Annotated in this window: 204 protein-coding genes, 4 tRNA genes and 4 pseudogenes (2 of these 212 only partly in view); 86 read left to right on the top strand and 126 right to left on the bottom strand. The window is 56.0% G+C overall.

Annotated features, from left to right (window positions below):
- The 3 genes from uvrB to rpsA form a co-directional block, all read right to left on the bottom strand.
- On the bottom strand, positions 1–394 hold the beginning of the coding sequence (uvrB, locus tag ACP8MI_RS04970; protein ID WP_337891778.1) for an excinuclease ABC subunit UvrB. 1,712 nt of this gene lie to the left of the window's left edge; 394 of the gene's 2,106 nt are visible here — the first part of the coding sequence; the start codon lies at positions 392–394; the stop codon falls past the left edge of the window.
- A 99-nt stretch (positions 395–493) separates the two neighbouring features.
- Positions 494–1,099: a dephospho-CoA kinase gene (coaE, locus tag ACP8MI_RS04965; RefSeq protein ID WP_126844696.1), complete on the bottom strand. Its 606-nt coding sequence runs from the start codon at positions 1,097–1,099 to the stop codon at positions 494–496.
- Positions 1,100–1,215: 116 nt separating this feature from the next.
- On the bottom strand, positions 1,216–2,682 hold the full coding sequence (gene rpsA, locus ACP8MI_RS04960; RefSeq protein ID WP_126844695.1) for a 30S ribosomal protein S1: 1,467 nt from the start codon (positions 2,680–2,682) through the stop codon (positions 1,216–1,218).
- A gap of 477 nt (positions 2,683–3,159) precedes the next feature.
- On the opposite strand from rpsA, the gene ACP8MI_RS04955 reads away from it, so the two are divergent.
- The 5 genes from ACP8MI_RS04955 (at position 3,160) to ACP8MI_RS04935 (ending at position 10,347) form a co-directional block, all read left to right on the top strand.
- Positions 3,160–4,755, top strand: coding sequence for a peptide ABC transporter substrate-binding protein (locus tag ACP8MI_RS04955; protein WP_284589547.1), 1,596 nt, complete (start codon positions 3,160–3,162; stop codon positions 4,753–4,755).
- Positions 4,756–4,869: 114 nt separating this feature from the next.
- Complete coding sequence (locus ACP8MI_RS04950) at positions 4,870–5,799, top strand: ABC transporter permease (RefSeq protein WP_126844693.1); 930 nt, start codon at positions 4,870–4,872, stop codon at positions 5,797–5,799.
- Positions 5,789–6,745, top strand: coding sequence for an ABC transporter permease (locus tag ACP8MI_RS04945; protein WP_284589546.1), 957 nt, complete (start codon positions 5,789–5,791; stop codon positions 6,743–6,745). The genes ACP8MI_RS04950 and ACP8MI_RS04945 overlap by 11 nt, the downstream gene beginning before the upstream one ends.
- Positions 6,746–6,825: 80 nt before the next feature.
- On the top strand, positions 6,826–8,496 hold the full coding sequence (locus ACP8MI_RS04940; protein ID WP_039733714.1) for a dipeptide ABC transporter ATP-binding protein: 1,671 nt from the start codon (positions 6,826–6,828) through the stop codon (positions 8,494–8,496).
- Between the two features lie 63 nt (positions 8,497–8,559).
- Entirely contained in the window at positions 8,560–10,347 is a 1,788-nt protein-coding gene (locus tag ACP8MI_RS04935) for a siderophore-interacting protein (RefSeq protein WP_126844692.1), read from the top strand.
- Between the two features lie 3 nt (positions 10,348–10,350).
- On the opposite strand, the gene polA is transcribed toward ACP8MI_RS04935, so the two are convergent.
- Together polA and ACP8MI_RS04925 are read right to left on the bottom strand one after the other, a co-directional pair.
- Positions 10,351–12,975: a DNA polymerase I gene (gene polA, locus ACP8MI_RS04930; protein WP_239211677.1), complete on the bottom strand. Its 2,625-nt coding sequence runs from the start codon at positions 12,973–12,975 to the stop codon at positions 10,351–10,353.
- A gap of 21 nt (positions 12,976–12,996) precedes the next feature.
- Positions 12,997–13,368, bottom strand: coding sequence for a hypothetical protein (locus tag ACP8MI_RS04925; protein WP_174232099.1), 372 nt, complete (start codon positions 13,366–13,368; stop codon positions 12,997–12,999).
- Between the two features lie 60 nt (positions 13,369–13,428).
- On the opposite strand from ACP8MI_RS04925, the gene ACP8MI_RS04920 reads away from it, so the two are divergent.
- The 4 genes and pseudogenes from ACP8MI_RS04920 to ACP8MI_RS04905 all read left to right on the top strand — a co-directional run bounded on the left by ACP8MI_RS04920 (position 13,429) and on the right by ACP8MI_RS04905 (position 20,336).
- The gene (locus tag ACP8MI_RS04920) at positions 13,429–13,674 is read left to right on the top strand and encodes a hypothetical protein (protein WP_239211676.1); all 246 of its coding nucleotides are present in this window, start codon (positions 13,429–13,431) and stop codon (positions 13,672–13,674) included.
- Between the two features lie 35 nt (positions 13,675–13,709).
- Positions 13,710–14,372, top strand: a complete 663-nt coding sequence (locus ACP8MI_RS04915; protein WP_490290731.1) for a restriction endonuclease — start codon at positions 13,710–13,712, stop codon at positions 14,370–14,372.
- Between the two features lie 26 nt (positions 14,373–14,398).
- Positions 14,399–19,344 (top strand): annotated as a pseudogene (locus ACP8MI_RS04910) (DEAD/DEAH box helicase).
- 89 nt (positions 19,345–19,433) lie between these two features.
- Complete coding sequence (locus ACP8MI_RS04905) at positions 19,434–20,336, top strand: DUF8453 domain-containing protein (protein WP_239211673.1); 903 nt, start codon at positions 19,434–19,436, stop codon at positions 20,334–20,336.
- A gap of 310 nt (positions 20,337–20,646) precedes the next feature.
- On the opposite strand, the gene ACP8MI_RS04900 is transcribed toward ACP8MI_RS04905, so the two are convergent.
- Positions 20,647–21,663 carry an iron-siderophore ABC transporter substrate-binding protein gene (locus ACP8MI_RS04900; protein ID WP_126856053.1) on the bottom strand — a complete coding sequence of 339 codons (1,017 nt, stop codon included), beginning with the start codon at positions 21,661–21,663 and terminating at the stop codon, positions 20,647–20,649.
- Entirely contained in the window at positions 21,660–21,860 is a 201-nt protein-coding gene (locus ACP8MI_RS04895) for a hypothetical protein (protein WP_238632373.1), read from the bottom strand. The genes ACP8MI_RS04900 and ACP8MI_RS04895 overlap by 4 nt, the downstream gene beginning before the upstream one ends.
- 899 nt (positions 21,861–22,759) lie before the next feature.
- Between ACP8MI_RS04895 and ACP8MI_RS04890 the strand changes: the two genes are divergently transcribed.
- A complete protein-coding gene (locus tag ACP8MI_RS04890) occupies positions 22,760–23,473 on the top strand; it encodes a hypothetical protein (protein ID WP_490290730.1) in 714 nt (237 codons plus the stop codon).
- A 151-nt stretch (positions 23,474–23,624) separates the two neighbouring features.
- On the opposite strand, the gene ACP8MI_RS04885 is transcribed toward ACP8MI_RS04890, so the two are convergent.
- Complete coding sequence (locus tag ACP8MI_RS04885; protein WP_126849663.1) at positions 23,625–23,987, bottom strand: hypothetical protein; 363 nt, start codon at positions 23,985–23,987, stop codon at positions 23,625–23,627.
- 322 nt (positions 23,988–24,309) lie between these two features.
- Here ACP8MI_RS04885 and ACP8MI_RS04880 point away from each other — a divergent pair, with 322 nt between their 5' ends.
- The 3 genes from ACP8MI_RS04880 (at position 24,310) to ACP8MI_RS04870 (ending at position 25,277) form a co-directional block, all read left to right on the top strand.
- Positions 24,310–24,459, top strand: coding sequence for a hypothetical protein (locus ACP8MI_RS04880; protein ID WP_490290729.1), 150 nt, complete (start codon positions 24,310–24,312; stop codon positions 24,457–24,459).
- Complete coding sequence (locus tag ACP8MI_RS04875) at positions 24,449–24,676, top strand: hypothetical protein (protein WP_490290728.1); 228 nt, start codon at positions 24,449–24,451, stop codon at positions 24,674–24,676. The genes ACP8MI_RS04880 and ACP8MI_RS04875 overlap by 11 nt, the downstream gene beginning before the upstream one ends.
- A gap of 373 nt (positions 24,677–25,049) precedes the next feature.
- Complete coding sequence (locus ACP8MI_RS04870; protein WP_021352245.1) at positions 25,050–25,277, top strand: hypothetical protein; 228 nt, start codon at positions 25,050–25,052, stop codon at positions 25,275–25,277.
- A gap of 41 nt (positions 25,278–25,318) precedes the next feature.
- Here the strand turns inward: ACP8MI_RS04870 and ACP8MI_RS04865 are convergent, their stop codons facing one another.
- From ACP8MI_RS04865 to ACP8MI_RS04835, 7 genes are all read right to left on the bottom strand, one after another.
- Positions 25,319–25,693 carry a hypothetical protein gene (locus ACP8MI_RS04865; RefSeq protein ID WP_284607448.1) on the bottom strand — a complete coding sequence of 125 codons (375 nt, stop codon included), beginning with the start codon at positions 25,691–25,693 and terminating at the stop codon, positions 25,319–25,321.
- Between the two features lie 167 nt (positions 25,694–25,860).
- Complete coding sequence (locus ACP8MI_RS04860; protein ID WP_126849661.1) at positions 25,861–26,151, bottom strand: hypothetical protein; 291 nt, start codon at positions 26,149–26,151, stop codon at positions 25,861–25,863.
- Positions 26,144–26,494, bottom strand: a complete 351-nt coding sequence (locus tag ACP8MI_RS04855; protein ID WP_284607451.1) for a hypothetical protein — start codon at positions 26,492–26,494, stop codon at positions 26,144–26,146. Before ACP8MI_RS04855 ends, ACP8MI_RS04860 begins: the two co-directional genes overlap by 8 nt.
- 32 nt (positions 26,495–26,526) lie before the next feature.
- On the bottom strand, positions 26,527–27,126 hold the full coding sequence (locus tag ACP8MI_RS04850; RefSeq protein ID WP_126856052.1) for a hypothetical protein: 600 nt from the start codon (positions 27,124–27,126) through the stop codon (positions 26,527–26,529).
- A gap of 111 nt (positions 27,127–27,237) precedes the next feature.
- Complete coding sequence (locus tag ACP8MI_RS04845; RefSeq protein WP_284607453.1) at positions 27,238–27,609, bottom strand: hypothetical protein; 372 nt, start codon at positions 27,607–27,609, stop codon at positions 27,238–27,240.
- Between the two features lie 494 nt (positions 27,610–28,103).
- The gene (locus tag ACP8MI_RS04840) at positions 28,104–28,400 is read right to left on the bottom strand and encodes an RNA-binding protein (RefSeq protein WP_284607455.1); all 297 of its coding nucleotides are present in this window, start codon (positions 28,398–28,400) and stop codon (positions 28,104–28,106) included.
- Between the two features lie 393 nt (positions 28,401–28,793).
- Positions 28,794–28,870, bottom strand: a tRNA-Leu gene (locus ACP8MI_RS04835).
- A gap of 658 nt (positions 28,871–29,528) precedes the next feature.
- On the opposite strand from ACP8MI_RS04835, the gene ACP8MI_RS04830 reads away from it, so the two are divergent.
- A complete protein-coding gene (locus ACP8MI_RS04830; protein ID WP_284607456.1) occupies positions 29,529–30,665 on the top strand; it encodes an IS30 family transposase in 1,137 nt (378 codons plus the stop codon).
- Between the two features lie 376 nt (positions 30,666–31,041).
- On the opposite strand, the gene ACP8MI_RS04825 is transcribed toward ACP8MI_RS04830, so the two are convergent.
- On the bottom strand, positions 31,042–31,767 hold the full coding sequence (locus ACP8MI_RS04825; RefSeq protein WP_284607458.1) for a recombinase family protein: 726 nt from the start codon (positions 31,765–31,767) through the stop codon (positions 31,042–31,044).
- Positions 31,768–31,876: 109 nt separating this feature from the next.
- Here ACP8MI_RS04825 and ACP8MI_RS04820 point away from each other — a divergent pair.
- Together ACP8MI_RS04820 and ACP8MI_RS04815 are read left to right on the top strand one after the other, a co-directional pair.
- Positions 31,877–32,827: pseudogene (locus ACP8MI_RS04820) on the top strand (arsenic resistance protein).
- 62 nt (positions 32,828–32,889) lie between these two features.
- Positions 32,890–33,138, top strand: a complete 249-nt coding sequence (locus tag ACP8MI_RS04815; RefSeq protein WP_284585812.1) for an alkyl hydroperoxide reductase — start codon at positions 32,890–32,892, stop codon at positions 33,136–33,138.
- Between the two features lie 62 nt (positions 33,139–33,200).
- Here ACP8MI_RS04815 and ACP8MI_RS04810 read toward each other — a convergent pair whose 3' ends face one another.
- Complete coding sequence (locus ACP8MI_RS04810) at positions 33,201–33,584, bottom strand: heavy metal-responsive transcriptional regulator (RefSeq protein ID WP_370505896.1); 384 nt, start codon at positions 33,582–33,584, stop codon at positions 33,201–33,203.
- 227 nt (positions 33,585–33,811) lie between these two features.
- On the opposite strand from ACP8MI_RS04810, the gene ACP8MI_RS04805 reads away from it, so the two are divergent.
- The 5 genes from ACP8MI_RS04805 (at position 33,812) to ACP8MI_RS04785 (ending at position 38,551) form a co-directional block, all read left to right on the top strand.
- On the top strand, positions 33,812–34,189 hold the full coding sequence (locus ACP8MI_RS04805; protein WP_284607462.1) for a hypothetical protein: 378 nt from the start codon (positions 33,812–33,814) through the stop codon (positions 34,187–34,189).
- Entirely contained in the window at positions 34,186–35,151 is a 966-nt protein-coding gene (locus tag ACP8MI_RS04800; RefSeq protein ID WP_284607463.1) for a cytochrome c biogenesis CcdA family protein, read from the top strand. Before ACP8MI_RS04805 ends, ACP8MI_RS04800 begins: the two co-directional genes overlap by 4 nt.
- Positions 35,148–35,696, top strand: coding sequence for a TlpA family protein disulfide reductase (locus tag ACP8MI_RS04795; protein ID WP_070528166.1), 549 nt, complete (start codon positions 35,148–35,150; stop codon positions 35,694–35,696). The genes ACP8MI_RS04800 and ACP8MI_RS04795 overlap by 4 nt, the downstream gene beginning before the upstream one ends.
- A 119-nt stretch (positions 35,697–35,815) precedes the next feature.
- Positions 35,816–37,258 carry a mercury(II) reductase gene (gene merA, locus ACP8MI_RS04790; RefSeq protein ID WP_272697699.1) on the top strand — a complete coding sequence of 481 codons (1,443 nt, stop codon included), beginning with the start codon at positions 35,816–35,818 and terminating at the stop codon, positions 37,256–37,258.
- 462 nt (positions 37,259–37,720) lie between these two features.
- Positions 37,721–38,551: a DUF368 domain-containing protein gene (locus ACP8MI_RS04785; RefSeq protein WP_239211652.1), complete on the top strand. Its 831-nt coding sequence runs from the start codon at positions 37,721–37,723 to the stop codon at positions 38,549–38,551.
- Here the strand turns inward: ACP8MI_RS04785 and coaD are convergent.
- The 6 genes from coaD to ACP8MI_RS04755 form a co-directional block, all read right to left on the bottom strand.
- A complete protein-coding gene (coaD, locus tag ACP8MI_RS04780) occupies positions 38,548–39,045 on the bottom strand; it encodes a pantetheine-phosphate adenylyltransferase (RefSeq protein ID WP_239211651.1) in 498 nt (165 codons plus the stop codon). The genes ACP8MI_RS04785 and coaD overlap by 4 nt on opposite strands.
- 98 nt (positions 39,046–39,143) lie before the next feature.
- A complete protein-coding gene (gene rsmD, locus ACP8MI_RS04775; protein WP_239211650.1) occupies positions 39,144–39,725 on the bottom strand; it encodes a 16S rRNA (guanine(966)-N(2))-methyltransferase RsmD in 582 nt (193 codons plus the stop codon).
- A gap of 47 nt (positions 39,726–39,772) precedes the next feature.
- The gene (locus tag ACP8MI_RS04770; protein ID WP_239211648.1) at positions 39,773–42,013 is read right to left on the bottom strand and encodes an ATP-dependent DNA helicase RecG; all 2,241 of its coding nucleotides are present in this window, start codon (positions 42,011–42,013) and stop codon (positions 39,773–39,775) included.
- 1 nt (position 42,014) lies between these two features.
- Positions 42,015–43,754, bottom strand: coding sequence for a DAK2 domain-containing protein (locus ACP8MI_RS04765; RefSeq protein WP_284607464.1), 1,740 nt, complete (start codon positions 43,752–43,754; stop codon positions 42,015–42,017).
- A gap of 19 nt (positions 43,755–43,773) precedes the next feature.
- Complete coding sequence (locus ACP8MI_RS04760) at positions 43,774–44,496, bottom strand: uracil-DNA glycosylase (protein ID WP_431605079.1); 723 nt, start codon at positions 44,494–44,496, stop codon at positions 43,774–43,776.
- Positions 44,493–45,488 carry a thiamine-phosphate kinase gene (locus ACP8MI_RS04755; RefSeq protein WP_490290727.1) on the bottom strand — a complete coding sequence of 332 codons (996 nt, stop codon included), beginning with the start codon at positions 45,486–45,488 and terminating at the stop codon, positions 44,493–44,495. The genes ACP8MI_RS04760 and ACP8MI_RS04755 overlap by 4 nt, the downstream gene beginning before the upstream one ends.
- Before the next feature lie 41 nt (positions 45,489–45,529).
- Here ACP8MI_RS04755 and ACP8MI_RS04750 point away from each other — a divergent pair, with 41 nt between their 5' ends.
- Positions 45,530–46,753: a DUF3515 family protein gene (locus ACP8MI_RS04750; protein WP_284607466.1), complete on the top strand. Its 1,224-nt coding sequence runs from the start codon at positions 45,530–45,532 to the stop codon at positions 46,751–46,753.
- Here the strand turns inward: ACP8MI_RS04750 and ACP8MI_RS04745 are convergent.
- Complete coding sequence (locus ACP8MI_RS04745) at positions 46,750–47,811, bottom strand: D-alanine--D-alanine ligase family protein (RefSeq protein WP_284607467.1); 1,062 nt, start codon at positions 47,809–47,811, stop codon at positions 46,750–46,752. The two genes, ACP8MI_RS04750 and ACP8MI_RS04745, sit on opposite strands and share 4 nt — an antisense overlap.
- Before the next feature lie 49 nt (positions 47,812–47,860).
- Positions 47,861–48,853: an NAD(P)H-dependent glycerol-3-phosphate dehydrogenase gene (locus tag ACP8MI_RS04740; RefSeq protein WP_284607468.1), complete on the bottom strand. Its 993-nt coding sequence runs from the start codon at positions 48,851–48,853 to the stop codon at positions 47,861–47,863.
- A gap of 90 nt (positions 48,854–48,943) precedes the next feature.
- On the opposite strand from ACP8MI_RS04740, the gene ACP8MI_RS04735 reads away from it, so the two are divergent.
- Entirely contained in the window at positions 48,944–49,939 is a 996-nt protein-coding gene (locus tag ACP8MI_RS04735; protein WP_049148155.1) for an NUDIX hydrolase, read from the top strand.
- Here ACP8MI_RS04735 and leuD read toward each other — a convergent pair whose 3' ends face one another.
- Positions 49,940–50,527 carry a 3-isopropylmalate dehydratase small subunit gene (leuD, locus tag ACP8MI_RS04730; protein ID WP_018120076.1) on the bottom strand — a complete coding sequence of 196 codons (588 nt, stop codon included), beginning with the start codon at positions 50,525–50,527 and terminating at the stop codon, positions 49,940–49,942.
- Positions 50,528–50,556: 29 nt separating this feature from the next.
- Entirely contained in the window at positions 50,557–51,990 is a 1,434-nt protein-coding gene (gene leuC, locus ACP8MI_RS04725) for a 3-isopropylmalate dehydratase large subunit (protein WP_126843899.1), read from the bottom strand.
- 29 nt (positions 51,991–52,019) lie between these two features.
- On the opposite strand from leuC, the gene ACP8MI_RS04720 reads away from it, so the two are divergent.
- From ACP8MI_RS04720 to ACP8MI_RS04710, 3 genes and pseudogenes are all read left to right on the top strand, one after another.
- A complete protein-coding gene (locus tag ACP8MI_RS04720) occupies positions 52,020–52,718 on the top strand; it encodes an IclR family transcriptional regulator (RefSeq protein WP_049148156.1) in 699 nt (232 codons plus the stop codon).
- A 219-nt stretch (positions 52,719–52,937) separates the two neighbouring features.
- Entirely contained in the window at positions 52,938–54,455 is a 1,518-nt protein-coding gene (locus tag ACP8MI_RS04715; protein ID WP_284607469.1) for a cryptochrome/photolyase family protein, read from the top strand.
- Between the two features lie 192 nt (positions 54,456–54,647).
- Positions 54,648–56,142: pseudogene (locus ACP8MI_RS04710) on the top strand (integrase core domain-containing protein).
- A 165-nt stretch (positions 56,143–56,307) separates the two neighbouring features.
- On the opposite strand, the gene ACP8MI_RS04705 reads toward ACP8MI_RS04710, so the two are convergent.
- Both ACP8MI_RS04705 and ACP8MI_RS04700 read right to left on the bottom strand, forming a co-directional pair.
- Positions 56,308–57,681, bottom strand: coding sequence for an NAD-dependent succinate-semialdehyde dehydrogenase (locus ACP8MI_RS04705; protein WP_284607472.1), 1,374 nt, complete (start codon positions 57,679–57,681; stop codon positions 56,308–56,310).
- A gap of 236 nt (positions 57,682–57,917) precedes the next feature.
- Positions 57,918–58,838 (bottom strand): DMT family transporter, encoded by a 921-nt coding sequence (locus ACP8MI_RS04700; protein WP_490290726.1) that lies wholly within the window; start codon positions 58,836–58,838, stop codon positions 57,918–57,920.
- Positions 58,839–58,960: 122 nt separating this feature from the next.
- Here ACP8MI_RS04700 and ACP8MI_RS04695 point away from each other — a divergent pair, with 122 nt between their 5' ends.
- Positions 58,961–59,092, top strand: a complete 132-nt coding sequence (locus ACP8MI_RS04695; RefSeq protein WP_454980048.1) for a hypothetical protein — start codon at positions 58,961–58,963, stop codon at positions 59,090–59,092.
- Positions 59,093–59,125: 33 nt separating this feature from the next.
- On the opposite strand, the gene ACP8MI_RS04690 is transcribed toward ACP8MI_RS04695, so the two are convergent.
- From ACP8MI_RS04690 to gltX, 5 genes are all read right to left on the bottom strand, one after another.
- A complete protein-coding gene (locus ACP8MI_RS04690) occupies positions 59,126–59,965 on the bottom strand; it encodes a GDSL-type esterase/lipase family protein (protein ID WP_018120069.1) in 840 nt (279 codons plus the stop codon).
- Positions 59,966–60,121: 156 nt separating this feature from the next.
- Positions 60,122–60,430: a hypothetical protein gene (locus tag ACP8MI_RS04685; RefSeq protein ID WP_018120068.1), complete on the bottom strand. Its 309-nt coding sequence runs from the start codon at positions 60,428–60,430 to the stop codon at positions 60,122–60,124.
- Between the two features lie 70 nt (positions 60,431–60,500).
- Positions 60,501–60,573 (bottom strand) — tRNA-Glu (locus ACP8MI_RS04680).
- A gap of 33 nt (positions 60,574–60,606) precedes the next feature.
- A tRNA-Gln gene (locus ACP8MI_RS04675) sits at positions 60,607–60,678 on the bottom strand.
- Between the two features lie 153 nt (positions 60,679–60,831).
- On the bottom strand, positions 60,832–62,337 hold the full coding sequence (gltX, locus tag ACP8MI_RS04670; protein ID WP_018120067.1) for a glutamate--tRNA ligase: 1,506 nt from the start codon (positions 62,335–62,337) through the stop codon (positions 60,832–60,834).
- Positions 62,338–62,386: 49 nt separating this feature from the next.
- Between gltX and ACP8MI_RS04665 the strand changes: the two genes are divergently transcribed.
- The gene (locus ACP8MI_RS04665; RefSeq protein WP_026167790.1) at positions 62,387–63,484 is read left to right on the top strand and encodes an isochorismate synthase; all 1,098 of its coding nucleotides are present in this window, start codon (positions 62,387–62,389) and stop codon (positions 63,482–63,484) included.
- Positions 63,485–63,488: 4 nt separating this feature from the next.
- Here ACP8MI_RS04665 and ACP8MI_RS04660 read toward each other — a convergent pair whose 3' ends face one another.
- The 6 genes from ACP8MI_RS04660 to ACP8MI_RS04635 are packed head-to-tail and all read right to left on the bottom strand — an operon-like array spanning position 63,489 to position 70,563.
- Complete coding sequence (locus tag ACP8MI_RS04660; protein WP_026167789.1) at positions 63,489–64,283, bottom strand: fumarylacetoacetate hydrolase family protein; 795 nt, start codon at positions 64,281–64,283, stop codon at positions 63,489–63,491.
- 19 nt (positions 64,284–64,302) lie between these two features.
- Positions 64,303–64,959 (bottom strand): exonuclease domain-containing protein, encoded by a 657-nt coding sequence (locus tag ACP8MI_RS04655; protein ID WP_490290725.1) that lies wholly within the window; start codon positions 64,957–64,959, stop codon positions 64,303–64,305.
- A 22-nt stretch (positions 64,960–64,981) separates the two neighbouring features.
- The gene (locus tag ACP8MI_RS04650; RefSeq protein ID WP_284607473.1) at positions 64,982–66,847 is read right to left on the bottom strand and encodes a DUF294 nucleotidyltransferase-like domain-containing protein; all 1,866 of its coding nucleotides are present in this window, start codon (positions 66,845–66,847) and stop codon (positions 64,982–64,984) included.
- A 50-nt stretch (positions 66,848–66,897) separates the two neighbouring features.
- Complete coding sequence (locus ACP8MI_RS04645; protein WP_236588360.1) at positions 66,898–68,568, bottom strand: cell wall-binding repeat-containing protein; 1,671 nt, start codon at positions 68,566–68,568, stop codon at positions 66,898–66,900.
- A 10-nt stretch (positions 68,569–68,578) separates the two neighbouring features.
- Positions 68,579–69,598, bottom strand: coding sequence for a 3-isopropylmalate dehydrogenase (locus ACP8MI_RS04640; protein WP_018120061.1), 1,020 nt, complete (start codon positions 69,596–69,598; stop codon positions 68,579–68,581).
- A gap of 47 nt (positions 69,599–69,645) precedes the next feature.
- The gene (locus ACP8MI_RS04635; protein ID WP_018120060.1) at positions 69,646–70,563 is read right to left on the bottom strand and encodes a hypothetical protein; all 918 of its coding nucleotides are present in this window, start codon (positions 70,561–70,563) and stop codon (positions 69,646–69,648) included.
- 108 nt (positions 70,564–70,671) lie between these two features.
- Between ACP8MI_RS04635 and ACP8MI_RS04630 the strand changes: the two genes are divergently transcribed.
- Positions 70,672–71,397 (top strand): 6-carboxyhexanoate--CoA ligase, encoded by a 726-nt coding sequence (locus tag ACP8MI_RS04630; RefSeq protein WP_026167786.1) that lies wholly within the window; start codon positions 70,672–70,674, stop codon positions 71,395–71,397.
- Positions 71,394–72,611: an aminotransferase class I/II-fold pyridoxal phosphate-dependent enzyme gene (locus ACP8MI_RS04625; protein ID WP_018120058.1), complete on the top strand. Its 1,218-nt coding sequence runs from the start codon at positions 71,394–71,396 to the stop codon at positions 72,609–72,611. The genes ACP8MI_RS04630 and ACP8MI_RS04625 overlap by 4 nt, the downstream gene beginning before the upstream one ends.
- 2 nt (positions 72,612–72,613) lie before the next feature.
- Here ACP8MI_RS04625 and serA read toward each other — a convergent pair whose 3' ends face one another.
- The 5 genes from serA to ACP8MI_RS04600 all read right to left on the bottom strand — a co-directional run bounded on the left by serA (position 72,614) and on the right by ACP8MI_RS04600 (position 78,875).
- Positions 72,614–74,194 carry a phosphoglycerate dehydrogenase gene (gene serA / locus ACP8MI_RS04620; protein ID WP_018120057.1) on the bottom strand — a complete coding sequence of 527 codons (1,581 nt, stop codon included), beginning with the start codon at positions 74,192–74,194 and terminating at the stop codon, positions 72,614–72,616.
- Between the two features lie 206 nt (positions 74,195–74,400).
- On the bottom strand, positions 74,401–75,360 hold the full coding sequence (locus ACP8MI_RS04615; RefSeq protein WP_126843896.1) for a hypothetical protein: 960 nt from the start codon (positions 75,358–75,360) through the stop codon (positions 74,401–74,403).
- Positions 75,347–76,360 (bottom strand): ketol-acid reductoisomerase, encoded by a 1,014-nt coding sequence (ilvC, locus tag ACP8MI_RS04610; RefSeq protein WP_018120055.1) that lies wholly within the window; start codon positions 76,358–76,360, stop codon positions 75,347–75,349. Before ilvC ends, ACP8MI_RS04615 begins: the two co-directional genes overlap by 14 nt.
- A gap of 110 nt (positions 76,361–76,470) precedes the next feature.
- Complete coding sequence (ilvN, locus tag ACP8MI_RS04605; RefSeq protein WP_018120054.1) at positions 76,471–76,986, bottom strand: acetolactate synthase small subunit; 516 nt, start codon at positions 76,984–76,986, stop codon at positions 76,471–76,473.
- A gap of 2 nt (positions 76,987–76,988) precedes the next feature.
- Positions 76,989–78,875, bottom strand: a complete 1,887-nt coding sequence (locus ACP8MI_RS04600; protein WP_284607480.1) for an acetolactate synthase large subunit — start codon at positions 78,873–78,875, stop codon at positions 76,989–76,991.
- Positions 78,876–79,176: 301 nt separating this feature from the next.
- On the opposite strand from ACP8MI_RS04600, the gene ACP8MI_RS04595 reads away from it, so the two are divergent.
- The 4 genes from ACP8MI_RS04595 to ACP8MI_RS04580 all read left to right on the top strand — a co-directional run bounded on the left by ACP8MI_RS04595 (position 79,177) and on the right by ACP8MI_RS04580 (position 84,239).
- On the top strand, positions 79,177–80,415 hold the full coding sequence (locus ACP8MI_RS04595; protein ID WP_018120052.1) for a mechanosensitive ion channel family protein: 1,239 nt from the start codon (positions 79,177–79,179) through the stop codon (positions 80,413–80,415).
- Positions 80,416–80,447: 32 nt separating this feature from the next.
- Positions 80,448–81,023 (top strand): PH domain-containing protein, encoded by a 576-nt coding sequence (locus ACP8MI_RS04590; RefSeq protein ID WP_236588361.1) that lies wholly within the window; start codon positions 80,448–80,450, stop codon positions 81,021–81,023.
- 89 nt (positions 81,024–81,112) lie between these two features.
- Positions 81,113–82,954, top strand: a complete 1,842-nt coding sequence (gene ilvD / locus ACP8MI_RS04585; protein WP_018120050.1) for a dihydroxy-acid dehydratase — start codon at positions 81,113–81,115, stop codon at positions 82,952–82,954.
- Positions 82,947–84,239, top strand: a complete 1,293-nt coding sequence (locus ACP8MI_RS04580; protein ID WP_284607474.1) for a glycosyltransferase 87 family protein — start codon at positions 82,947–82,949, stop codon at positions 84,237–84,239. The genes ilvD and ACP8MI_RS04580 overlap by 8 nt, the downstream gene beginning before the upstream one ends.
- Before the next feature lie 42 nt (positions 84,240–84,281).
- Here the strand turns inward: ACP8MI_RS04580 and ACP8MI_RS04575 are convergent, their stop codons facing one another.
- Both ACP8MI_RS04575 and ACP8MI_RS04570 read right to left on the bottom strand, forming a co-directional pair.
- The gene (locus ACP8MI_RS04575) at positions 84,282–85,529 is read right to left on the bottom strand and encodes a DoxX family protein (protein WP_490290724.1); all 1,248 of its coding nucleotides are present in this window, start codon (positions 85,527–85,529) and stop codon (positions 84,282–84,284) included.
- A gap of 69 nt (positions 85,530–85,598) precedes the next feature.
- On the bottom strand, positions 85,599–86,441 hold the full coding sequence (locus ACP8MI_RS04570; RefSeq protein WP_236588362.1) for an HNH endonuclease family protein: 843 nt from the start codon (positions 86,439–86,441) through the stop codon (positions 85,599–85,601).
- 165 nt (positions 86,442–86,606) lie between these two features.
- Here ACP8MI_RS04570 and ACP8MI_RS04565 point away from each other — a divergent pair, with 165 nt between their 5' ends.
- Positions 86,607–87,701: a glutathione S-transferase C-terminal domain-containing protein gene (locus tag ACP8MI_RS04565; RefSeq protein WP_284607475.1), complete on the top strand. Its 1,095-nt coding sequence runs from the start codon at positions 86,607–86,609 to the stop codon at positions 87,699–87,701.
- A gap of 156 nt (positions 87,702–87,857) precedes the next feature.
- Here ACP8MI_RS04565 and ACP8MI_RS04560 read toward each other — a convergent pair whose 3' ends face one another.
- From ACP8MI_RS04560 to ACP8MI_RS04545, 4 genes are all read right to left on the bottom strand, one after another.
- On the bottom strand, positions 87,858–89,276 hold the full coding sequence (locus tag ACP8MI_RS04560) for a YkvI family membrane protein (protein WP_018120045.1): 1,419 nt from the start codon (positions 89,274–89,276) through the stop codon (positions 87,858–87,860).
- Between the two features lie 105 nt (positions 89,277–89,381).
- Positions 89,382–90,899 carry an Asp-tRNA(Asn)/Glu-tRNA(Gln) amidotransferase subunit GatB gene (gene gatB, locus ACP8MI_RS04555; protein ID WP_026167784.1) on the bottom strand — a complete coding sequence of 506 codons (1,518 nt, stop codon included), beginning with the start codon at positions 90,897–90,899 and terminating at the stop codon, positions 89,382–89,384.
- A gap of 67 nt (positions 90,900–90,966) precedes the next feature.
- Complete coding sequence (locus ACP8MI_RS04550) at positions 90,967–91,998, bottom strand: 6-phosphofructokinase (RefSeq protein ID WP_490290723.1); 1,032 nt, start codon at positions 91,996–91,998, stop codon at positions 90,967–90,969.
- Between the two features lie 117 nt (positions 91,999–92,115).
- Positions 92,116–93,582, bottom strand: a complete 1,467-nt coding sequence (locus ACP8MI_RS04545; protein ID WP_275042150.1) for a DHA2 family efflux MFS transporter permease subunit — start codon at positions 93,580–93,582, stop codon at positions 92,116–92,118.
- 122 nt (positions 93,583–93,704) lie between these two features.
- On the opposite strand from ACP8MI_RS04545, the gene ACP8MI_RS04540 reads away from it, so the two are divergent.
- On the top strand, positions 93,705–94,028 hold the full coding sequence (locus tag ACP8MI_RS04540) for a hypothetical protein (RefSeq protein WP_018120041.1): 324 nt from the start codon (positions 93,705–93,707) through the stop codon (positions 94,026–94,028).
- 9 nt (positions 94,029–94,037) lie between these two features.
- On the opposite strand, the gene gatA is transcribed toward ACP8MI_RS04540, so the two are convergent.
- Both gatA and gatC read right to left on the bottom strand, forming a co-directional pair.
- Positions 94,038–95,525: an Asp-tRNA(Asn)/Glu-tRNA(Gln) amidotransferase subunit GatA gene (gene gatA, locus ACP8MI_RS04535; RefSeq protein ID WP_490290722.1), complete on the bottom strand. Its 1,488-nt coding sequence runs from the start codon at positions 95,523–95,525 to the stop codon at positions 94,038–94,040.
- 60 nt (positions 95,526–95,585) lie between these two features.
- Positions 95,586–95,876, bottom strand: coding sequence for an Asp-tRNA(Asn)/Glu-tRNA(Gln) amidotransferase subunit GatC (gene gatC, locus ACP8MI_RS04530; protein ID WP_490290721.1), 291 nt, complete (start codon positions 95,874–95,876; stop codon positions 95,586–95,588).
- A gap of 196 nt (positions 95,877–96,072) precedes the next feature.
- Between gatC and ACP8MI_RS04525 the strand changes: the two genes are divergently transcribed.
- Positions 96,073–96,735 (top strand): ACT domain-containing protein, encoded by a 663-nt coding sequence (locus ACP8MI_RS04525; RefSeq protein WP_490290720.1) that lies wholly within the window; start codon positions 96,073–96,075, stop codon positions 96,733–96,735.
- Here ACP8MI_RS04525 and ligA read toward each other — a convergent pair.
- Complete coding sequence (gene ligA / locus ACP8MI_RS04520) at positions 96,724–98,802, bottom strand: NAD-dependent DNA ligase LigA (RefSeq protein WP_302500934.1); 2,079 nt, start codon at positions 98,800–98,802, stop codon at positions 96,724–96,726. The genes ACP8MI_RS04525 and ligA overlap by 12 nt on opposite strands.
- A gap of 110 nt (positions 98,803–98,912) precedes the next feature.
- On the opposite strand from ligA, the gene ACP8MI_RS04515 reads away from it, so the two are divergent.
- The 3 genes from ACP8MI_RS04515 to ACP8MI_RS04505 are packed head-to-tail and all read left to right on the top strand — an operon-like array spanning position 98,913 to position 100,922.
- Positions 98,913–99,584: a 3'-5' exonuclease gene (locus ACP8MI_RS04515; protein ID WP_018120036.1), complete on the top strand. Its 672-nt coding sequence runs from the start codon at positions 98,913–98,915 to the stop codon at positions 99,582–99,584.
- A 10-nt stretch (positions 99,585–99,594) separates the two neighbouring features.
- On the top strand, positions 99,595–100,608 hold the full coding sequence (locus ACP8MI_RS04510) for a serine hydrolase domain-containing protein (RefSeq protein ID WP_490290719.1): 1,014 nt from the start codon (positions 99,595–99,597) through the stop codon (positions 100,606–100,608).
- Positions 100,608–100,922: a hypothetical protein gene (locus ACP8MI_RS04505; protein WP_490290718.1), complete on the top strand. Its 315-nt coding sequence runs from the start codon at positions 100,608–100,610 to the stop codon at positions 100,920–100,922. Before ACP8MI_RS04510 ends, ACP8MI_RS04505 begins: the two co-directional genes overlap by 1 nt.
- Before the next feature lie 16 nt (positions 100,923–100,938).
- Here ACP8MI_RS04505 and ACP8MI_RS04500 read toward each other — a convergent pair whose 3' ends face one another.
- A complete protein-coding gene (locus ACP8MI_RS04500) occupies positions 100,939–101,994 on the bottom strand; it encodes a uroporphyrinogen decarboxylase/cobalamine-independent methonine synthase family protein (protein ID WP_490290717.1) in 1,056 nt (351 codons plus the stop codon).
- A 38-nt stretch (positions 101,995–102,032) separates the two neighbouring features.
- Positions 102,033–103,124 (bottom strand): tRNA 2-thiouridine(34) synthase MnmA, encoded by a 1,092-nt coding sequence (gene mnmA / locus ACP8MI_RS04495; protein ID WP_049148169.1) that lies wholly within the window; start codon positions 103,122–103,124, stop codon positions 102,033–102,035.
- Between the two features lie 73 nt (positions 103,125–103,197).
- On the opposite strand from mnmA, the gene ACP8MI_RS04490 reads away from it, so the two are divergent.
- Positions 103,198–104,037 (top strand): spermidine synthase, encoded by an 840-nt coding sequence (locus ACP8MI_RS04490; protein ID WP_490290716.1) that lies wholly within the window; start codon positions 103,198–103,200, stop codon positions 104,035–104,037.
- Between the two features lie 4 nt (positions 104,038–104,041).
- Here the strand turns inward: ACP8MI_RS04490 and ACP8MI_RS04485 are convergent, their stop codons facing one another.
- From ACP8MI_RS04485 to rho, 24 genes are all read right to left on the bottom strand, one after another.
- Complete coding sequence (locus ACP8MI_RS04485; RefSeq protein ID WP_049148171.1) at positions 104,042–105,163, bottom strand: cysteine desulfurase family protein; 1,122 nt, start codon at positions 105,161–105,163, stop codon at positions 104,042–104,044.
- 49 nt (positions 105,164–105,212) lie between these two features.
- On the bottom strand, positions 105,213–106,178 hold the full coding sequence (locus ACP8MI_RS04480) for an electron transfer flavoprotein subunit alpha/FixB family protein (protein ID WP_049148172.1): 966 nt from the start codon (positions 106,176–106,178) through the stop codon (positions 105,213–105,215).
- Between the two features lie 27 nt (positions 106,179–106,205).
- Complete coding sequence (locus tag ACP8MI_RS04475) at positions 106,206–107,009, bottom strand: electron transfer flavoprotein subunit beta/FixA family protein (protein WP_049148173.1); 804 nt, start codon at positions 107,007–107,009, stop codon at positions 106,206–106,208.
- A gap of 176 nt (positions 107,010–107,185) precedes the next feature.
- Positions 107,186–108,067, bottom strand: coding sequence for an NUDIX hydrolase (locus ACP8MI_RS04470; protein WP_049148174.1), 882 nt, complete (start codon positions 108,065–108,067; stop codon positions 107,186–107,188).
- Between the two features lie 21 nt (positions 108,068–108,088).
- A complete protein-coding gene (locus ACP8MI_RS04465) occupies positions 108,089–108,940 on the bottom strand; it encodes an ABC transporter ATP-binding protein (protein WP_018120026.1) in 852 nt (283 codons plus the stop codon).
- Positions 108,941–109,097: 157 nt separating this feature from the next.
- Positions 109,098–110,102 (bottom strand): tetratricopeptide repeat protein, encoded by a 1,005-nt coding sequence (locus ACP8MI_RS04460; RefSeq protein ID WP_049148175.1) that lies wholly within the window; start codon positions 110,100–110,102, stop codon positions 109,098–109,100.
- 83 nt (positions 110,103–110,185) lie between these two features.
- Positions 110,186–110,482 carry an MTH1187 family thiamine-binding protein gene (locus tag ACP8MI_RS04455; protein WP_049148176.1) on the bottom strand — a complete coding sequence of 99 codons (297 nt, stop codon included), beginning with the start codon at positions 110,480–110,482 and terminating at the stop codon, positions 110,186–110,188.
- Between the two features lie 113 nt (positions 110,483–110,595).
- A complete protein-coding gene (locus tag ACP8MI_RS04450) occupies positions 110,596–110,838 on the bottom strand; it encodes an Rv1322 family protein (protein ID WP_082150504.1) in 243 nt (80 codons plus the stop codon).
- 99 nt (positions 110,839–110,937) lie between these two features.
- A complete protein-coding gene (gene nucS / locus ACP8MI_RS04445) occupies positions 110,938–111,630 on the bottom strand; it encodes an endonuclease NucS (protein WP_018120022.1) in 693 nt (230 codons plus the stop codon).
- A 47-nt stretch (positions 111,631–111,677) separates the two neighbouring features.
- On the bottom strand, positions 111,678–112,136 hold the full coding sequence (locus ACP8MI_RS04440; protein WP_236588364.1) for a DUF2550 domain-containing protein: 459 nt from the start codon (positions 112,134–112,136) through the stop codon (positions 111,678–111,680).
- A 318-nt stretch (positions 112,137–112,454) separates the two neighbouring features.
- Positions 112,455–112,826, bottom strand: coding sequence for a F0F1 ATP synthase subunit epsilon (locus tag ACP8MI_RS04435; RefSeq protein ID WP_126843891.1), 372 nt, complete (start codon positions 112,824–112,826; stop codon positions 112,455–112,457).
- Positions 112,827–112,842: 16 nt separating this feature from the next.
- Entirely contained in the window at positions 112,843–114,294 is a 1,452-nt protein-coding gene (gene atpD, locus ACP8MI_RS04430) for a F0F1 ATP synthase subunit beta (protein WP_049168400.1), read from the bottom strand.
- A 3-nt stretch (positions 114,295–114,297) separates the two neighbouring features.
- Positions 114,298–115,272: a F0F1 ATP synthase subunit gamma gene (locus ACP8MI_RS04425; protein WP_018120018.1), complete on the bottom strand. Its 975-nt coding sequence runs from the start codon at positions 115,270–115,272 to the stop codon at positions 114,298–114,300.
- A gap of 56 nt (positions 115,273–115,328) precedes the next feature.
- Positions 115,329–117,002: a F0F1 ATP synthase subunit alpha gene (gene atpA / locus ACP8MI_RS04420; RefSeq protein WP_081604909.1), complete on the bottom strand. Its 1,674-nt coding sequence runs from the start codon at positions 117,000–117,002 to the stop codon at positions 115,329–115,331.
- A gap of 45 nt (positions 117,003–117,047) precedes the next feature.
- A complete protein-coding gene (locus tag ACP8MI_RS04415) occupies positions 117,048–117,875 on the bottom strand; it encodes a F0F1 ATP synthase subunit delta (protein WP_249606465.1) in 828 nt (275 codons plus the stop codon).
- Positions 117,876–117,881: 6 nt separating this feature from the next.
- The gene (locus ACP8MI_RS04410; protein ID WP_018120015.1) at positions 117,882–118,451 is read right to left on the bottom strand and encodes a F0F1 ATP synthase subunit B; all 570 of its coding nucleotides are present in this window, start codon (positions 118,449–118,451) and stop codon (positions 117,882–117,884) included.
- A 45-nt stretch (positions 118,452–118,496) separates the two neighbouring features.
- Entirely contained in the window at positions 118,497–118,733 is a 237-nt protein-coding gene (locus ACP8MI_RS04405) for an ATP synthase F0 subunit C (RefSeq protein ID WP_018120014.1), read from the bottom strand.
- Between the two features lie 94 nt (positions 118,734–118,827).
- Positions 118,828–119,631: a F0F1 ATP synthase subunit A gene (gene atpB, locus ACP8MI_RS04400; protein ID WP_249606464.1), complete on the bottom strand. Its 804-nt coding sequence runs from the start codon at positions 119,629–119,631 to the stop codon at positions 118,828–118,830.
- 415 nt (positions 119,632–120,046) lie between these two features.
- Positions 120,047–120,514 (bottom strand): Cg1360 family ATP-synthase-associated protein, encoded by a 468-nt coding sequence (locus ACP8MI_RS04395; RefSeq protein ID WP_126843889.1) that lies wholly within the window; start codon positions 120,512–120,514, stop codon positions 120,047–120,049.
- A gap of 58 nt (positions 120,515–120,572) precedes the next feature.
- Positions 120,573–121,748 (bottom strand): MraY family glycosyltransferase, encoded by a 1,176-nt coding sequence (locus ACP8MI_RS04390; protein WP_018120011.1) that lies wholly within the window; start codon positions 121,746–121,748, stop codon positions 120,573–120,575.
- Positions 121,748–122,410, bottom strand: coding sequence for an L-threonylcarbamoyladenylate synthase (locus ACP8MI_RS04385; protein ID WP_239211621.1), 663 nt, complete (start codon positions 122,408–122,410; stop codon positions 121,748–121,750). The genes ACP8MI_RS04390 and ACP8MI_RS04385 overlap by 1 nt, the downstream gene beginning before the upstream one ends.
- Before the next feature lie 138 nt (positions 122,411–122,548).
- A complete protein-coding gene (gene prmC / locus ACP8MI_RS04380) occupies positions 122,549–123,427 on the bottom strand; it encodes a peptide chain release factor N(5)-glutamine methyltransferase (protein WP_239211618.1) in 879 nt (292 codons plus the stop codon).
- Positions 123,428–123,435: 8 nt separating this feature from the next.
- Complete coding sequence (gene prfA / locus ACP8MI_RS04375) at positions 123,436–124,509, bottom strand: peptide chain release factor 1 (protein WP_018120008.1); 1,074 nt, start codon at positions 124,507–124,509, stop codon at positions 123,436–123,438.
- Between the two features lie 3 nt (positions 124,510–124,512).
- Positions 124,513–126,570 (bottom strand): transcription termination factor Rho, encoded by a 2,058-nt coding sequence (gene rho, locus ACP8MI_RS04370; protein ID WP_144736654.1) that lies wholly within the window; start codon positions 126,568–126,570, stop codon positions 124,513–124,515.
- 504 nt (positions 126,571–127,074) lie between these two features.
- Here rho and ACP8MI_RS04365 point away from each other — a divergent pair.
- The 5 genes from ACP8MI_RS04365 (at position 127,075) to mobA (ending at position 132,700) form a co-directional block, all read left to right on the top strand.
- Complete coding sequence (locus ACP8MI_RS04365; protein WP_249606462.1) at positions 127,075–128,907, top strand: long-chain fatty-acid--CoA ligase; 1,833 nt, start codon at positions 127,075–127,077, stop codon at positions 128,905–128,907.
- Between the two features lie 75 nt (positions 128,908–128,982).
- Complete coding sequence (gene moaA / locus ACP8MI_RS04360) at positions 128,983–130,101, top strand: GTP 3',8-cyclase MoaA (protein WP_049168404.1); 1,119 nt, start codon at positions 128,983–128,985, stop codon at positions 130,099–130,101.
- A gap of 15 nt (positions 130,102–130,116) precedes the next feature.
- Complete coding sequence (locus tag ACP8MI_RS04355) at positions 130,117–131,535, top strand: molybdopterin molybdotransferase MoeA (protein ID WP_049148179.1); 1,419 nt, start codon at positions 130,117–130,119, stop codon at positions 131,533–131,535.
- Between the two features lie 24 nt (positions 131,536–131,559).
- The gene (gene moaC / locus ACP8MI_RS04350; RefSeq protein WP_018120003.1) at positions 131,560–132,039 is read left to right on the top strand and encodes a cyclic pyranopterin monophosphate synthase MoaC; all 480 of its coding nucleotides are present in this window, start codon (positions 131,560–131,562) and stop codon (positions 132,037–132,039) included.
- Between the two features lie 28 nt (positions 132,040–132,067).
- Positions 132,068–132,700, top strand: a complete 633-nt coding sequence (gene mobA, locus ACP8MI_RS04345) for a molybdenum cofactor guanylyltransferase (protein ID WP_018120002.1) — start codon at positions 132,068–132,070, stop codon at positions 132,698–132,700.
- Here mobA and ACP8MI_RS04340 read toward each other — a convergent pair.
- The 5 genes from ACP8MI_RS04340 to ACP8MI_RS04320 form a co-directional block, all read right to left on the bottom strand.
- Complete coding sequence (locus ACP8MI_RS04340; protein ID WP_018120001.1) at positions 132,697–133,911, bottom strand: ThiF family adenylyltransferase; 1,215 nt, start codon at positions 133,909–133,911, stop codon at positions 132,697–132,699. The two genes, mobA and ACP8MI_RS04340, sit on opposite strands and share 4 nt — an antisense overlap.
- A gap of 55 nt (positions 133,912–133,966) precedes the next feature.
- Positions 133,967–134,467 carry a molybdenum cofactor biosynthesis protein MoaE gene (locus tag ACP8MI_RS04335; RefSeq protein WP_126843882.1) on the bottom strand — a complete coding sequence of 167 codons (501 nt, stop codon included), beginning with the start codon at positions 134,465–134,467 and terminating at the stop codon, positions 133,967–133,969.
- The gene (locus ACP8MI_RS04330; RefSeq protein ID WP_018119999.1) at positions 134,448–135,035 is read right to left on the bottom strand and encodes a MogA/MoaB family molybdenum cofactor biosynthesis protein; all 588 of its coding nucleotides are present in this window, start codon (positions 135,033–135,035) and stop codon (positions 134,448–134,450) included. Before ACP8MI_RS04330 ends, ACP8MI_RS04335 begins: the two co-directional genes overlap by 20 nt.
- 142 nt (positions 135,036–135,177) lie before the next feature.
- Positions 135,178–136,719: an L-lactate MFS transporter gene (locus ACP8MI_RS04325; protein WP_018119998.1), complete on the bottom strand. Its 1,542-nt coding sequence runs from the start codon at positions 136,717–136,719 to the stop codon at positions 135,178–135,180.
- A 125-nt stretch (positions 136,720–136,844) separates the two neighbouring features.
- Positions 136,845–138,188: a molybdopterin molybdotransferase MoeA gene (locus ACP8MI_RS04320; RefSeq protein ID WP_249606461.1), complete on the bottom strand. Its 1,344-nt coding sequence runs from the start codon at positions 138,186–138,188 to the stop codon at positions 136,845–136,847.
- Between the two features lie 123 nt (positions 138,189–138,311).
- Between ACP8MI_RS04320 and ACP8MI_RS04315 the strand changes: the two genes are divergently transcribed.
- The 4 genes from ACP8MI_RS04315 (at position 138,312) to ACP8MI_RS04300 (ending at position 142,387) form a co-directional block, all read left to right on the top strand.
- Positions 138,312–138,572 carry a MoaD/ThiS family protein gene (locus tag ACP8MI_RS04315; RefSeq protein WP_026167774.1) on the top strand — a complete coding sequence of 87 codons (261 nt, stop codon included), beginning with the start codon at positions 138,312–138,314 and terminating at the stop codon, positions 138,570–138,572.
- An 89-nt stretch (positions 138,573–138,661) separates the two neighbouring features.
- On the top strand, positions 138,662–139,534 hold the full coding sequence (gene fdhD, locus ACP8MI_RS04310) for a formate dehydrogenase accessory sulfurtransferase FdhD (RefSeq protein WP_018119995.1): 873 nt from the start codon (positions 138,662–138,664) through the stop codon (positions 139,532–139,534).
- 23 nt (positions 139,535–139,557) lie between these two features.
- On the top strand, positions 139,558–140,379 hold the full coding sequence (gene modA, locus ACP8MI_RS04305; RefSeq protein ID WP_249606460.1) for a molybdate ABC transporter substrate-binding protein: 822 nt from the start codon (positions 139,558–139,560) through the stop codon (positions 140,377–140,379).
- Between the two features lie 40 nt (positions 140,380–140,419).
- Positions 140,420–142,387 carry an ATP-binding cassette domain-containing protein gene (locus ACP8MI_RS04300; RefSeq protein ID WP_249606459.1) on the top strand — a complete coding sequence of 656 codons (1,968 nt, stop codon included), beginning with the start codon at positions 140,420–140,422 and terminating at the stop codon, positions 142,385–142,387.
- A gap of 76 nt (positions 142,388–142,463) precedes the next feature.
- Here the strand turns inward: ACP8MI_RS04300 and thrB are convergent, their stop codons facing one another.
- The 4 genes from thrB to argS form a co-directional block, all read right to left on the bottom strand.
- Positions 142,464–143,393 carry a homoserine kinase gene (gene thrB / locus ACP8MI_RS04295; protein ID WP_018119992.1) on the bottom strand — a complete coding sequence of 310 codons (930 nt, stop codon included), beginning with the start codon at positions 143,391–143,393 and terminating at the stop codon, positions 142,464–142,466.
- A 24-nt stretch (positions 143,394–143,417) separates the two neighbouring features.
- Positions 143,418–144,749 (bottom strand): homoserine dehydrogenase, encoded by a 1,332-nt coding sequence (locus ACP8MI_RS04290; protein WP_018119991.1) that lies wholly within the window; start codon positions 144,747–144,749, stop codon positions 143,418–143,420.
- A gap of 153 nt (positions 144,750–144,902) precedes the next feature.
- Entirely contained in the window at positions 144,903–146,258 is a 1,356-nt protein-coding gene (gene lysA, locus ACP8MI_RS04285) for a diaminopimelate decarboxylase (RefSeq protein ID WP_249606458.1), read from the bottom strand.
- A gap of 4 nt (positions 146,259–146,262) precedes the next feature.
- Complete coding sequence (gene argS / locus ACP8MI_RS04280) at positions 146,263–147,915, bottom strand: arginine--tRNA ligase (protein ID WP_239211994.1); 1,653 nt, start codon at positions 147,913–147,915, stop codon at positions 146,263–146,265.
- A gap of 180 nt (positions 147,916–148,095) precedes the next feature.
- On the opposite strand from argS, the gene ACP8MI_RS04275 reads away from it, so the two are divergent.
- Together ACP8MI_RS04275 and ACP8MI_RS04270 are read left to right on the top strand one after the other, a co-directional pair.
- Positions 148,096–149,712 (top strand): alpha/beta fold hydrolase, encoded by a 1,617-nt coding sequence (locus tag ACP8MI_RS04275; protein WP_284589528.1) that lies wholly within the window; start codon positions 148,096–148,098, stop codon positions 149,710–149,712.
- Between the two features lie 97 nt (positions 149,713–149,809).
- Positions 149,810–149,883, top strand: a tRNA-Arg gene (locus ACP8MI_RS04270).
- A gap of 90 nt (positions 149,884–149,973) precedes the next feature.
- Here the strand turns inward: ACP8MI_RS04270 and ACP8MI_RS04265 are convergent.
- From ACP8MI_RS04265 to ACP8MI_RS04245, 5 genes are all read right to left on the bottom strand, one after another.
- Positions 149,974–150,495, bottom strand: coding sequence for a MarR family winged helix-turn-helix transcriptional regulator (locus ACP8MI_RS04265; RefSeq protein WP_249606456.1), 522 nt, complete (start codon positions 150,493–150,495; stop codon positions 149,974–149,976).
- An 89-nt stretch (positions 150,496–150,584) separates the two neighbouring features.
- Complete coding sequence (locus ACP8MI_RS04260; RefSeq protein WP_249606455.1) at positions 150,585–153,530, bottom strand: AAA family ATPase; 2,946 nt, start codon at positions 153,528–153,530, stop codon at positions 150,585–150,587.
- The gene (locus ACP8MI_RS04255; RefSeq protein WP_284589526.1) at positions 153,527–154,717 is read right to left on the bottom strand and encodes a metallophosphoesterase family protein; all 1,191 of its coding nucleotides are present in this window, start codon (positions 154,715–154,717) and stop codon (positions 153,527–153,529) included. The genes ACP8MI_RS04260 and ACP8MI_RS04255 overlap by 4 nt, the downstream gene beginning before the upstream one ends.
- Positions 154,718–154,746: 29 nt before the next feature.
- Positions 154,747–155,619: an SWIM zinc finger family protein gene (locus ACP8MI_RS04250; RefSeq protein ID WP_152671615.1), complete on the bottom strand. Its 873-nt coding sequence runs from the start codon at positions 155,617–155,619 to the stop codon at positions 154,747–154,749.
- Positions 155,620–155,621: 2 nt separating this feature from the next.
- The gene (locus ACP8MI_RS04245) at positions 155,622–158,726 is read right to left on the bottom strand and encodes a DEAD/DEAH box helicase (protein ID WP_239211991.1); all 3,105 of its coding nucleotides are present in this window, start codon (positions 158,724–158,726) and stop codon (positions 155,622–155,624) included.
- Between the two features lie 374 nt (positions 158,727–159,100).
- On the opposite strand from ACP8MI_RS04245, the gene putP (ACP8MI_RS04240) reads away from it, so the two are divergent.
- The 4 genes and pseudogenes from putP (ACP8MI_RS04240) (at position 159,101) to ACP8MI_RS04225 (ending at position 163,912) form a co-directional block, all read left to right on the top strand.
- Positions 159,101–160,672, top strand: a complete 1,572-nt coding sequence (putP, locus tag ACP8MI_RS04240) for a sodium/proline symporter PutP (protein WP_049148186.1) — start codon at positions 159,101–159,103, stop codon at positions 160,670–160,672.
- A gap of 224 nt (positions 160,673–160,896) precedes the next feature.
- A pseudogene (gene putP, locus ACP8MI_RS04235) lies at positions 160,897–162,463 on the top strand (sodium/proline symporter PutP).
- Between the two features lie 113 nt (positions 162,464–162,576).
- On the top strand, positions 162,577–163,368 hold the full coding sequence (locus tag ACP8MI_RS04230) for an HNH endonuclease family protein (RefSeq protein ID WP_081604908.1): 792 nt from the start codon (positions 162,577–162,579) through the stop codon (positions 163,366–163,368).
- A 70-nt stretch (positions 163,369–163,438) separates the two neighbouring features.
- Entirely contained in the window at positions 163,439–163,912 is a 474-nt protein-coding gene (locus ACP8MI_RS04225) for a hypothetical protein (RefSeq protein WP_018119980.1), read from the top strand.
- Positions 163,913–164,055: 143 nt separating this feature from the next.
- Here the strand turns inward: ACP8MI_RS04225 and ACP8MI_RS04220 are convergent, their stop codons facing one another.
- The gene (locus ACP8MI_RS04220) at positions 164,056–165,996 is read right to left on the bottom strand and encodes a DEAD/DEAH box helicase (protein WP_018119979.1); all 1,941 of its coding nucleotides are present in this window, start codon (positions 165,994–165,996) and stop codon (positions 164,056–164,058) included.
- Positions 165,997–166,110: 114 nt separating this feature from the next.
- Between ACP8MI_RS04220 and hutG the strand changes: the two genes are divergently transcribed.
- A complete protein-coding gene (hutG, locus tag ACP8MI_RS04215) occupies positions 166,111–167,055 on the top strand; it encodes a formimidoylglutamase (RefSeq protein WP_018119978.1) in 945 nt (314 codons plus the stop codon).
- A gap of 43 nt (positions 167,056–167,098) precedes the next feature.
- On the opposite strand, the gene ACP8MI_RS04210 is transcribed toward hutG, so the two are convergent.
- Positions 167,099–168,391, bottom strand: a complete 1,293-nt coding sequence (locus tag ACP8MI_RS04210) for an MFS transporter (RefSeq protein ID WP_018119977.1) — start codon at positions 168,389–168,391, stop codon at positions 167,099–167,101.
- 127 nt (positions 168,392–168,518) lie between these two features.
- Between ACP8MI_RS04210 and ACP8MI_RS04205 the strand changes: the two genes are divergently transcribed.
- Positions 168,519–169,025, top strand: coding sequence for a hypothetical protein (locus ACP8MI_RS04205; protein ID WP_018119976.1), 507 nt, complete (start codon positions 168,519–168,521; stop codon positions 169,023–169,025).
- Between the two features lie 48 nt (positions 169,026–169,073).
- Here ACP8MI_RS04205 and ACP8MI_RS04200 read toward each other — a convergent pair whose 3' ends face one another.
- Both ACP8MI_RS04200 and ACP8MI_RS04195 read right to left on the bottom strand, forming a co-directional pair.
- Positions 169,074–169,772, bottom strand: a complete 699-nt coding sequence (locus tag ACP8MI_RS04200; protein ID WP_018119975.1) for a hypothetical protein — start codon at positions 169,770–169,772, stop codon at positions 169,074–169,076.
- 24 nt (positions 169,773–169,796) lie between these two features.
- Positions 169,797–171,374 carry a carboxylesterase/lipase family protein gene (locus ACP8MI_RS04195; RefSeq protein ID WP_337891783.1) on the bottom strand — a complete coding sequence of 526 codons (1,578 nt, stop codon included), beginning with the start codon at positions 171,372–171,374 and terminating at the stop codon, positions 169,797–169,799.
- A 172-nt stretch (positions 171,375–171,546) separates the two neighbouring features.
- On the opposite strand from ACP8MI_RS04195, the gene ACP8MI_RS04190 reads away from it, so the two are divergent.
- Positions 171,547–175,323 (top strand): multifunctional oxoglutarate decarboxylase/oxoglutarate dehydrogenase thiamine pyrophosphate-binding subunit/dihydrolipoyllysine-residue succinyltransferase subunit, encoded by a 3,777-nt coding sequence (locus tag ACP8MI_RS04190; RefSeq protein WP_144736670.1) that lies wholly within the window; start codon positions 171,547–171,549, stop codon positions 175,321–175,323.
- Between the two features lie 128 nt (positions 175,324–175,451).
- Entirely contained in the window at positions 175,452–176,354 is a 903-nt protein-coding gene (locus ACP8MI_RS04185) for a fumarylacetoacetate hydrolase family protein (RefSeq protein ID WP_249606454.1), read from the top strand.
- On the opposite strand, the gene ACP8MI_RS04180 is transcribed toward ACP8MI_RS04185, so the two are convergent.
- Complete coding sequence (locus tag ACP8MI_RS04180; protein ID WP_239211987.1) at positions 176,338–177,087, bottom strand: type 2 periplasmic-binding domain-containing protein; 750 nt, start codon at positions 177,085–177,087, stop codon at positions 176,338–176,340. The genes ACP8MI_RS04185 and ACP8MI_RS04180 overlap by 17 nt on opposite strands.
- A 45-nt stretch (positions 177,088–177,132) precedes the next feature.
- On the opposite strand from ACP8MI_RS04180, the gene ACP8MI_RS04175 reads away from it, so the two are divergent.
- Positions 177,133–178,257, top strand: coding sequence for an Mrp/NBP35 family ATP-binding protein (locus ACP8MI_RS04175; protein WP_018119970.1), 1,125 nt, complete (start codon positions 177,133–177,135; stop codon positions 178,255–178,257).
- 74 nt (positions 178,258–178,331) lie between these two features.
- Here the strand turns inward: ACP8MI_RS04175 and tatB are convergent, their stop codons facing one another.
- Genes tatB through sigE form a run of 3 tightly spaced genes read right to left on the bottom strand, consistent with a single transcriptional unit; the run spans position 178,332 to position 180,158 of the window.
- Positions 178,332–178,853: a Sec-independent protein translocase protein TatB gene (tatB, locus tag ACP8MI_RS04170; RefSeq protein ID WP_049168416.1), complete on the bottom strand. Its 522-nt coding sequence runs from the start codon at positions 178,851–178,853 to the stop codon at positions 178,332–178,334.
- 40 nt (positions 178,854–178,893) lie between these two features.
- Positions 178,894–179,445 (bottom strand): hypothetical protein, encoded by a 552-nt coding sequence (locus ACP8MI_RS04165; RefSeq protein ID WP_049168417.1) that lies wholly within the window; start codon positions 179,443–179,445, stop codon positions 178,894–178,896.
- Between the two features lie 14 nt (positions 179,446–179,459).
- Positions 179,460–180,158 (bottom strand): RNA polymerase sigma factor SigE, encoded by a 699-nt coding sequence (gene sigE / locus ACP8MI_RS04160; RefSeq protein ID WP_049168418.1) that lies wholly within the window; start codon positions 180,156–180,158, stop codon positions 179,460–179,462.
- Positions 180,159–180,336: 178 nt separating this feature from the next.
- On the opposite strand from sigE, the gene ACP8MI_RS04155 reads away from it, so the two are divergent.
- The gene (locus ACP8MI_RS04155) at positions 180,337–180,966 is read left to right on the top strand and encodes an O-methyltransferase (RefSeq protein WP_018119966.1); all 630 of its coding nucleotides are present in this window, start codon (positions 180,337–180,339) and stop codon (positions 180,964–180,966) included.
- A 120-nt stretch (positions 180,967–181,086) separates the two neighbouring features.
- Positions 181,087–182,568, top strand: coding sequence for a GH32 C-terminal domain-containing protein (locus tag ACP8MI_RS04150; protein WP_425654450.1), 1,482 nt, complete (start codon positions 181,087–181,089; stop codon positions 182,566–182,568).
- Positions 182,569–182,581: 13 nt separating this feature from the next.
- Here ACP8MI_RS04150 and ACP8MI_RS04145 read toward each other — a convergent pair whose 3' ends face one another.
- The 6 genes from ACP8MI_RS04145 to dapE form a co-directional block, all read right to left on the bottom strand.
- The gene (locus ACP8MI_RS04145; RefSeq protein ID WP_239211984.1) at positions 182,582–183,478 is read right to left on the bottom strand and encodes a methyltransferase domain-containing protein; all 897 of its coding nucleotides are present in this window, start codon (positions 183,476–183,478) and stop codon (positions 182,582–182,584) included.
- 9 nt (positions 183,479–183,487) lie between these two features.
- Positions 183,488–183,943, bottom strand: coding sequence for a DivIVA domain-containing protein (locus ACP8MI_RS04140; protein WP_049148191.1), 456 nt, complete (start codon positions 183,941–183,943; stop codon positions 183,488–183,490).
- A gap of 2 nt (positions 183,944–183,945) precedes the next feature.
- Positions 183,946–184,719: a glucosyl-3-phosphoglycerate synthase gene (locus ACP8MI_RS04135; protein ID WP_490290715.1), complete on the bottom strand. Its 774-nt coding sequence runs from the start codon at positions 184,717–184,719 to the stop codon at positions 183,946–183,948.
- Between the two features lie 53 nt (positions 184,720–184,772).
- Positions 184,773–185,597: a dihydropteroate synthase gene (folP, locus tag ACP8MI_RS04130; protein ID WP_018119961.1), complete on the bottom strand. Its 825-nt coding sequence runs from the start codon at positions 185,595–185,597 to the stop codon at positions 184,773–184,775.
- Entirely contained in the window at positions 185,590–186,324 is a 735-nt protein-coding gene (locus ACP8MI_RS04125; protein ID WP_026167770.1) for an LOG family protein, read from the bottom strand. The genes folP and ACP8MI_RS04125 overlap by 8 nt, the downstream gene beginning before the upstream one ends.
- A gap of 122 nt (positions 186,325–186,446) precedes the next feature.
- Complete coding sequence (dapE, locus tag ACP8MI_RS04120) at positions 186,447–187,583, bottom strand: succinyl-diaminopimelate desuccinylase (protein WP_026167769.1); 1,137 nt, start codon at positions 187,581–187,583, stop codon at positions 186,447–186,449.
- Between the two features lie 283 nt (positions 187,584–187,866).
- Between dapE and ACP8MI_RS04115 the strand changes: the two genes are divergently transcribed.
- Together ACP8MI_RS04115 and dapD are read left to right on the top strand one after the other, a co-directional pair.
- Positions 187,867–189,273: an amino acid permease gene (locus tag ACP8MI_RS04115; protein WP_018119957.1), complete on the top strand. Its 1,407-nt coding sequence runs from the start codon at positions 187,867–187,869 to the stop codon at positions 189,271–189,273.
- A gap of 151 nt (positions 189,274–189,424) precedes the next feature.
- Positions 189,425–190,396, top strand: a complete 972-nt coding sequence (gene dapD / locus ACP8MI_RS04110) for a 2,3,4,5-tetrahydropyridine-2,6-dicarboxylate N-succinyltransferase (protein WP_018119956.1) — start codon at positions 189,425–189,427, stop codon at positions 190,394–190,396.
- Positions 190,397–190,417: 21 nt separating this feature from the next.
- Here the strand turns inward: dapD and ACP8MI_RS04105 are convergent, their stop codons facing one another.
- From ACP8MI_RS04105 to typA, 6 genes are all read right to left on the bottom strand, one after another.
- Complete coding sequence (locus ACP8MI_RS04105) at positions 190,418–190,921, bottom strand: GtrA family protein (protein WP_049148251.1); 504 nt, start codon at positions 190,919–190,921, stop codon at positions 190,418–190,420.
- A gap of 112 nt (positions 190,922–191,033) precedes the next feature.
- Entirely contained in the window at positions 191,034–192,128 is a 1,095-nt protein-coding gene (gene dapC, locus ACP8MI_RS04100) for a succinyldiaminopimelate transaminase (protein WP_490290714.1), read from the bottom strand.
- Positions 192,129–192,208: 80 nt separating this feature from the next.
- The gene (fdxA, locus tag ACP8MI_RS04095) at positions 192,209–192,541 is read right to left on the bottom strand and encodes a ferredoxin (RefSeq protein WP_018119953.1); all 333 of its coding nucleotides are present in this window, start codon (positions 192,539–192,541) and stop codon (positions 192,209–192,211) included.
- Positions 192,542–192,938: 397 nt separating this feature from the next.
- Complete coding sequence (locus ACP8MI_RS04090; RefSeq protein ID WP_018119951.1) at positions 192,939–193,790, bottom strand: PIG-L family deacetylase; 852 nt, start codon at positions 193,788–193,790, stop codon at positions 192,939–192,941.
- Positions 193,791–193,886: 96 nt separating this feature from the next.
- A complete protein-coding gene (locus tag ACP8MI_RS04085) occupies positions 193,887–195,821 on the bottom strand; it encodes an ABC transporter substrate-binding protein (RefSeq protein ID WP_425654447.1) in 1,935 nt (644 codons plus the stop codon).
- A 72-nt stretch (positions 195,822–195,893) separates the two neighbouring features.
- On the bottom strand, positions 195,894–197,798 hold the full coding sequence (typA, locus tag ACP8MI_RS04080; protein ID WP_018119949.1) for a translational GTPase TypA: 1,905 nt from the start codon (positions 197,796–197,798) through the stop codon (positions 195,894–195,896).
- Positions 197,799–198,170: 372 nt separating this feature from the next.
- Between typA and ACP8MI_RS04075 the strand changes: the two genes are divergently transcribed.
- Together ACP8MI_RS04075 and ACP8MI_RS04070 are read left to right on the top strand one after the other, a co-directional pair.
- Positions 198,171–198,917, top strand: coding sequence for an Rv1157c family protein (locus tag ACP8MI_RS04075; RefSeq protein ID WP_049148194.1), 747 nt, complete (start codon positions 198,171–198,173; stop codon positions 198,915–198,917).
- A gap of 14 nt (positions 198,918–198,931) precedes the next feature.
- Positions 198,932–199,558: a ribonuclease FAU-1 family protein gene (locus tag ACP8MI_RS04070; protein ID WP_249606449.1), complete on the top strand. Its 627-nt coding sequence runs from the start codon at positions 198,932–198,934 to the stop codon at positions 199,556–199,558.
- Between the two features lie 11 nt (positions 199,559–199,569).
- Here the strand turns inward: ACP8MI_RS04070 and zupT are convergent, their stop codons facing one another.
- Positions 199,570–200,337, bottom strand: coding sequence for a zinc transporter ZupT (gene zupT, locus ACP8MI_RS04065; RefSeq protein ID WP_018119946.1), 768 nt, complete (start codon positions 200,335–200,337; stop codon positions 199,570–199,572).
- Between the two features lie 139 nt (positions 200,338–200,476).
- Between zupT and ACP8MI_RS04060 the strand changes: the two genes are divergently transcribed.
- A complete protein-coding gene (locus ACP8MI_RS04060; RefSeq protein ID WP_155860915.1) occupies positions 200,477–201,223 on the top strand; it encodes a hypothetical protein in 747 nt (248 codons plus the stop codon).
- Here ACP8MI_RS04060 and ACP8MI_RS04055 read toward each other — a convergent pair.
- The 3 genes from ACP8MI_RS04055 to ychF are packed head-to-tail and all read right to left on the bottom strand — an operon-like array spanning position 201,204 to position 203,795.
- Entirely contained in the window at positions 201,204–201,968 is a 765-nt protein-coding gene (locus ACP8MI_RS04055; protein WP_018119944.1) for a PIG-L deacetylase family protein, read from the bottom strand. The genes ACP8MI_RS04060 and ACP8MI_RS04055 overlap by 20 nt on opposite strands.
- Positions 201,969–202,011: 43 nt before the next feature.
- Positions 202,012–202,704, bottom strand: coding sequence for a queuosine precursor transporter (locus tag ACP8MI_RS04050; protein WP_018119943.1), 693 nt, complete (start codon positions 202,702–202,704; stop codon positions 202,012–202,014).
- A 5-nt stretch (positions 202,705–202,709) separates the two neighbouring features.
- Positions 202,710–203,795, bottom strand: a complete 1,086-nt coding sequence (ychF, locus tag ACP8MI_RS04045; RefSeq protein ID WP_026167767.1) for a redox-regulated ATPase YchF — start codon at positions 203,793–203,795, stop codon at positions 202,710–202,712.
- An 86-nt stretch (positions 203,796–203,881) separates the two neighbouring features.
- On the opposite strand from ychF, the gene ACP8MI_RS04040 reads away from it, so the two are divergent.
- Genes ACP8MI_RS04040 through ACP8MI_RS04030 form a run of 3 tightly spaced genes read left to right on the top strand, consistent with a single transcriptional unit; the run spans position 203,882 to position 207,492 of the window.
- Positions 203,882–205,384 (top strand): AI-2E family transporter, encoded by a 1,503-nt coding sequence (locus ACP8MI_RS04040; protein ID WP_239212046.1) that lies wholly within the window; start codon positions 203,882–203,884, stop codon positions 205,382–205,384.
- 27 nt (positions 205,385–205,411) lie between these two features.
- Positions 205,412–206,623: a DNA recombination protein RmuC gene (locus tag ACP8MI_RS04035; protein WP_239212048.1), complete on the top strand. Its 1,212-nt coding sequence runs from the start codon at positions 205,412–205,414 to the stop codon at positions 206,621–206,623.
- 11 nt (positions 206,624–206,634) lie between these two features.
- Positions 206,635–207,492 (top strand): DUF6542 domain-containing protein, encoded by an 858-nt coding sequence (locus tag ACP8MI_RS04030; RefSeq protein ID WP_239212050.1) that lies wholly within the window; start codon positions 206,635–206,637, stop codon positions 207,490–207,492.
- 44 nt (positions 207,493–207,536) lie between these two features.
- On the opposite strand, the gene ACP8MI_RS04025 is transcribed toward ACP8MI_RS04030, so the two are convergent.
- Complete coding sequence (locus ACP8MI_RS04025; RefSeq protein ID WP_126843858.1) at positions 207,537–208,526, bottom strand: 4-hydroxy-3-methylbut-2-enyl diphosphate reductase; 990 nt, start codon at positions 208,524–208,526, stop codon at positions 207,537–207,539.
- A gap of 107 nt (positions 208,527–208,633) precedes the next feature.
- Here ACP8MI_RS04025 and xseA point away from each other — a divergent pair, with 107 nt between their 5' ends.
- The 4 genes from xseA to glnA all read left to right on the top strand — a co-directional run bounded on the left by xseA (position 208,634) and on the right by glnA (position 213,054).
- Positions 208,634–209,872: an exodeoxyribonuclease VII large subunit gene (gene xseA, locus ACP8MI_RS04020; protein WP_239212052.1), complete on the top strand. Its 1,239-nt coding sequence runs from the start codon at positions 208,634–208,636 to the stop codon at positions 209,870–209,872.
- A 71-nt stretch (positions 209,873–209,943) separates the two neighbouring features.
- Positions 209,944–210,231, top strand: a complete 288-nt coding sequence (locus ACP8MI_RS04015; protein ID WP_049148205.1) for an exodeoxyribonuclease VII small subunit — start codon at positions 209,944–209,946, stop codon at positions 210,229–210,231.
- Between the two features lie 117 nt (positions 210,232–210,348).
- Positions 210,349–211,494, top strand: coding sequence for an ornithine cyclodeaminase family protein (locus ACP8MI_RS04010; RefSeq protein ID WP_284589523.1), 1,146 nt, complete (start codon positions 210,349–210,351; stop codon positions 211,492–211,494).
- A gap of 123 nt (positions 211,495–211,617) precedes the next feature.
- A complete protein-coding gene (gene glnA / locus ACP8MI_RS04005; RefSeq protein ID WP_049168422.1) occupies positions 211,618–213,054 on the top strand; it encodes a type I glutamate--ammonia ligase in 1,437 nt (478 codons plus the stop codon).
- A 40-nt stretch (positions 213,055–213,094) separates the two neighbouring features.
- Here glnA and ACP8MI_RS04000 read toward each other — a convergent pair whose 3' ends face one another.
- The gene (locus ACP8MI_RS04000; RefSeq protein WP_144736682.1) at positions 213,095–213,670 is read right to left on the bottom strand and encodes a DUF4245 domain-containing protein; all 576 of its coding nucleotides are present in this window, start codon (positions 213,668–213,670) and stop codon (positions 213,095–213,097) included.
- Positions 213,671–213,861: 191 nt separating this feature from the next.
- Here ACP8MI_RS04000 and glpX point away from each other — a divergent pair, with 191 nt between their 5' ends.
- The 5 genes from glpX (at position 213,862) to ACP8MI_RS03975 (ending at position 220,902) form a co-directional block, all read left to right on the top strand.
- Positions 213,862–214,872, top strand: a complete 1,011-nt coding sequence (gene glpX, locus ACP8MI_RS03995; protein ID WP_049148209.1) for a class II fructose-bisphosphatase — start codon at positions 213,862–213,864, stop codon at positions 214,870–214,872.
- Positions 214,873–215,046: 174 nt separating this feature from the next.
- Positions 215,047–216,450: a class II fumarate hydratase gene (locus ACP8MI_RS03990; RefSeq protein ID WP_239212053.1), complete on the top strand. Its 1,404-nt coding sequence runs from the start codon at positions 215,047–215,049 to the stop codon at positions 216,448–216,450.
- A gap of 253 nt (positions 216,451–216,703) precedes the next feature.
- Complete coding sequence (locus ACP8MI_RS03985) at positions 216,704–217,069, top strand: zinc ribbon domain-containing protein YjdM (protein WP_049148211.1); 366 nt, start codon at positions 216,704–216,706, stop codon at positions 217,067–217,069.
- A gap of 1,138 nt (positions 217,070–218,207) precedes the next feature.
- Positions 218,208–218,885, top strand: coding sequence for a DUF3558 domain-containing protein (locus ACP8MI_RS03980; protein ID WP_152680606.1), 678 nt, complete (start codon positions 218,208–218,210; stop codon positions 218,883–218,885).
- A gap of 22 nt (positions 218,886–218,907) precedes the next feature.
- Complete coding sequence (locus ACP8MI_RS03975; RefSeq protein WP_302500956.1) at positions 218,908–220,902, top strand: hypothetical protein; 1,995 nt, start codon at positions 218,908–218,910, stop codon at positions 220,900–220,902.
- 33 nt (positions 220,903–220,935) lie between these two features.
- Here ACP8MI_RS03975 and ACP8MI_RS03970 read toward each other — a convergent pair whose 3' ends face one another.
- Genes ACP8MI_RS03970 through ACP8MI_RS03960 form a run of 3 tightly spaced genes read right to left on the bottom strand, consistent with a single transcriptional unit; the run spans position 220,936 to position 223,692 of the window.
- Entirely contained in the window at positions 220,936–221,859 is a 924-nt protein-coding gene (locus ACP8MI_RS03970) for a hypothetical protein (protein WP_239212055.1), read from the bottom strand.
- A gap of 38 nt (positions 221,860–221,897) precedes the next feature.
- On the bottom strand, positions 221,898–223,052 hold the full coding sequence (locus ACP8MI_RS03965) for a hypothetical protein (RefSeq protein ID WP_126843849.1): 1,155 nt from the start codon (positions 223,050–223,052) through the stop codon (positions 221,898–221,900).
- Positions 223,053–223,071: 19 nt separating this feature from the next.
- On the bottom strand, positions 223,072–223,692 hold the full coding sequence (locus ACP8MI_RS03960; RefSeq protein WP_049148217.1) for a GntR family transcriptional regulator: 621 nt from the start codon (positions 223,690–223,692) through the stop codon (positions 223,072–223,074).
- Positions 223,693–223,922: 230 nt separating this feature from the next.
- Between ACP8MI_RS03960 and ACP8MI_RS03955 the strand changes: the two genes are divergently transcribed.
- The 4 genes from ACP8MI_RS03955 (at position 223,923) to ACP8MI_RS03940 (ending at position 227,547) form a co-directional block, all read left to right on the top strand.
- Entirely contained in the window at positions 223,923–225,212 is a 1,290-nt protein-coding gene (locus tag ACP8MI_RS03955) for an NRAMP family divalent metal transporter (RefSeq protein ID WP_049148218.1), read from the top strand.
- Positions 225,213–225,305: 93 nt separating this feature from the next.
- Positions 225,306–226,079: a 5-oxoprolinase subunit PxpA gene (locus ACP8MI_RS03950; protein ID WP_018119923.1), complete on the top strand. Its 774-nt coding sequence runs from the start codon at positions 225,306–225,308 to the stop codon at positions 226,077–226,079.
- Complete coding sequence (locus ACP8MI_RS03945; RefSeq protein ID WP_126843848.1) at positions 226,073–226,699, top strand: 5-oxoprolinase subunit B family protein; 627 nt, start codon at positions 226,073–226,075, stop codon at positions 226,697–226,699. The genes ACP8MI_RS03950 and ACP8MI_RS03945 overlap by 7 nt, the downstream gene beginning before the upstream one ends.
- Entirely contained in the window at positions 226,693–227,547 is an 855-nt protein-coding gene (locus ACP8MI_RS03940; RefSeq protein ID WP_126843847.1) for a 5-oxoprolinase subunit C family protein, read from the top strand. Before ACP8MI_RS03945 ends, ACP8MI_RS03940 begins: the two co-directional genes overlap by 7 nt.
- 40 nt (positions 227,548–227,587) lie before the next feature.
- On the opposite strand, the gene ACP8MI_RS03935 is transcribed toward ACP8MI_RS03940, so the two are convergent.
- Positions 227,588–228,115 (bottom strand): GNAT family N-acetyltransferase, encoded by a 528-nt coding sequence (locus ACP8MI_RS03935; protein WP_018119920.1) that lies wholly within the window; start codon positions 228,113–228,115, stop codon positions 227,588–227,590.
- A gap of 145 nt (positions 228,116–228,260) precedes the next feature.
- Positions 228,261–229,055, bottom strand: coding sequence for a type 2 periplasmic-binding domain-containing protein (locus ACP8MI_RS03930; protein WP_147578914.1), 795 nt, complete (start codon positions 229,053–229,055; stop codon positions 228,261–228,263).
- Positions 229,056–229,184: 129 nt separating this feature from the next.
- On the opposite strand from ACP8MI_RS03930, the gene ACP8MI_RS03925 reads away from it, so the two are divergent.
- Both ACP8MI_RS03925 and ACP8MI_RS03920 read left to right on the top strand, forming a co-directional pair.
- On the top strand, positions 229,185–229,550 hold the full coding sequence (locus ACP8MI_RS03925) for a PH domain-containing protein (protein WP_018119918.1): 366 nt from the start codon (positions 229,185–229,187) through the stop codon (positions 229,548–229,550).
- 177 nt (positions 229,551–229,727) lie between these two features.
- The gene (locus tag ACP8MI_RS03920; protein ID WP_039733647.1) at positions 229,728–230,078 is read left to right on the top strand and encodes a DUF5997 family protein; all 351 of its coding nucleotides are present in this window, start codon (positions 229,728–229,730) and stop codon (positions 230,076–230,078) included.
- 22 nt (positions 230,079–230,100) lie between these two features.
- Here the strand turns inward: ACP8MI_RS03920 and ACP8MI_RS03915 are convergent, their stop codons facing one another.
- A protein-coding gene (locus ACP8MI_RS03915) for an aminotransferase class IV (RefSeq protein WP_144736693.1) crosses the window boundary here: on the bottom strand, positions 230,101–230,686 show its 3' portion. Its footprint extends 206 nt past the window's final position; the window shows 586 of its 792 coding nt (coding positions 207–792); its start codon lies off the right edge, out of view; its stop codon occupies positions 230,101–230,103.

Below are 230,686 nucleotides of genomic sequence, written 5' to 3'. Positions count from 1 at the left end.
TATAAGTATCGGTCTGCGCGACATAGGCTTCCGGCTGGTAGTAGTCGTAGTACGACACGAAGTATTCTACCGCGTTGTGCGGCAGGAGTTGGCGCAATTCGTTGGCCAGCTGGGCCGCCAGAGTTTTGTTCGGCGCCATGACTAGGGTTGGACGCTGCTGTTGTTCAATCAGCCAGGCTGCGGTGGCGGATTTACCGGTACCGGTGGCACCAAGCAGGACGACGTCAGATTCGCCTTCTTTGAGGCGCCGATCTAGCTCTTTGATTGCTGTGGGTTGGTCACCGGCCGGTTGGTACTCGGAGACGACCTCGAAGGTCTTTTTCCGGCGTTCGACCTCGCCGACTGGGCGGTGTTCGGATTCAGATAAAACAGGGTACTCAGCAGCAAAAGCCATGGCTTCTAGTCTACTCTGCTGTATCTGGTTCAACCCGCTACTGAGGTGCTGCCGACTGCCACGCGAAAGCTAGCGAAGTGCGAGCTACCGAGCAGCCAGCTACCGGGCAGCCAGCTGTTGAATCTTGTCGACGGCGTGTGCCACCTGTCGTTGCAGTTCTTCTTCGCTGCCGTTGTTGTCTATGAGGATATCTGCGTGTTGTTTGCGTGTCTCGTCGTCAATCTGCGCGTTGATGCGCCGCCGGACGTCATCGCTGTCGAGACCGCGCTTGGTAGTCAGCCGTTCGACGCGCAGGTGTTCGTCGGCATGCACAACGATGGTTGCGTCCATGTCTTTGTGCAGGCCCTTATCGATGAGCAGTGGCATGTCGTAGATGACTGCTTCTGCCCCGTTTTGGCGCGCTTCGTCAAAAAGTTCTTGTGTGCGTTGGTTGATGCGCGGGTGGGTGATTTCGTTGAGTCGCGCGGTGGTTTCTTTGTTTTCAAAGGCACGTGAGGCAAGCAGCCCGCGATCAAGTGCGCCGTCGGCATCGAGGATGTCGGCTCCGAATTCTTCGGCTAGTTCTTGCAGTGCCGGTTGGCCGGGTTCGACGATTTCGCGTGCAATACGGTCCGCGTCGACGATGGGGTATCCGTGTTCGTTGAGGGCGCGGGCGACGGTTGACTTACCACTGCCGATCCCTCCGGTAAGTCCGATGATTTTCATAGGCCCAGTGTAGAATGCAAAAACCCACTTCTCAATGCCCTGGTTGGGGCAGAAAGAAGTGGGTTGCGGCTATGCGGTACTAGCCGACGCGTGGCTAGTTAAGCGCGCTGGCTGATTTAGTTGCCGGCCAGCTTATCGCGCAGTGCAGCAAGCTGCTCGTCGGAAGCCAACGAACCTGCGTCCTCGGTGGTGCCTTCGGATGACGGAGCGGCATCCGATACGCCGGACTCGGAGGAGTAGTTCGCGGATTCGTCGCTGTTTGCAGCAGCTTCAGCTGCGGCACGGTTGCGCTCGATCTGCGCGGTGTGCAGCTGGAAGCGACGCTCGGATTCGGCGTAACGAGCTTCCCAGGCCTGACGCTGTTCGTCGTAGCCTTCTTTCCACTCGTTGGTCTCTGGGTCGAAGCCTTCTGGGAACAGGTAGTTACCCTGCTCGTCGTAGGAGTCGGCCATGCCGTACTTGGAAGGATCGAATTCCTCGGTGTAGTCCTCGTCGGCCTGCTTCAGGGACAGGGAGATGCGACGACGCTCGAGGTCGATGTCGATGACCTTGACCATGGCTTCTTCGCCAACGTTGACAACCTGGTCTGGAACCTCGACGTGGCGCTGAGCCAGTTCGGAGATGTGAACCAGGCCTTCGATGCCTTCTTCGACGCGAACGAACGCACCGAATGGAACGAGCTTGGTGACCTTGCCCGGAACGATCTGGCCCACAGCGTGGGTGCGGGCGAAGACGCGCCATGGGTCTTCCTGGGTTGCCTTCAGAGACAGGGAAACGCGCTCGCGGTCCAAGTCCACGTCCAGAACCTCGACGGTGACTTCGTCGCCGACGGTGACAACCTCGGATGGGTGGTCGATGTGCTTCCAGGACAGCTCGGAAACGTGTACCAGACCGTCGACACCGCCCAAGTCCACGAAGGAACCGAAGTTGACGATGGAGGAAACGACACCCTTGCGAACCTGGCCCTTTTGCAGCTGGTGCAGGAATTCGGAACGAACCTCAGACTGGGTCTGCTCCAGGTATGCGCGGCGAGACAAAACAACGTTGTTACGGTTCTTGTCCAACTCGATAATCTTGGCGTCAAGCTCCTGGCCAATGTATGGCTCCAGGTCGCGAACGCGGCGCATTTCCACCAGGGAAGCAGGCAGGAAGCCACGCAGACCAATATCCAGGATCAGGCCGCCCTTGACGACCTCGATGACGGTACCGGTAACGTGCTGATCGCTTTCCTTGAGGTCCTCGATAGCACCCCAAGCACGCTCGTACTGGGCGCGCTTCTTGGAAAGCAGCAGACGGCCTTCCTTGTCTTCCTTCGTCAGAACCAGGGCGTCGATCTGGTCACCCAGCTCTACAACCTCATCTGGGTTGACGTCATGCTTGATGGACAGCTCACGCGAAGGGATAACGCCTTCGGTCTTGTATCCGATGTCAAGCAGTACCTCGTCGTGATCAACTTTGACGACGGTGCCTTCTACAATGTCACCGTCGTTGAAGTACTTGATGGTCTCGTCGATCGCGGCGAGAAAATCCTCAGCGGTGCCGATGTCGTTTACGGCTACCTGAGGGGCCTTAGAAGCTGTCATATTGTTGCGTGCTCCGAAATGGATAGGAAATCGATTGTGTACATTCGCAGTCTCTCACGAGGCTTCTACTCTGATACTGAAGCGATATTGGTTCGGTATTCAGTGATGAAGATTCGCGATCTCGCGCTACAAGTACGTCAAACTTCCTATCAGAGCTCACGCACTTCTAACGCATAGACATGCCCCACAAAGCATAAACCCGTTCAGTGAGCTATGCAAGCTTTTTGTGCTGTATTTTCCGCAGCCCATCAACCGAAGCTTGTTCAACAATTTAGGCTTGGCTAAATAAAGGGTGAATCAACACACACGAAAATTTCAGTGAGAGAGCAGTCACTGCTATACTTTGCGCAATCCCGCGATCTCATCTAAGCAAAACTACCTATGCGTACTTGCAGTGATATTACTTACAGTGATATTTCAGTCGCCGATTGACGTCATCGCGCGGAGCTTTGAATTCGACACTCACAGGAGAATGTTATGAAGATGACGAAGTCCATCGGAGTTCTGGCCGCTGCCGGGCTCTCATTGACGCTGGTTGCCTGCAGCGACGATTCTGGAAGCTCCAGCGCAGGTGGCGGTGCTGAGGGCGGCACCAACTACGTGCTCGCCAACCTGACCGAGCCGCAAAACCCGCTGGTTCCAGGTAACACAAACGAGGCTGGCGGCGGCACCGCAATTCAGTTCCTGTATTCCGGACTGACTTACTACGATGCAGAGGGCGAAAGCCACAACGACCTCGCAGAAAGCATCGACTTTGATGGTGACCGCACCTACACCATCAAGCTGAAAGATGCGAAATGGGAAGACGGCACCCCAATCACCGCAAATGACTTTGTCGATGCCTGGAACTACACGGTTTCGGAATCCTTGCTCCAGGAATCCTTCTTTACACCGATTAAGGGCTATGCAGAAGGCGCAGAGTCCATGGAAGGCCTGACTGTCCAAGACGACAAGACCTTCACCATCGAACTTTCCGAGCCAACCGCGGACTTCGAACAGCGCTTAGGCCATGGTCCTTTCAAGCCACTGCACCCTTCGGCCTTCGACGACATCGACGCCTACGGCGAACAACCAATCGTCAACGGCCCATACAAGCTCGCCGAGTGGAACCACAACGAAAACCTGTTGCTGGTTCCGAACGAGGAATACCAAGGCGACCGTGAAGCACAAAACGATGGCGTTGACTTCCGCATCTACACCCAACAGGATGCTGCCTACGCCGACCTGCTATCCGGAAACTTGGACGTGATTGACTCTATTCCGGAATCCGCACTGTCGCAGTATGAGGCTGAGCTGGGCGACCGCGCGATCTCACAGCCATCGGCGATTTTCCAGGCTTTCACCATCCCAAGCACACTCGAGCACTTCGAAGGCGAAGAAGGTGCGCTACGTCGCCAAGCCATTTCTCTGGCCTTTGACCGTGAAGAAATCTCGAAAACTATTTTCCAGGACACGGTCACCCCAGCCAAGGACTTCACCTCCCCAGTTATCCCAGGCTATGAAGAAGATCTAGAGGGTAACGACGTTCTGGATTTCGATCCAGAGAAGGCCAAGGAACTCTGGGAGCAGGCCAACGACATCAGCGAGTTCAACGGTACCTTCGAAATCGCCTACAACGCTGATGGCGGACACAAGGCATGGGTTGATGCACTCACCAACCAGCTGTCGAATAACCTGGAGATCGATGCTCAGGGTAACCCGTACCCAGACTTCAAGGGCCTGCGTGATGACATCACCAGCCGCACCATCGAGACTGCTTTCCGTTCCGGATGGCAGGCTGACTACCCGTCCCTGGGTAACTTCCTAGAGCCAAACTTTGCCACCGGCGGTAGCTCGAACGACGGCGAATACTCAAGTGAAGAATTCGACGCCAAGCTGGCTGAAGCACAGCAGGCCGAAAGCCCAGAAGAAGCCACCAAGCTGTACTCGGAAGCCCAGAAGATCCTCTTTAAGGACCTTCCAGCAATCCCAATGTGGTACTCCAACGCAGCAGCTGGATACTCCGAAGCTGTCGAAAACGTGGAATTCGCGTGGAACCGGGTTCCGGTCATCTACGCCATCACCAAGTCTTAAGAAGCCCTAATGAGTGTTACAAAACACTCAGATAGGTTACACTAAGGCGACGTCAATCCGGCCAGTCCGAATACGACTGGCCGGATTTCGCCCGTTATAAGTAAGGAAAAACCTATGTTGCATTACATAGGGCGCCGAGTCTTGCAAATGGTTCCGGTATTTTTCGGAGCTACATTCTTGATTTTTGCCCTCGTGTTCTTGATGCCAGGTGATCCCGTCGAAGCACTCGGCGGCGACCGCGGCCTCAGCGATATTGCGCGGCAGCGTATCCAGGAAGAATACAACCTGGATAAGCCCTTCCTCGTGCAATACCTGCTCTATCTCAAGGGAATCTTCACCCTTGATTTCGGCATGACTTTCTCTGGCCAACCCGTCTCATCGGTCATGGCTAATGCCTTTCCGGTCACGATCAAGCTGACCGTCATGGCGGTCGTATTCGAGACCGTCTTCGGCGTGTTGTTTGGTTTCATTGCCGGTGTCCGCCGCGGCGGCATTTTCGACTCCACCGTGTTGGTGTTGTCCCTGTTGGTAATTGCGATCCCATCTTTCGTGATTGGTTTCGTGATGCAGTTCCTTATTGGTGTGAAGTGGGGACTATTACCCGTGACAGTGGGCCGAGACGAAACCTTCCTCGAGCTGCTTATGCCCGCCACCGTGCTGGGTGCAGTATCACTGGCCTATGTCATCCGATTGACCCGACAGTCAGTCTCAGAAAATCTCCGGGCAGACTACGTGCGGACGGCGCGTGCCAAAGGTATGTCTGGTGGTTCAGTGATGACACGCCACGTGCTGCGAAACTCCATGATCCCCGTAGTCACCTTCATCGGCGCCGACCTCGGCATCCTGATGGGTGGTGCGATCATTACCGAGGGAATCTTCGGCATCAACGGTATTGGTGGCACCTTGTACCAAGCGATTATCCGTGGTGAACCCGCCACTGTCGTCTCCGTCACCACCGTGCTGGTCATCGTCTACATCATCGCCAACCTGTTGGTCGACCTGATGTACGCCGTGCTCGATCCAAGGATTCGCTATGACAAATAAAAACTATTTCCAACGCCCGCGCCTGGAACGCTACGTCGCCGACACCGATGAGCAGGGCCTGGGCGCAGTCGACGCCGTGAACGACGACCGTCCACCGCGCTCCCAATGGGGCGAAGCATGGGTTAGCCTGCGCAAGCGGCCATTATTTTGGGTCTCTGCAATCCTGATCCTTTTCACCATTGCCCTGGCGCTATTCCCGCAATTGTTTACTTCAACGGACCCACGTTTTTGCCAGTTATCCAACTCGCTCGGCGAACCAACCTCTGGCCACCCGTTCGGTTTTGACCGCCAAGGCTGCGATATCTACGCACGCACGGTATACGGGGCACGCGCCTCGGTGGCCGTGGGCATTCTTGCAACCGCGATGGTCATGATTATCGGGACCGTTATTGGCGCAACCGCCGGCTTTTTCGGCGGCTGGATCGATGCGGTGCTCTCTCGCTTTACCGACGTGTTTTTCGCGGTACCGCTGCTGCTGGCAGCCATCGTCGTCATGCAGATGTTCCGCGAATCACGCTCACTCTGGTCCGTGGTCCTGGTGCTGTCATTATTCGGCTGGACAAATATCGCCCGTATTGCCCGCGGCAGTGTCATGAGCGTAAAAAACGAAGACTTCGTTACCGCTTCCCGCTCGCTGGGTGCGTCACGCTGGACCATGCTGACCAAACACATCCTGCCCAACGCCGCGGCTCCAATTATCGTCTACGGCACCGTCGCACTTGGTGTGTTCATCGTTTCCGAAGCGACTTTGTCCTTCCTGGGTATCGGGTTACCGCCAGAGGTCGTGAGCTGGGGTGGCGATATTTCTTCGGCACAAAGCTCATTGCGTACCCGACCTGAAATTCTGTTCTACCCGGCCGGAGCACTGGTAATTACCGTGCTGAGCTTCATCCTCATGGGCGATGTCGTCCGCGACGCCCTGGACCCGAAAGCGAGGAAACGATGAGTTCTTCCGAGAAACACTCCAGCGACGCAAAAACCAGCGAAGCTACCTCGACTGCAGCCTCACTACAGCCTTTGCTGCGCATGGACGACGTGAAGATCTCCTTCCAGTCGTCTACCGGTGTCGTCGAAGCAGTCCGCGGCGTCAGCTTCGATATTTATCCGGGTGAATCTGTCGCGATCGTTGGCGAATCCGGCTCCGGTAAATCCACCACCGCGATGTCAATTCTTGGTTTGTTGCCCGAAAACGGATCTGTCACTGGCGGGTCAATCATCTTCGACGGCCAGACCATCAACGACATGAGCGAAAAGCAGATCCAGAAAATCCGCGGTTCAGAAATCGGCTTGGTCCCGCAAGACCCCATGTCCAACCTGAACCCGGTGTGGAAGATCGGCACGCAAGTCGCAGAATCCCTCAAGGCAAACAACGTCGTCGCCAACTCCGAGGTGAAAGAACGCGTTAACGAGTTGCTGGCAGAAGCCGGTTTGCCGGATCCAGAAGCGCGGGCGAACCAGTACCCCCACGAGTTTTCCGGTGGTATGCGGCAACGTGCACTGATCGGTATCGGACTGGCAGCGAACCCGCGTTTGCTCATTGCCGACGAGCCGACCTCCGCGTTGGACGTGACCGTGCAGAAAAAGATCCTGGATCACCTGAAAACGCTGACTGACCAGCACGGCACTGCCCTGCTTTTTGTTACCCACGACCTGGGGTTGGCTGCAGAGCGCGCCGAACACCTGATCGTGATGCACCGCGGACGCATCGTAGAGTCAGGACCTTCCCGGGAAATCTTGGAAGACCCGCACCACCCGTACACCCAGCGATTGGTCAACGCCGCACCGCTGATGGCTTCGCAGCGCACGCACACCACAGCACAGGTAGGCATCGGCAAGCAGGCTGATGGAACTGCCGCACAAGATGACACGGCAGCGCACGACAAAGCTGCCTCGCAGGAGATTATCCGGGTTCGGGATCTGACCAAGGAATTTCCGGTACGTGGTAAACGCGGAGAGATGTTCAAGGCGGTCAACAACGTCTCGTTCAGCTTGAACAAGGGTGAGACGCTAGCTGTCGTCGGCGAATCCGGTTCTGGTAAATCCACTGTGGCAAATATGGTGCTGAACCTGCTGGAACCAACCTCGGGCGAAATTCTGTATCAGGGCGAAAACGTGCAGAAGATGTCGGCGAAAGAAATTTTCCGCTTGCGGCGCAAACTGCAAGTCGTGTTCCAAAACCCGTATGGCTCGTTGGACCCGATGTATTCGGTATACAAGTCCATCGAGGAACCACTGGTGCTGCACAAGGTTGGCAACCGGAAGTCGCGTGAAAAGCGCGTCGCCGAGTTGTTGGACATGGTTGCCATGCCAGCTTCTGCCATGCGTCGCTACCCGAACGAGCTGTCTGGTGGTCAGCGGCAGCGCATCGCAATTGCCCGCACCTTGGCGCTGGAACCGGAAGTTATCGTCCTCGACGAAGCCGTCTCCGCCCTCGACGTGCTTGTGCAAAACCAGGTCATCGAGCTGCTGAATGATCTACAGCAGAACTTGAGCTTGTCGTATCTGTTCATTACGCACGACCTGGCGGTGGTGCGCCAGACTGCCGATAACGTCGTGGTGATGAAAAACGGGCAGATTGTCGAACGCGGCCCGACAGAGACGCTATTCGACGATCCACAGCAGGATTACACCAAGGAGCTGATCAATTCGGTTCCGGGCCTGTCCATCAAACTGGGGTCTGGTCTGCAGCAAGGCTAGGCACCTAGGGTGCGGGGTGCACAACGACGCAGCCAGCTCGAATCATGCGGCTAAAATGGGATTATGTCCCGAACACGCACCCCATACCCAGCGAGCACCCGATTTCTGCAGGTCCTGCGCGTCCAGGATGTCACCGACGGCATGCGCCGTGTGACCCTGGGCGGCCCGCAACTCGCCGCCCATGTGGCTGATAACGGCTGCGCGGTCCCGGAATTTCGTTCGGATAATTTCGACGATTCCATCAAGCTCATCCTGCCGCAGGCTCCCGGCGAAAAACCGGTAGGCCCAACACAGCGTGAAGGCAAACTAGCTTGGCCTGCAAAATCCTCGTCTTCGCCACGCCGGACCTACACCGTACGGCGCTTCGATAGCCAGCACGGCGAGCTGGACGTAGATTTTGTTCTGCACGGCACCGGGCCTGCCACCTCGTGGGCTGCTCAAACCCAACCTGGCGATACTGTGCAAATAGCGGGGCCGAAATCGACCTCGTCCCAGCCGCAGGGCGTCGACTGGATCTTGGCCGCCGGTGATGCCACCGCCCTGCCCGCGCTGAGCCGCTGGCTGGAAGAATGGCCCGCCGGACAACGCGGCAAGTTTTTCATTGTGGTCGATGAACATTCGCACCGCCAGCAATTCCCCTGCCCGGATGGCGTGGAGATCACCTGGTTATTCCACAGCGAAGGGGACACGCTTTACGACGCTATCTCCGCCACCGAATGGTGGGATGGTGAAGTTTTCGCCTGGGTCGCTGGTGAATCTGCGAGTTTGAAACCGATCCGCCGCTGGTTGCACGATACCAAGGGCCTGCGCAAGCACCAGATGCATTTTTCTGGTTATTGGAAATCCCGCATGAAGCACCGTTCCACGGCGCCACGCCGGGAACCGGAAACGCTGGCCAACCCGAGCACGCGCACCACCGCAACGAAGGCTTTCGAGTCAACGCAAGCGAAACCACAGCCGTACGCAGATTCTGAACATTCTGAAGATTCTGCATCACACCTCAACTCTCATGCGGAATTTGCTGCCCTGAGCGATCTCACTGCTGCGTTTGCTATCCGCACGGCCGTAACCGTGGGGCTGGGCACCGCTTTGGCCACTGCACCGCGCGAAGTGCACGAGCTTGCCGCAGCCACCAATACCCAACCGGCAGGGCTAGAAAAGCTGCTGCTGTACCTGGAAACCCTGGACATGGTCTCGCCTGTCGCGTCTGCACAGTGGCAGTTGACGGATTCTGGCCGCATTCTTGCCGACGAAGCCACCATCGAGCGGCTGTCTGCCGATAATCAGCGCAATCACGCAGTTCTGGCGGCCCTGGTGCATTTACGTGCCGCGCTTGTCGACGGCTACCACCCGGGAGTTGCGGATGCGACCCAGAAATCCCCTGGTTTAGGCACCCCGACAACAACCGCGGCACTAAACACAACAGCTGGCGAACCAGGCACAGTGGCAGGCGCAACAGACTCAGAGACCGCCAATAACGTGGTCATCCCGGTGACCGCGGAACTGGCCCGACGCGACGATGGCGCAGCAATTGAATATCTGCACGATCTCTACCGCACGCGCCAACAAGCAGGGGCGGATTCGCTGCGTCTTGCTTGCCAGTGCCGCTTGCCGGATTCCACTGATGAAACCGGTGCCGCCGCGCGGTCTGCTGCGTCACGCTCTACCGCCGCACGCTCCAATGCCGAGCGCGCACTTGTTACCTTCGCGCTCTACGGCGACCAGCTGCGCAGCGTCGAAGAGCTGTATTACCTCTTCGGCCGCGCGGGGCTGCCAGCACCGACCGTCGGCAAGAACGGCTCCGCTCCGCTAGACGACGACGGCTACCGCGTCTTCGAATTCCTCACTTAAACCTTAGTGCTCGGCCGCTTGCCAGTTAGTGCCCGAGCCGGTGGAAACCTCCATCGGGACGGTCAGTGTGATGGCTTGATCCATTTCGCGTTCCACCAGTTCACGGACCTGCTCTAGCTCGCCTTGCGCGATTTCCACGACCAACTCGTCGTGCACCTGCAACAACACCCGGGAACGCAACTTCGCTTCCCGCAGCGCGTCGTCGACGCGGATCATCGCCACCTTAATGATGTCTGCGGCAGTACCTTGAATCGGCGCATTCAACGCAGCCCGTTCGGCATTTTCCCGGGCCACGCGGTTATCCGAGTTCAGCTCCGGCAAATAACGGCGCCGGCCAAACACCGTTGCGGTAAAGCCATCATGCCGGGCCTTTTCGACGACCTCATCCAGGTACTGCTTCACACCACCAAAGCGGGCGAAGTAGTTTTCCATGATCTTTTTCGCCTCCCCCGGTGGAATATTCAGCTGCTGCGACAACCCATAAGCAGACAAGCCGTACACCAAGCCGTAAGACATCGCCTTAACGCGGCGGCGCAGTTCCGGGGTGACTTCTTCCACCGGGACGTCGAACACGCGCGAGCCGACGTAATTGTGCAGGTCTTCGCCTTCTTGGTAAGCCTGGATCAGCCCCGGATCACCGGATAAGTGCGCCATCACGCGCATTTCGATCTGCGAGTAGTCCGCACTCAGCAGAGTTTCAAAGCCGTCGCTGACCTGGAATGCCGACCGGATCTTCCGACCGGCCTCGGTACGCACCGGGATATTCTGCAAGTTCGGGTCTGACGAGCTCAACCGGCCGGTCGAAGCCACCGTTTGGTGGAAGCTGGTGTGAATGCGCCCATCGCCTTGCACGGTTTTAGACAGCCCTTCCAGGGTGGTCTTCATTTTCTGGTATTCGCGGTGTGCCAGCAGGCGATCCAAGAACGGGTGCGGGTGTTTGGCCGCCAAGGCTTCAATCTCACCAGCGGCGGTGGAATAACCAGTTTTAGTTTTCTTCGTTTTCGGCAAATCTAGGGTCTCAAACAGCACGGTTTGCAGCTGTTTGGGCGAATTCAAATTCAGGTTCTCATCACCGGCCAGCTCGCGGGCGGCGTCTTGTTCTTCGCGCACCATCTCGGCGAAGGTCTCGGCTTGCTCGTCCAGCACGTCGCGGTCGACGGCAATGCCGGTGGCTTCCATGGTTCCTAGGATCTGCACTAGCGGCAGCTCCAGGTCGCGGTAGAGCTCGAAGCTTTCGATCTTCAGCAGCTCGGCGGTCAAAAGCTCCGCCAGCTCGAGGATCGCCCCGGCTTTTTCTAACAGCTGCTGGGTTTCACTCTCCCCACCCGGCAAGGTCTTCTGCAGGTGGCGCTGGTATACATCGGCCAGATCATAACCACGCTGGCCGGGGCGCAACAGATATGCGGCGATCGCGGTGTCGTGGCTAATGCCGCGCAGCTGGTAGCCGCGGCCTGCCAGCATGTGGAAGGCAGCTTTGGCCTCGTGCAAATATTTGCTGGCGCTGTCGTCGGCAAGCCATTCTGCCAGGGCTTTGTCTTCGTCGGCGGAAAGATCTTCCAGCACCACCGTGATGCCCTGTCGGTTCGTGTCGACGAGCGCAATCGCCGTAGCATCACCCTGGCCCGGCGCGCCGTTGCCGTCGACGAACATGGCGACGCCTTCGGTGTGCTCCGCGAGCCAGTCGGTGAGTGTGGCTTCGTCGTGTGTGATGGCGGGTAATTCGGGGGTGCCGTCAATCTCAGCTTCAGCGCCAAACACGCCGAGTACGCGGTCGCGTAGGTTGGGCCCGAATTCGAGGTCATCGAAATGGGCGGCCACTTGGTTGGCGTCGACGTCGGCAAAAGAAAGATCATCCGGGCTGTGCGAAAGCTGCATGTCGGTGATCATTTGCGTGAGCTCGCGGTTGAGGCGTACTTGTTCGATGCGTTCGCGGAAGCTGTTGCCGGCTTTGCCTTTGATGTCGTCGGCGTGTGCGATCAGCTCGTCGAGGCTGCCGTATTGTTTGATCCATTTTTGTGCGGTTTTTTCGCCGACGCCGGGGATGTTGGGCAGGTTATCGGATGGGTCGCCACGTAGCGCGGCGAAGTCCGGGTATTGCTGCGGGCTCAAGCCATATTTTTCTTCTACGGCATCTGGGGTGAAGCGGTGCAGCTTGGATACCCCGCGCATGGGGTACAACACGGTGGTGGTGTCGTTGACCAGCTGGAGGTAGTCGCGGTCGCCGGTGACGATCAGTGTTTCGTATTCGCCGGACTGTGCCCCGGCCGCGGTGGCCAGGGTGGCGAGGATGTCGTCGGCCTCATAATTTTCGACTGAGAGCGTGGTGATGCCAAGTGCTTCGATGACCTCGCGGATGAGCTCGACTTGGCCTTTGAATTCTTCTGGGGTGGCTGCACGCTGGGCTTTGTAGTCCGGGAATTTTTCGGTGCGGAAAGTCTTGCGCCCGACGTCGAAGGCCACTGCGATGTGGTCGGGTTTTTCATCGCCGACGATGCCGGTGAGCATGGTGAGGAATCCGTAGACCGCGTTGGTGTGCTGGCCGCCGCCGGTGGAGAAATTTTCTGCCGGGAGTGCGTAAAAAGCACGGAAGGCCATGGAGTGTCCGTCTATGAGCAAGAGGCGTTTCATGCCCTACACTTTAGCCGCCTGTTACGCGTGCCGACGGTCAACCTCCTGCCATTCCACGCTCAGTTCTGGGTTCAGCGCAGCGCGCACCCGTTCGGCGAGAAAGCAGTACAGGTTATCGGTGCCGTCTTCGATGCCGTCAGCTACGTCTTCTCCGGCGGAGGTGATCGCCAAGATGGCCCGGCGCGAGTGCTCGTCGACGTCTACCAACCGTGCGCCCCAGCCGCCTTCGCCGCGGTTGCCGTCTTCGTCGGCGGAGAGGCTGTCCAGCCAGGCTGCGGCCAGGGCGCAGGCCTCTCCCCCGGTAACGACTGCGCGCACCGTAGCAGGGGTGCCGTCGTTGCCCGGCGGTGTACCCCAGAGCCAGTCCAGGTTCACGCGGTAGGGATGAAGCATTGGGGGTGTTACCTTTCGCCGTATTCTTCCCTGTCATTCTAGCTCTGCGAGAATGGAAGAATGAGCGCTTCAGAATCAAATAAGTCTTTTACCGAACGCGGAATTCCGACCCACCAGCAACTCGTTGTGCCTGTGCTCAAAGCGATGCATGTTTTGGGCGGATCTGCCAGGGCTAACGAAATTACCGAGCACGTGTTGGAGCTAGTCCCGGGTTCAGAAGACCTTCAGCAAATTACTTATCCGACTCGCCCAAATCTCTCTGTGCTGATTGACCGCATTGGGGGGCTCGTACTACGGCTAAACTAATCGGTGCGCTCGAACAACCAGGGCAAGGAATGTATTTGCTCACCGATAAAGGCGAAGAGCTTCTTGAGCTTACGGAAGTCGATGCCTTCGACAAAGTTCAACAGCTCAATCGAGAGTATTCCCGAGCACGACGACAGCGGAAGAAATTAGAAAAAGAAGCAAAAACTGCAGACTCTGAAGTTGAAGACGATATTTCTGATGCAGAGATCCGCGAAGATGCCGATGACGAAGAAAGAGATAGAGATTGGAAGAGCCAGCTGCTGGACCGGCTCCACCAATTATCTCCAGACGGTTTTGAGAAGTTTGTTATCTATTTGCTTCGCCGTCAAGGCTTGCACCTGCAACAAACCGGCGGTTCTGGTGACGAAGGCGTCGATGCCATCGGTACAGCACCAATCAGTTCAGTGCTTTCGTCTCGTGTAGCCGTACAGGTCAAACGCTATGCCCCAGATAAGCCTATCGGCCGCGAAACGGTGGCGCTGTTTCAGCGTGATGCTCAAACTAAGGGGGCGGAGCGCGCCATTATCGTCACCCTGAGCCGCTTCACAGAACCAGCCCGCAAAGCTGCTACGGCATCGACACCCACGGTAGATCTCATTAGCGGTGACCGGATCGCAGAACTAATTCGTGCGGATGGTGAATCAGGCGTCAAGCTACGCCCAACTGTGGATCTTCGGTGGTTCGACAAGTTCGACTAGCTACCGCTATAAGGCATAATCGGTGCATGGCTACGTTTGAAGAAGTTCTGGACCAGCTACGTGAGAATCAACCGCAGGGCAAGTACGGTATTGCCTTCGAAAAACTCATGGTGAACTTCTTCCGCACCACCCCATCGCTGGCCGAGCAGTTTGATGAGGTCTGCCGCTGGTCGGATTGGCGCTATAACGGTGGGCGCGTCGATACCGGCATTGATATGGTCGCCCACCGCGTAGCTGATGATAGTTGGGTGGCCATCCAGGCGAAGTTTTATAAGCCGACCACTAGCATTCAAAAAGGCCACATTGATTCCTTCTTTGAAGCCTCTGGTAAGTCTTTCGTGACGGAGAAGGGCCGGGAGCATTTCTCGCACCGCTATATCATTTCGACGACGGATAAGTGGTCGTCTAATGCCGAGGCCGCGCTGGCGAACCAGATTATTGAAACCAGCCGTATTGGTATCGCAGATATTGCTTCTGCCCCGGTGAATTGGGACGTGGCCTTCCCGGGTTCGGAGATCCAGGTGAAACTGGAGCGTAAGGAAGCTTTCCAGCCCCGCAAGCACCAATCTGAGGCTATCGAAAAAGCCCTGGCTGGTTTTGCTACCCATGATCGCGGCAAGCTGATCATGGCCTGTGGTACGGGCAAGACGTTTACGTCGCTGCGCCTGGCTGAACAGTTCGCCCGCGAAAACGGGGGGGTAAAGCCCGGGTTTTATTCCTGGTTCCGTCTATCGCGCTGCTCTCACAAACCCTGCGTGAGTGGACTGCACAGGCCACGGTGGACATGCGCAGCTTCGCGGTGTGCTCGGATACCAAGGTGGGCAAAGGCGCCGAGGATATTGCGCCGTATGACCTAGAAGTTCCAGTATCTACAAATGGTAAGCGCCTAGCGGAAGTTTTCAATACCGGCAAGCACTCTGCCGGTCTGCACGTGGTCTTTTCCACTTACCAGTCGCTGCCGACGGTGCACGATGCCCAGCGCAACGGCCTCGACGATTTCGACTTGGTTATTTGCGATGAAGCGCACCGCACCACTGGTGTGACCTTGGCCGGTGAGGATGCCTCCAACTTCGTGCGCATCCACGAAGACGACTACATCAACGCCGACAAGCGCCTGTACATGACGGCCACACCCAAGCTTTTCGACGACGATGTGAAAGACAAAGCCACAGACCACTCGGCTGAGTTGGCATCGATGGATGATGAAGGCGTCTACGGCCCGGAGTTTCACCGGTTAGGCTTCGGCGAGGCCGTCGAGCGCGGGTTGCTTACCGACTACAAGGTGTTGGTGATGACGGTCGATGAGGACGTCGCCGCAGAGGCTCTTGCCAATGCCCCAGGGCAATTGGTGAACCTCACAACGGCTTCAGCAATCATCGGCGCGTGGAATGCGCTGGCGAAACGCTCCGGCAAGTTGCAGGGCACCAAGGACGGCTTCGAGGTTAATGCCAAGCCGATGCAGCGCACGGTGGCTTTTGCGAAAGACATCAAACATTCGAAGCAGATCGCAGATTCTTTCCCTGCTTTGGTGGCCGCCCACCAGGAATCGCTGCACCAGCACGCAGCGCTCAATGACATCAGCCTGCACAACACCGACGTGTCCGTGGCCGCCCAGCATGTCGACGGCACCATGAACGCGATGCAGCGATCTTCACGTATCAACTGGCTGGAAGCCGATATTGACCCTACGGAATCCCGAGTTCTCACCAACGCACGTTGCCTGTCGGAAGGCGTGGATGTGCCGGGGCTGGATTCGGTGATTTTCTTCCAACCGCGTAATTCCATGGTGGATGTGGTGCAGTCCGTGGGCCGCGTGATGCGTAAGGCAGAGGGCAAAGACTATGGCTATATTATTCTGCCGGTCGCGGTGCCTCCTGGGGTGAGCCCGTCGCAGGCGCTCAACGACAACACGCGTTTCAAGGTGGTCTGGCAGATCCTGAACGCGCTGCGTGCCCACGATGATCGCTTCAATGCCAAGATCAACTCCATCGCGTTGAACGAAGGCAACCCAGACGAGCTGCCGGTTGTCGTGGACCCAGTAGTTAACCCGATAAAGCCGAGCGACGATCCTGCTCCCTCCCCGACCAATGATCCCACTGACGAAGACACAGCGAAACAGATCGCGCTGTTTTCCTTGGAGCAATGGCAGGAAGCCATCTATACCAAGTTGGTGGATAAGGTGGGTTCACGCACGTATTGGGAAGACTGGGCCGATGACGTCGCCAAGATCGCGGAGAACCAGGTCACGCGCATTAGCAAGCTTGTCGACGGCGCAGATAAGCGCTTGCACAAGGAGTTCGATGACTTTGTCGACGGACTGCGCAATAACTTGAACGACGGTATCGGTGAAGCAGAGGCGATTTCCATGCTGTCGCAGCACTTGATCACCGCGCCGGTGTTCAACGCCTTGTTTGATAACCACGACTTCATCGAATACAACCCGGTTGCCCAGGTGATGCAGCGCATGACGGATGCCCTGCAGGATTCCTATCTAGAAAGCGAAACCGAGCCGCTGGAGAAGTTCTACGAGTCCGTGCGCGTGCGTGCTTCTGAGGTCACCTCTGCTTCCGGTAAGCAGCAGGTGATTAAGGAGCTGTACGAGCGCTTCTTCCGTAAGGCCTTCAAGAGACAAGCAGAAGCCCTGGGCATTGTCTACACCCCGGTGGAAATCGTGGACTTTATCCTGCGTGCTGCCGATGAGGTCTCCCGCAAACACTTTGGCAAAGGGCTCAGCGATGAAGGCGTGAGTATCCTTGATCCTTTCGCCGGGACCTCGACGTTCATGGTCCGCTTACTGCAGTCGGGCCTTATCAAGCCAGAAGATTTGGCACGGAAATACGCCAACGAGCTGTTTGCCACCGAGATCATGCTGCTGGCCTACTACGTCTCTGCCGTCAATATCGAGACCACCTACAACGCCCTGCGTGAGGAGGCCGCACTGCGCAACGGTGATCCTATCCCGGACTACGTGTCGTTTATGAATATCGCGCTTGCCGATACCTTCCAAGTCCACGAAGACGGTGATATTCCAGACCTCAACATTTTCCGCGAAAACAACGCCACCATTGAGCGGCAAAAGAACGCTCCCATCAACGTAGTCATTGGTAACCCGCCATACTCGGCCGGACAAAAGTCCGCCAACGACCTCAACGCCAACCAGAAGTACCCCAGCTTGGATAAACGCATCGCGGACACCTATGCAGCCAAGTCCACGGCCACCAATAAAAACTCGCTTTACGACTCCTACCTGCGCGCTTTCCGATGGGCCACCGACCGATTAGGTGACCAGGGTGTCGTTGCGTTCGTAACAAATAATGGGTGGATCGACGGCAATACCGGTGCCGGTGTGCGCTTGTCGATGGCCGAAGACTTTACAGATCTCTACGTCTTTAATCTTCGTGGAAATTCTCGTACTGCTGGCGAACACGCCAAACGTGAAGGCGGCAATGTCTTTGACATCCGGGTTGGGGTTTCCATTGCTATCGGGATCAAGGATGAGTCGAAACAATCCTTTGACTTGCACTATGCCGAATTACCAGACTATTCCTCTAAGGCGGACAAGATAAGCGCAATTACAAGCGCATCAATCGAAAACCTTATTTGGAAAACTATCGAGCCGAACAAAGAAGGCGATTGGCTAAACCAACGCTCTGAAGAATTCGAGACGTGGCCTGTTATCGGCGAGAAGAAAGGGAACTCGACAAAGGTTTTCACGAAATTTTCTGCCGGTCTACAGACAAATCGAGATGCTTGGGTGTATTCATACTCTGAAAACCAGCTTGAATTGCGGGTTAGAAAACTAGGAGACGCTTATAACGAAGCTCGGCGTACCTTCCAATACGAAAAAATCGAGAAGAATGGAAAAGGTGAGGCGCTGGTATCAGACTTCTTGAAATCCCAGCCGCATTTCGCAGACCCGCAGAGAATTAAATGGAGCCGGTCTTTAAGGAACTCTGCATTTAAAAACCTGGACGTTAGATTCGATAGAACTCGCATACACTCGAGTATCTACCGACCATTTTGCAGCCAGGTTGTATATTACGATGCTCTGTTAAATCACGAACAATCTCAACTGCCCTCGATGTTCCCGGCCCCAGAGCACTCCAATATCGGTTTTTATATTGTGAACCCTGGTAGTGCAAAACCATTTTCAGCCATAGCTACAGATCTCATCCCAGATCTTGCAATGTGGGGAAGTAACGCTGGCCAATTCTTTACCCGCTTCACGTGGTCTCCAGTTGATGCTGAGGACGGTGGTCTGTTCGGTGAGGGGAACGTCGTCAAGCAAGGCGAAGACAGTGCCTACGGTCAGATCGGCGAAGTTGTTGACGGGTACGTACGGGTAGACAACATCACGGATGAGATTAAGCAGATTTACCGGGATGCGTTGGGCGGTGATGTCTCGGGCGATGACATCTTCCACTTTGTGTATGGAAAGTTGCATGATCCGGGTTATCGCACGCAGTACGCAGCAGATTTGAAGAAGATGCTCCCGCATATTGAAACGCCGAGTTCACGTGCGGAGTTCGATAAGTTTGTTGCGGCGGGTAAGGAACTCATGGCGTTGCACGTGGATTATGAGTCTGTGGAACCGTGGCCGCTGGATATTCAGGTCAAGGGTGATGAGTCCAACCGTGAGACTTGGCGCGTGCAGAAGATGAAGTGGGCCAAGCGCAAGGATCCGGAAACGGGCAAGAACGTCAATGATGTGACGAAGCTGATCTACAACAAGCAGGTGACCATCTCCGGTATTCCGGCAGAGGCGGATGAGTACATGCTGAGCTCACGCTCAGCGGTGGCGTGGTTGATTGACCGCTACCAGGTGAAGAAGGACAAAGCTTCGGGGATTGTGAATGATCCGAATGATTGGGCCGATGAAGTTGGCAATCCACGCTACATCGTGGATCTGATTGGCAAGGTCACGCGGGTGGCGATGGAAACCGTGCGGATTGTTGATGGGTTGGAAAACTAGTCTCCTCCGAGATCCTTCTCACCCACCAATCAGCATCTGCTGCCCGAAACCCTTAGTCCAACAAGGAATCGAAAAAGAATCAGGTAAACATGTTGAGTGAACGAATTCCTGCTACGTATACTGATTATTTCTTAAAAGCCGTTGTTAGGATACCGAACAATCCAGCCCCCATTCCAGTATCCGTCGAAGACACCGGACTCGATTGGACCGACTTCTTAAACGTTAGGATGTTCTTCCTTACTTTAATTTCGATCGGGATCGCTATTAAAGCAACACGAATCAGCGCAAAAACTGCACGCCAAGCTAGTGATAACGCCAGAGAATCTGCGTCTCAAATGAAGTCAATTTCTGAAACAAACGAGACAACTATGTTGATGGCGAAAGCCCAACTTGATCGCTTGGAGACTATGATGGCAACTGGAAGCCAAATACTCAATCGGGTCGAAATTGCCGTTCAAGAATTTTCCCGGCCTGGGTTGAATGCTTATCTAGACGCACCCACGGAAGCGAAAGGTTGTCTCCCATTGGTGGTCGAAAACATAGGGAAAGCTCCAGCACGAAACGTACAAGTAAAATTCATTCCTGACCTTCCGAAACCAAACCTCGAAAAGTTGAACGCTCAGACCTCAGAGTTCTTAACCTTTCACGAATCACCTATTGAAATGACCACGAAAAAATTTGAGGGTAAAACATTTAAATCTTGGGCTCCAAATCAATCCTCATCTTCACTTTTTTGGGCCATAAAATTTGAACGCCTTCCTAGTAAAGAAATAGGTCAATCAAAGCACTTCAAAAACCCAGACGGTACGCCAGCAGAAGCAATCCTCACCCGTGCAAGTCAAGATGGCAACATGTTACTTGGCGAATCAGGTGACGGTATTCCCGCAGACGTAGAAGTGGTGATCACTTACGAGGATGATTACAGGACACAGTATTCTGAACAAATTATGCTAAACCCAAACATCTGGGTGTCAAAAACATTTCCTCAGTAAGAACTAGAAAATGGGGCCAGTTTTCGTACCTGAAGCGCAACAAGGCTGAACTCAGACAAACAAATCAGACTTTGAAGGTTCTTCGGCTTATTTGCTGATTACGAGATGAAGTCCTTGCCCGAATCGGTCAATAATTCCTACGAACATGCTCTGTCTCTGATAAGACTGGGTTGATCTAATCCCAAACCGGGCATGCGGACGAAATCTTGGAGAGATTTTCCGCATGACATGTCGTCGAATTTAAGAGCTTTCAACGACAGCAAAACTGCGCCGACACTTTCACGCGGGGCGGCTCGGAAGTTGATTCAGACTACTTCGTGGCGTCTGCCAACGGCTGCTCGATCTTGTCCAGCAAATAGTTCAGGCTCAGCACGGTCTGCCACCCGAAGGCCTTTTCCAAGTCGCCTTCCAAATAAACGCTGCGTCCGTCCTTCACCGCAGGCAGCTCGCCCACGATCGGATCCTCGATCACAGAAGCCTTGCCCTGCTTCGGAGAGTAAGACAGCTGATCCCACACCAATACGTCGGAATTGATCTTGGCTGCATTTTCCTTGGAGACCTCGCCGTAGAACTTATCCTTGGTGATGCCCGCGTAGGCCGGGTTGATCTTGAATCCCAGCTCGGTGAAGAAGCGGCTGCGCGGATCACCCTCGGCAAAGACCGCCAGATTCTCGTCAAAGACAGTGGCTACACCGAGTTCCTTCTCGGCCCACTCTGGGTGGCGGTCCTTGAGCTCTGCGAACTTCTCCTTGACCTGCTCCACCTGGCGCTTCGCCTCTTCAGGCTTGCCCACGGCCTGCCCGATCTCTTCCGTGGTCACGTCCCATGGTTGCTGTAGTTCTTCGTATTCGCCCTTTTGTACGACGACAGGGGCGATCTCAGACAGCTTCTTGTACGTGGCTTCATCGATATCCGAGTAAACGGCCACAATGAGGTCTGGCTTGTCCTTAGCGATAGCTTCCGCATTAACCTCTGCGTGTTTGTCGATCCGAGGAGTCTCGCCCTCGATCTTGTCATTGGACCAATTGCCCGCAGCCTGACCATCCGGAGTCATTCCGTCCCAGTAGTTCACGGAGACAGGAGTAACTCCCAGTGCCAGCAGTGCGTCCTGATCCGTGTAGCCCAAGGAGACCACACGCTGTGGGGCTTCCTTGATTTCGGTCGAGCCGTAGCGGTGCTCGATGGTGATGGGGAATGCGCCCTGCTCGGCGTTAACTGCCTGGGAATCCCCGGAGTTTCCGGACTGGTCATCAGTCGAGCACGCGGTCAGTGCTGCGCCCAAGGTCAGCACAGCAGCGGTGCTAACAAGAATCTTCTTGAGTGTCATTTTTCTCCGTTGTTATTGGTTTCGGTCGCGGGCAGTTCCGAGTTGTCGTCGAGACGAACACGATCCAGAACAATCGCCGGTGCTGGCACGTCGGCAACGCGCGATCCGCAGACCATCGCGATTCCTCCCTCGTGAGGGATGGTGACTCGGCAAGGGGTTCCGCCGAAGCGACCTTGCGAGACGTGCGCGGAACGCACGTGGACGCGCTAACCTCGGAATTCGAAGTAAGTCTGGTGCAGCATCATGTAACACCTCAATGACGTCTTGCCCCGCGCGCTCAATGACACACACCGTGAGCCCATGCTCGCTGGCGTGCTCCTCAACGGAGTCTGCCCACATTTGCTCATAAGGGTGATCGCTGGCGGGGTGCGCAACTACCAAAACTGCTTCATGACCAACCCTGATGACCGTAGACAACGTCCGGTGTCCCCACGGCTGATAGCCGGAAACAGCAACTCGCATGCAGTGAATGTTAGCTTATGTTTACCTATGTAGTCAATGATGAAGGTAGCGCAACTTCCATGACAGATTCCCCGGACATGACCACCGTTCACCGAATCTCGGTGCCCACAGACGTGGATGCCCTCATCTTCACGGTCCCCTACCGTTCGGACGTCGAGCTCACCGAATCGATACCCACCGTCAATGTGTGCATCTTGGGGCATACCTATCCATCGACCAGAAGGTATTCGTCATACGCTGCACCGCACGCCACGATGACCGCAGCGAGGAGTACACTTCTCAGGCGTTCGCCAGCGCACTGGCCACCGCACTTCCGGTGATCATCAACAGCAGCCAGATAGTCCTGGTTCGATTCGTTCGAACGCCCCTGGGGGTGCGGCCTTCCAGAATGAGACGTCGATAAGCATGAAATATCTAACCTAATAAATCACATACTGGCTCGAAAACCATTTACACTGTCAAGACTACAGCGATACCGCAAAACCAATGGGAGGGAGTGACAATGCAATTCAGATATTGGACTGTGCGCATAGTCCCCTCACCATTAGCGATTACATCCCTCGGATATGGGGTGATCGTACAATGCGTATCCACTGGCGAATCAGAGTGGCAATTTCTCGATGATCACAGCGGAATGGGAGCAGTACAAGGTGCCGTCAAAACCGCACGGAAAAACCTGGAAACACAGCTCAAACGACTACAAGATGCAAACCACGCGTTAGACATCGAGGGCGCAGAGACGCTCAATGATTATCTTGGTTGGTGTGTCGATCATTGGAACAATCTATTGCGCGTTGATGCTGCGAAGTTCATGCACGCGGCCTCCCTGGCAGAGGCGTGCGCTCTTTTGTTCAGCCAGCTGATAGAGCCCCCTGCAAGGAACCAACCAGCAAATGATGTGCGCAATCTGCGGGTTAAAATCAAAAAGGCTTATCAAAATCAGCCACTTGTTCGCACTGCAATAAAAACTGACTCGACTCTTATCATTGCGAAATATCAACTGAACCCAAACTGTGCAGTCGTGAAAGAAGACACAGTGCTTGAACTCAACGAAGCATTCAACTTCGCGACTGCGAATCCGAATGCTGGTTTCGCAAATGTGGAAGCCTGGTCACTAAAAATCGAGAAAATGCAAAACACGAGTTCACAGCTAGAATTTGCAAATTCCCGAGTCGAAATCGGCAAGGATACAGACATCGTAGCCTTCTACTACGAACCTCAGACTAACGGGCAATTTGATACCTTTAAGCGCGCGCGAGAAATTTGGGATGCTTCGCGAGTGCAATATCTGCCGATTGACGCTGTGGAATCACGCGCAACCGAGTTAAGCAAGCGGCTAGCCGCATGACATTACGGAATTCGATGCACCGTTATTCAGGTGCACCGTTATTTTTTGGCTAGGCGTGGCCGCTCCCACAGGCCAGGCGACGTTCGAGTAGATAGCACAAAAGCCACCCCGTAAAAACAGGGTGGCCAAAGTTTAGAGTATCTAAACAGGCTTATGTACCTAAAACGGCTCGAAGTTCTGGACTCGCATCATTGACATCAGCAACGGAAATTTCAATATCAGGTTGGCCCCATTTTTCACGGATGACAGCCAATGCTTCAGGCACCGTAAGATCATTATCCGCACAATCATTAATTAAATCCTGAAGAACGCCGCCAAGCTCCCAATCAAAATCAGAAGCATCGACGTCTCCATCAGCACAAAGAAGTATCTTTTCTTGGTCACTGAGGACAGGAATTACCTTACCTGAGGTACGGTAAACCCATACGATTCCGGCACGCGGCTCATGCGACCAAGCTGCGTAATGCTTATTCGGCAGCATTTCCAAGCCCATTTCCTTATACCGATCAGACATCTCGACCGATCACCTCCGCATATACGTCGTAGCCAAAATATCACTCATTCACCCACTACTTCCTTACCAACTTACTTGCTAGGAAGTAGCTCCGCACTGCGAAAACCAGATAGAACAAACTCGTTCTGGGCTGGCCTCCAGTCCCGGAAACTCCACAAGCTATCTCCGACAGCTAGACCTGCTAACGCCATTTCCATGCGTTCCCAAAACGTCGCCGTGAGATCACCTGCATCGCCGGAAAGCCTCAGACCCACTAAAGTGGAATAAGTAAACAGCCAGTGGGATTAGAAAGCATCCGCACAATACAGAAGGAAATCAAGAGATGACAACCATCACCGCGCTTATCAGCGCATTATTCATCATCACCAAAGCCCCAGCTTGGGCTACCGCCACAGCACTTACAGCCACAACCGTGTGCTTAGCCCTGGACACCCGCGAGCAATGGCTAGAAAGGAAAAACCATGCAGCCTAAGATCGTTGACGCGGACACGGGGAAAGAGCTTTGGCGCGCCGTAGAGTGCGCCAAACACTGCGACATCACCACTCGCACGTGGGCAAACTACTATGCGAATGGGCGCACACCCGACCCTGTCGCCATGCTCGATGGCCGTAGCGCATTGTGGTTTGCCGAGGATATTAAGCACTGGCACGCAAACCGGCCCGGCTCCCCGGCTCAGCTACGCCGGTAGCGTTATCCTCCAACCGTTTTCCAGTTATCAGCGATGCTTGGTTCGGAGCGATTCCCCCTGGCGGCTATCGATAGAGACAGCTTTTTCATCTCAAACCACAAGATTGAGATGAAAAAGCTGGAGCTAGATAGCTAAGCACCTTGGGAGCTGAATAAAGTCAGTACTCAGCTCCCGGGGTGCCCCCTCTCAAAATACCACGACACAGAAAGGAACACCATGAACACCATGTCTACAATTTCCAGCGCACTAATTGTGCTCGCGATACTTATCGCACTCACCATAGGAGATACCCCAATATTCTGGATGGTCATGGGCGCCACTGCGGTTACGCTCACAATTGAGACCGTCCAGCTCGTCCAGAAATGGCGGGAACATGCAGCCTAAGATCATTGACGCGGACACCGGCCAAGAACTCTGGACCGGCGCAGATTGCGCCGACCACATTGGAGTGAGCTACGCAGCGTGGCGAAACTACTCAGCCAACCACCGCACCCCAGAACACGTCGCCATGATTTTGGGCCGCACGCGACTGTGGCTTGCGGACGAGGTGCGCGAGTGGCACGCAAACCGGCCAGGATCTCCCCATCAACTACGCAAATAGTGCTAGTCCGTAATTTCGCTAGATCTCGCATAGGATCCTCATTAAGCAGTCCCCATCCCTAACGCTGCACGAATCGCAGGGCCAGCGGTATTGACATCATCGACCCTAAGTTCAATATCGGGTTGGCCCCATTTTTCGCGAACAACAGCAAGTGCTTCAGGCACCGTAAGATCATTATTCGCACAATCAATAATTAAATCCTGTAATTTACCCCCAGCACGCCAGTCAAAGACGTCATCATCTACGGTCGAATCATCACAGGTAAAAATCCGCTTTTCATCGCAAATGACCGGAATAACTTTATCCCGGGTGCGATACACCATGGCAAGACCAGGCCGAGGCTCATCCGACCATGCTGCGTAATGCTTATTCGGCAGCATTTCTAAGCCCATTTCTTTATACCGATCAGACATCATGGCTGCCTCTCCTCCACATGTAGAACCGTCGTACCAGATTCACTAATTACACAACGGATTTCGAATTCAATTTGAAGTGCCCCGGGTTTTGTTTCTAGTACACCAGTAAGGAATCAAACCTTACCCAAACACCCACCAAGGTAGCGCCATCTCAATTACACAATTGATTAAGTCGACGCATTATCACCAGCAATGCCAAACCTATCAACCGCTTCATAGTAAAAACGCACCCATAATTCATCCCGAATTTGATCAGTGATGAAGCGGTCGACAACATCTATTACTTCGCGGGCGAGAGGAGCATTTATCGCATCGAATAACGTAGCTAGCGCAATGCCCGGATAACTAAACTCGTTATCAACTTTTGCGTCCTCAATAGCATCTCGGGGGGCTGAAACTTTATCCACTAGCCACTCAAACAAGTCACGCTCTTTAACGAAACCGTACGGACTATTCATTACGAGTAACCCACTTTCCTGAAACGGGATAGGCTGTCATATCATACGGCTCATTTTCCCTAATCCGGTACACCACCCGAATCTTTACACCATCAACCCTACAAAGAATTGTGCGCTTATCACCATTCTTCCTTGGTTTGACCTCCTCAAACTCTAAAAGATCACGCACCGCATCAACAATCTTTTGATCTGACCCTCCGAGGAAACTTCGACGCACCAGAATACCGAGAATCCCGCCCATGGCCCGCGCGAGTCGAGGCCAAATGTAACGGCATATCGCCATTATTCGTAGGCCGATCGTGCCCGGTACAAAACAGGGCTTGTCCCCCCGGAAAGCAGACATTACAAAAATCCCTCCTTAAGGAACCTTGTTAGTTATACGAATTTGCCGTGCACCGGCAACGCATCAGGAAACGAATAATCCGTGACATCTTCCTTCGAGGAAGCACCTGGCTTCAAATTCTCCACCGGGTAATCTGACGGAGGTGCGGCACGCTTAGCAGCCTGCGCCTGTAGCTCCCCAAGACGCTTCGCGTTGTCATCGAACTTCTCCGGGTCCGAGCCAAGCAGATCTGCGTTTTCCTCCGAGATTCCATACTTTGGTAGTGCCTTCGACCGGGCAAGCTCCACCTGGAACTGTGTAGCTTTATTGCGCTCTGCTTCCAGTGCTTCCTGGGCGCGCTGCAGCTCGGTCTTTTCAGCGTCCTGCATTTCACGGAACTTTTCAGCGTCGGCTCGATACTCGTTACGCTCGATGCGGTATTTCGCGTTTTCATTGCGTAATTTTTCAAGCTCTTGCTGGTAGGACTCGGTGGTTCGCTCCGGTTTTGAGTTCTCCTCCTCCTGGGTGGGGTCCTGCTGGGCCACCTCGGCGGCGTCGTTGTGTCCGTCGTTGGTGGCGGTGGTTTCTTCTGCCGTTGCGTACCCTCCTGGGTTATCTAATTTTGGGAATGAAAAGCCCCCGCCACCAACCATGTGGTGTGGGGGTTGCGCGCTAAAGAGGAATCGAACCTCAACGAACTGTCACCAGATAGCGCAAAAGCCACCCCATAAAAACAGAGGTGGCCATAAAGCTACATAGTTTGTCTATGCAGCGTCGATGCCTAGTGCTTCACGAATCGCAGGGCCAGCGGTATTGACATCATCGACCTTAAGCTCAATATCGGGTTGCCCCCATTTTTCACGGACAACAGCCAGCGCTTGGGCAACCGTAAGATCATTATTCACACAATCAATGATTAAATCCTGTAATTTACCCCCAGCACCCCAGTCAAAGACATCATCATCTACGGTCGAATCATCACAAGTGAAAATCCGCTTTTCATCGCAAATAACCGGGATAACCTTATCCCGAGTGCGATACACCATAGCAAGACCAGGCCGAGGCTCATCCGACCATGCTGCACAATGCTTATTCGGTAGCATCTCTAAGCCCATTTCCTTATACCGATCAGACATCTTGATAGATTACCTCCACACATACGTCAACGTCGCAAACTATTTCCTTCAGTTTGACCTGCTCCCACCGTTTTCCATGTATTCCCAAAACATCGCGATGAGATCGCCGTCATCGACACAGCCGTCGCCGTTATAAGGGTGGTCCCTTCTTCAGAACGCCGTAGACTCATAAATGAGTCCCCATCATTATTCATCCTTGTATCAATTTGCGGCACTATGTAAGGCCAGGCCGCCGGAACTACCAGATGGCTGACAATCGTCGTCGGGAACAATACATCGAACCAACCAAAAACGATTAACCCTTAGTCGGCAAATCATCTCCTCGTCCGAATTTCGTAACCCTTCTTACAGGACGCCCAATAAAGATCTGGGCTCACGCCCCGCCATCAGGGTCCAACCCCGGGACACCCGACAACAGGGGGTTTCTAGTGCACCAGTAAGGAATCAAACCTTACCCACCCCCACCAAGGTGGCGCCATCTCAATTACGCAAAGCTAAGCAGACACACCGACGCGCTGCTTCGCCTTTACCAAAAAAGCAGCGACAATAGACGCATCACGCTTGAATTCTTGTAGGCGCGGAATAAACCGTTCAATTATTTCCACAGCTTCCGCAGGCAAAGGCGCATTTGCTGCATTCAGCAAACTCGCAACGCCTATCGCTGGGTAACCGCCATATTCCATGTCCTCAAACGCATCAACCCAGCTAAACTCAGAAACGACAGGGCGCATTAGGGGCGCAACTGCATCCCACAAATCATATTCAATCTGATTAACCAATTCTGATGCCATCGTACCCTACCATTTCGTTTCACATTCGACGTTTCAAAACCTGGTGTGGGCAACGAATGCCCTCAAAGACCCTGCCCCTTTGACGTGCTCCCCATTAGTTCGACTGAGAAATAAGTTTCTAACTAGTGGGGAGCACGTCATACCATGACCCAACTGGAGATGACCAAGCAAAACTCCTTGGCCCAACTGGTGCCAACGTTAAGAAAAGCAGTGTTCACTCATGCTTGAGGCTTGACTCTCTTTAAATACTGATTATCGAATTTACACTCTAATAATAATGAGGTGGGCCATTCCAGACCTATCATCTTAAGGTGAGGAGGCTGGTTTAATTATGGACATTAAATGGACACCAACCAAGTTTTAATGCCCATTTTCCAGCGTATCCGCTGGTCATGGTGCCCCAGGTGAGACTCGAACTCACACTGGACGGGTTTTGAATCCGTTGCCTCTGCCAATTGGGCTACTGGGGCGTGCGCTAAATAGCCTATAACACCATCCCCGTAATTAACTAATCACCTGCTCATAAGCCATTTTCACGGCCTTGATCGAATAGCGGCAGCAGCCAATTACCGACACTTCTTGAGTTCAGAGGGTCGTTGCAACATTTTCCCTTAGGAGGGTGTTGTTGTGTCTGGGGTTGTTGGCCCTTTTTATTCGTTGTCTGAATCGGATCGTCGTGGCTTGGTTGCCATGGTTGGCAGTGGGCGTAGCGTTCGTTCTGCGGCTGGTAAGCTTGGCTGTCATTACAGGCATGCTCTGAATTTTTGCCATGCCTACGGATTACCGGTCGTGCATAAAGCCAAACGAGTTGATCGCCGCGGGAACCAGGCTTTCCAGCTTGTAGATCCCGTCCAAGGCGGATGTTCGGTACGCCAGGCCCCCAAAAGGTGTGGGATGCATCTTACCGCCGCGTATGCCGTCGCTATGGACGCTGGGTGCCATATTCGGTTAAGTCGGTATGTCCGGAAAGTCCGCCAGACGCAGTTGAGGGTGGAATACCTGCGCCTTCGGCTGGCGAGTGTACCTGTTGGTCATGCTGGCGCGGCAGTAGGAATTGATCGTCGAACGTGTTTAGATGTCGAAAAAGGTCTTATCAAATCCCAGGGTCCGCGTAGGGAGTTCATACCCGTGGGCGAAGACGCCAGCACGTATAAAAGACTCATGAAAGCGCTGCGCCAACGCCATGATGTCATCGAATCTGGACGGCTTGTTTCTCCCGCCTTGCCGAGCGGGGTAGATCCGTACAAATGCATCAGTAATCGCTACATTTGCTTCGAAGAACGCGTTATCACCGCCGACCTTCTCCACGAACATGTGCCTCTGCGTGAGATTGGGCGCCGTTTAGGGAGAAGTGCCTCGTCAATTCAGCGTGAAATACGCAGAAACCACAGTGCTGAAGGCCCGTACCGTGCGGAAACAGCCCAATTAAAGGCTTGTGCGCGTAGGTTGCGGCCGAAAATACCGAAACTGCTGGCTAACAAAAGGCTATTCGACTATGTATGCGCACATTTGCGGGCACAATGGTCACCTGAGGAGATTTCTAATCGCCTGCCCATCGACTACCCCCTTGATAAGGACATGCGCATTAGTCACGAAACGATTTATGACGCCTTTTACCTACAGTCCAAAGGAAGACTCAAAGACCTTGGCCTGGACTTGCCTACCGGTAGAAAGAAACGCAAGAAACGCCACACACGCACCATTACACCTGCCCAGCAACGCTTCGTCGACGACATAATCCTCATCGACGACCGGCCAGAAGAGGTTACTGAACGTATTTTGCCAGGCCATTGGGAAGGCGACCTTATCCTCGGTAAAAATAACCAATCAGGGGTTGTCACGTTAGTAGAACGGGTGAGCCGATTTGTTGTCCTGGGCCACCTACCAGGAAGGCATATCAGCAAAGAAGTATTCACAGCCCTGCACAAGGCTGTTGCTGGAATCGATAAAGCTATCTGGTCATCAATTACCTGGGACCAAGGAAGTGAAATGGCTGGCCATAAAGCCTTTACCATGGCCACTGACATTCCCATCTACTTCTGTCATCCAGGATCACCGTGGGAGAGAGGCAGCAATGAAAACACCAACGGCAGGCTCAGGAGAAACCTTCCCAAAAACAGCGACCTGTCCATCTACAGCGCCGAGGACTTAGAGATGATCGCCAACATTCACAATCACAAGCCACGCAAAGCACTCAACTGGCGCACCCCAGCCGAAGTCATGACAAGCGCCCTAGCACAAACCGGTAGTATCAAACCAAAGTAACCATCATTGTTTCAACGACCCCTAGAATCCGCCAAATAAACCCTTGAAGATATTTTTAGGCTGTAAAATACAGTGAAATGGTGCAGGACAAAATTTTTTGCGCATTGAAATGGGGAGTGCGGGACATGAAGACTGAGTGGAGCTCATCAGCTTTCGGGGGCTATATGAATTCTCTTTTGAAGAGATATTTTGCTGAAGAAAACCTGATTTCCCCCGGGGCTGTCAAGCTTAGAGCGGCCTGGAGAACGCCTCGATTCGTCTACTGCGTATTTTCAGTAATGTCTACGCGAGGGCTTGCGTATCTTGGTATGGAATTGCCCCCAATGCCGAGTACTGGGGGCGTCTCTTCGGGCAGCGGGTGCTCTGGCTAAAGCTGTTACGCGGGGTTGTGGATGTTTCCGGCGGGTCGTCGCCCGATGCTTGCCTTGTTGAGGTGTCCGTAGATCGTGGAGCGAGGGACTTGTAGCAGGTCGGCGATGCGTTGGACGGTGTGGGTGCCTGCGTCGTAGAGCTGTTGGGCGTGGTGGGCCTGATGGGGGGTGAGCTTCGGGCGTCTTCCTCCGGTTCGTCCTCGGGCGCGCGCGGACGCGAGGCCGTCGCGGGTGTTGGCGGCGATGAGTTCTCGTTGGAATTCGGCCAGGACGGAGAGCATCCCGAACATCGCCCGCCCTTCCGCTGTCGTGGTGTCGATGCCCTGCTCAAGGACACGCAATCCCACACCACGCTCCCGGAGGGCTGCGCCGAGGGTCACGAGGTGGAGCACTGAGCGTCCGAGCCTGTCGAGGCGGGTGATGACGAGCTGGTTGCCGGCCCGGTTGGCCGAGGCGAGGGCCTTGTCGAGCTCGGGCCTGCTGGCCTTGGCTCCGCTGGCATGGTCGAGGTAGATGTTTGCCGGGTCGACGCCGGCGCGGGCCAGGGCGTCCGTTTGGTGGTTAGGGTTTTGGTCCGGGGTGGAGACTCGCGCATATCCGATCAACATGTGTCGATAGTACTGGTGCGGCAGGGTTTGACGACGTTGATTTCCGGCACGGGTTTTCGACATGAATTTCGCGGCGTGTCGCCGACAGGTTCGGGGTGTCGTCAAATGATCGTTTTTCAGCACTCCCAAAGATCCCTTCCAGGGTCCGGGCGGGAGCCCGATCCCGATTCATTGGTGGAGGATCGCCTCGCCTAGCATGGACAGGGTGAATACCCGGAAAGCCATTGCACGAATGGATCACCATCAGATCGGCCTGTACCTCGTGGCCCTCCTGATCGGTGGTGTGGTCGGATTTCTGGCGCCCGGTTCGGCCAGAGCCCTGGAACATTCGATCAACCCCGTCCTGGGGCTGCTGCTCTTCGCGACGTTCCTGGGCATTCCTTTTGCATCGATCGGCAAGGCCGCCAAGGATCTGCGGTTCATGGGAACCGTGCTGGTGCTGAACTTCGTCATTGTTCCGCTGGTGGTCTTTGGCCTGACGCGTTTCATAGCCGGGGACCAGGCACTGCTCCTCGGGGTCCTGCTGGTGCTTTTGACCCCCTGCATCGACTACGTCATTGTGTTCACCCGGCTGGCAGGAGGGGCCAGCGACCGGCTGCTGGCCGCCGCACCGGTCTTGATGTTGCTGCAGATGCTGTTGTTGCCCCTCTATCTGCTGTTTTTTGTCGGCCCCGATGTGGCGTCGGTGATCGACCCGGAACCCTTCGTCGAGGCCCTGGTCGTCCTGATCCTCATTCCCCTGGCCGCGGCAGCGCTCACGCAGGCGCTGGCACGCAGGGCAGGATCATCATGGCCATCATGCAGGCCCTGATGGTTCCCCTGATGATGGCGACCCTGGCGGTGGTCGTCGGTTCACAGATCACCGGCGTCGGCCGGGAACTCGGCTCGCTGCTGGCGGTGGTTCCGCTCTACGCCGCCTTCCTGCTGGTGATGGTGCCGCTGGCGGATGCTGGCGGCCAACGCGGCACGCCTCGATGTCGCCGCCACGCGTGCCGCGGTTTTCAGCGGCGCGACCCGCAATTCGCTGGTCGTGCTCCCACTGGCCCTGGCCTTGCCTGAACCCCTGACCCTGGCCGCGCTGTTCGTGGTCACCCAGACGCTTGTCGAACTCATCGGCATGATCCTCTACGTCCGGTTCCTACCCCAGATCATTCCCACCGAAAGCCGCCGCCTACCGGCCTGACCTCGCTCACTCGCCGGGCCACGGCATCACCATAGGGCTTGACCTTCGAGCCGGGAGCCCGGGTGCTTGCCAAGGTCCAGCGAAGCTCTCCTGCTGCCGTGAACTGTGTCGCGGTGGACATCGCGTCCTACGAGACGGCCGATGAAATCAGGGAATTCCTGGCCGGAAATGGGGCGTCATCCCTGGCCTTTGCCTCTGATACCGATACGCGGCTCATCACCGCCTACCGGATAAACCAGGTAAGCACCGCTGTAATCCTGGACGCCGCGGGCACGGAGGTCTTCCGTGCCGTGGAGCCGGGTGCTGCGTAACTGCGGACGGCACTGGCCGCGGCGGGAGCCGGCTCAGTGAAGCCCCTTAGCCTGCGGCGGGCTCAGATGTAACTGCAGATTTGTTCAGCATCGCAGCGCTGAGGGTCGGCCACCTCGGCGGTTGCATATTGTTCGGCCACGGTCACCCGGAGCGCGGTGAGCTCCGCGATTTTCCGGTCCAGGTCCTGCAACTGTTTCCCCAGGACATCCCGTACGTGGGTGCAGGGCGTCAAACCGCTATCGCGGATCCGCAGAATGCCCTGGATCTGCGCCAGGGTCAGCCCGGCGATTTGGCTGCGGCGAATGAATTCGAGGCGGCTGAGGGTGTCGTGGGCGTAGTCACGATAGCCGTTGGCCGAGCGCTCAGCCGGCGGGAGCAGGCCCCGGTCCTCATAGAACCTGATCGTCTTGGTTGTTATACCGGCAGCATCAGCAACTTCACCGATTCGCATTTCGGGTCCTCATCTCGTTCCAAAAAATCGCATATGACCCTTCCATCGTACTGGAACGTTCCGCATCGGCACCCGCAAACCAACAGGTCCCGTCGCCAGCTTGACCTTCCCCCTTAGTGGAAGGTCGATGATGGGGTGTGACGTACTACTGGCCGTCCAGTTTCGTGTTGGGGTCCCCTGTCGGGGCCCCGGACACGAGCCGGACATATGAAGGGATGATCATGTCAATAAAAGTGAAGGGCCGGGAGCGCTCTGGCCTGGTGCTTGCGGCAGGCACTCTGCTGTCCTCCCTTGGTGTTGTGATGGTGGCGCTCGTGTGCTGCGGGGTACCCGTTCTGACGGCTGCAGCCGGTGTTTTCGCCGCGGCCGGCGCAATGGCCGGCAACCTCTGGTTCATTGCCGCCGCAGCCCTTGCCGCGGGGGCCCTGCTCCTGCGGGCACAGCGTCAGGGCAGCCCGGGGACGGATTGTTGCGCCCGTTCCCGCCCGGGGGCCAGCCTGTCCGCGGGTTCTACTCCAACACCTCATTCATCGTCGGAGCAGGAGCGGTCCGGGCAGTCCCGGGCCGGTGCTTCTGAGGATGCGGGGTCACAGGGATGACGGGTGTTTTGGGTCTGTCCTTTCTGACCGGAATGCTTGCCACGGTGAATCCATGCGGGTTTGCGATGCTGCCAACCTATCTGGCGTACTTCATTGGTTCAGGCCCCGGTGCGGGACGGAAGCGGCCGTTGCTTGCAGGTCTTCAGGCCGGGGTTGCCCTCAGTGCCGGTTTCGCCACTGTCTTTGTTACGGCCGGCCTGCTCGCCGCTGTAGGCCTGCGGTCGGTGGCGTCGGCGCTTCCCTGGGCGGCGGCGCTGATCGGAGCGGTTATTGTGGTTGCCGGCCTTGGCATGGTGTTCGGATGGCAGCTGCCCGGGGCGAGGTTGAACCTGCCCCGGATTCTGAAGACGGACGGGACCAGTTCGGGCCTCAGGGCGGTCTTTGGCTACGGGGTGGCCTATGCGGTGGCTGCGCTCTCTTGCAGCCTGGCCGTGCTGCTGGCTGTTGTCGCCCAGGCTGTGTCCACCGGGAGCCTGGCCGGGCTGCTGGCGGTCTTCGCCGCCTACGCCCTGGGCTCCTCGGTGGTGCTGGTCCTTCTGTCCCTCGGTGCAGCGGTAGCGCGGGACGCCCTGGCACGCCACGTCCGAAGGATCCTGCCGTTTGTTAATCGTCTCGGCGGAGCCGCGCTTATCCTCGCAGGGATCTACCTGTTGCTCTACTGGGTTCCGGCCCTGTCCGGCGGGCAGGCCGGGGAGATCATGGGCGGGACGGTCACCGAAGCCAGCGCGGCCCTGTCCGGTTTCATCTCGGGCAACTGGCCCACCATCACCCTCACCGCGGTGGCCGCCGTCCTCGCCGCCGCGGCCCTGGCCCTGCGGCGCCGCAGTAAAAGCAAGGCACAGGACAACAGCGCAATCACGGACGGGGCTGAGAGCAGCGACAGCACCGAAGCGTGCTGCGGCCCGGAACATCTTCTTCCCGACACGGCGCCAGGGCGCACCAACCAGAAAGGAAACCCATGACAACGACCAGAAACCACCGGCGGATCTTCACCATTACTGCCGTCGTAGCGGCCGCGGCCCTCATCCTGGTCCTGGCCCTCACTGCGTTGAACCGCGGGAGCGAAACCGCTCCCGCCGCCGGGCCAGCGGGCGCAAACAACGTGGACAGGATCGAGATCACATCTGTGGACGGCAAGGCCCTCACCGTCCCTTCCACCCGCCCGACAGTGCTGTATTTCATGGCGAGCTGGTGCTATACCTGCGTTCCGCAGGCAGAAGCGATGAAGGAACTGGAACAGGAATATGCCGATAAGGCAGACTTCGTCGCCGTGGACGTGACGCCGGAGAACACAAAAACCCAAGTGGACCAGTTCCGCGAACTGGCCGGCACACCCGGATACCCCTTCGTTGTCGACCGGACCGGGGAACTCACCCAAAAGTACGCGGTCACATCCCTAGACAGTACCGTCGTCATCGCACCTGACGGTGACATCCTGGGCCGGGCCGATTCCCGGCCCATGAAGGCCGATGCCCTGAAGGCGTTTCTTGACACAACACTTCCGTAGCAACACCGATCTCTTCGCTCCCGTTCTTGACCTTCCCGTGCAGGGGAAGGTGCAGACTGGGGACAGCATGCAAAAAGGAACGCCCCCGGGGTGTTCATTCGAGACTCCATGGAGGACTAATGCCTGAGGCAGCACCAGATTTTGATTTAGCCGTGATCGGTTCCGGAGGCGGCGCCTTCGCCGCCGCCATCCGGGCCACCAAGCTGGGCAATCGGGTCGTGATGATCGAACGCTCCACGGTGGGCGGGACCTGTGTGAACACCGGGTGCGTTCCCTCCAAAGCCCTGCTGGCCGCCGCCGAAGCCCGGCATGTCGCTGTGGATGCGACCGGAAGGTTCCCCGGGATCAGCACTTCCGCCGCCCCGGTGGACATGGGTGTACTGATAGACGGGAAACGCTCCCTGGTCGAGGGAATGCGCTCGGATAAATACGTGGATCTGGCCGCCGACTACGGATGGGACCTGCGCCAGGGCACCGCGGTGTTCGCCGGCACCCCGGAGGAACCGGTCCTGGAAATCACCGGACCTGACGGCACCCGCGACTCCCTGACCGCCGCCCATTATCTGGTCGCGACCGGTTCGACCCCGTGGGCACCCCCGGTGCCGGGACTGGATGAAGTCAACTACCTGACCTCGACCACCGCCATGGAACTGAACGAGGTGCCCGAGTCCCTGATCGTCTTCGGCGGCGGGTACGTGGCCCTGGAGCAGGCGCAGCTTTTTGCCCGCCTCGGATCCAAAGTGACCTTGCTGGTCCGCTCCAGGCTTGCCTCGCACGAGGAACCGGAAGCCTCCCGTGCGCTGATGGGCGTCTTCGCCGACGAGGGCATCCGCGTGGTCCGCCGCGCAGCCGTAACTTCGGTCCGCACAGATCCCGCCGGTGCAGAGGTCCTTGTCACCGCCACGGTCGCCGGGGGCCAGGAGGAATTCCGCGCCGCAAAGCTGCTGGTAGCCACCGGCCGACGCGCCGTCACCGACGGACTGAACCTGGACGCCGTCGGCGTCAAGACCGGCGACACCGGCCAGATCCTGGTCGAGAGCACACTCGCCAGCTCCAACCCCAGGATCTGGGCCGCAGGGGATGTGACCGGGCACCGAGAATTCGTCTACGTCGCGTCCGCCCACGGAACCCTGATGGTGGAGAACGCCTTCAACAACGCCGGGCGCGAGGTCGACTACCGGCACCTGCCCCGCGTGACGTTCACCAGCCCGACACTGGCCGCGGTCGGCATGACCGACAAGGAAGCCAACGAGGCGGGCATCCGGTGTGAATGCCGGGTCCTGCCCCTGGAATACGTTCCCCGGGCACTGGTGAACCGGGACACCCGCGGCTTCATCAAAATCGTCGCCGACGCCGACACCGGACGGATTGTGGGGATCACCGCCGTCGGCAAGGAGGCCGGTGACCTGGCCGCCGCCGGAGTCTACATCCTCGAGGCCGGCATGACCGTTGACCAGGTCGCGAACCTCTGGTCCCCATACCTGACCATGGCCGAAGGGATCAAAATCGCCGCACAGTCCTTCACCACCGACGTCTCCAAACTCTCCTGCTGCGCCTCCTGACCCGCGCCAGATCCCAGCCTAATCCCATTACGTTGTTAGCAGTTCCGCTCGGAGGAGCCCAGGATTCGTAATCCTAGCCCCATGCTGGGGCAGGTTATGTTTATCTGGGTTCCTTCTGCCTTTTGGCAATGGAACTAGTCGCTGGCTTCGGTATGGCTTATTCCTGCCCCTGTCTGACAATGATCCAGGGGGTGATGTCGTCGAAGACAGTGACATATTCAAACTGCTAATAGGAACCTGACCCAGCCCAGGTGGTATGAGGTCTCACAGTAATGTGGATGCCAGTGCCAAGTATGTCCGACCAACCCCAGCGATGAAGCCTAAATAGTCCAACTTCTCATTCATCGCTAGCAGGCACACACCCATGGCCTATGACTTCGTCATTGGCGTTGACGTCGGCAAATACTTCCACCTTCCCAGTCTGGCCATTACTGGCGCCACGCGATGCATATAATAGCGCCCATGGTTACTCATCTCCTCAACATTCTGCGTGGTGCGCTGATCGGTTCCGCAGAACTGGTTCCCGGCGTATCCGGCGGAACCGTCGCGTTGATCGTGGGCATCTATGAGCGCGCCCTCCACAACGCCAACCTGCTGCTGAAAGCAAAATTCCGCGAAGTCGAATGGATCTTCCTGCTCACCATCGGCGTCGGCATGTTCGCCGCCGTATTCGGCCTATCCGGCATCCTGAGCTCCTTCGTGGAAGGCACCCCAGATGTTGCCCGCGCCCTATTCTTCGGCATGGTGGCGGTCTCCATCATCGTGCCGCTGATGATGATTGACGAGGACCTGAGCAAAAAGAAAGGCCCGGCCATCATCACGTTCCTGATCGCCGCCGGGCTCGTCGCATTCGTTACCGGGTTTACCTCCGAACCCAACCGGGACCCGTCACTGATCGCGGTCTTCTTCGCCGCAGCTATTGCGGTCTGCGCCCTAGTACTGCCGGGTGTATCCGGCTCACTGATCCTGCTGACCCTGGGCCTGTACAACTTCGTCATCGGCTCGGTCTCCGACCGCGACCTCACCGTGCTAGCTGTCTTCGCCGTTGGCGCATTGACCGGACTGGTGGCCTTCGTGAAGGTCATCAACTACTTGCTGGACCAACACCGCACCCTGACCCTAGTGGCCATGGCTGGCCTGATGGTCGGCTCACTGCGCGCGATTTGGCCCTGGCAAGGCGACGGTGATGCGAACTTCCTCACGCTCATCCTGATGATGCTGCTTGGCGCAGCGATCGTCGCCGCCTTCGTTATCGCCGACCGCACACAAGCGAAAAAGAAGGCACAGGTTTAACCAAATTTTTCGGCGATGGCTTTGGAAACTGGCTCCGGCAACAGGTCCGAAACATCGCCGCCAAAGCGGACCACCTCTTTGACCAACGACGAAGAGGTGTAGCCGTATTTTTCATCGGTGAGCAAGAAATAAGTATCAATGCCAGAGAGCCGCTTGTTCATCTGCGCCATCGGCAACTCATATTCATAATCCAACGAACTACGCAGGCCTTTGACCAAACAATCAATGTTGTGCTCATCGGTATATTTCACCAATAGATCGCTCCAGGCATCGACGCAGACGTTATCGCAATCGACAGAACGCCGGATCAACTCCATGCGCTCTTCGACGCTAAATAACCCCTTCTTATTCGGGTTAGCTGTCACCAGCACCGTGACGTGATCAAAAGACCGCGCAGCACGGGTGATGATATCCACGTGCCCCATGGTCACCGGATCAAACGATCCCGGACACACTGCGGTGGTGCGTTTATTCTGCTGGGTGTTATCGCTCATTGCTTCTCCTCGCATTGCTGGGTATTCGGAAAGCCAAGACCACGAAAACTTCAGTCTGTGCCTTCAATTTCGGGGTGTTAGTAGCAGGCTTATAGTTATCAGCCGTCGTTCTCAGTTCCACGGTAATTGGCCATATCCATCCGCGCTTTGCCGTAGGTACGGCGTTTCAATTTCTGTGTGGTCGGAACAAAGCCTTCTGGCCACGGAGCTTCCGCTGAGCGCACTTCCCGCTCGATCACCACCATGGCATCCGGCTTCAGCACTCGTGGTAGCTGATCCAACAGCTCTGCCAGCTCGTCGTTACCTACCGCATAGGGCGGGTCTGCTAACACCAGATCAAAGCGCTCACCAGTGCGCGCAACATAATCCAGCGCGGGTGCGGCAACCACATCAATCTGGGCGTCTACATCAGATAACACGGCAGCGTTGCCACGAATAATTTCGCAGGCATCCTGGCTGGCGTCGACAAGCACCACCCGATCTGCTCCCCTGCTGGCAGCCTCCAAGCCCAGCGCGCCGGAACCAGCAAACAAGTCCAGCACCCGCGCGCCGGGAAACTCCAAACGCGCATTCAGCGCAGAAAACAGCCCCTCCCGGGCGCGGTCACTAGTCGGGCGAGTGCCTTCTGCGGGCACCGCAATCTTTCTGCCACGGGCACTGCCTGCAATAATCCGAGTCATGCCCACCAGTGTAACCGGCGAAAACCTAGCAAACCGCGCTAGCCTAGCTAGGTCTTAGACAAATACTCATAGCCATCATCGTCAATGCCTGCAACCATCGCGCGCGCCATCGCCACATCGTGTTCGATGATGCTTGCGGCTTGCACCTTCGCTTGCTCAATCAGCGCGGAATCATTCTGCACATCCAACAACTTCAACTGCGAATGCACCCCAGACTGTTCAGTGCCCAAAACGTTGCCTTCCCTGCGGTGCGCAAGATCAATCTGGGCAACAGCGAAACCATCATTAGTACCCGCCACCTGCTGCAAGCGGGCATTCGCCGGGTGGCCCTCCGGAGCCAAAGTGTGGAACAAACACACCGAAGGCTGAGTGCCACGGCCAATACGGCCACGCAATTGGTGCAACTGCGAAAGACCAAAACGCTCCGATTCGCGCACGATCATCATCGTGGCATTCGGCACATCCACCCCCACCTCAATGACGGTGGTGGAAATCAACACGTTGATCTCACCAGCAGCGAACTTCTGCATCACATCCTCTTTATCCGGCCCATTCATCCGGCCGAACAACACACCAATGCGCGCGCCTGCAATCTCCGTGGGGACGTCATCCAGCACCTCACGCTTTGGCGGGTCAAAAGCAGCAAACAACCCATCCTGTGGTAGTGGGCGCTCATCCTCGCCATAACGGGCGAACGGGTCTGCCTCTGCCAGATCTTCCGGGGCGGAATTCGGCATAGCCACCGGCGGGATCTCCGCACCCAGCTTCAGGGCGACCTCAATCACTCCACCCGCACCATCAATGCGTGGGGTGACCACATACGCCTGGCGCCCGGCCGAGAGTTCTTCTTCCAGCCGGTGCCACATGCGATCAGTCCACCCCTGCTGCTCATGCTGCACCACCGAGGAACTAATCGGCTGACGCCCGCGCGGGAGCTGCTTGATCGTCGATTCCGCCAGATCTCCAAACACCGTCATCGCGATCGTGCGCGGAATTGGCGTTGCCGTCATCACCAACAGGTGTGCCACCGGGTAGGTCTTCGCGCGCAGCTTATCGCGTTGCTCCACACCAAATCGGTGCTGCTCGTCGACGATAACCAAACTGAGCTCGCAAAACTCCACCGTATCTTCCAACAAAGCATGCGTGCCGATGACAATATCCGCCTGACCAGAAACAATCTGCAGCAACGCCTCACGCTTGGCTTTCACCGGCATGGAACCAGTCAACAACACGACGTTTGCCTCTACCCCGGCCGCACGCAAAGTAGCGGTGATGCTGCGGGCGTGCTGCGTCGCCAAGACCTCCGTAGGGGCCAATAACGCGGCCTGCTTATCATTATCCGCCGCCTGCAACATCGCCGCGAGGGCGACCACCGTTTTGCCGGAGCCGACCTCGCCCTGCAGCATTCGCGACATCGGGAAATTACGCTGCATTTCCCCGCTGATCTCAGATAACGCCGATTCCTGGTCTTCGGTGAGCTGGTAGGGCAAACCGTCGACAAGCTGGCGATATTTGTCCCCCGGCGGCAAGGGGTTGGCACTAGCTTTTTGCGCATCCAACCGGCGCAGCGCCATCACCAACGCGAGGGTGAGCGCTTCTTTGTCCTTCAATGTTTCCACAGCCGGGCCATTGCCAAGAAAAGGTGGAAAATGCAGATCCCACAACGCCTCATTCAGCGTCATACCGCCATTGGCAGGATCTGGCAACAGCGGCATCGTGCGCAAAGATTCATAAATCGCGCCTAAAATCCGCGCAGATTCCAGCCCACCTTTTTGCCGGTAAATCGGAATGAAAGGCTGGGCCGCAAGATAGGTAGTCAGCCCCTCATAGCGCTCCAGCTTTTTCATCGCCCCACTGCTGAAAGTTTTCTTCGGCTTAGCATCAGGGCCGGTGGAAGAACTACTAAACACCAAGCATTGCGGGTGCGTAACAGTCAGATGCTTCTGAAAAACCCGCACCTTACCGGTGACCATGACCGTCGCACCTTTCCACACCCCAAAAACCTGGTGGTGGAAAAACACCAAGGTCACACCGTTGCTGAGAGTAATCTCGGTGCGTTTTTTACCCGTATCAATCTTCTCCCAGCTCACCACCGTCGAGATAAAAGTAATCGGGTCGGCAGAATTAAGATCCTCATCCGTGATGATGTCATCCCGGCGCGAGAAAGCGCGGGGGAAATACGTGATTAACTCGCCGCACGTGTTGATCTCCAGGGCCTTGGCAATTGCCTTGGCTTCTTTCTCGCCGACGACGTCGGCAAGGTCCCGGTCATCACACCAGCCCAACACGTCATTCCACCCCTAGTTCAATTGGCCCTGTTTCCGTTGCAAATACGATGACTTCTACGCCCAGCTTGGCCAGTGCCTCGGCGTCAATAGCGGCCGGAAACGGGGTGAGTACGGTGATTTGTTCGATGTCGTCACCGACCAGGTTGGATGCCACGCGTAGTACTTCGGGGCCGAGCTGATCACCGAACTCGGTTGGGTTTTCGATTATTGCTGTACGCATGGCATTCGCGGCCTCACACATGGTTTCGGTGGCTTCGGCTGCGGGCAGGGTTTTGTCGTACACCGAAATCGCGGCAATGCCCGCGCACAGTGAGGCGGTCTCGATGACCTCGGCGCCCTGGGAACGCCAGCGTTGATGCTGCTGGGCGTTGGTGTAGCCGTTGCTGAGCACAGTCAATTCCGACAGGTTTACGGGCGCGGTTGCGGTAGCTGCGCCCGTGTGCGAGGTATTGGTGGCAGTTGTCTTAGCAGAGCCCAGTACACCACGGTATTGTTCTACGAATTCCTGCGGCGCTGCCACGTGCGCACCGGCTTGCGCGAATAGTTCCGCGATTTTGGAATCGTCCACCAAGGCCACTAACTGTCGGTGCTCAGTGCGGCGTTGAGTGCGAGGTTTAGTGTGAGGTTTGTGAGGTTTGGTGCGAGCAGCCGTGCCATCGTCATTGTCATCGTCAGTGGCATTGTCATTGTCGTCATCGGCATTATCGATGGCATTACCTGTGGACCCGGTTCCGTCTTCTCGGTGAGCGCCGTCGTCGCCTGCTGATGCCGCCGACAAGGTATCTGCTGATGCTACCGACAGGGCATCGGCCTGAGCATCTGGCAGCACTTCCAGGCGAATATCGCTCGGGCGGCCATGTTCCAGGCTTTCTTCAATCACTGCTCCGGCGCGGTGACTGTGAATGTGCACGGTGGCCTCGGTGTCGTTAACACGGGCGATGATGAGGCTATCGCCCAGTGGTGCGATGCCAGCTTCGAGCTGGTCGACGTCGCCGGTGAAAAAGAACATCACTTCCAGGTGGTGGCTGCGATTCTGGTCGGCGTGCGAGACGAAGGTATCGGTGGCCAGCGCACTGGCGTGTGGTTCTGTGCGGCCTTCGAGTTCGTCCACCAGCGTTTGCAGCAGCACTAGTAGGCCGACTCCCCCGGCATCGACGACGCCGGCTGCGCGGAGTTCTGGCAGCTGCGACGGAGTGGCGGCGAGTGCTTGTTCCCCTGCGTGCAGTGCGTCGCAGGCGGTGGTGAGTAGGTCTGTCTCTGTAGCTTCGGTCTCTGCCGTGGGATCCGCGGCCTGTGCGCAAGCGCGCAACACGCTGATGATGGTGCCTTCTACTGGGGAGGCGATGGCTTTTTCTGATAATTCCACCGCGCTGTGCAGTGCGGAGCGCAACTGCGGGGCTTGCAGGCAGCTATCCGGGCAAGAATCGGCAATGCCGCGTAGTACCTGCGACAGGATCACCCCGGAATTGCCGCGTGCTCCGCGCGCAGCGCCCATGGCTAGTGCAGTAGCAACCTGTTTATCTGGGGCTTCGCTGGCTTGGGCCAGAGCCGAATCCATGGTGAACGACATATTCGAGCCGGTATCGGAATCCGGTACCGGGTACACATTCAGCCCGTTGATTTCGCTGCGCCGACGCTGCAGCTCTGTAGCCGCGCGCTGCGCCCAACGACGCAAGCCTGCCCCGTCGAGGCGGGTGGCAGGTGCGGTGGCGTCGGCAAGAGTATCTGGGCGCAAAGACATGATGTTCTAGCTTACAATCTTATAATTGCCAATCAATTGGCTGGCAGCCTTGGTCTGCCAGGTACTGGTTGGCGCGGCTAAACGGACGGGAGCCGAAAAAGCCGCGGCGTGCCGAAAGCGGTGACGGATGTGGGCTGGTAATCACTGGGCAGTCGAGGAATTTCTCGCATTCCTGAGCTTGTTTGCCCCACAGAATGGCCACCAAGTTTTCTGCCGGTAGGGCACGCAGGATGGCTTCAGTAACAGCTTCCCAACCATGCTTGCGGTGTGAACCGGCTTGGCCCGGCGCGACGGTGAGCACCCGGTTGAGCAGCAGGACGCCTTGTTCGTGCCAGGGGCGCAGATCACCATCGGCGGTGACGGCGTGACCGGTATCGGCGGCGAGTTCTTGGTAGATATTCGCCAGTGAGCGCGGCGGGGCTCCGGTGGCTGCCGGGTGGGTGGAAAACGACAGCCCCATGGCGTGGCCGGGTGTTGGGTATGGATCTTGGCCGACGATGAGCACGCGGACCTTCTTCAGGGGTAGGGACAGAGCGCGGAAGACGTCGTCTTCTGCTGGGAGGTAGTCGCCTTGGCTGGCGTAGCTCATGGCGGCGCTGATCTCGTCGGCAACGGTGGCAAGCACCGGGTACCACGACTTGTCGACGCGTGTGAGCAGGCCCGGCCAGGCGGAAAGTTTTTGTGCTAGGTGGTTGCTTGCGGTATCAGGATCTGTCACCGAATCTGAAATTGGATCAGTCACTGGAAAGACTCCCATCCTTGGTTGGCTGCGCTGTGTTGGATTGGTGTGGCATCCATGCACACGCTATGCTGCGCGGATTTGGTGCCGGCGGTGATCTCCCCGATGCGCCGGAAGCCAGACGGCGCGGGCTTCGCGGTGGTCGCAAGCAAGGTGTGGTCTTCTCCCCCGCCGAGGACCCAATCCCACGGGTCAACGTCGAGCACCTCGCCTGCGTGAACAAGCAGATCATCCGGGGCAAGCGCGGCAGAATCCAGATCGATGCCGACCCCGGAACGCTGCGCCAACAAGTGCAGTTCGCGGAGCAAACCATCCGAGTTATCCGTCATCGCCGACGCCCCGGCAGCGCGGGCGATCATCCCACGATTGGGGCTTAGCCACGGCGCGCAGTGGGCGTCGACAAGCGAGGTGAGCTCCCGGGGAATACCTGCCCGGCCATAACGCTCCAGCAGCGCCAGCCCGGCGGCCGACCAGCCCAGGCGACCGTGTGCCACCAGCTGCTGCCCGGCGCGCGCCCGGTCCAGAGTCAGCGGACCACGGGAACCTCCCAGCGAACCGACGGCGGTAATCGTGACTATGAGTTGGTTCGCCTTCGTGACATCCCCACCCACCAACTCAGCGGTGTACCGGCGGGCGCGGGTGCCAATGCCTGCGGCAATACCGCGCACGACCTCCAGCGGGGTCTCCGGCGGAGCGGACAGCGACAACAACGCTGCAGTCGGGCGCGCACCCATGGCCTCAATATCGGCAAAGTTTTGCAGGATGGCTTTCTGCCCTACCTCTTCGGGGCTAGACCAATCGAGGCGGAAATGTCGGCCTTCTACCAACGTGTCCGTGGCTACCACCGTGCGCGAATTGGGTTGGCCGGGAAACAGCACCGCGGCATCATCACCGTTAATCACTGACGGCGCAGCATCGGTAATAGCCTGGATGACCTCGCGCTCACTGACCTCGCCGAGGGTGAGGTGGGTTGGTAGGGCTGGCTTATCGCTCACTCATGGCCTTTCGTTCGGTGCGGTTCGTTAGACTTTCGATTATGACTGCAGATCCCACCAACCGTGCAGAAAGTGCAGAAAACGCAGGCGGCGCTAGCAATCCAGCCTCTACCCCGGAACGCCACGCCGCTCCAGGCAGCGATCTGGCAGCGCACGACCCAGTGGAAGGCATCGGGCGCGCGCCCATTTACATCTCGCTGGGCCTGTCATTGGGCCTGGTTGCGGTGGTGTTGGTGGGTGCGCGCATCATTGGTGGCGGTGCCCCCACGGTGACGCTGTCGGATCTGCCTGCCGAACACGCTAATTCGGAGGAATGCCTCCAGCTTATCGACACGCTTCCCGACGAAGTCACTGACCTCCCACGTGCAGAAATAGCCGAACCCGCCCCGGCCGGTGTCGCCGCATGGTCAGAGGGCAGCTCCGGTGCTGGCGGGAACTACCGCGACCAGGTAAGCCTGCGCTGCGGCGTGGATATTCCGTTCCAATACAGCGAATACTCGCACACACAGGTCGTCGACGCTGATGGTGCCGCATCCGCTGACAGCTCTAGCGGTGACGAGACAGCAACCGAGTGGCTCGAAGTCCAGGATCAGACGCCGGGATCAACATTAACCACGTGGTATACCACCAACCGCTTCCCGACGGTGGCGGTCACCGTCGATCGCGCCAGCGTCGAGCCCGCAGCTCATGGCAATTCAGGTGACGGCGGTGCACAAGATGGTGCTGGTGGAGATGCTAGTGAAGATACTTCAGCGCAAAATAGCGCGGCGGCAACCACCCGCGAGGCGCACAAAGCCATCGCACAATTGACGGCTGCCACCGAGGCCTTAGAACTCCGCGAACACCAACCGCACCCCGCACCGCTATCGGAACTTGCATCCGGCACGCCGGAGGACCTGGCTACCTGCCAGCCGCTGCTTGCCGCCGCCCGGAACGGTTTCACCCCGGCCGATGGCTACGAACTCTACGAGGACACCGCCGACGACACCATCGCTTGGACGCACCCGGGATACGAGCCGGTCGTGCTGCGCTGCGGCATCGCGGACCCCGACGTTCCCCTCGGTGAGCGTCTGCAGCAAATCAACGAGGTGCCGTGGTTTGAAGACACCGTGCTTGCCGACGGCACCACCGCTTCCACCTGGTACCCACTGGGCCGAGAGGTAGCGGTGGCGGTATCGACGCCACAGGCTGCTGCACAGGAATCGCTCGCGCGCATTACTGAGCTGCTCAAAAAACATACCGCAGCGGACCCGAACGCCGGCTAGCGCGCGAGGGCGGTCTGGATCATGGTATCCAGCAACTCCGGGTAGGCAACACCGCTGGCCTGGAATACCTGCGGGTACATCGAAATCGGCGTAAAACCGGGCATGGTGTTGATCTCGTTGATCACCGGGCCGGATGCGGTAACGAAGAAATCCACCCGTGCCAGTCCCTGGCAATCAAGTGCCCGGAATGCGGCCTGCGCCATGTCCTGCAGCTGGCCGGTAACCTCATCGTCATACGGGGCCGGAATGGTCGGGGTGACAACGTCGGCAAGATACTTCGTTTCAAAACCGTAGAAGCCTTCCTCACTGGCGTGAGTATTATTCAGCTTCGCCGGTACCGAAGCCACGATGCGACCGTCTGGGTACTGCAGAACACCAACCTCGACCTCATCGCCGACGATCTCAGTTTCTACGATCGCTTTGCCCGCCACATCCGCATCGCGCGCGGCATCCAGAGCCGCTGGGAAATCCTGCCAATCGGTGACCTTGGACACCCCAATCGAGGAGCCGCCGCGGGCCGGTTTCACAAACACCGGCAGGCCCAAACGCTGCTTGTCGTCGTCGGCAAGCTCTTCGCCTGCACCCACGACTGCCTCCGGGGTGACCGGCAGCTGCTCAGCAACCAGCAGTTTTTTCGTGTACTCCTTATCCATGCTCGCCGCCGAAGACAACACACCGGTGCCCACATACGGAATATCGGCTAATTCCAGCATGCCCTGAATGGTGCCATCCTCACCGAACGGGCCATGCAGGACAGGAAAAACCACGTCAAACTCCGCATGCACTTCACCGGTGGTGAGATTGTGCAGCACCCTACGCTGCGGATTCAGTGACAACGTGAGCTCATCGCGCAGAGCAACCTCCGGCATCTGGCCATCGACAATTTCTAGGCCCTGCTCACCGACGGTAAGCACACCATCTTTGGTGATGCCGACAGGAATAACCTCATAGCGGTCCCGGCCCAGGTGAGCCATGATCGCCGAAGCGGATACGCAAGAAACCGAATGCTCGGTGCTACGACCACCATAAAATACTGCCACGCGCGTCTTGTTTGTCATGCGCGTCATGCTACCACCGGCACATCGCGTTTCAGCGGCTTATCCCGGGCTACTCGGACTTTTTCGACCGCCCCATCAACGAGACCATCATGTCGGATACTGCCAGATCCTTATGGCACACCGAATACACCGCCTGGGTCAGCGGCATATCGACGTTGTGGTCCTGTGCGAGCTGGAAAATCGAATTCGACGAAATCACGCCCTCAGCCACCTGACCTTTCGTTGCGGCTTTCGCCTGCGCCAAGCTATCACCCAGCCCCAAACGCTTACCGAAGGTGCGGTTGCGGGACAGCTCCGAATTGCACGTCGCCACCAGATCGCCCAAACCAGCCAGGCCCGCGAAGGTGCGCTCGTCGGCACCCAGCGCATTGCCCAGGCGGGTAATTTCTGCCAGCCCGCGGGTGATCAGCGTGGCCTGGGTGTTTTCGCCCAGCTTGAGCCCGGTGGCCATGCCGCAGGCCAACGCGATGACGTTTTTGCACGCGCCGCCGAGCTCACAGCCGATGACGTCGGTATTGGTATACGGGCGGATATAGTGATTCGCCACCGCGGCCTGCACCAGCTTCGCGCGGTTTTCATCCACGCACGCAATCACGGTAGCCGCGGGTTGTTCCAAAGCGACCTCGCGCGCCAGGTTCGGCCCCGATAAAACAGCGACGCGGTCTTCTTCAATTCCGGCTTCCACAATGACTTCCGTCATGCGATTTAACGTGCCGCGCTCAATGCCCTTCGAAATCGACAGCACCGTGGCATCGCTGGGAATCAGCGGCGCCCAGGCGCTGACATTATCGCGCAAAGTTTGCGAAGGCACGCCACAAACCACAATTTCCGCACCGTCCAGTGCGGCCGCGATATCCGTGGTGACTTCCAGTGCGTCGGGAAGCGTAATGCCCGGCAAATAATCCGGGTTTTCCCGGGTGTTGCTGATGGTTTCCGCGAGTTCTTGCCGCCGCGCCCACAAGCAGACGTTATTTCCGGCATCGGCGAAAACTTTTGCCAGCGTGGTCCCCCACGAACCAGCTCCCATAACCGCGACCCTCATTGCGCCTCCTCGAAATACATCCCCACCAGCCTACCGGTTAGGCGCGCCCCGGTTATGCAAAATGCAGTAGTTTTCGGAAAGATAGTCACCATGGTGAAAAAATCCCAGATGAGCGAAGCCGATAAAGATAATCAAAGCGGATTTAGTCTCTCCGCCCGCTACCACCAGATCGCCAAAAACCCCGGCGCTGACTACCCGAAGCCGACGCTGGCTGCCGGTGCCGTGTTATGGCGCCGCGGGGACAACGGCGCTGCAGAGGTCGCGGTCATTCACCGCCCGCGTTACGACGACTGGTCACTGGCCAAAGGCAAGGTTGATCCAGGCGAATCACTGGCCAGCTGCTGCGTGCGCGAAATCGCCGAGGAAACCGGCTACCAGGTACAGCTCGGCTCGCTGCTGGGATCAGTCAACTACCCGGTGCAAGGCCGCACCAAGGTGGTGTTTTACTGGAACGCGGAGGTCACCGGCGGGAAGTTCCGGAAAAACGATGAGGTCAATAAACTCCGCTGGCTTAGCGTCACTCAGGCATGCGACAAGTTGACCTACGACACCGACCGGCGGGTCTTGGAACAGGCAGCCATCCGGCATGACGACGCCGTCGACACGCGCGTGCTGTATGTGCGTCACGCCAAAGCGCATGACCGCAAAACCTGGAGCGGCGATGACAATCTGCGCCCGCTGCACAAGAAGGGACGACGCCAGGCGGAACTGCTGGTACCGATGCTGCGCGCATACAAGCCGACCGCGCTGTATTCCGCAGAACCGGCACGCTGCCAAACCACCATTGCTCCGCTCTCCGATGCGCTGAGTCTGCCGGTGACCACCGAACGGATTGTGGGGGATGCCGGATTAGATGATCTTCCGGCGGCGACCGCGCGTTTTCGCGAGATTGCTTCCGGCGGCGGGGTTCCGGTGATTGTCTCGCAGGGCGGGATGATGCCAGAGATCATCGAGACTTTAGCGGCTGAGGCCGACTTTGACATCGCACCGCGGGAATTTAAAAAAGCCGGCACCTGGGTGCTTGCGCTGCGTGAAGGCAAGCTCGTCGGTGCCGACTATCTGGCATCACCACTGCCAGTGCGCTAGCTAGCGCACCTGTGGCTTGAAGCGTGGACGGCGTGATTCAAAATCACTGATCGCGTCGTCGTTCTGTAGCGTCAGCCCAATATCGTCCAGGCCTTCGCGCAGACGCCACGCGGTGTAATCATCGATCTCAAACGGATAGACATTTCCGCCGACATCCACCGAACGCGATTCCAGGTCCACCGTCGCCTCGGTGCCGGGTTCTGCTTCCAGCTGCTTCCAAATCAGCTCGATATCGGATTGTTCCATAATTCCTGCCAACAGCCCGGCCTTACCGGCATTACCGCGGAAAATATCGGCGAATCGCGGCGAAAACACCGCACGGAAACCGTAATCTCCCAGTGCCCACACTGCGTGTTCACGAGAGGAACCGGTGCCGAAATCCGGGCCGACGAACAGCACGGAACCGTTGCGGAATTCTTCGCGGTTGAGCACGAAGTCATCGTTTTTGCGCCAGTTGGCAAACAGGCCATCCTCAAACCCCGTCCGCGAAACGCGCTTGAGGTACACCGCCGGGATGATCTGGTCAGTATCAACGTTGGAGTATTGCATCGGCACACCAACGCCGGTGTGTGTGGTGAACTTTTCCATGGGTTGTGCTCCTCTTTATCCTCGCTGCTCTACAAATCCGCCGGGCTAGCCAAGGTGCCCTTGATCGCGGTGGCAGCGGCTACGGCTGGCGAAACCAAGTGGGTGCGCCCGCCAGGGCCTTGTCGGCCTTCGAAGTTACGGTTTGACGTCGACGCCGAGCGCTCGCCTGGACGCAGTTGATCAGGGTTCATGCCCAAACACATCGAACAACCTGCGGTGCGCCATTCCGCTCCAAAGTCGGTAAAGATCTTATCCAGACCTTCGTCTTCGGCCTGCTGTTTTACCCACGCCGAGGACGGCACCACCATCATGCGGGTATCCGCAGCCAGTTTGTGGCCGCGGACTACCTCAGCGGCAGCGCGCAGATCCTCAATACGCGCATTGGTGCACGAGCCCAAGAAAACGGTGTCGATCTTGATATCACGCAGCGGGGTGCCCGGTTGCAAATCCATGTAGGCCAGGGCTTTTTCCGTGGCTGCGCGGTCGCTATCATCGGTGCAGTCTTCTGGGTCCGGAACCACAGAATCCAGTGGCAGGCCTTGCCCAGGGTTGGTTCCCCAGGTGACGAATGGACGCAGCGCAGAGCCGTCGATTTCCACGACGGTATCGAACTCGGCTCCCTCATCCGTCGGCAAGGTCTTCCAGTATTCCACTGCCTCGTCGAAGTTTTCTGGGGCGAATTCGCGGCCGCGCACGTAGTCAAAGGTCTTTTCATCGGGCGCGACCATTCCGGCGCGCGCACCGGCTTCAATGGACATATTACAGATGGTCATGCGTGCTTCCATCGACAGTTTTTCGATGGCCTCACCGCGATATTCAATAATGTGGCCTTGACCGCCACCGGTGCCGATCTTCGCGATAATCGCCAAAATCAGATCCTTAGCCGTCACGCCCGGCTGCAGCTCACCACTGACTTCGATGGCCATGGTTTTGAATGGCTTCAGCGACAGCGTCTGCGTGGCCATGACATGTTCTACCTCAGAGGTACCAATACCCATCGCAATCGAACCGAAGGCACCATGGGTGGAAGTATGCGAGTCACCACACACGATGGTCATGCCCGGCTGGGTAATACCCAACTGCGGGCCGACGGTGTGGACAATGCCCTGCTGCTTATCCCCCATGGAATGCAGGCGAATGCCGAATTCTTCGCAGTTTTTGCGCAGCGTGCCCACCTGGGTACGGGAGGTTTCCTCTTTGATCTCCAACAGGTTACCTTTGGTAATACCTTGCGTTGGCACGTTGTGATCTTCGGTGGCCAGGTGCAGCTCCGGGTGCCGCATCGCACGACCATTCATCCGCAGCCCGTCGAAAGCCTGCGGGCTGGTGACTTCGTGCAGCAGCTGAAAGTCGATGTAGATCAGGTCTGGTTTGTCGCCTTCTCCTTCGACGACGACGTGATCACGCCATACTTTTTCGGCAAGAGTGAGTTTTTCTGTCATGGTTTCCACCTCACTTGTTATCCCACATGTTAGGAAGATAGTATCATGGTATGGGACGCTATAGCGAAATCTCGGGAATCAAAGTGCTCGATCGCGCGGTCGCGATCATGAAAGCCACCGCGAATACCCCAATGAACCTCTCCGAGCTGTGCACCGACACCGGTATTCCCCGCGCCACTGCACACCGCCTGGCCAGCGCGTTGGAGATGCACCAGATTTTGGCGCGCCGGGCTGACGGCCGCTGGGGTGCGGGCCCAGAACTTCCCGGATCCCAGGACAAACTGGTGGCCACAGCTACCCCATTTATGGAAAATCTGATGGATGCAACCGGCGAATCCGTGCAGCTTTACCAGCGCCGCGGCGACGAGCGCATCTGCATCGCCGCCTGCGAACCAACTTCTGGCCTGCACAACATGGTGCCGGTAGGTTCGACGCTAACTTTGAACTCAGGTTCAGCCGCCCGGGTTTTGCTTGCCGACGTCACCCCTGATGAGCGCGACCGAATCCTTGCCACCGCCTCCTATTCGCTTGCCGACGTCACCGAGGCCGCCGAACGCGGTTGGTCGGAATCCATCGGTGAACGTGAACCAGGCCTGGCCAGTATCTCGGCGCCGGTATTTGATGCCACTGATTCTCTGGTCGCAGTGCTTTCCGTTTCCGGGTCCACCGAGCGCATGCAACCCAGCCCGGCAGCGTGCTATGCCGAGATTGTGCAGCAGGCAGCACACGACCTCAGTGCGCAACTATAAGTCTGGCATTTTTTAGTTTCGGGGTGGCTTAAGATAAGCTTATGCGCCTTTCCCCCTGGCCCCCGTTTACCCGTTTTGGGCACCGGCGGCAGTGACGCACTCGTCGTGCCACGTTAGCACGGGCCATTGAGCTAGGCGCGGCAGCTCGCAGCCACCATGGTTGTAGCCAGCATTACTGCGGAAAACGTAAAAACGAGTGATATACAGATGCCAAATACAATGAGCACCCCGCAACCAGCATTGATGTGGTTTCGTGACGATTTACGGCTGCGCGATAACTCCGCGCTCGACTGGATTGCACAGCAAGGCCCTGTGATTGCCGTTGTCATCGAGGAAGATCCAGAAACAACCCGTACCCGGGAGCTAGGCGCAGCGGCACGGTGGTGGTGGCAACGAAGCGTACACCAGCTTAAGAACAGCCTCGCTGCTCACGGGGTCCCGCTGCTATATCACTCAGGCGATCCGCGGGAGATCATTCCCGCAATTGTTGAGGAATTTGGGGTATCCGCGGTGGGGTGGTCGCGACGCTATCACGAGCCCTTGCGCGAGCTAGATGCAGAAATTAAACAGATGCTGCATGAGCGCGGGGTTACGGCGCGAAGCTTTGCCGGGCATTTATTAACCGAGCCTTGGGAAGTACTGACGCAGCAGGGAAAGCAGTACAAGGTCTACACTCCGTTTGCGAAAACCGCCCGCACTATTGCAGAAGTTAATGTTGCCAGCTACCTCAACAATGTCAATGATCAAGCCCCCTCGCCGACAGGCCATGATGAACTCAGTCCAATTGGGCTCGCAGGACCGGGCACAGATTTTCCTGCCTCGTCCCCACTGCCTGACTGGAACGAGCCCGATTGGACGCACACACTTGCACAGCATTGGCTGCCTGGAGAAAACGCGGCCTGGAAGATCGCCGAAGAGTTTCTGGACCAATTAGCTGCGGCTGCGCGGAAACAAGCGCCACACTATGCTGCTGATCGTGACCGTTTAGATAAGCAGGCAACTTCCCGGCTATCACCGTATTTACGCTTCGGCGAGATTAGCATCCACCGCCTGTGGGCCCTGGTCACCGAAGCGAGTGATACTGGGCGCATTGCTGGTGAGGATGCTTCCGCATTCCTGAATGAATTATTGTGGCGCGATTTTGCATGGCACCGTCTCTATCATTTGCCGGAGCTGCACCGGCGCAACGTGCGGCAACAGTTCGATCATTTCGATTGGCACTGGGATGAGATAGAAGCGCAACGCTTAAGTACCACGCGCCGGGATCCGCGCTGTGCGGAAGCAACCGAAGATCTTCCGACCGACGATTTTCGAAGAGTGTTTTCGGCGTGGCGTGCGGGGCAAACCGGGATTGCGGTGGTTGATGCCGGGATGCGGGAATTATGGGAAACCGGCACTATGCACAACCGAGTGCGCATGGTAGTAGCGAGTTTTTTAACGAAGAACCTCGGCATCCATTGGCGCCACGGTGAGGCCTGGTTTTGGGACACCCTGGTAGATGCTGACCCAGCATCAAACCCGTTCAATTGGCAGTGGGCGGCCGGCTGTGGCGATGACGCCGCACCATATTTCCGAATCTTCAACCCTGATAGTCAGGCCAAACGCTTCGATCCTCATTACCGTTATATCCGGCACTGGGTTCCGGAGTTTGGGACTCCAATGTATCCGCAGCCATTGGTGGATCTGAAAGAATCCCGGCGCCAAGCCTTAGCGGCTTACGACGAGGTAAAAAACTAACACCCGCGGCCCGAATACACGGACCGCGGGTGAAAGCCAACTGAGCTTACTAGTCAATAACTAGCTTATTACTGTGATGTCTAGTGACTTCTTGGACTCGGAGTCCAGTTAGTTTTTTGACGCGGAGTCCAGGAAGTTTATGGACAGGATGTCTAACGACTTTTTGGACTCTGGCTTGTTGACAATGTGGGGATGGCAATTCCCATTACTCTCCGCAAGAAGATAGCGGATTTCGACCCCATCCGTGAGGGCATCACGGTCCAGCAGTTCTGCAAGAACATTGGCGTATCGAAGCAGACGTACTACAACATCAAAGCACGTATCGCCGAAGGTGGGCGGGCTGGCATCGTGCCGGATCGCACGGCACCGCTGAACCCGCGACGGGTCTACGATGTCAAGATTCGACAACAGGTCCTGCAAGCTCGCGGTACGTTAAAAGCCCACGGCCAAGACTTCCGGCCCATGGTCAATCTTCTATTTCTTCCTCGACGAACTCGGCTACGACCAACCACCGTCACGAGCTTTAATCGCACAATGGTTGCACGAGGCTGGCGTCGCTGAGATCAATGCACGGAAACGACCGCGTAAGTCCTACAGGCACTTTGCCAGGGGCGAAGTCAATGAACTGTGGCAGATCGATGCGTTTACCTACAGACTCTTCGATGTGGCTCACACGCAAGTGACTATCTACCAAGTCGTCGACGATGCCAGCCGCTTCGACGTCGGCTCCTAAGCTTTTGGAACTCCAGAAAACGGCACCGATGCCCGCATCACGCTAAGTGGAGCCATTGATGCTTACGGACTTCCCCAAGAAGTCCTGTCTGACAACGGTGATGCCTTTGCCACCTACCATCGCGGCCGGCTGTCGCAAACCGAATGCTGGCTCGCCAGCCTGGGAGTTCAATCAAGTGCGGGCTTTGCTCCCACGACGCAAGGCAAAGATGAGCGATCGCACCAAACCATGACCAGGTTTTTGGATGCTCGTACCCCGACGACGCTGGCGCAGGTCCAACAGCTGATTGTCGACTACCGCAACTTCTACAACACACGCCGTCGCCACCAAGGACTTCTCAAAGGCAAGATGCACATCACCCCAGCCCAAGCCTGGGAGATTATCTCGCATGCCCAGCCACCGACGCAGCCGATTGACCCAGATGTTTTATGGACAAAAATCGCGAAACAATATCACCGGATTCACCCCGACAACCAGGCAGATGCCTTAGCAGCCGAGACAGTGGTCGCGACAGATAATGCCCTGCCTGAAGTTGCAGCTTCAGACAGGGCACCAAGTAACGACACTCAGGCGATCCAGCAAGATGCACCCCATGCCGATTCCTCAACCGTAATGCCAAGCTCTACCGGTGTAAATGCACTCTGGCCTATCCCGGACAAGCTGTGGATCAACAAAAGCGGGGTGGTACGCGTTATGGGACACGGCCTCTACGTCGGGCTGCGCTTCAAAAATCGAGCCATCTACAGCAGCGTAGCCGATGACTATGTGGAATTTTTTACTGATCACGACGGTGAGAAACTGTTGTCATTTCCGCTGCCGATCCAACTGAATCAGCGTCCACCCGGCGGTCAAATCAACATAAACCACGTTGTCGGCATGTGGCACCGACAACCCCCAGAGCTAAAACCCAACCTCTCTGGGCCACGGCCAAGCCGCCGGAAGAAGCCAAGCTAGCACCAGTACAAAAACTCCGTGGACTCCCCGTCCAAAAAGCGGGGAGACTCCGCGTCCACAAAGTCCCTAGACTCCGAGTCCAAAAAGTAGCTGGACTCCAAGTCCAAAAACCTCATGGACATAACATAACTAGCTTATTACGCAGTCACTTTTGTCAATCGCTTCTTAGTCGTTGACGTAGAAGGACTGCTTGTTCACGAACTCATCAAGCGCCAGCACGGAAAGCTCACGACCGAAGCCGGAGTTCTTCACACCACCGAATGGCAGCACTGGCGTCATGGCCTGTGGTAGGTTGACGTGAATCATGCCGGACTCGATCTTGTCGGCAACCTTCTTGGCACGCTCCTTGTCTTCCGAGAAGACTGCGCCGCCCAAGCCGTAGTTCGAGTTGTTAGCCAGCTCGATGGCTTCTTCTTCCGAGCTCACGGAGTAGATCTCGGCAACTGGGCCGAAGAATTCGTCGTAGTAGGACTCGGAACCAACCGGTACGTCTGTCAGCACAGCTGGGCTGTAGTACGCAGCGGACTCGTGCAGTTCGCCGCCGGTGTGCAGCTTGGCGCCTTCTTTCACCGCACGCTGTACCTGGTCGTTGAGTTTCTCCGCAGCATCGCGGGAAGACAGTGGGTAGAACTCGCCCTCGTTCGGGTTGAGTGGATCGCCAGGCTTGTAGGATTCTGCGATACGCACCATCTCGTCAACGAACTCGTCGTAGATATCGTCCATGACGATGATGCGCTTGTTCGAGGTGCACGCCTGACCAGTGTTGTCAATGCGCTTTTCCCAAGCGACCTTTGCTGCGTCCTTGACATCATTCGTGTCCAGTACGATGTATGGGTCAGTACCGCCCAACTCAAGCACGCACTTCTTCAGTGCTTTACCTGCCTGTGAAGCAACCGCGGCACCTGCACGCTCGGAACCGGTCAGGGAAACGCCCTGAATGCGCTTATCGGCAATGATCGTGGAGATTTGGTCGTGATTAGCATAAACGTTGTTGAAAACGTCTTCTGGCAGGCCAGCCTCGAGGAAGATCTTCTCGAAAGCTGCCGACGACTTCGGGCAGATCTCGGCGTGCTTCAAAATAATGCCGTTGCCGTTCATCAAGTTCGGGCCAGCAAAGCGGGCAACCTGGTAATAAGGGTAGTTCCACGGCATGATGCCCAGCAGCACACCGAGTGGCAGACGACGCATCACTGCCTTACCGCCAGGTACCTCGATTGGCATGTCAGCCGAGTATTCCTCGGCACGATCCGCGTAAAACGCCAGAATGTTAGCGGAGAACTCAACCTCGCCTTCCAGCTCTGGGATCTGCTTACCCATTTCTTCTGCAGCGATCTTTGCTAGCTCGGTTTTACGCTCACGCAGCAAATCCGCAGCCTTGTTCACAATCTTGGCGCGCTCTGCGAAAGTGGTGTTGCGCCAAGTCTGGAATGCCTCATGAGCCTTGCTCAAAACATCCTGGATTTCCTGGTCTGTCGCCGTATCAAATGATTCGACGACCTCATTCGTGGCCGGGTTTTGTACGCGATATGGGATGGACATTTGTTACTACTTCCTCCGATTACTCGGGTACGTATAAACGAATCATCTGTCACGAACCGATCTGTATGGATCGATTGTGTTAGCCGAGGATACACAAAAACCGCATCACCGTCAGAGCATGAAAATTCCGTACACACTAATCGTTACGACGCAGCACCAACTTACCGGTACTGCCCCGTATACACACGTTCCTTCTTCGTAAGGCGTATTAGAAAAATACGGACATTGCTGCTGGCTTAGTTCATGCGCACTACAACGACGCCGAGGAAAATCCCGACCAATCCACAAACCCGCCGTACCGTCAGGCGACGTTTCGGCGCCCCAATCCAACCGCGCGTTTCCAGAAGCTGACCTGCCGTAATGGTTCCGGATAACGCCGCGATGACCATCAACCCGGTACCCAGAATCGGGGCAAACAGCGCTCCCCCGACAACGAAAAACGCGCCCAGAACACCGCCGAGCCATTTCCACCACGGACCTGCCGGAATGGGACGGAATACTCGCGAGCGCCCAGGCAGAACGAGACTCAGGATAAACAGCACCGCAACACCGACTGCGAGCGAAAGCAGACCTGCGTGAATTGGCGATCCAATGATTGCCCCTAAACGCCCATTCACAGCAGTTTGGGTAGCTGAGCCCATGCCAATCGCGACACCAAACCCGCGCCACACCCAGGCGGCTAGCCCCTGAGCATGTCCCTCCCAAAGGCGGCCTCGACCGATATCAAGCACCACCGCGGTGGCGCCCAAGACAATAAGTGCACCGAACAGGCGCAACGGCGAAATCGAAAGCACATCATATCCAAAGAGCCCAAAGTGATCGATAAGCAGGCCCATCAACATCTGACCAACAATGGGCATGATGACGGTATGCACGCTCCCGATCTGTGGGAACAACAAGATATTGCCGACGATAAATAGCACTCCGAGCGGGCCGCCGAGAAACAACCACAGCGGAGCATCGGCAAGCGAAGAAAATTCCGGTAAAGGCTGACCCGTCAAAACCCATGCGACCGGCAACAGCGTGCCAATACCCACGAGAAACGAATACAATGCCGTGACGACAGGGTCGCGCACGTCGGCACGCAAACGCGTATTGACAGCCGTTTGCACAGGCACAATTGCGCCCACACCAATGGCTCCGGGAAGTGACAACATCGTGTTCATTCTTTCTGGTTCGGAAGAGATCTGCCCACGATCGTTCACTATTTTGTTGCCAGCAGCCGCCGCCCGAAAGCACTTACCCCCCAAGACGCTGCTGAACAGTGTGCAGCCGATAAATGCACATTCGCAGGCAGACCGGTTACGTCGACAAGTTCCGCAACGCTCTCGGCACACGTGATATCAACGGCGCCGAGGTGCGCCTTGCACTCGAGTTATCGCACTGGCTTAATAACGCAGAAGCGAACTAAAGCCCGAGCAGCGCATCAAAAACTGCTTGCGTTTTACCAGGTACCAGCGATGATATCGGCGATATGGCGGTTACCTTCATGCGTGTAGTGGAAGGTCATGTTGTACGGATCAGACTGGTTGTCCAAGAATCCAGATACCCAGCGCTGTTGCTTCGGAGCACACTGTCCATGGCCATGAGTCGCACGGTTGAGGTCGAAGTATTCGACGTTCTTGTCCGCAGCAACGGTCTTCTGCCAGTCTGTCACCGCACGTAAGGAATTACCCAACGGCGCAAACGGGAAGCTCAAATCTACCTGGTTGAAGTGGACTGGGCAGACAAAGTCATTCATACCTATCATTTCTGGGTAACCCAGAATCTGAATTCGCGCGTTCGGCGCAGCGTGGCGGATACGATCGATCTGGTGACCGACGTAGTCACGGTACGACTGCTTTTGGTGAGCATAAATTCCAAAGCCTTTGAAATTGTCGTTCAGGCCAATCTGCATGTGCACGTTGGTGGTGCCTGGATTTAGTTGCTGGGACTGCAACGCTTGATCAACTTGCATCGCCAGCGGGCTGTGATTATTCAAGGTTCCGTAGGTTGCCGCACCCGAACACGAAAAATCAGACACATGAGCGCCGTGTCGACGCTCCAGCTCCACGCCGACGCGGTCGATACCCTTCGGGCAGCTGCTGTGTTCTGCAAGCGTGACACCCGTGGTAAACCCGGGGTTCACGAAGTCCACAAAACCGTGCGGTGGGTTGGCCAACAAAGAGTCACCGAACAGCACCACGTTACGCTGCTGTGCTTCCGCCGCAGGCGTATGCGCTACGATACCGGTTGCTCCCACTACTGCCGCAGCCGCGGCTGCGAGTACTTTACGGAACTTCATAGAACCCCTTTAACGATTTTTCTGCATTACTGTATGACTCTTCAGCACATGGCTACGCTAGCAGCCACCAGAATCACTCTAGCCACATATATGCATCGTTAATTTAGCAGCAAACGTTTCATTCTGCGCCGTTTTTGCAGGACCAATCCACTACTTCTAGTTTTTGGGCTTGCGCTTCTTCTCCTTCGGCTTCCGCCCGAACAGAAAGAATGCAAGCGGACCCACGACGTCCGCTAACCAGGTGACTACAAACCAGACTTTCCGATTACCCCGCAACCGTTTTTCTGGCGTGTGGTACACATGGTGCCACGTAAACGCCTTTTCGAAAACAACATAACCCACCAGGCCGAGCACCAAGCGCTTAGCCTGGGGGCTCAGACTATTCCAATCCTTGGCCTCTCCGAGCTCGTCACTGAGCTCCAAATACCTCGCCCAAAACTTCTGCAGTTTTTCTTTATTACCCATAGGTTCCAAGCTTAGATGGCATAGAGCAAACGCGCAGGAGATCCGTAAGAATCATCCTGCGCGCTATTTGTACCCCGTACGGGATTCGAACCCGTGTTACCGGCGTGAGAGGCCGGCGTCCTAGGCCTCTAGACGAACGGGGCTAGAACTAGTGAAACCATTCAGCAGTCTCACTGCTGGCCTACCAGGACTCGAACCTAGAACGACGGTACCAGAAACCGCTGTGTTGCCAATTACACCATAGGCCATTGCCGCAAAACTTACGGAGGAAAATGATCAATACTGATCGTATTTTGTTTTCTTCCGTGTCGCTCTGTGCAACGGTTATATACTATAACCACCACTCTGATATTCCACCAAATCAGCAGCGCAACTACAGTTTTTACGACTTTTTCGGCGGCTTAACCACGCCCTGCGTCCTGCTCCCACGGGGTGTGGGCGCGTGCAGCGCGTAGCCGCGTCAACGTCGATTCGCGCCCCAGCAGCTCCATGGATTCGAACAGCGGAGGCGATACCGCAGCACCGGAGATGCCCACACGCAGTGCGCCGTAAGCCTTACGTGGTTTCAGTCCAAGGTCTTCGATGAGCGCCTTGGACAACACCGCTTCCAGCTTCTCAGTTTTCCACTCTTCAGCTTCCACGGCCTCAAGCGCAGCAATGGCCTCATCCAACGGCTGGATGGCTTCCTCTTTCAGGTTCTTACGCGCCGATTTCTCATCCAGCTGCAGATCAGCATCGGCGGTAACCAAGAACTTCAGTAGGTCGTAGGCATCAGAAAGCACCTTGATGCGGGTTTGCACCAAATCAGCAGCGATAGCGAATTTGTCTTCTGGGTAATCTGCCGGGAAATCCGTAAATTCGCTCAGGAAAGCCCGCAAACGCCGGGTGAATTCCGCAGTATCTAGGCGGCGGATCTGATCGGCGTTGATGGCTTCGAGCTTCTTCTGGTCGAAGCGTGCCGGATTTCCCAGCACATCCTGAACGTCGAAAGCCGCGATCAACTCATCAACGCTGAAGATATCCTGCTCACTGGACAAAGACCATCCCAGCAAAGCCAGATAGTTCAACATGCCTTCTGGGATGATGCCGTTGCTGCGGTGGTTGAACAGGTCCGACTGTGGATCACGCTTCGACAGCTTCTTGTTACCCTCACCCATCACGAACGGCAGGTGGCCGAATTCCGGGGTAGCTTCGGCCACGCCAATGCGCTGCAGCGCGCCGTACAGCGCCAACTGCCGCGGTGTAGACGAAAGCAGATCTTCACCACGCAGCACGTGGGTAATACCCATCAGCGCATCGTCGACAGGATTAACCAAGGTATAGAGGGGCTCGCCATTGGAACGGGCGACGACGAAATCCGGCTGCGTCGCAGCTTTGAATTCCACCTCGCCGCGCACCAGGTCGGTCCAGGCCCAATCCTGATCCGGCATGCGCAAACGCCACACTGGCTTACGGCCTTCCGCCTCAAACTGGGCAATCTGATCCTCAGTCAAGTCGCGGTCAAAGTTGTCGTATCCCAGCTTCGGGTCACGCCCAGCGGCGCGGTGGCGCTCTTCTACCTCATCGGCAGTCGAATAAGCCGGATACACCTCGCCGGCAGCAATCAGCTTGTTCAACACCTCTGCATAGATGTCCTTGCGCTGTGACTGCCGGTATGGTTCATGCGGGCCGCCGACGTTGATACCTTCATCCCAGGCCAGGCCTAACCAATCCAGGCCGTCGATAATGGCCTGGTAGGATTCTTCCGAATCGCGCTTGGCGTCGGTATCTTCAATGCGGAAAATCAGTTTGCCACCGGTGTGCCGGGCGTAGGCCCAGTTGAACAGGGCCGTGCGCACCAGTCCGACGTGCGGAGTTCCGGTGGGCGAAGGGCAAAATCGTACGCGTACATCACTCATAGCAGCCATGGTAGCCCAGTTATCGCACCGCATTGTAGGGGCGGTATTATCGACAGTTATGCAATCGTCCCGCCCTGCCACCGCACCGGATTTTTTGCTCTCTCGAGCACACGGATCTGTGCGTACCCAAGGTTGTGTGGACACCTACACCGACATTGATCGGGCCATCAAGGCGCTTGCCGACGGCGAGCACGAGATGATCGTCGGCGCCTTGCCCTTTAATCCCAATGACCGTGCTGCACTCACGGTGCCGGAATCCATCATTCGGGAAGACGGCCCACTGGAACCACCCGCCTATTATCGCCAGGGTGAGTTGCGCGCGCGGATCAGCTCGGTGGATCCGGAACCACAGGAGCACCTGCGCCGGGTGGAAGCCGCCATCGACACGATCATCTCGTCGCGTTTAGAAAAAGTCGTGCTCGCCCGCGCAGTCGATTTCGAATTTCTTGCCGACGTCGACCCCCGGTTAGTTGCTGCCCGATTGATTGATAATTCTGCGCACCGCGACGGTTTCATCGCTGACCTCTCTCCTGCTGGACGCGAAGGCCACATGCTGGTGGGGTCATCACCAGAGGTGTTGGTGAAACGCCAGGGCTCTACTGTCAGCGCCATCCCCATGGCCGGATCTGCTGCACGTTCGGCAGACCCTGTGGCAGACGAAAATGCGCGATTTCAGCTGCAAAATTCTGCAAAAGACCTGCACGAACACGCCTTTGTGGTGGATCACCTGCGTGCGGCGCTATCCCCACTGTGCGAACAGCTGAGCATTCCGACGAAGCCACAGTTGATCAAAACCACTGAGATGTGGCACCTGGCGACCCCAATTAGCGGGCAGCTGAAACAGCCGCAGTTAAGCGCGCTGGAGCTTGCCGCGCGTATCCACCCCACCCCCGCAATTTGCGGCACCCCAACCGCAGCGGCCGATCATTTGATCCACACCGCGGAATCTGCCCGCGGGTTTTATGCCGGTGCGGTTGGCTGGTGCGATAACACCGGCGACGGTGAGTATTTGGTGGCCATCCGCTGCGCGGAAATCTGGGGCCGCCAGGGACGTACCTGGGCCGGTGGCGGCATCGTGGCCGATTCCGACCCCGAGCAAGAATTGGCAGAAACCACAGCGAAGTTGCAAACCATTCTGCGTTCGCTGGGGTTATAAAAAATTAGGCACGCTCTACTGGGTTACCCAACTTGCCCAAACCTGGGATTTCAATTTCGATGAAATCACCCGGCACCATTTCCTCCGTGCCAGCTGGAGAACCAGTACACACAACGTCGCCAGGAAGCAGCGTCATCGACGCGGTAATCTTTTCCAAAATCTGGCCAACAGTATTGATCATCTGTCCGGTAGAAGAATCCTGCTTGATATTAGTCTCGCCGTCGTGGGTGAGATAAGCCTTGATCGGATGATCCGATAGATCGAATTTATCGACATCTGTCTCAATCCATGGGCCCAGCGGAGCGAAGGTATCAATACCCTTCGCACGCGCCCATTGACCATCGGAAAACTGCAGGTCACGCGAGGAAACATCGTTGATGATGGTAAAGCCCAACGTGACGTCTTTCCACTGCTCGGCCTTCAGGTTTTTGCACGGGCGAGAGATCACCAACGCTAGCTCGCCTTCGAATTCCACGCGGGTGGCAAAATCCGGAATCTTAATCGGGGCACCCGGGCCGGTAATCGCTGTTGGAGGCTTCAAAAACAGTGTCGGAGGCAGCGATTCTGCAGATTCTTTGAACACCTCCGCAACATGGTCTGCATAATTGCGTCCGAGCGCCACAATTTTCGATGGCAGCATCGGAGCCAAGAGTTTTACGTCATCCAACTTCCATTCCTTGCCAGTAAATTCCGGCTCAGTGAATGGGGTGGAAGAAATTTCGCGGGCAACCAGCTCATCATCACCTTCGATGACGACAAAAGCCATACCCTCTGGGTGAGCAATTCGTCCAAAACGCATGCTTTCTACTGTACAAGGCCTATTCCTTAATATCTTTTAAGGTGCGCACACTGCTCACCGAGGTAATCGCGAGATACGCCTCTGCGCAGGCCAACGCGTCGTTTAAAGCATTGTGGCTGGTGTAATACGGTAAGTGATAACGCTCACGAACCCGTGGTAAACGCAGATCCTCCCCGCGCGGGTAGGTTGCCATGCACTCCATGTGGCGCCGCTCGAGGCTAAACGTGTCGACGACCGCGAGATCCGGGACCGCGCCGTCGTAAAGTTGCCGACAATGTTTGTGCACAAAGCCCGTCTCTAACGCGGCAAAATGTGCCAACAGCACACGGCCCCGCAGTGCCTGCAACAGCTGCTCGATCGTTTCTTCCGCCGAGACACCCGTGGCGACCTCATCGTCGGTAAGCCCGTGGATAGTGGCAGACTCGCCGACCTCTGCCCCAGCGACCACCACATAACCCGCACCCGATAAATCGATGCTGCGACCATTGAGCGGAACCCAGCCGATCGAGAGCATCGCATCCCGGGCAGGCTTAATCCCGGTGGTTTCCATATCTACCGCGAGTATCGGCAGCTCATCCAACGCGGTATCATCCGCAGGCGCAGCAATATCGAAGGTTTTTTGGCCCCACAGGCCCCCGGAGATGGCAGAAATAGCAGAACGAAAACTCACAAGCACCACCTATTGTTTCGCTTATTGTTTAAGAAATACTGCGCAGAGGATATTTATTCCCCAGCGCGGATTGCATACGCTTGATCACCCGGAAAGAATCTCGGAGATGCTCGCGATCCATTTTCGAGAGCCGCTTCGGATCCACGTGATAATCCGGCTGCTCACCATGACGAAGCTGCCGCGCCTGATGGCGCAAGGTCAGCGTGCGCAGGAAATAGAAAGCGTCGGCAAGATCGCGCGCCCCCTCTCTGGACACACCAGAACCAGCCGCGTGTTCTAGCCGCGTTGCAGTATCGACGGCATCAACCCCGGACGCGATGGCATAGAGCCGGGCCATCTGCACGATGCTGTACGTGCCGCCGGTTTTAATATTCAGCGTGCGCGCATACTCCCCGGAACGTTCCACCACCAAGCCTTTGAAAAACGTCAGCGGGGGCTCACGACGCGCAGCTAGGCTTGCCAGATGCGCATGCAAACGTGTGGACTCGCCACCCATGCGCACCGCTGTGCGGTGGACGGCGTCGGCAAGCGCACTATCGCCATAGATCGGGCGGAAATCGAAAAAGGTCTGCGCATGCAGCAAAGCATCGGCATCGGGTGCAGTAATCCAGGTGTGGAAGGTATCTTCCCAACCGCGGGCTGTCTGGCGCCACTGCGGATTCGTCGCCATCATATCGCCCGGGCACCACTCCTGTCCGGCCTCGGCGAGACCCTCGCACACCCAGCGCGCCAACGTCGCAAAGTATTCACCATGTACGTCTGGGTCATAGTCATTAGACAACACCATCGCGTTGTCTTGATCCGAGGACAGCCCCATCTCGCGACGGCCTTGCGATCCCAAAACCACAAAGGCAAACGGAACCGGCGCCGGGCCCAATTCCTTTTCTGCCAGCTCCAACAGCCTGCGGGCGATGGCATCTGCGGCGATGGTCATCATCTGCGCGGCTTCCGCAAAATCGCCACTGCGATCCAAGAAGCGCGCGATGACTGCGCACGCATCCCGATAAGCATCACGTAACTCCGCGCGGGAGCTACGTCGGGAAAAATCGGCGGTCAAGTAAATCGGGTTCACGCGGAGCAAGCGCGCAATATCCGCACCCGCGACTACACCAACCACCTTGTCTGCTTCCAGTACCGGCAAATGGTGAATATTCAACTCCGCCATGATCAGCATCGCCTCAAAAGCGAGAGTCTCCGGAGTAACGGTGCGCAGGTCCCGCGTCATCACGTCACTGACCGGCAACGACGTGTCCAGCGATTGCGCAACCACACGGCCGGTCATATCGCGGTCAGTAACAATTCCGCACAGCGCACCGTTATCCGTAATCAACAACGACGAGACTACTTGCTCACGCATTTGCCTCGCTGCCGCGGCAATGCTGGTATCCGGCGTGGTGGCCTGTGGGTTCACGATCATGACATCGCGCAAAGGGGTGCGCAACACACCCGTGGCAGCGTCGTCGGCAAGCTCCTGGGCCGCACTGCGGATCTGCCGGGTTTGCAAAGAGTAAAAACGCTCAATATCGGGGTGCTCAGCAATCGCGTGTTGGAAATCTGCGCGCGATAGCTCCAACACCAGGCTGTCTTCTACCGCCACGGTGGTATAGCGTGATTCAGCAACACCCGGATTAGCCACCAGTGTTGAATAGCCAAAGCTCAAGCCCGGCTCACGGCGGTCCAACAGCCCGCCGTCGGAATCCAACACATCCACGGCTCCAGAACGAATGACATGCAAGGTGTCATTGCGTTGGCCCGAGGTAATGATCGTGGTGCCACGCCGGATATAGCGCATGGTCATAGACGCAGAAATAGCCGCCAGATCAGCTGGCGGCAAATGCGAAAATGGCTCATGCCCAGCCAAAAAGCCGGTGACTTCCTCTACTTCAACGCTCATGCTCCCAGACTACTGGAGTGAAGCGTCAAAGTAGCGTGTTTCACACAGACTTACTGGTAAGACACAAACCACGGACGAGGGTTGATCTCGTAGGTCTGCTCAGGGGTGAAAGTCGGGGTATCTTCATCAATGAAATTCTTCCAGGCCATGTACCAACCGTCGGAAAGATCATTGCGGACCATGTCCCAGGTAGCGAACTTCTCTTCCGGAGGGCCGTGGCCATCTGCATGCAGCACGAAGCCCAGCTCTGGGTGGTTGGTGTTTACCGCTTCACGGTTGCGGATCATTTGGTGCTGGAACTGGTGCACCATCAGGCCTTTCTGCGGCAAGTTGTTCTCGCGCACCAACTCTGCCAACCAATCAGCAACCTCATTGATCTCTGCCGCATCAACGTGCCCCACCTGCTGCAGTGGCTCTTCATTAGGCCCCAGCTTCCATTCCGGATCCAATGCGAGGCCGACATAAGGCTGTTTCAACAGCTCTTCGTAATGCTTCGCCTGCTCCAACAAGCTTTCGCGGCCCGGCTGCAAGTCCAAGAACGCATAACCGCCATCCGCAACCGCAGCATCAATATAAGGCTGCAGCTCCGCCTCATCGGTGTAGTTGGTGTACAAGCCGTGTGGGCCTGGCTGGGCAGCTGCGATCGTGGCGATGATCTCGAAGGCAGGGATCACAGGCTGGTCATCCAAGTGCTGATATTGGTCGGCCAGATCGTGCGCATGCCGGATGGCTTCTTCTGGCGGCATCTCCCCCATCACGCCCAAAGCCGGGCCAGCCGGGTGGCCGTACAGAGCAATCATGCGACGGCCCGGGAACACCAGCCCGCCGCCGCCAGGAAGCTCACCGTTTTCGGCCAAATCCACCGTGCGGTCAACATAATCCTGGTCTCCGAATGCCGCGCCCAAGGTGATGATGTCGCCGTTGAGTGCGGCTTCCATGGATTCCGGGGTTGCGCGGATATCCGGCGCATCCAAGACTGTCACTTCGTTGCCCGCGGCCACAACCGATGCCACAGAAGCCAGTGCGGTCTGTTCGCTGACATAAATCGGCGTGGCCTCTTTGGCGGAATTTTTCGGAAGCTTTCCGTTGCTTTCCAAGTGCTCCAGCAGCCCAGCGATCTTTGGGCCGTCGTAGGCCCATGGCATCGGTGCGGTATGCTCCCCGGGCTGCGCAGGGGCATGTGCCTCTACACTATCCGACCACTCTGACCACTCGTGGCCGGTGGGAGCGACCGGGTTACCGACGGTGATGATGTTGTCGATATCATGCGACTCAAAAAACTCCACCACGTCCATCTCAAACTCAGCGATGGTGGCAATCATCGGCGCAGATTCTTCTACTGCAACCGTGGCCGCGGTGCGCTGTGCACCTTCTTCCTCTGCGGCGACGACAATCGTGGAAAAATCATCGTAGAAATCATCAATGGTGACATCACCAGTGCGGTTGCCATCCGATAATGCGGTGGCTACTGGTGGTCCAGATCCTTTGTCACCACCTGTGCCGTCACCCGCCACGTCCTGCTCATGCGCAGAACTGAGCGGCGAGGAATCCTCCTCAGCGTCCGCACACGCTACCAACGCGCACGCCATCACAGCCGCAGTACTCAGCCCGGCTGCCTTCTTTGCACGAGAAGGCGTCGAGCGTGGCGTCGTCGTCGGAGCGGCGGCGCCGAGTACCGAACGTGACAGATGTGCTTTCGAAAGCGTTGAGCGAGGATTCATGCTTACTATCCTATGCATTCACCGCTGCGGCGATGCGGTCACCCACCTCGGTGGTCGAAATAGCCTGGTTACCACGAGAACTAATATCCGCGGCCACAGCTTGTTCCACCTTGCTGGCGTTATCTTCGTCACCGAGATGTCGCAGCAGCAACGCCACCGACAAAATCGCCGCCGTCGGATCAGCTACACCCTGGCCTGCAATATCAGGTGCAGAACCATGCACCGGCTCAAACATCGACGGGTTGGTACCCGAGGCATCAATATTGCCAGAGGCTGCCAGCCCAATACCTCCGGTGACTGCGCCAGCCAGGTCGGTCAAGATATCGCCAAACAGGTTATCAGTGACGATGACGTCGTAACGCGCAGGATCAGTCACCATGTAGATGGTGGCAGCATCAATGTGGTGATAATCGACGGTGACATCCGGGAATTCCTGGCTGACTTCTTGTACCGTGCGCATCCACAAACCACCAGCATTGACCAGCACATTCGTCTTGTGCACCAGGGTAAGATGTTTACGGCGATTATTGGCGCGTTCGAAAGCATCGCGGACAACGCGCTCGACGCCATACCGGGTGTTTTGCGAAACCTCGCTGGCCACCTCGTGCGGAGTTCCCTCACGCAGCACCCCACCATTTCCGCAATATAGCCCCTCAGTACCTTCGCGAACCACCACGAAATCGATCTCGCCCGGATTAGCCAGCGGAGTCGTCGATGTCGGGTACAGCTTCGACGGGCGCAGGTTCACGTGATGATCCAAAGCAAACCGTAGCTTCAGCAGCAATGCGCGTTCCAATACTCCGGAGGCCACCTTGCGGGGATCTCCGATCGCGCCGAGCAAAATCGCGTCGTGCTCGCGCAAGGCAGCAAGATCCTCATCGGTCAGCGTATCGCCGGTTTCCAGGTAGCGGTCTGCGCCCAGGTGAAAATGGGTGACATCGACGTCGTCACGCACGGCTTGCAGCACCTTTAAGGCTTCTGCGGTCACTTCCGGGCCGATGCCGTCGCCAGCAATAACAGCGAGTCTCATACAGTGGTATCCTTTCTCAAAAATGCGGTTTTCTCTTAGCGTACCCGCTAGATAATTAGCTTTTGCCACTGCCCGACATCCGGGAACTTCCGTTCACCATCCAACCAGCGACGAAAGACATCGGTAGCCGTCGGTAAGTCCAATCCCCCGATGCCAAAATGCAGCTCCGCGGCGCCGTTGCGCACTTCAATCCAGAAGCCTTCTTCAGCCATGATATTGCCCTGCGTGCCCACCGAACCCGAGGTAGCAGAATAAAAACTCTGGATATAATGCTGGGTATCCCACTGCGAGTGCGACTTGCCACTTGCTGCAGCTTCCTGCGTGGACTCATCGGCGGGTTGCTGATTTCCGGCGTGCGCGGTGTGCGCAGGCTTGCGATCGATGATTTTCACATAATCCGTGCGTGAATACGCGGTATCAGTCTGCTGCCGCTGAATCGCCGCCAGTACATCTTTCATCCCTGAAGGAGAAGACCACCCCAACGTGTACTGCGCCGTGGTCATGGGGTAACGAACCAGGTCATCGCCATAGGCCAAAATCGTATCGCGGTCTATATCCACCAGTCCCAGTCCCTTCGGGATCACCGCTTGAAAGATGCTGGTCATCGCGGTCGGTTCCTGCTCCGGGGCAAGCGCTACCAATGCGAGACCCGGTTGCAGGGCGGTCACTGTGGGTGCTGGTGTAATATCACCGAGCTTGCCGACGACCACCTGCAGGGAATCATTGAGCTGGCCGAGCCCTGCATCTGCAGCAGAGATAGCCGCTGGTGGGATGTCGACAGCGCGCACCTCCTCCGGACGCAGGACGGTGGGATCAAAAATCGCGAGCACTCGCGCGTTCACACTTGCACTACTACCAACACCATTGCGCACGTCTTTATCGCGCACGTCTCCAGCACCCACGTCGTCACGCGTGCCCTTGTTAGGTTCGCCGGTTGTTTGATCCTCGTTACGTGCTTCAACCATAGCCCCAGCCTAATAGCAGGCACCACTACACACCCTTGAACACTGTTTAATGCAGTTCACGGCCCTAAAACGCGGGCAACACGCGTCGTGATGGTTTAAAATACACCCATGCCGGAGACCATGTATTCCATCAAAATGCGAGCCAGCCGCGCCGGGGCCCATATTTCCGGGGCAGAACGCATCGTGCCTGCCCGCTTCGTCGGCCAGGTCAGCGAGAACTTGCACGCCCGCGCACTGGGTCACCCGAAAGGGATCCCAGATTCCATCGTGGTCACCACCACGGCACTTGCGGCAGACGACATTATCTATCTGCCAGAACTCACCGTAACCGAATTACTGTGTGCCACCCCCAGCCAGGCCAGCGAGCTAGTGACGGATTTGCTCGCAGAGATCACCCCGCATAGCGATACCATCTGGAATTATTTGGAAACCGTGACCGGAATGCGCGGGGCCATGCTGGTCGATGCCGAAACCGGGCACCGTGTGGAACCGGATATGCACCGCGGGGTGCGCGCCAGCACGATGGATCACCGCAGTTCGTTAGACCTCGACGCCAGAGCCCAACCTGGCAATAAAAATTATGTCCACGAGGCGCGCGTGCTCGCCGCAAAGGTTGCCTCGTGCCCGCACGTGGTGGCAGAAATCTGTATTTCGGACGACCCGGACTACACCACCGGCTATGCCTGCGTGCAAGGTCGGTATCACCGCATCCCGCATATGAAAGCCGCAGGCACCAACCAAGGAACCCGCGTGATCGTTATTGACCGCTCCGACGAGCACGCACTCACCGAAATTTCAGAGTACTTGGAAAACCAAGCGGTGATCGTCGGATGAAGCTCAACGACCTCGCCACCCAGCGGCTAGAAAGCTGGAAGCAGCAAGGGTTGTTACGCACCCCCGTGGAATTTGCTGGTCCGCAGGACCGACGAGCGCGACTACACGGGCACTCCGACAAACGTATCTTGTTGTCGTCGTCGAATTACCTTGGCCTAGCCACCCACCCAGAAGTCATTGCTGCAGCCCGATCTGCGCTAGAAACCTTCGGTGCCGGCTCGGGTGGTTCCCGCTTGACGACGGGTTCTACCACCTGGCACCGCCGAGTAGAAGAAGATCTCGCTGCGTTTGTGGACTTTGACGACGCCGTGCTGTTTGCCACCGGCTATCAAGCCAATATCTCCGTATTACAGACACTAGCCACACCGGATCTACAGATCTTTTCTGATTCTTTAAATCACGCCAGTCTGATCGACGGTATCCGCCTAGCCGGGGCCTCCGGCGCGCAGAAAAGCATCTACCCGCACCTGGACTACGCCGCACTTGAACAACAACTAACGAAATCCACTAGTCCACACAAACTAGTGGTCAGCGACGGAGTATTTTCCATGGACGGTGACATCGCGGATCTCGCTGTGCTGCGTGAGATCTGCGATCGCCACGGTGCATGGCTCATGATCGATGATGCGCACGGCATCGGTACCGTCGGCAAGCATGGAATCGGTGCCATCGAGGTACACGCCACGCGCCCCGATATCCTGATTGTCACCGCGAGCAAGGCGCTCGGCGCAGAAGGCGGCTTCGCCGCGTGTTCAGCACCGGTGGCACACATGCTACGCAATCAGGCGCGCGGCTATGTGTATTCCACCGCGTGTAGCGCACCCAATTGTGCTGCCATCTCCGCAGCGTTACGCATCATTCAGCAGCCACTGACAGACCACCACCCGGTGGTGCGCCTGCAACAACGAGTCGCTGCACTGCGCACGATCGCCGGCACCCGGAGTAACGGTAGTGACAGTGTCTCCGCGGACTCCCCGATTATTCCACTGCCCGTCGGCGCGGAATCTGCCGCGATGGAGTTGGCAGCAGCCCTAGCCCAGCGCGGCTTTCATGTCCCTGCTATTCGCTATCCCACCGTGGCACGCGGGCAAGCCATCTTGCGTGCTACCGCGATGGCCACGCTCGAACTCGACGATATTGCCGAGTTCGGTACAACGCTCAAAAACCTTGGATGGCGCCGCAGAGATGCCGCAAAGACTAAGCCTAAAAACTAACTTTAGAAAACCAGCTGGAACGATTCTGCAGACAGCTTGTCTGCAATCGTCTTCTCCAGCTCCGCCGGTACTTCCGCTTCCACACGCAGAATCAGAATTGCGCCATCGCCCTTAGCTGCCTGCGTCAAAGCAGCAGCCTCAATGTTGATGCCGGCGCTGCCCAGCTCGGTACCAACAATTCCCAAGGCACCAGGCACGTCGGTGTATTGGAAGAACAGGTTGCGTCCCTCCGCACGCATGTCGACGCCCCGGCCGTCGATGCGCACGATCTTTTCGATACGTTCCGTACCGGTCAGCGCACCAACTACGGTGGCCGACTCGCCATTGGAGTTGACGACTTTCACCTGGAGCGACGAACGGTGATATGCGGACTCAGTCTGGCTATCCACGTTGATCTGCAGACCGCGTTGCTCAGCAACCTGCGGTGCATTCACGAAGGTAATGGCCTCATCGGTGACGCCGCTAAACAGACCGCGGACAGCCGACAGACCTAGAACATCAAGTTTTTCGGTCGACAGCTCACCACAACCGGTAACCTCCAATGACACTGGCGCGCCATCGAGCAAGCGCGAAGCAGCAACACCCAGCTTGCGCGACAACTCGAGCCACAGTGCGACTTCTTCATCGACACGTCCACCAGAAACGTTGACAGCATCGGCAACGAATTCACCACGCAGGGCCTTCAACACAGACGCAGCAACGTCAGTGCCTGCACGATCCTGCGCTTCCACGGTGGACGCACCCAAGTGCGGCGAAACGACGGTTTCTGGCAAGTCAAACAGCGGCGAATCAGTGCATGGTTCAGATTCGTAAACATCGAAACCAGCACCACGGTGGTGGCCGGATTTGATGGATTCGGCCAACGCAGCTTCATCAACCAAGCCACCACGAGCCGCGTTGATGATGATCTGCCCCTTTTTCGCCTTCGCCAACAGCTCAGCATTAAACATGCCGGCGGTTTCTTTAGTCTTTGGCAGGTGGATAGTCACGAAATCAGACCGCGACATCAACTCATCCAAGCCCACCAATTCCACACCGAGTTGCGCAGCGCGCGCCGGGTTTGCGTATGGGTCATAGGCAATGATTTCGGTTTCGAATGCGGCCAAGCGCTGGGCGAATAGCTGGCCGATGTGGCCAAAGCCGACGATACCGATGGTTTTATTGAAAATTTCGACGCCCTTGAACGAAGAGCGCTTCCATTCGCCATCGCGCAGAGTTTTATCAGCAGCAGGAATCTGACGGGCAGTGGCCATCAGGAGTGCAATCGCTTGCTCACAAGCCGAATGGATGTTCGAGGTTGGAGCGTTTGTCACCATCACACCGCGCTCGGTGGCAGCGTCGATATCGACGTTATCCAAGCCCACGCCCGCGCGGCCGACGATGCTGAGGTTTGGTGCAGCCTCGAGGACTTCCTTGTCCACGGTTGTTGCCGAACGCACGAGCAGTGCATTGGCTTCACCCACAGCAGCCAGTAGCTCTTTTCGATTTGGCCCGTCGACCCAACGCACCTCGACGGCATCGCCCAAGGCGTCAACCGTGGACTGGGCTAGCTTATCTGCAATTAAAACCACCGGCTTGGTCACTGAAATACTCTCCTGCAAAAGATGTTGGGTTGAATAGAGTTGCTATGAACTTGGGATGTGGTTTGGATTATACAACCCGGTAGGCTCGATGCTACGAGCTCTACCGGGATTAAAATTCGCGGATTGGTGGCCGCACAGCGCCCGTTGTGGTGTGCACCGGGTGCCGAGTAAGCGGTCCGCAGACTTAGCCGAAGAAAACTTTGATCTTAGAGAGACTTCGCCTTAGAGGTCTTCTTCTCGGATTTCGCGGTATCTTCAGCGCGTTGTGCGGAAAGCTCCGCGACCCGAATTTGATGAGCGAATTCGCGTTCCGTGCCGAATTGACGCCCGAAAGCAACCAGCGGGCCGTCGGCAAGACCTGCCACCATCGACAGCGACTCAAAGTTCTGCGTCGGATCGGGATTCGGCATCACGCGTACCTTGGCGCCGAACGCCGTAGCATTGGCCACCGAAATAGCTGGTGATTCATTCGTGGCCACCATCACCGGGGCCATTTCTTTGTCACGACGCGATTGCGCGTACACTGCCGGAAGCTTATCGTGCTCTCGGGTTTCCAATGGGTCCCAGGTAGCGACGACCTCTTGCGAACCTCCCGGCGTTAACTGCGACAGCGCGTGCACGAGGTTAGCCGGGTCTTTGACCTCAATTTGTTCAAATTCATGCGCGGTGAAATCAGCTAAGGCTTGGTCAGTTCCGGGATCGTTAAAGACCTCCACTGCACCCTTGGCATCAGCAATTCCCACCCTGCCGACGGTAAGCACACGTTCCACGTTGAGATCAGCAATCAATTCGTTGATATCCCGGTGCACGCTGCGATCATAAATCACCACTGGCGCGTATTGTGCAATGGCGATGGAGGCGCCCCGGGCAATCGCACCAGCACGATTTTCAACCACGATCAGGGTGCGTGACTGTGCAAAGAATTCTCGCACAGTGTCCAATCCGTAATCTTCGGCGATGATTTGCACCTTATTGGGATATGCGTCATCGACGAAGCGGTTCAGGTTTTCTGACCTGGCCTGATTAACTGAAGTGGGTACGGCGGCGGTGGTCTTTTCGAACGGCCGCGATTCAAAGTTTTGCTGCACCGAACTGCATGAAGCGACCACCATGCCGCTTGCGGCGATAACAGCTGTTACCGCCAAGCTAGGGTTACGCCGTGGCATCAAGTGGGTTCTTGACCCAGCTCATCAGGTCACGCAGCTTAGCACCGGTGGTTTCGATCTGGTGCTCGTTGGTCTCCTTACGCAGATCCTCCAGCTCCTTGTTGCCATTTTCCACGTTGTCGATGAGACGCTTGGTGAAGGTACCATCCTGAATATCACTCAGGATGTCCTTCATGCGCTGCTTGGTCTCGTCGTTGATCACGCGAGGGCCGGACAGGTAACCACCAAACTCAGCAGTATCAGATACCGAGTAGTTCATGTTGGTCAGGCCACCTTCGAAAAGCAGATCCACGATCAGCTTGAGCTCGTGCAGGCACTCGAAATACGCCATTTCCGGCTCATAGCCCGCCTCAACCAACACCTCAAAACCAGTCTTGACCAACTGTTCCGTACCGCCACACAACACAGCCTGCTCACCGAACAGGTCAGTGACAGTTTCCGCTTCAAAGGTGGTTGGGATGACGCCCGCGCGAGCACCACCGATGGCTGCAGCATAAGACAGGCAGAGGTCGTGGCCTTCCTTCTTTGGATCCTGCTCGATAGCGATCAAGCACGGTACACCTTTGCCGTCTGCAAACTGGCGTCGTACCAGGTGACCAGGCCCCTTCGGTGCGACCATACCGATGGTGATGTTGTCGGCTGGCTCAATCAGCTTGAAGTGAATATTCAGACCGTGACCGAACAGGACAGCATCGCCATCCTTCAGGTGAGGGGCGATTTCGTTGTTGTAGAGGTCTTTCTGAGCGGTATCAGGCGCCAGAACCATGATGACATCTGCCCACTCGGCAGCTTCCGCGTTGGTCTTGACTTCAAAACCAGCCTCTTCTGCCTTGGCGCGCGATTTGGAGTTCTCGCGCAAACCAATGGCAACCTCAACGCCGGAATCGCGCAGGTTCTGCGCGTGGGCATGCCCCTGGGAACCGTAGCCAATGATGGCTACCTTACGGCCTTGGATGATCGACAGGTCCGCATCATCATCATAAAAAGTTTCAATAGCCATAACAGATCCTTTCTTACGGATTCTATAGTAATAAGCACCTAGCCCGCCCTCAATTTACCACAGTGTGTATCACGGTATGGGACAGGTAAGTCACTGTATGAGATTTCGAGTTATTTTCCTGGTGCCATCGTCTTTGGTCCGCGCGCCAAGGCGATACGTCCACCCATAACCAGCTCGCGCACCCCGAACGGCTCCAGTACATCGAGTAACGCGCGAAGCTTGCCCGAAGTGCCCGTGGCTTCAATGACCACAGATTCTTTTGCCACGTCCACGATCCGGGCACGGAATATATTCGCAGCATCCACCACTTGCGGGCGGTTCGACGCATCCGCAGAGACCTTGACAAGCATGATTTGGCGCGCAATCGCCTGCGCATCTTCCAGCCGAACGACCTTCAGAACCTCAATCAGCTTATTCAGCTGTTTAGTAACCTGCTCGATCACGACATCATCTGCATCCACAACCACAGTCAATCGGTTAATACCTGATTTTTCGGTGCGTCCGGAAACTAGAGAAATCAGCGAATAACCACGACGGGTAAACAGCTGCGCGACGCGCGAGATAATACCGTCGACGTCCTGCACTAGGACAGACAACGTGTGGCGGGTAGTCTCATTTTCAGCCATGGTTAGTTCTCCTGTTCCGGGTGCTCTTGCACGGTCTCGTGGATTTCTGCAGGCGATTCCCCTGCAGAGTTATCTTCGTCGAAAAGCGGACGCAGGTCCTTTGCATACTGGATATCGGAGTTGGATGCCCCCGCGGACACCATCGGCCATACCTGCGCGTCTTCTCCGACGACAAAATCGATGACGACGGGGCGATCGTTAATCTCGCGCGCCTTCGCAATAGCGGGTGCCACATCTTCTTTTTTAGTCACCCGCAGCGCAACGCAGCCCATCGCTTCGGATAAACCGACGAAATCCGGAACGTAATCACTGTTTTCTTTTTTCAGTTTGGTATTGGAATAGTGCTCATTGAAAAACAGAGTTTGCCATTGACGCACCATGCCCAAGTTACCGTTGTTGATCAGTGCCACCTTGATTGGGAAGCCTTCCATGAAGCAGGTCGTCAGCTCCTGGTTAGTCATCTGGAAACAGCCATCACCGTCGATCGACCAGACTTCCTTGTCCGGGCAGCCGGCTTTTGCACCCATCGCAGCCGGGACCGAATAACCCATGGTTCCCAAACCACCCGAGTTCAGCCACGACCGCGGTTGTTCGAAATCCAGGAACTGTGCCGACCACATCTGGTGTTGTCCCACACCAGCAACGTAGACCGCATCAGGACCGGCCGCCTTCGACAATTGCTCAATGACAAATTGCGGCGATAGCGAACCATCTTCTTGTTCGTCATAACCGCGCGGGAAGCGTTCCCGCAAGCCACGAAGATAAGTCAACCACGGAGTCAAATCACGGACAGCACGGGAAGAATTGTTCTGGAATGCGCGCAGCAGCCCCAGCAACACCTCACGAGCATCGCCGACGATGGGCACATCCACCGCGCGGATTTTCCCAATTTCTGCTGGATCTACATCAGCATGAATCACTTTGGCATCCGGGGCAAAGGTAGACGTATCACCTGTCACGCGGTCGTCAAAACGCGCACCAACGGTAATCAGCAAATCGGAACGCTGCAAAGCAGCCACAGCTGGCACGGAACCATGCATGCCGGGCATTCCCATGTGCAGCTCATGCGAATCCGGGAACGACCCCAAGCCCATCAACGTGGTGACCACCGGGATACCGGTATATTCTGCGAAATCACGAAGCTCACGGTGAGCTTCCGCCTTGATGACACCACCACCGATATACAGCACTGGCTTGTCTGACCTCGAAATCAAGTCTGCTGCAGCCGTCAACTGCCGCGGGTGCGGATTAGTCACCGGCTTATAGCCTGGCAAGTCCACTGTCGTCGGGAAGACATAATCCATCTCGGCGACCTGCAGGTCTTTCGGGATATCTACCAGAACCGGGCCTGGACGTCCCGTCGAGGCCAGGTGGAAAGCGGCGACGATTGCCTCTGGGATGTCTTCGACGTGGGTCACCATGAAATTGTGTTTGGTTACCGGCATGGTGACACCGCGGATATCAGCTTCTTGGAAAGCATCCGTACCCAGCATTTTCGACCCCACCTGTCCGGTGATAGCCACAACAGGGACGGAATCCAACATGGCATCCGCCAGTGGGGTGACCAGGTTCGTCGCGCCAGGGCCGGAGGTTGCGACCATGACACCGACTTTTCCAGTTGCTTGTGCATAGCCTTCTGCGGCATGGCCAGCGCCCTGCTCGTGACGAGCCAGCACGTGACGCAGCTTTTGTGAGTTGTACAGCGCATCATAGAGAGGAAGCACCGCACCGCCCGGAATACCAAAAGCAATATCGGTACCGAGGTCTTCCAAGGTCTTCACGATGGCTTCTGCACCGATCATGCGCACACTCGCGGCATTCGAACCGGCGGCGGAAGCACCTGCCGACGGGCTGGGCTGGTTTGTGGCCGACACGTTGTGGGTCTCCATTCCATCAAGATTTTTCTGTTTCACGCTCGGGTGATCAGGGCGAGGGCGCAAAGCTGCGGTGTTTTATTGCGGTCCTCTCACAACAAAAGCCCCCGACATGTGCACTGTGGTGGGTGCTGTCGGAGGCGTGCGTTAATACGGCTGCAAGTGTGTCCCGTTCGGGCACGCCCCCTAGGGCACTACTACTTGAAGTCGAATCTCGTTGATCACGAGACCTACATTACACAACGGTGTGAGAAAACTCGATTTCACCCCCATCTGGCTCACAACAGCACGTCCGTGGAGTCTAAAATAACCCGACATGACGCTAGATTTTGTGCTGGAACAGATCTGGCGCTGGTCGATCGAACGCGGCGTAGATTTCGCGTTACTTTTCATCGCCGCGCTGCTGGTTCCACGAGCGGGACGCCTGGCCCACCGCTGGTCACAACACCGTTCACAACGCATCGCTGATTTTGATGAATCTAAATCTTCTTTGGCCGTCGCAGGCGTGGCGATTTATATCGTGCAACTCATCGCCTACTTTGTGCTGTTCGTCTTTTTCCTCCAACAACTCGGCTTTTCTCTGGTAGGAGCCACAATCCCGGCCACCGCAGCTTCAGCTGCAGTAGGTCTGGGCGCACAATCGATCATCGCGGACTTCTTGGCCGGGTTTTTCATCCTTTCGGAAAAGCAATACGGCATCGGCGACTGGGTAAAATTCGAAGGCAACGGCATCGAAGTCGAAGGCACCATCATTCAGGTCACGATGCGAGCAACCCGCATCCGCACCTTGAATGAAGAAACCATCATCATTCCCAACTCGACCGCACGCGTGTGCATCAACCACTCGCACTATTGGTCTTCTGCCGTCGTCGTCATGCCGGTGCCACTGCTGGAAGTCAAAAGCCCGTGGCAAGCCGTCGAAAGATTCGAAAAAGCCACCAAGCGTGCATTAGAAGTGCCAGAGATCGCTGAAGTGCTACAAGGCGAATTAGAGATCCACCCGGCCGTCGGCAATGGCGTCAATCCGCCGACAGTCGTCGGGATGCCCTGGACTGTCAATATCCGCGCCATGATTTTGACCGAAGCAGGCATGCAATGGATGGTCGAACGCGCCATCCGGCTCTCCGTTATGGAGGAATTCTGGAGCGAATACGGCTCAGCCCCCACTATCAGCGGCGACCTGCAAGGCGAAATCTCGCTGCGAGAAAACCCCTCCGGCACCAACAACACCGATACCTCAGGTGCCTATACAGAAAACCCGTGGGTCGACATTTCGCTAGGTACCAACACCCCGGAAGAAAACAGCCAAGAAATCACAGAGCTAACCGCCCAGGATTCCGAGCACTACCGCAGGTTTGACCCGCGCACGCTCGTCGGCAAGCTATTTTCTTTCAACGGCAACCTGCGCCCATCGACGACGGGGCTGTCCCTGTTGTTTATTGCCTTGCTCGTCGTGCGAGTACTTGGCTCAAGTATCGAGATCGATGGTGAATTGGTCCACGGCCCACTAGCACCGCCAGCCACGGAAACGACGTTGAAGGTATCGACGAATTAAAGATTTTTCATTCATCCCGTAGCATGGTCGCCATGAGTGTTGCAGAACAACCTGCCCAGGGCACAAGTTTCCGCCCAGAGCGCACCCACATCATTGCCGCTGTACTCATCATCGGTATCGCAATCATGGGCATCGCTTGGGCCCCACTCGTGCTTGGCTGGTTATTAATATTCCCACTAGCTTTTATCTACTGGACCGTGCGCGCGAAAACCACAGTTACTGCAGCAGGTATTGCCATCACCTACGCTTTTAAGTCCGATGTATTCATTAATTGGGATGATTTCCAGGGCATCGGATTTCAACGCGCCCGCGTATTTGCCAGCACCAAGGACGGCAAGCAACACAACTTGCCCGGAGTGACCTTCCAGTCGCTTCCCCAACTGGAAGCAGCATCCCACGGGCGCATCCGCGACGTACTCACCGAAGGAAAAGAAGCCGCCGACGACAAAGTCGTGATCACGCACCGCGATGGCCAACGCATCATGATGACGCGTGAGGAATTTGAAAAATACGACGGTGTTGCCGCCCAGCATTACGAATCGCACCCGGCATCCCACAAACACCAACGGCCACAACCGCGCCGTGGCTCCCGCGATAACGGCGGATAAAATCCGACTGCTGACTCTGACGTCTGACTCTCTATATCTGCTATTCCCTACAGTATCGCCAATCACAATCCAATCAGAAAGACGCACAAGTGTATCCTCTTCGCTCGAAAGTCACGACCGTTGGTCGTAATGCAGCAGGTGCGCGCGCTTTATGGCGTGCCACCGGCACCCGCGACAACGAATTCGGCAAACCAATCGTCGCGATCGTGAACTCATACACGCAGTTCGTTCCCGGGCACGTCCACTTGAAAGACGTCGGCGATATCGTCGCCGAGCAGGTGCGTGAAGCAGGCGGAGTACCAAAGGAATTCAACACCATCGCGGTTGACGATGGCATCGCCATGGGGCACTCGGGCATGCTGTATTCTCTCCCCTCGCGTGAAATCATTTCCGATTCCGTGGAATACATGGTTAACGCCCACACCGTTGATGCGATGGTATGCATCTCCAACTGCGACAAGATCACACCGGGAATGCTGAATGCGGCGATGCGCCTCAACATCCCCACCGTGTTTGTCTCCGGTGGCCCGATGGAAGCTGGTAAAGCCGTCGTCGTTGACGGTGTCGCACAGACCTCGTCGGATCTTGTCGACGCCATTTCGGCATCCGCCAATGACAAGGTTTCCGACGCCGAGCTGACGAAAATCGAAGAATCCGCCTGCCCAACCTGCGGCTCGTGCTCCGGCATGTTTACCGCAAACTCGATGAACTGTTTGACCGAGGCACTCGGGTTGTCCCTGCCCGGCAACGGCACCACACTGGCTACGCACCAGGCACGCCAAAAACTATTCGAAAAAGCTGGCCAGCTCATCGTCGATATGTGCGAGCGCTACTACGGCAACGAGGACGACTCCGTGCTGCCTCGTAATGTCGCCACAAAAAACGCCTTCCGCAACGCCATGGCGCTGGATATGGCCATGGGTGGTTCCACGAACACAATCCTGCACACCTTGGCGGCTGCGCAGGAAGGTGAGGTGGATTTTGACCTGCACGACATCGAAGAGATTTCGCACCAGGTGCCGTGTCTGTCGAAGGTCGCACCCAACGGCATCTACCACGTCGAAGACGTCCACCGCGCAGGTGGCATTCCCGCGATCCTGGGCGAGCTGCGACGCGGAGGGCTGCTCAACGAAGACGTACACACCGTGCAGTACGACACCTTGGATGGCTGGCTCAATGACTGGGATATCCGCGGCGGCAAAGCCATTACCGATGCCGAAGATTTGTTTTATGCCGCGCCCGGTGGCGTGCGTACCACCGAGCCATTTTCCAGCACGAACCACTGGGAATCGCTAGATACCGACGCCGAAACCGGCTGCATCCACGATGTCATGCACGCTCATTCTGCCGACGGCGGTTTGGTCGTTCTGCGTGGCAACCTGTCACCAGATGGCGCAGTGCTGAAAACCGCGGGTGTGGACGAAAGCCTGTGGGAATTCAGCGGTCCAGCGCGTGTGCTCGAATCCCAAGAAGCAGCCGTCAGCTCGATTCTTAAGCGTGAGGTACAACCAGGCGAAGTCGTCGTGATCCGTTACGAAGGACCCGCAGGTGGCCCTGGGATGCAAGAAATGTTGCACCCGACGTCATTTTTGAAAGGCGCCGGACTGGGTAAAAAGTGCGCTCTGATCACCGACGGCCGTTTCTCCGGCGGCACTTCCGGTTTGTCTATCGGCCATATTTCCCCCGAAGCCGCAGCTGGTGGGCTGATCGGTCTCATTAAAAACGGGGACCCCATCCGCATCTCCGTCAAGGAACGCAGCTTGACTTTGGAGCTCGACGATGCGGAGATCGAGCGTCGTCGGCAAGAAATGGAAAACCGCGAGAAACCTTGGCACCCAACCGAACGCAAACGCACCGTCACCAAGGCATTGCGTGCTTATGCCAAGATGGCCACCAGCGCAGATAAAGGGGCCGTACGCCAAGTTGACTAGCACGAACGCTGCGCTGCGGCAGCTCAGTGCCCCTCACAGTGCCCCTATGCTGACCATCATCGGGCTACTTGCGGGGCTGGCTGCCACAATTTATCGCATCGCTGAGACGACATCGCCGGTGGATATGGTGATTTACCGGCAAGGCGTCGACGCGTTTTTACACGGCCGCGAGATGTACTCCGAGCCAATGTTCGCCGGGGATCTTGCGCTGCCGTTTATTTATCCACCCTTCGGCGCGCTGTTTATGGCACCGCTGAATGTGATTCCGGGTATTGATGACACCCTGGCTGGGCGCATTGTCATTGCGATTTCTAATGCGCTACTGCTGTTGTGTCTCTGGCTAGTCTGGCGCTGGCTACTGCAGAATAGCCGCTGGGCGTTGCCTGCCGCCGCGACCAGCTGGGCGCTGGCATTGATCAGCGAACCCGTCGAGCTCAATCATGGTTTTGCCCAGATCAACGTCATTTTGCTGTCGCTGGTGGTACTCGATCTAGTTCCCCGGAAGCGCACACTTCCGCAGGGTTGGCTGATCGGCATCGCAGCAGCCATCAAGCTCACACCACTGGCGATGCTGTTGTATTTCTTGGTGCGCAAAGACATCCGCGCGATTATCACAGCGGGGGCTTCTGCGGCACTGGCAACCCTGCTGGCAGCTTTCGTGCGTTTTGATGCCACCTGGGAGTTCTACGGTGCGCGTCTGCTAGGAATGGGCTCCGGCGGCGATTTCGGAGTAAACACCTCATACCAATCCAATAGCTCCTGGCGCGGAATGATCCAGCGCTGGTTCACCAGCGAGCAGGCATTGGAAGACTCTGGAAATCTCGTCACTGCACTGTGGGCAGTGCTGGTGATCCTCACGATTGCCGGTGGCGCCTGGCTCATGGTCCAGCTATTACGCCGTGGCTATCTTGTCGACGCCTGGCTTATCAACGCAGTGATCATGCTCCTGATCTCGCCGGTATCGTGGTCCCACCACTGGGTCTGGCTGGCCGTCGCCGTCCCGGTATGGTTCTGGCGAGCCCTGACATGGCGTAGTTATGCTCTCACCGTAGTCGTCGGTGCCTGGGTTTCCGTCTTGGTTTTCCTCGAGCAGCCACCCAAGTGGTGGTACGGCGACGCCATCAACGTACACGCGCTCAGCTTCTGGCCGAAGCTGCTTATCAGTGATTTTGTCTGGCTGGGGTTAGCCACCCTGCTTATCCTTGGCTGGGAATTGTCCGGCGCTCGGGACCGTAGACGTCTGCACCACCAGGCCCCGGAGCACCACGCACCCGCCGATATGTAAGCACGCGGTGCACCCAGAACCAGAACCGCAAGAGTTGGGTGTTTAGCTGGCCAACGGGTTGGTACCTGCGAATAGCCACCACGCAGCAACCACAGCAGCGATTCCGAGGATCGCGAAAATCCAGGACGATGCCAGCGGACGTCGTGCCCACCCACGGGCACCATCAAGCGCATACAAACCGGGACCGGTAAATTGTACAACCACCGCGATCGCGGCAACCATGACCGGTACCCACAGGGTTTCTTCCCAATTAAAGATATTGAGGCCAACCTGCGCGTCGGCAAGCTGGTGCACAGCCAGAAAACCACTCACTGTCACCGCAACCATGCCAGCAATCGGTGCTAATAGACCCAGCAGCAAGAAAATACCAGCAGCCAGCTGCAGCGCCGGCACCAAAATAGCCAACAAGTGGTCCTGGTTATAAGCAGAGAATTCGGATTCTAAGCCCGCGATGCCCTCGTGGTTGCCCAAGGAGAAAAACGTCCCCACTGCCTGAATAATCAGCCAGGCCGAAAATACAATACGCAATAAGAACAACCCGAAGTCGATAGTGCCGCGACGCGTCTCGGTTAGTTCAGCGTGCTCCATGGCACCTGCACCTGCTGCTTCTTCGTTTGGTATGCCATTGCCCTGCGCATAAGGCACATCATCCGGGAATTGCTGCTGGCCATCATGCGGCTGTCCCGGCTGGGTAGGTCCCGGCTGCATGTTGTTCGACGGTGTGTTGTTCGATTGTGCGGCCTGGTTTGGGATAGCGGATGCCGCCACCGGCACCGTAGTCTGCTTTCCTGCAGGGTCAATAACCTCGGTAGTTGCAAAATCTTCGTCTCGGTATTCCGGACGCTGCGAATCAGCGTCTACTTGGTTGTCGTTACCGTCTGGACCGCCATTAGCGCTAGAAGCCGCAGCCTTTTCCGAGCTACCTACTCCGGCTGCAGAACTCTGCTGCGCAAATTGGGTAGTCGGTTCGGAATCGTTACCAGGCCCAGTACTGTCAGCACGGTTCCTGCTAGCACCTGAATTCGGCTCAATGGTCTGCGGCGCCGCTCGACCGGCCCGCTGGAAAATCGTGGTGCGTTGTCCCTCCGATGCAGATTCGGCATCCCGTTTAAAGTCTGCTTTCACTTCCGTTTTAGCATCGGAATCTGCTGCAGACTTTTTCTGTGATGTTTGCGGCCCCTTATAAGTGGGAACATCAAACTCGTCGTCATGAAAATCCGCTTTGTCGGGCTGGGGCGCGAAATTACTCTTAGCCTTCGATTTATCTGGGTTATTTTTATCATCGCTCATGGCCCCAATTTATGCGACAGCCCAGCGTATAACCGGTACCAACCCGCCTACGATGGGATTTTCCCTGTTTTAGCACTGGTCCAACAGGTTACGCAGCGCCTGATGCTCCGCTTCTGTGACCCAGAGATCATAAACATATTTCACGTGGACCTGTATACGCCCATAATCACAGCGAAACGGCTTGTGCGGCGGCAGCCAGGTAGCAGCATCAGCAGCACCTTTCGCGCGGTTATTGGAAGCATCGACAGCCAGCAGGTTGATCGGATCGTTGGCGAAATCGCGGCGCTTGGTTTCATCCCACTGGAATGCTCCTTTCACCCAGGCGTCGCCAAGCGCAACCACGTGCTCGATATCTACCTGATTATCGCCACGGTGAAAATTGATGGTCTCGCCGGAATATGGGCTGACCAACCGACCGCTTTCGACCAAACACCCCCGGGTCCCGTTGCGGATGGAAATCTCGTCCAAATCGCGTTGCAGAATATCATTCCGGGTATCGCAGCCATTGTGCCCGCCTGCGACGTTAACGTCATCGCTCCACGGCTGGCCAAATAAAGCACGGTCATAATCCGAGTTCGGTGCCCGCCCTTTGATCTCAAGTGCAGCGTGCATGGCGCGGTAATCGAGGCTGTCATCGGTATACACGCCCGGCTCTGCGTGCGGGAAGGAATCCTTCAGGTCTTTGTCTGCTGAAGGTGCAGTAGGTGCACTCGGCTCTTCTGCCCCATCAGTTGCTTGGGCACCCTGAGTGGTTGTAACCGTCGTTGAGACCGTCGACACCGTTGTGGCCATGGAGACCGCTGACTCATGTGAGCCATCGCCGTGCGCAGATTCCACATCCGAACAACCAGCGAGGAAAACCGAGACTATGCCTGCAAGAGCGAGGCCGGTGAGTTTTTTACCTGCGCACATAATTTCACACAGTAGCACAAGCTCGGGTTTCAACAGGAACGGTGAGACAGCACTGAAACACCTCGCCCAACCATGGCTGAGCACATCGCATGCGCTGCCGCTTGTATACACGACAATGATATAGTTGATGTATCATATATTTTCGATACGCCAAGGAGGAATACCGTGGCAGCAGAAAACGACAACGACTGGGCCGGCGATGCCCAGAATGCCGCAACCGATGGTGAATTCACTCGCGATACCAGCTACATTGCAGATCGCGTCGTTGCCTCCGTCACCGCCGAACAACCGCAAGCCACAAACGACGAGACGCTACATTGGCCGGTACAACCACACCGCTACCGCTTGGTAGCTGCCCGCGCCTGCCCTTGGGCACACCGCGCGGTGATCGTGCGCCGTCTATTAGGGCTAGAAGATGTCATCTCTTTAGGTCTAGCAGGACCAACCCACGACAAACGTTCCTGGACCTTCGACCTCGACCCCGGCAAAGTCGATCCCGTGCTGCACATTCCGCGCCTGCAAGACGCCTATTTCAAGCGTTTCCCGGACTACCCGCGCGGCATCACGGTTCCTGCACTGGTCGAAGAATCCAGCGGCAAGGTAGTAACCAACGACTTCAACTCGATGGTCCGGGATTTCCAGACCCAGTGGACTGATTATCACCGCACCGGTGCCCCCAATTTGTTGCCACCGGAAGAACAACGCGAAGAGATGGAAGAAATCAACGAATTTATCTTCCGGAAATTCAACAACGGCGTCTACCGCGCCGGATTCTCCGCGGCACAAGATGCCTACGAAAAGGCCTATTCTGATGTCTTCGAGGTGCTCGACTGGTTGGAAAAGCGCTTGGCGACGCGGCGGTTCATCATGGGCGAGCACATCACCGAAACCGATATCCGCGCGTATGCCACCCTCATCCGCTTCGATGCCGTTTACCACGGTCATTTCAAAACCAATCGCAACAAAATCAGCGAGATGCCCAACGTCTACGGCTACCTGCGTGAGCTATTCCAAACGCCGGGCTTCGGAGATACCACCGACTTCACCGAAATCAAGCAGCATTACTACCTCGTGCACCGCGAGGTAAACCCCATGCAGACCGTGCCTGCAGGGCCAGATATCTCCGGCTTGGCGCAACCACACGGCCGCGGTCACCTTCCCGGCGCACCATTTGCAGAAGGAACTAGCCTGCCCGGGACAGTGCCAGAAACAGAACAAGTTAAAAATCCCACCCAGATACAGCGGAAACTGTTCAACTAATTCCCCATTCGAGATGGCGAAAACGCCCTGCAAGGAATATATCCTCGCAGGGCGTTCCTGTTTTTCTGGCTTAGAGCTCAATGCTAAAAGCCAGTGAACAAACCACGACACCGTGCACGTTTAGCCGCTGGCATCACGTGCACTTTTTACAGCACGCTAGCTGTTATCAGCCTTGTTTTGCTTTTCATCCTTTTCGGATGGAGACTCATCGGCCGGGCGGACGGAATCCTGGGCACGGGAATCCGCATAAGTGTCAGCCTTCTTTTCTTCCTTGGCCTCCAACTGATTTTCGTCGGCAAGCAACTTGTAGTCCTCGCCAATGCTGAACTCGACGTCTTCGTCTTCATCCAGCTGGGTAGCAACTTCGTCAGAGACGTAGTTGTAGAGCTCTTTATCACCCAAGTTGGACTCAGCAACCAACTGCTGCATCTCCTCGTTGTGCTTCTTCTCCAGCTCTTTATCTGGGTGCAACGACAGGTACATCAGCTGGCGCAGGCGGGCACGCTTGGTGGCCTCATCGCGAATCCGTGCGAAGGACTTAACCCACGCACCAACCAGGATGACGACCATGACCATACCCATGTAGCCCAATACCGGGTAGACGTATTCCATCAAGGTGTCAAAGCCGACGAAGCTGACTGCAAAGCCCAGCAAGGTCCCGACGATGAAGATGACGCGGTACTGACTCTCACGGCCAGCGGACAAGCGTTTACCCAGCGCGTAGAACATACCGATGGCAGTGTTGAAGACCATCGCGAAGATCACCAGCGCCATGACCAAGCCCAGGTTCTCGTTGATGTCAGCAACCAGGGTGAGCATTGGGATCGACGTGCCGTCGATCAATTCAGCGTTGAACAGCATGGCCATCGTGGCCAGTACCAGCATGATGGCATAAGCAATACCACCGAACAGGCCACCCCAGCCGGCTTCACGTGGGTCTAAGTAGTCGCCACCGATAACCAGCGTCATCGATACAGCCAAGATCAGCGCCAAGCCGTTATAGTTCAGCGCGGACAGCAGCCAGTTACTAATAGGGCTTTCAATTTCTGCCGACCGTTGCGCGACCAGGTTGACATCATCTGGCCAGTTCACGAACGTGTACACCGCTACGGCAAGAATCGCGATGATGATCAGCGGAGTGAGCAGCCCGATGATTCGGGATACTTTGTTGACATCCAGCATGCCGGCGACAAGCACCAACCCCAGCATGACGGTGGAACCAACCCATGGCTGCCAACCGAATTGCTGCTCCAGGTTGGAGCCAGCGCCGGCGAGCATCACGAAACCAATGGAGAACAACGTGATGACTACGGAGATATCCAGCAGGATCGACACGATTGGGTGCGTCGTACGCTTGAACACCAGCCGGTGTTCACGGGCGTGGAAATAGCTGCCCAGCTGCAGGAAAACTGTTCCGGCAAGCGCCATCACGATGCCAGCTATCGCAGCACCTGCCAGCCCCCACATTCCATAGGACGAGAAATATTGCACGACCTCACGGCCGGTGGCGAATCCCGCACCGACAACGAGGCCCACAAAGGACAAGGCAATACCTGTAATGCGTTTATAGGACACCGAATTATCGCTCTTTCTTTGCTTAAGAAAACTGTCTTCGGATGATTGACGTTCCTACGATACACGCATCACAGCATTGTGTGTTTTTGTTTTCGCCTCTATTAGCTACTGTGCAAGCTTTTCCGCGATCAATTTATTGACTTGACCTGGGTCGGCTTTGCCTTGGGTCGCTTTCATCACGGCACCGACGATGGCACCGGTGACCTTTGTGTTTCCAGCGCGGTATTTCTCGACGATATCCGGGTTTTCGGCCAGCGCATCGTCCACGGCCTTCTCGATCGCACCATCATCACGCACGACCTCCAGGCCACGCTTGGCGACAACCTCGTCGACGTCTCCTTCGCCTTCCAGCACTCCGTCCACGGCTTTGCGACCCAACTTGGTGGTCAGTTTGCCTTCCTTAACCAGCTCCACGACGCGAGCAACCTGCGCCGGGGTGATCTCCAACGCTGCCAACTCCACACCAGCTTCATTGGCTTTGCCAGACAAGTAGGACACCCACCAGGCACGTGCTTCGTCGGCACTCGCACCATGCTCAGTGGTTTCAATGATCAAGTCCAACGCCCCAGCGTTGACCAGATCACGCATTTCTTTGTCTTTGAGCCCCCACTCTTCCTGAATGCGCGCGCGGCGAATCCACGGCATTTCTGGCAGCGTCTGCCTGATCTCTTCGACCCATTCACGTGGGGCGGAAACTGGAGGCAAATCCGGATCATTGAAATAGCGGTAATCCTCGGCAGTTTCTTTTGGGCGTCCCTTGGAGGTTGAGCCATCGGATTCCTGGTAGTGACGGGTCTCCAGAGCGATCTCCTCGCCGTTGTCCAGTGCGTACGCCTGGCGCTGCATCTCGAAGCGCACGGCCTGCTCGACTGATTTCAACGAGTTGATGTTCTTCGTCTCTGTGCGGGTACCGAATTCTTCACTGCCCTTTGGCCGCAGCGAAAGGTTGGAATCCACGCGCATAGACCCCTGGTCCATGCGAGCATCAGAAACCCCCAGCGCAGCGACGAGTTCACGCAGGGCGGTGACATAAGCACGGGCCACCTCTGGGGCACGTTCACCAGCACCGACAATTGGTTTGGTCACGATCTCGATCAGCGGAATGCCAGCACGGTTGTAATCAACCAGCGAGGCAGTAGCACCGTGGATACGACCATCAACACCGCCAAGGTGAGTCAATTTGCCCGTATCTTCTTCCATGTGGGCGCGCTCGATCTCAACACGCCATTCGGTGCCATCATCCAACACCACGTCCAGGTAGCCGTCGTACGCGATCGGCTCGTCATACTGAGAGATCTGGTAATTTTTCGGCTGATCCGGGTAGAAGTAATTCTTCCGGGCAAACCGCGACGATTCTGCAATCTGACAATTCAGCGCCAAGCCAATTTTGATCGCCCATTCGACTCCCTTCTCGTTCACGACGGGGAGAGCGCCAGGTAATCCCAGCGAAACTGGATCCACGTTGGAGTTAGGCTCATCACCAAAATGGGCCGAAGAGGTCGAAAACATCTTGGTTTCCGTACCCAATTCCACGTGAACTTCCATGCCCATCACCGGGTCGTATTTTTCTAGGACTTCGTCATAGTCCAGCAAGTCATACATCGCAGCAGTCATAGCCACCATGGTAATGGTTTCTGTCTCGCTTTCGTGCACAGGGTTTCCGGGTTGCTGCAATCTAGCCGAACGCAAGCTAGCCGAATAACGCCTCGGCAATCTCATAACGCTGCATCGGCACAGTTTTTACCTTGGCGACGACTTCTGACAAAGGAACAGTCTCGATAAATTCGCCGCGAAGCACCACTGAAGATCCAAACTCGCCCCTGTGCGCCGCACGCGTAGCATGTACGCCAAACCGACTGGCAAGAACGCGGTCGAACGCCGTGGGAACGCCACCGCGTTGCACATGCCCCAACACAGTGGTGCGCACGTCGTAGCCAGTAGAACGCGAGATTTCCTCACCAATTAACTGACCCATCCCGCCGAGGCGTCGGTGGCCGAATTCGTCGACACCTTTATCATCGACCGCCATGGTTCCAGGTCGCGGTTGCGCCCCTTCGGCGACGACAATGATGCCGTATTTCTCGCCCATCTGAAAGCGCCGTTCCATCGACTTCGTGATCTCACTGACATCGAAAGGCACTTCCGGAATCACAATATGATGCGCACCGCCGGCCAAACCCGCATGCAAAGCGATCCACCCGGTATGGCGTCCCATGACCTCGACCAGAAAAATCCGTTTGTGCGATTCCGCGGTGGTATGCAGCCGATCAATCGCATCGGTAGCAACGGCTACCGCGCTGTCGAACCCAAAGGTGTAATCGGTGGCCAGTACATCGTTATCAATAGTCTTGGGCACTCCAATCACCGGCACCCCATTATCCGCCAGCCACTTTGCCCCCTTGAGCGTGCCTTCCCCGCCAATTGCGATTAAGGCATCAACGCGGGCGTCGGCAAGATTCGCTTTAATCGTTTCCAGATTGGCTTTGAAAATATCCGGGTGCAGGCGACCGGTCCCCAAAATAGTGCCGCCCCGGACAAGGATCTTGTCGATGGCATCGTCGTCGTAGAGATCGACCCGGTCATCATCCAACAACCCCAGCCAACCATCGCTGTAACCGACAACGGTGGAATCATGCTCTTGATTCGCCGTGCGCACGATGGCACGGATAACGGCGTTCAGACCCGGGCAGTCGCCTCCCGAGGTCAATGTGGCAATGCGCATGCTTCTACTGTAGGCAACCCGCGACGTGGTGTCAGTAAGTGGTGGGCTTCCCTACGGTGCTCAGCATCGAATTAGCTGATAGCTCAATGAGCTCAGTGTCTAGTCAGGCGCAATCGTCTAGATGGTCTTGCGATAAAACAGCGAGGTCACCAAACCAATGGCAAGCACAACGACCAACAACAACACGGTATTCGCGGTACCAACGGCCAAGCCTTGCGCGGCGACGGTAATCTGCATCAGCGCCGACAAGATAGATACTCCCATCACCGAACCCAACTGCCGCGCGGTGTTATATACCCCTGATGCTGCCCCCATGATGGGAGCTTCCACATCACGCATCGTCGTCGCAGAATTCGTGCCCCAAATAAATGATTGTCCGATTCCCAAAAAACTCACAACAATCGCCAGCCACCAGACTGGTTGTTCATGGGCCATGATCCACCACGACGCCGCACAGGCTGCCAACATGACGCTAAAGCCAGCGACCACCAGATTGCGTGGGTGAAATTTATCGGCCATAATGCCCGCGATTGGCGAGACAAACAACGAGGTCAATGCCATCGGGGCGATGACAAGGCCGGCCGTTCCAGAATCTAAGTCTTGACCATCTTGCAGCCACAGCATGATCGGCAACATCAGAGAAGCAGCCATAAATCCCATGCACGAAATAATGATAATGCCCAGGCGATAATTGTGATTCTGGAATAAAAACAGCGGGATCATCGCTTCCACGCCGCGCGCCTGTGCACTGCCTTGCAGCTTGATAAAGCCAAACAATCCCGCAATGCCCAAAGCCAGCAGCAACCAAATCCACCACGCCCAATTGGCTTCCGGTGCTTGTTGGATCGCACCGACGACCAACAGCATTGACACCAACGAGACCACGACAGAAACCGGGTCGAGATTGCGTGCGTAGGTCGGCATCCGAGGCACCCAGATAGTGGCCAAGGCGATGGCGATAACACCGAAAGGAACTTGAATCAGAAAAACTGCGTGCCACGATGCAGATTGCACTAGAAAACCGCCCAAAACCGGGCCGGTTATCGCTGCAACCGAACCGATAATGCCCCACACGCCGAGTGCACGTCCACGACGCTCCCGGGCAAATACCCGGTTGATCACCGACATCGTCTGCGGCATTTGGATGGAAGCACCAAGCCCCTGCAGGCACCGCGCGGCAATCAATAGTTCGATCGTGGGAGCTAAAGCAGAAGCCACCGCCCCGATAACAAAAACCGCGATGCCAATACGGAATAAGCGGCGTTGCCCGAAACGGTCCCCCAGACGACCGGTAAATAGCAACGGCACGACGACGAATAACAGGTACCCCGACGACACCCACAAAGTTTCTGCCAACGTGGCATCGAACGCCCGGCGGATGCTCGGAATTGCCACCGCGATCAAAGTCTGATCCAACAAAGACATGAAAAAGCCCAACGAGAGGGCAAACATTGCCTTCCACGCTTGAGCTTCTGGAAGCACCGTTGAAGCAGGAGCAGAACGGGGTGGCTGTGCAGAGGTCTTTTGTTGTGCAGAAGTCTGTGATTGTAGAGAGACTTGTCGTGGATCGGGCGAGGTAGTCACCCCGCCGATCCTAGCGTGGAACAGCTGCTGCAACAGTGTGAATCTGCTATCGCTACGACACCAATCAGCGACCGCCATGGTGCAGACTGCACCGCGATGCCCAGAGGCCTAGACTAAAAGGCATGGCACTTATTGATAAGAAATCCCCACAGGAAGTATCCACCGCAACCACGACTGCATTCGGCCTGGTGGGCGGCTACCTCACCGCCGTGCAAACCGGAATCCGACCACTCGGCGGCGTCGTACTGGGCGCTGCAGGCTACTGGGCAGCTCGTTCCTGGGCCGCAAAAACCAGCCCAGCTACCACCGCTGGCTTACTCGGCGGCTACGTGGCTGCCTTCGGTCTATCACACCCACTGGCAAAGAAAATCGGTTCCTGGCCAGCAGTAGGCGTAGTCACCGCAGCTACCGCTGGGGCGGCCTACGCCATCTCCGACAGGAAATAACGACGCAAGCTAGTTGCTCGTCAAAGCCTCATAGGCTGCACCGACGCGGTACAAACGATCGTCGGCGAAGGCCGGGGCCATGATTTGCAGGCCGGTCGGCAACTGGGTATCGGCCGCCATGCCGGATGGCACGGACATACCGCACACACCAGCCAGGTTCAACGGCAACGTGCACAAGTCGAAGTTGTACATCGCAGTCGGGTCTTCCACCTTTTCCCCCAGTGGGAAGGCCGTGGTCGGCGTCGTTGGGGAGACCAACACGTCGACTTTTTCGTATGCGCGAGCGAAATCCTGCGCCACCAACGTACGGATACGCTGTGCTTGCAGGTAATACGCGTCGTAGTAGCCCACGGACAGCGCGTAGGTGCCGACCATAATCCGGCGCTTGACCTCTGGTCCAAAACCAGCCTCGCGGGAAAGCTCCATCACACGGTTCGCGGAATTCTCACCGTCGTCGCCAACGCGCTTGCCGTAACGCATGCCGTCGAAACGTGCCAGGTTAGAAGAGACCTCACACGGCATAATCAGGTAATACGCGGCCAATGCGTCGTCAAAGTGAGGGCAATCAACTTCAACAACTTCCGCGCCATTATCGACCAACGTCTGCACCGCCTTGCGGTATTGATCCATCACGCCAGTCTGCCAACCATCGCGCTCAAATTGCTTGATGACGCCAACTTTAAGGCCTGTCACATCACCGTGTGCGCCCTCGCGGGCAGCGGCAACGACATCCGGAACTGGTTTGTTGATGCTGGTGGCATCGTGTGGGTCGTGACCTGCGATGACCTCATGCAGCAGCGCGGTATCCAGTACGGTATTCGCACACGGGCCAGCCTGATCCAGCGAGGATGCGGCCGCGATCAAGCCATAGCGCGACACAGTGCCGTAGGTAGGTTTCACACCGACGGTATTGGTCAGCGCAGCCGGCTGGCGGATGGAACCACCGGTATCCGTACCAATACCCAACGGTGCCTGGCCGGATGCCAACGCAGCCGCGGTACCACCGCCGGAACCACCAGGAGTACGTTCTGTGTCATAGGGGTTTCGAACTGGGCCAAAAGCCGAGTTTTCATTCGAAGACCCCATCGCGAACTCATCCAAGTTGGTTTTACCCAGGATCGGAATCCCAGCTTCGCGCAGACGCCGGGTTACGGTCGCATCATATGGACTACGGTAGCCTTCCAGCATCTTGGAGGCAGCTGTGGTGGGGGCGTCGGTAGTCACCAACAAATCCTTGAGCGCCAGCGGCACACCCGCCAATGGTGAAGCGGGCTTTTCGCCGTTGTCCAAAGCCTTGTCCACGACATCGGCGGCGGCCAACGCTTCGTCGACTCCGACGTGCAAAAACGAGTTCAGCGTCTCGTTGGTTTCGCTGATGCGGTCCAAGTATGCCTGGGTAACCTCCCGCGAGGTGATCTCGCGATTATGGATGCGCTGCGCCAAATCCGCTGCGGTTTCCGAGGTGGTGCCATCGTGTGGACGCGTAAATTCAGTCATTAATTATCTACCTCTGTCGCTCTTTCAGAATTTGTCAGCTGCTCGTATTTGGGCGCTGAGCTAACCACGAATCTTCGGAACCACGAAACGATCGTCGCGCGCATCCGGAGCTTGGTCCAGGGCCTGCTCCGAATTCAGTGTGCGCACTACTTCGTCGCGACGCATCGCGGCGTCCACCGAATGCGGGTGGCTCATTGGTTCTACTCCGGTGGTGTCCACGTTTTGTACTGCTGATACCACATCGACGATACCGTCAATCTGTTCTGCATAAATAGCGATTTCTGCATCGCTCAAAGCCAGGCGGGACAGCTTCGCCAAGTGCTCAATTTTCTCGCGGGAAATTTCTGACACAGTCGATTCAATCCTTCGATATCCGTGAATCCTTTTTCTTCCGTACTATGCTACGCCACTGGACCCATCGATTAACCAACGCCTGCGAGTCTGGTACGTGAGACTGCAAAGCACTGTTTTTGCCCCCAAAGTGACGTGCCAGATTGCTAGGATAGTGACAGCGAACTAGACGCTCAGAAAGTGGTGGCAACAACTCATGTCGTTTTTGATCCGTGTCCTGCTCCCGGATACCCCCGGAGCGCTCGGACAATTAGCCGACGCCATCGGCCAAACTGGCGGCAATATCCAGTCCGTCGACATCATCGAATCGTTTTCCGCTGATGCGGTCATGGACGATATCGTTGTCGATTTACCCCAAGGAGTCATGGCCGATGCCCTCATCACGGCAGCCAATTCCGTGGATGGTGTGGAGGTCGATTCGATTCGCCCATTTTCCGGCCGAGTAGACCGGCGGGGCCAAATTGAGATGCTGTCAGAGCTGGCAACCAGCCGTGGAAGCCTACGCACCTCGCTTCAAGATTTCGTCTCAGTTTTCCCCAAAGCCCTGACTTCTTCCTGGGCGATCATTGTTGATACCACGAACGAGATCACACGTGTGGCCGCCTCGAGTGCGGCGCCGGAAGATGATGGCTCCATCCCCGCCGATATTGATATCACTGCGGCCCGCGTGCTGGTTGCCGAGAGTGAAGACTGGATCCCAGATTCCTGGCGCATCCTCGATTCCGCACTCGCCGGCGCCCCACTGGGAGACAGTGGCCTGGTACTGATTATCGGCCGAGCCGGCGGCCCAGATTACTTGGCCAGCGAGGTGGTTCACCTTAGGCATCTGGGCAATATCTTGGGAAAGTTAATCGATTAATTCGCCGTCGAGAAGCTGCACAAATTCTGCTTCCGACAAGATTCGCACGCCCAGATCACGCGCCTTGGTTTCTTTCGAGCCCGCGTTTTCCCCAGCCACCAGGTAATTGGTCTTTTTCGAGACCGAACCGGTAGCTTTTCCACCCCGGGAGACGATGGCTTCTTTCGCGCTATCGCGACTAAAGCCCTCCAGCGTTCCGGTAACCACAATCGTCAGGCCTTCCAGCGTCTGCTCCACGCGTTGGTCAGCCTCGACTTCCATCGTCACACCGGCCTCGGCCCACTTATCCACGATCGCACGATGCCATTCGACACCGAACCAATCCTGCAACGAATTCGCGATCGTCATTCCAACGCCATCCACATCGGCGATCTTGTCGACGTCAGCCTCCCGCAGCGCCTGCATGGAGCCAAAGCGCGTCGCCAATGCCCGCGCCGCAGTGGGCCCGACGTGGCGGATCGACAGCGCGATAAGCACGCGCCAGAAATCTGCCTGACGTGCGTTCTCGAGGTTTTCCAAAAGCTTCTCGCCGGACGCGTTGACCACGCGTTTCGTCTTGTCCTCTTTGTCCAGCCGGGTGTAGACGCTGGATTTCGCAAGCGCGGCTTCGTCGATCGCAAAAAGGTCGGACTCATCGACCACCACACCACTGGCGATCAGATCGTGGGCGCCTTTTTCGCCGAGTGCTTCGATGTCGAAAGCTTTACGGGAAGCCAGGTATTCCAAGCGCGCACCCAGCTGCGCCGGGCACGACTGTGCATTCGGACACCGCCAGTCAGCATCGCCTTCTTTTTGCGGCGCCAGGATGCTGCCGCACGAGGGGCATTCTTTCGGAAAAGACCACTCGTATTCGCTGCCATCGCGCTGCCCGGTCACTGGCCCCAAAACTTCCGGAATAATCTCACCGGCTTTGCGGATGACTACGGTATCGCCAACCAACACCCCTTTGCGCTTCACTTCCGTTTGGTTGTGCAGAGTCGCCATCGACACGGTGGTTCCCGCAACAAAGACCGGCTCCATCACCGCATAAGGAGTGACACGTCCGGTCCTGCCGACGCCCACCTCAATACCCAATAGCTTGGTGGTGACTTCTTCTGGTGGATACTTATAGGCAATTGCCCACCGCGGAGCGCGCGAAGTAGCACCCAGGCCACGCTGTGCAGACAAGTCATCAACCTTGACTACCAGGCCATCCATCTCGAAAGAGGCATCGTGGCGATGTTCCCCCCAATACGAGACTTGTTCAAGTACCTCGGCGCTCGTTTCCACGCGTTTGGTGTATGGCGAAACCGGAAGCCCCCACGCCTCCAAGGCTTGATACGCATCCCACTGCGAGCCCGGCGCGAAGCCTTCCCGGGCGCCCAGGCCATGAGCGATCATGCGCAGCCGACGTTTTTTGACTTCTTCGGTGTTTTTCATGCGCAGCCCGCCGGCCGCCGCGTTGCGCGGGTTGGCAAACGTCTCGGGCTTCTTACCTTTTTCTTCGGCGAGCCGGACGCGTTCTTCGTTGATGGCGGCGAAGTCTTCGGGGTTCATATAAACCTCACCGCGAATTTCGATAAGTTCCGGGACCGGGTATTCGTCGGTTCCGGTGAGCTCGTGTGGGATGTCGTCGATAACGCGGGCGTTGACGGTGATGTCTTCCCCTGTGGTTCCATCGCCACGGGTGGCTGCGCGTTCCAGTTGCCCGTTGCGGTAGACCAGATCCACCGACAGCCCGTCGATTTTCAGTTCGGTCAGATACGCCGGAGCTGGCGTACGCGCGAGCCAGTCACGGAGCTCGTCGTCGGTAAAAGCATTATCCAGGCTGAGCATCGGCTCGAGGTGATCAACATTGGCAAAGCTGGATTCTTCCGGGACGGGTGCGCCGACTTCCATGGTTGGTGAATCGGGCACCGCCAGTTGCGGGTGCCGCTTTTCTAATTCTGCAAGCTTGCGAAGCAACGCATCGAATTCCGCATCTGGGATTTCTGGTTGCTCGTTGTAATAGCGTTCGCGGTGGTAGCGAACCTCGTCGGCAAGCTCGTTCCAGTGGCGGCGCAATCCTGCTTCATCAAAATCACTCACGTGCGCCTAGTTTAATAGGTTTCTCATGGGCGTCTAATAGATGCTGTGGTTTCGCTGGGTGTTCGAACCAGTGCGCCGGTGTGTGCGCCTGTGTGTCTAGGCTGTAAGTCATGAGTTTCAACGCTTCCCGCATGCTAGCCTTCGATTTGGAAACAACCTCCAATATTCCGCAGGAGGCCCGGATTGTCACCTCTGCCCTGGTCTCGATCGAAGGCTCAACCGTGGATTCGCAGGAAATGCTGGCGGATCCGGAAATCGAGATTCCACAACCAGCCGTCGACGTGCATGGTATTACCACCGAATATGCCCGGGAGCATGGCCGCAACCATGACGAAGTGCTCGCAGATACCATCGCGGCGATCAAAAAAGGGTGGGAAGAAGGCAAAACATTGGTTGTCTATAACGCGAATTATGACTTGACGGTGCTGCGGAGTTTGGATCAGGATTTCACGGTGACTGGGCCGGTGTTTGATCCGTTCGTCGTCGACAAGCTGAAGGATAAATACCGCAAAGGCCCGCGCACGTTGGGCAAAGTCTGCGAAGAATACGGCGTGCCATTGGATAATGCGCACGAGGCCACCGCCGATGCGATGGCTGCGGCCCGGATTGCCTGGAAGCAAGTGAACCAACGCTTTCCGGAATTGGCGAAGCTAGATGATGGCGAGCTGATGGAATATCAAGCCGTGGGCTATTACGAGATGCAAACGGAGTTCAAACGCTATTTGGCCTCGCGCGACCGGGATGCCTCGTCGGTAGCGACGTCATGGCCGATGCAAGGTTAGGCTGGTGAGCATGAAAAAATCACTCGTGACCGCGCTCATTGCCGGGGCGGCAGTGCTGGCGGGTGCCATTATGCTGGGCCCGCAACGTATTGCACTGGCGAACCAAGCAACCGGCGATGAACAACTAGCTACCGAATTAGCTGAGCTCTCCGTTCCCGGGCACAACCAGCTTGCGGCTATGACCATCGAGGACGGTGTCACCAACTATGCCGGCTGGGGCGCTGATAACGAGACCGAGGTGGAAATTGGTTCGGTCACGAAGATGTTGACGGCTGAACTACTGCGTCACGAAATCGACAACGGCGCGGTGAAATTAGAAACCACGCTGGGTGAGCTGATCGACGAGCTCGCTGATCCAGTGGCGTCGGTGACGCTAGAAGAAGCCGTCAACCACACTGGCGGGCTGCCCCGGCTCGCGGGCGTCGGGTTTACCGCAAACCTGGGCTTTTCTGTATTGGGTACCAACCCCTACGACGGCATTGGGCGTGACGACGTTGTTGCTGCCGCCAATGGCATAGAAGAGTTAGAAAACCGCGGAGAAGAACAATACTCCAACCTCGGTTTCGCGCTACTCGGCTGGGCACTAGCAGAAAATGCCGACACCACCTACGAGGAGATGCTGCACGATGTGCTACTCCAGCCATTAGGTATGCACAATACTTTCGTAGCCAATGAACCACTTCCCGACGATGAACCAGCCGGGCTACTCAACAATGGGCGGCACGCCCAGCCATGGGTAACGGAAGGTTACGCACCCGCGGGCATGGTGCGCTCCACCGCCACCGATATGGCGCGATTCGCCGAATACCTCCTGGACAAAGGGCTACCAGATTACGGCTGGGCCCGCACCGCTTCGGCACAGGATAGCGACAACAACGCAGGATGGCACAACGGGCAAACCGGTGGCTATTCCTGCATGCTGGTCATTGCCCCAGAAACGGGCCGCGCTGCCTTTGTCGCAGGTAATACCCCGCGTGGTGTGGAACAAATCGGATTACAGCTAGCAGGAGAGGAAGTGCACTAATGTCCGCAATTATCAACCTCATCCTGGTATTTTTGCTGATCTTCAACTGGGGCTTCGCCGCATGGAAGGCACGGGAGAAAACGGGCGCCATCTCCATCCAAATCATCAACCTGCTGATCAATATCGGATTGACGATGTTCATTGCCTACGTCGTCGCCTGGAATTCCGTGGTACCCATCTGGGTCTGGTGGGGGTTGGCTGCGCTGATGGCAGCGTCGGTCACGCTTATCGTCTACCACATGCTGGAACGCCAATCGATGGGCGCCAACGCAGGGGCTCGTGCTGAGAAAAAATCGGCAACGTCGCGCAATTAAATTCAGCAGCGCGCAGCTACAGGTCGCCACTATCGTCGGCAAGCATACGCGCGATTTCCGCGGTCAGCCGGTAAGTGCGTGCGCAATCCAGGGTGTTATCTCCCGGTAACCCCGGCTGTGGGCAGATATCAAGTACGCCTGCACCAAAAACCCGATCAATACCAAGGGTATCGAGCAAGCGCGCAACAGAAATCGCTTGCCTCCGGGGATTTTCTCCCCGGTCATCCCAGACCATGTCTGCCGGTACGCATGCCAACCCCACCCGCATGCCAGATTCCACCAACTCCGCAAGCTGATCCAGCTTCGCGGTACCAGTCACACAGCGTTGGTCCACGATGATTTCACGAACTCCACCAGCTGCCGCGCCTTCGGTAACTTGATCACGATGTTCGCGAACTACCTGAGCAATCACGTGGCGTAGCGGACCATGATCCGCATCCGAGACATTAAGATAATCCACTGCTCCGCCTGCACACCGTGCCAGCAACGCCGCAGCATCATCGGAAGCAAGTGGGGCTATCTGGTGATAATCGGTAGCACCAGGAATAGCACCACGCACACAGCGAGCTAAATACGGCTCATCGAGCTGGAGCACAGTGGAAGCAGAAAATCTCCGGGCGATATCTGCGCGAAAATTGGAAACGCCAACGGCCAAGGCGTCGGCAAGATCGAATAACGCGGAACGATCGCTCAGCACCCGGTGGCCGCCAGCCAGCTCAATTTGGCTAGCCAAACTCACCGGCCCCATAACCTGTACCTTGATCACCCCGCCCGGGTGTTGCCAGGCCTCTTCGAGCACATCCGCATCACGGGCCCGCAGATCGCGAAGAAACCACGACCACCGCTGCGGACGAGCTTTCAACTGCCAACGGCGCGCTCCCCGATCCACGCTCAACGATTCCAGCAACGCGGCAGTATAGCCCACCGCATCAGAACCCAAGCCACGCTGCGGCAACTGGGGTAGATGCAGCCGATCACCGAATTCGCTGATGACCATATCCCCCGCTGCCGCCATCGAAGTGCCAGCCAGCGGACCAAGCCCCAAATACCCCGTTCGATTCATCTGCTTCATGGAATACTTACTAGTCGCCACCACAATGTGAAATGACCTTAGGCAGCCGTGTCACAGATTGTGCCCGAGCCCAACACAATATCGCCCAAACCATCATCAGTCGGTAAATACAGCACGGCAGCCTGGCCACGCGCTACACCGGACAAAGACTCGTGCAGCTCCAGGCGCATGAAATCGGCCTCACGGTCAATGACCGCGCGACACGGCACCACCGAACCATGCGCGCGCACCTGCACCAAGCACTCCAGCTCACCATCCATCGCTGGATGCAGGAATTTCAGCCGGTCTGCACCGATGGTGTGAATGCGTAAGTCTTCGCGCGAGCCCACCAGAACCGTGCCGGTTTCAGCATCAATATCGGTGACATAGCGCGGGCGACCATCCGCAGCCGGAGTCTTAATATCCAGGCCCTTGCGCTGGCCAATCGTATAATTCCAAGCACCATCATGCTCTTTCAGCTGCTCGCCAGAATTCTTGTCGACGATCATGCCAGGGCGCATGCCAATCGAACGGCCCAAAAAAGCCTGCGTCTTCCCGTCCGGGATGAAGCAAATATCGTAGGAATCCGGCTTGGATGCCGTAGAAAACCCGTGGCGGGCTGCTTCTTCTCTGATCTGCGGCTTCGGCGTATCACCAACCGGGAACATGCAGTGCGCCAATTCATCGGCACTGATGACGCCCAGCACATAGGACTGGTCCTTGTTCTGGTCCGACGAACGGCGCATATAGCCGTCGTCGTCGATGGTGGCATAATGCCCGGTGGCAACAGCATCAAAGCCTAAGGCCATGCCCTTTTCCAACAGCGCGCGGAACTTGATTTTCTCATTACAGCGCAAACATGGGTTCGGGGTTTCACCGATCGCGTAGGAATCCACGAAGTCATCAATGACTTCTTCCTTAAAACGCTCGGAAAAATCCCACACGTAGTACGGAATGCCCAGCTTGTCACAAATACGACGGGCATCAGCAGCATCTTCCAACGAGCAGCAACCGCGGGCTTTTTCACGGGTTTGCTGGGCGTCTTGATGCAGAGCCAAATGAACGCCAACTACATCGTGGCCTGCCTCGACCGCGCGTGCGGCTGCCACTGAAGAATCGACGCCGCCGGACATTGCTACCAAAACTCGCATGTTTCATAGTGTAAGCCCAGTGTCAAAGCCGGGCTTAGCTCGAACGTCGACAAGCCCCGTAGAATAGCGCGCTATGGGACGCAAGCGGGCAAAAAATCAGGTGCGGGATACTGACTCCATCGTCGGGCGGTACGTAATCGACACCGGGCATGCAGAAATCAAACCCGATGCCTTCCGCGACAATGGCTTTTACCTCTACGTCAATGGAGTTCCCAGCTCGCACGTCGTTATCGGCGAACCTGAATATTTGGACTTTGCGTACATGCGTTGGTTTGCTGCAGCCATCGAGGATTTTCTTGGCAGGCACGGGCGGGATACCAACCGCCTCCGAGTCACCCACCTGGGCGGGGCTGGCTGTTCCATGGCACGCTATTTAGCATGGCGCTGGCCACAGTCCCGGCATACCGTGGTAGAACTCGATGCCCGGTTGGGCGAATACGTACGCGACTGGTTCGATATTCCGCGCTCACCAACGGTAAAAATCCGGCCCGGCGATGCTGCAGAAGTTACAGCAAGTTTTTCCGCTGAAAGCCGCGATATCGTCATCCGCGATGTATTTTCCGGTGATAGCACGCCGTCGGCGCTCACCACCACGGAGTTTGCACAGCAGGTTTATCAGGCACTGACCCCCGGCGGACTATATCTGGCAAACTGTGGTGCGCGCAGTGGGGTTCACGACGCACGCGCCGAGATTGCGCGATTGCAGGAGATCTTCGCGGAGGTGGCTGTGATCAGTGATGCTGGAACCCTAAAGGGGCGCAGTGGGGGCAATATGGTGCTGGTAGCTACGGATGCACAGCTGCCACAGGCAGGCAGTTCGGCTGCTGACCAATTACGCAGCGTGCTACTGCGTGGAGCAGTCCCTGCGCAGTACCTCGATGCTGACCAGACTCAGAACTGGTCGCGGGAATAGCAGGTTAGAGCTCAGAAACCTTGCGCGCTGTCTCGATGATCTCCGGTAGTTGCTGACAAACAGCATCGATGTCGTCTTCGGTCGTGGTATACCCCAGGCTAAAGCGCAGCGCGCCGCGAGCGCGGACGTTATCTGCGCCCATCGCTTCAAGAACATGGCTTACGCGGTTCACACCAGCTGCACACGCCGAACCAGTCGAGACCGCAACCCCCGCGCGATCCAAGAGCATGATCAGACTATCGCCATCGGTGCCCAAGAAAGACACATGCAGATGCGTCGGCAAAGCAGGCTCCGTCGTGTTAACCACCACATCGTCGATGTGCGCAGTAATAAACGTGCGTAATTTGTCGCGCAGGCGCGCCAGACGGGCAGCTTCACGTTCGTGTTCCCGCAATGATTCCTGCAACGCTGCCGCCAAACCTGCTGCGCCTGCAACGTTGACTGTTCCCGGACGAATCCCGCGTTCTTGGCCGCCGCCAAAATACACCGGTTTCGGCGCCGGAGTGCGCTGAGCCAGCAACAGACCAGTACCGCGCGGGCCACCAAATTTGTGCGCGCTAGCCGCGAGAGTCGTTGCCTGCAACTCATGGAAATTAATCGGCAGCTTGCCGACGGCTTGGACTGCATCAACATGGACCGGAGTGCCCACCGCTGCCGCGCGCTGGGTAATTTCTGCAATCGGCTGAATGCTGCCGACCTCATTATTGGCGTACATACACGTCGCAAGTGCAGCCGGGGTATCTAGCGGCGAAAGATCACACACGCGGGCAGCACCGTCGACCGGTAGATCAACAACCTGCGCTCCACGGCCCGCGAGCATGCCAGCGACATCGCGAACCGCCGAGTGTTCCGCGGCCGGAACGATGATCCGATTGGATTCACTCGCCGCATACAACCCCTGCAGTGCGATATTGTCTGACTCCGTGCCAGAAGCAGTAAAAATCACCTCGATGGGCTCGCAACCCAAAAGCTCCGCGACGGTCTCGCGGGCAGAATCCAGCACGCTGCGGGCCTGCCGTCCCGCCGCATACTGGCCATTCGGGTTCAATGCACCGGAGGCTTCCACCCACGCATCAATCGCTGATTGACGCATGGGTGTTGTGGCAGCATGATCGAGATAAGTCATAGACCCCAGCCTAGCTGCTAGCTCAACGCGTGCCAGCGCCATGTGAGGATTAGCTGCGTGCGCGGGCTTGCAATTCCGCAGTCAAAGCCGGCGCGATCTCGTGCAAATCGCCTACCACGCCTAAATCGGCGACGCTAAAGAACGGCTCATCGGCATCCTGGTTGACGACGATGATGTGCTCCGCGGTCTGCATACCCACCAAGTGTTGAATCGCTCCGGAAATACCGACACCGATATACAGCTTCGGGCTCACAGTCACACCCGTCTGGCCAATCTGGTGGGCAGGCGCATACATACCATCATCGACGGCATCACGGGTAGCGCCAACTGCAGCACCCAGGCTATCGGCAAGCGGCTCTATGACTTCGGCGAAATTCTCCGCGGAACCGACACCCCGGCCACCGGCAACAATGTTTTTCGCCTGCAGCAGATCTGGGCGATCCCCCTTGACAGCCGGAGTAAACGATTCCACGCGAACCTCGTTGTCGGCAGCACCATCCACCGAGAATTTCTCGACGATGCCCGCGCCCTTCGCCGGGCTAGCCTCGGCGTCGACAGCACCCGGGCGCAGGCTATAAAGCGGACAATCGCCTTCGGCTTGGGCGAGCACCTCAACCGAACCGCCGAAAATCGAGTGCACGGCTGAACCATCGGCATTGATTCCGACGACGTCGGCAAGAATCCCGGAAGCCAAGCGCGCACCCAACCGGCCGACGATTTCATTGCCCGCAGAATTCGCGGAGACCACGATCGGCGCCGGGTCCGCAGCAGCAAGCGCGCTCAGCGCTTCCACCTCTGGCATAACCAATCGCTGGTCATAATCTGCGACTTCCGCACAATAAATCTTTTCCGCACCGGCGCTGGCCAGTCCGTCGACAAGTCCGTCGCAACTGCCCGGTGCACCCACGGCAACCGCGCGAACCGATCCCAGCGCACGAGCTGCGGTAAACAGTTCTTGCGTTACCGGGCTAATCTGCCCATTTTCGTGTTCTACCAGCACATACACGTGTGACATAGCAGTGATACTCCCTCAGTCGCGTCGTTAAATAAGGTTGTTTTCGGCCAAGTAGTCGGCAATCTGGCGGGCCTGCTCTTCCGGGCTACCGGAATCAATCACAGCACCGGCGGTTCGCGGTGGGCGCTTTTTATGCTCGAGTACCCGCGTGGTCGCATTCTCGCCGCCAACCATATCCGCATCCAAGCCAATACCAGCAATGTCGACGGTGGTAATCTCGTGCTTTTTTGCTTGGCGCAAGCCTTTAAACTTCGGGAAACGTGGGCTTGCGGATTTATCTGTCACAGTAACCAAAGCAGGAAGGTTCGCCGAGAGCTGCCAGGTGCCACGGTTATCTTCGCGGGTTGCGGACACGGTGTCACCGTCGACAGAGAGCTCATGCACCGCTGTCAACGCTGGAATCTCCTGGAATTCTGCCACCAACCCTGGCACCGTACCGGTGGAGCCATCAGAGGAATAATTACCGCCAATGATCAACTGCACGTCGTCAATCGACTCCAATGCGCTGTGCAGGGCAAATGCGGTTCCTAGCGCATCGCTGCCCCCCAACGCCTCATCGCTCACGTGCACGGCATCGTCGGCACCCATCGCGATGGCTTTTCGCAGGGCTTCTTCGTGGTGTGCTGGGCCCATGCTCAGCGCAACCACCTGGTATTCGGTACCTTGCTTGCCTGCATCCTCCCGAATGCGCAGCGCTTGTTCCACCGAAAACTCGTTAATTTCATCGACGATCACATCGACGGATTCCCGATCCAAGCGAGCATCATCGCGTAGGGTTTTCGTGGACCAGGTATCCGGCACAGTCTTCACCAAAACCACGATGGTGGGCATTTTCTGCCACCTACCTTTCTTTGCCATTTCGTGCGTCAACGAATCAAAAGCGCACGTTATCTATTTCGTGTATGTCGTTTGTTCCGTTTATTACGGTGTCTCAGACCACCGAACGCAACTGTACCACTCAGTCTAGTTTTCTTAGACAGATCGGGACAGTTTAGATTCATGCCGTCTCACACCATCCTGCCAATACGATCTTCCGGTTGGTACTCCAAGAATTCACGATACGCCGGATCCTGCCAACCTTTCCCGACGATCGGATGAATGACGGTATCGCGCGCCATCTGCATCACATCGGCCACCGTCGCGCAATCAGCGAGTTTGCGCAGCTGCGCCCACGTAGGCAAAACAAAACGCACCAAACCTGCGCGCCAGCCGTCGAGAAGCAACTGTGGCGAAAACCAATTCGCGTCCTCAGCTTCCCCGCCCGGGTCTGGTGCGGGACACTGCCCGTCCGGCACACGCGCGACAAAGGAAAACGTATCGAACCACAATTGCGTACGATCCGACTTTCCAACCCACCGAGCCCATGGAAGCAGCAAATCCGAGCGCACTTTGAGATCATGCTCCTGCATCAAATCTGACAACGCAATCTCGTGCGATTCCAAGCGGCGCCGCGCATAATCATACGGAGCCACATTCGCGATCGGGGCACCGTCGCCATGCACCGCCAACAACGCGCCGGATTCTTCGAACAGCTCACGCACCGCAGCAAAAACCAGCGCATGTGCCTTATATTTATTGGTCTCCATCCGCCGCGCCAACGACACCGCCGACGGGCCACACCAATGCTCACCGGAATTCCACGATCGGGCGGGGAAATCGCGGTGATCCACCCCACCGCCCGGAAAAACCGTGATCCCCGGGAAATTCCGCATCGTGGACACGCGCTCTTGCGCAAATACCTCGAGGCCCTGCACGCCATCCCGGACCAATAGCACGGTGGCTGCCAGCCGCGCCCCCTGATAACCCGTCATATCTTCCGGGTTAATGGCATCCACCTGATCGGATTGGTGCTGGCAATGAAACTGCGAATGTGCAGGAAAATCCGGCATTATTGTGTCACCTCGCTGCTACTAGCCTGCGCGGTGCGAACCACGGCCCCGGCGAGCACGCCGGGCGAAAAAGCGCGAACCCAACCGGTCCACCTGAATCGGCTGGTGGAAAGCTTTCGTCAGATTTTCGGAGGTCAAAACGTCGTCAAGCAAACCTTGGGCGACCACCTCTCCCTCATCCAACAACAGTGCGTGGGTAAAGCCTTCCGGAATCTCTTCCACGTGGTGGGTAATCATCACAATCGCTGGTGCATCCGGGTCCATCGCCAGATCCCCCAAATACCCAACCAGATCCTCGCGTCCGCCCAAGTCCATTCCGGCTGATGGCTCATCGAGAATCAACAACTCCGGGTCAGTCATCAACGCACGGGCCAGCAGCACACGCTTGCGCTCACCTTCCGACAGCGTGCCCCAAGTGCGTTTCATCAGGTGAAACGCACCCACCTGGTCCAAAATATCGTAGGCCCGCTCGAAATCGAGCGATTCATAGTCTTCGCGCCAGCGCCCCAAGACCGCATATCCAGCCGAAACCACCAGGTCGTCGACACGCTCACCAGCCGGGATCCGATTCGCTAACGCTGCAGAAGAAATACCGACCATCGCGCGGACATCGCGCATATTGGCGGCACCAAATTTCTCCCCCATCACAAACGCTGTTCCCGCTGACGGGAATTCCTCCGCTGACGCCATACGCACCAACGAAGTCTTTCCAGCGCCATTCGGCCCGATGATTACCCAGCGCTCGTCTAACTCGACCTGCCAATTAACCGGCCCCACCAACGTATTCCCGCCACGGCGCAAGGCGACATCGCGGAAATCAATGAGCAAATCCTCGCTGGTAGTAGGCTCTGTGGCTCCGGACGTAGAAGTCATAATCTCAATCGTCTCTTTCTTGACGTTTCTCACGCTATGCAGACAAAACCGGTTACTTTGAAGCCCACAACAGGGCCCTAGGCTCATCGGCTCTGTCCGTCGGCGCTGGTCTCGGTGAGGTTCCACCTACTAGCTTAAAGCACTCACTTACCGAGCTTTAGAACAACGCACTCGCTAGATCAGTACGCGCCTGTTTCACCCGCGGGTCTGCTGGATCAAACAACTCAAACAAAGAAATCACGCGGGTACGCAGACGGTTTTTATCATCACCAGCAGTGGTTTTCATCGTAGAAATCAGCCGGGCAAACGCCTTTTCCGGAGCTCCAGCCAAGACTTCCGCATCGGCCGCGTCGAGTTGCTTGTCGACGTCATCCGGAGCCTCATCTGCCTCTGCGACGGCATCACCACTGCGATTCGCGGGGTCGAAGCGTTCGATAACTTCGACTGTCTTGCGCGCCACACTGGCTTGTTGATCAGCTGGATCATCGGCCAGAATCGCGTCGTAGTGCACGCGAGCCTGCGCATAATCGCCCGCCGAAAGCGCTTGTTCGGCAGCGTCATGGCGCGGATCCACACCCGCATCGGCCATATCGTCGTTACCCGCACCCTGGGCGGGATCAACAATAGGCTGCGAAGGACCAGACAACTTCGGGCCAATCTGTTGGATGAGTGTCTCAACCCACTGCTGTAAAACCTCGGCTGGCTGAGCCCCTTGGAACTGTGTCAACGGCTGCCCTTGCCCCAAGGCGACCACCGTAGGCACCGCATCCGCACGAAATGCCTGTGCGATGGCTGGATTCTTATCAGCATCCACATAACCAAAAACTACTTTGCCGAGTGCGGCATCGCCGACGACGAGTTGTTCGAAATTCCGCTTCATCTCATCAGATTCCGCCGCGCGGGACGTACCCAACAGCACGACAACCGGCACCTCAGTCGAACGCCGAACCACATCAGCCTCGAAGTTCTGATCAGTAATCTCAAAATAAGCCGAGATAGTCCCGCCAGCCGGTTCTGCGGCACCGGAATGCCCAGGCTGTTGACCTCCAGCTGCCTGTGGCCCCGACTGGGCGCGATTTTTTAGCTGCTCCAAATCTACCGCTGAGGCAGCAAATCGAGCTGGTTCGTGGCCAGGCTGCCCCGGTTGCTGTGGATGAGTCATCGAAGTTGTGTCCTCCTAGAAAAGCATTGACGCATTGATTTTCTATTGTGTCGATTAATGCGATGTTTTTATGCAAGGTGCTTTTATGAAAGGTGACGGTTTACAGCCTCAACTTTGGCGCTAAGGCCATTAGTTACACCTTTTCTAATATCCGCCTTGATCACAAGCGAAACCCGCGGCGAAACTGCTTCCACCGCAGCCGTCGCTTTCTTCACGACGGCAAAAACTTCGTCCCAGTCGCCTTCCACGAGGGTAAACATCGAATTAGTCTCATTCGGCAGACCTGATTCGCGTACTACCCGAACCGCCTCGGCAACTGCTTCCGACATTTCGCCGGTTTCATTCGTGGTCGTGGGTGCAACAGAAAAAGCCACAATCATAGAATCTAGGCTACCTGTTTTACCAATGATGCTTCGTCTGAAGGTGTCACCAGAACGAGCTTTCTACAACGCTGTGATCCTCGACGTTGCAGGCAACAGTGTTAACGCTGTTGTTAACGCTGTTGCCAACAACGGGAATGCCAATGGCGGCGGTCGTCACCTTGACCACCAGAATCGCGTGGCCATGCAACAATGTGCGCCACACCCGGTGGAATATCAACGTTACAACCAGGGCACACATAGTATTTCACCGCACGAACTGCCGCGATCTGCCGGTATTCGTAAGGTCTGCCGAAATCCCAACTCGGGCCTTCTGTCACTTGGGTGCCAAATAGCGATCCGCCATCGGAAGGAATGCTCGAAGGCGAATACTGTGCCCGTCGTGCTTTCCCAGCCTTTTTTCCTTTCGCACCCCGACTATGTCCGTACGCACCGCGTCGTTTTTTCGCGGCCATTTAAAACAACCGCAATTCATTAGGCTCGAGACCACGCAGTTGTTGATAATCCAACGTCACACATCTAATTCCGCGATCACGAGCTAAGGTTTTGGCTTGCTCTTTTATTTGCTGAGCAGCAAAAATTCCGTGCACCGGCGCTAGCAAACTGTCTCGATTCAACAGTTCCAAATATCGCGTGAGCTGTTCTACGCCGTCGATACCACCGCGGCGTTTAATCTCCACGGCAACGGTCTCACCATCGGCGTTACGAGCCAGAATATCAACCGGCCCGATTCCCGTGGGGTATTCCCGCCTCACAAGAGAGTAACCATCGCCAAGCGTCGTGATGTGCTCAGCAAGCAGCTCTTGTAAGTGCGCCTCGACGCCATCTTTGACCAGCCCTGGGTCCTCCCCAAGCTCGTGGTTCGTGTCATGGTGGATTGCATGAAGAGTGATACGCAGTTGCTCACCCTGCGGATTTTCTACCACCCATAGTTTTTCTTCTGTGTCGTCACCGTCGATATCGGTGATCGCGGATTCAGTCAGCGTGCATGGCGAGGTCATCCAGTTCAACGGCTTATAAGCGCGATTATCCGCATGCACCGACACGGAACCGTCAGCCTTTACCATGATAAGACGGTCTGCAGCAGGCAAGTGGGCATCCAATCTGCCGACATAATCGACAGAACAGTGGGCAATCACTAAACGCATGCCCACTACCCTAGCGCAGCGTACAGTACGCCAGCACAGTCAGCGTATTATTTACGCGATTGCTGTGGCTTTGGCGCCGTGCGTTCTTGACGGCTATCTGGTGCAGATTCCAACCAGGATGTAATCGCCATAGCCGCAGAAGTATCGACAGCCAATTCAAAATGATCGTCCGCCGTCGAGACTTCCAGCACCTGCAAGTCTGGAGACATAAAAGAACCCTCGGCATCTGTGACCGAACGCTGACGGTGAAGTGTCAATTCTTTGCGTTCAAGTACCACATCTGCAGAGGGTGATAAGGAGCGAAGTTTATACATGTTGAGCTGCTGGCCATTGCACACTACTCGGCCATGCCGCCAGCCATGCGTCCCTTTCGCTGGGAGCCGACGAGCGATAACGGCGTTTCCTTTAGATCGCAGCGTGAAAAATTTCCATGCGGCCAATCCTGCGACAATTACCAGCGCTACTAGTCCGCATAATGGTAAAAAGCTACCCATAAAATCCTGCATTAAGCTGCCACCTTAACCAACAGAAGAGATTTCGGATTATCTTAGTACCTGCCAAGGTATTTGTGAAATATTTCTACCAATTCACAAGGAACCCGCTGCGACCGCCTGTCAGAAAACCGGCGTGCCAATATCGAGTACTCCGAGACGATAGAAAGGCTGCGGAAGAGCGTCCGGGATTCCCCGAATAGACCGAGGTGAAAACTATACGCAGAAAGGCCCTTCCCGAAACATTCGGGAAGAGCCTTTCTGCTGGTTTTATAGCCACCTAACTAGCAATGATAGTTAGGCCCGGGCGCAAACCGTAGTAATCTGAGAAGCTTAAATCATCTCCATGCGGCGCTGTGCGCGCCGAGCGGTTGTACCGTGCGCACGCACATACTCGTCGTCAGAAACTTCATATTCTTCGATAACCGAAGAATCCAGCTCATCGGAGGTAATCGCCCAGTCTGCCAGTACAGTTACCTTTTCCTTGGATACGGACAAGAAACCGCCCTGTACGCCGAAGACGACGCGTTCGCCGTTGGACCCGGTGATGGTAACCACACCGTTGTCCAACAACTCACCGAGTAGGGGTTGGTGCCCAGGCAACACGCCGAGCTCACCATCGGTGGTCTCAGCAGTGACCATGGTGGCCTGGCCTGACCAAAGTTTACGGTCGACCGCGACGAGTTCCACGGTGAATTCAGCCATGTGTGTCGCCTACTTCCTACTTCTCGTTCATCTTCTTGTACTTTTCCTCGACGTCGTCGAGACCACCCAAGCCGTCAAAGGCCATTTCTGGGTAGTGGTCGAACTCGCCATCGCAAATGCGCTCGAAAGCGTCGATGGTGTCTTCCAGAGGAACAGTCGAACCCGGCAAGCCTGTGAACTTCTCAGCAACGTAGAAGTTTTGGCCCAAGAAACGCTGAATACGACGGGCACGTTGAACGGTGACCTTATCTTCCTCGGACAGCTCATCCATACCCAAGATGGCGATGATGTCTTGCAGTTCCTTGTTCTTCTGCAAAATGTTGATCACGCGCTGAGCAATTGCATAATGGCGCTCACCAACGATGCCTGGCTCCAGGATACGAGAGGTCGACGACAATGGGTTCACGGCTGGGTAAATACCCTTGGAAGCAATCGAACGATCCAACTCGGTAGTTGCATCCAAGTGCGCGAATGTCGTCGCTGGGGCTGGGTCAGTGTAGTCGTCGGCAGGAACGTACACAGCCTGCAAAGAGGTGATCGACTTACCACGAGTCGAGGTAATACGCTCCTGCAGAACGCCCATCTCGTCGGCCAAGGTTGGTTGATAACCCACAGCAGATGGCATACGGCCCAGCAGGGTCGAAACCTCGGAACCAGCCTGGGTGAAGCGGAAGATGTTGTCAATGAACAACAGAACGTCCTGGTTTTGGACGTCACGGAAGTATTCCGCCATGGTCAGGCCGGACAGGGCTACGCGCATACGAACCCCTGGCGGTTCGTCCATCTGACCGAAGACAAGCGCGGTGTCTTGCAACACACCCATCTCCTCCATTTCCAGGAAGAGGTCAGTACCCTCACGGGTGCGCTCGCCGACTCCAGCGAACACGGAGGTACCGGAGAAGTTTCGGGCAATACGGGTAATCATTTCCTGAATCAGCACGGTCTTGCCGACACCAGCGCCGCCGAACAGGCCGATCTTGCCGCCTTTCACGTAAGGCGTGAGCAAGTCAATGACCTTGATTCCGGTTTCCAGAATCTCGGTTTTGCCTTCCAATTCGTCGAATGGTGGCGGATCGCGATGGATTCCCCACTGTTCGCCGTCGCGGCCCAAGCCTGGTTCGTCCAAGCACTCACCGAGTGCGTTGAACACGTGGCCCTTCACACCGTCTCCAACCGGAACGCTGATTGGGCTGCCAGTATCGGTCACCTCGGCACCACGGACGAGTCCGTCGGTCGGAGCCAAGGCAATGGTACGGATCAGGTTATCGCCGAGGTGCTGTGCAACCTCAAGCGTGATGGTCTTGGCGACTGCCTCGAGGGTGACCTCGACAGTCAGCGCGTTATACAGAGCAGGCATCGCTCCACGCGGAAATTCCACGTCGACGACCGCACCGGTGACGCGCACGACGCGGCCGGTAGCGTTCGCGCTACCTTGCTGCGTGTTCTGCTCATCAAGAGCTGTAGTCATGATTTAGTCACTTTCTCCGCTGCCGGCAAGCGCACCAGCGCCACCGACGATCTCGTTGATTTCCTGGGTAATCTGTGCCTGACGAGCCTGGTTAGCAACACGTGACAGGTCATTGACCAAATCCGTAGCGTTGTCCGTCGCGGCTTTCATTGCCGTACGACGTGCGGCAGACTCAGCAGCCGATGCTTCCAGAAGCATTGCGTACAGAATACGCGAGACGTACTTCGGGAGCAGGGATTCCAGCAATGCTTCTGGATCCGGCTCAAATTCCATCTGTGCTTCGGTGTCACCATGCGTGGTGCTGAAATCTTCATCGATGACTTCTTCGTCCTGATAAACAGGCTCAATGGGAAGCAGTTGATGAACGTTGACTTCTTGGACGAGCATCGACTCGAACTCAGTGTGTACAACGTGAACTGAATCGAATCCGAACAAGTCCTCGTCTTCAGCGACGTTAACTCCGTCGCGGTGCGGCGCAGTGCCCTCTGAGCTGGCTTGGAACCCCTCGATGAGATGCTGACGCATATCATGGGTGGCTTCCATGCTTGGGTCTTGGGAAAAACCGGTCCACTGTCCAGCGATGTCGACGCCACGGAATTGGTAGAAATCAACTCCCTTACCACCGGCAACATATCGCTTGACCTCATAGCCTTTTTCCTCTAGAAGCTTCTCAAGCTCGTTGGCACGTTTCAGCACGTTGTAGTTATAACCACCACACATGCCGCGATCCGAAGTAATGACCAATACTGCAGCAGTCTTCACGTTCTCGCGCGGCTGCAACATTGGGTGCTCCAACGTTGTTGCTGATGCCAAACGCTCCATAACCTCTTGCATCTCGTCGGCATAAGGCTGGGCTTCTTCGACACGTGCCAAGGCCTTGTTGATGCGCGAGGTGGCGATCATTTCCTGCGCTTTAGTGATCTTCTTCGTAGAGTTCACTGACCGAATACGGTCGCGTAATTCGCGAAGAGTAGCCATGGTTTCCTTCCCTCCCTTCTTTCCTTATCTCGAAGCAATCAGAGTAACTAAGCAAGTTACTTCTTGACGCTCTTACGGGAGACGTTGAGCTGGTTCTTCTCCACTTCGGACTCTTCCAAAGCTTCCTCGTGGTTGTCGATCACAGGCTCACCCGAGGTGGTCTGGAAACCCTTAGCGAATTCTTCATTCGCGTTACGCAAAGCTTCCTTGGAGTCATCGTCCAGTGGCTTACCGCCTTGAATCTGCTCATAAACCTGAGGAACCTCACCCTGCAGGTATTCGTGCAAATCTGTTTCATAACGACGAGTGTCTTCCACTGGAACGTTATCGAAGGCGCCTTCAGAAGCCAGCCAGATCGAAACGATCTGGTACTCCACGTTCTGAGGACTGGACTCAGGCTGCTTCAGAAGCTCAACCAGTCGTTGACCGCGGTCAAGCTGCTGCTTGGACGCTGCATCGAGGTCAGATGCGAAGGTAGCGAAAGCCTCGAGGTCGCGGTATGCGGCCAAGTCCAGACGCAGGTTACCAGCAACCTTCTTCATACCCTTGGTTTGTGCTGCACCACCGACACGAGAAACAGAAATACCGACGTCGATAGCTGGGCGCACGCCCTGGTTAAACAGATCCGACTGCAAGAAAACCTGACCGTCGGTAATCGAAATAACGTTGGTCGGGATGAAGGCTCCGACGTCGTTAGCCTTGGTCTCGATAATCGGCAGAGCCGTCATCGATCCAGCACCAAGTTCATCATTGAGCTTCGCAGCACGCTCCAGCAGGCGAGAGTGCAAGTAGAAAACGTCGCCTGGGTAGGCTTCACGTCCTGGTGGACGGCGCAGCAACAGGGAAATCGCACGGTAAGCTTCGGCCTGCTTGGTCAAGTCATCGTAAATGACCAGAACATGCTTACCTTCGTACATCCACTGCTGGCCCAAAGCAGCGCCAGAAAATGGTGCCAACCATTTGAAGCCTGCAGCATCGGATGCTGGTGCGGCAACAATGGTGGTGTACTCCAGAGCACCGTGTTCTTCCAGTGTGCGACGAACACCGGCGATGGTGGTGCCCTTTTGACCAACTGCGACGTAGATGCACCGAACCTGCTTATCCGGGTCGCCGGATTCCCAGTTTTCCTTTTGGTTCAGGATGGTGTCGATACACAGAGCAGTCTTACCGGTCTTACGGTCACCAATGATCAGCTGACGCTGACCACGGCCAATTGGAGTCATCGCGTCGATAGCTTTAATGCCAGTCTGCATTGGTTCTTCGACCGGCTGACGGTCCAAGACGCCGGCAGCCTGCAGCTCGAGCGCGCGCTCTTTATCAGATTTGATGTCACCCAGGCCATCGATTGGCTGGCCCAGGGGGTTAATTACGCGGCCAAGAAAATCTTCGCCGACTGGGATGGACAGTACTTCTCCGGTCCGCTTAACCTCATCACCTTCAGCCAGTGATTCGAAGTTACCCAAAACAACGACACCAATGGAATCTGTGTCGAGGTTCTGCGCGACGCCAATAACGCCGCCAGGAAACTCCAGGAGCTCATTCGCCATCACGGACGGTAGGCCAGAAACGTTGGCAATACCGTCGGCTGCCGAAATGACCACGCCGACCTCCTCACGGGAGGCCGTCGCGGAATAGCTCGAGGTGTAGTTCGCAATCGCGCTACGGATCTCGTCGGAGGAGATCGTTAGCTCCGCCATGTTCTTCCTGCTCTCGGTTGTGTTTTTCAGCAATTACTTAACAAAGATCGTCGGTACGTGACAACGTGCGCACGATGGTTAACCGGCTGCTAATGCTGTGCGCATGCGCTCCAGCTTTGCTTTAGTCGAACCATCAATGACTTCGTTGCCAACGTGAATGCGCACGCCACCGAGGATGTTGGCATCAACCTCATTGTGGATGGACATCCGGTGATCATAAATAGAGTGAAGCTTCTCTGCGAGCACCGCGGACTGCACACTGGTCAAGTCTCCAGCGCTGACTACACGAGCGATTCTATACCCGCGTAATTCGGCTGCTTGTTCAGCGAGAGCCACAAGATCGCTAGCGGGATCTTTTTCGATCCTGCCCACGGCCTGTAGCGCAAGTGCTTCACTAAACATCGTGACGTTCTTACCTTCGAGGAGTCGAGCAAGCAGTGAGCGTCGTTTCGAAACTTCTACTCGGCGATCGGAAAGCAGCATCGAAAGCTCGCCTTCTCGATGGAGTACGCGAGACAACGCGAACAATTCTTGTTCTACGCGCTCAAGTTGATTGTTGTTCTCCGCGCCGCGCAAAATGATGCGACGTGCTGCAGCAACCAAACCGACCCGCAGATCGCGTGGGTTTGACCAACTCAGCTCAACCGCTCTTTTCACAACAGTCAACGCGCTCGCGGCTAGGTGCTTGGAAAACACTTCGTCCGCTAACGCGACTCGTTGTTCAGAAGGGGCTGCATTGTTGGCAAGCGCAACGCGCAAGGGCCGATCGCCTTCGATCGCTTCGACGACCTCGAAGATTTCTAAACCGGTCTGCGAGTCAACTTCGACGGCATTAGTCGACTGAGACGATGTCTCGTCAACAACTGCAAACAATTGCTGCAGTGCTTCGCGGCTCGCTGCTTTCATGCTTGCCTACTTCCTTGCGGCTGGTGCCACGTTGTCGAGTTCGGACAAGAACGAATCTACGGTGCCGGACTGCTTAGTAGCATCCGACAGCTCAGTACCGAGCAATCGCTCGGCCAAGTTAATCGAATTCTGTCCCAGATCGGAACGCAGATCCGCAACAACCTGTTCGCGGTTTGCAGAAAGCTGTTTATTTCCGGCTTCAATGATACGAGCAGCTTCTTCTTCAGCTTTCGCTTTGTGCTCTGCTTCTATCTGCTCGCCACGCTTACGTGCGTCCTCACGGATAGACGCCGCTTCAGCACGTGCATCGGCCAACTGTGCGTTGTACTTTTCTAACGCAGCTTTTGCTTCAGCCTGTGCAGCTTCAGCGCGGTCCATTCCGCCCTTGATCCGGTCCTCACGCTCGTCGAGGACTTCTTGGAACTTCGGGATCACAAATTTTGCGAAGAGGAAGACGACAACTGCAAGCGGAATGATCGACCAGACGATGTCGTAGTTCGCAGGCGTGAGGAGCGAATTGCCACCTTCGAGTGGCAATTCCTCTCCATGCTCCGCAAGCAAATAAGTGACGTTCATAGGCTCTCCAGTCTTAAAAAGTGTGGTGTGGTTTCCGCGCTCTTTTTAGAACAGGAAGCCTGCAACGAGGCCGATAAGGGCAAGAGCCTCGACGAAGGCGATACCAAGGAACATCGTGGTGCGCAGCTGGCCGGCCATTTCTGGCTGCCGAGCCATACCTTCTACGGTCTTACCAACCAGGATACCGATACCCAAACCAGGTCCGATGGTTGCCAGACCGTAGCCGATGGCGCCCAGCTCGATGGAGGACTCAGTTGCCTGTGCCAAGATGATCTCGTTCATGTGAAAGTCAATCCCTTTCGTGGTTCTCGGAAATGGTTACCGAGAGTGTAGTTGCTGTGGGGTTATGTAATTAGCCGCGTGGTTCGCGAGTTTGTCAGTGTGCGTCTGCGTGCAGGGACAATTCGATATACACCGCAGTCAGCAATGCGAAGATGTATGCCTGCAAGAAGATAATAATGACTTCGTACAGGGTAAACAGGATCGCTGCCAATACCGTCACACCGGACATTGCCGTCCAACCATTAAGCTGCCAGAAGAAGAAGTTAGTGGCGCTGAACAGCAGTACCAAAATGATGTGGCCTGCAAGGAAGTTCGCCATCAAACGCAGTGCCAGCGTGATCGGACGCAGGATGAACGTCGAGAAGAATTCGATCGGCACGACCAGAAGGTGCAGCAATGGTGGCAGGTTCGGGATAACCACCGAAGACTTCACGAATTTACCGAAACCGTAGCGTTTTGCACCGGCATAAATCATGGTGACATAAGCCAGCAATGCAAGGGCGATCGGCATTCCGATACGTGCGTTTGCGGAGATGTTCAGACCCGGAATGATCGTCGAGACGTTCATGAACAAAACCGAGAAGAAGATTGCTGCCAGAATTGGCAGGAACCGCCTACCCTCTTTTTTGCCCAGAATGTCTTCCGCGATATGGATCCGAACGAAATCCAGCGCGTACTCCATGACGTTCTGCAAACCTGAAGGAACCAGCTTGGGGCTCCTAAAGGCGACGAGGAAGACCACCAGCATGATCGCCAACATGAGAAGGCGGACCAGCATCAAGCGGTCTAGCGCGAACCAACCACCCAAGAAATCATCAAGGATGATGTGGCCATAGTATTGCCCCGGGAAAAATTCTGGGTCCAGTTCAGGCGAGTGGAACTCACCTCGAAAGGCCATAGTTGTAACGCTCAGCGTTCTCTCCCGTGTTCGGGCCGCATGAATTACTCATACGGTGCGATGGACGTCTTCAAACTCGCTGCCATTACCACGGACTCCGTCGCACATCAGCGCGGTAACAGCAGGGGAAACAGCGCAGCATTTCAGTCACACCCTTACAGTTTCCTGTGAAAGGCGCACCACTATTGCGGTTACCCGTGCAGTATACTATCAGCGTATTTCGATTCTGTCGCCTCGTGGGGGTGAATTTTTCTTTATATAGTTCTAGCTGCTTAAATGACAGCTTATTTTTAGACAAAAACAATCAGTTGTTTTCTTGCGCCGAAGGCTTTCTATAGGCAGAACATTTTCACCTGAGTCATACCACCCTGGTTAATCCTGAAGGTGGAATTTCCAGCGCCAATTGTGTGAGTCCTTATCCCACAAAGGTTACTTTCGAGGTCACAATTGCCCAGACCTCTGTCCCCAATGTCAGTACTAAGACCACCACGACTGTGACGAATAGAGATACCGTGTGGTAGAAATCCAAATCCCGAATAGCAAACAGCACGATAACCAGGACGACGATTTTGAGCAGCCAACTGCCCAAGACCACAGCCATCGTCGTTGCAGGCGTGCTGCGCGAAGTCAGCAAAACACTCACGGCAGTGAACAGAACGAAGCTTCCGCCAATTGCTGCACCCAAAACCACACCTGACAAACCAGGTAGTCCAGCTGCCGCTCCCCAGACGACGAGTGAGATTAGAGTCGCGATGATTAAGGCACGGGAGCCTAATTTCAGTCCCCGCCTAAGCGGCAACGAATGATCCTCATATGGTGACACCGACTCACCGACGTCGTCGCGTGTGGAAGATTCGTGTGCAGATTCATTTGGGCTAGTCATGGATTTCCTGTTCATTATTGATAATTAGCAACGTAAAAACGTAGAAATATAGTTGACGCTAAAAAGGCGGCTGGTTAGTCACGAACTTCAATGGTGGTTCGCTTCGTCCAATCTTTCCCGCGCGCAGCGGAATCATTGTGACAACCCCAGCGGCGAGTAGCGCGAGGACTGTTCCGCCAAGCGCCAGCCATGCCGGTACGACCGAAAAACTCACTGCTCCAAATGCCACCACGGCCACCCACAAATAAAGTACCAACACGGTACGACGATGTGTATGGCCCAATGACAACAATCGATGATGAATATGTTGTTTATCCGCTGCCATGGGCGATTGTCCGCGCGCTAACCTGCGGACCACGGCAAGAATCAAGTCTAGAACTGGAACAAATACGGCAGCCAAAACCACAATGAACGGAGATATTAGCGCCAGAATATCCGCTGTCCCGTATAGTGCCATATTAATTTTTCCGCTTGCCGAGGTCGCTGCAGCAGCCAATAGCGTACCGATTAGCATTGAACCTGAATCCCCCATAAAAATCCGAGACGGTTCAAAGTTATGCGGCAAAAAGCCCGCACAGATCCCAACTAGACCGGCGGCGATGATCGCAGGAGGATAGGCTGAAACTGCCCCACCCTGGTCATAGAGAACGGTAAGCGAGAAAACCAGAATCGCACCGCCTGCGATCATTCCAAGTCCAGCTGCTAATCCGTCAAGGCCGTCAACGAAATTCATTGCGTTAATGAGCATAACTGTAAAAAATACAGTCAAGACCAGCGACTGGACTTGATCAAGCACTACAGTCGTGCCGTCGCCAATCGGCAGAAACAGCAGAGTCCACGTCAATCCCAACATGCTCATGAGGCTGGCAGCAACTATTTGCCCGACTAGTTTGACGATTGCACTAAGGTCAAACAAATCGTCGAGTACGCCAACCAGCACAATCGCGAACGCTGACCAGAGCACTGCTGTCATTTCTGGAGTCACCGGCATAAATCCGCGATTCAGGGCAGGCAATTGCATTGCCAGCGCGACAGCAAGCAAAAAACCACTGAACATCGCTACTCCACCCAACCGGGGCGTCGGTTGAGTGTGCACATCCCGCGCTCGAACTTCTGCGATACGGCCAGAGCGCACCATGACGCTGCGGATTGCGCCGGTCACCAAAAACGTGACCACGGCTGCCACTAAGAGCACCAGCCCAAGTTCGCGTAAGGGAATTCCTGCTGCACCCATTAGTTATTCTCTCTGCGTAGCGCCTCCGCCGGCAGTTCAAGTACTTCCGCAATACGTTCCGTGCTAATCGCGCCTTCTCGCAAAACCACCGGGTGTGGTCCAGAAAGATCAACAATGGTGGACGCCTCGCCTACCGGAGATTCACCGTTGTCCAGATACACCGAGACGGCGCGGCCTAATTGTCTTTCAGCCTCGGTAACGGATGTGGGTGATTTTTGCCCAGAGATATTCGCAGACGATACCGCCATAGGGCCGACCTCTTGCAAAAGGTCAATCGCCACCGGATGCAATGGCATGCGAAGCATCACAGTACCCCGGGTATCTCCTAAATCCCATGGTAACGATGGGGCTTGGGGCACGATCAGGGAAAGACCACCAGGCCAAAATGCTTCGATCAATGTTTTCATGCGCTCAGGAAATTCACGGACCAACCCTTGTACCGTCGCCCACGATCCCACGAGCACGGCAATTGGCATGTCGCGGCCACGTTGTTTCGCGGCAAGCAACCGGGCAACCGCATCATTATCAAAAGCGTTACAGCCCAAGCCATAAAGCGTATCCGTGGGCATGACAACCAGTTCCCCAGCCCGCGCAGCGGCGGCTGCTGCTGTGACGCCAGCCGTACGCTGAGAATTATCATCGCAGGAGTACGTGGTGCTCATTTCCGGTCCTCGCAGCCCTTCCTCATTTTCGAACCCATTATCCCTGTGGTTTTCATGTCGCCGGTGCTTGGCACCAACGAGATCATGCGATTATTTTACGCTCGTATTCATGCCGAGTAGCCAGTGTGTACATCGACGTCATCGTTTCGAGGCCGTAACGAACCGATTTCGGCCAGTTAGATCCATCAATGGTTGCACATCGTACAGCTCTGGTTCTGTCTTGATTACTTCTTGCACCTGAACGGAAGTCGCGTCATCGTGCTCAATCCCTACCGCGCCACCAGGACGCAATAGCCGCGAGACCTGCGGTCCAAGCTTGTTGATGATGTCCATCCCGGTCGCCCCCGCAAAAACTGCATCGTCTGGATCTGCATAGACTTCTGGGTCCAACGAATCATCACGCGGAACATAAGGTGGGTTACACACGATGAGATCGACCTTGCCTGTCAGTTCCGCAAGCAGCATAGGGTCAATCACGTCCCCGCGGACTATGTTGTAGTGGATACCGTGTTGAGCGTGGAGATTTAATCGGTTCTTGTCCGCCCACTCGAACGCTCGCTGCGCATACTCCACCCCAATGACCTGTGCATGCCGAACTTCATACGCAATATATGCTGCTAAAGCTCCGCTGCCGGTGCAGAGATCCAACACAGTTGGGCGAACGATACCAGAGTTAAGCTTTTCCACAGCCCAATGCGCAAGCACCTCGGTCTCCGGCCGCGGAACGAATACCCCGGGCCCGACCAGAATCTCGAGGGGGCCAAACGGGGCCGTGCCGACGATATGCTGCAACGGCTCACGGCCTTCACGGCGTTCGATTGCAATCAGCAGCCCTACCGGGACGGGTTCACGCAGGTGCAGGAATATCTCAGTCGCAGGCACCCCAAGGTAGTGCGCCGCAAGCAATCGTGCCTCACCTGCAGCATTAGTAATGCCAGCTTCCTGGAAGCGACGCGTGGCGTCGCGAAGCACCTCGTGGAGCACCGACTGATTTTCCTGTACCTGCACCGAATACACACCGCAGCCTATTTAGCCTCGAGGCGTTCTGCGCGTTCTTGTTCCTGCAAGGCCTTAATCAGGTCGTGCATGTCACCGTTCAACACGCTATCCAAATTGCTGGCCTTATAACCGATACGGTGGTCCGCAATGCGGTTTTCCGGCCAGTTATAGGTACGGATACGCTCAGAGCGGTCCATTGAACGCACCTGCGAAGCACGCTGTTCACCAGCTTCTTCATCGGCTTTTTCGCGCTCAATCTGATCCAAGCGCGCCTGCAATACCTGCATGGCACGAGCCTTATTCTGGATCTGGGAACGTTCCTGCTGGCACGTCACTACCAGTCCCGTCGGCAAGTGCGTAATACGCACAGCCGAGTCGGTGGTGTTCACGCCCTGGCCGCCCTTACCGGAGGAACGGTAGACATCGATACGCAGATCTTTTTCGTTGATATCGACGGATTCGACCTCGTCAGGCTCCGGGTACACCAACACGCCCGCGGCGGAAGTTTGGATACGTCCCTGAGATTCGGTGACCGGGACACGTTGCACGCGGTGCACGCCACCCTCATACTTGAAAAACGCCCAAGCACCGTCGCGACCAGGGTTTTTCGCGCGGAAAGAAATCGTCATATCTTTCACACCACCTAGATCAGACTCATTCAGCGCCAGCACGTTCCAGGCAAAGCCCGCCTTATCAGCAAAACGCTCGTACATACGGGCGAGGTCCGCAGCGAACAGCGCAGCTTCTTCTCCACCTGCACCGGCTTTGATCTCCATGATGATGTCTTCGGCATCCTGCGGATCACGTGGCGCCAGCAAATCAGCCAGCTTCTCTTGCAGCTGCTCGACCTGGTCCGCTAGCTCATCAGCTTCCGATTGGAAATCATGGTCCTCATAGGCCATCTCACGCGCAGCTTCCAAGTCTTCTTGGGCGGCCGTTAGCTCTTCATAGGTGAGCATAATTGGGCGCAGCTCAGCATATCGCTTCGATAACTTGCCGAATTGCGCCTGGTCACCAGCGATCGACGGATCCGACATCTGAGCTTCGATGCCGCGGTATTCGGAGACGACATCGTCGACAAGCGATACCTCATTAGCCATGAATTAATCCTCTTCTTCAAGCGCCGCGGCCATCGGAGCAGACGACGCAACCTGCATCAAGAATTCGCCATTCGAATTCGTCTTCCGCAGCTGCTTGATCAACAGATCGATAGCCTGGTGCGAATCCAACGCCGACAGGATACGGCGCAATTTCGTCATGATGCGAGCTTCTTCGGGAACCAACAGCAGCTCGTCCTTACGCGTACCTGACGGGTTGACGTCGACGGCTGGGAATACGCGGCGCTCGGAGATCCCGCGGTCCAGCTTAAGCTCAGCGTTACCAGTACCCTTGAATTCCTCGAAAATCACGGTATCGCCGGTAGAACCGGTTTCCACCATCGCAGTGGCAATGATCGTCAACGAACCGCCATCTTCGATATTGCGGGCAGCACCCAAGAAGCGCTTCGGCGGGTACAACGCGTTGGAGTCAACACCACCGGACAAGATGCGGCCCGAGGCTGGTGACGAGTTGTTATATGCGCGTCCCAGACGAGTGATCGAATCCAACAGGACGACGACATCCTGGCCTTGTTCGACTAAGCGCTTAGCACGCTCAATAGCGAGCTCAGCAACCGCGGTGTGCTCTGACGGTGGACGGTCGAACGTCGAGGCAATGACTTCACCATTGACGTTTCGCTGCATATCCGTGACTTCCTCGGGGCGCTCGTCGACAAGCACGACCATCAGATAGCACTCTGGATTGTTCGTTGAAATCGCGTTCGCGATGTTTTGCAGGATCGTAGTCTTACCCGCCTTTGGTGGGGATACGATCAACGCGCGCTGACCTTTACCGATCGGCATGATCAAGTCGATCACGCGGGTGGTCAAGATCTTCGGCTCAGTTTCCAAACGCAACCGCTTATTTGGATACAACGGGGTGAGCTTGCTGAATTGCGGACGCTGCTTGGCTTCTTCTGGGTGCAAACCGTTGACGGTCTCCACGAAAACCATCTGGTTGTACTTTTTGCGGTTGCGACCTTTGCCGTGCGACTGTCCACCACCGGTCATTTTCACCTTACCGGTGAGGTAATCACCGGTACGCAAATGGAAACGACGCACCAGGTTGGTGTTAACGAATACGTCCAGCGAACTTGGGCGGTAGCCGGTGGTACGCAAGAACGCAGTGTTACCGTCAACGACTTCCAAGATGCCGGCAACTTCCTGCAAGCCGTTGTTGCGGCCATCGTTGTTGTTACGGTTGTCGCCGCCACCCCGGTTGTCATTGTTGCCCCGGTTATCCCGTGGGCTCCGATTATCGCGGTTATCACGGCTGTCGCGGTTGTCACGATCATCCCGACCGCCACGTGGCCCCCGATTGCGTTGTTCCCGGTCACTGCGATCGGAACGCTCAGCGTGCTCATCGTGGGCAGCAGAATCTGCGGCATCATCTGAAGCACCCTGGTCACCCGCGTTATCGAAGTTCTGCTCTTGCTCACGGTGCTGGTGCTGCTTGCTATCGCTCAAGCGACGAACCCGCCGACCACGACGCCCGCGACGGGTATTTCCGGCCTGACGCTGCTCATCATTACTCTCAGGCAGCGACTGCGCATCATCAGCACCAGTTTCAGTGCGATCCGCTGTGGCATCCTGCTCGCTACGCTGCTCGTGCGCGTTCCGGACCTCACTATTTCCGGAGTTGTTTTGGTGTTCTTCGTTCGCACGTGCTTTGACACGAGCGCGCCGTGCACGTCGAGCTGCTGCTGGCGATGGGGTATCGTCGCCAAGGTTTTCTGCTGTTGGACGTGACTCATTCGACCTTTCTGATGAGCGCTCTGTGTAGCTCTCGGTCACGCCTTGCTGCGCATCGTCCTGCACGTCGCGCACATTCGTGTCGGACTCACCAGACGCAAGGCGTGCCGCGCGCTGAGCTAGCATCTCAGACTTCTTCATCCGCGGCAGCGGCTTCTCCGTGGATTTACGCGGAACCTTGCCTGTTTCAATAGCCATGATCAGCTCGCCCTTGCGCAGAGCAGTGATGCTTTTCAACCCCTTCTCGATAGCAAGCTCCCGGAGTTCAGGAAGCTTCATGGAGTAAAGATCTGGGTTGTCCGTTGTGCTCACGGATATCCTTTCGCGTCGTTTTTCGCGTAACTGAGGCTGCCCCGTGGATTCGGGTTGCCCGGCTACAGCCCTGCCTGTGCTGCGCGAAGCACCTCGTACGGCAAAGAGTACGAACTTGCTATTGCTGCAGATCGCGTCCGTCGTCAAGCAATCCACTCGCAGCTGCGCGCACAGTCACAGCACTGCAACTGTAAATAAAGGGTGAAAGTCTCATTACGAAATATTCAGCATGTACCTACTCCGGCACACGCCCCAATAACGACTGATGCAAGTAGTAGTTGGTTTCACAAACCCTACTGTGACACCGCGCCATCATTTTCGTGAGACTTTAGAATAATCGCCTAGACAATTCGCGGAAAGCTCACGTCCTTGCCTATCGATTTCCCTTATAGTGTAGCGCACTTCTAAAAGATTCCCCAGTTCTCCCCCATCGTGGCAAGGCCCGTATTGCAACCGAGGTTGCGTGGCTAGGGCTGTACGATCGCCGACGCTAAAATCAGAATTATGCTCTCGACGATGCAGGACCTGCCCCTGTCCGTGTCCCGAATTCTGGAATACGGCCGCAGCGCGCACGCCACGACGAAGGTCACCACCTGGTCGCCCGACGGACCACAGGAAACTAGCTTTCGTGCAATCGCTGCCCGCGCCAGTGCTTTTGCGCACGCTCTGCACAACAGCCTGGGTATTACCGGTGATCAACGTGTGGGTTCGTTGCTCACTAATTGCGCAGAGCATCTTGAAGTCATGTTCGCAGTCATGTCGAAGGGCGCGGTCTTTGCTCCACTGAACAAGCAGCTCATGCTTGATCAGCTTATCCATATTGTCAACCACAGCCACACGGAAATCCTCGTCGTCGATCCGCGCATGATTGACCTGGTGCGTGATATCACGACACAAACCCCGTGCGTGCGAGTAGTCGCCTTCATCGGCTTGCCCACTCCCCACGAGCTTGCCAAATACGCGGAAATCCTGCCGCAGCATATCGAGATCCATTCCTATGAATCTTTGCTCGATGGCCAACCTACTACTTACGACTGGCCGGAGGTCGATGAGCACGAAGCCACAGCACTGTGTTATTCCACAGGAACCACAGGCGCGCCGAAAGGTGTCGTGTATTCGCACCGCGCGATTTATCTGGCGGCGTTGCAGCTGCGTACCACGGATTCCATTGCAATTACCCACGGTGAATCATTCCTATGTGGCATACCTATTTATCACGTGCTGTGTTGGAGTGTTCCATTTGCCGCGTTTCTTTCGGGTGCGCCGTTAGTGCTTCCCGACGCCGATACCTCGGCACCCACCCTCGCGAAAATCATCGAAGCGACCCATCCCCGTCGTGCTAATGGCGTGCCGACGCTGTGGATCCAACTGATCGTGCATTACTTAAAATACCCACCAGAGCGCATGTCTTTGGTGGAGATTTTTGCCGGCGGCTCCCCTGCGCCACCTTCTTTGATCAAGATTTGGGAAGAACACTACGGTGTCGATGTCGTGCACGTGTGGGGTATGGCAGAAACCACCACCATCGGAACTGTCTCCCGTCCACCATCAGGTGCTTCGGGCGAAACCCGCTGGGGATATCGCATTTCGCAGGGCCGCTTCCCTTCGATGTTGCAATATCGAGTCGTCAACGACGGCGAGATCGTCCCCAACACCGACCGAAACGAAGGCGAAATTCAGGTTCGCGGCAACTTGGTGACCGGTTCTTATTTCCGCTCCGTCGCAGAAAACGATGAAGGGGCAGCGACGGAATTTCGGGGTCATGACGTCTCCGATGACACTGACGCGGTACAGAATAAATTTACTGACGACGGCTGGCTGCGCACCGGTGACGTCGGCTCGATTACCGCAGACGGATTTTTGACAGTCTCCGACCGCGCCCGCGATGTCATCCGCTCCGGTGGCGAATGGATTTATTCCGTCGGTCTCGAAAACATGGTCATGGCCTCGGACAAGGTCGTCGAATGCGCCGTCATCGGCTATCCGGATGAAAAGTGGAACGAGCGCCCATTGGCGGTCACCGTCTTGCATACTGATATCCCACGAGACCAGGAAACCGCCAACGAGTTGCGTAATTTCCTCCGCGAATCATTGCCGAATTGGATGACACCCGAATACTGGGCTTTCGTCGATTCCATCGATAAAACCTCCGTCGGCAAGTTTGACAAAAAAGACCTCCGCGAACACCTGGAGGCAGGCCGTTTAGACATCATTGCCCTACCTGGCCCAGGTGAGGATTCCGCGCACGCGGATGCCGCCGCCCCCACGGATTCCACGGATTCCACGGATTCCACAGAAACGGCCTCCAGCACCGATTCCACGGAGGACGCACCATGATCAGCCCCGCTACCGAATTCAATGTTTCTGCATTCATTGTTTCTGTCACGCACGGTTACTAAACTAGGAACTAATATGTCCACACCTGTTACGCTGCCGAAACCAACTATCCCGTCGACTCCATCTGCGCAGGATGTTGCCTCTGATCTGCCCGCCGCCAATGCCGACGGCACACGTCAGCTGTCAGACCGCTACGGCCGCATCGCGCGTGATCTTCGCGTCAGCCTGACCGATAAGTGCAATTTACGCTGCACGTATTGCATGCCCGCCGAAGGTTTGCAATGGATGCACAATGACAAAGTGCTGACCGACGACGAGGTTATTCGCCTGGTGCGTATCGCCGTGGAGAAACTTGGGGTGCGCAAACTTCGCTTCACCGGTGGCGAGCCGTTACTGCGCAAATCATTACCCAGCATCATTTCACGGGCCAAAGCCTTGACGACGGATACTGGCGAGGCGCCAGAAATCGCATTGACGACCAACGGACTGGGGCTCGATAAGCGCGCAGCAAGCCTTGCCGACGCAGGACTGGATCGCATCAATATCTCGCTCGATACGATTGATAGGGAGAAATACACGGCGCTGACCCGTCGTGACCGCCTGGACCACGTGCTGCGCTCCATCGATAAATGTTCCGAAGTCGGCTTAAATCCCATCAAAATCAACGCTCTGGTGATGAAAGGCGTGAACGAAGACGATGTCGTCGGTCTTGCCGATTTTGCCCTGAATAAAGGCGCTCAACTGCGTTTTATTGAACAGATGCCGTTGGGCCCGCGCGAAGCCTGGTCCCGGGAAGATATGATCACCGCCGACGAGATCCTGGCCAGGCTGCAATCCGCATTCATTATGACACCAGCGAAACAACCGCGCGGTTCTGCACCTGCGGCGTTGTGGGATGTCTGGGAGGATGCAGATCGCAGTATGCGCCGCGGGGCCTTAGGCATTATCAGCTCGGTTTCTTATCCGTTCTGTGGCGACTGTGACCGCACTCGACTCACCGCCGACGGGGCGATTCGTACCTGCCTGTTTAGCAACAGTGAAACGCAGTTGCGGGATCTGCTCCGCGGTGGCGCGAGCGACGAAGAACTAGCCACAATCTGGGCTGGCGCCATGTGGGAGAAACTACCTGGACACGATATTAACGACGAAGGCTTTTTACAGCCTGCCCGCACGATGTCTGCTATCGGTGGATAAGGCAGCACTACGACAATGACTACCTCTCCCGTATCGGTGGACCAGCATCTGGCTCGCGTCTGCGAGCTTGTGCAGCCACCTCACCCACAGCTTGTGCCGGTACAGGAAGCTCACGGATGTTATCTTGCAGATCCGGTACAGGCACGGCAGCCCATCCCGTCGTTTCATAATTCTGCAATGGATGGTTTTTTGCTCCACGAGGCAGATCTTTCCGGCCCCGCCCCATGGACGGTTCCGGTAGTCGGTGAAGTTGCCGCAGGTGGAAGCCCACAAGAGCTTGCCCCGCACCAGGCCCTGCGCATCATGACGGGGGCACCGATTTGTGGCGATACCGATTCATTACGGGTGGTTCCGTCGGAATTAACCAATGCCCAGCTGGGCCCGTCACAATTGCCTGAGCAGGTAACCATCCACGAGTTACCGGGCAAGCGCCATATCCGGCTGCGCGGTGAAGTAATCACCCCGGGCACAGAAATCGCAGCTGCACACACGCTTGTCGACGCCGGTACGCTCGCGTTTTTGCTGACGGCTGGAGTCACTGAAGTCTCTGTGTATCGCCGCCCCCGGGTTGCGGTGATCTCTTCTGGCGACGAGCTTATTTCCACCGCCAACCCTGCGAGCACACGTGCTGCATCCGCAACCATCGACGCCGCGGGTTCTAAGGCTCGTGGCAGCTCAGACGAGCAGGTACATTACCGGATCGTAGATTCCAACGGCCCCATGGTGGCGAATTTATTAGCTGAGCATGGTCCGGTGGATATTCAACGCTTCCATGTCGGCGATGGGGTCGAAAAACTTATTGCGCTTTTCGACGAACTCACTTCATCGGTGGCACCGCCACTGGATCTCATCGTTACCACCGGCGGGATTTCGCAGGGCGTATTTGATGTGGTCAAGGCCGCTGCCACACGATCTCCGAATGCGGATTTCTGGTTTGGCAATGCAGCGCAGAGGCCAGGTTCCCCACAAGGCGCTGGGCTCTGGAATGGGGTGGCCGTCGTAACACTACCGGGCAATCCAGTTGCTGCGTATGTGTCAGCCACCGTGTACGCACTCGCGGCCCTGTATATTTTGCAAGGACGCACGGGATCGTCGGCAGCCACTACTACTGCACACGGCGACGCTCAGAACGGCACTCAAAACGACGCACAGGCACACACACAGGCAAACACATGGTGGCCACACCGGGCAGCACAACTTGCAGCCCACCGCGCACTGCCCCGACCGCGTCCCGGAAAAACCCAGTTGGTCCCAGTACGGATCGAAGCTGCTGATTCCGGGGTGGTTGCGGTACCCACTACCGTCGGCAAGCCCGGCTCACATTTCGTCAGTGCACTGACAGAAATAGCTGGGCTAGCAATTATCCCGCAGGCAGAACACGCAGAGCAGAATGGTCCTACCGGCATGGTCACCGTGCTCGGATGGTGTCGGTAATACTTCGAGAGGAAGCGAAAGCACATGAAACAACCCCCACATCTGGATAGCTCCGGAAATGCATATATGGTCGATGTGACAGAGAAAAAACCCACCGTGCGCTCTGCAACCGCAGTGGCTTCTGTCGTGTGTTCTACGGAAATCCTGCAGGCGCTGCGCGACGGGACCGTGCCCAAAGGCGATGTCTTCGCCGTCGCCCGCATCGGTGGTATTTCTGCTGCGAAGAAAGTACCCGAATTGCTGCCACTAGCGCACACGATCGGGGTCCATGGCTGCGAAGTCTCCCTCGATGTGCACGATGATCACCTCCGGATCGAAGCCACCGTACGCACTGCGGATCGCACCGGCGTGGAAATGGAAGCACTGACCGCCGTCAACGTTGCTGCGCTCAACGTCATTGACATGGTCAAGGGCGTGGACCGCAGCGCATATATCACCAATTGTGCGATCATCAAGAAATCCGGCGGTCGTTCTGGCGACTGGTCCCGCCCCGAGCCCCACTAAAACACCCAAAACACTACCCGGGAAAGCTATGAGCAAAGCAGCTGAGCAGAAAATTCTTGCCGACGATTCCCCCAATTTCGACGACCTCACAGTCGTCATTTTGGCCGGTGGCCGGTCGGAACGTATGGGTGGGATTGATAAATCCACGATTCGGCTCAATGGCACGCGGTTAATTGATCATCAACTCGCCGGTGTGCAATCACTGGGTATTGGGAAAAAATCTATCGTGATTGTTTCCACCAAGCACCTGGCAGCTGGAATTACCCACACCGCAGAAAAACCGGCGTACGGTGGTCCTTTAGCCGGAATTGCCGCGAGCTTGTCCGTTATCCCGGATTCTGCGAAGCGCGTGGCGATCTTTAGCGTCGATGCGCCAGACTCATGGCAGTTGCTGCCCGACCTCGCTTCGGCGCTAGAACGCAATGCGGAGCGAGATGCAGCGATCATTAAAGACGATGCTGGAATCGCGAATCCACTGTGCTCGGTGTGGCTGTCAGACAGCTTGCGTGCCAGCCTCGCCGAGATCGGCGACACGCACAACAAGCCCGCACGCGCTTTGGTACGCCACTCGGATTGGGTGGCCGTCGACGGTGCTGGGCTCGAGGTCGATTACGACAGCCTTGCGGAGTTGCAGGCTCGCGGTGCAGTCGAGCTGCCTTAGCCTTCATCCGTCTGACGTGCGAGCCAGGCGTCGATGCCACCGCGCAAATTTCCCAGGCCCGTAACGCCCGCCTTGTGCAGGTGAGCGATGGCCTGGGTTGAACGCTTGCCTGCCGCACAATAAATGACCACCGGATGCTGTGGGTTATGCGCACGCACAGTGGTGATGACGCGCGCGATGGCTTCCTCACCGGCAACCTCGGTGTCCCCCGCTACAGTCTTCTCCTCTGTACTAGCCTGCGCTTGAGCACGGTTAAAAGTTGACAGCGGAATATTCAGCGCCCCGGGAATCGCGAATTCTGCATATTCCTCTGGTTCCCGGACGTCGATAACCACGGCATCTTCGGGAATATCATCGACGCTCCAAACTCCATCGACGCTGCAGCTTTCGTCAATGTTGTGGGCCGTGGTAGTAACACGATCCCCTGGTTCTTCCGTGGTATCCGCGTTGATAGGACCAGAAGACAGCACGGTCTCTCGGGTCCGAGCGTTGGCTTGTACTGGGATATATTCCCATTCACCAGAGAGCGCATCGAAATAGCCCAATCGCCCCGATAGCGGAGTTCCAATACCGGTGAGCACTTTAATCGCCTCGAGAGCCATGGCTGAGCCCACCGTTCCAACCACCGGCCCCAGTACCCCGGCTTGTGCGCACGAAGGAACCGATCCAGCTGGTGGTGGTGTGGGAAAAACGTCTTCGTAAATCGGGCCATCTCCCAAGCCGAAGACCGAAATTTGTGCATCAAAGCCCAGAATCGAGGCCCAAATATGTGGAATTCCACTGCGCAACGCCGCCCACGAAATGAGATAACGCGCCCCCAAATTATCGGTGCCGTCAATGACCAGATCAGCACCCGCGAAAATATCCCGGGCATGTTCCCGATCCAGATCAGCGTTGATCACGGCAACCGCTATGTCCGGGTTAAGTGCTTTGATGGTCTCGCGCGCCGAGACCGCCTTCGGGGTGCCGATCGCACCGGTGGTATGAATGATCTGCCGGTGCAGATTAGACAGCGAGACTTCATCACCATCGATGATGGTCAGCGCACCGACCCCGGCAGCGGCTAAATACAGCAGTACCGGAGAACCAAGCCCACCAGCGCCGACCACCACGACGTGAGAACCAGCTAGTTTTTCCTGCGCTTGCCGTCCAAAACCGCGCAAGCTGAGTTGCCGTTGATAGCGCGCAACCCATCGTGGATCAAACTCCATATGCCCTCATCCCCTCCAGTTCAGCTCGGCTAGATATAAACTTGGTGTGTTGTGTTTAATCCAGGCCGACCCATTGGGCGGAGCCGTCGGCAAGAAATTGTTCTTTCCAAATCGGCACGGTGGCCTTGACACGATCAGCCAATTCAGCGCATGCGGCAAATGCTTCCTTGCGATGTGCACTTGCCACCACAACGGCGAAAGCCAGTTCCCCAATCCCGAGCTTGCCTGTGCGGTGCGCGGCCCACAGACGTACATCCGGAAACTCGGCGGCAATACCCGCCACAACGCGCGATAATTCTTCCGCCGCGGAAGGATGCGCGGAATACACCAGTTCAGCAACCGAGTGCCCATTATCGTGATTGCGGATGATGCCGTCGAAAGTGACAACAGCACCAGCTGTGGCATCCGGAACGAGCCGACTAGCTTCTTCGCGTAGCGGCTCTAATGGCTCGCCGGTAAGTACGGTTCCAACGATGCGCTCGTTAGCCTCACTTGTGACCACCGGGTTTTCATCAGCCATATGGGAACCGGGCGAATTAGGAATGGTGTTTGCCATGATTGGAGACTTGCCGTCCTTTCAGCAAATTGAGTGCATGGAGCAATATACCGTCCAGGACCTTCACCCCGTCACGTACTCCTCCAGGTGAACCGGGCATAGCCATCACGAACGTCTCTCCCACCGTGCCAGCAAGCGCGCGGGAAATAACAGCGGTCGGTGTTTTAGCCAGCCCTTCTGACCAGAAAGCATGCGCGATGCCAGGAATCTCTTTATCCAAGCGCGGCTGAATCGACTCAATCACCCGATCATCGGGGCTGATGCCCGTTCCACCAGAGGTTAAAACAACATCGGGCCTATCAGGGCTAGCGAAAATCTCTTCGATCACTCGGGAGATATCTTTATCCGCGATTACACGCGCATCTGGGGTATGAAAGCCTTTGTCACGCAAAAATTGTACTGCGATAGGACCAGACTCGTCGGTATAGACCCCGGCGGCTGCGCGAGTCGAGGACACCAACACCAGCCCTGTGCGTTGCGGCTGATCACTGCCCTGGGTGTGTTGGTGGTCATGGGAGGGTTGGGGATGCCCAGAATCCTGGGTGCCTGCAGAATCGGTATGCACCATGCTGGCCTTTCTGCTGCGGTGTCTTCGCTCATCCACCGCAGAATCTATATGGATTTTCTCCCCTAATCTTATTCGACAACCCGCATACCGCGATATTTTGTGCAAATCTCACACGCTTAGACGCTTTGTGTTAGTGATCGCGCTATCCGGTAAACAGCCCTGCCGCGCGCACCATCGTGTCCCAAAGTCCGAAAGCCAGACTGACACCGATGAAAACTCCCAAGATCAATGAGACCGCATTGTGCACGACGCTCGAATTGCCTTTTGCCTGCCCGCTTTGTTTCGCGGCACGCTCTGCATCATCGACTGCTTTACGATCGGCAGCTTCTTTTTCCTTGACGACGTTCACGTCAACGTGATGCTTCTCATCGACCGGCCGGATCAGGAAGTTAGCAATCACACCAACCGCCAGAAGACCACACATCAACAACAGGCTGGCGCGGTACAGGTTAGCACCGTCCAATCCGGCGTCGGCACGCGATTCCACCAGAGTGTTTACGATAAGCGGGCCAGCGATGCCAGCAGCTGCCCAGGCCGTGAGCAACCGACCGTGGATGGCACCAACGTTATATACCCCGAAGAGATCTTTGAGGTAGGCCGGAACCGTGGAAAACCCACCACCATAGAACGAAATAATCACCAACGTGCTGAGAACGAAGATCGCCAGCGAGGCCGAGGAGAAAGTAGCAACCACCAGGTACAACAGCAAACCTAGTCCGAGGTACAGGAAATAAGTGTTCTTCCTACCGATCCAGTCCGAGACCGTGGACCACACAAAACGGCCACCCATATTGGCCAGGGATAGCAAACCCACATATCCTGCGGCAGCGCCCGCGGTGATTTCCGGGAAATAATCCTGTGCCATCGGTGCAGCATTTTCCAGAATTCCGATACCCGCAGTGACGTTGACAAACAGCACTACCCACAGCAGCCAGAACTGCGGGGTACGGATGGCGGTATTCGCAGAGACGTTGCCCGTGGTTTTCAGCTTCTTCCCGGAGTTGTCTTCCGGTTTGAATCCCGCTGGTGTCCAATCTGGGTGCGGCAAGCGAATCGCGTAGGAACCTAGTGCAATAACCACGAGATACAAGATGGCCAAGGTCAGGAAAGTCCCGTAAAGACCATCGGCAAGATCGGCGGTTTCTGTGCCACCGCCAAAGAATTCCATCAAGGTATTCGACGCTGGGCTCGCAATGAGAGCGCCACCACCGAAGCCCATGATCGCCATTCCGGTAGCAAGGCCGGGCTTATCGGGAAACCACTTCATCAACGTGGAAACTGGAGAGATATACCCGATGCCCAGGCCAATACCGCCAATGACGCCATAGCCCACGTAAACCAGCCATAATTGCCCAATGGCCAGGCCAAACGTGGCGACGAAAAAGCCAACGACCCAGAACAGCCCTGCGGTAGCCATGGACGTTCTCGGGCCAACCTTTTCTACCCAATTTCCGGCAACGGCAGAAGAAAGCCCCAGCATGCCGATCGCAAGGGAGAAGATCCAGCCCACGGCCACTTCGCGGACTGCGAAAAATTCCATCAGCGGGGCTTTAAATACCGAAAAGGCATAAACCTGGCCGATAGATAGGTGAATTGCCAGGGCAGCTGGTGGGATTAACCAGCGATTAAATTCTTTTGGCGCAATGATCCTAGTCCGCGAAAAGAATGAGGTGGCCGTTGCCATGATCGTCTCCCCATAATTTTTGTGTGTTATCTCACTATATCTAGTGTGTTAAACATAATAGATCATGGCGATTCAGGTCTCAGAAAACAGGCCACCCTTGCAACAACCGGGGCCTTTAAAATCAGCTAAAACGGGTACGCCCACACCCGCTGGCGCGCATTAATCGTGGCACCCGCGGGAACCCGCACCAGTGCATCGGCGGCCACCGCCTGCTGCAACAAATGCGAACCAGGGCCGGACACAATACGCGCCCGAACGTGCCCGCCGGAATACTCAAGCCGGGCACGCAAGAACTGATCCTTATCAGCCAACCCGGTCAACGGTTCCGTGGCAATGACCTCGATTGGGTCCGGAGCCACCCCCACGGCAGGAGCGACAAACAACCGAAAACTCACGAGCGAAGAAACCGGATTGCCCGGCAAACACACGCACGGCACTCCAGCGAATGATCCATAGCCTTGCGGCCCACCAGGTTGTTGCGAAACCGCACCAAACCAAGCGTCGCTGCCGTCGGCAAGCAGCTGGCGCACGACCTCGTATTTACCTTTACTAATCCCGCCGGAGGTAACAACGAGGTCAGGATGATATTCCTCGATTGCCTGCTGCAAGCTGGTGGCAAGCTTGTCGACGTCGTCATCAATGTGCACCCGGCCAACCGGTTCCAGACCGTAGCGCCGCGCTTGTGCTGCCAACATGGGGAAATTTGCATCCGGAATGATTGCAGATCCAGCTTCAGTATCCAGCTCGCCGATCTCTGCGACTTCTGCCCCACCGGTCGCGATCAGAACCCGCGCGCGTGCGCGCACTTGCACAGTCGGCACTCCCTGAAACGCTAGAGCGGCGATCGCCGTGGGCGTCAACACTTCGCCAGCCTCAACGATAATGTCCCCAGCGCTGCTATCAATGCCCTGCTGGCGAACGAACTGACCGGCCTGCGCTGCAACAATTTCCCGGCGCGCGGACGCGGGTTCGCCGCTGTCGGTTGTTGTGGCAGCCCTATTGCCAGTTGCCTCGGCAGGTTCTCTCACCACCGTGCCTGGAAACTCCGGTGGTAAAGCGTCTTCGACGCGCACGATCGCAGCAGTGCCCTCGGGCACTTTCGCGCCGGTCATGATGGGCACGATCATCTCACCGGTATTCTCCGGATCTATGCCTTGTGGGTACACCGCGGCCGGATCGGTACCGGCGGGGATATCATTACCAACAGAGAAAACACCGGGCAACCGCTCAAGCGCGGCGTGACTAAGTGCGTATCCGTCGACTTGCGAGTTGGAAAACCGCGGCGAATCATACGGTGCTGGTACGGACGTGGCGAGGGCACGGCCTAAGGCATCGACGACGGGAATTTCTTCGATAGACGGCCAGTTTCCACATTGTGCGATTAATTCGGTGATCGCAGCCAAGTGCTCTTCCGGTGTCGGTTTTGTGTTTCCTGGCGTTGCTGATGCTGTCTGCCCGCGGTTATTCATGGCTCCATTTAAGCACTTTCGTCTCGCTGTGGCCGCGGTAGTCCGAAAAATTTGCCGCGATAGACACCTATCCTGAGAAATTGCATTTCCGCTATCCGACCAGGCAGAATGGTATGCATCATGCTGAGCATTCACTATTTTTCCGCAGCCCGCGCTGCAGCGGGAACTGCCCGCGAAGATATTACGGAAACTGAGTTCACAACTTTGGGCGAACTCCTGGAATCCCGCGCACAACAACACAGTGGAACCACAGATTCTGGCATGGGACTGGCAGATATCTTCCCGCGTTGTAGTTTTCTTCTCGACGGTGCCTCCGCTACTCCCTCGGCTTCTTTGGCAGGCGTCCAACGCGTTGACGTATTACCACCATTCGCGGGTGGTTAGAAAAACTGCCTGCTTGAATTCCGGTTATTGCTGGCTACAGCTCACGCATATTACTGACCTGGCACGCACGACGAAGTAGGTTTTTCACCATGGCCCAACGGCTCACATCCCGCACTCCTATTACTCGGGTATACCGGGATACCACCGCAGCACGTGCCGAGTCCACAGTTGCACCTCACACCGATGAGGTCTCAACATCCGAACGCGTAGACACCCTCGCGGTGGAAGAACCTCTACAGATCCGCATCGATGGCAGAGATTTTGTGACCACCATGCGCACCCCGGGCAATGATTTTGAATTAGTGCACGGGCTCTTGCATGCAGAAGGTATCATCAGCCGCGCATCTGACGTCGCAACCATGCGGTACTGCGGTGGCGCAGTTGGATCCGATGGTTATAACACGTATAACACCATCGACGTCGAGCTCCGTGCGACGATCACGTCCTCGTCGCTACCGGTGCGCTCGGTGGCAACTACCTCAGCCTGTGGCATCTGCGGAACCACTTCTATCGACGACGTCGCCAAGCGCAGCTCGTATCCCATTTCCCCGGTGCGTCCTACGCCAGAATTCATCTTGTCTCTGCCGGGGTTATTACACAACAATCAAAATGCTTTCCGCCGGACCGGCGGTATCCATGCAGCTGGCGCGGTAACCCACGACGGAAATCTGGTCGTTATACGAGAGGATGTTGGCCGACACAATGCTGCGGACAAAGTCATCGGTGCGATGGTGATGGACGACCAATTACCCGCGGAACACATGTATTTGGTCATGACGTCACGCGCTAGCTTCGAGCTTGTGCAAAAAGCCGTGTTGGCTGGATTCTCTGGCTTGGTTGCCGTGTCGGCTGCCACATCACTAGCGGTCGAACTTGCACGTCAAACGGGATTTTTTCTTAGCGGATTCACCCGTGAAAATCGTTTTAATTTGTATAATGGAAGCTTGGAAGGTATTGACTAGGAACACTTAAAAGGAGAGATTCCATGCTTCCTCGGAACCTCGCAACCACCATTCGTCGCATCGCCACTGGTGCGCTCGCAGCCAGCGCCCTCACACTGGCTGGTTGCCAGTCTGACGGTGGCTCCACCGACAGCTCCGCAGCAAATACCACTGGTGATTCTGCTGCAGCTCAGGATGTGACCCTGTTCGCCGCCGCTTCCACCCGTGTGATTGGTGATGACCTGGTAGAAGAAGCTAAGAAACTGGACCCACCAGTTAATTTGACCATCAACAATGCCGGTTCCACCGACTTGGTCAACCAGATCAACGAGGGAGCACCGGCAGATGTTTTGCTGACCGCCGACACCAAGTCGATGGATAAGGCCAAAGAAAACGGCGACGTAGAAGAATCCGACATGGTCGCAGCGAACACGCTGGTCATGGTGGTTCCAGCTGATAACCCAGCAAACATCAACAGCGTCGAGGATCTCACTGAAGATACCACCCTGGTTCTGTGTGATCCCTCGGTCCCATGCGGCAACTTGACGGAGCAGCTGGCCGAAGAAAACAACCTAGACCTGCACCCATCCTCACTGGAGCACTCCGTGACCGACACCCTGGGCAAGGTCACCTCCGGTCAGGCTGATGCGGCATGGGTATACAAGACCGACGCGGTTGCTGCTGGTGACGAAGTCGAGGTCATTGAAATCCCGAACGCTGAGGATTTCGTGAATGATTACCCAGCTGCCGTGTTGAAGAACGCTGCCAATGCTGAGGCTGCACAGGCTGTTCTCGAGTTGCTGCGCAGTGAAGCAATGCGCTCGGTATGGGAAGACGCTGGATTCTTGCCAGCAGCCACTAAGTAAATAACGGCCTCAAGTAAATAACGGCTGAAAGCACCGCACCATGGCACACACTCATTCTGCCGAATGGACCCCGCACCCAGTTCGACCGAAAAACCCAATTGCCCTGGTATTGCTTGCGGCGATTGCCGTGGTGACGGTGCTGGGCCCACTTTTGGCCCTCATTTTCCGCGTACCGTGGGACCGATTCGTTGAAATCACCGCGGAGGCTTCCACACTGGAAGCATTAAAATTATCTCTTTACGCTGCTGTTTTATCCACAATCGTTACGCTGGAACTAGGCATCCCGCTGTCGTTATGGTTGTTGCACAACAGCAAAAGCGGTTGGTTTATTCGGCTATTGGTCGTCTTACCACTAGCTATGCCGCCGGTAGTCGCAGGCCTAGCACTCACAGCTGCAATCGGTCGGCGCTCCTATACTTCCGGGATCTTGGATGCGCTCGGTATCGATATCGCTTTTACTTTTAGCGGCGTCGTGGCCTCGCATGTATTTATTACCTTGCCATTTATCATCGTCTCGGCAGATTCTGCGTTGCGCCAGATTAACCAAGAAATCATTGATTCCGCGCTCAGCATCGGCATGAGCTACCCTCGGGTAATCTGGCGAGTTATCTTGCCGACGATTCTGCCCGCTATCGTTACGGGTGCAGGCTTAGGACTAGCACGTTCACTAGGAGAATTCGGCGCCACACTTACCTTTGCTGGTTCGTTGCCAGGCGAAACTCGTACTCTCCCATTGGCGATCTATCTCAACCGCGAAGTCGATGCAGATATCGCCTATGTACAAGCAGCGTTATTGATCTTCATCGCCATCGTTGTGCTGTGTCTTTCCGGGTTGCCAACAGTATTAAAAAAGCGTCACAAGCACCGAGTAAGCCGAAATATTGGGCTGGATCGGCAACGCCTTAGTGCGCTCACGGCCGCGACCACGACGCCGGTGGGAATCAAGGTCAACGGTTGCGACGTTCAAGCAGGACAGACCACTGCCGTGGTTGGTTCCAATGGCGCTGGTAAGACCACGCTCATGAAAGCAATCGCTGGCCGCCTCGGCGGAGCTGATGTGGAATTCGTGGACGATAACGGAAACGAATACCGCAAGCAGCCAAAAGTCATTATTTTGACCCAAAATCCCGCATTGCCTCCTGCTTCTACCGTGTTGCAGGCGGTCACCATGGCGACCCGGGATACAGACCGAGCAAAGGAATTATTAGCTGCTGCTGGTCTTAGTGAACTGCAAGCTGTGCCTGTACCAGCGTTATCCGGAGGGCAATCACGCCAGGTTGCCATCGTCCGGGCTATTGCCGCCAGCCCCGAGGTCTTGATCCTCGATGAGCCGTTCGCGGGCCTCGATAGCTCGATTGCCGCCCAATGGAAGGCATATTTCCGCACGACTTCGCAGCAACGGACCACGCTGCTGGTCACGCACAACGGGCACGATATTTCCTCATTATCCGATTACGTCATGTCCATTGCCTCCGGACAAATCGTTGCATACGACAAAACTTCGGAACTCACCGCTGCCCCAAGTACAAAATTTTTGGCAACTACCTTGGGGCTCAATGCTGTGGCAGCACGCATTACGTCTGGCCCGGACACAGACGATTCTGGACGCACTCCCGTGCGGATTAACTGTGGTGAGTTCTCACTCAAAGTAGCCACCGAGGGCCTTGCCCTGGGGGGCGACGGTGCTTCAGCAGGAACGGCGCATGGCACTGAGGTACTAGCGACGTGGCTTCCTTCTAATGCTTGGTTATCGCAACACGAACCTGACGCCGCGGGTTCCCAGGACAATTCTTGGACCGGAAGGATTACTGATATTTCCGTTCCCCACCCCACGGTCTGCGACGTCACGGTGGATACACACGGTGAGCAGGTTGATATCACCATCTCACCACAAGATGCCCACGAACTCGGGCTAGAACTCGACGAAAAAATTACCTGGGGCATCGACCCAGCGAAGATCTCCGTAACAGCATTGGCTGCCGAAGACAAGACCGTGATACAGAACTAACCAAACAAGCAAATAGGAAGAAATAAATAAGGTGCTAGCCGAATACGGCTAGCACCTTCAGCGTCTCAAACAACCGCTAGGCGTGGGTAACGCTCGTTTCTACTGGGCCGGCAACACCCAGCTCGACGACCTTCAACCCCTGCTCGCGAGCGTCGGCAAGCAAGCCTTCCGCAATATCTTCGGTGTGCAGCACCATGATTGTCGGGCCTGCGCCGGAGAGGTACGCAGCGTAACCACGGTTCCGTAAACGGTTGACCCATTCCGCTGTCACTGGCAGCACGTCAGCGCGGTACGGTTGGTGCAAACGATCTCGGGTGCCTTCCCACAGCAAATCTGGGTGATGCTGGATAGCTACCGTCATCACAGCCACGCGGGACACATTGAACGCGGCGTCACCGTGCGTAACGTGGCTGGGCAGAACCCGGCGAACTGCAGGGGTTGAGGCATGGAAATCGGGAACGATGGCCGTCGCTCGGATAGTCTCGTGCACCCCAATGCTCACAGCCTTGTATTCCGGGGCTGAGCGACCATCAACCGGAACCGTCATCCAGGACACCGTCGCACCACCGAGAACCGAGGCCGCTGCATTATCCGGGTGGCCTTCAAACGCGGAAGACAACTGCACCACCTGGTTATCCGACAATGGATACCCAGCCAACGCATTCGCGGCAGCCACGCCGGCAACCGCTGACGACGCCGAGGAGCCCAGTCCGCGCGACTGTGGAATGGCATTAGTGCAGGTAACTCGCAGCCCCGGTGCAGTCGCATCAGCCGCGTTCAGCCCGGAGCGCAGAGCCTTGACCACCAAGTGTGAACCATCCCGCGGCAGATCGTCTTCACCCTCACCATAAATTTCGATCTCTAAGCCAGAGGAAGTGACCTCAACCTCGATGACATCGTAAATGCCCAATGCCAGGCCCAGTGTGTCATAACCCGGCCCTAGGTTAGCCGACGATGCGGGCACTCTGACCGTCGCCTTCGTGCCAATTTCTAGTTCGGTGCTCATGAACTACGTTGCTCCCCTAATTCCTTATACGTCCAAACGGATCACAGAATGCACTTGCTTAACGTCCGACGATTTCTTCAGTGCTTCGACGGTGTCGTGCAGCAAGGATTCCTTCGCACTGTGGGTAACCACGATGAGGCGAGCAACGCCATTGTCGTTTTCTTCCTGGCGCACGGTACGCAAAGAAATACCCTGCTGTGCGAATGTTGCAGAAAGATCGGACAAAACACCGGCGCGATCTACTACTTCCATGTCGATGTGATAGCGGGTGCGCACTTCGCCGAAGTCGGCGATGGGCAGGTTGGCGTAGGTGTTGTCACCTGGTGCGCGGCCGCCGTGCACCTTGTTGCGGGAAGCTCCCACCAAATCACCCAGCACTGCCGACGCGGTTGGGTCACCGCCCGCACCGTTGCCGTAGAACATCAATGAACCAGCGGCTTCGGCTTCCACGAAGATAGCGTTGTAGGACTCGTTGACAGAAGCCAACGGGTGATCCTTAGCCACCAAAGTTGGGTGGACGCGCGCATTGACTGCATCATTGCCCTGATCGTCGGTGATCTTTTCGCAGATTCCCAACAATTTGATGACGTATCCCGCCTTGTCTGCGGCAGCGATATCGGCTGCGGTGATGTCGCGGATGCCTTCGCAGTGTACATCGTTAAAGTTAACGCGAGTATAGAACCCGAGCGATGCCATAATTGCAGCCTTGGATGCCGCATCGTGGCCATCGACATCGGCAGTAGGGTCTGCTTCCGCATACCCTAAGTCAGTAGCAATCTGCAGGGCCTCATCGTAGCCCATGCCCTCAGTGATCATTTTGTCCAAGATGAAGTTCGTCGTACCGTTGACGATTCCGGAGATACGGCGGATCTGATCACCTGCCAATGAACGACGCAACATGCCGACGACTGGGATCGCAGCAGCCACGGCGGCCTCAAAATACAGATCGACTCCAGAATCTTCTGCAGCTTGCGCAAGTTCATCAGCGTGCGCGGCAACGAGAGCTTTATTCGCGGTCACCACCGATTTACCAGCACGCAACGCAGCCAGCACCAGCTCACGCGGATAATCAATACCGCCAATGAGCTCGACGACGACGTCGACATCATCACGCTCAATTAGCGCGTGCGCATCACCGGTGATCATCTCTGGATCTACACCACGGCGTGGCTTCGAGGTGTCATCAACTGCTACGCCGCGCAATTCCAATGGGCCACCGACGCGTTGCCGGAAGTGCTCGGAATTTTCCGCCAGCAAGCGAATGACCTCGGTACCGACGGTACCCATTCCTAATACCGCAATTCCGACCGGCTTGCCAGCATTGTTGTCGGTATTGGCAGGTGAATTAGCGACCATGTTGTTTCGCATTCCTTCGTAGATCGTCGTTGGTCTTCACAGTTTTCTGCCGACAATCGTACCGTCTTTAGCGGCAGATTTAGCTTGCTTGGCGAAATTTATTCAGCCGCGGTGGATCGGCAGCCTAATCCCGCAATCCCTCGAAGCCACGGCTTAATGTGGATCCGGTTCCACATCGAGGCTCAACAAGTCCTCGATGGTTTCCCGTCGCAGCATCAGCTCGGCACGCCCGTCCCGGACTGAGACCACCGCAGGACGGGTAAAGGCGTTATACCGCGACGACATTGGGTAACAATAAGCCCCGGTTACTGCCAGCCCCAACAAATCACCGGTGCGCACATCCGCTGGGCAAGCAAAATCTGGGATCAAAATATCGCCGGACTCGCAATGTGCACCTACCAAACGGGTGGATTTCTGGTGCCCATCCGTAAACCGCGAGACCACGCGCGCGTCGTAATCAGCACCGTACAACGCTGGGCGAATATTATCCGACATTCCCCCGTCGACCGCGAGATACCTGCGGTAGCGGTCGTCATCGATTTGCACGTTTTTATCCGCACCGACCTCATAGATCGTCACAGCAGCAGGGCCAACGAGCGCACGACCAGGCTCTACGACGACTTGTGGCGGATCGATCCCCAGAAATGCCGCTTTATTATTCACCGCCGTGATCAGGTCTGTAGCAATGCCCGCGATATCCAACTCGGAGTCGTCGGCAAGATAAGGCACGCCATACCCGCCGCCGAGATCCAAAATCGGCAGCTGCACGCCCAACTCTTGGTGCACCCGTGCGAACAATTCCAGTAGGCGGTCGGCAGCGAGTGTAAAACCATCGGCATCAAAAACCTGGGAGCCTACATGACAATGGATGCCATCCAAGTCCACATTGCTCGCTTGGTGCGCATCGACGACAGCCTGCCATGCATCACCGGCAGCGAGGGAAAAGCCAAATTTTTGATCTTCATGGCTGGTCGCGATGAATTCATGGGTATGCGCATCCACGCCCGGGGTTACGCGCACGAAGACAGACTGGTGCTGATTCATTTCTGCAGCAATCTCATTGAGCTCCACAAGCTCACCGGGAGCATCCACCACGACGTGGCCTACGCGCGCGGCAACACAATGGCGCAAAAATTCGCGATTTTTGGTGTTACCGTGCACCGTGATGCGTTCGGCCGGAAATCCCGCACGCAATGCAATGAGAAGCTCGTTGAGTGATGCTACATCGAGAGACAAGCCCTCATCCTTGACCCACCGAACAATACGCGTCGACAGCATCGCTTTGGAAGCATAGTGCACGTTTTCAGCCCCGTGAAAAGCCTGCGCCATATCGCGGCACCGCGAGCGAAAATCATCTTCATCGAAAACCATGACGGGAGTGCCATGTTCCGCGACGATGTCTGGCAAGGCCACGCCTGCAATAGTCACCGTACCGTCGTTGTTACGACGCGCATTCCGTGGCCAGACATGGCTTGGCAATTCATTGAAATCAGAAAGGTGCATGCTCATACAACTACATCCGTTCTGGTGCGTTGACGCCCACCATGCTCAAGCCGTTGCGTAATACCTGCCGCGTCGCACGCGCTAATGCCAAACGGGCACTGTGGATAGCTTGCGCCTGCTCGCCTGCTTTCGGCAGAATCTGGCATTGATCATAAAAACGGTGGAAGGTTGCCGCTAGGTCCTCAACGTAGCGGGCAATGCGGTGTGGTTCGCGTAGTTGTGCGGCGGTTGCCACCACCTCTGGGAACTCACCCAAGGTGCGGATGAGGTCGCCTTCTTTATCATGGACCAACAAGCTCAGATCTGGAGAATCCGCATCCACTCCAAGTTCTGCGGCTTTCCGCTCAATCGAGCACAGTCGGGCGTGGCCATATTGCACGTAGTACACGGGATTATCAGCTGACTGCGCAGTCCACAGTTCCAGGTCAATATCCACCGAAGTATCCACGTTAGAGCGAACCAACGCATAACGCGCGCCGTCGATGCCGATGGCCTCGACCAAATCTTCCAAGGTGATAACGGTTCCGGCACGTTTAGACATCCGCACCGGTTTGCCGTCGCGAAGCAGGTTCACCATCTGGCCGATCAGCACTTCCACGTTATCCGGCTCATAGCCCAGGGCTTGGGCAGCTGCGCGCAAACGTCCAATATAGCCATGGTGGTCGGCGCCCAACATATAAATTGCCAGGTTATGGCCGCGGTCGAACTTATCGGCAACATATGCGATATCACCAGCAATGTATGCGTGATCGCCATCAGATTTGATCACCACACGGTCTTTGTCATCACCGAATTTCTCTGACCGCAGCCACCACGCGCCGTCGGCTTCGTACAGATTGTCGTTCTCCTTCAGGGTGGCAATTGCCTTGTCTACCGCACCGGATTCATACAGAGAATTTTCGTGAAAATACACGTCGTACTCCACTCCAAATTCTCGCAACGAAGCTTTGATCTGCTCAAACATCATGTCCACGCCGAGTGCCCGGAAGTTTTCTTGCACTTCAGCTGGCTCACCGTCGAGCGCAGCTGGGTTTTTCTCAAGCACCGCGCTCGCGATTTCGTGGATATAGTCCCCGCCGTAGCCGTCTTCTGGGGTCGGCTCGCCTTTGGCATTCGCTACCAGCGACCGCGAGAAACGGTCAATCTGTCCACCATGATCGTTGAAATAGTACTCCCGGGTAACGTCTGCCCCGCTGGCCTCCAACACACGACCTAAGGAATCGCCGACGGCAGCCCAACGTGTACTACCAAGGTGGACAGGCCCTGTAGGGTTTGCCGAAACAAATTCGAGGTTGATGCGCTGTCCAGCACACAGATCCGAATTTCCGAAAACATCTTTTTCGCGCAGAATCTTGGCGACGATCTCGCCTTGCGCATCGGCAGCTAGGCGAATATTCAGAAATCCGGGCCCCGCGATCTCAGCGTGGTCAATCGCCGCATTTTCTCCTAATGCCTCTGCCAACCAGCTAGCGAATTCCCGCGGGTTAGCTCCAGCCTTTTTCGCCACCTGCAAAGCGACATTGCTGGCGTAATCACCATGCTCCGGGTTGCGTGGCCGCTCCACTGTTACCACCTCAGGCAACACAGACGAGTCCAAGTCACGCTCTGTCATTACGGCGGTAGCGGTGTCTTTAATTAATTGGGAAAGATCAGCTGGAGTCATAGCTCCTTAGTGTAATAGACAAGCAGCCTGGCTTAAGAAACAGGCAATTTGAACATTTTTCGACAGCCACAGAACGATCGTGCGGTGCCCGGCGTTTCCCGACACCCTGCACAACTTAACCCGCTAGCATCGCATGAAGTAACTATTTTCACTTTCGTCACTTCTTGGAAGGACTTGCCAGTGCGCTCGACACCATTTTTTAAACGGAGCCGTACCACTATCGCCAGCGTTGCTTGCCTGGGCGCTTCCGTTGCGTTGTTCCAACCTTTATCAGCACACGCCGGAATCGCACAACACCCCGCACGCAATGCGGAAATTACCTGGGAAGACTGCCCCGCGCAGGTTACCGACGACAACGCAGAATGCGGCCGCATCGACGTTCCTACCTACCACGACAACCCAGAAGCTGGCACCATCTCCGTCGGCTTCGTCCGGCAGAAAGCTTCTGGAAGCTCCCGCGGTGCATTATTCGGCAACCCGGGCGGACCTGGCGGAGACGGTTATTCTTACTTCGCCGGTGACATGTTCGAATGGCCGGAAGGCATCACCCAAGAATGGGACCGTATCGTCGTCCAGCCACGCGGCCTACCGGGTTCTACGCCAGTGCGCTGCGATGAACCCCGAGATGTCATTGCCAATAATCCCATCACCCACCCTGGCGGATTCTGGAAAGATACCTGCGAAAATTCCACACCGGGATACACCGATTCCTTGACCACGCAGAACACCGCGCATGATTGGGAGTGGGTACGCCAGGCTCTGGGATACGACGAAATCTCGATCCTAGGCTTGTCCTACGGCACCTACTTGGGATCTGCATACGCAAGCGCGTACCCACAACATACAGATCGGTTAATCCTCGATTCCGCCATGAACCCCTATGCTTCGTGGGGTGGTGTACTCACGCAACAAAAACGGGGATACGACAACGCCTACGCAGATTTTTTCACCTATGTGGCTGACCGCAATGACATTTATGGCCTCGGCACCACCCCGCTAGCCGCCTATAACTCGTGGTCACGCAAGGTTTTGGAAGAATCCGGAGTAAACCCCACCAATCTGCCCCCAGCTGCCCGAATTGGTGACCTACCAGCAGGATTGGAATGGTCCGGCGCAATCGGCACAGAAATTATCAATGCCACGAGTCAGGGTTCTGCCCAGCTGGAACATTTAACGCGTTCCGCACTCGCCCCTGGCGCCAGCCTCGATCAATCCTTGACCGCTATCGTTACCCACCAGTTGGTTCCGCAACCACGCCAATGGGACAAGCTCGCGAAACACATCAATGGCAGCGAGGATATGTTTGCTGAGCTGGAACAGCCTACCGAACTCAGTGATGCAGAAATTGAGAAGATCCAACAAGCGCAAGTTGCCACGATTGCGACGCAGCAGTTATTAGTCTGCAATGAAAACACGACGCCAACGAACCCTGCGTTGCTGCCGGAATACCTGTGGGCAAACTTTGTCGTCAGTGATATTCCTACTGCCAATTCCTACAGCTTGGCGGCTGGCCACACCTGCAACGGTGCGGCACCGATTACCGGAGTGGCTCACTTGGATGGTGCCGAACTTGACGTGCAACCGCTTCAGGTCAGTGCCACTGGAGACCCACAAACCGTCTACGCTGACCACAAAGCTCTTGCCGACGTCATGAACGCGCACGTTCTCACCGTTCATGGCCCAGGCCACGGTCACGTGGGCAACGGCAACAAAGTCGTCGACAATATCGTCGTAGACTACCTTCGGACCGGCAAGACCCCACAGCAGTCCGATGCACCGGGCTACTTCGAGCAATAACCAGCCCTATTTTTCACAGAACCACCCGCGACCTGCTAATTATTGCCAACGTGCGATGAGGTGTTAGTATTTAGGTCGCGGTAAATTCCGCCGGATTGCCCCCGTAGCTCAGCGGATTAGAGCGTCGGTTTCCGGTACCGAAGGTCGAAGGTTCGAACCCTTTCGGGGGCACGCTGTGTTGTCTCGAGACATCGTTGTTGTTTTCTACGATGTTCTCGAGACTTTCGTCGTTTAGCTCATTTTCTATCGCACATAAGCCTGTTAATTATCCTGCCTGGGAGCAGACGGTGCAGACGGTGGACAACCATCGGCTGCTTCATATCCAGGGATATTGTCCACCGCGAGCACGGCATTCATAAACCGTTGAATGCTTGGTTTATCGTCCTCATGTAAGTGATCGAAAATCAACCTGCGCACAGACTCCACGTGATCAGGCACTGCTTTTTGCAGCCGTTGCATACCGTCATCGGTCAGCACTACGCTGACGCCGCGGCCGTCACCGCTGAAGCGTTCTTTACGTAGCAACCCCCGCTTTTCCATACGCGTGATCTGGTGCGAAGTTCTGGACCGGTCCCACACCAATTCATCGCATAACGCGCACAAGCGCAGGCAGTGATTGGGCGCTTCCGAAAGAACGACAAGCACCCCGTATTCCGCAGTCGACAATCCGCTAGCATTCAGCAGTGTCTCGTCTAAAACGCGATTGATCTTACGGTTTGCCTGCAAGATGCTACGCCACAGGTCTTGTTCATGATCATCAAGCCAACGTACTGGTTCCGCCATGCACATATACTAACGAATTTTGTTGACAAGTCAGATTTCACCGGATTAATCACTACCGTGCTGGTTATTCAGGCGCCTGCTCAATGAAGCTAACCTGCGGTCAACTCACGCATCGAATAGCGCTGGGCGCCCACCACCCGGGAATAGCGCTCCGGCATACACGTCAACACAAATACCTGAGTCTGTCGGGCAATTTCACTAAATAACGTCGCCATAAGCCGAAGCCGTCGCGCATCAGTCGATCCCAGCGCATCGTCAACCATAACCGGCACAGGAATTACTGGCAGCTCGCCTGCGGCAGTACTGCCCTGCTGCCCACGGGCAGTCAATGCAGCAACCGCAAAACGAACCAGCAACGCCAATTGCTCCTGGGCTCCGCCAGATAAATGCTCAGTCTCTAAAGCCTGATCACCAATGATGCGCTGAGAAATCGCGAGGCTTTCATCTAATTCAAAACTGACAGATTGATCAAAAACCACGCGAGCGAAACGCTCAAGTTCACGGGCAAATGGTTCCATGTATCGCTGGCGTGCAGCATCCCTATGCCGGATTAACGTCTCCCGTAGGCGGGCTGCAGCGTGGGCACGTCTTTCGACGACTGCATAGTCAGCTTTTCGGTTCTCCAGCTGCGCCTCGGCCTTGTGTAGCCGCTCCGCCGCGCCGGTAGCTGCCTCGATGTGGGAGGTTAGGGCTAGCTTTCGATTCTCGGCGTCGCGCATGGTCTTCTGCAACTGAGCTAGATGCGCTTTCGCGCCCTCCCAATTCCGCATGGCCATGGAAACATCGGCATCATCGGCAGCGGCTTGTGCAGCTTCCCGTTCGTTGAGCGCTTGCTGCCAATGCATATTCGCAAGCTCAACATTTTCGCGCAGCTTCTCCATCGAAGCAGAATCCGCAGTCGCCGAGACTTTTTCTTCAGCGGCAACAACGCGCTCATTGGCGAGACCATAACGTTCACGCACACGCATCGCTTCCGTTGCGGCAGGCCGACCATCATAAGCCGCAAGCTTGTTTGCTGCGGCTTCCAACTCTTCACGTGCCCGTTCTTCAGCTGCTTCGGCAGCACTCAGTTCAGCTGCAATCTCATCAGCAGTCAACCCTGCTAGCTGGTCTGCGCTCATTTCGGTGCCAGGTTCGGTGCCAGGTTCGGTGTCAAGTTCGGCGCCAGGTTCATTGTCAGGTTCAGTACCCAAATCCACGACTCCACCATCCTTGGCGTACTGATCTAATCCGGCAAGCTCTTGGACCACATCGTCGATGTCCTTATCACCTACGACACCAGCTCGCCGGTTCCGCAAAGCAGTGATTTCTCCATCAAGCGCATCGCACCTGGTATAAATCTTTTCTGCACTCTCCAGATCAGAGCAATGGAATTCACGCAATAGTTCGTCTAATTGTGCCCGAGCCTGTTCCAGCGCAGATAGTACGGACTGGCTGTCTTCCTGTTCCCGCTGTCCACTGCGATAGACCGCAGTAATATCGCCAAACTGCACCGACATGCCGTCGGAAAGCGCAAGGCTGTGCTCCGGCTGGAATTTTTCGGTAGCTTGCTCCTCTTGTTCTCCGGCCCCGCTCTGCACAGCCGATCCGAGAGAAATGTCGCGGCTACCGGCATCATCTACGACAGTGACCGTAGTTGGAGAACCGGCACACAGTTCCAGACGCGCAGCATGGGCGTCGGCAAGCTTCTGCTCAACCACCACATCATCGTGTGCCTGGCGCAGCCGTTGCCATGCAGACCGGTCTACATACGCAGGTAAAGCCGCCAGCTCCGCACGCGCTTCCGCGATCTTTGTATCAATCCCCTCTACCGTATCTAGTAAATCGCGCAGTTCCTGTGCCCGCTGTGCGTTGCGTAGTTTGTTCGAGGACATACGGACTGCCTTGTGCCGATCCCGTTGCGCTCGGTATTTTGCATCAGCCTTGTTTTTCGTATCCTGCAACTGGTCAATAATTACTGCTTCTTGCGCTGCCGTTTCTTCTGCCTGCTGCAACTGCGCGGACAGTTCGTCCCGGCGCGATTGTTCCTGCGCAAGTTCGTCGATCAGAGCAGTACGGGCTTCTAATAGCTCTGATTGCGAATTTTTCTGCTGCATTGCTTGCCGTACCGAGTCCACAGCGTCGCTCAGCCGTTGCTGTACTGTTTCCGCATTCTGCTTCGCAGCTTCCGCATTGGCATATTCTTGCTCTGCATTGGGGATTTCGCCCGCGGCGAGTTTTTCCCGTTCACTGAGTTCTTCGTATTCTGCAACGTATCCAGCTACGTGGTCGAGCTGCTTTTTTGCCTCGTCATAACGGGTTTGAGCAGCGCTGAGTTCTTCTTCTGCAGCTTTCAACTCTTTCGCAGACTTACCGGTCTTTGCAGTGTAATAACGTGCATATTCTGCGTTGACGGCCGCAAGCAGCCGCGATTCTTCCTGCGCTTGTTCCGTGTTCGTGCCTGACACAGTAAAAAAGCCAGCGTTTTCGGGGCTCTCGCTTGCTATGTCTGCGGTGTCTTTCGCCGTCGCATTCGCGGAGCCGTTGTTTTTATTCCAGAAATGCCCGGATTGCAATGAGCTTTCCACGCTGGGGATGCCGGCCGCGGCGAGCGAATGGTGTAGTTTTCCTTGTCGGACAAACAATGCATCCAACAGGTCGGTATCAAGATATTCACTGATGATGGAGCGGAATTCGTTTTCGGCTTCATCACCACGCAAACGTGCTTTTTTCGGGCTGTGGAGTTTCAGCTCGCATTTTTTGCTCGCGGCCGAGCTGGAAAATTGTTTGTAGATTTCCATGCGGTACGGACCAATCGATAGGTCAAGCCGTATTTCCGGCCATCCGGAACCGTCGGCAGGCACGAGAGACTTAATATCTTTCGGAAACCCCGAATACTTATAATTCAGGCACGCGTCGATGGCGTCCATGATGGTGGATTTTCCTGCCTCATTATCACCATGAATCACGACGACGCCCGTCTCTGGTAACTCAGAAAGCTCCAGCTGGCTAATTCCTCGGATATTGTGCAGGTAGAGTCCGTGTATACGCATCATCGGCGCGCCTCCTTCGTCAATCGGAATAGTAAGTGTGCGCCATCACGCGCGGCATAGTCGTGGTCAGCATCATTCAACAACTCTTCAAGCGCAGCTCGGGCATAGCCACTGACGTCGAGATTTTCTAGCTCATCGGCTTCTGGCTGGAGATTCAGCCCCGGCGACGACCGCGATTCATACAGTGCCCCGAAGCTAGGACGAAGATCCGCTAATTCACGCTCCAACCGCATGGTATCGGTCAAGCTTAACGCCCCGTGCAGATAATATTTCACCACCGTGCGTCGCTTGTTGTCGTAACTGTGCAGGTAATTCAGAAACCCATCAACAGTAGCGGCATCATCGAGTTCGGGTTGAAGTGCGTGAAATTGCCATTGGCCAATAGCGTGCTTGACGACGCTTACTTCTGCTTGCTGCACGGGGTGTGTGGCGGGCTTGGTGATACTGACTACCAACGCGTTGCCGGAATCGGTTTCTCCGCCGTCTGTGGGAAAACCCCAGTCCGTTAGTTTATGAAAATCCGTCGTTTCTGGTGCCCCGGAAAACCATACTTTTTCGGTGGTGCCCAGTGACGCCGTGGAATGGGTATCACCCAGCGCAAGATAATCGATAGTCCCGGACGCTAAAGCTGTTTCCACACAATTCAGATCGATCAAATCGGGCTTGATCTCATCGCCATACGACTCCACCTGCCCGTGACCCACCATCACGCGGATGGCGCTCGTTGGTTTCAGCCCCTCTAGTGCGGCAGCTACCAAGTCATGATCCGGGTTTTTCACCAGCAAAGGAGCGCCAACAAGTTCGACCCCATCTGCTACTTCCTGTGGCGTGTTGTTATCGATGACGTGAATATTGGTCAATTCCCGTGCGCTGAAAAAGATGGAATCCGCCACGAGCGGGTCATGGTTACCCGGAAGCAAATACACCGGCACCGGTAGCGATTGCATCGTCTCTAAGGCGCGATCCAATGTCCGTCGCTCCAAAGAATTATCGTCGAAGACGTCACCAGCAACAAGAATGAACGCGCAGCCTTCCTGTTGAGCGAGCTCACCTAATTTTTCAATCGCTAGCAAACGTGATTCTTCAAAGCGTGCGCCTGCATCGCCGTCAAGGAAACGGCGATGCATACCCAACTGGAAATCGGAAGTGTGGAGGAAAGTGACGTTTTGATCTGTGCTCGAATGCTTCACAACTACATTGTTAACACAGCCGTCTCACATTACTGCTTCCTGTGCGTTAAATGATGGTACATATCTTCGATATCGGATACGGCACGCAGCAAATCAATGTTGGTATGGCTGACTGCACGCAATGCTTTGCGCAGAAGGTCTGGGTCTGAATCATCCAGCGCAGGGGCAATCTTCGGGCTCGGCACAGCTGGTAATTCCCTGCCACTCCAAAAAGTCTCTGCACCATCTTCAGTGGCTTTGCGGGCAACGTCCTGTGCGGAGGCAACGATCATCTCTTCGAGTTGCCGCAGTGAGATTCCGCGCAGATGAAAAACGGCTGCCGGATCGGCATCTAATTTTCCGCTCAGCGCTTCGGCAAATGCGACCAGGTGTTTACAGATCCAGGCACTGTCCGGACAATCGCAATAACAGCGAATATCACTATCCTCTTCTGCCAGCAACACTTCCAGCACGTCGTCGGCAAGCTCACCGGCACGAACTCGCTCCATCGCCCCGGAAGTTTCTGCCAACATCCGCCCTACTGAGTTCAATTCAGAAACCGACCGCGGCGGAAGCTGGATAAGCACCGAAAACGGTTGATTCTGTGAGCCGGCTACCTTGCCATGCGCAGCACCGTTGTGAATATCGATCTCCACTACATGACCGCTGCGAGCGTAATCGATACCGCGCTGATAGCGTCCGTTATCCGCATTCTCTAGGATCATCCGACGTAGCTCCAGCCCAGCAGAACCCTGCAATGGGCGTAAGCGTTGCATGTGCTGGGCGGTCTCATGCAAGTCAGAGGCTTTTTCTACCCGCTTTCGTGCGCCAAAGTTCGCATAAATGACATTATCCGCCCCGGAATCCGATTCAGAGCCTTTCACGCCCTTGGGCACCCCATTCTGCCTACGCTTATCATTCATAGCTATTGCTCGCGGTAACTCATTAATTCTGCCAATTGTTGTGGGTCCAATTCAGTAATCCAGCCTTCACCTTCACCCACGATGGCGCCTGCCAAGTGCGTCTTTCCGTCAAGAATATCCTGAATGGATTCCTCCATCGTCCCGGCGCTGATCATCTTATACACCGCCACATTCTTTTGCTGGCCAATGCGGAAAGCCCGGTCAGTCGCTTGGTTTTCCACCGCCGGATTCCACCACCGGTCCATGTGCACAACCATCGAAGCCGCAGTGAGATTCAACCCGGTCCCGCCTGCTTTCAACGACAGAATCATCACGGCCGGACCGTCGTCTGCCTGGAAATCACTCACTAGCCGGTCGCGCTTTTGTTGCGGGACGCCACCATGCAGAAAAGGCACACTTTCTCCGAGCTGCTCACTCAAATATGGCTGCAGAATCTCCCCGAATGCCCGGTATTGCGTAAATACCAGCATGCGCTGGCCAGACTGCACGGCGTGATCCACCAGCTCCATGAGTTTCTCAATTTTTCCTGAGCGATGTTGGCCTTTCAACGTCACTGGTGAGCCATCGCCTAAGTAATGTGCCGGATGATTACAAATCTGTTTCATCCGCGTCAGGCTGGCCAATACCATGCCCCGGCGCGCAATGCCCTTATCTTTGGTCTCGAGCTGGCGTTGCACGTCATCAACTAAAGCTTTGTATAGGGCAGCTTGTTCATCACTCAACGTGACGGTGAGCACTTCCTCTGTTTTTTCTGGAAGGTCATCGATGATGGCGGGATCTGTCTTCAGGCGTCGAAGAATAAAAGGCGCCGTCAAACGTCGTAACCGATCCGTTAATGCCTCATCATTATCGCGTTCAATTGGTTTCGCGAAGTGATGTCGGAAAAAGCTTGCCGAGCCCAGCACACCCGGATTGGTGAAATCGACGATAGAACGCATCTCGGACAGACGGTTTTCTACCGGGGTACCCGTCAAAGCGATGCGGTGGCGAGAAGGCAGAGAACGAACGCTTTTCGACGCACGTGTCGACGAGTTTTTGATAGCCTGCGCCTCATCTAGCACTACGCGATCCCATTCTATGCGTCCCAGAGCAGAAAAATCGCGGCTCACAGTGCCATACGAGGTAATGACGAGATCGCGTTCTGTCGCCACACGAACAAACTCATCCCCGGTGGCACGCTGGCTGCCGTGGTGCACCAAGATTCGTAGGCTAGGGACGAATTTCGCTGCCTCCCGGGCCCAGTTTCCTACCACTGAGGTCGGCGCTACGACGAGCGTGGGACCAGTCGATTGTTCGCGGTGTTTTTCGATCGCAGTCAAAGACAACAATTGCAGTGTCTTTCCTAAGCCCATGTCGTCGGCAAGCACGGCCCCCAGGTTGTTGCGCGACATCCAGTACATCCAATCCACGCCGCGGCGCTGATAATCACGCAACTGCGCATGCACAGTTTCTGGGATCTCTACCCTCTGGGGCGCTGGTGTTTCCATGCCTCCGAGCAGGCTCGCGTGCCAGTTCGATCCGGTAAATTCGATGGGCTCATCGGCCATAGACTGCAGCGCCAGCTCGCGGAGGTCACCGACGGTCACTTCCTGAGCTGTAAAGCCCCCCTCGTCTGCTGCGCCATCTGCATCGGCGGCACCTGCGCTGTTTTTGACAGCATCGTTGTAGGCCTGCCGCAATCTTTCGGCTTCTGCAGCCAGTTCGTCAGCGTCGGGGGACTCCGCCAAGCGTGCCATTTCCGCTAAGCGTGCGGCTTTTTCCATCCGTTTTTTCGTGCGTTTCGACGCCGTTTCGGACAACTGGTCCATGTACTCACTGATTCGACTCAGTGCTTGGGTATCCGCCATGACCCAATTACCGCGCAGCTTGATCAACCCAGATTTCGAGTTGACCAAATCCGACATTTCCTCGTCGCTCAATTCCTGGTCACCGATGGAAAGCCGCCAGTTGTATTGCACAAGCTTATCCATGCCCAGTTGCGATTGGGTCGCTTTCTCATTGACCTCGCGGGTTTCTAGTTTGGCGGTGGTTTCCATCTGCGACCAGGCACGTGGCAGCATGACAGTAAACCCTGCTGCACGAAGATTAGTAATATCTGAACTCACGAAGTCCACAACATCTTCGGTATCGACGTAGACGTCCCAATCACCTGCGTTAGCATCTTCTTGTCGACGACGCATGCGCTCTACCGGGTCCATGTTCGGTTCCAGCATCGGCGACACTCGGATTGCTTCCAGGTGCGATTTACGAAGCGACTCGACACTCGACTGGTCGAGCTGGTCTGTGCGAATGGGCTGTGGCGAGTCAGTGCCAGAGCGCACCTGCACCCGGATAGGCCAGTGCGCATGCGGTTCATCCGGCGGTTCATTCACGATGATGACCAGTTGCAAATCAACCGAGGTGATCGAGTCATTCCACTCATTAAGCCCACGCAACAGCGCTCCCTTACCGCGCCGAATTGGTTGGCCTTTCAATAACGCTTGGGAAAATTCATGCCACGGGTACGGCCTGGGTTCTGCCGCTAGTGATTGCAGTTGCGCGATGGTGATCCAGTGGACCAGGTGATGAGCTAATTCGTCGGCAAGATCGCGATTATTGACCGTGAGAATTCCGGGGCAAGCCGCAATCATCTCGCTAAGCCAACCACGTTCCGCCAGCCCCGTGGCAAGGTGCCACTGGGGAAACCACTCACCCGCCTGGTAGCTCAGACGAACAGTAACTCGCCCGGCACGGACAAATTGGGTTAGTCCCGTATACATGCGAATCAACCAATAAAGATCCGGTGCGATCGCATTGCGTTGGGACTCCGTTGCTGCCGGGGAGGAATTATCCAAAAATTCTAATTCGCTCAGTATTTTCACAGAATCTTCTGGAGCGAAAAGGCCCATGGGCACCATAAGCGAGACGTCTTTGCCTTTGGGGGTACGCAAGGAAATGCGGGCACGGTTTCGGAAGCTACGCCGCTGCAATAAGGACTCGACGATCGGTGGAAAAGTCCCGGATGGAACCTGTTCCGGCAGAACAATCTTCCGCCCTTCCACCTTTTCAATCCATAAGCTCAACCCGGAAACTGGCAGCCACAGACCATGCAGAAGGAACGAAGACATAAGGGACAGACTACCAGTTTGCACCAGAGCCGAAATCTAATTGTTATCATCCTGTTATATTCCGCAGTGTTGCCTGCTAAGAGCCTAAAAAACCTGAAATTTTGCTGGGTTTGACGCAGGTAACATTTGGGTGAGCTGCGAATTCTCACTACGGTAAATCATTGGTCCACTAAAACCAGTCGTTTTGCTGTGCGGATTGGCCACTGCGACTACTGATTAAGTATTCGCGACGGCAACGTCGAACAGCAGGTCGCTGAGTTTTCAAGTGGTAAGCAGAGCTCGACAAACTGTATCGCCCGGCTACCTCATGCCAGGCAATGCACAAATTATGCGCACTTCCCTGTGCGCCAGATGTCTACTTACAAGGAGAAACGGTGACTGAATCAACCTGGTTTGTCATCGCGATCATCATCTACATGTTCGGGATGCTCGCGATTGGCTACTGGAGCTATAAGCAAACAGATCAATACGACGATTACGTCCTCGCAGGCCGCGGCCTTCCGCCATTTGTCGCCGCGCTGTCTGCCGGAGCATCGGACATGTCCGGCTGGCTGCTCATGGGCCTTCCGGGCGCATTGTTCGCATCCGGCATGGTTGAACTGTGGATCGCGATCGGTCTGACGATCGGTGCATGGGTGAACTGGAAGGTTGTTGCACCACGTCTTCGTGCATATTCCGAGATCGCAGACGATTCGATTACGGTTCCTTCCTTCTTCGAAAACCGTCTAGCAGATAAATCACGCGTCCTGCGTGTTCTGTCCGCAGCGGTTATTATCTTCTTCTTTACTTTCTACGTTTCCTCCGGCATGGTGGCCGGTGGTCGTTACTTCGAGTCCACCTTCGATGGCGACTACCTGATCGGCCTGCTGATCGTCGCGGCCATCACTGTTGCCTACACTTTCATCGGTGGTTTCCTGGCTGTGTCTTACACCGATACTGTCCAGGGCATTATCATGTTCCTGTCGCTGATGATCGTCCCAATCATGGCGTTCGTATCTCTTGACAGTGGTTCGGACATCTTCAGCTTCGCAGCTGACAATGATTACGGCACCGACGGCATCGTCGAGGCCAACCCAGAGTTCTTCAACCTGTTCAACGTAGCTTCTGCCGGAGCAGTTGCCGCTATCGTTGGTAACTTCGCCTGGGGCTTGGGCTACTTCGGCCAGCCACACATCATCGTGCGCTTCATGGCCCTGCGTAACTCCACCGACGCCCGCGCAGGTCGTTTCTGGGGCATCGGCTGGATGCTGCTCTGCGTTATCGGCGCCGTCTTCGTCGCACTGGTCGGCACCGTGTTCTTCACCCAGACCGGCAATTCCATTACCGACCAGGACGCTTTCGAGACCGTCTTCTTGGACATGGCCCGCGTCATGTTCCACCCACTCATCGCAGGCCTGGTTCTGACCGCAGTTCTGGCTGCGATCATGTCCACCATGTCCTCCCAGCTGCTGGCTGTCTCCTCCTCGCTGATCGAGGACCTGTACAAGATGTTCGCGAAGCGCAAGCCAGCAGAACAGGTTTTGATCAACCTGTCCCGCACCTGCGTTGTTGCCGTCGCTGTTCTGGCCGCTATCCTGGCAGTCAACCCAAGCGACTCCATCCTGGGACTGGTCGGATTCGCATGGGCCGGCTTCGGCTCCGCATTCGGTCCGGTCGTCCTGTTCTCGCTGTACTGGAAGCGCCTGAATGCACCAGGTGCCATCGCAGGTATGGCCACCGGTGCCATCGTCTCCGTAGTTTGGGGCGTATGGTTCTCCGACATCATCTACGAGATCGTGCCTGGCTTCGCAGCAGCTGTTATTGCCCTCGTACTGGTCACCTTGGCAACCAAGGAACCAGACACCAAGGTCAAGAAGCAGTTTGATCAGGCTGCCAAGCTAACCGACATCGCGACCGAAAACGAAGACGTTGACTTCGACGAGGCCGCGGAAGAAGTTAAGAAGTAAGCTTCTTAACCACCTTCGGCGCTTAATACCGCAGGAGATGCATTTTCTTGCGGTGCGCCACTCCCCTGTGGATGGGATCAGCTCATCCACAGGGGATTTTTTGTTATCTATCTGACATCTCTCAGCTTTTGCGCTAACCTGGCCACTGTCACTACAAAGTGGGTCACATCACAAATTCTGGCCTAGATCGATTAATCTACGCACTTCAAGGGAGCGGAGCAGTAATGTCAGAACAAACCTGGTTTGTGATAGCGATTATCGCCTACCTCATGGCGATGTTGGCGATTGGATATTGGAGTTATACCAAAACTTCGGAATATGACGACTACGTCCTTGGCGGACGAGGCTTGCCACCATTCGTCGCAGCGTTATCAGCTGGAGCCTCAGATCTTTCCGGCTGGGTGTTGATGGGGCTTCCGGGGGGCCTTGTTTCTTTCTGGTCTTTCTGAGCTGTGGATCGTGTTCGGTTTGTTTGCCGGCGCGATCGCGAACTGGCAATGGGTTGCTCCCCGATTGCGCGCATATTCCGAGATTGCGGAAAATTCCATCACTATTCCGTCGTTTTTCGAAAATCGTCTGCGCGATAAATCACGGCTGCTGCGCATGGTATCGGCTGCGATTATTATTTTCTTTTTCACGTTTTACGTCTCATCTGGCATGGTGGCCGGCGGACGATACTTCGAATCAACCTTTGACGGAGATTACCTAGTCGGCTTGCTCATTGTTGCGGCGGTGACAGTGGCCTATACTTTCGTCGGCGGTTTCCTCGCTGTCTCGTATACCGATATGGTCCAAGGCTTAATGATGTTTAGTGCACTGATCATCGTGCCCATCATGGCATTGCTTGCACTAGACCAACCCAGTGATATTTTCAGCTTTGCAGCCAACAATGATTACGGCACAAACGGCGTCGTCGAAGCTAACCCTGACTTCTTTAATTTGTTCAACGTCGCTTCCGCTGCCGGTATTGCGACTATTATTGGCAACGCCGCTTGGGGTCTTGGTTACTTTGGCCAACCACACATCATCGTCCGCTTTATGGCGCTGAAAAGCCCCGCCGATGCCAAAGCATCACGCAATTATGGCGTTTTCTGGCTGGCAATCTGCTATGCGGGGGCAACATTCGTGGCCTTGATCGCCACCGTCTTTTTCACCCAGACTGGACACAGCATCACCGACCAAGACGCCTTTGAAACGGTCTTTTTGGACATGGCGCGCGTCATGTTCCATCCACTGCCAGCCGGATTAGTACTCACAGCAGTGCTGGCCGCCATTATGTCTACGATGTCATCTCAGCTGTTGATCTTGTCTTCTTCCCTCATCGAAGACATCTACATGGGGCTAGCGAAAAAGCGCCCCTCCCAATTCGTGCTGATCAATCTCTCACGCACCGCAGTCGTCGTCATCGCCATAATCGGTGCACTGCTTGCGGTTAATCCAAGTGATACTATCCTCGGACTGGTCGGTTTCGCCTGGGCAGGCTTTGGTTCTGCCTTCGGTCCCCTTGTGCTGTTCGCACTGTATTGGAAGCGGCTGAACGCACCAGGCGCGATCGCCGGAATGATCACTGGAGCGGTGGTCTCTATTGTCTGGGGTATCTGGTTCGGCGGTATCATTTACGAAATGGTTCCGGGCTTCATAGCTTCTACCGTTGCACTGGTTCTTGTCACCCTAGCTACCAAGGCGCCGAGTGAAGAAATCCAACAAGAATTCGACAAGGCTGCCAAACTGGATAACCTTGCCGACGCCGGTGGACTCGATTTCGACCAGGCAGCCAGCAAAGTCAAGTAGCTGTGGCCTCGGCCAAACTGCCAGTCGCTGTTTTCACAACGCTGAGTTCACGACTCATGTGCAAAGCTGGTCGACCCCGGAACCCGTAAGGCGCTTATGCAGTCTTATAGTGCATGCAGTCTTATCTCCCGGGGCCAACCAGTGGTATACAGCGGCGCATCTTTCGCTGGTATATTTTCCTGTTAACCATAGTTACCGTTGTAATCGCACTCGCTACTGCATGGCCGCGTCTTAAGCCCACAACATACGACGAAAACCTGAATCTTCCATCATGGGATGCGCTGTCAACACAACTCAAAACAACACCACAGCGCCAACGCATCCCCGGATATGAAAGAGAACAATTCGGCAGTGGCTGGGGACGAAAAGGCGTCTGTACTACCCGTGAAGCCGCCTTGCTCTCTGCTGCAACCACCTATCATTCCCCTAGAGCTGAGGATTACAGCGATACCCAGTACGCCCAGCCAACCCCACAACCTGCACCGCAACGCACCGGAAAACTTCCAGAACCAACGGATTTAGCAGCATGCACAATTGTTGATACCCAGATTTGGGATGAATATGCCGGGACCCCCATACCCATTACAGATTCTCCGCGCGAGATTGATATCGACCATATTTTTCCGCTTTCTGCTGCCTGGGATTTAGGCGCACATTCATGGGACCACGAGCAGCGCAGAAAATTCGCCAATGATGGCCGAAACCTCGTTCCCACAGACGCCAGTGCCAATCGAGAAAAATCAGACTCATTACCAGCAGCCTGGATGCCATCTGATGACTCCGCACATTGCTGGTATGCACGCAGGGTCGCGTTCGTAGCAGTGCTGTACGATCTTAAAATCCCCGAGGTAGACGCACGAAAAATGACTGAGGCATGTACGCTGTTTAGCCTTCTTGGACGCTAGGTATGCGCTGGTAGAGTGGCACACGGAGCTTTTGTCCCTATTTAATTTCCTCTACCGAAAGGGATTTTCCATGACAGATTTCATGCTTGTCCTACACATCGCAGCTGCCGTGTTATTCATTGGCCCAATTATGGTGGCTACCTCGGCCTTTCCTGCACAAATATTCGAAGCGAAATCGGGTAACACCACTGCACAAGGCGCAGCATCGGTACTCTATCGCATCACCAAAGTCTACGGGTTCCTCTCCGCACTGGTTCCTTTGCTCGGACTTGTCTTGTTCCTGAGCGATATGGATACTTACGGCAGCCAAGGCAAATTCCATGCATCCATTCTGCTCGCAATTATCGCTTGGGTTATTTTGCTCGTGGTTATTTTGCCACGCCAGCGCACTGCACTCGGCGCATTAGGCATGTTGCCAGAAAGCGAAGCATCGCCGGACGAAGATAAAGTGGGTAATTGGACCCAGTTGAAAAAGCAACTATCCATGTACGGCGGAATTTTCAACTTGCTCTGGATCGTAGTATTGATCTTGATGTTCGTATAGCTACCATCCACGACGAGCTCAACGCTCGTAGCAAAGCACAAAGCCCGGGTCCAGGATGAGTATCCTGCCCCGGGCTTTGCCGTGTGCCCATATTGCGCTAGCGCTACCGCATGATAGTAGCTGTTAAGAATGCGTGGGCACCTCTAGCCGCGGAATTTTCCGCCTTTTCTGGCACCTCGGTTCTGGCGTCCACCACCCTGGAATCCGCCACGATTAGGAGCACCGTGATCCTTACGGATCTTAATCAGCTCACCAGAAATTCTGGTATCCGACAGACGGTCCAATACAGCCGGATCCAGGTTCTTTGGCAGTTCGACAATGGTGTGATCGGCACCAATATTGATACGACCAAAGTCCTTGCTGTTCAAGCCACCTTCGTTTGCCAGCGCACCAACGATTGATCCAGGGCGCACGTGCTGACGCTTACCCACCGCCAAACGGTATGGCTGGAAATTAGCGTCTCGGCCCCCGCGTCCGCCGCGGTCACGGCTACCACGGTCACGGCCCCGGCCATCACGCCCGCCGCGGTCGTCGAAATCGCGGCCGCCACGCTTATCGTTAAAACGATCTTTCCGCTTATCGACTGGCTGTTCTTTCAACAAGAAATCTTTGTCGCCTTGCAGTTTCACAGCAAGCGCAGCAGCGATATCGTCCATCGCCACATCGTGGTTCTTCGAGTACTCACGAATCATTGTGCGGAAGAAATCTTTGTCCTTGGCACCAAGGGCCCCGGTGATGCCTTCGGCAAAGTTCTTCTTGCGCACCTCATTGACCTCGTCGACCGTCGGCAGCTGCATTTCTTCCAGCGTTGCCTTAGTGACTTTTTCGATCGACCGCAGCATGCGGCGCTCACGTGGGGTAACGAAAAGGATCGCTTCACCGCTACGCCCAGCGCGTGCTGTGCGTCCAATACGGTGGACATAAGATTCGGTATCGCCAGGAATATCGAAGTTAATGACGTGCGAGATGCGCTCGACGTCCAGACCTCGCGCGGCAACATCGGTCGCGACCAGAATATCCAACCTCCCCGACTTCAGCTGCTCCACCGTACGCTCACGCTGGTTTTGTGCAATATCGCCATTGATAGCAGCTGCACTGTAGCCGACGGCGCGCAGCTTCTCCGCGACTTCTTCAGTTTCGTGCTTCGTGCGGGTAAACACGATCATGCCGTCGTAGTCGATAACTTCCAAAATGCGAATGAAAGCGTCGAACTTCGCGCGGTGCTGAGTGAAAAGGAAGCGCTGGGTGATGTTTTCGTTCGTACGCGCCTGCGATTTCACCGTCACTTCAGCAGGATCGTTCAGGTACTGCTTTGAAAGACGGCGAATGCCATTAGGCATCGTCGCTGAGAACAAAGCAACCTGCTTCTGTTCTGGCGTGTCCGCCAAAATACGCTCGACGTCTTCCTGGAAGCCCATGTTCAGCATCTCGTCGGCTTCATCCAGCACGAGGTACCGCAGCTTGGAAATATCCAGACTGCCCTTCTCCAGATGGTCAATGACGCGGCCTGGCGTGCCGACGATGATCTGCGCACCGCGGCGCAGGCCTGCCAACTGAATTCCATAGGCTTGGCCACCGTAAATCGGCAGCACTTCAATTCCGCCGAGGTGCTTAGCGAAAGATTCAAAGCTGTCTGCAACCTGCAGTGCCAACTCACGAGTCGGCGCCAAAACCAATGCTTGCGGGAATCGTTCCTTTGGGTCCAGCTGGGCCAGCACCGGCAACGCGAAGGCGGCGGTTTTACCGGTACCAGTTTGGGCTAGACCAACCACATCGCGGCCCTGCATAAGGATCGGGATGGTTTGTTCTTGAATTGGGGATGGTTTTTCAAAACCTACGGCTGTAACCGCATCTACCACGTTGGTAGGCAGGTCGAGGTTGGAAAAACCCTGAGGACTGTCGCTGGCTGGAGCTTGCGCTGCAGCGTCGGTGTGCTCAGAAGTTTCGCCACTCTCGGCAACGGCACTTGCGGTAGCCGTGTTATTGCCCTGCGAATTTTCCTGAGATTCCGACATAGTCGATGGAGACTGACTGAAATTATCCGGCTCGTTGTCGCCGCCGGTGGCGTAATCGGTAATGCTCATTGCCTGACATACACTACGGGAGCGCGGAGAAAAACACCATTCAGTGGGGAGCTATTTTTACACCTCCCGATACATAGTGAACTAACACACATAAATTATGCCTATAATGGTGACATGGCTAACGAGAATTCACATTCCCCTGTTTCACGTACTCCACATCACTGGGATGGCCGGCACGACGGCGATGGATCTGAATTCCGCCGCTGGCATTCGGTCATCGACACGGTGCAAAACACGCCAGGCGCCGCAGTCCTGGGCTTCGCTTGCGATGAAGGTGCTCGTCGTAATGGCTGCCGCCACGGTGCTGCCGAAGGCCCCCATGTTCTGCGTGAGGCTTTGGCTAATCTTCCTGTCCACAACGACCTGCCTCGCTACGACGCTGGCACAGTGACCGTCAACGGTACCGATATGGAAGGTGCTCAGGAAGAGCTTTCTGAACGCATCAAAGATCTAGTCAACGCCGGGCATTTGCCAGTCGTGCTTGGAGGTTCGCACGAGGTAGGTTACGCCAGCTACCTTGGCCTACACAAAGCTTTGCAGCGCCCCATTTCCATCGTGAATTTCGACGGACATCTAGACTTGCGACAGACCGAAATCCCAACCCACGGCACCCCGTTCACTCAGGTGGCCGAGATGGTCGGCGATGATTTCGATTACTCAGTCATCGGTGTTTCCACTGCGGATAACACCGGAAAGCTGTTTAATTTCGCTGAGGAGCTTGGTACCAAAATCGTTCTTGACGACGAAATCCACAACATGACCCCGCGCGAGGCCGCCGAGCGTGCCCTGGAAATTTCTGATGTCCATGACGACCTTTACGTCACCATCGACTTGGATGCCATTTCCCCCGCCGTTGCCCCGGGCGTATCGTCCCCATGCACAGTCGGGATTGGTATTGAACCGATGCGTGCAATGTGTAAGGCCTTAGCGGCTACCGGAAAATTACGGCTGGTCGATGTTGCTGAGATGAATCCGTACTACGACGTCGATGGCCGCACCGCACGTGTTGCCGCCCGTCTTCTCGACGACATGATCAACGAACACGCCAAGCTACAATAGTAATTTTTGGTGAAACGCACTGCCAGCGGGAGTACTGGTAGTTCTACCCGTTAGCGTGCCTTGCGGTGCTAGATTCTGCCGGCATTTCATGCATATTGGTATCTCTGGTGTGTAAGGTCTCGCGCCCGGGAATCCACGCCAGAAATGCCAGCGCTGCCACCGCAGCACTCCCGAAAAATGCCCAGGTGAATCCCCAGTTATCAGCAACCGCACCAATCGCCAATGGGCCGAAGATCATTCCCAGATCCATCGACATCTGGAATCCTGCCAGTACTTTTCCGCCCGAGCGGTCGTTGCCGATGACGTCGGCAAGCGTGGCCTGTTGTGCGGGAACAGCAATACCTGCAGCTGCACCGCTCAAGCTGGAGAGGATAATCAAAAGCCACAACGTGTCAGCAGTACTGTACAGCGCTACACAGAGAGTGCTAGCAGCGAAGCCGGTCATGATCATTGGTTTGCGGCCGATGCGGTCCGAAAGCCTGCCGGAAAACTGCAATACAACTGCGTTTCCCGCGGCATACGCGGCCAGCGCATAGCCGGCGGCGGCACCACTATCAGCAAAAACAGCTGCCGCGAATAATGGAATCACGGCCACGCGTACGCCCATATTCACCCATCCGTGGGCAAAATTTGAGACCAGCACGCTACGAAATGCAGAATCCCTGAATGCCTCACCGTAGGTGAATTGCGCATTGTCTGCAGACTGGTTCGCTGAAGTATTCGTTTTGGGCATCAGCAGCCAGACCACAGCAGCCGCAGCACATAAACCGATTCCGTAAATGAAAAAAGGCCACCGGAAGCCTAAGAATGCAAGCGCAGAGCCAACCAATGGCCCCAAGATGCTACCGAGCAAAAAGCTGGTGGCATACGTTGCTGAACACTTTCCCCGGATTTCCGGTGGCGCAAGTTTGACGATCAAGCCCATTGCCGACACCGTAAACATCGTCGATCCGATGCCAGCCAAGAATCTTAAGAGCAGAATCTGCCAGTATTCCTGGGCGATGGAGATCAGCCCGGTATTGATCGCTACCAACAAAATACCGGTGATATAGATTCTGCGGACCCCAAATTTATCTGCCAAGACTCCCGCCCCGGTGGCAAAAATCAGGCGGGACACCGAGAAAATAGAGATGACAGCACCGGCAGCAGCCATTCCAACGTCGAAGCTCACCACGAATTGTGGCAATAATGGGGCGATCAGTCCATAACCTAAAGCAACCAAGAAAAACGCCGCGACCAAGACCCAGATTTCTTTGGGGATCTTCGGTTGTTCGCGGTCGGGACTTTCGGATTCCTGAGTATTTGTATCGTTCGAGTTGGAGTTAGCAATAGGCATAGTTCTTGCGAGCCTACTCCTCGATTCAGATTTTTGGCCCGAGATGTATGCACCCCCATGAATCATGGCGAATACATGTTCGATGACAGAGGCTTGTATGTGAGCCTGCTTTTCTACGGTCTATGCCATGAGCACACACAATTATCTATCGGATTTTGGCCGCACTACACACGACATCCATAAAATCGTCACCGAGCTACACACCACTGCCCAGGATCAGCTCACTGCAGTACGCTCAATCCTGCGCCATCCGCGTTCACTAGCACGCCCCACGGCTAGTTGGCGACCACCGCAAGCTAGGCTCACTGCCGGTAAACACCAGGCATTAACCGCAGCGCTTTCACGTTATCGAGTAGGCCCTCTAGCACAATCTCGCGTTCGGGGCTACGGCGAGCAACGCACCCCTGCATATGTTGTTAGCGTACGCATTACCGACCCATCCGGCGCTGCCCCGTCCGCACCTTTGGCTGAAGCCTGGATCCGCGCACTCGTTCCACGAGAGTTCATTAACGCGGTCCACCGGATCGATACCAACTTTGAAACAGCAGCGATATATGCCTGGCTTGTCGACGCCAACTATATTCCTGTGCATTCACCAGCATCGATTTTTGCTGGTTTTTCCAGGGCTGCCTAGCACCGCCTGACAACTGGGCTATGACTCAGTGGACTACGGCGCAATGAGCTAAAGCTCAATACCGTCGTCACACGGTGTCAGCCGCGCTTCCCAATCTTCGGCCTGGTCCGCGCACAATGACAACACGTCGAACAAGCGGTCAAAGTCGGTATAGCTACCTAACTCCAAAATCTCGGGTTCATAACCATGAATCAACTCACCAGGAGCAAACGCTGCCTCGTTGAATTCTTCTACAGCTTGATCGCTCACAGTGCCTTCCTGAGTATTCTGTGACCAAGCTTCTATCATCTCGGAATCGAAGGTGATAAATGACAGCTTCGCTGTAGGATCGCCGTCCACGACCTCGATGAGCACCCGCAACTGTGAATAGCTCGCGACTTGCGCCACAACCACGCCGGGATCGACATAGTGGTGCTCAAATTCTAGGTCCGCAATGCGGTCATCGTGTCCGTCAAGCAAATCCCGTAGCACGGTCACGACTTGATCAGTAGCGATGTGTTCCGCTACGGTCGCGACCGCATCATCCACGGAGAATGCCACCGATACTAATGCTGCATCAAAGTATTCATCATCTTCGTCAACATCAGCTGCTGCAATATACACATTTGCCGCAGGCAAAACCGCATCGATTTCGACAAACTGAATTTCTACATCTGATGTTATTGGCACGAACAAAACGTCGCCATTAACCCGAGATTCAATACCTTCAGCATCGAGTGCGGAAGCAATATCTTCGAAGAAGCTCATAACCGCTAATGTACTACGGCAAAGCTAATCACCGACGGAAAATCCCAAATCCCGCAACAACTCCGGCCGGCCAGCTCCCCATTCTAAGACGTCATAGCCTTTCCAGGCCCGGCGTTTTTCTGCTTTCGGGTCATATTCAACATGTGACTCAGCATCAAAAATCATTGTCGGGCGTGAATGATGTTCCTCAGTTGGCGGCTTATATTGTGGCCAATCTGATCCAGGTGCTCCGTTACGAATGAAGCTCGCCCAGTGTCGCTGCATTTCGTCGGTCAATTTCTGCATGGCAGCTTCATCGCGGCCGAATTTTGCCAACATCCGAGTTTTCGACGCTTCGGGGGTGCCGAAGACATTCGATAGTTCCGAAGAATGCGCAGCTCCGATCCCCAATTTCCGCATCAGCTGGGGCGCGAAATCAAACCGATACATCCACGTCGGTGCATACTCATTGTGATGACTGGCGATACGAATAGTCGGCGCCCAAAACAAAGCATCCGTCACTAAATCCGCAAACTCTGCTCTCGTACGAGCACCGCCATACGCTTCTAGCACCGTATCGGTATGTTCTGGATCGTACGGATACAGCAAGCGCCGTCCAGCTTTTGCACGGCGGGTACTGCGCTGAAAGAAATATCGCATTATCCCAGCTTCATCGAGGTTGGTGCCCAACATGAGCGGCACCCGAGCTTGTTTGCCTTGTTGGAACGCAACCATTGGGTGTTCTGGCAGGGATTCCGATTCCACTGTCGGGCCAAAAGTGGAATTCAAAAACTGTAGTTCTCCACCCCGCCACATCATCGACATGCCAGCGCGTACCAGCTCATCCGCACTGACTTGGCGTAAATCTTCTACCGTACTTTCCGGAACCATCCCTAATCGCGCAAGCAATTGGCGCGCCCATAACTGGGATTGCGCTTTGGAATGGATCAGTCCGATCGGTGGCGATTGTGCAATAGCCCGATGAAACAACCCCTGTGCCGGTGGAGAACACAATAAGGCAAGTACCGCGGCTCCACCTGCAGATTCTCCCATGATCGTCACAGAATCTGGATCCCCACCAAACTTGGCGATGTTTTCCTGGATCCATTGCAGTGCTAAAACTTGATCCCACAACGCAGGGTTAGCGACACAATCGCCGCCAAGGCTGCGCAGGTCAAGATATCCCAAAACCCCGAGACGAAAATTCAACGATACGTAGACCACGTTCATTGCTTCAGCCAGCCGGTGCCCACGCAACATGTTTTGGTGGCTTGCCCCCATCAGGAATGATCCACCATGAAAATAAACCACAACGGGCAATTTTTCCGTGGTGTGTGGGCGAACTATGTCCAGGTGCAAGCAGTCTTCATCACCAATTAGCCGATCGTTTAGGCCATAATTAGGCTGCGGAGCCGGCGATTGGTAACGGGTACAATCCAGAACTCCTAGCCACCCACGAACGGGACGCGGTCGCCGGAAGCGGGCTTTGCCGCCGGTCGGTGCACCGAATGGCACGCCTTTCCATGTGGCGATGGTGCCATCGCGAACGATTTCTCCTTGAATCTCGCCGCCGCTAACGCGCACACGCGGGTAGTCTGCCGTTACATGCGCTGATTCTTCCATAGCATTCCAGATTAGTGACCACACCAAGGAATATCATGTGCCAAATCCAGAGCAATAAGCGCGTAGAATGAATGCAAACTGTCTATTAGGCTTGGTGAAAGCGTCGATATGACAGCAAAAGCGCAGATAGAACAAATGCACGCAAATCAACGGAAAGAGGCGAGCACCTGCCGTGAGCACTAACAATCCCTTCGGCTTGAGCACCTGGTTAGCGGACGAGTTGTATCAGGAGTACAAAAAAGATCCGCAGTCGGTAGATAAAGAATGGCGCGAATTATTTGACAAGCACGGCGCACCATCCGATATCGCGGCATCATCGGAGTCCGCTGCATCAGCTTCTGATTCCACTAAAGCCCAAGGCGGTAAGGAAGCCGCAGACATTGCCCCGCCAACCCAGAAATCGCTGGCGCATAAGCAGCAACAGCGTGAATCTGTCGTGGAAGAGTCTGCGCAGAAGGCTAAGAGTAAGGTCGGCGCCGACAAGCGCGGTGTCGCCCCGAAGGCACCGAAGAAGGCACCATCGCCTTTGGATGATCTTCCGGATTACGACGGCGGCGAGTCCAAGCCGCTCAAGGGCATGTTCAAAGCTATCGCGAAGAACATGGACGAATCCCTCGAGATTCCTACCGCTACCTCTGTGCGTGATATTCCGGTCAAGCTCATGTGGGAAAACCGCTCCCTTATCAATGAGCATTTAAAGCGCACCCGTGGTGGCAAGATTTCGTTCACCCACATTATTGGGTATGCGTTGGTCAAGGCCACGCAAAAGCACCCAGACATGAACGTGCGCTACGAGTTGGTCGACGGTAAGAAGCCAACCGTAGTCCACCCTGAAGACATCAACCTGGGTTTGGCTATCGACCTGCCGCAAAAAGATGGTTCCCGCGCGCTTGTCGTTGCCGCGTTGAAGAAGGCGCAGGATAAGAACTTCGCAGAATTTATTGAAGCTTACGACGACATTGTTGCCCGTTCCCGCAAGAACAAATTGACTGCGGCTGATTTCCAGGGCGCAACGATCAACCTGACTAACCCGGGTGGCATCGGTACCCGTCACTCCATTGCCCGGTTGACCAAGGGGTTGGGCACTATCATCGGTGTTGGTTCGATGGACTACCCTGCTGAATTCGCAGGCGCTTCCTCGGACCGCTTGGCAGAACTCGGTGTGGGCCGCCTGGTCACCCTGACTTCCACCTATGACCACCGCGTGATTCAGGGCGCCGAATCTGGTGAGTTCCTGCGCACCATGTCGCAGCTGCTTGTCGACGACGCCTTCTGGGATGAGCTGTTTAACGACCTTGAAATCCCGTATGAGCCAATGCGTTGGGCACAAGACATTCCGAATACCGGAATTGATAAGTCCACCCGTGTCATGAACCTCATCGAGGCCTACCGTTCCCGTGGTCACTTGATTGCTGATACCAACCCGCTGCGCTGGAAGCAGCCTGGTTTGCCAGCACCGGACCACCGCGATCTGGATATCCGCACCCACGGTCTGACCCTGTGGGATTTGGACCGGACCTTCCACGTCGGCGGATTTGGGGGCAAGGAATCCATGACTCTGCGTGAGGTACTTTCTCGCCTGCGCGCTGCCTACACGTTGAAGGTCGGTTCGGAATTCACCCACATCATGGATCGCGACGAGCGTGAATGGTTGCGTGATGCACTCGAAGCCGGGATGCCAAAGCCAACTAATGCGGAACAGAAATATATTCTGCAGAAGGTCAACGCAGCCGAGGCTTTCGAGAACTTCCTGCAAACGAAGTACGTCGGCCAGAAGCGTTTCTCCCTTGAGGGTGCTGAAGCACTAATTCCACTGATGGACTCCGTCATCGACACCGCCGCTGGCCAAGACCTCGACGAAGTGGTTATCGGCATGCCACACCGTGGTCGTTTGAACGTGCTGTTCAACATCGTCGGCAAGCCACTGGCAGAAGTCTTTAACGAATTCGATGGCAACTACAAGGGCGGCCAAGCTGGCGGTTCCGGTGACGTGAAGTACCACTTGGGCGCTGAAGGCGAACACCTGCAGATGTTCGGCGATGGTGAAATCAAGGTCACACTGACCGCCAACCCATCGCACCTGGAAGCAGTCAACCCGGTAGTCGTTGGTATTGCACGCGCCAAGCAGGACATTCTGGACCGTGTAGAAGGCAGCCACGACAAACGCGTCGTCCCATTGCTGCTGCACGGCGATGCTTCGTTCGCAGGCCTGGGTATCGTCCAAGAGACCATCAACCTGATGGGACTGGATGCCTACAACGTCGGCGGCTCTATCCACGTCGTTGTGAACAACCAGGTCGGCTTCACCACTACCCCGGATTCTGGACGTTCTACCCTGTACTCCACTGACCTGGCTAAGGGCTTCGATTGCCCGGTCTTCCACGTCAATGGCGATGACCCGGAGGCAGTGGTCTGGGTTGGTCAGCTGGCTACCGAATACCGCCGTCGCTTCGGCAAAGATGTCTTTATTGACCTCATTTGCTACCGCCTGCGCGGCCACAACGAGGCTGATGACCCATCAATGACGCAACCGTTGATGTACGAGCGCATCGGTAACCGCGATTCCGTGCGTCAGAAATACACCGACGAACTCATCGGCCGTGGTGATCTGTCCGAAGAAGACGCTGAGGCAGCTGCCCGCGACTTCCGCGACCAGATGGAATCCGTATTCAACGAAGTCAAAGAAGCAGAAGAAAACGGTCCACAAGAACAGACCGGTATCACTGCTTCCCAGGAACTTACGCGTGGGCTGGACACGTCGATTTCTGCCGACACCCTCCGCGAGTTGGGCGAAGCTTACCTGGATCTGCCAGAAGGCTTCGAATTGCACAACCGCGTGGCACCAATCGCCGAAAAGCGCGCCAAGTCCGCTGTCGAAGGCGGCATCGACTGGGGCTGGGGCGAGTTGATCGCTCTGGGCTCGCTCGCTAGCGAAGGCAAGCAAGTACGCCTTGTCGGCGAGGATTCCAAGCGCGGTACCTTCACCCAGCGTCACGCTGTCACCTACAACCCGAATACCGCCGAGCAGTACAACCCGCTGGATGCCTTGGCTCAAGAAGCCGGTAATGGCGGTAGCTTCGAAGCCTACAACTCTGCGCTGACTGAGTTTGCTGGCTTGGGCGTGGAATACGGCTATTCCGTCGGAAACCTCGACGCTGTTGTCGCTTGGGAAGCTCAGTTCGGTGACTTCGTCAATGGTGCACAGACCATCATCGACGAATACGTCTGCTCAGGTGAAGCCAAATGGGGCCAGTTGTCCAAGGTGATCTTGCTGTTGCCACACGGCTACGAAGGCCAAGGACCAGACCACTCCTCTGCTCGCATCGAACGCTTCCTGCAACTGGCTGCAGAAGGCTCCATGACCATCGCCCAGCCATCAACCCCGGCAAACCACTTCCACCTGCTGCGTCGTCACGCGCTGGGCACCATGTCTCGTCCGCTGGTGGTCTTCACGCCAAAGTCGATGCTGCGTGCCAAGGCGGCAACCTCTGAGGTTGAGGAATTCACCGACATCACCTCGTTCCGCTCCGTCATCAATGACCCACGGTTGGTTGATGCCAACAACAACGTCATCGGCGATGCAGACAAGGTGAAAACCGTGATGCTGTGTTCCGGCAAGGTCTACTACGAGCTGGAGAAGCGTCGGCAGAAGGACGAGCGCGATGACATCGCGATCGTACGCATCGAAATGCTGCACCCAATTCCGTTCAACCGCCTGTCGGAAGCATTCGATAACTTCCCGAACATGGAAGAAGTCCGCTTTGTGCAGGACGAGCCAGCCAACCAGGGCCCATGGCCGTTCTACAACGAGCACCTGCACGAGTTGCTTCCGGATATGCCACGGATGCGCCGCATTTCTCGCCGCGCGCAGTCCTCGACTGCCACCGGTATCGCCAAGGTGCACCAGTTGGAGCAAAAGCAGCTTATCGACGAAGCTTTCGCCGACTAGTGTTCCCGGTGCTTACTAGCGCTGATTAGCGCTGATTAGGAAGCCCCTAACTTCCAGCAACATTCGGAGCCTAATACGACTACGGTGGGATACAACACAGTACCCCACCGGAGAAAGGCCCGACAGCCATGCGACTTGCCTCTGTAGCAACCCCCGATGGAGATCGCTACGTAGCGATTGTCGACGACGCAGAATCCAGGAATTTTCTTGATTCTGCTGCCGTGACAGTCCGGCCGTTGCATGGCTTTTCTGCTGCGCAGACCCCGGTACGCAACGTCGGGGAATTATTAGCCATCCCAGGATGGCGTGAGCATCTCAACGAAGCTTTGATCGAGTCCGGTGATCCAGTAGTGGTCGCCACGAGTGAGCTCGATACTGTCATTCCCTGGCCCGGCAAGATTATTTGTCAAGGCCTTAACTATGCCGAGCACATTCTCGAGATGGGTCGTGATCTTCCGGATTATCCCACGCTGTTCACGAAGTATCCCGAAGCACTAGCCCGCCCCTATGCGGATGTCAAGGTACCTGCGGACAAAGCCGCGCAACTCGATTTTGAAGGCGAGCTTGCCGTCATTATCGGCGACTACGCTAATGAGGTCAGCCCTGCTGAGGCCAAAGATTATATTGCCGGCTACGCGGTTTTTAATGACTACACTTTGCGGGACGCGCAACGGCGCACGCCCCAGTGGCACCAAGGCAAATCTTTCCGTGCCAGCAGTGGTTTTGGCCCGTGGCTAACGACCCCGGACGACTTTGATTTTTCCACCGCAAGCCTGCGCACCTACCTCGGTGACGAGTTAATGCAAGAGGCTCCGTTAGCCGATCAGGTTTTCCCACCGGTGGAGCTCATTTCTTTCATTTCGCAGATATACCCTCTGCGGCCAGGTGATGTGATCGCAACCGGAACCCCAGACGGCGTCGGGTTTGCGCGAACCCCGCAACGGTTTATCCGCGATGGCGAAACCGTCACGATCACCATTGACGGGCTAGGAACTATTGCGAATACTACCCGTATTACGCATCATCGCTAACGGAGTCTGGTGACTCACCCGTGACATTGACGCTGGCCCATTGGCCTACAGCATCTTCGATGCTGAGACCGTCGGCCAGTTTTTCTTCCAATTCTTCTAAAGCACGGTCATCGACTAACCGAGTGACCTTTTGAATTTCACCGGTCGTGTCGCGATCAAATAGCCGTGAGCTAAATAGTGGAGTGAAATCCTGCGGCAGCGCATCGCCTGCGTGCGCGCATCCTTCAGCAGAAGAAGGTGCAGTCGTCACAATATCCGGCGGGAGCAGCCCCATCACTTCACGATGCATCTGTTCATGAATATCTGCGGTATTCGGTTCTTGCCCATCCACATCGTCGACAAGCTGTTTAGCCAACGCGGGGTGAAGTTCTTCCACGAAAGTACCGGTGCATGTGATCATGAAATCGGCTTCACCCGTGCGCAGCAATTCCCAACGGTCCGCGGTAGTTGCACCTTCGGCAGCAATCACCTGCGCCTTTCGACCAACTTCGCGCAGCGTGTCACGATAGATATAAGCCCAGAGCACCTGCTCAGTCGAAGAACTATCAGCAGTAATACGTACTGCGTGGTTTTCGTCCAACGAAGCACCGAATCCAGACCCCGCCTGCCCAGGTGTACTTGCTCCCACAGCACCAGTTGTGTCGTCAGCCGACGTACATCCCGCCAGCAGCAGGACTAGGCCTGCACATGCTGCTGATAGCGAGCGATTTCTCACGTATTTAATGGTAGCCACGCTGTGCAGTTTACAGATTCACCAGCAGGACTAAGATGGACACTAATGAGTGCCATTACAGAAACTGCAGTCCGCGAAGCATTAGCGCGCGTCGAAGATCCCGAGATTGGAAAGCCAATCACTGATCTCGGCATGGTGAAATCCATTGCCATCGACGGCGCCGACGTCAACGTCGAAGTTTATCTGACAATCTCTGGGTGCCCGATGAAATCGACCATCCAGTCCAATACCCAAGCCGCCGTCGAGGACATCGATGGTGTGGAAAATGTTTCGGTTTCGCTCGATGTCATGAGTGATGAGCAACGCCGAGAGCTGCGTAATTCTTTGCGCGGTTCGCAGCGGGAACCAGAGATCCCTTTCGCCAAACCAGAAAGCACCACCCGCGTATTTGCGGTGGCTTCCGGTAAAGGCGGCGTCGGTAAGTCTTCTATGACCGTCAACCTGGGTGCCGCGTTGGCAAACCAAGGGTTGAAGGTCGGCATTGTTGATGCTGATATTTACGGCCATTCGGTGCCAAATTTACTCGGTTCTACCGAGGCGCCGACGGTTGTCGACGATATGTTGCTGCCGCCGCAGGCACATAACCTGAAGTTTATTTCCATTGGTCAGTTCGTTGAGGGCAACGCACCTGTTGTGTGGCGTGGCCCTATGCTCCACCGGGCAATTCAGCAATTTCTTGCCGACGTCTTCTGGGGCGATCTCGATATCCTGCTATTGGACCTGCCTCCGGGAACCGGTGATGTCGCGTTGTCGGTTGCGCAGTTGATTCCCAATGCCGAACTGCTGGTGGTTACTACCCCACAGGCAGCCGCCGCAGAAGTTGCGGAGCGTGCTGGTTCGTTATCGCAGCAAACTCGGCAGCGCGTGGCCGGTGTGATCGAGAATATGAGCGCAATGGTTTTGCCTGATGGTTCCACTATGGATGTATTCGGCTCCGGTGGCGGCGAGATCGTGGCGCAGCGCTTGACGACGTTGGTGGGCACCGACGTGCCGTTATTGGGGCAGGTTCCGCTAGATCCTTCGCTGCGTTCCCGCAGTGATCAGGGCACCCCGGTGGTCTTGTCTGAGCCGGACAGCCCTTCGTCACAAGAGATCACCAAAATTGCTGATGGCCTAGCGAAACGACGCAATTCCCTGGCCGGTAAACCACTCAGCCTGGGTGTAAATTAAGTCTTATTCCGGTTGACCGCGGCCTCGTTGCGTTACGATGCCGCGCTGGCTGCTAGCCGTATTAATTCACCGCACTAAATAACATCGGTCCAGCTAAATTCGGCTTTTCCTCCACCACTATTCGGAGAGTGCATTCCCCGCGGTGCTTGTGATTGCGGTCGTGACTGCACGTGTGGTTGCGCTTGTGACTGTGGGTTTCGTGGAGTCTGGTTGTGTGACTGCGGCTTAGCTTGATTAGCTGCTGGCCCGCGCGAAGCAGACGATGCAGGGCCTTCGTCTTTCAGGATCGTGCGCGGATCAAACTGCTGGAAGAAATCATCATCTTCGTCGAACAGTGTTTTCGCGATGGCTGCACGCGGGCCCATGCGACTAAGCTGGCTGACTTTTTGAATGGGCTCCCGGAATTGTTCAAATTCTGAACCAAGTTCCTCAAACTCGCCATTGAGTTCTTGTTTCGCGTTATTGATCGCTTTCCGTGCCGCAAAAATCGCTGCGCGGACGTCCTGCAGCAATGCGGGTAGACGTTCGGGACCGATGACAATGATCGCCACCACAATGATGACGCCTATCTCCGACCAACCGATATTGGAAAACACGAATCTATCTTAACGTCTAAGCGTCGTTATTTCTCGGTTGCTATTTACCGTTGCTACTGCGGCGCACCGCTCGGGCAAGTTTTTCCAAACGATCGAGCAGATCAGGCTGTTTCTGGGAGCGTTCAGTATGCTCAGTTCGGGGCGTTCCCGCAGAGGCAGAAGTATTTCCCCCTAGCTCCGTGACTTCAGCGGCTTGGCCTCTATTGCCTTCTGTTGAATTGCTTTCTGCTGCATCACTAGCGCCACTAGCGCCACTGGCATCACCGGCGATGCGGCGTAATCGGTTCAGTAGCGATTCCGAAACTTGCACCTGATCATTCCCGTTGCAGCTGCGCAGGGCTTGCGCCGCGTGCCGTTGTTTGTGCACGTCGTCACGGCAGTTTTCGCACAATACCAAGTGCACCCGGGCATTATGAGCAGACTTGCTGGACATCTCGCCATCAACAAAAGCAGCGACGGCTTCTGGGCCCAAGTGGTCAAAGCGACGCCGGGTCTTTGGGGTCTTCGGGGCGCGCTTAGGTTTGTCTGAACCAGACTGCGTCGAAGGCGTCTTCGTAAAAATTGCTTCGCCTCCTGTGTAACTACTGTGCATTGTGCCCCACGATTTTAGCGGGTGCGCAAAAGGATCTGCGTTTCTTCGTTGTGTACCGCGTCATCTTCTAGGCGGGCACGCAATTGGGAGCGGCCACGGTGGATCCGCGAGCGCACGGTACCCATTTTGACTCCCAGCGTAGCGGCGATCTCCTCGTAGCTCATCCCCATTACGTCGCACAAAACGATGGCAACACGGAAATCCGGGGCTAGCTCATCCAACGCTTTTTGCAATGCTGGGTCCAAATTGGCGACGTTATACGCTTGTTCGGGGGTTATCCCATTACCGGCAAATCGTTCATAATCTTCCGGGAGCGATTCCATCCGGATCTTCGACCGGTGCCGTACCATATCCAAAAATAGGTTCGTCGTAATGCGATGCAGCCAACCAGCAAAAGTGCCGGGTTGGTAATCCTGCAGAGAACGAAAGACGCGCATAAACGTTTCCTGCGTAAGGTCCTCGGCATCCTGCGGGTTACCAGCGAGACGAAATGCGAGTCGGTACACACTGTCAGCGTGCTCGGCAACTAGCTCGTCCCAGCTAGGCATAGCTCCAACGCCTTCGTCGAAAGCTTCTGTTCCGCGCAATTTTTCAGCAGGCTCCGCGCCTTTGGTATTTTTCGCGTTTTCTGGCTTTCCTGCGTTTTCTGCACTGTGCTGACAGTACTGGCTGTACTGGCTGTACTGGACACCCTCCGGCAACGTCATGCTCATTATTGTGCTACACGTCTCTCAATAAAGCCAGCCCGGTTGCTGAGCATTAACTGTGAATACGTAGCAGCCTAGATTTTGGCCCAGCCTTCCCCGCTACAAGGACAAAGCACAAAGACTGATTTAGACTGTTGGTGTGTCTACTTCAGAAAATTCCCCGTACACTTCGTCGGTGTCAGCAATGCTTGGATACATCAACTCCACTGCCGTGGTTTCTGAAGGCTTGCAGGCAGCGCATGCCCACGCCGCGGAATACTCGTTACCAGCCCCTGATGCGACGGTGGGCCAATTATTGACCACGCTTACCGCCAGCGCGACGCATCCGGATAATCCAAAAAGCGCCGGAGTCATTGCAGTCAGCCCGGCATCGAGCGTGGTTGGGTTGTATCTTCTGCAGGGGCTGCCAGACAAAGGTGTGCTCACCTGCATTGACCCTGAAGTGGAACATCAGCAACATGCCAAGCAAGCTTTTCGTGAAGCCGGGTATGGACCATCACGGATTCGCTTCTTGCCCTCGCGCCCGCTCGACGTGATGGGCCGGTTAGCCACTGCTGCCTACCAGGTAATTTATGCCGATGTCACACCGACGGACCTACCGAAGCTCGTCGAGCTCGCCTGGCCGTTGCTGGGGCAACGCGGCACCTTAGTTTTAGCTAATTCGCTTCTCGACGGCACGGTGGCTGATTCTTCGCGGAATGACCGTGCTACCCAGGCTGCGCTGGCTGCCGACGAGTATTGTCGCGAACTCGATGGCGCGATCGTCACCCGGCTCCCGCTGGGGTCTGGGCTGACGCTGGTCACAAAACTCTAATCACAAAGCTCTAACTACAAGGCACTAATCGCCAAGCTCTTAGCCCCAACTCACCGACTCCTGCACGATGGCGCGAACATCACTACCCTGGTCGGGAGTTCAATGACGCAAGGAGAAATCATGACGGAAATCCATCGACCGGAACTCCACATCACCCCGGAACACGGTGTACTTGATGCCCCCGCTGGAGTTCTGCTCGACGGCAATGATTGGCACGTGTTCTACCAGTATCGCCCAGAGGTTCCGGGCCCCGCACGCTGGGCACATACTGTCTCGCAGGGCGACCCATTCTCATGGTTTGAATGCGATGATGTCCTCGCACCAGTCGGCGGTGAGCTCACTGTTCGTGCCGGTTCCGTCGTGCCTATCGATGGCGAAGGTGAGCAGGATGCCAACCTGTATTTCACCTCAGTGACCTCCGGCGGCACCAATATTCAGCTCGCAAAAATGCGGGAGCTCACCGCAGATTGTCCACTGTCGGAAGACCGCGCAGCATTAAACCCGGCGGTTAACCGGGTCTCGGCGGTATTGGAAACACAGGAAGGTTTCCAACGGTTTCGTTCCCCGTGCGTTGTACCAAATTGGGAAACCCCGGTGGACCGCGAAGCAGGGCATGCGGGCTGGTTGATGCTTGCCCTGACCGGTGATGCGGAAACCCCTACTCCGGTAATTGCCACCTCTCAGGACGGCCAATCCTGGGATCTGCAAGGTGAGCTGGAATTCGATGGCGAGATTGGCTTGGACCTGTCCCCGGAGGAAGGCCAACTGTCGACAATCGTCGCACCGCGTATTCTGCGTTTGCGTGATGAAGTCGACGGAGAAATCTACGATATTTTGCTGTTGACCTTGGAGCGCGCCGGCGTCGATATTTCCGGTTATTTGGTCGGCACGTTGCGCGGCACCACCTTCCATGTACGCAGTGCGTTCCGCCGTATTGATCACGGTCATGATTTCACTCGTCCACGTAACACAAACACCACCAAAGACACCACGGTGCGTGGGTCCACCATCAATTCACACAATCCGGCTGATTATTACACCGAGGCGGCATTGTTCGGTTTCATTAATGGCATCGGCCGCCATGATGACCCCACCGAGCATCCATCACTGGTCGAAGAAGGCTGGGCCAACGCCCTCACGCTGCCACGCATGATTTCGCTGCAAGATGGTCGCTTATATCAAACCCCTCCAGCAGGCCTGCCAGAAGCAATTACGTCATCGGAGCGCGCCCACGCCTATACCGTGCTTTGCGAGGTCCCTTCCGATGAAGACTCTGCACTGACAGTCTCGCTTTTCGACGCCGATGACAACGAAACCGCCCGCATCACACATACTGGTCACACGCTCAGCATCGACCGCAGTGTCGGCCCTAGTGATCGTTATCGGGATGAGGCACCAGCCACCGCAGAACTTGCCGACGGCGACAGTGATTCACTGACCATCATCGTTGATGGCTCGACGGTGGAAGTATTTGCCGATGGCGGCTGCGTCGCTATGACCTCACGGGTATATTTCGCTGGCGGCTGCTCGAGAATCGACGCCGCCACCACCGGTGCTGCCCAGATCGAGCGTGACTGGCACCGCAGTGGTCACGAGCACTAGCCAATGATTTCGGTTACCTGCCCGTGGCGCGGTTGGGCGCGGTTGGTTTCGTGAAACAGTCGATCCTGCCCCGGGCGGTCACCGTCATACTTTCTGGTAAGCCTGCCAGCCGGTGCTCTAATTCTTCAGCGCTAATGTGCCGCGCAGACGGACTCATTTTCACCTGGGCGGCGATCGAGGCTTTTTCTAACCGCATGGCGAATTCAATCGTGCGCGGGCTACCAATTGGCTCGAGAATCCCGTGTGCCTGCTGATATAACCGCGCGATTTTGTCTTCTTCCACTGACACGATCCCCAGTGGTTTTCGCAGCTCATCCAGGTGCCCGGTATCTGGTGTGAGTACTACCACTTGCCCGGCAGGTTTTAATACCCGGGCGAATTCTGGCATATTTCGTGGTGCGAACACGACCGAAAGTGCATCAGCGCAGTCATTAGCAAGTGGTAACCTGCGCCAAACATCAGCAACCACCGCTCCAACCCGCGGATGACATTTCGCTAATTGTTTCGCCGCAGGCGTCGAAATGTCTAATCCGACCCCGCGAGCACCGGCGATGCTGTCGAGGCTATGAGATAAATAATATCCTGTGCCCGCGCCGGATTCGATGATGACTGGTGCCGAATCTTGACTAGATTCCAGTGACGTTTCCGTCGCCACCACCATCGCCTCGGTGACCGCTTCGACAAACGGCGCAAAATGCCCTCCGGCAAGAAACGTCTCCCGGGCTTGGATCATGCCAGCACTATCGCCATCATGTTTTCTTCCCGCCCCGGCAAGCAAGCTGACATAGCCTTGCTTAGCGACGTCAAAGCTGTGTCCGGATTCTGACACTAACCGGCGGAAGTCATTGTCTCCATGCAGTGGAGTGCCATCGTTGGGGTCAGCGAGTACATCAATTACCTCAGCAAGCATGGTGCTAGATTATCCTTCGTTTATCCCGCGTGTTTCTTCTGGTTGTTCAGCTGTCTGCTGTTGCGTATCGGCAGTCTTGTCAACAGCCGTATCTGCGGGCCCTCCGGCATCGGCGTCGCTCTGCTGAAAATGTTCGAGTTCGCTGCGTAATCTCATGAGCTCACGCTGGCATTCGGCTAAAACAGCATCGACTTGATCAGCACGATATCCGCGTGGAACCACCGAAAATTCCACGGCGTCAAGGTCTCCCACAGACACTGCCTGCCGATTCGCTAGCCCAATCGCACTGCAATTTTCCGCGTGTGCGTAATCTGCATACGCATCGCTGTTACTCGCACCGCTGACTCGGGCGGCTGCATCATCGGCACCATCGGTTCCGAAAAGTTTGGCCCACCCCACGACCCCACATATCACGATGATCGCGGTAATAATGAGCAGAAAAATCCATGACAAAAAGATCGTCACTGTTATTGCACCCCATAATCGTGTAACGGCGCACGTTCTACAAATGCGCAGTCTTTTCGCACAGAATCTGGCACCAGGCCGGCGCGCTGGCTAATCGTAGCCGCAACGATATCTGCCATCGGTGCGAGTTCGGCTAATGGTTTGTTTCGGTGATGGCGGGTACCAAGTTCTACCTGGGTAACCGCTGGAACCCCGAATTTTTCTGCGGTATCAATGAGCAAGCCAGCCTCCACACCGAAACCACCGACGAACGGCAACTGCAGCGCTGCTGAACGGCGAATCGCATATTCTCCTCCCAGCGGTTGTGCTATTTGCGCTAATTCAGGAAAAAATAGCCGCAGCAGCGGCTTCGCGGTTAATTCTGTAACGCGGCCTCCACCGTCGCTCGCGCCGTGGAAGCCGCGGCGATAGATGGGTTTTACGAGTTGCAACCTGGCATCGTTGGCTAACGGCTGCGCCAACGAACTCACTAATCCGGCAGGTGGATCGACCAGATCCGCATCGACGAACACCACAAAGTCGTGTCGTGCCTCAGCTACCCCGCGCCAAAGCGATTCTCCTTTTCCCGGCAAAGGCACAACCCCACGCCCCGGCGCGGCGTCCTGCCAGTTGACCACGCGTGCCCCCGCGCTCCTAGCACGCGTTGCGGTGTCGTCGGTGGAATCCGCGTCGATGACGATGATTTCACCTGGTGCTTCGTCCTGGATGGCGGAAACCACCGAGGCAACAGTGTTTTCTTCGTTCAGCGCCGGGATGACGACACTCACGTGACGCATAAAGTCGATCCCGCGAAAGACGCGATCGTGAGCGTCTGAGCCTTGCTGTGGTCTCATAACAGCCCACGGATGGTGTTATCGGGTGCTCGGTCGCCGCTGATTGCAGCAGTCATTTTGATGACGTCTAAAGTCTCTGCCACTTCGTGTACGCGGAATGCGGCTACTCCACGGGCCGCCGCCCAGGCCGTGGCTGCCAGCGTTCCCACTACTCGTTCACGCGGGGCACGTTGCAGGGTCTCGCCAATGAAATCTTTATTCGACAATGCCATCAGCACTGGCCAGCCGGTAGCAACGAGCTCATCGCAGCGCCGCAGCAATTCCAGGCCATGGAAGGTATTTTTTCCGAAATCATGAGTGGGATCGATAAAAACTTTGTGCTCTGGGACCCCACACGATACTGCACGTTCGGCCAGGGCTGTGGTCTGCTTAATGACATCGGCAACCACATCGTCATAGTGAACCCGGTGTGGCCGGGTACGGGGTGTATTAACCCCCGTGTGCGAGCAGACATATCCCACTTGGTGTGCCCCAGCAACCTCGATTAATTCGGGTTCATAGCCTGCCCACGTATCGTTGATCAATCCAGCGCCGGCTCTAATAGCGGCGTCGGCAACATCGGCCCGCCAAGTATCAACAGAAATCGTGATTTCTGGATGACGTTCGTGTACAGCAGAAATCGTCGGGATAACGCGATCTATTTCTTCTGCAGCCGTGACTTCTTCGCCGGGGCCTGCTTTCACTCCGCCGACGTCAATGATGCTCGCACCGTCGGCAATGGCCTGATCTGCTCGTGCCAGCGCGGAATCTTCAGCAAAGGTCGCTCCTTTGTCATAAAACGAATCCGGGGTGCGATTAATAATCGCCATGATCTCAGTCATGCACATCTGCCTCTGCAATGCGCGTGTGCACGGAAACGATGTGCTCAACGGCTTCCTCGACATCGTCGGTAAGAATAAACAGATCCATATCAGCGTGATCAATCATGCCTTCGGCTAACAAGCGCTGTTGCAACCAATCCACCAATCCCGACCAGAATTTCTTACCAACCAACACTATGGGGAAACTCGTGACTTTTTTGGTTTGCACCATGCACAGCACTTCAAAGAGTTCATCGAGGGTCCCCAACCCACCTGGTAAGCAGACGAAGCCTTGCGAATACTTCAAAAACATCGTCTTGCGAGCAAAAAAGTAGCGAAAGTGAATTCCCAGCCCAATATAGTCATTGAGCCTCTGCTCAAAGGGCAGTTCGATGCCAAGCCCGACGGATCGCCCGTCCGACTCGAATGCGCCTTTATTAGCTGCTTCCATTAGTCCTGGACCGCCACCGGTGATCACGGCATAATCGCGTTCCACGAGTCGCGCCGCGATCTGTTCACCCCAGTCATAGTATTGGTGGCCCCGCGGGATCCGAGCTGAGCCGAACACAGTGACGGCTTTCGGGAGCTTGGCGAGAGCGTCGAAACCAGCAACAAATTCGCCTTGGATACGCAAAATGCGCCACGGGTCCGCGTGCATCCAGTCGTGATCAGCGGATCGCTCCAGTAACCGCTGGTCATAGGTCGATTGAGACTGGGTCTCATTACGCGTGATCACGGGACCACGCATGCTAGCATCACGCCGCGGCGAACGGTCCGCAGTGGGTTCTGCGTTCGTACTACGTGCCGACGCCGACGAGCCGCCTGTGGCACCAGTGTGGGAAGGATCTGCAGCCATGTGAGAAGCCATAACTAGGAAGGTATTTCTTCTTTCTTCAGGTAGTCAATAAGTTGATCCGCGACCTGGGTAATCTGCGCCGTCGGGCATTGTTCATCGGGTTTGTGTGCAAAACCTGGATCGCCGCAACCAAAGTTCACCGCCGGTACGCCCATCGCACTGAACCGGGACACATCCGTCCAGCCCAGTTTCGCACGGAAATTACCGCCCACTGCTTCAACCAGACGCTGAGCCACGGGCGCTCCGAGTCCTGGCAGTGCAGCGCCAGCGCTGTCATCAACCTCCACATACAGGGGCGAGTCGTCGGCAAGATCATCCAATCCCAATACCTCGAGCGCGTGCGCTAATGCCTCGTCCTCGCTGCGATCGGGCGCGAAGCGGAAATTCACAAACATCCAGGCATCATCGGGAATCGTGTTGGTTGCCACGCCTGCCTCCAGGTGCACGATATTCAGACCTTCGCGATACGTGCAACCATCAATGACCACCTCGCGTGCTTGATAGTCTGCAACCTTCACCATGACCGGGGCCAAAATATGCGCTGCATTGGAACCTAACCATGACCGCGCCGAATGCGCTCGGTGCCCGCGCGCCCCGATTTTCAGCCGCAAAGTCCCCTGGCAACCGGCCTCAATGATTCCGCCGGACGGCTCTCCTAGCAGGGCGAAATCGCCGGATAGCCATTCCGGGTGATCACGCTGCAGATGGTACAAACCGTTGTATTGAGTAGCGACCTCTTCGCCCTCGTAGGCAATCATCGTCAGATCACACGACAGATTTCCGTGATGCACTAGCTGCGCAAAAACATGCAGGTACACGGCCAAACCAGACTTCATATCTGTCGTGCCGCACCCATGCATTACTAACTGCCCCGCAGCATCGTGAGCAATAGAATGCGGAACGTTATCGGCAATCGGAACCGTATCCACATGGCCTGCGAGTACCACGCGGGTATCGAACCCCGCATTAGTCTTTGCACACACTGTGTTGTTATAGCGCTGCACCTCGATATCTACAGCCGCTTGCTTCTGCACATCTATTAATGCCATCTCGATGGCATCGGCAATGGTGTCTTCATGATGGGATGGCGACGCAATATCCACTAACGCCGCGGTCAGCGCTACTGGATCAGAGTGAAAATCCAAGCGCAGAGCGGATTGAGGGGATTGTTTGCCAGAAGGCTGGGCAGATTCTGCTTGTTCCGTGCGTGGTTGAGTGTCTCGGGCTTCTGGTGTATTCACAGTCACCTAGCCTACCGCGATTTTTCCAATATTCGCGAGGGCTTCAGGATGGTGTTCATAGATTGCGGTATTGCCAACCACGTGGTGCCAGCCTGCAAACCGTAACGTGCATTTATTACACCCCAAGACGTGATCCAGCAAACGTTCTGGGCTAGGGTGTTTATATTCTGCGAGGACGAGAAAGGCGCTAATCATGACGCAACCGCAAGCCGGGTCATCTCCGGCACAAAAACAGGGTGGGAACCTGATGAAAACCCGACACCTGACCATGATGGGACTCGGCTCTGCCGTGGGTGCGGGATTATTCCTGGGAGTCGGCCTAGGCATCCAAATCTCGGGTACTTCAGTTTTATTGTCTTATATCGTGGCCGGAATCTTGGTCACCCTCATCATGCGCATGTTGGGTGAAATGGCCGCCGCTCGCCCCTCCCTCGGCTCCTTTTCGACGTTTTCTGGCATGGCCTTCGGCAACTGGGCACGATTCACCAACGGTTGGATCTACTGGTTCATGCTCGTCATGGTCATGGGCGCAGAAATCACTGGTGCCTCCGCCATCATCGGCAGTTGGTTCGGTATAGCTCCAGTCATTCCGGCATTGATCACCGTCGTATTTTTTGCTTTGGTCAACTTCGCTAATGTCCGCGGCTTTGGCGAATTCGAATTCTGGTTCGCCATCATCAAAATCGTGGTCATTGTGGGATTCATCGGCATCGGCTTGTTGATGATCTTCGGTCTATGGCCGGGTGCAGACGGCGCAAACCCCGGTGAATTTGTCGAGAACTTCGCCCCGAATGGGCTTTCCGGAATCGCTGCTGGCTTATTGGCAGTAGCCTTCGCATTCGGTGGTATCGAATTGGTGACCATCGCGGCTGCTGAGTCGGAAGACCCAGCGAAAAACGTGAAAACTGCGGTCAATGCGATTATTTTCCGAATTCTGTTCTTCTACATCGGCTCAGTGCTGGTGATCACGCTGCTGCTGCCGTTTGATTCCATCCAGGATGCAGACGTTGCTGCAGAGTCACCATTCACCCAGATCCTCTCACTGGCTAATATCCCCGGCGCAGCCGGATTCATGGAATTGATCATCGTCATTGCGCTGTTGTCAGCGTTTAATGCGCAGATTTATGCCACCTCACGTCTGGTGTTCAATATGAGCCGAGATGGCAACGCCCCGGCAGTGTTTTCCCATACCAACAAGGCCTCATCGCCGCAGAATGCAGTTATTTTGTCCGTGATTTTTGCCTTCGGTTCGGTTGCACTGCAATGGTGGAATCCTCCAGGACTGTTAGCATTCCTGTTCAACGCCGTTGGCGGATGCTTGCTGGTCATTTGGATCCTCACAATTTTGTCGTACCTGAAGCTGCACCCAGTGATGAAACGCAATGGCGAACTCGATGAGTTCAAAGCCGGCTTCTACCCCTGGGATGGATACATCTCACTGGCAGCGCTGGCTGGAATCATCATCTTGATGCTCACCGACGCCGGAGCTCGCGGCCAGTTGGTAGCAGTCGCTGTACTCGTTGCCATTTTGCTGGTTGCGGCAGTATTCGTCGGGCAAAACCGCAAACGTAAAGGTTTGTCCAACGTCGTCAAGCAATAATCGTGGCCCAGAAATAAGCGTCGAGGGCGCTAAACTAGCGTATCTTTTTCGGGTATGCTCGTGTCAGCAAAGGCGAGTCACAACTATAACTTCACTCACAAGTGTGGCTCGTGATGACAGTCCCCGATAAAGAATAGGTTGCAGCTTTTCTATGACTTCAGCATCGGCACGCGGACTTGCCACTGTTACCCACGATGGCACGGTTCTCGACGTCTGGTATCCAGCGCCAAAACTTGGAGAATCCGTCTCCACCAGCGCAACAAACAAACTGGATGAGGTTCCACAGCAATTTGCTGATCTCGTTGGCCCAGACGAAGAGCGCGGAGTCGCTCGGATCGCCGTACGCACAGAGATCGCAGACTTAGATCAGGCACCACAAGACACCTACGATGCGTATCTGCGTCTCCACCTTCTGTCCCACCGCCTGGTCAAGCCACATGAACAAAACCTCGAGGGCCTGTTCGGCCTATTGGCCAACGTCGTCTGGACGAACTACGGACCATGCGCAGTGGATGATTTCCAAATGGTGCGGGGCCGATTGGCCAGCCGCGGGCCAGTAATCGTCTACTCCGTCGACAAATTCCCACGAATGGTGGACTATGTCGTCCCATCAGGTGTGCGCATCGGCGACGCAGACCGCGTACGCCTAGGCGCCTATCTCGCAGAAGGCACCACCGTGATGCACGAAGGCTTCGTCAACTTTAATGCCGGAACCTTGGGCTCCGGCATGGTCGAAGGCCGTATTTCGGCCGGCGTGGTCGTCGATGACGGTTCGGATGTCGGCGGCGGCGCTTCGATCATGGGCACCTTGTCGGGCGGCGGCAAAGAAGTCATTTCCGTGGGCAAACGCTGCCTGCTGGGAGCTAACGCTGGAATCGGCGTCTCCCTGGGCGATGACTGCGTAGTAGAAGCCGGACTCTACATCACCGGCGGTACCAAATTAACCGTCTTCGGTTCCGTGGCAGAAGCCATCGGGGTCTCGAATGGTTCCACGGTCAAAGCCAGCACACTCAGTGGCGCCAGCGGAATCCTATTCCGCCGGAATTCGGTATCTGGCTCGGTCGAGGCTACGGAATGGAAAGCCTCTGCTGTACAACTCAACGAAGATTTGCACAACAACTAGTGACAAACTAGTTGTACAACGCTAAGTTGCTGGGGAGTCGAGGACCACTCGGCTCCCCTTTGGGCTTTTCCGAAACGTCCAGACTTTATTGATCACAAAATTCACTGGCATCGAAACCAGGATTGACATGGCGCTCGCCCAATAAAACTTTGTACGCAACCCAGTAGAATCATCAAAGATGTGCTCTGGCAATGCCATGGGCGATTCGGGGTTCATCAGCAATACCAAAACAATTTGCGAAACAACCAGTGCGCCAAGCCCTGTGACCATAAATGGTACTAATCCACGGAGCCACCCGACGGAGGAAACACCTCTGAATGTCCAGGAACGGTTAAGTTGGTAGTTCCAAATATTCGCAACAACAAACGCCACTATGGTGAACACGTTGTACCAACGAATATTAAAATCCGTGTTTAACAAGGGCAGAAAAATTTCGCGTTCATTGAGCGCGAAGGCCGCCTCAGCAAATTTTTTGCAGAGATACACCACGGTGAGATTGACGATGACCCCAGAACCGCCCACCATCCCAAATTGGATAAATTGGCGGAAGTGCGCAAGCGCCTGCACCGTCTTGGGTGAAGATTCGACCACACAGTCCCTTTCGACGACCGAACAAGAAACAAACAGCAGCAAAAAGCTACTGCTCTGCGCGCAACCGGGCTACGGCTGCATCAATGCGTTCATCGGTTTCAGTCAACGAAACGCGCACATGGTTTTTACCCTTCGGGCCGTAGAATTCTCCGGGCGCGACAAGAATACCGCGTCGAGCAAACCAATCAACGGTGTCACGGCATGGTTCATCGCGGGTCGCCCACAAATACAAGCCGGCCTCAGAATTATCAATCCGGAAACCAGCGTCCAGCAGCGCACCTAATAGTTGTGCGCGACGGCGCGCGTAACGCTGTTTCTGCTCCAGTTCGTGAGCATCGTTATCCAGAGCGGCCACCATTGCCTCTTGAATGGGCCCAGGCACAATGAGACCTGCATGCTTGCGTGCCTGCAGCAGCGCCGAAATGATTTCCGGGTCGCCGGCCAGGTAACCAGCCCGGTACGACGCCAGGTTTGACGTTTTCGACAGCGAGTGGATAGCAAGCAAGTTAGTGGTATCGCCATCACACACCCGTGGGTCCAGAATAGACAGGGGTTGATCTTCGTCTTCGCCTTGCCAACCTAATCCCAGATAACACTCGTCCGAGGCGACGATGACACCACGCGACTGCGCCCAGCCCACTACTTTGCGTAAGTGCTCGATGCCCAAGACTTTGCCTGTCGGATTCGACGGGCTGTTGATATACAACAAATCTGGTTTTGCTGGACCAATTTGGGTAAGCGAATCTGCGCGCAACACATTCGCACCCGCCAACCGCGCAGAAACCTCATACGTTGGGTATGCCAATTCTGGAATGACAACGGACTTCGCTCCCAGCAAAGTGGGCAACCAGGCAATCGCTTCCTTCGTACCAACGACAGGCAGCACGGATTCGGCCTGCATATTATAACGCCGCTGCAAGGCAGCAGAAATGGATGCTCGGAGTTTTTCGGTGCCTGCTGTTTGCGGGTACCCGGGTGCTGCACCAGATTCTGCCAATGCCAATTGAATGCCTGGAGCGACCGGATCAACCGGTGTACCTACAGACAGGTTCACGATCCCGTCGGCATGGGATTCTGCCGTTTTCTTGGCATCGGCCAAGCTATCCCACGGAAAATCTGGGAGCGAAGGTGTGCGCATCATCGTTTCTTATCCTTAATCGGTCGTGTACAGCCGATTTTATCCCAGGCGAGCTGGCGTCGCCCCTGGATGCCACCGGAGATTTAAATCTCGACGTCCTGATTTTGCGGAGGCAGTTTTGTAATCATCGGATGGTCGAAATCTTGTGGTCCTAAGCCCGCAGCTCCGCCCGGAGATCCAAGGTCATCAAAGAAGCCAACGTTTGCATCGTAGTATTCTTCCCACTCATCCGGGGTATCGTCTTCATAGAAAATTGCTTCTACCGGGCAAGCTGGCTCACAAGCACCGCAGTCGACGCATTCATCCGGGTGGATATACAACATGCGCTTGCCTTCATAGATGCAGTCAACCGGGCATTCTTCCACACAGCCGCGGTCCATCACGTCGACGCACGGCTGGGCAATGATATAGGTCATGGGTTCTCCTGAATACTTTGTGCTGTTTCGGTACGACGGCTTCTTCTTTGGTGTTTGTGGTAAGCAATGACCGGCCAAGCTGCTCCTGCCAGGACGGCACACACCAAACCCACCACGTACGCAACCGCAGCTGACGTGGGCAACATCAGCCAAACCACACCCATCCAGATTACCGTGGGAAGTAGCTGAACAAGGTAGTTCGACGACCACAACGTGGCGGTTTTCACCAAAACCAGGCACCAGCCGAAGGCTAATGGGATAGTCCACGGCAGGCTCGTAACCTTGAGTTCGATGGTAGCGGGCAAATACTGCAGACAAAAAACTGCACCGACTGCAGCGAAAATGCTCAGCCAGACGAGGGCTCCGACAACCTCTCCGCGACTGAATTCGGTGCGTATTACTCGTTTACCCACCGATGCTGCTCCTGTGCACGCGCAATCGGCCCAGGACCAAACGGTAGCTGATAATGCTCGGTGCGAGTTATCGGGTAGGCATACAAGTTTGACAGGGCATAAACCCCAGCGAGCGCGTCATCGTGGGTGGTCGTCACGGTCTCTGGATTAACTTCCGAGGCCCGGCCGTCGGCAAGCCACACTTGCGTGGCGTGGGCAGCCATGGCCTCGCGTTTTGCTGTAACTTCCGCCTCAGATAGTTCCAAACCCACATCGGTAATCTCGTCAGTGCCATTGAATAAATATTCCTGGCTGGGCCACTGCCAGCCTGCTGGCAAAGCGAATCGTTTCTGGCCTTCCACAACCCCGTCGCGGTACAAAACTGTCCACCAGACTTCGGGGTCGATGCCGTCGGCATGCACCCGGGATAACGCCTCATGTGTGGCATCATGCGCAGCAATGTGATCCGGATGCCCATATCCTCCGTCAGGACCGTAGGTAATTACCAGATCGGGTTGTTCTGCCCGCAAGAACTTCTCGACGGCAGTGGCTGCACTATCGACGTTATTGACCAATGCCCGTGGATGTTTAGCAGACTCCGACCCTGCCATACCCGAATCACGAAGATTTATTCTTTGGCCACGTACTCGCAAGATATCGAGGGCGTCGGATAATTCATGCAGACGAAACTCGGCTAAATCCTCCACGATTTCCGCTCGCCCAATAATCTCGCCTTCTTCACCATTCGTACACGTCAAAACGGTGACCTGAGCACCTTGCCGAGCGAAACGTGCCAAGGCGCCGCCTGTCCATATTGCTTCATCATCCGGGTGCGCGTGTACCGCCAACACCTTCATTGCTCTACCTCCAGCTACATTTCTGTCTCATGCCGATGCACGGGGTGTCATGGGTTTATAAATCAGTTCAACGTATCAGCAGCATGCGGTTATTAGTTAAGGTTCTGGGATATCCGGTTCCGCGGTCAGTGGAGCTGCAGCCCGCTTATCAGCGGAACCCGTTGGATCTGCTGGACCTGCCAAATCCCAATATGGGGCCAATTTTAACCCGGCAGGCCAGTCGCCTAATTCTGGTTCCGGCCCCACCATACCGCTGCCGAGAATCCGAATTCGTCGCTCATCGAGCACCGGGATGTGCAGGATATGATCCGATTCCAACGTCGAAACCAATTGGCTCGCTCGATCATTATCTACTGCCCCACTAAGCACGTCTGCCCACGCGTTTTCAACCTCGGGTGCACACTGCGGTAACCAATCAGCATATGCAGTGTTGGTCGCTGGTGCACGACAGAGCAACTCATCGGCAATGTTCAATGACGTCGTGCTTGTATCGTTCCAGCTAATTACCGCATCGACAGCACCATCTGGTGCCAATTCTTCGCTGATTGAGACAAAATCATCGGCCACCACTTCCGCGGCTACACCGGCTGCTACCATCCGATCCACGAGAACGCTCGCGGCGGCATTGGCCACGGTATCGGCCGGATCTGCTGCAATCCGAAGCGGGCGCCGGTTGCTCGTCTGTTGCCGCAAAAGGCTTACGTGCTGCTCAGCCACTTCCCCGGGCCCCATCGTGCCATCGCCTACTGCGCCCCCATCGCTACCAACCGTCTTGGCGGCATCGTCCGAGTGTCCAGGAACCCGAAGGTCAGTACGCCGACCAGTCGCCTGCACCGCGAGCGAAGAAATATCGAGCGCACGCGCAAACTCTGCACGCATGTCGTGGTCCCGGAAAATTGGGGATTGGCTCAGTAGCTCCACCTGCAGCTGTCGCGAAGTATTCAAACGGAACACCTGGGTACCTGGTAGAGCACTATACGATAAAAATGTCGTTTCTCCGGGCGTGAGATCAGCGAATGCAATCTGCCCGGAACGCATGAGATTAAGTCCTTGCGCTGGATTGCGAATCTCGGTCAATTCCAGCACGTCGATCCGAGCAGGATCAGCACCCCAGAAACGATCATTGCGGTGCAAGGTTACCTTTCCGCGAGCCCAATCAACGCCGTCAATGTGATAACGGCCTGCGCTAGCAGGGATTTCCCGAGCTGCCGAAAACGGCGCATTCATCAAATGCGCAGGTAATAAATAGTGGAATAATTCGCGCCAGTCATTGACACGTTGCGAGAACTCCACATCGACAATTTTGCCACCGGCGGTAGTCGTGATGTTCGAAATCGCGAAATAGCCAGCAGCACCGACCACCCCCGGCGTGGACGTCATCTGCTGCCACAAATAAATAAAGTCTTCACCCGTGATTGGGGTGCCATCGGACCACTGTGCCTGGGGTGAGATTTCATAGCGTACCTTCTGGACGACGGGCTGGTCCGCCGGATCCACCTGTTGCGTGGATGTGCCTCCCGACGACTCAGATTCGGCCTGGTGCTCGTCGCTTCTGGTGTGGTGTTCACGCACTGGAACTTCTTCTGCGGAATCTAACAGCTCCGTGATTTCACCGTTGACAAACGCCGACGGCAACACAAGCGCGGCGATATCGTCGACGACGGCTTGTTGGTTAGCTTTCAGGTGCGGGTTCAAACCAAAATGGATCGGGTCGATGCCGACACCAACCTGGGACTTTTCCGCTGGATTTCGGCGATGCTCGCGCTCTTCCGCGTCGGATTCACCTGGACGAGACTGCCCTGCTCCGGCTTCTGACGCCGATGGGGTGTCTCCGCGAGCAACATCAGCAGCGCTGGATTCAGCCTCTTGCCCGGTCTCAATTGGTGGTGGGCCAGGATTAGCCACACATGCGGTCAACAAACCAGCAACAGCCACGATGGCACCAGGAAACATTCGACGACGCCGGGTCTTTCCCGAACCAGCATCTGTGTCTTCCGCAGGCAATGCGGCTGTTTCGTGTCTGCGCATCATGGCTGTAAGTATTCTTCTTAGCTCACTTAAGTGCCAAGAGTTCTGGGCTATCTGGCTTGCGTGGCTGTCTGCCTATTTCTGGTTTTTCGCACGAGATGCAGCGCGACGACGCTCAGCAGCGTTAAGCTCTACCTTGCGCACGCGCAGTACCTCTGGCGCAACTTCGACGCATTCGTCGTTGCCACAGAATTCCAGTGCTTCTTCCAGCGACAGAGTCTTGGCTTTTGCCAGGGTGACGGTGGTATCCGCAGAAGCTGCACGCATATTGGTCAGCTTCTTTTCCTTCGTGATGTTGATATCCATGTCTTCATCACGGTTATTGGCACCAACAACCATGCCTTCGTAGGCTTCTGCGCCTGGTTCCACAAAGAAGTTGCCGCGGTCAGCCAGCGACATCAGCGCAAACTGGGTGATCTTGCCGGAACGGTCCGCAACGAGCGAACCGGTGGCGCGAGACTTGATCTGTCCGGCCCACACGTCCATGCCATCGGACATGGAGTTCGCGATACCGGTACCGCGGGTTTCTGTCATAAATTGCGTGCGGAAACCAATCAAACCACGGGCCGGAATGCGGAAGATCATGCGGACCCAGTCGCCTTCTTTGATGTCCATGGATTGCATCTGGCCTTTTCGACCAGCCAACAGCTGGGTCACAGCACCCTGGAATTCGCTCGGGACATCAATAGTGATGATCTCGTAAGGCTCGTGCACCTGACCATCAATGGTTTGCGTGACAACTTCCGGCTTGCCGACGGTCAGTTCGAAGCCTTCCCTGCGCATGGATTCAATCAAGACAGACAACGCCATTTCGCCGCGTCCCTGCACCTCCCAAGCATCTGGCTTTTCGGTGGGCAGCACGCGCAGCGAAACGTTACCGATCAGTTCTTGGTCCAGGCGGTTTTTCAGCAAGCGGGCGGTCATCTTGTCGCCACCGCCGCGGCCAGCCAATGGCGAGGTATTCACGCCGATGGTCATAGAAATTGCTGGCTCATCGACAGCGATGCGTGGCAGTGCCTTCGGAGATTCTGGATCAGCGACGGTATCGCCGATCATAATTTCCGGGATACCAGAGATAGCGACGATATCACCAGCGATTGCTTCTTGCGCCGGCTGGCGGTCGAAACCTACGGTACGCAGCAACTCTGCGACCTTGACAGTAGTGGTCTTTTCATTGCCGTCTTCGTCGTAATGAATCCACGCAACCTGCTGGCCTTTGGTGATCTTACCGGCGTATACACGCAGTAGCGCGAGACGTCCCAAAAAGTCCGAGGAGTCCAAGTTAGTGACGTGCGCTTGCAGTGGAGCATCAACGGTGGCGGATGGTTCCGGCAAAACGTCGTAGATAACATCGAACAATGGCTGCAGATCCTCAGAATCTGGCACATTGCCATCGCCCGGGTTCTCCGTCGAGGCTTTGCCTTCGCGGCCAGAGGCGTACAGGACAGGCAGATCCAGCAGTTCTTCGGCTGCCGCGGCAGCTTCTTCGTCTTCGAGGCCAGCTGCGATTTCCAAGAGTAGGTCTTGGGATTCTTGCACGACGTCGTCGATGCGGGCATCTGGACGGTCCGTTTTGTTGACGGCGATGATCACCGGCAGCTTTGCTTCCAAAGCCTTGGTGAGAACGAATCGAGTTTGTGGCAGTGGACCTTCGGCGGCGTCGACAAGCAGCACTACGCCGTCAACCATCGAGATTCCGCGCTCGACCTCACCACCGAAGTCAGCGTGGCCCGGGGTGTCGATGACGTTAATAATAAGGTCGGCGCCGTCTTTACCCAGCCCCTTACGACGGACCGCAGTGTTTTTCGCGAGGATCGTAATGCCACGCTCTTTTTCCTGGTCATTCGAGTCCATGACGCGATCATTGACTTCGCCATGTTCACCGAACGCACCGGATTGTTCGAGCATTCCGTTGACGAGCGTGGTTTTGCCATGGTCGACGTGTGCGACGATTGCGACGTTGCGGAACTCAGTGTTCACAGTACTCCTGAAAGATTGTGGGTTTTAACGCTTCAACGATACTCGCCTTGCAGCCGACATGCATCTTTCTTGATCGCCCCATCCCCCGCGAGTTCCAACCCCAACCCCGTAAATCGACAACAGCACAATCCCCAATGCGGCAAACAACCTGACAAATAGCCCAGCAAACACCCCGAGAATTAACCATTGCGTTAAGTACTGTGGGCCACTAACCTTATAAAAATTGTGACAGATGTTGCGTTTGTTATTAGAGTGACAATAATAAATACTAAGTAAATCTCACCAGAGGCAAAGAAATACCTGCACAGCCGTTACACTCAGGCTTTGACCGCAGGCAGACTTTATCCCCAAACCCGGTACACGGAGGATCACATGGCCGCAGCCATTCGCCCACGCACCATTATGGCTAGCATTACCGCTGGCTGCGCCCTCATCGCAGCATCGACCCTGCAGGCTCAGGCAGCGCCGATGCCTTCCAGCCTGCCGTCGACGCCCACAATTGAGCATCAGCTCAATGACCTCCACAGCAGCCAGCTCAATGACTTTTTCGAGCGCTTCTCTCCGGTTGACCATTTGGGGCGTCCTACTCCGAAAACAGCCGCACAAATCCGTGATTTCGCCCACCAACCGTGGATTCCACCCCAAGCACGGGATGCAATCTTGCAGGCACTCGATTTCGCCACCGGCGCCGGTGAAACTGGTGGGCCAGACCTGCCACAACAAGGCCCGAGTTTCACACAGTTTGGCTGGCCAACGGTAGCAGGCTCATGCATCAACGGCACACACAACAGCGTCGGCACAGCAATAGCAGTACCGGGGCCAGCGGAAATTCCAGCTCCGGGCGCGCGCGCCCACGAAACCGCCTTCCTATTCACGGCACTAGGAACCGCCCCAGCTGCCCACAGCCAAGATATGCGGGCGCATTGGTTCAACCTGAGCAACGGCAAATACGGTACTGCCGCCTTGGGCAATCACGGCATCAATCCCGAAGGCCCAGCCACCATTTCTGGCGTCGCCGATACTGGTCGCGGAACCATCGTGGCCCTGCTGGAAGGCAGCGTGCACACAGAACACAGTAAGTGCAACTATTTCCCCACCGCAGCCATCATCACCAGTTAAACTTCGTTGAGATCATGCACCCAGTTAAACAAGAAACTTTCGCCACCGAATGCGGCATCAACATCGACCCAAAAGGCTTCCACCGCGTGGTCGATACTTACCATGAAACACAATTCGGTTTGTACATGGCCCGGGGCGCTGATCATCCACAATTCGGTTATTTGGAATCGTGGCTACTGCCAGATCTTTCCCTGCGTGTGAGCATTTTTCACTACCGCCCAGGTTATGAAAGGCCGCAAGACTATTACATTGACATTGTTGATATTAGCAGGGTCGATATCAACAATGCCGATATCAACAATGCCGATATCAGCAACCTAGACGCAGTTACCTCCACCATCCCGCGATCACTATCCGCCGAAACAACGCGTGCTTGGCACACCCGGGATTTATACGTTGACATCGTCTCATTAACTGGGAAGCAAGTCGACGTACTCGATATTGACGAACTCGCAGAGGCCACCGCCGAAGGCCTCATCAGTGCCGAGGATGCCGAACACGCCATCGAGGCCACGCTACGCGCGGTAGAAGGCATTACTCGCCACGATGATAATGTCCTCGCCTGGCTGGATTCTTTGAACATCCCTATTTCCTGGGCGGATCCGGCAACTATTGAGCTCACCCCACCACTACAAAACTAGGCTCCCAGCAGCTAGGCGCCGAGTAACAATGACACCGCCATGATCGCCATGCCCGCTATGAGCCCGTATACGGCGGCATGGTGTCGCCCAGTCACCTCAGCCGTCGGCAAGAGTTTATCCAAACTGATAAACACCATGACCCCGGCGACCGCGGAGAACACAACTCCCAACGCCGCAGGCCCCATGATCGGCATTAATAGAGCAAACCCCACGACGGCACCGAGTGGTTCTGCTAAGCCCGACAAGGTTGCTGCCGCCCACGCTTTCCACCTAGAACCCAGCGCTTCGCGCAACGGGATCGCAACCGCAATGCCTTCCGGGATGTTGTGAATAGCAATCGCTACCGCCACACCGACAGCGATACCAGGCTCTTCCAGGCCAGCGATGAACGTCGCCAAGCCTTCCGGGAAGTTATGAATGGCAATCGCTGCGGCAGTAAACACCCCGGTCTTAAGAAATCGAGCTCTCGGGTCATTTTGCAGCTGTAACGGCTCATGCGGGTTCACGTCTTCGGGAACCAACCGATCGATGATGAGAATCATGAGAATTCCGGCAAAAAATCCCGCGACCGCCCAACCACCAATAGATTCCATGGCCTTCGGTAAGATTTCGACGAACGACACGTAGAGCATGACACCAGCAGATAACCCTAATGAGGCGGCCATAAACGCTGGACCGGGGCGTCTTTTGGCAATTGCAATCGCGCCGCCGATTCCGGTGGAAAGCCCGGCGGCAAGTGTGAGTGCGAACGCGAATAAGATCGTGGAAGTGTCGTACATCGTTTCCCGAAAGTCGGTGACTGATTAAACTAAGCGGTGTTGTATTGCAGAGTGGTATTGCAGATCGTCATTGGCGAAGATCTATTACCAAGCATGTTAAACGTGCCGTGCACATTGCGCGACAGTCAGGGTGATTCAAGTGCAGAATTTTCCGCTGCCAGCTAGCGCCGTCCACATCAGCGACCCGATCGTGGCCGAGCGCGCATTCAGTGCAGCCGTACTCAGCCTGCCCATGGTGCAGGTAGACCAGCCGCAAGGCCGACATGCACGTGAAACTGGCGGGCAGCCAGTCGAAATAGAACTTCCCGTCACTATGACCTTCCACGGAGCTTGGCGCGTCCATGCAGCCACGGGCGTTATTGCCCTGCTTGCCGACGTCGACGCCCTGCGGCCGCTACGCACGGTGAAAATTTCGGCGACTGCACGAATCAGTCTCAGCACCGGCCGGATCCGGGTCGAAATCCTCGCACCCATCGCTCCGTGGATCGTAGCGGTGAACAACCCCGAAGGCCCAGTCGTTGTGGGATCACGGTATTTCCCGGTGCAGTCGGGATATGACATGCGTAATTACGGCACCTCGCATATGTATGCGGTTGTTGCAGGGACCAGCGTGTTTCTCGATGGCAATAAATTAGGCACGCTTGCGCTGCCAGAGCCAGTTGAGTCCCCAATCAACGTACGGACATATTGTGCAGACGGGCAGATGGTGGTGGCACTACCTACCGGTACGCCACGCTTCGTGGAAATACCGGCTTTAGCACAGCCATTAGATATTTACCCGGCCGCGGCGATCGTTCAACCGTTACCGCACGGTAACCGCGTTATTCACCAACCGGTGCTTCCGGAAACTCCGCTTCATGAAGCACCTACAGACGATAAACTTTAAACTTCACGTGCGGCGGACCACTACGGTCCTTTCCACGCAATACCGTGGGAATGAAATCATTCGCCGCCGGGTGATCTTCCAGCTCAGCTAGGTAGCGTTCGTGGCAGGCCAGCGAGGAAATCGCTGCCTGTTCGTCGTCATCACTGACGTAATAAATGTGGTCGGAGTCTATATCGCTGACGATCCAGAATTGCTGAGCTGACCACGCTGGTTCGTCCATATCCCGAAATACCCACGGGTTTGCAGCATCTCGCGTGGCGTCCAGGGCAGCAAGCCCTACTACTCGGTGATCAGCTTGGTTTAGCCCACCCGGCAATTCCATCCCCATGGGCAGCGTCACGATGGCATCAGGTTGGAACTGGCGAATCTTGCGTGCGATGGCCTGTCGTAGTTCGAGGTTATAAACCAAGTGGCCATCCGGGAAGTCTAAAATCTCCAACGAATCCACCCCCACTGCCTGGCACGCATGCCGCTGTTCATCGGCACGCAATGGGCCGCACTCTTCTGGGGCCATCGAAGCAATACCTGCCTCGCCAGAAGTCAGTAGCAAATAACCGACCTCGATGCCTTCTTGCTGGATCCAAGCATGCGATGCCGCCGAGAGACCGTATTCCGGATCATCCGGGTGTGCAACGACCACCAGCACCTTTGTGATGTCAGTGAGCTCCAGCGGTGCAAGTGCGGTGCCACTGTTGCCGCCGTGTTGGCGGGTATGCGAATGATTGTGATTGCGTTTTGTGCTCATGCACCCCATTATGCCGCCCGATTGCTGGCACCGACCTCAGCTACTACAGTTCGCGCTTTTTCACCCAACCAACCACGCTGTAGGTCACGGGCAATAAGATCGCTTCCATCGCGGTCTTCCACACGAACCCCACAACGACGTAATTGATGAGATCAGGCAGCGTACTAATGCCGATCGCGGTAGCAGCGATCAGGCAAAACACGAGGGTGTCGCCGAATTCGCCAACCACGGTAGAGCCCATCAGCCGCTGCCACAACGGTGCCGAGGCGTCACGATTTTTCATCTTCGTCAACACCCAGGCATTCAGCAACTGGCCAACGGCATATCCAGCCAACGACGCTGCGACGATCTGTGGCACCAGCCCCAGCACCGTAGAAAACGCTTCTTGGTTTTCGTAAAAATCCGCCGCGGGTAACCAAATAGCAATATAAAACGCGATGACCGCGCCCAGTGCGGAGGTAAAACCTGTCCAGATCGCAACGCGAGTGGCTTTAAAGCCATAGCATTCTGCCAACACGTCACCAATGACATAGGCGATCGGGAACAAGAAAAACGCACCATCAGTCACCAACGGGCCGATGGTGACGCCTTTACTGGCCGTGATATTCGAAATTACGAACACCACAACAAAAGCCGCTACGAAAATCGGGTATAACCCAGCACGGACTGGGATATACCTCGCTGTGGACTTCTTATCTGCTTGATCAATCAGCGGTTCTGCGGAATTAGTAGCCATTGCGGTTACGCGCCGGTCTTCCAGTCACACACGTCGCCGTCCTGCATAATGTAGTCCTTGCCTTCCAAACGCACCTTACCTGCGTTGCGGGCAGCAACCATCGAGCCAGCTTCATCCAAGTCAGAAAACGACACGATCTCGCCTTTAATGAAAGTTTTTTCGAAATCGGAGTGGATCACGCCAGCTGCCTGTGGTGCGGTAGCGCCTTTTTTGATGGTCCAGGCACGGGCTTCTTTCGGCCCTGCCGTCAGGTAGGTCTGCAATCCCAAGGTTTCGAAGCCGGCACGAGCCAGCGTATTCAGTCCTGGTTCATTTTGTCCGACAGATTCCAAAAGCTCAGCGGCTTCGTCTTCTTCCAGCTCCAACAGCTCGGTTTCGGTTTTCGCGTCCAAGAACACACAGTCTGCTGGTGCAACCAGTTCCGCCAATTCCGCGCGCTTCGCCTCGTCGGTCAGTACTCCCTCATCGGAGTTAAAGACGTACAAAAACGGCTTGGTGGTCATCAGGTGCAGCTCACGCAGTGGAGCTAGTTCAATTTCACCGTTTTTGGCCGCTGCATACAGGGTGCGATCATCTTCCAGAATTGCGCGAGCTGCTTTCGCTGCTTCGACAACCTCGCCTAAATCTTTATTCTTTTTCGCGTCCTTTTCCAGCCGTGGCAGCGCTTTTTCCAGTGTCTGCAGGTCCGCTAGAATCAGCTCAGTGTTGATGATCGAAATATCGCTGGTGGGATCCACCTTGCCATCCACGTGGATCACGTTGTCGTCGGCAAAGGCGCGGACCACCTGGCAGATCGCATCAGCCTCGCGGATATTCGACAAGAAAGCATTGCCCATGCCTTCGCCTTCCGAGGCACCTTTCACAATGCCAGCAATATCAACGAAGGACACGATGGCTGGCAGGATACGTTCTGAGGAAAAGATTTCTGCTAAACGGCGCAATCGCGGATCCGGCAATTCCACCTGGCCGACGTTGGGCTCGATGGTGGCGAACGGGTAGTTCGCTGCCAAAATTTCGCTACGGGTCAGGGCATTAAACAAAGTGGACTTGCCGACGTTGGGCAATCCGACGATTCCTAAAGTAAGACTCACAGCGCTCATCCTAACTTATTAGCTGCACAAGCTTCGACCTTTGGGCTTTCTCGCCTCGCTGCTGTGAATAAGGCATGATAATAGACGTGAGTACGAAGCCAAACCGAACAAACGATTCCGTAGAAGCGGAGTCTGCTCCGCAGGATATCGAGTGGTCGGAAATCACACCGCACCCACCAGGCGATCAAGTCGATCGTTCAGTGGTGCTCGGCCACGTCATCAAGCAGGCCGCCACCTGGGCGCTGCGCCTTATTATCTTGGGTGCTTTTGTCTACTTTTTGGGCCGCATTCTCGGTCGTTTCTGGGCAGGCGTACTTCCGATCACTTTTGCGCTGATCATCTGCACGGTTTTGGCTCCCATCTCAAGCCGTTTGCGCAAAGCGGGTTTTCCCAGTGCACTCGCGGCATTAGTGACGTTGGGTGGATTCGTCGGTCTGGTCAGCGGCACCATTTTTTATATTGCGCCGGATTTTGTGCGTCAATCCCAGGGGCTTTACTTACAGACGGTTGAAGGCATCCAACGCGTGCAGGTCTGGCTACAAGGTCCGCCGCTGCATCTCAATAGTGAAGACCTATCCAACGTCATTGAAGAAATATTCACTTGGTTACAGGAACAGGCCGACACCATTGTCGGCGGTGTATTCGCTGGTATAGAGACCGCAACATCGGTGGTTATCACTATTTTCGTGGTCTTGGTCTTAACGTTTTTCTTTCTCAAAGACGGACATAAATTCCTGCCTTGGCTACGCCGCGCCACTGGACGTCGTACCGGCTGGCACTTGACCGAGCTGTTCACCCGCGCATGGCTCACCCTCGGCGGATTCATCCGCGCACAAGCGTTGGTATCGCTGATCGACGCGGTGTTCATCGGCCTCGGCTTAGTCATCATCGGCGTGCCTTTGGCTTTAGCTCTTGCGATCATCACCTTCATGGCGGGATTCATCCCCTTCGCCGGTGCTATCACCGCAGGCGCCTTGTCGACGCTGATCGCGCTGGTGAGTCTCGGTTTCACCGAGGCAATTATCGTGTTGATCGTCGTCGTCGCTGTCCAACAAATCGAAAGCAATATCCTATCGCCGTGGTTCCAGGCACGCGCGATGAACCTGCACCCAGTCGTCGTTTTAATCTCTGTGATCACAGGCGCCGCCCTGTTTGGTCTCATCGGTGCGTTTTTGGCCGTACCAGTCGCCGCGATGGTCGCGGTCTGCTACCGCTATATTCAGGATCTGCTGACATTGGATTCTGGAGAACGCCGCGCCCGCGATATCACTTCGGTCACCATCGCAGGTGAGCTCGCTGCGAAGTTTACCGAAGATAATGGCCGCAGCCTGCGTCGTACTTGGCGCCAAGATGGCAGCTCGCAGGCCCACGCCCACGAGGATGCCGCCAAATACACTAAAGAAGCCACAATCCATCTAGACGACGATCTCGAAGATCACTTAGAAAAACGCATCGATCTGGATGCACGTCCACAAAACAACAATGCAGAACGCCACGAACACCGTCTTGCCACCGAACGTTTGGAACGTTGGTGGTCGAAGCTGTCGCAATCCAGACCAACCGACCGCGACAGCAGCGAGAAAACCTAAGCAACACGAAGATCTTCGAGTAATTTCATGACTATCTCCGCCACCTCCATCGTTGGCATGATCATTGCGCTTCTTTTGGGCATCGCGCTCGGGTGGTTTGCCCATGGCAGCCGCCAACCGCACAACACACTGCGGCTGCCTGTCGGCGCCTCTGATACAGAACCTGCCCCAAACGGCTCAGTTCCGGACGGCTCAGTTCCGGCAGGCCCGGAACCGGCCGCACTAACGCCTGCCCTGGAGTCACTGGCGGTCGTCGAACGCTCACTGGCAAATATCGACGGCCAGTTGCGCGCAATGGAATCAGAGCGCAGCCACACCGCGGCTTCGCTGAGCAGTCAAATGCAAGCGCTATCTCGTACCTCCACCCGCTTGAACGAACGGACTGATCAGCTGGTCAATGCGTTACGCAGCCCAAACGTACGCGGGCGCTGGGGTGAGATGCAGCTCGAGCGCGTCGTCGAGCTGGGTGGCATGGTTGAGCATTGCGATTTCAGTGCGCAAGCAACTGCGCGGCTGGGCGAAAAAATCGTGCGCCCGGACATGATCATCCATTTGGCGGGTGGTAGACAGATCGTCGTCGATGCCAAAGTACCGTTTTCTTCGTATCTAGATGCGCTGGATACTAATGATCCAGAAGAACACGCCGGCTATTTGCGTCGGCACGCGCACTTATTACGCACACACGTGGCGAATCTTTCCGCCAAGCCTTATCTCGATGCTTTCCAGCCGAGCCCGGAGTTCGTCGTCATGTTCGTGCCCGCGGATCCATTTCTGGATTCTGCCTTGAATACTGACCCAGACTTGCTGGAATACGCTTTCGAGCGCAATATCGTGATCGCAACGCCGACCAGTCTCTTCGGGTTGCTGCGCACGGTCGCGTTGGGGTGGCGCCAAGAAGATTTTTCCGATAAAGCAAAAGAAATTCACGAGCTAGGCAGACAATTTTATTCTCGGCTGAATACCGTTGGAGAGCACTATAATCGCGTGGGCCGAAGCCTCGACAAAGCAGTAGAAGCGTACAATTCAACCCTTTCCTCGCTGGATTCCCGAGTGATGGTCACGGCACGGCGACTCGCCGAGATGGGGGTGAGCTCACGAGAGGCAACCAAGCCGTACCACGCTGCACAGCGAGCTCGGCACAGCGTCACACATCCATACACTGATGACGGAGAGCTGGGGGTAAGCTCCACCCCGCTAAACCCAGATGTCGCAGACTATCGCGGCCCTAACTTGGGCTAAGATAATCGATTGTGTCTACCCAGTCTCGAAGGTCCCCCGCGCCAGGTTTCACCGGCCTGTCGTTGCCGCTTGCACTCGTACTAGTGCTGGCCGCCAGCGTGACAGGATTATTGCTGAGTATTTTAGCTAATGGCCTCGGCTGGCCGTTTTTGTTGTGCTTTTTAGTCGCTGCAGTATTTGTCACGCTGTTTGTGGAGCCTGAATCGCTGTTTCTTACCGTGGCACCACTGCCCTTATTTTTTGGCATTTTCGCGTTTTTCACTTCGTGGGCCAGCAACGCAGCTGCAGCGCCAGAAGGGGCAAATTGGGCTTCTCGGACGATGGTGTGGACATCAATTTATGCGGTGGTCGAATACTTCCCAGCGCTCGCATTGATCACAGCGGCCACGATAGCCATCGCGGTTGTACGTATCATGCTGTTGCGCGGGCAGGCCAAGATTCATGACCGCTCACATCGTCAGCGACGCACCAGCCAGCGGGAATCTGACCGCCGTAATATCCGCTCGGCATCCCGGGCCCGTGAGCGCACCAACCGAGTCACGGTGGAAGAGCTCATGGCCCGCAATCGCGCTGATAACGCTACGCGATCGCCTATTCGATCCTCGCGTTTGCCACAATCACAAACCGGAAATCGGCTGCACCCACAACCAGAGCCGCAACGACAACCACAACGGCAGCCAGAACGACAACCACAACAACAGCGTCGAAATGCGGAGACCGAAAACGGACAGACAGAATATATCCGGCCAGCAGAACCACGGCGTACGGTTAACCGGCGGTCTACTTACCGGCAGACTGCCACTGACGCACAAGATAATAATTCCAGCAGCACAACGCGGCAACGTAGAACAAATCAGCCGCGTTATTAACACAGTTAGTGAATAACGCGGCCGATTAAATGGGGCTTAGTAGCTTAATTGTGGGCCGGTTTTTTCCGATTGCGATTCCGCGCTGGACGCAGATCGCGGGGCAATGAAAATTGGATGGTTTCGGTAGTCGTCGTCACTTCTTTGACACGAGAATAACCGCGCTGATCCAACCATTCGACGACGTCACGCACCAATAATTCCGGCACCGAAGCACCACAGGTTACGCCGACGGTTTCCACGCCATCCAGCCATTCTTCTTTGATCTCGTCGGCAAAATCCACCAAATACGACGCTGTGGAACCGGCATCAAGCGCGACTTCAACTAGACGCTTGGAATTCGATGAATTGGTGGAACCCACCACGATCATCAATTCGCAATGCGGAGCAATCGCACGTACCGATTCCTGACGGTTTTGCGTCGCATAGCAGATATCGTCGCTCGGTGGGTTTTCCAGGTGTGGGAAACGCTCGCGCAACTTGTTCACGATATCCATGGTTTCAGTGACCGACAGCGTGGTTTGTGAAAGCCACACAATTTTTTTATCCACCAGTGATTCCGGTAGCTGGTCCACGCCCTCGACGCCGTCGACAAGATACGTTACTTCTGGTGCGTGCCCAGCGGTACCTTCGACCTCCTCGTGGCCTTCGTGACCAACGAGCAAAATATGGTAGCCATCCCGGGCAAAGCGTTCCGCTTCCCGGTGCACCTTGGTCACCAGCGGGCAGGTTGCATCAAGCGTGAGCTGCTTACGCTCCGAGGCTTCGGCACGCACAGCCGGTGAGATTCCGTGCGCAGAAAACACCAAGTGCGCACCTTCAGGCGCTTCTTCGGCTTCATTGACGAAAATAACGCCTTTCTTTTCGAAGGATTGCACCACGTATTTGTTGTGCACAATTTCTTTGCGCACGTAGATGGGCGCGCCATATTTTTCTAAGGCCTTTTCCACCGTCTCAACGGCACGGTCCACTCCGGCGCAATACCCTCGGGGGGCCGCGAGGAGAACATTGGGTTCTTGCACAGCCTGTTCAGTCATGTCTTCCAGGGTATCCAATACGTCAACACCCAGTACAATGGGCGAGCATTAGGACGGCTTCTTCAGGTCGGCCAGCACATACTCGTCGTGAAGCGAAGGGATCATTGTTGAGTAGACCACCCGCAACATTCGAGAATCCATGGTCAGTCAGCACTGTTAATACCGAGGTCAAAGGCTGGATTGAGCGGCTTGGCTATTTGTGGGTGGAAGGTCAGCTCACCCAAATCAATATGAAGCCTTCGTGGAAGCTGTCCTACCTTACACTGCGCGATGTGAACCAAGAAATGTCGGTCTCATTGACGGCTTCGACGGCGTTGTTGCAAAACTTACCGACCCCGATCAAAGACGGCGACCGCATCGTGGTTTATGGCAAGCCCGCGTTTTATGCCGGCCGGGGTTCATTTTCGCTATGGGTCACCGAAATCCGGCATGTCGGGGTTGGCGAATTACTGGCCCGTATCGAAAACCTGCGTCGGGCATTGGCTGCGGAGGGGCTTTTCGACGCCTCGCGGAAGCTGCCACTTCCTTACCTTCCGCGCACCATCGGTTTGATCACTGGCCGGGGTTCGGCGGCAGAGCGCGACGTGTTGTCTGTCGCCCGCGACCGGTGGCCACAGGTTAATTTCCGGGTTCTCAACACCGCCGTGCAAGGCGCCCAAGCCGTCAGCCAGGTGATCGAGGCACTAGAGAAATTGGATGCCGATGATGAGGTGGATGTCATCATCATCGCACGCGGTGGCGGCAGTGTCGAGGATCTTTTGCCGTTTTCGGAAGAAGCGCTGCAGCGCGCTGTGTCTGCCGCAAGCACACCGGTGGTTTCGGCGATTGGGCACGAGCCTGATTCCCCGGTCTTAGACAATGTGGCTGATCTTCGCGCAGCAACCCCAACGGATGCGGCTAAACGGGTGGTCCCGGATGTTGCCGAGGAGCACGCGCTTCTCGACGAAGCACGCGCCCGCATGGCACAAGCCGTCGGTCAGTGGGTGGCCCGGGAACGGAACAATCTGGATTCGTTGCGTTCTCGTCCTGTCCTGGCGGACCCGCGCACGCCCATTAATGCCCGGCGCGATGAGCTCGACACTGCGCTAAGTTCAATTCGGCGCGAGATGCGGCATGTGCTCGGTCAAGAGACTTCTCGGGTGGCTGCATTACGCGGACAGGTTTCGGCGTTGGGTCCGGCATCGACCTTGGAGCGTGGTTATTCCATCGTGCAGGTGCTTCCGCGTGACGGTGATGCGGAAGTGGTGACCACCATCGACCAGTCGCCTCCGGGTTCCCAGCTACGCATTCGTGTCTCTGATGGCTCGATCACTGCGGCGGGCATGGGAACCCAACGCGCGGATTAGCCCGTTGATAAACCAGCATCGCTGTTAGCGAGTTAGCCAGTGAGCAAATTATTTTCAAGAAAGGTTGCACCATGAACGATTCTTTTGGCACCGGAAACCCGAGCGAGCAAACCCCTGTCGACAACCTCAGCTATGAACAAGCCCGCGACGAGCTCATCGAAACGGTGAAAATCCTGGAGCTGGGACAGATGGGTCTGGATGAATCACTGAAGTATTGGGAACGCGGCGAGGCGTTGGCTAAGCGTTGTGAAGAGCATTTAGACCGCGCCAGTAAACGCGTCGATGAGGCGATGAATGCCCGGGGCGGTCGGGATCACCACGATGCTGATACTGATGCTGATGTGAATGGCGATTCTTAAGGCTGGTTGCCGTCCAGAAGCTCTCGCATAAAACGCCGCTCATCATTTCTGTGTAGCGTAGATAACGTTACTGTGGCCAGTACCGGTAGCAGGGCGATTTTCTGGAAAGGAATACCATTGAGCACGGAAAACGATACTCGAATTGATTTTCTCTATTTGTCTGAGCAGGACATGATCGACGCCGGGGTTACTGACTCTGCTCAGTGCGTCGAGGCGATGGAAGAAACTCTTATTTTGCTCGCTGAAGGCGATTACCGCATGGCTGGAGCTACTGCGAATTCGCACGGCGCGCAGATCAGTTTTCCGGCTAATCCTGAACACAAGTCCATGCCTGCCGACGGTCCGGATCGCCGTTTCATGGCCATGCCGGCATATCTCGGGGGCCGTTTCCGTAATACTGGCGTGAAATGGTACGGCTCGAACGCAGAAAACCGGAAGAAAGATCTGCCCCGTTCCATTCACGTCTTTGTTCTTAACGACGCCGAAACCGGTGCTCCATTGTCGATTATGTCGGCGAACCTGCTTTCGGCCTATCGCACCGGAGCTGTCCCAGGCGTTGGTGTCAAGCACTTAGCGGTGGAGAATGCGGAAACCGTGGGCATCATTGGTCCTGGTGTGATGGCCCGGACCATCCTCGGTTCTGCTATTTCGCAGCGGCCATCCATTAAACATGTGAAGTTGAAAGGCCGCAGCGCTGGCTCTACAGAGAAGGCTGCGGACTGGATCCGTGACAATTACGACGTCAAGGTCACTGTGGTTGATTCTGAGCAAGCGGCCATTGAAGGTTCAGATATCTGCATTTCCGCAACGACGACATCAGCAGATGGCCCGGAAGCTTATCCGTATTTCAAAAAAGAATGGATCAAACCAGGTGCCTTGTTGCTCTGCCCTGCAGCAGCGCGTATGGATGAAGATTTCCTGGCATCTGACGAGTGCACCCTGGTCTGGGACTATGAAGGCCTGTATGACGAGTGGTACCGGGAAAACGGCCCAGGCCAGACGTATAAATCACTCGGCATCATTGGCAGCCACTGGTATGACATGATCAAAGAGTCGCGGTTGGATCCACAACAGATCACCAATATGGGTGATATTGCCTCGGGCAAGGCTGTTGGCCGAGAAAACGATGAGCAGATTATTTGTTATTCGGTGGGCGGTATGCCGGTCGAAGACGTCGCGTGGGCAACGGATGTGTACCACAATGCGGTGGACAAAGGCATTGGCACCTCACTTAACTTGTGGGATGTCCCGGCGCTGAAGTAGCACTCCGCGCTTGCGCAGACGCCTTCCAAGCGACGCGTCTGCTACCAATCCTTTTGCTACCAACCCTCTTACTATTGATACTTCTACTTCTGCTGAACATCGATAATTCTGCGAGGAGCAGCCGTGGCAGTCACTACTGTGACCGAGTTATTGGACTATTTTGAAGCCCATTCCGTCGAATTTTTGGACATGCGCTTTACTGACTTGCGAGGCATAGAACACGCACTGACCATTCCCGCTAGCGCATTTACCGAAGAGGCGGCGAATGAAGGATTTGCCTTTGACGGGTCTTCTATCGACGGCTTCGCAACAGTCGATGAATCCGACATGATGCTGCACCCGGATATTTCGACCGCTTATATCGATCCTTTCCGGGCACGCAAGACCGTCAATATGAAGTTTTTCGTGCACAAACCGGATTCCGATGGTGCAGCATACTCCAGAGACCCGCGCAGTATTGCACGGCATGCTGAGGAATATCTGAAAGAAACTGGTATCGCTGATACCTGCTATATCGGCTGCGAGGCGGAATTTTTCGTCTTCGATTCCGTACGCTATTCCACCGCGGTCAACTCTGCATTCCACCATGTCGATTCCGACGAGGGCTGGTGGCGTTCCGGGGAAAAGACCATGGTCAATGGCGAACCAAACCGGGGAAACCAAATACAAATCAATGATGGCTATTTCCCCGTCGCCCCGTACGACAAAACCATCGCGGTGCGCGACGAGATCGCGCATCACCTCACCACCTGCGGTTTTGAAGTTGAGCGCTTTCACCACGAAATTGCCACTGGCGGCGTGCAAGAAGTCAACTACAAGTTCAACACCTTGCTAGCAGCCGGCGATGATCTGCAAACGTTCAAATACATCGTGAAAAATACCGCCGAAGCGATGGGGCAAACCGCGACGTTCATGCCCAAGCCATTGGAAAACGACGGCGGTTGCGGCATGCACGCGCACCAGTCGCTGTGGAAAAACGGCGAACCGTTGTTCTATGGCGACGGCTACGCCGGACTCTCTGACCTAGGGCGCTGGTATATCGGTGGGCTGCTCAAACACGCAGGTGCAGTGTTAGCATTTACCAATCCGACAGCGAACTCCTACCGGCGTTTGTATTCCGGTTTTGAAGCTCCGGTTAACTTGGCGTATTCGGAATCAAACCGTTCGGCAGCGATTCGAATTCCAGCAGCTGGTAACAGCCCGGCAGCCAAGCGCTTAGAATTCCGTGCTCCAGACCCTTCGGGTAACCCCTATCTGGGTTTTGCCGCGCAGTTGTTAGCTGGGCTGGACGGGATTCAGAACCAGATTGATCCAGGACCACCAGCAGATTTCGATTTATCTGCTGCCGACAGCGACCAGGCCCAGAACGTCAAGCGCGTGCCGTATTCCCTAGAGCGTTCCTTGGAAGCATTGGATAGCGACCGCGAGTTCCTCACCCGAACCGGGGTGTTTAGTGATTCGCTGATCGACGCACACATCCAGTTGAAATACGACAAAGAGATCATGCCGTTGCGCAAAGGCCCAACACCGAAGGAATTCGAGCTGTATTACAACGTGTAATGGTTCCTCGGCTTTCCTTGGCTTGCGCTCGGCGAGCCGATTAAGCAGGCTGATAAGCCTCAGCCTGCAGGGTTGCCTCGATGATCGTGGCGAATTCGTCATCCGATGCCACTCCGTCGAAAAGCACCGTCGTGCCGTCTTTTTCCATGCCCCACAACCTGCTCACCGAATCATCATCGGCGAATTTCAGCGTGACCTCGCGGCCAGAGACCTGCCGGGTTTCCTCATGCGGCCGGTACTTACTATCAAAGGCTTGTAGTGCCTGGTCGAGGGGAACACTAGTCTGCGCAATCTGGATGAAGCCGCGTTCTGCAGTAACCCAGCCAACGACGGTCGACGATTCACCATCGATCAGCTTCCGTCGTGCGGAATTCGGCACCCAATTATCTGGCGTGTCTGGAAAAAAGATGTCATAGTCGGCGGCGCGAGCTTCGTTATCGATAAAAGCCTGCGGGTCGACCTCATGAACAGGCTCAAACTCCGGTTCACCGGGGCTATATGACCAGAGGCCGGTCGGTGCGACCACCACGATCATGGCAATAACAATGACGGCGACAGAGATCACCATGTCTCGGCCGCCTTGAAAAATTGCAGGTTTTTTAGATTCGCCAGCCACGTTCAACAGTATGGCATGACGAGCGTATTTTGTCGCCTTATTAGCCCTCTATAGGGTGCGCCCCACAACAGTTGACCAATTTAGTGGAACAATGGAAATAATGTTTGTGCTCGTGCTAGCTGCCTAGGACGTGCATACACGAAAAACACTTGAACCGTACTAGAGCTAAGGCTCATGACACAGGAGGATTCATGTCCGCTCCCACCTCGTATATTCCTGACCGCAACCTTGCCATGGAGCTGGTCCGCGTCACCGAAGCTGCTGCTTTGGCCTCGGGCCGCTGGGTAGGTCGTGGCCAGAAAAATGAGGGCGACGGTGCAGCAGTAGATGCCATGCGCAGCCTGATTAATTCGGTGCACATGGACGGCGTTGTCGTGATTGGCGAGGGCGAAAAAGACGAAGCTCCGATGCTCTACAACGGCGAAAACGTCGGCACGGGTGAAGGCCCGCAGGTTGACATTGCCGTCGACCCGGTGGACGGCACACGGTTGATGGCAGAAGGCCGTCCGAATGCCATTTCCGTGATTGCCGCTGCAGAACGCGGCACCATGTTTGATCCATCCGCGGTCTTTTACATGAACAAGATCGCAGTTGGCCCAGAAGCGCGTGGCGCGATCGACATCAACGCATCCGTAGCAGACAACATCGCTGCCGTCGCCAAGGCCAAGGGCATCAAGATCGCAGAGATGAACGTCGTCGTGCTGGACCGTCCACGCCACGAGAAGCTGATCAAAGAAATCCGTGACGCAGGCGCCAAAGTGCGCTTGATCATGGACGGTGACGTCGCAGGCGCTATTGCAGCGGCACAATCGCATGATTCAAACACCGTGGACATGATGATGGGTATTGGCGGTACCCCAGAAGGCATCATCACAGCTTGTGCCATGAAGTGCATGGGTGGCGAAATTCAGGGCAAACTCTGGCCGCAGAGTGAGGAAGAAGCCGAAAAGGCACGCGCTGCTGGACACGACCTGGACAAGGTGCTGACCACCGATGACTTGGTGTCCTCCGACAACTGCTACTTCGCGGCCACTGGTGTCACCGACGGCGATATGGTCCGCGGGGTGTCCTACCGACCTGCCGGTGCAGTGACCCGCAGCTTGGTAATGCGTTCAAAATCCGGCACCACCCGTTATGTCGAATCAATCCACCAACTGGCTAAGCTGCAGGAATACTCCGTGGTCGATTACAGCGGCAAATAATCAGTAACTTCTACGGGAAATAATTCCCAAACGCTGGAATACTGGTAGGCAGCACGGGCTTGGGCTTATGCCTCAAGTTCACGGCTTGACGTTCACAGCTTGGCCCGGTGCATAACTACACAGATGCACATTTGCACGTATTACGCACTTACGTATTGAGTTGAAGGTGAGAAGATGACCGAGCAAGAATACCGCATCGAACACGACACGATGGGCGAAGTTAAGGTTCCGAAAAACGCTTTGTGGCGCGCACAGACCCAGCGTGCGGTGCAGAACTTCCCTATTTCTGGTCGTGGGCTAGAGTCTGCACAGATCCGCGCGATGGGGCTTCTCAAAGCTGCGTGTGCGCAGGTTAATAAGAACAACGGCTCGCTGGATGCTGACAAGGCCGATGCCATCATTGCCGCTGCTAAGGATATTGCGTCCGGCAAGTACGACGACGAATTTCCGATCGACGTTTTCCAGACTGGTTCAGGCACTTCGTCGAACATGAACACCAACGAGGTCATCGCCTCCTTGGCAAAGCAGGCTGGCACCGAGGTCCACCCAAACGATGACGTCAACATGGGCCAGTCCTCGAACGACACCTTCCCGACGGCTACCCACGTCGCAGCAACCGAAGCTGCCGTGAAAGATCTGATCCCTGGTCTCCAACAGCTGCACGATTCGCTGTTGAAAAAGGCCAAGGAGTGGAAGGACGTCGTGAAGTCCGGCCGCACCCACTTGATGGACGCCGTGCCTGTCACCTTGGGACAGGAATTCGGCGGTTATGCTCGCCAGATCGAGTTGGGCATCGAGCGCATCAAGGCCACCCTGCCACGCCTGGGCGAACTGCCTATCGGCGGTACCGCTACCGGAACCGGCCTGAACACGTCCGCTGACTTCGGTGCACAGGTTACCGAGGAGCTCAAGAAGCTAACAGAGCTCGACGAACTGCGCGAGGCCGTCGACCACTTCGAGGCACAGGCCAACCGCGACGCACTCGTGGAATTCTCTGGTGCTATGAAGGTCGTCGCTGGCTCGTTGTACAAGATCACCAACGACATCCGCTTGATGGGTTCTGGTCCACTGACTGGCCTGGGTGAGATTCGTCTGGCTGATCTGCAGCCTGGTTCTTCCATCATGCCGGGTAAGGTCAACCCAGTTCTCTGTGAGACCGCTACCCAGGTTTCCGCCCAGGTCATTGGTAACGATGCCGCTGTTGCCTTCGGTGGTACACAGGGTCAGTTTGAGTTGAACGTCTTTATCCCGATGATGGCCCGCAATGTGCTGGAATCGGCTCGTCTGCTGGCAAACACCTCTCGCGTATGTGCTGAGCGCCTGATTGATGACATTGAACCAAACCGCGAGATGATGAAGACTTCCGCGCAGTCTTCCCCATCGATCGTGACCCCGCTGAACTCGGCGATCGGTTACGAGAACGCCGCAAAGGTGGCTAAGCACGCACTCGCCAAGGAAATCACCATCCGTGAGGCCGTCATTGACCTGGGCTTCGTTGGCGATGACTTGTCTGAAGAAGAGCTGGACAAGCGTCTCGACGTTCTGGCCATGGCGAACACGGACCGCGATCGCTTCTAGCGCACCGCTGGCTCTCAACTCCAGCTCTTAATGTAGGTAGCTGTGAACGCAGCACCTTCTACGTAGCGCCGCTATGTTTGCAACGCTGCATTGCTGTCGCGCCCCGGGCTTACTGCCCGGGGCGTTTTGCGTCCGCTAGTGTCTCTTGAGTTCAGAGGGCCGTTGCAACAGCGACAGCTCATTCGGTGCATGGCCGCTAATTTTGGTCGCTATTAATTCCTGTGTTCGGGGACCTGCCAGTTATTATTAGCCAATGACTTTGCCAGCTTGCCCCGAATGCACCAGTGAGTTCACCTACGAACTCCCACCCATGATCGTCTGCCCCGAGTGTGCACACGAGTGGAACCCAAGCACTGATTCACATGACGAGGCCACGACGCCTTCCAACTCAGTTATTAAGGACAGCGTGGGTAATGAGCTTGCCGACGGTGACTCCATCACGATTACCCAAACTGTGAAGGTCAAAGGCGCTCAGCAGGCGCTGAAGTCTGGCACAAAAGTGCGTAATATTCGGCTCAATTTTGATGCTGGGACGGGCCTTGAAGACCACAACATCGATTGCAAGATCGATGGTTTCGGCGCGATGACGTTGAAGCCAGCTGTCGTAAAGAAGTCTTAAGTTCTCAGATTTGGTGCCGCTTTAGAAGCGTTGTACTCCACCTTGGATAAGATCCACCGCAGCGCTGAGCCCCCCCCCCCCCCCAAATTAGGGTAAAACCGGGAGCCGTTACATCATTCCATCAGCGGCATTTCTGAGAATGATTCCCACCCTCGGTTCGAACAGGCTCCCGCCTTTCAAAAGTCATCCACGGGGCACACCATTCCTCCAGCTCCACCGCGAACCACCCTGGGCTCACACCATAGGAAAACTGTAGGTTACCCGTTTTAATGACACTACCCTTGGAAAATACAAAACATTCGAATGGATGCACATAGCAATACCCACCGCAACAAGTTGTTTTATAACAAAAATTTCACATTTAAAATTGCCGTCGAACGCATCCCCGAATCAATATTTATATTTGATACTTATCGAAATTTGTTGATTAATCACATAATCTCACAGCACTGCCCCTGGTGGGACAAATCACGGGGTTTCATGCACAATGAATCCTGGCGAACGGATCACAATCGCTTGATCATTCGCTGAGAGCACGTTTGTAATCACCGGCAATAAGCGGGGGATCATTGATGCAGTTACTCCGGAACGGCCTCATGCAGGCGACCGATTCAGCGTTAAGCTTTGGCGCGGCTAGCGTGCATTGGGGGAACGCTGCTAACCGCGGTGGCCAAGGCTTATTCACTGATTGGCACGTCTCGGGGCCAAGGACTGCATCAATTGCTCGGGCACAGCCTGCGAAGACCAAGGAGGCCCGAGAAGCGGTTGCGGCCGGGACCGCCTATTCAGCGGATACACGTTGGGGGCTATTTCGTGTATCGCCAGCGTGCTCTCGGAAAGCGCTTTCGGGGGCGCTTTCCAGAAGGCGACGGGATTCCGGCCCACAGGGGGTTTAAAGCAATCAATGCACCGCATCGATTGCTCGGGCCGGAATCCGGCTGATTTAGAAAATTCCATAGCGATTGGTTCGCGAGAGCGCCCCAGATCTCACCACGGTGTTGGTCTGGGGCGCTTTCGCGTATACCCGGGGTTCCGCAGGAACTGAAATATTTTCTTTTCTTGGGAACCCTGAACCAAACCACAAAGTCTAACCACATTGTGAGACCATTACTCCGCTAATGACCAAGGCCACGCGGTTGTGAAAGAAAAGGGGAATTCGATGAGCTGGAACCGAATAGGCTTGGCGACGACGGTGCTAACCGGCGTCTTCGTTGCCGGATGCAGCCCAAATAGTGCTTCCACTGACGCACAAGGTGGATTAAGCCACGATTCAGATAAGACTGCAGAAACCGGGTCTGCGGCACGAGAAGATTCAGCTCAGAACTCTTCAGGCAACGTTGAGTTCGCTGACTGGGTACCAGAGCGAGGTCCCACCGATCGACATGCCCCAGGCTTCGAATTATTCAACCTCTGCGACGAAGCACCGGATGAGGTGTGGGAAAAAGCCGGGCTGCATTTTCACCCGGAACTTTCTGAAACAACCGATCTCGGCACTCATATAACTTGTTTTCGAGGCATGTCAGCAGATCGATATGAATCTTATCCGACAGGTGAAGCAGGGAATTTGGCTATTACCGTTGATGACTATTCAAAGGCTGAGCTTGAGGAAGACAGAGAGATTCTCGATATACCGATCGAGTCAAAACTCCCTGGCGTTCACTTCCGCGAATTAATAGACAGTAATGAATGCACAGCCGGGCTCGAAACTGTTTCAGGGCGCATCAACGTTGGTGATTCTGGTAAAGATCGAGGACTTTCAATGCAAGAAAGCTGCAAGCTCGCACTAGATTACTTGGAAATAATTCTTCTCAAATAAATACGTACTGGGGGGTTAAATAATGGGAATCAATATTTCAATCGACTCACTATCGGGTGTCGAAGATAAATTATTAAGCTTATCGGCGATGTCGAAACAAGCTAGCCAAAAGAGCGCACGTACGCGTTTATCCGCGGCCTTTTCACAGATCCCAGGCCTCGGGTTCCTCGCCGCGGAACACGGCAGGACCCTTGCAGGAAATCCTGGGTCAGCGGCCGACGAATTCGACTCGCTACACAACAAACTGGCTTGGGCCGCTAACAACCTGCACAATTTAGCAGATGCTGTCTATGAGCAAGATGAATTTCTTTCAAGCAGCTTAACCCACATGTACTCCGGCCGGCCCGGCGGACATATCAACTTCTTCACTGCAGCTGAGCCATCCGCCAAATCCGCACCGGTGGGGATCAATAGTCCAGCCATCGGCCGCGTACCAGATATCAATCTCCTGGCCAGCTATTTCTCATCTACAGTCGATTCTGCTGCGCATCATGACGCTGACCTCTGGCATTTACTTGGTGATACTGCGGCCGAAATTTCTGACGGGCTCGAAGAGGTAGCTACAGAACTCGAGGCCAACAACTATGGAGAATCCATTTCTGCCGGAGCAGAAAAACTCCGCGGCTTCGCAGAAACTGGTCGCATCCTCAATGCCAATTCCCACATCATGAAGGGAACCATCAACAACCTGGCCGATGCCATTGAGACCACGCGAAAAACCACCACAATTGTGCAAACCACGGTAAATCTGAAACAAGCATCGGCAGATGGTAAAGCGATCGAAGAAGCGTACTTAAACCTATTCCCTGCCCAATTCAGTGCCGCGCTACAACCAGCCGTCCCCCGTTTGCTTGGTCTGAGCATTCCACATCTCGAAGCAAGCGGCGGCGAAAACGAAGCGATCGCACCAGAAGTTGCAGGTTCTACTGCAGAACAAGCGCGCAATGCAGTACAACTTCCCAGTGAAGTCCAGCAAGTTGTGGCGGATTACGGACCAAACCAGGCAACATTTGCCGCAGCAGATGACGGTGCAGCTCAGCTTTCCAACGTTGGCGAATCCAATGCCCACACCAATGCTGCTGCCACCGCCAATCCCGCGGTTACAAATGGACCTGCAACCGGTGCTGGTTCCCACCCAGCAGCCACGAATCCAGTAAATGCCCAGCACGCAGGAGCACCTTCTCCTGGACACGGCCCCACGGCTGCACCAGGACTCAATCGTTTTGACGGCGCACCAAGCACAATGCCAGCAAACAATTCCCCGAATGCTGGTGCATCTCGTGTTTTAGGTGCCGGAAACACTTCTGCCCCAATTACTACGGGAGCTGCCGGACACAACCCATCCGCTGTCGGTGGTGTGGGTGCGGCAAACACAAGCCTCGGCGGACAAGGGATACAGGGTATTGGAAACGGTACCACCGGCAACGGTGTAAGTCGTGGAGGCGGTCATTCTGGTACACCACTTGGTATCGGTTCACGCGGTATAAGCGCACCAGGACTATCCCAAACCGGCGCTATCGGAACCAACCACGGTGACTCTTTCAATGCCCGGCCCATCGGTTCAGGCGGCACTGTTCCTTATGCTGGCGGTGCTGGAGGATCCGGTGGAGCCGGACATCCCGGAGCATCCGGCACGCCAGGAGCACACAATGGTCACAACGCGCATGGCGGGCCAGGCGCCAACGGTGGATCCAATAATGGGGCCGGAAACCACGGCAGCTCCGGCAACGGATCCGGCAACCACGGCGGGCATAATCCACACGGAAATTCTGCTTCCGGCAATGGTAGTTCCCAGTCAGGGCACTCTTCGCGCTCTAACTCCGGGCACATGGGGCGTGGAATGATGCCGATGATGGGTGGTGCTGGGCAACCGCAATCCGGTTCCGGAAACAACTCCACACAAGGCCGGGCCAAAGCTGTCACCACTGCGGTCGAGCGCGAAGGCAACCAAAAAGCATTGCTTGGTGAACGTCGTCCGGTAGTACCCGGTGTCATCGGTGCCTGGGTGCGCGACTAACCAACAGTCTTGTGCACAGCAGTTCGCTCACGCCTAGGTCCCCTTAATTCGGGATACTAGGTAATCCGTTGGGTACAGCAGGTAACTGTTATCTGTAACATCAGAAATCGTATGAATCTCTTCTTCAACGCTGACGTGCAGGCGCGGTGAAATACCCCGCTTATCAGAAGCGAAAAGTGTCAACGCCGCGCCTGCCATCGTGGCCATTCCCTCTGCCAAATCATCGCCATAGGTCACCGGGCGAAACAACGCCATATCTGGCTGTGGGACAGCAAATAGAATCCCCGCACTGAAATCTTCACCGGGGATAAAACGCTGCACACACCAATCCAGAAATATCGGAGCAGACGACCAGTGCGGGCTCGAGCAACGCAGCACATAGGCATATTCCCCACCAGGTCCACTACGCCGACGTTGTACGTCTACCTCGGCATTATCTAAAGCCTGGAAAAGATTCCGCCGAGCAATACCCAAAATCGTGGGAATATCATCATCAATCTCACGTACGACGTGTGCTGGCAACCGTAGATAACTACCCGCATTACCAACCACCAGATACCGCGCCAGGTCGAAACTAAAACTTCCCCATTCACCACCACGCTTGGCATCCAGGTGCAAATACGCCCCACGATAAAATTCAGACAGACTCAGCCCACGCGCCATCGTGTCAGTCTCGGTGCGAATGATATTCGACACAAAAACATCCACGGTTGCCTGCACAGGCGCACCGGCCGATATCTTTTCTAGCAAGGGCACTAAATCCCTGCTCGTTTCATGGCCTTCCCGCCACCGCAGGTGAATCTTACGTCCAGTAGTCTGCATCCCAATCCCGGCGACCCCGAGAGTCGTCTCCAGCTCTGCTTCCAGGTCCTTTGCTTGCCCAGCAGGCAATCCCCAGTGCTTTCTACCGCGGGCAGAGGTAAATTTCGGCTTCGGGTTTAACCTTTTCGGCCACATATGTCCTCACGGGTGCTACCAGTTTTTGATGCTGGCAATTAAGTATCCCGACGCGGGTGATCATTGCCGAAACCACGATCGTCACCGAAGCCGGGTTCGCCATTGTCATCACCATCGACTTCATCAATATCGGCCGGGGTATCCGGCAGCTCGAAATCATCCGGTAATGGTGGCAATTCGCCAGATTCCCATACGCCACCACCTGATTCAATCGCCGCTTGTGGGTCAAAACCGCCTTTAATCAGTTGGTTCATAATGTGCGTATTGGGCGCGATCTCAATTTGTTGGCTGCCGGGAGTCCAATTGGAAATCGTGGTGATCTCCCCGTCATCGTAGACGTGCACCAATGGTGACACCGTGGATTCTGCACTATCCGCAATTTGGGCAGCCACCGGCGCCATACGAGAAATACCTTCCAGCAAGTCCGTGCCCTCGGTCACCGAACGGACCAGCAACAGGTGCCGGGTAGGCATAGAAAACAACAAACCATTGGTGGTGTCGATCTCGGGGGCCCACATTTCGATAAAATCCTCGAGCAACAACGGCGCCGAGCCAAGATAGTGCGAACTCGATTCAAACGTCCACGCCGATGCACCAGGCGATTCCACGGGGCCGTTATGAAACTGCACGTCGATGTCACTATTGCGTAATTCCTCGCGCAGGTTCGTCCGCGCAGCACGCTCCAATGCATCGACATCATCGATCTCAGCCAACTTTTCTAACGCAATCGTCTGAATAGAAGATGCGGTATCCAGCGCAATCGTTGCAGAGGTGTCATTGGTGAAATCAAACAGCGTGGCAGCGTCAATGACCTTTTGTTCTTCTGCGCTCAAATCGCGCGTCGAGACCAAACGCAGGCGTAACCGCGAATACAAGGACGCGGTATCCAGCTGTTCCATGTAGGTATCGTCGTCTAATCCAGTCATAAACGATGCCGCCAAATTCGGGATTGCTTTCGGGTGTTGTGAGCTTGCAACTTGGCGCACCAAATCATCCAGGCGCACCGACATCCGCCCCCGTCGCGGGTGTTCAATGGTCGCTGCCATGCCGTCGAAGCGAATCGACGCCCCCTCAGCCGCCAACTGGCGACGCAGCGACGAGCGCAACTGATCGGCATCTTTCCGGCTCAAGCTAGGAAACGACGGGTCCGGCTGCCGCAACAGGCGGTTTTGGCGATAGCGTCGGAACATCATGTACCTAGTGTAACGGCATCTAGGATTCCAGGCGTTCCAGCACGTGTTGCTGCGCGGTATTCAGCAAGTTGCGCAGCGCAACGACGGCGTCGTCACGCTGTTTCTTGCGTAGTAATTCGATGATTTCCTCGTTTCGGGAAATGAATGGTTCGTGGATATCGCGCTGTGCCAGCGACAAAAAGGCGATGCGCGCTTGGGCAATCACTGGGCGAATATCTTCCACCAGCCGGTGCACCCCTGCTAGTGCTACCAATTCCAGATGCACTTGTGCATTGAGGCTGCCGACGACATGCCAATCATCATGTTCGGCAGCCCGGCGCGCTTCGGTAATAATCATGTCCAGGCTGGACAGGTCGATGGCATCCAAATCGGATTCTGCGACCGCGGCGCATTCGACAATCCGGCGGTAGGTGTATATTTCGCTGATTGCTTCGGCCGTCAGGGTGCGCACGAATACTCCCCGGTTGGGAATGTGTACGACAAGCCCGTCATTAGCCAGAAAGCGAAAAGCCTCACGCAAGGAATTCCGGGAACAATCCAGCTGTTGAGCAAGGCGGGTTTCGGGCAAACGTTGGCCGGGGCGGAGATCCCCGCGCGTGATGCGCTGAGTAATCTCGCGCGCCAAAGAATCAGCGATCATGCATAGTAATTTTATCGACTTTACTGGCGCTAGCAAACTGGTGCTAGCACCTTACTGTGCTGGTATTCCCGCATTCGGTGAGGGCCGGAACAAGATCGCATACCGACGCACCGACGCCACATATACCACTTTCGTGAGTTAACACACAGTTATGCTATCGTTGTTCAACAATCATCAACAACGCTGATCTATGCCACACAAATCCACCTCCGAAGAGCAAGGATCCAGACATGTCACCATCAAGCAACGCTGGCACCGCAGCAGCCGGTTCCGGCTCGCAGCGGGGTGCTAACGCACCTCAGCCAAACCTGAAACAGGCGGCAGCGACCGCATCCACGCGCAGCATCCTGATGGGTGCGATTTTCTTGATGGCTACCTCTGCCATCGGCCCGGGTTTTCTGACCCAAACAGCCGTGTTTACCAACCAGCTCGCCGCCGCGTTTGGGTTCGCGATTCTGGTCTCGATCATCATTGACATCGCAGTACAGATGAACGTCTGGCGCGTTATCGGCATTTCCGGCCTCCGCGCCCAAGAACTCGGCAACGTCGTATTCCCAGGTCTTGGCTACCTGCTTACCGCACTGATCGGCATCGGTGGCTTCGTGTTTAACATCGGCAATATCGCCGGTGGCGGGCTGGGGCTGAACGCTTTGCTGGGCATTGATGCCAAGATCGGCGGCTTGATCACCGCAGGCCTGGCCATCATCATCTTCTCTATCCAGCGCCTGGGTGCCGCCCTGGACAAAATCCTGGTGGTTCTCGGCGTCGTCATGTTTGCGCTGACCATCTACGTCGCCTTCGTCTCCCAACCACCAGTTGGCGAAGCTCTAACCCAAACTGTCTGGCCAGAAACCGTCGACTGGGTCGTAGTCACCACCCTGGTCGGTGGAACCGTCGGTGGCTATATCACCTACGCCGGTGCACATCGGATGCTTGATTCCGGCACCACCGGCCCGGAAAATGTCAAGGCTGTCACCCGCGCATCGGTGACCGCCATTGTGCTTACCGGCGTCATGCGTTTCGTGCTTTTCCTGGCCATCCTGGGCGTAGTCGCAGGTGGCATCGCGCTGAACATCGACGACAACCCAGCAGCAGAGGCCTTCCAGGCCGCCGCGGGTGATTTCGGAATGCGCGCATTCGGCGCCGTACTCTTCGCTGCGGCGTTGTCCTCAGTCATCGGCGCGTCGTATACCTCGGCGACGTTTATCATCCCGAAGAAAGATCACCTGCGTAAAGCGCAGAACATTGTCACTATCGTCTTCATCGTGGCATCAGCTACCACCTTCGCTTTCGTCGGTTCCGCCCCTGCTGCACTGCTAGTATTCGCCGGCGCATTCAACGGACTCGTGCTTCCGGTTGGCTTCACGATGATCATCTACGTCGCTGTGTTCCGCCAGAAAGACCTGTTGTTCGGATACAACTACCCACGCTGGCTGATCGGACTGGGCATGATCGGCGTGGTTATCGCCTGGTTCCTTGCCATTCGCTCATTCGGCGGCGTCTGGGACTTCGTGTTCTAAGCATTCACTGATCGCTGCGCCTGGTACGTAACGGCCGCAACAGCACCCCAAAAACAGCAATACACAGCAATACACTGTCAGGAGATGACAACGATGGCTCATGCATCCGACACCACCGGACTGCACATCGACCTCAACAGCGACCTCGGCGAAAGCTTCGGCAACTGGACCATGGGCAACGACAATGCCGTACTGGATCTGGTCAGCTCCGCCAATATCGCCTGCGGCTTCCACGCCGGTGACCCCAAGGTATTACTCGATACCGTCAAAGCCGCCCACGAGCGTGACGTCCGCATCGGCGCGCACATCGGCTACCGGGATCTCCCCGGCTTCGGCCGCCGCTTCATCGATTACAACGCCGAAGAGCTACTAGCAGAAACCATCTACCAACTCGGCGCTATCAAAGCCGCAGCCGCCGTCGTCGGCGCGAAAGTCAGCTACGTCAAACCACACGGCGCGCTCTATAACCGCATGGCCACCGACAGCTACCAGGCAGAGGCCGTCATCGGCGGAATACTGGCCGTCGACCCACAGCTCAAACTCATGGCCATGTCCGGCACCCCGGTCGTCGGTGAAGCTCGCGCGGCCGGGCTCGAGGTCATCGAAGAAACCTTCGCCGATCGCGCTTACACCGACGAAGGCCGCCTGGTTCCCAGAAAACAACCAGGTGCAGTGCATGACGACGTCGACACCGTCGTCAACCAAGCCCTTGCCATTGCCACCGGGCAGCCTTTCCAGTCTGTCAACGGCAACCCAGTCCAGGTTGCGGGCCAATCTATTTGCGTCCACGGCGACAACGCCAAAGCCCTGGAAATCGTCGAAGCTATCATCGCAGCGCTGAAAAAGGAGGGAATCACCATATGCTGATCCCCTATGGCGACCGCGGTTTGTTGATCGATTTCAGCGACCACGATGATCCTCTCGGCCAGGTACTCGCTTACCAGGCACAACTGGAACGCGACAACCTCGACGCGGTCGTTGATCTGATTCCTGCAGCACACACGCTGCTCATCGCATTCGACCGCAACCCCAACGAAATCACGCTGCCCGAACTCGATAGCGCGGCGTCGACAAGCGAAACTGGTGCTGCACACACCATCGAGGTCACCTACGACGGCGCGGATTTAGACGAACTTGCCGACGACCTGGGCCTCACCCCGGCTGAGCTCATCAAAGCGCACACAGAAACCACCTGGACAGCCGCCTTCGCCGGGTTCGCACCAGGTTTTTTATACTTGCGCCCAGACCAAGAAAGCCCACATGCCCAGGTGTTTGCCGATATCTCTCGCCGAAGCCAACCACGAACCTCCATTCCGGCCGGCTCTGTAGGGCTGGCGGGAGGCTTTTCCGCCGTGTACCCACAAAGTTCACCGGGCGGCTGGCAGTTAATCGGTTCTACCGAAGAGCGCATGTGGGATTTAGACCGCGACCAGCCAGCTCTGCTACAACCCGGCGATTCCGTGCGATTCCAGGAGAAAACATGCTAAAGGTGCTAGAAACCGGACCACAGGCAACTTTTCAGGATCTCGGGCGCAGTGGATATTCCGGATTGGGTGTCGGCCCTTCCGGCGCATTTGACCGTGGTGCTGCCCGGCGTGCCAACCGCATGCTCGGTAACGATGACAACGCTGCCGTCGTCGAGATCCTGTTCGGCGGCTTCCAGGTCACCGCTCAACAGGCGGTACGCATCGTGTTTACTGGCACAGACGCAGATGTCTTCGTCGACAAGCGGCGGATGCGGACCAACACGGTTCTTGATATTCACAAAGGCCAGACCGTGCGATTGGACGTCGGTACCGGGCTGCGCGCTTATTTAGCAGTCGCCGGTGGCTTCGCGGTCGACCCGGTGCTGGGTTCAGTCGCCACGGATACGCTCTCCGGTATCGGTCCTGCCCCCATCGAACCTGGAGCGAGCTTGCCGACGAATACTGGCACCGTCACCCCTGCCCTACCGCAAATCAAGCATCTACCCGCTCAGTTCGTGCCGCAAGCACGCGAGGTCCTCGAAGTGGTGCTTGGGCCGCGCCAGGATTGGTTCGCGGATACCTCCGAGCTGTTTAACCAGGATTTCCGGGTCTCGTCTGACTCCGACCGGATCGGTGTGAATCTCGAGGCAACTCGACCACTGCAGCGGGCCCACGACGGTGAGCTGGCTTCCGAGGGAGCGCTGCGCGGCGCCCTGCAGGTTCCACCCAGTGGGCACCCGGTGGCCTTCGGTGCTGATCACCCAATCACCGGAGGCTACCCAGTCATTGGGGTGTTGACCAGCGAGTCCGTCGACAAGATGGCACAATTAAGCCCCGGCACGATCGTCACGTTCCGGGGTATAAACTAGCGCCAGCTGGCGGGTTACACACTAGCGCCAGCCAGCACGATTATTTCTCGTCTGGTTTCGTTAACAGCTTTTCCCAAACATCGGTATCGCGCCATTCCCCAGCGCGCTCACCGTAGGTCATTTTCGCCATGTGGCTAAACGTTCCAACCTTCTCGTAACCACGAGATTCATGTAACTTCGCGGACCCCTCATTTTCCGGGAAAATCCACGCGTGAATGGCCCACTTGTGCAGGTCCTCTGCCACCTCAATCAGCTTATCTAACAGCGCGCCGGACACACCGCGGCCCTGCGCATCCGGGTGCAAATAGATGGAATCTTCCAACACACCGTGGAACGCCGGGCGGTGGCTAGCAGGCGCGCCCGAAACCCATCCCAAAATTTTGGAATCGTTGTCTTTTTCCACGGCCACGAAGACGGTTTCCATGACCTTCAAGCGAGTGAATTGCTCCCAGGTTGGCGCTTCTGTCTCGTAAGTAGCATGGCCGGTCTCAAGGCCGAGTTCGTAGATTTCGCGCACCTGTGGGTAATCGTCTGGCCGGATGGGGCGCAGGTTGAAGTCATCGGACATTGCTGTTGGTCCTTCCGTAGCTGTGTCGAATTCACTGAAAAGTCGAGTTCACTAAATAGATTGGTACGACTCGCAGCAATGCGTGAAGTACATTTCGCCTTTATCAGCCGCCCAGTTTACACCCGGTTTTATGCACCCGGTTTTACTAGCGTTTCTTTTTGCGCACCCCTCCCGGCGCGTTCCCGCGTGGCCGCGCTCCCTTTCCTGCGTGCTTCGGTTTGTTGCCTTTATGCATAGCATTTTTATGCTTGCCGACGCTTTTCTGCCCCTCTTTGTGCCGCGTCTCTTTGACCGCCCGGTGCCGCGTGGACCCGGATTTGCGCCCTTTCGCGATCCCAACGAAATCTTGAATCGCATCCCCGTCCGCGGCTACTTTCCACACCAAGGCGATCTCAGTCTGCGACACGGCAGCCTTTTCCCCGGAGTGCTCCCCTGCTTCTGGTACATACTCGCCGTGGTACGGCAGCACGCTGATCTGGTTTTTCGATAGCATCTTCAGCAACGGCAGCGGCCCGATCGCCACCCCCACATTGGCAGCCACTAGTTGCAGAGCTTCCCGGAGCTTGTCGACGTTGATCGGGCCCTGCTTTTCTGCCACGAAATTAATGATCTCGCCGTCGATGTCCGCCGGGCCGACGGCCTCGCCGACTTCCGCGAACACGCTATCTTTCGGCACCGCAATCCCGCATTGTTCGGTATAAAGCTTGACGACGTGCAACTGGTGCCCGATTGCCGCTTCGTCGACACGCGAATCCGGTAGGCGCATCAGCGCCAGCTCGGCAGGACCGGCATCATCTGCACCGGCAGCGCCCGCGCCGTCGGCAAGCGCTGCGAAAGGATCATCTGCGGCCGCCGCGTCGAGGCCGTGCGGTGTATCGCGTTGGAATCGCTGGAACCATTTGCCTGGTTCTGTGCCGGTGGCGAATGCGAGGTGCAACATGACGGCAATGCTACCGCGCCTGGCATATAGTAAAAGAACTCACACAATCTTGACGCTGACAATATCAGCTCTGGCAATGCCGACGCTGACACACTGGTCTGCAACTAACTAAAAAGAAGGACACTGCCCATGGAGTTTAAAGCTATTGCCGAATGGACGTTATTCGAAGAAGCGCCCATCCCCGATGACGTCTATCCGCTACTGACCGCTGGTGAGCATGCCCACGTCGCTTTCAAGACCTTCCGCGACAGCGCCATTTTCACCAACAAGCGACTAATCGTTCGGGATTCACAAGGACTACGGGGCAAGAAGGTAGAAATGTATTCGCTGCCCTATTCTGCAATCAATATGTGGTCAACAGAAAATGCTGGCAGCCTGGATTTCAACGCCGAGATTGAGCTGTGGACCCGCGCCGGACACATCAAGATCAAGATCGGCCGTAAGCTGGATGTACGCGCGATCGATAAACTCATTGGCGACTGCGTGCTGGGCTAGGCGCTTGGGTGTCTTCATGGTTGCTGGGTTGATCTGTCCCCAGTGTTGTAGTGTGCAGGTGTGAACGAAAGCAATAACTCGGAAGCAAGCGCTAACCACAACAACACCACCGAGGCCGCCGATACCCCTGATGTTACGGTCCGCGGTGCCGATGCTGCCGCCCCATCCAGCACAGCCATGAAACCGCAGACTGCGGCGAAAAAGCTCGGCATCCACCTGCCAGCCTGCCCGCCGGAATTCCGCAACGGCGGCATCAGCCATGCGCAGCTGCGCTCATTGCAGCACGAGCCACCGCAGTGGCTGCAGCAGTTACGTTTAGAAGGCCCGCACCCGCGTGCTGAAGTCGCCCGCAAGCTCGGCATTTCCGTCAATGCGGTAAAAACCCACTTGGATAAGGCGCTGACCACGGCAGAAATCAAGGAACTACTACAAGATCAGCCGGAATGGTTATCCAAAGCCCGCACCCAGCTGGCGGAATCTCGCAGGGAAAACGCAAAGCCGGGAAACGACGCTGATTCTAACGTATAACTAGCTGGTTCTGGCGTGCTGACTAGCGAGCGCGCTCCCACAAGGCCTGATTAATCGGGGCTGGATCAGGCGCTGCAACCGCTTGCCGACGCCCGGCATCAGTGCGCCACGCGGTTACACGAGTCCAGCCATGCAATGAGCTACCCACCCAGGCTGGTGTTTGCAAAGCTTCTGCCAAGCTCAACACCCCGCGGTGGACCTGCCAGTCGGCCTCCTGCAGGACGCTGACGCTACTGTGGGCTGTCACCGATGCCAGGACTTGGGCTTGTTCCGGTGGCAGCAGGGCAATTTTGTCCGGTGCCGTGTCCTGAGTTTTCTCTTGCAGTTCCGGTTGCCTACCCGATTTCCAATCCGGAAAGAACATGATCGCGGCATTCGCTGCCTCCAGCACCTTCCCGTTGCGGTGCAACACCGCATCGTCGGCCCCGACGGTGCGAGCGCGTTCACGCAATTGCTGCAGGTAGTCGTGATCAGGGCCTTTGACCCGTGGGTGCATGCGTTGATCCTGTTCAGCCGGGATATACAACTCCGTGGTGCTTCGTAATACAGGTGGGTGCCGCAATTGCCATCGAAGCGCACCGCGTGCATCGGCTTCTATTTTCGGGAAA

The organism is Corynebacterium sp. LaCa_70 (assembly GCF_058182015.1).
The sequence above is the reverse complement of the archived record's forward strand: the minus strand, read 5'-3'. Positions and strand labels throughout refer to the sequence as shown.

Coding starts and splice junctions, on each gene's coding strand:
- coaE (WP_126844696.1), bottom strand. CDS start 1,099: ATGAAAATCATCGGACTTACCGGAGGGATCGGCAGTGGTAAGTCAACC.
- rpsA (WP_126844695.1), bottom strand. CDS start 2,682: ATGACAGCTTCTAAGGCCCCTCAGGTAGCCGTAAACGACATCGGCACC.
- ACP8MI_RS04955 (WP_284589547.1), top strand. CDS start 3,160: ATGAAGATGACGAAGTCCATCGGAGTTCTGGCCGCTGCCGGGCTCTCA.
- ACP8MI_RS04950 (WP_126844693.1), top strand. CDS start 4,870: ATGTTGCATTACATAGGGCGCCGAGTCTTGCAAATGGTTCCGGTATTT.
- ACP8MI_RS04945 (WP_284589546.1), top strand. CDS start 5,789: ATGACAAATAAAAACTATTTCCAACGCCCGCGCCTGGAACGCTACGTC.
- ACP8MI_RS04940 (WP_039733714.1), top strand. CDS start 6,826: ATGGACGACGTGAAGATCTCCTTCCAGTCGTCTACCGGTGTCGTCGAA.
- ACP8MI_RS04935 (WP_126844692.1), top strand. CDS start 8,560: ATGTCCCGAACACGCACCCCATACCCAGCGAGCACCCGATTTCTGCAG.
- polA (WP_239211677.1), bottom strand. CDS start 12,975: ATGAAACGCCTCTTGCTCATAGACGGACACTCCATGGCCTTCCGTGCT.
- ACP8MI_RS04925 (WP_174232099.1), bottom strand. CDS start 13,368: ATGCTTCATCCCTACCGCGTGAACCTGGACTGGCTCTGGGGTACACCG.
- ACP8MI_RS04920 (WP_239211676.1), top strand. CDS start 13,429: ATGAGCGCTTCAGAATCAAATAAGTCTTTTACCGAACGCGGAATTCCG.
- ACP8MI_RS04905 (WP_239211673.1), top strand. CDS start 19,434: ATGTTGAGTGAACGAATTCCTGCTACGTATACTGATTATTTCTTAAAA.
- ACP8MI_RS04900 (WP_126856053.1), bottom strand. CDS start 21,663: ATGACACTCAAGAAGATTCTTGTTAGCACCGCTGCTGTGCTGACCTTG.
- ACP8MI_RS04890 (WP_490290730.1), top strand. CDS start 22,760: ATGGGAGCAGTACAAGGTGCCGTCAAAACCGCACGGAAAAACCTGGAA.
- ACP8MI_RS04885 (WP_126849663.1), bottom strand. CDS start 23,987: ATGTCTGATCGGTATAAGGAAATGGGCTTGGAAATGCTGCCGAATAAG.
- ACP8MI_RS04880 (WP_490290729.1), top strand. CDS start 24,310: ATGACAACCATCACCGCGCTTATCAGCGCATTATTCATCATCACCAAA.
- ACP8MI_RS04875 (WP_490290728.1), top strand. CDS start 24,449: ATGCAGCCTAAGATCGTTGACGCGGACACGGGGAAAGAGCTTTGGCGC.
- ACP8MI_RS04870 (WP_021352245.1), top strand. CDS start 25,050: ATGCAGCCTAAGATCATTGACGCGGACACCGGCCAAGAACTCTGGACC.
- ACP8MI_RS04865 (WP_284607448.1), bottom strand. CDS start 25,693: ATGATGTCTGATCGGTATAAAGAAATGGGCTTAGAAATGCTGCCGAAT.
- ACP8MI_RS04860 (WP_126849661.1), bottom strand. CDS start 26,151: ATGAATAGTCCGTACGGTTTCGTTAAAGAGCGTGACTTGTTTGAGTGG.
- ACP8MI_RS04855 (WP_284607451.1), bottom strand. CDS start 26,494: ATGTCTGCTTTCCGGGGGGACAAGCCCTGTTTTGTACCGGGCACGATC.
- ACP8MI_RS04850 (WP_126856052.1), bottom strand. CDS start 27,126: ATGGTTGGTGGCGGGGGCTTTTCATTCCCAAAATTAGATAACCCAGGA.
- ACP8MI_RS04845 (WP_284607453.1), bottom strand. CDS start 27,609: ATGTCTGATCGGTATAAGGAAATGGGCTTAGAGATGCTACCGAATAAG.
- ACP8MI_RS04840 (WP_284607455.1), bottom strand. CDS start 28,400: ATGGCATCAGAATTGGTTAATCAGATTGAATATGATTTGTGGGATGCA.
- ACP8MI_RS04805 (WP_284607462.1), top strand. CDS start 33,812: ATGTCAATAAAAGTGAAGGGCCGGGAGCGCTCTGGCCTGGTGCTTGCG.
- ACP8MI_RS04800 (WP_284607463.1), top strand. CDS start 34,186: ATGACGGGTGTTTTGGGTCTGTCCTTTCTGACCGGAATGCTTGCCACG.
- ACP8MI_RS04795 (WP_070528166.1), top strand. CDS start 35,148: ATGACAACGACCAGAAACCACCGGCGGATCTTCACCATTACTGCCGTC.
- merA (WP_272697699.1), top strand. CDS start 35,816: ATGCCTGAGGCAGCACCAGATTTTGATTTAGCCGTGATCGGTTCCGGA.
- ACP8MI_RS04785 (WP_239211652.1), top strand. CDS start 37,721: ATGGTTACTCATCTCCTCAACATTCTGCGTGGTGCGCTGATCGGTTCC.
- coaD (WP_239211651.1), bottom strand. CDS start 39,045: ATGAGCGATAACACCCAGCAGAATAAACGCACCACCGCAGTGTGTCCG.
- rsmD (WP_239211650.1), bottom strand. CDS start 39,725: ATGACTCGGATTATTGCAGGCAGTGCCCGTGGCAGAAAGATTGCGGTG.
- ACP8MI_RS04765 (WP_284607464.1), bottom strand. CDS start 43,754: ATGTCTTTGCGCCCAGATACTCTTGCCGACGCCACCGCACCTGCCACC.
- ACP8MI_RS04750 (WP_284607466.1), top strand. CDS start 45,530: ATGACTGCAGATCCCACCAACCGTGCAGAAAGTGCAGAAAACGCAGGC.
- ACP8MI_RS04745 (WP_284607467.1), bottom strand. CDS start 47,811: ATGACAAACAAGACGCGCGTGGCAGTATTTTATGGTGGTCGTAGCACC.
- ACP8MI_RS04740 (WP_284607468.1), bottom strand. CDS start 48,853: ATGAGGGTCGCGGTTATGGGAGCTGGTTCGTGGGGGACCACGCTGGCA.
- ACP8MI_RS04735 (WP_049148155.1), top strand. CDS start 48,944: ATGGTGAAAAAATCCCAGATGAGCGAAGCCGATAAAGATAATCAAAGC.
- leuD (WP_018120076.1), bottom strand. CDS start 50,527: ATGGAAAAGTTCACCACACACACCGGCGTTGGTGTGCCGATGCAATAC.
- ACP8MI_RS04720 (WP_049148156.1), top strand. CDS start 52,020: ATGGGACGCTATAGCGAAATCTCGGGAATCAAAGTGCTCGATCGCGCG.
- ACP8MI_RS04715 (WP_284607469.1), top strand. CDS start 52,938: ATGAGCACCCCGCAACCAGCATTGATGTGGTTTCGTGACGATTTACGG.
- ACP8MI_RS04705 (WP_284607472.1), bottom strand. CDS start 57,681: ATGTCCATCCCATATCGCGTACAAAACCCGGCCACGAATGAGGTCGTC.
- ACP8MI_RS04700 (WP_490290726.1), bottom strand. CDS start 58,838: ATGTTGTCACTTCCCGGAGCCATTGGTGTGGGCGCAATTGTGCCTGTG.
- ACP8MI_RS04695 (WP_454980048.1), top strand. CDS start 58,961: ATGCACATTCGCAGGCAGACCGGTTACGTCGACAAGTTCCGCAACGCT.
- ACP8MI_RS04690 (WP_018120069.1), bottom strand. CDS start 59,965: ATGAAGTTCCGTAAAGTACTCGCAGCCGCGGCTGCGGCAGTAGTGGGA.
- ACP8MI_RS04685 (WP_018120068.1), bottom strand. CDS start 60,430: ATGGGTAATAAAGAAAAACTGCAGAAGTTTTGGGCGAGGTATTTGGAG.
- gltX (WP_018120067.1), bottom strand. CDS start 62,337: ATGGCTGCTATGAGTGATGTACGCGTACGATTTTGCCCTTCGCCCACC.
- ACP8MI_RS04665 (WP_026167790.1), top strand. CDS start 62,387: ATGCAATCGTCCCGCCCTGCCACCGCACCGGATTTTTTGCTCTCTCGA.
- ACP8MI_RS04660 (WP_026167789.1), bottom strand. CDS start 64,283: ATGCGTTTTGGACGAATTGCTCACCCAGAGGGTATGGCTTTTGTCGTC.
- ACP8MI_RS04650 (WP_284607473.1), bottom strand. CDS start 66,847: ATGAGCGTTGAAGTAGAGGAAGTCACCGGCTTTTTGGCTGGGCATGAG.
- ACP8MI_RS04645 (WP_236588360.1), bottom strand. CDS start 68,568: ATGAATCCTCGCTCAACGCTTTCGAAAGCACATCTGTCACGTTCGGTA.
- ACP8MI_RS04640 (WP_018120061.1), bottom strand. CDS start 69,598: ATGAGACTCGCTGTTATTGCTGGCGACGGCATCGGCCCGGAAGTGACC.
- ACP8MI_RS04635 (WP_018120060.1), bottom strand. CDS start 70,563: ATGGTTGAAGCACGTAACGAGGATCAAACAACCGGCGAACCTAACAAG.
- ACP8MI_RS04630 (WP_026167786.1), top strand. CDS start 70,672: ATGCCGGAGACCATGTATTCCATCAAAATGCGAGCCAGCCGCGCCGGG.
- ACP8MI_RS04625 (WP_018120058.1), top strand. CDS start 71,394: ATGAAGCTCAACGACCTCGCCACCCAGCGGCTAGAAAGCTGGAAGCAG.
- ACP8MI_RS04615 (WP_126843896.1), bottom strand. CDS start 75,360: ATGCCACGGCGTAACCCTAGCTTGGCGGTAACAGCTGTTATCGCCGCA.
- ilvC (WP_018120055.1), bottom strand. CDS start 76,360: ATGGCTATTGAAACTTTTTATGATGATGATGCGGACCTGTCGATCATC.
- ilvN (WP_018120054.1), bottom strand. CDS start 76,986: ATGGCTGAAAATGAGACTACCCGCCACACGTTGTCTGTCCTAGTGCAG.
- ACP8MI_RS04600 (WP_284607480.1), bottom strand. CDS start 78,875: ATGGAGACCCACAACGTGTCGGCCACAAACCAGCCCAGCCCGTCGGCA.
- ACP8MI_RS04595 (WP_018120052.1), top strand. CDS start 79,177: ATGACGCTAGATTTTGTGCTGGAACAGATCTGGCGCTGGTCGATCGAA.
- ACP8MI_RS04590 (WP_236588361.1), top strand. CDS start 80,448: ATGAGTGTTGCAGAACAACCTGCCCAGGGCACAAGTTTCCGCCCAGAG.
- ACP8MI_RS04575 (WP_490290724.1), bottom strand. CDS start 85,529: ATGAGCGATGATAAAAATAACCCAGATAAATCGAAGGCTAAGAGTAAT.
- ACP8MI_RS04570 (WP_236588362.1), bottom strand. CDS start 86,441: ATGTGCGCAGGTAAAAAACTCACCGGCCTCGCTCTTGCAGGCATAGTC.
- gatB (WP_026167784.1), bottom strand. CDS start 90,899: ATGGTGGCTATGACTGCTGCGATGTATGACTTGCTGGACTATGACGAA.
- ACP8MI_RS04550 (WP_490290723.1), bottom strand. CDS start 91,998: ATGCGCATTGCCACATTGACCTCGGGAGGCGACTGCCCGGGTCTGAAC.
- ACP8MI_RS04540 (WP_018120041.1), top strand. CDS start 93,705: ATGGCACTTATTGATAAGAAATCCCCACAGGAAGTATCCACCGCAACC.
- gatA (WP_490290722.1), bottom strand. CDS start 95,525: ATGACTGAATTTACGCGTCCACACGATGGCACCACCTCGGAAACCGCA.
- ACP8MI_RS04525 (WP_490290720.1), top strand. CDS start 96,073: ATGTCGTTTTTGATCCGTGTCCTGCTCCCGGATACCCCCGGAGCGCTC.
- ACP8MI_RS04515 (WP_018120036.1), top strand. CDS start 98,913: ATGAGTTTCAACGCTTCCCGCATGCTAGCCTTCGATTTGGAAACAACC.
- ACP8MI_RS04510 (WP_490290719.1), top strand. CDS start 99,595: ATGAAAAAATCACTCGTGACCGCGCTCATTGCCGGGGCGGCAGTGCTG.
- ACP8MI_RS04505 (WP_490290718.1), top strand. CDS start 100,608: ATGTCCGCAATTATCAACCTCATCCTGGTATTTTTGCTGATCTTCAAC.
- ACP8MI_RS04500 (WP_490290717.1), bottom strand. CDS start 101,994: ATGAAGCAGATGAATCGAACGGGGTATTTGGGGCTTGGTCCGCTGGCT.
- mnmA (WP_049148169.1), bottom strand. CDS start 103,124: ATGCGAGTTTTGGTAGCAATGTCCGGCGGCGTCGATTCTTCAGTGGCA.
- ACP8MI_RS04490 (WP_490290716.1), top strand. CDS start 103,198: ATGGGACGCAAGCGGGCAAAAAATCAGGTGCGGGATACTGACTCCATC.
- ACP8MI_RS04485 (WP_049148171.1), bottom strand. CDS start 105,163: ATGACTTATCTCGATCATGCTGCCACAACACCCATGCGTCAATCAGCG.
- ACP8MI_RS04480 (WP_049148172.1), bottom strand. CDS start 106,178: ATGTCACACGTGTATGTGCTGGTAGAACACGAAAATGGGCAGATTAGC.
- ACP8MI_RS04475 (WP_049148173.1), bottom strand. CDS start 107,009: ATGCCCACCATCGTGGTTTTGGTGAAGACTGTGCCGGATACCTGGTCC.
- ACP8MI_RS04470 (WP_049148174.1), bottom strand. CDS start 108,067: ATGCCGGATTTTCCTGCACATTCGCAGTTTCATTGCCAGCACCAATCC.
- ACP8MI_RS04465 (WP_018120026.1), bottom strand. CDS start 108,940: ATGACTTCTACGTCCGGAGCCACAGAGCCTACTACCAGCGAGGATTTG.
- ACP8MI_RS04460 (WP_049148175.1), bottom strand. CDS start 110,102: ATGACTCATCCACAGCAACCGGGGCAGCCTGGCCACGAACCAGCTCGA.
- ACP8MI_RS04455 (WP_049148176.1), bottom strand. CDS start 110,482: ATGATTGTGGCTTTTTCTGTTGCACCCACGACCACGAATGAAACCGGC.
- nucS (WP_018120022.1), bottom strand. CDS start 111,630: ATGCGTTTAGTGATTGCCCACTGTTCTGTCGATTATGTCGGCAGATTG.
- ACP8MI_RS04440 (WP_236588364.1), bottom strand. CDS start 112,136: ATGCAGGATTTTATGGGTAGCTTTTTACCATTATGCGGACTAGTAGCG.
- ACP8MI_RS04435 (WP_126843891.1), bottom strand. CDS start 112,826: ATGGCTGAATTCACCGTGGAACTCGTCGCGGTCGACCGTAAACTTTGG.
- atpD (WP_049168400.1), bottom strand. CDS start 114,294: ATGACTACAGCTCTTGATGAGCAGAACACGCAGCAAGGTAGCGCGAAC.
- ACP8MI_RS04425 (WP_018120018.1), bottom strand. CDS start 115,272: ATGGCTACTCTTCGCGAATTACGCGACCGTATTCGGTCAGTGAACTCT.
- ACP8MI_RS04415 (WP_249606465.1), bottom strand. CDS start 117,875: ATGAAAGCAGCGAGCCGCGAAGCACTGCAGCAATTGTTTGCAGTTGTT.
- ACP8MI_RS04410 (WP_018120015.1), bottom strand. CDS start 118,451: ATGAACGTCACTTATTTGCTTGCGGAGCATGGAGAGGAATTGCCACTC.
- ACP8MI_RS04405 (WP_018120014.1), bottom strand. CDS start 118,733: ATGAACGAGATCATCTTGGCACAGGCAACTGAGTCCTCCATCGAGCTG.
- atpB (WP_249606464.1), bottom strand. CDS start 119,631: ATGGCCTTTCGAGGTGAGTTCCACTCGCCTGAACTGGACCCAGAATTT.
- ACP8MI_RS04395 (WP_126843889.1), bottom strand. CDS start 120,514: ATGACTAGCCCAAATGAATCTGCACACGAATCTTCCACACGCGACGAC.
- ACP8MI_RS04390 (WP_018120011.1), bottom strand. CDS start 121,748: ATGGGTGCAGCAGGAATTCCCTTACGCGAACTTGGGCTGGTGCTCTTA.
- ACP8MI_RS04385 (WP_239211621.1), bottom strand. CDS start 122,410: ATGAGCACCACGTACTCCTGCGATGATAATTCTCAGCGTACGGCTGGC.
- prfA (WP_018120008.1), bottom strand. CDS start 124,509: ATGGCTAATGAGGTATCGCTTGTCGACGATGTCGTCTCCGAATACCGC.
- ACP8MI_RS04365 (WP_249606462.1), top strand. CDS start 127,075: ATGCTCTCGACGATGCAGGACCTGCCCCTGTCCGTGTCCCGAATTCTG.
- moaA (WP_049168404.1), top strand. CDS start 128,983: ATGTCCACACCTGTTACGCTGCCGAAACCAACTATCCCGTCGACTCCA.
- ACP8MI_RS04355 (WP_049148179.1), top strand. CDS start 130,117: ATGACTACCTCTCCCGTATCGGTGGACCAGCATCTGGCTCGCGTCTGC.
- moaC (WP_018120003.1), top strand. CDS start 131,560: ATGAAACAACCCCCACATCTGGATAGCTCCGGAAATGCATATATGGTC.
- mobA (WP_018120002.1), top strand. CDS start 132,068: ATGAGCAAAGCAGCTGAGCAGAAAATTCTTGCCGACGATTCCCCCAAT.
- ACP8MI_RS04340 (WP_018120001.1), bottom strand. CDS start 133,911: ATGGAGTTTGATCCACGATGGGTTGCGCGCTATCAACGGCAACTCAGC.
- ACP8MI_RS04335 (WP_126843882.1), bottom strand. CDS start 134,467: ATGGCAAACACCATTCCTAATTCGCCCGGTTCCCATATGGCTGATGAA.
- ACP8MI_RS04330 (WP_018119999.1), bottom strand. CDS start 135,035: ATGGTGCATACCGATTCTGCAGGCACCCAGGATTCTGGGCATCCCCAA.
- ACP8MI_RS04325 (WP_018119998.1), bottom strand. CDS start 136,719: ATGGCAACGGCCACCTCATTCTTTTCGCGGACTAGGATCATTGCGCCA.
- ACP8MI_RS04320 (WP_249606461.1), bottom strand. CDS start 138,188: ATGAATAACCGCGGGCAGACAGCATCAGCAACGCCAGGAAACACAAAA.
- fdhD (WP_018119995.1), top strand. CDS start 138,662: ATGGCCCAACGGCTCACATCCCGCACTCCTATTACTCGGGTATACCGG.
- modA (WP_249606460.1), top strand. CDS start 139,558: ATGCTTCCTCGGAACCTCGCAACCACCATTCGTCGCATCGCCACTGGT.
- ACP8MI_RS04300 (WP_249606459.1), top strand. CDS start 140,420: ATGGCACACACTCATTCTGCCGAATGGACCCCGCACCCAGTTCGACCG.
- thrB (WP_018119992.1), bottom strand. CDS start 143,393: ATGAGCACCGAACTAGAAATTGGCACGAAGGCGACGGTCAGAGTGCCC.
- ACP8MI_RS04290 (WP_018119991.1), bottom strand. CDS start 144,749: ATGGTCGCTAATTCACCTGCCAATACCGACAACAATGCTGGCAAGCCG.
- lysA (WP_249606458.1), bottom strand. CDS start 146,258: ATGAGCATGCACCTTTCTGATTTCAATGAATTGCCAAGCCATGTCTGG.
- argS (WP_239211994.1), bottom strand. CDS start 147,915: ATGACTCCAGCTGATCTTTCCCAATTAATTAAAGACACCGCTACCGCC.
- ACP8MI_RS04265 (WP_249606456.1), bottom strand. CDS start 150,495: ATGGCGGAACCAGTACGTTGGCTTGATGATCATGAACAAGACCTGTGG.
- ACP8MI_RS04260 (WP_249606455.1), bottom strand. CDS start 153,530: ATGATGCGTATACACGGACTCTACCTGCACAATATCCGAGGAATTAGC.
- ACP8MI_RS04250 (WP_152671615.1), bottom strand. CDS start 155,619: ATGAATGATAAGCGTAGGCAGAATGGGGTGCCCAAGGGCGTGAAAGGC.
- ACP8MI_RS04245 (WP_239211991.1), bottom strand. CDS start 158,726: ATGTCTTCGTTCCTTCTGCATGGTCTGTGGCTGCCAGTTTCCGGGTTG.
- ACP8MI_RS04230 (WP_081604908.1), top strand. CDS start 162,577: ATGCAGTCTTATCTCCCGGGGCCAACCAGTGGTATACAGCGGCGCATC.
- ACP8MI_RS04225 (WP_018119980.1), top strand. CDS start 163,439: ATGACAGATTTCATGCTTGTCCTACACATCGCAGCTGCCGTGTTATTC.
- ACP8MI_RS04220 (WP_018119979.1), bottom strand. CDS start 165,996: ATGAGCATTACCGATTACGCCACCGGCGGCGACAACGAGCCGGATAAT.
- hutG (WP_018119978.1), top strand. CDS start 166,111: ATGGCTAACGAGAATTCACATTCCCCTGTTTCACGTACTCCACATCAC.
- ACP8MI_RS04210 (WP_018119977.1), bottom strand. CDS start 168,391: ATGCCTATTGCTAACTCCAACTCGAACGATACAAATACTCAGGAATCC.
- ACP8MI_RS04205 (WP_018119976.1), top strand. CDS start 168,519: ATGAGCACACACAATTATCTATCGGATTTTGGCCGCACTACACACGAC.
- ACP8MI_RS04200 (WP_018119975.1), bottom strand. CDS start 169,772: ATGAGCTTCTTCGAAGATATTGCTTCCGCACTCGATGCTGAAGGTATT.
- ACP8MI_RS04195 (WP_337891783.1), bottom strand. CDS start 171,374: ATGGAAGAATCAGCGCATGTAACGGCAGACTACCCGCGTGTGCGCGTT.
- ACP8MI_RS04185 (WP_249606454.1), top strand. CDS start 175,452: ATGCGACTTGCCTCTGTAGCAACCCCCGATGGAGATCGCTACGTAGCG.
- ACP8MI_RS04175 (WP_018119970.1), top strand. CDS start 177,133: ATGAGTGCCATTACAGAAACTGCAGTCCGCGAAGCATTAGCGCGCGTC.
- ACP8MI_RS04165 (WP_049168417.1), bottom strand. CDS start 179,445: ATGCACAGTAGTTACACAGGAGGCGAAGCAATTTTTACGAAGACGCCT.
- sigE (WP_049168418.1), bottom strand. CDS start 180,158: ATGAGCATGACGTTGCCGGAGGGTGTCCAGTACAGCCAGTACAGCCAG.
- ACP8MI_RS04155 (WP_018119966.1), top strand. CDS start 180,337: ATGCTTGGATACATCAACTCCACTGCCGTGGTTTCTGAAGGCTTGCAG.
- ACP8MI_RS04150 (WP_425654450.1), top strand. CDS start 181,087: ATGACGGAAATCCATCGACCGGAACTCCACATCACCCCGGAACACGGT.
- ACP8MI_RS04145 (WP_239211984.1), bottom strand. CDS start 183,478: ATGCTTGCTGAGGTAATTGATGTACTCGCTGACCCCAACGATGGCACT.
- ACP8MI_RS04135 (WP_490290715.1), bottom strand. CDS start 184,719: ATGCGTCACGTGAGTGTCGTCATCCCGGCGCTGAACGAAGAAAACACT.
- folP (WP_018119961.1), bottom strand. CDS start 185,597: ATGACTGAGATCATGGCGATTATTAATCGCACCCCGGATTCGTTTTAT.
- ACP8MI_RS04125 (WP_026167770.1), bottom strand. CDS start 186,324: ATGCGTGGTCCCGTGATCACGCGTAATGAGACCCAGTCTCAATCGACC.
- ACP8MI_RS04115 (WP_018119957.1), top strand. CDS start 187,867: ATGACGCAACCGCAAGCCGGGTCATCTCCGGCACAAAAACAGGGTGGG.
- dapD (WP_018119956.1), top strand. CDS start 189,425: ATGACTTCAGCATCGGCACGCGGACTTGCCACTGTTACCCACGATGGC.
- ACP8MI_RS04105 (WP_049148251.1), bottom strand. CDS start 190,921: ATGGTGGGCGGTTCTGGGGTCATCGTCAATCTCACCGTGGTGTATCTC.
- dapC (WP_490290714.1), bottom strand. CDS start 192,128: ATGATGCGCACACCTTCGCTCCCAGATTTTCCGTGGGATAGCTTGGCC.
- fdxA (WP_018119953.1), bottom strand. CDS start 192,541: ATGACCTATATCATTGCCCAGCCGTGCGTCGACGTGATGGACCGCGGC.
- ACP8MI_RS04090 (WP_018119951.1), bottom strand. CDS start 193,790: ATGAAGGTGTTGGCGGTACACGCGCACCCGGATGATGAAGCAATATGG.
- ACP8MI_RS04085 (WP_425654447.1), bottom strand. CDS start 195,821: ATGATGCGCAGACACGAAACAGCCGCATTGCCTGCGGAAGACACAGAT.
- ACP8MI_RS04075 (WP_049148194.1), top strand. CDS start 198,171: ATGGCCGCAGCCATTCGCCCACGCACCATTATGGCTAGCATTACCGCT.
- ACP8MI_RS04070 (WP_249606449.1), top strand. CDS start 198,932: ATGCACCCAGTTAAACAAGAAACTTTCGCCACCGAATGCGGCATCAAC.
- zupT (WP_018119946.1), bottom strand. CDS start 200,337: ATGTACGACACTTCCACGATCTTATTCGCGTTCGCACTCACACTTGCC.
- ACP8MI_RS04055 (WP_018119944.1), bottom strand. CDS start 201,968: ATGAGCACAAAACGCAATCACAATCATTCGCATACCCGCCAACACGGC.
- ACP8MI_RS04050 (WP_018119943.1), bottom strand. CDS start 202,704: ATGGCTACTAATTCCGCAGAACCGCTGATTGATCAAGCAGATAAGAAG.
- ACP8MI_RS04035 (WP_239212048.1), top strand. CDS start 205,412: ATGACTATCTCCGCCACCTCCATCGTTGGCATGATCATTGCGCTTCTT.
- ACP8MI_RS04025 (WP_126843858.1), bottom strand. CDS start 208,526: ATGACTGAACAGGCTGTGCAAGAACCCAATGTTCTCCTCGCGGCCCCC.
- ACP8MI_RS04015 (WP_049148205.1), top strand. CDS start 209,944: ATGAACGATTCTTTTGGCACCGGAAACCCGAGCGAGCAAACCCCTGTC.
- glpX (WP_049148209.1), top strand. CDS start 213,862: ATGTCCGCTCCCACCTCGTATATTCCTGACCGCAACCTTGCCATGGAG.
- ACP8MI_RS03990 (WP_239212053.1), top strand. CDS start 215,047: ATGACCGAGCAAGAATACCGCATCGAACACGACACGATGGGCGAAGTT.
- ACP8MI_RS03985 (WP_049148211.1), top strand. CDS start 216,704: ATGACTTTGCCAGCTTGCCCCGAATGCACCAGTGAGTTCACCTACGAA.
- ACP8MI_RS03975 (WP_302500956.1), top strand. CDS start 218,908: ATGGGAATCAATATTTCAATCGACTCACTATCGGGTGTCGAAGATAAA.
- ACP8MI_RS03970 (WP_239212055.1), bottom strand. CDS start 221,859: ATGTGGCCGAAAAGGTTAAACCCGAAGCCGAAATTTACCTCTGCCCGC.
- ACP8MI_RS03965 (WP_126843849.1), bottom strand. CDS start 223,052: ATGATGTTCCGACGCTATCGCCAAAACCGCCTGTTGCGGCAGCCGGAC.
- ACP8MI_RS03960 (WP_049148217.1), bottom strand. CDS start 223,692: ATGATCGCTGATTCTTTGGCGCGCGAGATTACTCAGCGCATCACGCGC.
- ACP8MI_RS03955 (WP_049148218.1), top strand. CDS start 223,923: ATGTCACCATCAAGCAACGCTGGCACCGCAGCAGCCGGTTCCGGCTCG.
- ACP8MI_RS03950 (WP_018119923.1), top strand. CDS start 225,306: ATGGCTCATGCATCCGACACCACCGGACTGCACATCGACCTCAACAGC.
- ACP8MI_RS03945 (WP_126843848.1), top strand. CDS start 226,073: ATGCTGATCCCCTATGGCGACCGCGGTTTGTTGATCGATTTCAGCGAC.
- ACP8MI_RS03940 (WP_126843847.1), top strand. CDS start 226,693: ATGCTAAAGGTGCTAGAAACCGGACCACAGGCAACTTTTCAGGATCTC.
- ACP8MI_RS03935 (WP_018119920.1), bottom strand. CDS start 228,115: ATGTCCGATGACTTCAACCTGCGCCCCATCCGGCCAGACGATTACCCA.
- ACP8MI_RS03930 (WP_147578914.1), bottom strand. CDS start 229,055: ATGTTGCACCTCGCATTCGCCACCGGCACAGAACCAGGCAAATGGTTC.
- ACP8MI_RS03925 (WP_018119918.1), top strand. CDS start 229,185: ATGGAGTTTAAAGCTATTGCCGAATGGACGTTATTCGAAGAAGCGCCC.
- ACP8MI_RS03920 (WP_039733647.1), top strand. CDS start 229,728: ATGAAACCGCAGACTGCGGCGAAAAAGCTCGGCATCCACCTGCCAGCC.